This is a genomic window from Tumebacillus avium, from assembly GCF_002162355.1.
Taxonomy (GTDB): Bacteria; Bacillota; Bacilli; order Tumebacillales; family Tumebacillaceae; genus Tumebacillus_A; species Tumebacillus_A avium.
On record NZ_CP021434.1, the window covers coordinates 4202228 to 4432913 of the forward strand.

Below are 230686 nucleotides of genomic sequence, written 5' to 3' on the forward strand. Positions count from 1 at the left end.
GCAGTCCGCGGGCAAAAGCGGTCAGGGCGGCGATCGAGTCGTTGTTCAGGCCGGAGCCTGCTTTGCCGATGTAGATCAGCTGTCCTTCATGGTACAGCCCAAGCAGGAGCGAATTGACGTTGCCCCCGCGTAAAGTCGCCCCGCCGACAACCGCGTTCAGCTTGCGGAAATACTTGACCTTTTTCCACGTCGGGTGGCGATCGCCGATGTGGTAGCGGCCCGCTTTTTCCTTGATCACGATCCCTTCCATCCCCTGCTCCTGCATCACTCGAAACAGTTGCACGCCCGTTGCATGGCTTTCGACCAGCTGTACCTGTGCCGAAGGTGGCACGACCTCCGCCAAACGCTCCTGACGGGTCGTGAGCGGCTCGTCGACCAGCCAGCGGTCATCGAGGTACAGGATGTCGAACACCATGTAATAGATCGGCAGTTGGCGGGCCATCAGGCGGATCTTGTCACTGCTCTTGGCGAGGTCGCGGCGCAGGATGTTTGAAAAAGACGGTTTGCCCCCCTCGCCCAGCGCCACGATCTCGCCGTCGAGGATCAGCGAGCGCGCCTTGACCTGCGTTTTCAGCTCCTGCAGTTCCGGGTAGTTCGCGGTGCGCTCGTTTTTGCGGCGGTTAAAAAGCGACAGCCCCGTCTCGTCGAGATAGGCCAGCATGCGCACCCCGTCCCATTTGATCTGGGCGATGTGGTTCGGGTCGTCAAACGGCTCGTCGACCATGACCAGCGCCATCGGATCGAAGGGCTTCGGCGTGATCATCTACTCGGCCGTTTTGCGGCGGCGGCGCTTCGGCTTGGCTTCCGGCGCATCATCCCCGCCCCCTGCCCCGTCTACGAGGCTCAATCCTTCCCCGGTCCGCGTTTCGCCCACTGCGACGGGACGCTCCGCCTCGTCGCCACGGGTGACGTTTAAGCTGGCCTGCAGCGCCTTCATCAAGTCGTGGATCTCGTCGCGCTTCGGTTCGGCCGCCAAGGTGATCTCTTCGCCTTCGACCTTCTTGTGAATCACCTCGAGGATCGCCGCGCGATATTCATTGGTGTACTGCTCCGGCACAAATTCGGTGACGAGGCTTTCGATCAGCTGCTTCGCCATGTTCACTTCCCGCTCGTCGAGCTCGATGTCGGTCGGCACGGACGGAATCTGGCTTGCGGCGCGCACTTCCTCCGGGTAGTAGATCGTCTCCATCACGATCACATCCCCATAGGTGCGCAACACCGCCAATTGCTGCGAGGAGCGGATGATCATTTTCGCGACCGCGATCTTCCCCGTTTCGGCGATCGCCCGGCGCAGCAAAGCATACGCTTTGTTGCCGGTGTCCTGCGGCGCTAAATAATAAGATTTGTTGAAATAGATCGGATCGATATCATCGAGATCGACAAAATTTTGAATGTCGATCGTTTTGGTGTTTTGCGGCGAAATTTTTTCAAACTCTTCGTCCGAAAAAACGACAAATTGCCCAGACTGGTATTCGTAGCCTTTGACCACTTCGCCCCATTCGATTTCACGGTCACAGGTGGGGCAGGTACGGATGTTTTTCACCGGGGTGTTGCACTCGCTGTGGAGATAGCGGAATTTGACGTCTTTGTCCTCCGTCGCAGCGAACATTTTGACCGGGACATTGACCAGGCCAAACGAGATCGAACCTTTCCACATCGTATGCATTTTCGCCCACTCCTTCTAAGGTTTGGGCTTAGTATGTGTCAGGATGCAAAAAACCCCTCATGGTTTCCATGAGAGGTTCGGCTTGCCATTATTCTTGGATGTAATACGCCAGCGCATGCAGTTCGGTCGTCACGTCGGCGCTGCGCAGATGCACATCGGGCGGCACCAGCAGCGAGACGGGCGCAAAATTCAATATGCCCTTGACCCCGGCCTGCACGAGACGGTCGGCCACCCCTTGCGCGTAAGGCGCCGGGACGGTGATCATGCCGATGCGGATGTCGTGCTCCTGCACCGAGCGTTCCAACTCGTCGATATGCTGGATGGTCAAGCTTCCGACAAGCGTGCCGATCTTCTCCGGATCGGTGTCGAAGATCGCGGCGATCGAAAGCTTTTCTTTCGTATAGCGGTTGTAGTTTGACAAGGCGATCCCCAGGTGGCCGGCTCCAACGAGCGCGACGTTCACCGAACGGTCGAGCTTGAGAATCTGCTTGATCTTCTCCACGAGGTAATCGACTTCATAGCCGATTCCTTTGCGGCCAAATTCGCCAAAGTATGCGAGGTCTTTGCGAATCTGCGCCGGGTTCATATCAAGCTTCTGCCCGAGTTCATAGGAAGAAACCGTGCGAATGTTCAGGTCTTGGAGCAGCTGCAGACAACGAAGATAGACCGGCAAACGCCTGACAACAGCTTCTGAAATTTTCGGCGTCTTCAGGTAAATCCCTCCCCATTGGGATATGTTGTTACATGACTTCGCTGTTCTGCCGGAAACTCCTGCGATTACGAAGTAAGCTTGGTCAATTTTTTGTTGGAGTAAAAGGTGAGCAGTTTGCGCTTGACGCGGCACAGTGCGTTGTCCACCGCTTTGGTGGTCGTGCCCATCTCGTCGGCAATTTCTTTGTAGGTGTTGTGATCCACATAGAGCGTCAACACTCTCAGCTCAAACGGCGACAAGGAGCCGGCCAGCTCTTCGCGCAGCTCTTTAAGCTGTTCGCGTACGAGAAACACATATTCCGGATCGCAGATCGCCGGTCCCGGAAGCGTGTCCATCAGCGTTCTGTCGGTGTCCTCTTCATACATCGGACGATTGAGCGACAAGTAGTAGTTGAGCGGCTGATGCTTCAGACGCATCGCCGTCTTGATCGCTGTGATCAGTTGGCGGGTGATGCAGATCTCCGCAAACGCGCGAAACGGAATCTGCCGCTCCGGCTGGAAATCGCGAATCGCTTTGTAGAGGCCGATCATGCCCTCCTGGATCAAATCTTCGCTGTCTGCGCCGGCGATGAAATAGGAACGCGCCTTCATCCGCACGATTCCGTGGAAGCCCTGCAAAATCTCCTCCACCGCATATTCATCGCCCATCTGCGCCCGCAGCACTTTCTCTTCAAATGTATCGTCTGCATACTCTGCTTGAACGGATGTAGCCGCGAAACGCTCTTCTGCACTTGCCATTATCATTGCCACCGCGCGATCACCTCAAGTTCATCTGCTTACTGTTCAACTTACCTCATAAAACCTATTAATTTGTCATAATCTTAACTTCTCTCATTAAGAATCGTCAAATCACGAAATTCCCCGATATAACGAATTTATCTCACGAATTGAGCGCTATGCTGATCTTTTTCGACATTCCTCCATTGTTGAAGAAAATTCCGAAAACAGTGTCGAAAAATGGAGAAATACAAAGAAAAGGAAGGATTTTTTACAAATCCTTCCCATTAATCGCCCTAAAGAGGAGATTTTAGCCAATTATAGACGGTTCGTAACACTTCCCGTTCCGTGCCTTGGTAGAACCAGGGACCGGGCAAAGACTTGATAAAATGCTTTCCGTAGCGCGATTCGACGATGCGGCGGTCATAGACGATGATCGCCCCGCGGTCGCGTTTGGTGCGGATCAGGCGGCCAAAGCCCTGCTTAAAGCGGATGATCGCTTGCGGCACACTGTAGTCCATAAACGAGTTGCGCCCTTCCCGCTCCAGCTTCTCCGTCCGCGCTTCCACGACGGGCTGGTTCGGCGGCCAGAACGGCAGGCGGGCGATGACGAGCAGGGACAACGCATCGCCCGGGATGTCCACGCCTTCCCAGAACGAGTTCGCGCCAAACAGCACGGCCCGCTCCTGGCGCTGAAACTCGTGCACAAGGCGGTGGCGCGACGAAGAATCGAGGTTGTGCGCCAAGAGGTTGATGCCGTGTTCGGCGAGCATCGGCTTGGCCTTGTGGTACGTTTCGCGCAGCATGCGGTGCGAGGTGAACAGAACGAGCATCCGCCCTTGCGAAGCGCGGGCGAGGTTGGTCAAGGATTCGGCGAACGAAGTGGTGAACACGTCTTCGCTGACCCCTTTGACCGGCAATGCATCGGCCGGCACGCAGAGCAGGGATTGTTTCTTATAATCAAACGGCGACTCGACCTGCAGCTCCAGCAGGCGCTCCAGCTCTTTGGACTCCCACAGCCCAAGCTGGCGGATCGTGTATTTGAAGTCTTGGTTGATCGTCAGAGTCGCCGAGGCCAGCACGACGCTTTCTTTTTTCGAAAACAGATGGGTGTGCAACAGCGGCGCGACGTCGATCGGCGCGGAGTTGAGGAAGACAACCGGACGCATCGTGCGGTCTTCCGCTTCCATCCACAGCACAGACGTCTCGCTGCCGACAGAGCGCAGGAACGTGGCCAGGCCCTGCCAGCCCCCGTCCAGCTCTTTGACTTGCCCGCTGACGTCGGTCAGCAGCCCGGCGTACATCTCATCGCGCATCAGCTCTTCCGAATACTCTTCGACTTTGCCTGCGAGACGGCGGAACGCTTGCACATCCGTCTGTAGGTTCTCGCTGGACGACGCGATCCCCGCCCAAGCACTTGCGGCCGCCTCGTCATTAAAGATCTCTGTGCGCAGGCGCAGCGTATAGCGCCCGCCATCGGTGCCGGTCGAGTTCTTGATCGTGAACTCCTGCAGCAAGCGGAATACCTCTTCATTGGAGCTGCGCAACTCGGCGACCTGCTCAAGCATTTTTTCCACCGTCGCCCGCAGGTCGGCGTGCACGTCTCCGTCGCCGTTTTGCAGCAGGTCGATCTTTTGCAGCAACTGGTAGAGCAGCCCTTTGTTTTTGTCGCGATACAGGCGGTTCAGCGCCCCGTACATTTGAAAATACGACACTTCGTTGCCGAGGTGCTTCGTCGCTTCGTCTTCCATATGGTGCGCCTCGTCGAGGACGAGGTACTGATAGCCGGGCAGCACGTTGTGATCCGCTTTGACATCGGTCAGCACCAGCGAGTGGTTGGTGATGATCACGTCCGCATTCTGCGCCAAGGCCCGCGCCCGGTGGTAGTAGCAGTTGCGGAACCACGGGCAGGCTTTGTTGATGCAGGAGTCGGAGGCGGACGACACTTTGTTCCACGAATCGGCCTGCGGGCCGGACAAGGTCAGCTCTTCGCGGTCGCCTGCCCCCGTCTCGAGGAGCCAGGTCAGCATGCGCACGTTAAACGTCATCTCGTTGTGGTCGGTGATCAGCCCGGGGTGGTTGACGCCGGTCGCGACTTTGCGCATGCACAGGTAGTTGCTGCGCCCTTTGAACACGGTGATGTCAAACGGGAACGGCACAACTTCTTTCAGCAGCGGCACGTCGCGTTCGCGCAACTGCTCCTGCAGGTTGATCGTGTGGGTCGCCACGACGACGCGCTCCCCGGTCGCCTTGGCGTAGTAAACGGACGGAATCAAATAAGCCAGCGATTTCCCCGTCCCCGTCCCCGCTTCGACGATCAGGTGCTTGTTCTCCTGAAACGCTTCGGAGACGGCGTTGAGCATCTGAATCTGCGGCGGGCGCTCTTCATAGCCCGGCATCAGATCGGACATCGGGCCGCCTTTGGCGAGCACCTTTTCCACCTCTTCGACCGAGAAGTTCAGCGTCCCGCCCGTCTCGTTTTCCTTGATCGGGATCACCACCGGGCGGTGCATCAGGCGGTCGATCGTCACACAGCCCTCCGGTTCGTCGATCTTCATCAAAGACGTGTTCGATTCGGCCAGACGGCGGAAGAAATGGCGCAAGGGCCAGTCGCTGTATTCGGTCAAGCTGTGAATCTGCTGCAAAATCAAAAATGGCAGATCGGCCGCCTTTTCCAGCAGGAGCAGGAACATCGCAGCGGTCGCCATCGCATCGGACAGCGCACGGTGCGCCTCTTCATGCACCAGCTCATGCCGCTCGGACAGCGAGCCCAGCGAAAAACTGGACTCGCGCGGCCAGACGATCTGGGCGAGCGTGACCGTGTCGATCGTTTCGCCGACATAGCGCAGGTATCCGCACTCTTCCAATGCTTCATTTAAAAAGCCCAAGTCAAAATCGGCGTTGTGCGCCACGAGGATGCCATCGCCGATAAACTTCAAAAATTCATCTATCACATCTTCCAGCTCCGGCGCCTCTTTCAGCTCTTCATCGGTGAGGCCGGTCAGGTCGCGGATGTGTGCGGGAAGGGATTTGCCAGGGTTCACAAGTGTTTGATACTGATCGGTGATTCGGCCCCCGGCGATCTTGACCGCACCAATTTCGATGATGTGGTCGCGGGACGGCTCGAGTCCGGTTGTCTCGAGGTCAAACACGACATATGTCTCGGACACGCTTGGAGTCATCTCCTATTTATCGTCTTCATCTGAAATGACACTGTTCGCCTCTTGTTCGCTGAATTCCTGCCTGTCCTGTGCAACTGGCATAAAAAAGAAGAAGCGGCGAGATGCGCCACTTCTTCAGGATTGCCTCATTAGTCGATCAGGAAAACCGGTTTGTTCGATGCTTTCGTCTTCAGCACCACGACCGGGTTGGTGAGGACTTGCGGGTGGGTATCGCCCGCTTCCGGAGCTTTGACGCCCGATTTCACGAACAGCGCGCCGTCCGTTTCCATGACGCTCTCCAGTTCGATCGAGTAGCCCGGGTTCGGCAAAGTGCCGCAGGAGATCACCACATAGCGGACGCCGTTTTCCTCGACGGTGTAGACGCCTGCTTCGCTCTTGTTCTCCTCGACCAAGGTGTGCACCGTTTCCGGGAGAATGCCGGATGCCAGATCGTATTGCGCCGGCTTGGCGAACTGGTTCGCACGGGACAGGACTTTGTCGACCAGCACAGCCGCTTCGCCTTTGGTCAGTTTGGCTTTCGGCGAGAATTTGCCGTTGCCGTTGCCGATCATGATGCCGAGCTTGTAGAGATAGTCGATCGCGCTCTTTTGCTTCGAGGAGATGTCGGCGATGTCAGCAAACGGTGCTGTCAAGTTGCCGCCGTTGATGCCGGTGTTCAGCGCCGGGAGGAGGTCGGCCAGCCAAGCCGCTGCTTCAACGCGGGTCAGAACTTCTGCCGGCTGTTGTGCCTCGTCTTTTTTGCCGAGGATGCGGTTGGTCCAGATCTGGAAGTCTTCCTTGCTGATCTGTGCATCCGGGTTGAACGCCTGCGCTTCACCCTTGGTCAGCACGCCCGATTTGACGAGGTGCTGCAGCGCGTCTTTGGACCAGTGGCCGTCAAGGTGCGCCAGTTCCGGGGAATCGATCATGATGTACGCGATGTCCGGCGCGTAGATCAGTTCCGGCTGCTGCCCGTTTTCGTCGACGACGGTGATCACCATCTGGTCCGGCTGCTGCGCCTTCGGACCGCCAACCACTGCAAATGCGGACTGGGATGTCATCACAAGACCTGCTGCTACGAGCAGAGCAATTGCCGATTTCTTGTTCATATAAATACCTCCTTGGGATATTAAGCGCTTAATTTTGTTTTTCGAGATTCTCTATACAGTAAGATGCTTACAGGCTGGCAATAGTTTCATCTTCAGGCAAAGTTTTTTCGGCAAACAAAAAAGACCAGCTCCTAAGAGTGGCCTTCTGCCCTGCTATGTTGCCTTGTTATTCGTAGGCGTACATCGACTCGCGCAGCGTGGTGAGCCGCTTGCATTTCTCAAAGCACTGGTCGGCGCGCTCCTGCTCCCCCAGCGCGTAGTGGGCGACGCCTTTGAAGAACAGGGACTCGATGCAGTTGCGCTCATAGACGAGCGCAGCGTTGAAATAGCGCAGCGCCTGCAGGTAGGCTTCCTCTTCCAGCGCCAGACGCCCAAGGTGGTACAGGCCGAGCTTTTTCTCGGAGGTGCCTTCCAAGGCGACGAGCTGCAAGAGCTGCTCTTTTGCTTCCGCCCGCTTGCCCATCAGGCTCCACGTCCGGGCCAGCCCGGAGAGCGCGTACGCGTCGCGGGCGTTGCGGGACAAGAGCTGGGCAAAGCAGCGCTCCGCAAGCGGATAGTCGCGGCGGTGGTAGGCCGCCCAGCCGAGGTTGAACATGCCTTGGCGGTCGTTTGGCTTGTAGGAAAGCTGCTTTTTGAACAAAGCGGCAGCCCCGTCATGGTCGCCTTGGCGCATTTTGATCCAGCCCAGCCCTCCGTACGCGGCTGCCGACTCGGGATGGTAGCGGAGCGCCTTTTGGTACAATGCGGATGCCTGGTCGTTTTGCCCCATCTGTTCGGAGAGGCGGGCGAATTCCAAAATCACGTCTTCCTGCGCCCCGTTCAGGTCGTACGCGCGCGCCAGATGGCGGTAGGCGCGCTCGCGATTGCCGAGCTGCACATAGATCAGCCCGCAGAGGCGGTGCGCTTCCCAATCGTCAGGCTGCACGATCAAAGCGCGCTGGTAGTTGAGCAAGGCTTCCTTGTGCTCGCCGAGGTTGAAATGGCAACAGCCCATGTTGAACTCGATGTCGCGGAAGTCGGGCACCAGCTTGCGGGCCGCTTCAAACTCGATCAGGGCCTGGCGGTATTGCCCCTGGGCGGCAAAGATGTGCCCAAACGTGCCATGCACGGTGGCTTTGATCAGTTCGTCGTCATCTTCCAGCTTGAGCAGGTTGAGGTGCCGGCTCGCCTCTTCGTAATTTTCTTCGGCCAGATAGCCAAAAGCGAGGTACAGCCGGGCGATCGTAAACGTCTCGTCGATCTCGATCACGCGGCGGAACTCGTTCATCGCTTCCGGGAACATCAGCAGGTCAAAGAAACCGATCCCTCTTCGGAACGAGCGCACCATCTGCTCATCGCCCGGGCGGATCGATGACCCCTCGCCCATCGACAGGATGACTTTTTTGGTCGGGGATGAAGCATCTTGGCCGGCGTTTTCTGCGGCGGTCGGTTCCGTTTGCTCGTCTTCCGCCGATGCTTCTTTGTGCTCCGCTTTCGGCGCGGCGGGCGGCACAAACGGAGATTGCAACGCCGACAGTTTTTGCTGCATCACTTGCAATTCTTCGGTCGGCAGCGTGCCGTCGAGGTCGAGGCTGTGCTCTTCCCCAAGTTCGGTGACGCGCTCTTCAAAAGCGAGCCAGCGTTCAACAAATTTATCACAGGCGCTGCGCAAAGCGACCAGTTCTTCGCCAAGGATGCGTTTCTGGTCGGCGTCGGCGCTTTGCAGTTGGACTTCGATGCGGTCCACGGCGCGGTTGAGCAGATCAAATGGTTGTTCAAACATGACAAAAAGCCTCCCGTTGCCCTTATGACTTACTTCCTAGTGTAGGCGCGGGAGGCTTTTTTTATCCAAGGCTTTCTAAAATTAGACGATCGTGCCGTGCGTTTCGCTCAGCATTTCGACGATCTTGTTGTCTTTATCCATCAGGGCCACGGTCGGCTGATGCTTTCTGGCCTCTTCGTCCGACATGGTCGCGTAGGAGATGATGATCACCGTGTCGCCCGGCTGCACAAGGCGGGCTGCCGCGCCATTCAGGCAGATCACGCCCGTTCCGCGGGCGCCGGAGATCACGTAGGTCTCAAGACGAGCGCCGTTGTTGTTATTGACGATCTGCACTTTCTCATTTTCCAAGATGTCCACCGCATCTAAAATGTCCTGGTCGATCGTGATCGAACCAACATAGTTGAGGTTGGCCTCCGTCACGGTGGCGCGGTGAATCTTTGCTTTCATCATCGTACGAAACATAACCCGTTATCTCCTTTAACTTGAAAACTAATCGATGGTAAGCACCGTGTTGTCGATCAAACGCGTTTTGCCAAAGCGGACCGCAAGCGCCAAGAGCGCCGGCTGTTCGAGGCTCAAGATCGGCGACAGGTCGCGGAAGTTCAACAGCTCCACGTAGTCGATGTCGGCCAGCGGCTGGGACTGGATCATGTCGCGCACCGCTTCTTTGATCTGGTGGACGTCGCGCGCTCCCGCTTGGACGAGCTGCTCCGCCTGCTGCAGCGCCTGGGAGAGCACCAGCGCCTGCTGGCGTTCTTCCGGCGTGAGGAAGACGTTGCGCGAGCTCATCGCCAGACCGTCCGGTTCCCGCACGATCGGGCACGGGACGATCTCGACCGGGATGTTCAGGTCGTCGACCATCGTTTGCAGGACGGCGACCTGCTGCGCGTCTTTCATCCCGAAAAAGGCCTGGTCGGGCTGGACGATGTTGAACAGCTTCGACACGACGGTCGATACGCCGCGAAAATGGCCGGGGCGGGACGCGCCGCAGAGCTGCAAAGTGACTTCTTCGACATCGACATGGGTCAGCACTTGACCGTTGCCGCGCGGGTACATCTCGTCGACGCTGGGGGCAAAGATGATGTCGGCGCCTGCTGCTTCGGCCAGTTTGGCATCGCGCTCCAAGTCGCGCGGATACCGGTCAAAGTCTTCGTTTGGGCCAAATTGCAGCGGGTTGACGAAGATGCTCATCACGGTGGTCTGGCAGCGTTCCTTGGAGGCGCGAAGCAGCGACTGGTGCCCTTCGTGCAGATAGCCCATCGAAGGCACAAAGCCGATCGTATGTCCTTGGGCGCGTTGTTCGCGCACGTAGTTGCGGATCTCCTGGATCGTATTGACGATGATCATTGCGGGTTTAGCTCCTCTGATTTATCTCTTTCTGTAGTTTCTCCAAAACCTCGTCATTCATTTTAAAACCATGCTGAGCGGTCGGAAACGCGCTGTCCCGCACTTCGGTTGCGTAGGAGTTGACGGCAGCGGTCATGTCGGTAAACATCTCGCCGTACTTTTTCGCAAATTTCGGCAGGTACTTGTCGGTGATACCCAGCATGTCGTGGATGACCAGCACCTGTCCGTCGGTGCCTTCCCCTGCCCCGATCCCGATCGTCGGGATGGTCAGGTGTTCGGAGATCAGCTTGGCGAGCGGCGTCGGCACGCATTCGAGGACGATGGCGAAACAGCCGGCCTCTTGCAGCGCAAGGGCGTCCTCGAAAATGCGCAGGGCGGTGTCGAAGTCTTTGCCCTGCACTTTGAAGCCGCCGAGCTGGTTGACCATCTGCGGCTGCAGGCCGATGTGCCCCATGACGGGGATGCCCGCGCGGTAGATCGCCTGCACCTGGTCGAGAATCTCGCGTCCGCCTTCGAGCTTGACGGCGTCTGCGAAGCCTTCCTGAATGAGGCGTCCGGCGTTGCGAACCGCCTCCGGGGTGGAGATGTGGTAGGACAGGAACGGCAGGTCGGTGACGATCATCGTCTGTTTCGAGCCGCGTGTAACCGCTTTCGTGTGATGGATCATGTCGTCCATGGTGACGGGCAGCGTGGTGTCGTAGCCGAGCACCACCATGCCCAGCGAATCGCCGACGAGGATCACATCGGCCCCGCCTTCCTCCGCCACGCGGGCGGTCGGGTAATCGTAGGCGGTGAGCATGACGATCTTCTTCTGTTCTTTCTTCATTTCGCGCAGTGTGACCGTTGTTGCTTTTGCAGCAGTCATAGTGAGACTCCTCCTCTTCGGTCGTCTGCCATAAGCCAAAAAAGACCCTTTGAGCCACGTTTGAGGCCGCAAAGAGTCCTGTCAGATACAAGAGTTTGTCTTTGTCCTGTCTCGGTCCGCATTCGGCTCAGAGCAGATTCAGTTAAAATTGCTGATGCTGTGCTTGCAGGCGGAGTACAGTTCACAAATTGGATACCGTCCCCAATGTTAGTATACATGGGAACGGAAAGTCTGTATAGTATTCGCGCTTACACTCGGAAAAAGTCGTATCATTTATTTGCTTTACGAATTCAATTATTCTTCAATTCGTTTCTTTTCGGGAAACAAGAACCTCCAGATTAGCTCAATAACAAACGTGATGATAAAGCTGATCAAGATGACTTTTAGGATTGGCGGAATCATTTTCAATCCTTCTTCTGGCAAAATATTTATAAGAAATAAGCCACACACGATGCAAAAGATAAGAATTGGTCTGATCTTCATAAACTCACCCCTTCTTACTTGCTTTGCCTACGATTATATGACGTATTACAATCATTATCCACCATTTCCAACGATATCAGTATTCATCTTCCGGAACCCATGAATAATTTAAAATCATTACAATACTCTGATAATGTACATAAATTTGTGGAGGTGGTATCTATGAGAACAATTGAAAAAATCTCTTGCGTAGCGGTATTCCTCGTTATGTTGCTCCTAACCGCTTTTGCCGGTAGTGCGCAGGCAAATGGGGATTCTAAAGAGCATCCCAATAACGGACTCCCTATTATAAAAGCGTTGACCCCGAAAGAAGTTGAAAAGGTTTTCAACGGAGGTTTTGCAGCGAAGGGCAAGATTTCCGATAAACAACCGAGCAAAGTTCAACATCAATTCAATGATGGAAGCAGCATTGAGGTTGTGGCAGGTTTACGTTACCAAGAACATGGCGTTGCCCCTGAAGCAGACGCCGATCCTGGAGACGGCGGAAGCGGACCTGTTCGTGATGTTACTGGTTATGCCACATACAACGCATACAGTTGGACCGGAGCGAAAATGTGGAGCTATTCAATGTATCAAGATGCAAAAGTTGACGGTTCACGTGTTACTTGGTATGAAGCAGTGCCGTATACCTCCTACTGGAATTCGCCGGTAAGTTACTGGCATATTGACAGTGAAGCATTGGGTGTCGGCTATGGGTCGTCGGGTAATTACAGTACACTCTCAACCACCAGTGCAAAATTCAGCTTTGGCTTCCGAGACTTCATCAACCCTCAGACTTGGAGTATCAAAGGCAATATTATCATCTACGGAACTGGTGATTTTATTGGTTCTTTTACAAAACTGTAAGAGCTTCACGTTAACAAAAAAACTCCCTTACCGCTTCAGCGGTAAGGGAGTTTCTGCTTATTCTACGCGAACATGATGTCGGCAGAGTATATCTTCTTCTGCTCCCCGTCCGGCTGTTCGACCAGCAGCACGCCGAATTCGTCGATGTCGAGGGCACGGCCTTGGATGGTACCTTGCGCGGTGTGGGCGATGATCTCGTTGCCGAGGGTGATGTTGTGGGCTTTCCATTGGTCGCGCAGCGTGCCAAATCCGCCGTCGGCGACGTACTGGCGGTAGAGCGGTTCCAGTTCTTCAAGCACGACCTGGACCACTTTTGCGCGCGGGATCGGAGTGCCTTTTACCGCCTGCAGCGAGGTGGCGATGTGCTGGATGTCCTCCGGGAAATCTTCTTGGGGGACGTTGACGTTAATCCCGATGCCGAGGACAAGGTGGTGGATCTGATCAAATTCCGCGTGCATCTCGGTCAGAATCCCGCAGCACTTTTTCTTGTTGAAGAGAATGTCGTTCGGCCACTTGATGCCGGCTTGTACACCGGTCAAGCGGGTCAGCGCCTTCGCAAGCGCAATCGCCGTCACCAAAGTAATCTGCGCCGCATGTGCCAAAGGCAGCTGTGGCCGCAAGATCAGCGACATCCACACGCCCGAGTGCGGCGGAGAAAACCAGTTGCGTCCACGCCGTCCTCTTCCCTGCTGCTGTTCATCCGCGATGACAAGGGTGCCTTCCATGGCGCCGTTGTTGGCCAGCTCTTGTGCCAAGTTATTGGTAGAGTCGATCGTTTCGCGGTAGACGATCGTCTGTCCCAGCACCGTCGTGCTCAGCCCGTCCCGAATCTCCGCCGCCGTCACCAAGTCGGGCGAACTCTGCAAGCGGTAGCCTTTGTTGCGCACCGCTTCGATTTGATAGCCTGCGTCTTGCAAATCTTTTATGTGTTTCCAAACAGCCGTCCGCGAAACGCCAAGCGTATTGCACATCGCTTCCCCGGAGACAAAGTCACCGGGGTGTTCGCGGAGCATTTGGAGGATCGTTGATTGCATGGATTCACCTCCGAATCTAGTAAGATTTGTATGTACGCTTATTTAATACCGCCTTTATTTCTCCACGGATATAGCGCATTTAGCTCGTCCTCTTTCTGAACCAAATACTTTTCTGCCCAAATTGCTGCATGTGATACAGCCGTGGACAATTCATCTTCGGAGTATTTGAAAACTTTTACATTTGTAAATGAATGTTCATAATCACCTTGCATCCATGTATCTCCTGTGTTTTCCTTCTGCAACCAAGCGCAAACAAATCTGTTAGTAGCACAAATTCTGGCTTCATCAATTTGTCCTGCGGCTTCAGATTTTTCAATTATTATAAAGCGGGAAAGCGATGCATACATAAGCATTTTTTCTTCGTTATAAAGTGCATCTATTTCGGCTTGTTTCTTTATAATAATTGGTTCGTAACCTAATTCCTCTAGCTTAACGCTAATATACTCTAATCTTTCGAAAGCATCTATAGTATTATCTTTCCCCAAGACAAGTACCATTTTTTGTTTACATCTTTCAATCCATCCTTGATAATCTAAGTCAGTGTTGACTTTTTGTTCATTGTACCCTTTTTTCGTAAGGTCGAGAATATCCCCTGAGGTTAATGGCTTGACAGGACCTAGTTCAATAAAAGTTTGTAAAAGACGTTCTCTAAAGAATTCCCGAGAATTAAGTATAAAAAACAACTGATCATAGCAACTTCTTTGTGCTACAACATCTATAAATTCTCCTGCAAGTTGTTTTTTTGTCATATTTCTTGAATAATAATCATCCTTGTCAAATCCAAGCATTCGTCCGATACTTAAAATTTCATCGATACTATAGGATGTTTTTAAAAAGTCTATCAACTTTTGTTGCTCACCATAATTAGCTTCAAAATGTGAAGCCAAAGAGTTTTCCTTGATCCCCATCATTCGACAACTCCAATCTGATATTTTCGTCTGAAAGTCCCTCTGGTATTTCAATCGTGGTAATAATATATTGAAAATCACGACCACATTTCTTTGTTGCTCTTGATAGTTTCGTTATATAGGAAAATATCCTATTATATGTTACTGGATCTATATCTCTAACGTTAGGGGAATCATGTACTAAAAATCTTGGATGAAAAGTATCGGTTATGATGCCGACAGTTAGTAGGGTCAAATCAAATGCTATAACTCTTAAGGTTTTTGCTGCCGCACCATCATCCACACCTCCCAAGTTATTCGAATAAACTATTTCAGGAACTATTTTCCCAGACTGTTCAAAAATCAATTCTCCTCGTCGAGAGCCATCGTTGTACAAAAACCGTACTACTTTGTCAAACACTTTTATTAACATTTCCCTCCTATCAGCTATTTTTTGATATATTGACTCCCATTCCAACAAAATATCTTTCACAGTGCCTTCCTTCTGTCTGTATCGACTTTTATAATCCGCTTCATCCTCAATATAACTAAGTTGTTTTTTTAATCCCTCTTTCTCTGCCTTAATACTCAAGAGCTCTTCGTCCAATGCTTTCTTATTTTTCAACATCTGCTCTACTCCAACTTTAAGATCCTCATTAATCATATCTAGCTCAACAGAAATAACTTCCAAATTTTGATTGCAAAGATTTATGTTGGACTCAATTTGAATTATAGCTTGTTTCAGATCGTCTCTTTCGTTTTTGAGAATCCTTGCAATTGTCTCCAAGGAGTTATTCTTCTCATCCCTTTTTTCTCTAGGACAACTAAACGATTGATCATTATTTATACTTACTAGACAAACAGGACATTTATCATAATCGATTCGGTCTAGAATATTCTTTACTTCGCTCGTTATACTCAGAGTTTCCATCTCACTATATGTTTCATTTAGAGTAGCCTTATAGCTGTTCACTCTCGAGATAAAAATCGAAACTTCGTGCTCGATCTCTAACTTCTTATTCAATAATTGATGCTTTTTCTCAATTCGAAGGTCGTTAGCTCTTTGATAATCGGAAATTTGCGACTCAATTCCATCGATAGCCGTTAAAAGATCCGACTCAAAACGCTCCACTTTCTTTATCTCTTTATTTATTTCCCCCTTTTTAAGATCGACCTTTTCATTTACATAATTCTTTATTACGTCCCAAGATTTTTTTGATTGGTTTTTTTCTTTCTCTGCTTTTGTCTTCCTGCTGTCTATCTCCACCCGCTCTTTTGTCACTAAACCAGAAAGGAACTCAATCGCCTTTCGTTGACCAGAACTGGATTCATAGTAATTTGCAACTTTAGAAATTTCCTCAAACCCGCCTATTTGATCTCTGATTAAAAAACTCATAATCTTTCTAAAAGATATGTAGCTTTTCCCATTAAAGTAGTTCTCTTCCTCATAAAGAGAGTCATCAAGAAGTTTTCTATACTCCTCTAATGAATAAATTTCACTTTTAGGGTCTTTACCTGCCGAAATTTCATTAACCACCCACCCCTGAAATACCTGACATGATGCAATGTCGGCTACTAAATCTCTTTTTACAGTGAACTTATTATCGCCTATGGCTATTTCTATAAATAAACAGTAATCAGAGAGTACATTTTTGCCATGAACTTTACCTGTAGATAGAAACTCTTCCTTACCAAGTCCATAATCAATCAAGTTTACAAATGTAGATTTACCCACACTATTTCGTGGACCGGACTTTTCCGAATAAGCGTCAATCAATTTAGCTCGTATTACGTTTAAACCAGGACGTAATGTTACATCGCACTTTCCCAAATGAGGATTAATCACTACCCTATTTACAAAGACTGCGTTTTCCATCTTTCCTCACCCACCAGTTTAGTAATTTTTAAATGAAGTTCATCAAAGGAGTACCTCTGTATTACTTTAGTAACATACTTCACCTTTACTGTAATCCTTTTTCGTACAGGGATTTTAGCAAAAATCATTTCGTATGTGGGGTTCAATATAAGAACATCCTCTTCCAAGTAAGCTAATTTTCTTACTATTAGTTCCTTTACACCTCCTATAAACCGAGAATCAAACCTTTCCACGATATAGGGAATCAACATATTATCTAAATTTTCAAACTCCCATTCGGGCATACTTCTTCGTAATGCAGCTGCCTCATTTTTTTTCAACAAGCTCAGTGTAATTTTTGAAAATCTGAACAAATATAATGCATTGGCTAGTGTCCGTAAAGTACAAGGACCTATTTCCTTCAACAAAAAATGCAGATAAAGTGCATTAACATAAACACTTTCCTCCATAGCAAATAATTCATTCTCGTAATCTAGGTCTCTTTTCATATGTCCCCCGTAATCATTCGTTAAAAATTAAACAATCATAAGTCGTGTCGAAAATGATGCCTGCAAGTCGTTCTTCCACCTCGTCTATTGATTGAGTATCTTTTGATAATATCTCAAACAATACATTAAGTAGAATTTTGTACCTCTGATCAGCCGTGAATTGATCTGACGGATAACTGGCTAATAAATTCAGATATATACGCATTACCTTCTTTTTGATTTTAGGATACTTGCTGAACCCAAGTTTTTTTGCAGTCCTTTGTAAAACTGAGTTCTCCATTTTTGAAAGTTTAGCATATGACTGCATACTAGGCGAAAATTTAGCTTTAACCTTCAGTTTTGTTTCAAATTCAGTAAAATCGTTGGCACCTACAGGACTACCTTCGTCAAGGTCTATATTCTCAATGCGATTAATCAGTTCTTCAAAAATCTCCCCGAATTCCTGAGCGTTTTTTATTTCTAACGGTCTTTTTAAAAATTGGTTCGATTGTGTCGAAGGTAAAAGCAATTCAACATTTTCAAGCAGTTTCTCACAAGAATTTGTTTGGGCGGCTCTCTCTACCAGTAGGTCAAGTGCTTGTTTACGAGTGCATATAACTGGGTAAATATCAGATGGTTCTTCATTAATCACTCTTGCCAGTATCTTAAGTTGATCAAAATCGGGTTTATAGCTTGTAGAAATATGAATGATGATTTCTTGCACTTCACTTGGTGATGGATTCTTGAGATTCACAATTTCCACCTCTACAAAAAGTTTGTTGACTCTTTTTCTTAACCTCAGGCTAAAAAGGAGTGAACAACAGGGTTGTCTACTTTAGAATATCACAATTGTTCTAAACAATTCTATTAATCATTGAGTTTTTCTTTTCGGCTTTCTCCTCATCCAACCAAATTTTCTAGTGATTGGTGATATAATTGTTAAATTAGCTATTAATAATCAGGCAGGTGGTGGCGCATGGCTTTCCCGGCATATATCAGAATCGGTGATTTTTTATCCATCCACCCTCACTTTCTTCTTGAATCACTCGCCTACTTCATCGGCTTCCGCGTCTACCTCTACACGCGGAGCAAAGAGCGGACACCTGTAGACAAGGCTTTGGCGGTCGTCGCCGGGGCGATTGTCGGCGCTGCTCTGGGCTCGAAGATGCTGTACTGGCTGGAGGACCCGCTTCAGACGGTGCAGCGGTGGAATGATCTTGTTTATCTAATGGAAGGAAAGACGATCGTCGGCGGCCTTTTGGGCGGGTTGATTGGCGTGGAAGTGGCCAAGAAGATGATCGGGTGGACACGCTCGACCGGGGATGACTTTGCAATTCCGTTGGTCGTCGGGATGATGATCGGCCGGATTGGCTGCTTCCTCACCGGGCTCGGCGACCACACGTACGGGACGGAGACCACTTGGATCACCGGGGTGGACTTTGGGGATGGGGTTTTAAGGCACCCGACGCAGCTGTATGAGATCGCGTTTCTCGCGGCGCTTGGTGCGGTATTGCTCTATGTGAAAAAACGCGGCCGGCTGTGGAACGGCGCGGTGTTTCAGTTTTTTATGATCGGATATTTGGCGTTCCGGCTGCTCATAGACTTTATTAAGCCGACACCGCACCCCTATCTGATCCTCAACAACATTCAACTCGCCTGCATCGCGGGGTTGATCTACTACATCTGGCTGGTAAGAAAGCAGAAAAAGGAGAATGTTCATGCCGAAGAATCGTCCGTACCTGTTTTATGAGTTGACCAACAGCATCTGCTCTACCTGTTATCGAAAAGTCGAAGCCAAAGTGATCTTCCAAGACGAAAATGTCTATCTCCACAAGCATTGCTTCCACCACGGGCCGGAAAAAGTGCTGATCTCGACCGACATCGAGTACTACAAACTCTGCCGCGAATATCTCAAGCCTTCGGAGATGCCCCAAGTCTGGAACACGCCGATCAAATACGGCTGCCCCTACGACTGCGGTCTCTGCCCGGATCACGAACAGCACTCCTGTCTGACCCTCGTCGAGATCATCGAAAAATGCAACCTGCAGTGCCCGATCTGCTACGCCGAATCCTCCCCGCACGTCGATAAAATCCGCTCGCTGGAAGAGGTCGAACGCATGCTCGACGCCGTTGTGCGCAACGAAGGCGAACCGGACATCGTGCAGATCTCCGGCGGCGAACCGACGATTCACCCGCAGTTTTTCGAAATTCTCGACTTGGCGAAATCCAAGCCGATCAAACACCTCATGGTCAACACCAACGGCGTTCGCATCGCCCAAGACCGTGAGTTTGTGAAACGCCTGGCTCAGTACATGCCGGGATTTGAGCTCTATCTGCAATTTGACTCCTTTGAAGAAGACGTGCTGCGCGAACTGCGCGGGGCCGACCTGCGCGAGATTCGCCGCAAAGCGATTGAGCACCTCAACGAGTTCAACATCTCCACCACCCTCGTCGTCACGCTGAAAAAAGGCCTCAACGACCACGAGATCGGCTCGATCATCGAATACGGGATGAAACAGCGCGCCGTGCGCGGCGTCACCTTCCAGCCGATTCAAGCGGCAGGCCGCCTGGAAGATTTTGACCCGGCGACCGACCGTCTGACCTTGAGCGAAGTGCGCCAAGGCATCATCGAGCAGTCGGAAGTGTTTGGGGCAAACGACATGATCCCCGTCCCCTGCCACCCGGACTGTCTGGCGATGGGCTATGCGCTGAAACTGGGCGATGAAGTGCTTCCGCTGACCGGGCTGATCAATCCGGATGTGCTGCTGCAAGGCGGGCGCAACACGATCGTCTTCGAACAGGACGAAACGCTGAAAAGCAAAGTGTTCGAGCTGTTCTCCACTTCGCACTCCCCGGAGTCGCAAGCGCTGTCTTTGAAAAATCTGCTCTGCTGCCTCCCGATGGTCGCAGTGCCGGATCAGCTCAGCTACGACAACGTGTTCCGCGTCTTGATCATGCAGTTCCTCGATCCGCACAACTTTGACGTGCGCTCGGTGAAAAAATCCTGCGTGCACATCGTCCACCCGGACGGGCGGATCATTCCGTTTGACACGTACAACATGTTCTATCGCGGGGACAAGGAAGAGTTGCTGAAACAGCTGCGCGATGAACGCAGCCCGATTGAAGAGCTGCCGATGATCTAACCGAAACGCATACTAAAAGGAAAGGATGCGAAACGCATGTCACAACCGAATGCGACACTGAACTTTTTCAAAGGCATGGGCTGGGTGTTTCTGGGCCACATTTTCATCGGCATCATCACGTCGCTTGGGCTGCCGCTGCTGCTGTTCATCGGGGTATCGCAACTCCTGTACGTCATTCCGCTGATCATCTGGGCGCGCCGCAGTCCGGCACGCGTCGGCACGATTCCCGGCGTGTTGACGATGGCCGGGATCACCTTTTTGCTGAACGCAGCCTGCTGGGGACTAATCTGGGGTCTAATGGGCCTGCATTAATTGAAGGAGGAGTAACTGTGCAAACGAAAGCCGGCAAAATCGGGTATGGCACCCTGCTCGTCTTTGCTGTTTTATTTCCCTTAATCTCACTGGTGCGCTACCTGTTCCTCGATCCAACCATGCTGGTCGAGGCTGGTTTTAAGATGTACGATTTTCATGACAGCTTGTGGACGACGGTCTTGTACACGCACATCACGACGGCAGCTGCTGCCTTTTTCATCGGGCCATTCAACTTCATGAAATCGTCGTATACGAAAAACATCAAACGCCACCGCATGCTTGGCAAAGTCTACTTTGCAGCGATTGTGGTCAGTTCGCTTTGCGGCTTCTATCTTGCAGTGTACGCGCATGGCGGACTGCTCGCCAAAGCCGGATTCTTTATGCTGTCGGTGTTATGGCTGTATACGACGGTGAAGGCGGTCAATCTGGCGCGGCAAAAGAAGATCCAGGATCACCGGCAGTGGATGGTGCGCAGCTACGCGGTCACTTTTGCGGCGCTTACCTTCCGCGTCTGGCTGTCCGCGCTGGCGATGTTCGGAAACTTCGACCTCGCCTACGGGCTCGCCGCATGGCTCTGCTGGGCGGTCAATCTGATCGTCGTCGAAGTGTGGCTGTGGCGCAACAACAGCCGCAAACCGCTCATACAAGCAAAAAACGCCCTGTGACAGGGCGTTTTTTTGTGTGTGCTTATACGTTTTGTTCCAGCTTCGCATGGAAGCGGGCCAGCAGGTCTTCCATCCGTTCCTTGGCGAAACGCTGCGGCTGGTAGACGAGGGTCAGGTGGAGCTGATCTTCGTGCTCGCGGACGTACAAGGTCATCCAGAACTTCGAGGTCTGCTGATCTTCCAGCTCCAGCGTGGATAAGCGGAGTCCCGGCAACTCCACGTTGGTATCCGGCACGTTGATGAAGTTGAGCATGACATCAAACAATGGGCTGCGGCCGGGCGGAACGACCGGATGCAGTTCTTCGGTGATCTTGACGTACGGGATCTCTTGGTGCGAATACGCTTCCAGGGTCGTGTCGCGCACGCGGCGCAGCAGCTCGCGGAAACTCGGCGCACCGGACAGGTCGGTGCGCAGGATCAAGGTGTTCAGGAACATGCCGATCATCCCTTCCGTCTCCTCGATGCGGCGGCCGGCTGACGGGGTGCCGACGACGATGTCCTCCTGCCCGCTCAGCTCCTGCATAACGAGTTTGAACGCAGTGAGCAGGGTCATGAACGGTGAAGCGCCCTCATCTACACTCACTTTCTTCACGCGGTCGGTGAGCGATTGAGACAGCGCCATCGTGCATTTGGCGCCGAGCGCACCATCCGAAGTTTGCGCCGGATCGGTCGGCAGGTGCAGTTGCGGGAAGTCGCGGAGCTTCGTTTTCCAATAGCTCAACTGCCGCTCCAGCGTCTCCCCTTGCATCCAGTCGCGTTGCCAGATCGCGTAGTCGGCGAACTGGACAGGCAGGTCGGTCAGCGGTGAAGACTGCCCTTGCCGGTATGCTTCGTACAGCGTGACGAACTCGTTGACAAACACGCTTCTCGACCAGCCGTCAGAGATGATATGGTGCATGGTCAAGAGCAAGGCATGCTCCTCCTCGCCCAAACGTACCAGCGTGGTGCGCAGCAAGGGACCGGCGGCGAGATCGAACGGCTGCAACGCGGTTTCGCTCGCCAGTTCCATCAACTCGGCTTCGCGCTGCTCAGAAGCGGTCAGGTCGATCACCTTCAGCTCATGCTCCCGCTCCGGCGCGATGATCTGCACCGGTTGCCCGTCGATCACATGGAACGTGGTGCGCAGCGTTTCGTGGCGGCGGACGATCTCATTGACGCTCCGCGCCATCGCTTCGATGTCCAGCAAGCCGTCGACGCGCATCGCCACAGCGATGTTGTAGGCGTTGCTGCCCGGATTGCGCTGCTCAAACTCCCAGACGCGCAACTGCGGGAAGGAAAGCGGGATCTGTCCCGACCGCTCCGCTTTGACCAGCGGCGGCAGATCTGTGGAAGAGATGCTCGGATCATCACCGCCCAGCAGGTCGGCGAGGTAAGCGACGGTAGAGTTTTTGAACAAGGCACGCAGCGGCAGTTCGGCTTGGAACTCGGCGCGGATGCGCGAGATCAGGCGCGTGCCGAGCAGAGAGTGCCCGCCCAGTTCGAAAAAGTTGTCGTAGATGCCGACCGGGCCGGATTCCAGCAATTCGGCGAAGATGGCGGCCAGCTTCTCTTCCGCCGGATTGCGCGGTGCGACATAGGAATCATCCTCCTCCGTGCGGCCTTCAGGCGCCGGGAGGGCGCGGGTGTCGACTTTGCCGTTCGGGTTGAGCGGCAGGCGGTCGAGTGTGACATAGGCGCTCGGCACCATGTATTCGGGCAGCTTTTCTTTCAGATAGCCGCGAATGTCGGCCGCCTTGTCGTCGAGCACCAGATAGGCGACGAGGCGTTTGACGCCAACGTTATCTGCTCTCGCCAGCACGGCGCACTGCACCACGTCCGGATGCTGCTCGATCACCGCTTCCACTTCCCCGATCTCGATGCGGAACCCGCGGATCTTGACCTGGCTGTCGAGGCGGCCGGTGAACTCCAGCGTGCCGCCCGGCAGCCAGCGCACCGCGTCGCCCGTCTTGTACAGCAGCTCTCCGGCTGCAAACGGATTGGGCACAAACTTCTCCTCCGTCAAATCGGGGCGCTTGTGATAGCCAAGCGCCAGCCCGGCGCCGCCGATGTACAGCTCACCCGGCACGCCGACCGGAACGGGCTGCATGCGGCTGTCGAGGACATAGACCGAGGTGCCGGCGATTGGACGGCCGATCGGCAGGCTGTGTGCGTGGGCATCTTCCGGCGTGCTGACATGCACGGTCGCAAACGTTGTCGCTTCGGTCGGGCCGTATGCGTTGATAAAGCGGCCCTTCATCTGCTGGATCATCCGCTTGGCGTGCGGCATCGACATCGCCTCCCCGCCTGCCATCAGCACGCGAAGTCCGCTCAGCTCGTCGAGGCACTCTTCCGCCATCTGCAGGAAGAAGCCGGTGGTGAGGAAGAGCACGGTGATGCCTTGCTGCTTCAAGAACGCTCCCAGTTCTTTGGTCGACGCTTTGTACGGCGGGAACAGCACCACTTTGGCCCCGTGCACCAGCGGACCCCAGATTTCCAGCGTCGAAGCGTCAAACGCGACCGGCGAATATTGCAGCACGGCGTCGTCTTCCTGCCACGGGATGAACTCGGACGGGGTGACCAGACGCACGATCCCGCGATGCGGAGTCAAGACGCCTTTGGGCTTCCCGGTCGAGCCGGAGGTGTACATGATGTAGGCCAAACTGTCCGGTGTGGTCAGGCACGGGAGGTTGTCGACGTCTTCATCGGCCAGCTCTTTTTGAAGCCTTTCGATCACCAAGGTCTTTGCGGTGTGCGGAGGCAGTTGTTCCAGCAGGCGCTCTTGGGCGATGATCACGCGGACGCCGGTGTCTTCCAGCATGTAGGAAAGGCGTTCGGCCGGATACTGCACGTCAAGCGGAACATACGCGCCGCCCGCCTTCCAGATCGCCAGCATGGCCACGACCAGCTCAGGCGAGCGCTCCATCGCCACCCCGACCAGATGTCCGGCACCAACACCGCTTTTTTGCAACAGGCGGGCGAGACGGTTGGCCTGCTCGTTGAGGTTGGCGTAGGACAGGGTCTCTTTTTCAAAAGCGACGGCGGTCTTGTGCGGCGTTCGTGCCGCTTGCTGTTCGACCAGCACATGCACGGGCAGTTGCGGGTAATCGAGCTCATGACGGCTCCATGCGGACAGCACTTGGTCGCGCTCCGCAGCGGTCAGCAGCGGAAGCGAACCGATCGCCGTGTCCGGCTGTTCGGTGATCGCTCGCAGCAATTGCTGGAAGTGGCCGGCCATGCGGGAGATCGTCGTCTCGTCGAAGAGGTCGACGTTGTATTCGAAGGAGCCGTACAGACCGTCCGCGCTCTCTTCCATCGTCAAGGTCAGGTCGAATTTGGCCGTCTTCCCTTGCAGGCCAAGCCCGGAGAAGGTCAGACCCTCCGCTTCCACGCGGGTCTGCGGCGTGTTTTGCAGCGCAAACATCACTTGGAACAGCGGCGAGTGGCTGGCGCTGCGCTCCGGCTGCAGTTCGCTGACGAGCAGTTCAAACGGCACCTCTTGATTCGCATCGGCGTCGAGGGTCGTCTCTTTGACTCGCTTCAACAGTTCGCGGAAGCTCGGGTCGCCGCCGAGATCGGTGCGCATGACCAGCGTATTGACGAAAAAGCCGATCAGCCCTTCGGTCTCTTCGCGGGTGCGCCCGGCAGCAGGCACGCCAACCAAGATGTCTTCCTGAGCCGCATAGCGGTGCAGCAGCACGTTGTACGCGGCGAGCAGGGTCATGAACAGCGTCGCGTCCGCTTTTTTTGCCAGCTTGTTCAGTGCGGTGCGCTGCTCGGCCGACAAGGTGAAGCGCAGCGTGCTGCCGTTGTGCGTCTGCACAGCCGGGTGCGGACGGTCGGTGGGCAGTTGCAGCACCGGGAGCGGGCCATCCAGCTTTTCTTTCCAGTATGCGAGCTGGTTGCCAAAACGCTGCCCTTGGAGTTCCTGTTTCTGCCAGACGGCGTAGTCAGCGTATTGAATCGGCAGCTCAGGCAACTGCGGAGTACGCCCTGCCGCAAACGATTCATACAGGGCGGTCAACTCGCCGATCAGCAGGGAGATCGACCAGCCGTCGCTGGTGATGTGGTGCATGGAGAAGACGAGAATCCACTCCGACTCGGACATCGCAAACAGCTTGCAGCGCAGGAGCGGACCGGTGCTCAAGTCGAACGGGCGGTTCATCTCTTGATAAGCCAGTTCCATCATCTGCGCTTCCCGTTCCTCTGCCGGGAGTGTCGTCAGATCTTGCTGATCGATCCTCTGCCAGCGATGTTCGAGAATCACTTGCATCGATTCGCCGCCATCTTCTGCAAAAATCGTCCGGAGCGACTCATGGCGCTCGATGATCCCGTTCAAGCTTTTTTCCAGCGCCGCCACGTCCAGCGTTCCTTGCAGGCGCACCGCAAACGGCATGTTGTACGCCGACGAACCCGGCATCAGGCGGTCGGTCAGCCACATGCTTTGCTGGCCATAGGACAAGGGCAGCTTCTGCTCGCGGGAGGAGCGGGCGATTTTCGTTTCCTCGCCCCCCTCCTGCTCCGTTTGCCCTTCCAGCAAGCTGGCCAGCCCGGCCGGGGTCGGGGTGTCAAAGATCCGGCGCAGGGGCAGACGCACGCCAAATTCGCGCTCGATCCGCGAGATGACTTGGGTGGCGAGGAGCGAATGACCGCCGATTTCAAAGAAATGATCGTCTGCGCTGACCTCATCGAGATGCAGCACCCCGGCCCAGATCGCCGCGATTTTTTTCTCGACATGGGTGACAGGCGCAACAAACGGCCGCTCGATGCGGATGTCCGCGCCTTCCGGGCGGGGCAGATTTTTGCGGTCAACTTTGCCGTTTGGCGTCAGGGGCATGCTGTCCAGCACCACAAACGCGGACGGCACCATGTAGCCCGGCAGGCTGTCGGCAGCATAGCGGCGCAGTTCGCCTGTCTCGAAGGCAAACGTCCACTGCGGCACCACATAGGCGACGAGGCGGGGATCGTTTGGCACGTCTTCGCGCACCATGACCAGCACGTCGGCCACCGTCTCGTGCTGAGCGAGCACCGCTTCGATCTCGCCCGGCTCGATGCGGAAGCCCCGCACTTTTACCTGATCGTCGAGGCGTCCCGCAAACAGCAGGTTGCCGTCTGGCAAAAAGCGCACGCGGTCGCCCGTTCTGTACAGCCGTTCCCCTGCTGCCGCCGCAACGGTGACAAATTTTTCTGCGGTCAGCTCCGGACGGCCCAGGTATCCTTTGGCCAGCCCGGCTCCCCCGATGTACAGCTCGCCCGGCACGCCGGACGGCACCGGCTGTCTGACTTCGTTCAGCACATAGACGGTCGTGCCCGCGATCGGGCGTCCGATCGGGAGCCCCAACGCAAACGCTTCTACGGGCGTATCTCCCGGATCAAACAAGGTCGCCGTCACCGCCGCCTCGGTCGGGCCGTATGCGTTGATCCAGCGCACATGCGACGGCACGAGCGACTTCCACTGGGCATACAGATCGGCCGACGGCTTCTCTCCGCCGACGATCATCAAGCGCACCGACTCGGGCAAATGCAAGCCCGACTGTGCCATCTCCTGCACCATGCCATGCCAGTACGCGGTCGGCAGGTTCAGCACCGTCACGCTCTGGTCGGCGACGAGTTGGAGCAGATCCTGTACAGCCGGCACCTGCTCCCGGTCGCGCAGCACCAGCGCCGCGCCGGACAGCAAGGTCGGGAAGATCTCTTCGACCGCGATATCAAACGAGACGGATGAGAATTGCAGCACGCGATCACTCGCCGACAGTCCATACTCCGCGCTGACCGCCCGGTTGTGCTGGACGACCGCGCGATGCGGCAGCAGCACCCCTTTTGGCGTACCCGTCGAGCCGGACGTATAGATCACGTAGCACGTGGTATCCGCCGTACCCGTATGCACCAGTTGCGTTTCATCCGCAACGGCCCATGCCGCTTTTTGATCAAGCGATACGGCACGAACGCTTTCCGGCAAGCGGCACTGCAGATGCTCCTGCGTCAACACCAGCCCGGCCTGCGAATCGTTCAGCATAAAGGCAATCCGCTCCTGCGGGTAATGAGGGTCGAGCGGCAGATAAGCCCCGCCCGCTTTCAAGATGCCAAGCATCCCGATGATCATCTCAGGCGTTCGCTCCACGCACAGCCCGACTAGCAATTCCGGCCCGATGCCTTGCGCTTGCAAAAAGCTGGCCAGGCGCTCCGCCTGCACATCCAGCTCCCGATAGGTCAACTGCTCCTCACCGCAAATGACCGCGACAGCATCCGGCGTGCGCGACGCCTGTTCCGCCGCCAGTTCGTGTACCAGACGCCCGTCTTTCACGAGAGCAGCCTTGCCTTTCCACTCGCCAAGCAGCAGCTGCGACTCCTTCATCGTCAAAATACGCAATTCGCGAATGCTCTGCCCCGGGTCGGCCGCGATGCTTGCCAAGAGCGTCAGGAAATGCTCTTTCAGCCGCAGCATCGTCGCCTGCTCAAACAGCTCCGTGCTGTATTCCAGCTCGCAGTGCAGCTTTCCGGCAGTTTCCTTCATCGACAGGCTGAGATCGAACATCGCCGTCTCCTGCTCCAGCTGTTGGAAGCGCATCGTCACGCCGGGCAGCTCCTGCGTTTCCATCGGCACGTTTTGCAGCACAAAAAAGGCTTGGAACAGCGGCGTATGCCCGGCGCTGCGATCCGGCACCAGCTCGGCGACCAGCTTTTCATAAGGCAGGTCTTGATGCGCATAGGCGTCTAAGCAGACTTGACGCACCTGCTGCAGCAGATTGCGGAACGACGGCGCGCCCGACAGGTCGGCCCGCAGGACAAGCGTGTTGACAAAAAAACCGACCAGATTTTCCACCTGCTTGAGGTTGCGCCCGGCGATCGGCGAGCCCACCGTCAAGTCGGTCTGGCCGGTGTAGCGGAACAACAGCGTCTGATAAGCGGTCAACAGCAGCATGAACAAGGTCACGCCTTCTTGCAGACAGATCTCTTTCAGCCGCCCGGTCAAAGTTTCCGGAATCACAAAATGCTCTTTCTTGCCTGCGCCTGTCGTCCGGGCCGGGCGCGGACGGTCGGTCGGGAGCTGCAGCACGGGCAGTTCTCCGCCCAGCTGATCTTTCCAGTACGCCAACTGCTGCTGCAGTTTCTCGCCTTGCACATGCTCCAGCTGCCACTCGGCAAAATCGGCATATTGAATCTCCAGCTCCGGCAGCGGCGACGGCAAGCCTTGGGAAAACGCCGTATACAAAGCTGCGACTTCCTGCATCAAAATCCCCATCGACCAGCCGTCGGTGATGATGTGATGCATCACCATCAGCATCGAAAAACGCGCTTCGCCGGTCTGCCAGACGATCACGCGCAGCAAGGGGCCTTTTTTCAGGTCAAACGGCTCTCGCAGCGCCTGCTTGACCCCTTCCCGGCAGGCTTGCTGACGCTCCGCTTCCGGGAGGCCGCACAGATCGATCACCTGCACCGGCACGTCCATCGCCGAATGCACGATCTGGATCGGCGTTTCCTCTTCCTCATCAAACGTCGTGCGCAGCGATTCGTGCCGCTCGACGATCTCTTCCAAACTGCGGGACAGCACTTGCAGATCAAACGCGCCTTCAATATCAACCAATAGCGGAATATGATAAACCGGCAGACCGGGATCTAACTGTTCCATTAACCACAGCCGCTGCTGAGCAAACGACAGCAATGCTGTCAATTCAACTTGTGTGCTAGTGCTCATCTCTCCACCCGTCCTTTTCGCCTTCGTTTGCAATTATTTAATCTGTACAATTCATCAAATTAATTTTACCACAATAAAAACCACTTTCCAAAGGGAAAGTGGTTATTTTAGGAAGTGTGTTTAACTGCGCAGCGGTTCGGCCCTGTCTCCAGCTCCAATTGCTTGTCGCCGTCTGCCGCCAACAGCCCGCGATTGACTTGCACGATCTCCGCATAGTTTGGGGGCGCGGCACCGACGCGTCCGGCGACCAGCTCTGTAAATTGAGCGGGGTCGGCGGTGCGCATCAGGTCATTGTTCGCGCGAATCTCCTGCAGCGGCGCTCCGACATACCCGGCCGCTCCCGCTTCACGGGTCAGGTCGGAAAAATGCGCCGGGAGCACCACCACATCATCGGCGAGCCTGGCGATCGCGCCAAAGACCGTCTCGTACAGCTTCTGCGCCCACTCGTGGGCTTTGCCGCCGAGATCGGGACGCCCGAGCCCGCCGACAAACACCGTGTCCCCGGACAGCAGGTAGCGGTCTGCAATCAAAAAGGAAGTTGAGCCCGGCGTATGACCCGGTGTCGGAACGCGCAGCACTTTGACGGCCACCGCTCCAACGCGGATCACGTCGTGCTGCTCCAGCGGTACATAGGCGAGCTCTGCGCCTTCCATCTCCACGGCCGAGATTAGGTACTCCGCCCCGGCCGCACGGGCCAGGTGCTGCCCGCCTGAGATGTGGTCGGCATGCAAGTGCGTATCGACCACATAGCGGATCTTGGCGCCTTCCCGTTCGGCGAGCTGCAGATACTCTTCGACATGCCGGCCCGGATCACAGACCAGCGCTTCGCCACCAGATACGAGCAGGTAGGACAGACAGCCTTTGCCCATTCGAAGCACTTGGATCAGCTTCCAGTCGTCCGCTTCCGTCACGGTCACGCCGTGGTAAAACTGGCTCCATTCCTGCAAGCCTTTGTTCAGACAATATACGTCAAAGCCTTGGGCATCCAAAATCTTCGCCACGATCATCGCCGTGCGTCCGCGGCGGCAGATGACGGCAATTTTGCGATCCGCAGGCACGTTTTTCCATGCTTCGAGGCTTGCGTCCTCAAATTGAGCCAGCGGGATGTTGATCGACGGCAGCGCGTCCGTCTGAATCTTCCATTCGGCAAATTCCTTCGCGCTGCGCACATCGAGCAGCACGGCTCGGTCATCTTTTTGCTCAATCCAGCGCTGCAATTCAGCGGCGCTGAGCGGTTGTACAGCCAACCAGATCCCCTCCTCTACCGTTCATCGTATGTAGGCAGGGGCGATCGCTGTTCCGCTATTTCAAAAGCAGTTTGATGCACTCCGTCTGATCCACTTCCAGACCTTCTTGCTGGGCGGCCAGTTTGAACAGCTGCTGGGCCAGCGCGCCCATCGGGACGGACACATCGTACTGCTCCGCCACGGCGTGGGCAAGGCCGAGGTCTTTCAGCCGCACCGCCAGCGACGTCGAAACGGCGTCTTTCGGTTCCAGCAGACGGTCGAACAGCACGCCCATGTAGGTGGAGTAGCCGCGCATTGAGGAAAGGGCGGTGTGCAGGGTGTCCAGTTCGATGCCTGCTTTCAGCCCGATCGAGATCACTTCGCTGGCCGCCAGCAGATGCACGCTTTCCGCCAGGTTGTTCAGCACTTTCATCAGCTGTGCTTTCCCCGGTGCGCCGACATAGTGCAGTTTTGCCGTAAAGCCTTCCAACACAGGACGCGCCGACTCTACTGCCGCTTCGTTTCCGGCGATCACCATGCCCATCGTGCCTTTCAGCGCCCCTTCGCGCCCGCCGGACACGGGAGCTTCCAGATAGCTGATGTCCGCTGCCAAGAGGCGGTCATGCAGCGAGACGGCAAACCCCGGGCTCACCGTGCTCGTATCGACCAGGCAGAAGCCGCCCCGTCCGCTTGCCACGACCCCGGTCTCCTGATCGAACAGCAGCGTTTCCGCCGCCTCCTCGCCTTTTACGCAGAGGAACAAGAGATCGCACGTCTCGGCCAGCTCACGCGGCGTCGCGGCCACCCGTGCGCCCAGCGCTTCCAGCGCCTGCGCTTTCTCCACGCTGCGGTTGTACACCGCAACTTCATAACCGACTTCCAAAAGCCTTGTTACCACAGCCGATCCAAGAACGCCTGTGCCAATCCAGCCAATCTTTTTGAGAGAGTTCATAAGGCTAAACCCGACTCCCTTCCAACAACTGATCCACTTTTTTCATCACGGCGTCTGTAATCTTCTCCACATCCTGCATCGAGCTGACGACTTCCCAGCCGAAGCGGTCCGACCAGTCGATCATGCGCTTTCTCAGCTTGGTCTGGTGTGTCAAAAATGACTCCGGCTTGCACTCCGGGTCGCGGCCGCACTCGTAGACGTTAAAATCGTCTTTGCGCTCCAGCGCCACCTCGGGTGCGACATCGAAATAAAACGTCAGATCGGCCGGACGGAACTGCTGCGCGGTCAGCTCGATCCAGTTCGGATCACAGCCATACTCGATCTCCACCGCCGCATGCTTCATCCAATACCCGTCGAGCAGATAGACGACCGAAGGATCATCCAGATCATCGCGCGTCATCGTAATCCCGATCGCCCAGAACAAAAACATCGCCCGACTGTGCCCGTTCATCTCGCCGACGGCGTTTTTCATATCTTCGAGATCCACGTTGATCATCCGGCACTCCGGAAACTTTTGATGATCCTGAATGTCCCACTTGTCCAGCACTTTTACCGTCAGCCCGCGCGCTTCCAAAATCCGGCGCACCGCTTTGACCTGCGTGCTTTTCCCCGCTCCGTCACAGCCCGAAAACGCGATCAACATCTTCAACCAATCCTCTCTTCACCCACGGCCGGATCACCGTGCCTTGGGGCTTTTCCTCAAACAGCGCCGGCAACAATGCGCTCGCATCCCGCCCGCTGGTCACCACGCCTTCCACGCCCTGTTCCGCCAGGCGCAGCAGCGCTTCCAGCTTGTTTTTCATCCCGCCGGTGATGTCCTGCTTGCGCGAAGGCCCCGTGCAAAGCAGCACTTCCCGGTAGTTCTCCTTCGTCACCGCCGGAATCACCCGGCGCTCCAGACCATCCTCCGCGTATTCCAAGACCCCTTCCACATCGGTCAGCATCACGACGCGCTGCAAAGGCATCCGGTCGACGAACAGCTCCGGGATGTTGTCGCTGGAAAAAATGATAAACTCCCGCTTCAGATCAAACACCAAGTCCCCCGAAAAGAGGGGCACGACACCATGATCCAAAACATGCTGCACCGGCTCCACAAAAAACCGCACCGGGTGCTTGTCATCGGTCACCACAAATCCGCTCGGCTGGAACGGGTAGCAAGGCACCCCTTCCTCCCGAAAAATCTCCGTGACCAGCGACAGCCATTCAAACATCTTCACCGTCATCATCGACAGGTCGCGATCTTTCCACGGCAGCGAGGCGTCTTTCAAGTTATAGCGGATCGGCACGGCATTGCCGTACGAGCCGCCGCCGACGACGAGGATCAGGTTGCCGCGCAGCCGGTCCCACGCCGAAGCGATCGTGCGCGCATACTGCCGCACCATCTCTTTATTGGGCGCGCAATAGCCGTTTTTATCGGTCAGCAGACTGCCGCCAATCTTGACCACAAACATGCCGCTCACCCTTTCTGTGGTTCCAGCCGAAACCGCTCCACGAGCTCCTGCGGCGTCCAGTGGATCCGCTTTCCGATCTTTTCTGTGCGCGGCGCGATCATCGCCTGCACAAACGTCAGGCCTTCCAGCCCGTCCAGCTGGGCAAATTCGCTCTCGTCGCGCACCTGCACCGCATGGCCGTATCCGGCAGCCCGCGCCACGTCGACCATGTTCTCAAACTGCACCGGCTTCTGTCCGCCCGTGCTCTCATACATCCGGTTGTCCAGCACGACATGCACGAGGTTCTGCGGCTGCTCCGCTGTGATCATCGCGATGATGCCGAGGTTCATCATAAACGAGCCGTCCCCGTCCAACACCACCACTGTCTTGTCCGGGTGCGTCAGCGCCAAGCCCAGTCCCACCGGCGCGGCCATCCCCATCGAGCCAAGCAGGTAAAAATTGTTTGTCGTGTCCTGCAGATTGTAAAAGTCCCGCGAGATGTACCCGCAGGTGCTCACATAGAGCGCGTCCGGATACCGGTTCAACACCGCTTGCATCGCATCTGTCATCTTCATCATCTCGCTCACCTCACACCTTTTCCGAAATAATCAAAGCAACCGGCTGTTGCACTTCGTCCACCTTGCGCAGACATTCCTCAACGCTCGCTTCCGGCGCCTCCGGGTCGAGCAAGACGTGCGGCACATTGATCGACCCCAGCACATCCAGGAGCCGCTCGCCAATGATGTCGTGCTCCACCGCGTCATTCGAGCCGGCCGCCCCGCGCCAGGAGATGACCAGCACCATCGGAATGTCGTAGATCAACAGCATCGAGGTCAAAACGTTTAAGCAATAGCCAACCCCGGAGTTCTGCATCAGCACGACCGGCTTCTCACCGCCCAGATACATCCCGGCGGCCAGACCAAGCGCCGAGTCTTCGCGCACCGAGCTCACATAGCGCAGTCGGGGCGCTTCCTGCAGCATCTCCTCTTCCAAGAATCGAAACGCTCCCTTGAGCAGCGAACACGGCACACCTGTATAAGAACGATACCCATTGTCCAGCAACGTCGTCAAAAATCGTTCAGCCACATTGTTCATATAAAATCTCCTTTGTTTAGTACGTTGTAACAATTATAATCTATTATCCAGCATAATTAAAGTGTAAAATTTCAGAAAACAACTATACCTATACAAAGCAAAACCTCCACTTATGCAGTGGAGGCTTGCTGTGCTTTATAGTTCCGGATCGCCGGCAGGAAAAAAGCCACGCCGGCGATCAGCATTTCCAGTGCGCCGCTCCATAAAAAGACTCCCTGCACGCCAACCGTTTCCACCAGATACCCCCCTGCCGCCTGCGCGATCGGCACGGAGCCGGACATCAGCAAAATCATCACCGAGATCACCCGCCCCATCAGCTCCGGCGGGATGACCGACTGGTTGACGCTGGGCGCAATCACGTTGATCGCCGCATCGGTGATCCCGATCAGAGCGATCAACAGCAGCGCCAGCCACAGATGCCCGGCCAGACCCAACGTCACAAAGACCAGCCCTTCTGCAAAACAGGCGATCAGCGTCATCCGCGGCGTGGGGCGTTTGATGATGATCACCGCAAACAGAATCGCCCCAAACGTCCCGCCGATGCCGATGCTCGTGTTCAGCCATCCGTACTCCCGCGCCCCGCCGCCAAACCCTTCCGCCAGAAACGGCACCGCAATCGGCGCGACACTGGAACAGGCGTTCACCAAAAAAGCGACCAGAGACGTGGTCAAAATCAACGGGGTCTTCAAAATATAGAGAACACCTTCTCCTAAGTCCTTCCAATAGGAACGTTTCACGGCTGCCTGCTCTTCCGTTCGGGCAAAATCGATCCTGACAAAACTGAGCAGCACCAGCTCGGCCAAAAATGCCGCCGCAACGATCGCCAGCACCGCCTCGTTGCTGCCAAGCGCCACCAGCGTGCCGCCAACGAGCGGCCCGATGATCACCGTCGTCTTCATCGCGATCATCAACAGCCCGCTCGCCTGTGTGTAATACTCCGGCTCGACCAGCCGCTGCCGGACCGCCGAAGCGGCCGGCCAGAAAAATGCCTCCAGCACCCCAAACACAAACGCCGCCGCAAACAGACTCCAGAGCGGCAGCGATCCGAAGAGCGCCAAAGCCAGCATCGCGCCGCTGGTCAGCACCCGCATCCATTCGCAGAGGATCATCCCCCGGATCGGATGCAGCCGGTCGACCAGCACCCCGGCAAACAGCGTCAGCACCACGCGCGGCACGCCCAGCGTCAAAAACAGCGCCCCGACCATCGCCGCCGAGCCGGTCGTCTCCACCACCATCCAGGTCAGCGCCAAAGCAAACACCGTGTCGCCAAGCCCGGCAAACAAACTGCCCGTCCAATAAAATAAAAAATTGCGATTTCTAAAAATCTGTGTCGAGAACATCCGATCCACCTCAAACAAGAATAAACACCACTTTATCACACTTCTAGACAATAAAGGAAGACTGCACAAAAAAGGAAGCCTGCGCGAACAGGCTTCCTCACTCTCTCCTTGCTACTTGTTGCACGGAGTTCTTTTTTTTACTCAACGGTCGTATCAAAACCGCAATCGACGATCGCTTGTTGAAAATCTTGCGGGGACGCCGCCTGCTCATCGTATTTAACGGTCACTTCCCCGTCATGGAAGTTCAGCGCCACTTCCTGAATGCCCCAGACCTGGCGCAGCGCATGACCGACTTTTTCGCCGTCGACCGGCTGTTTCATGCCGCGGATCACCATTTTTTGTGTTGCCATCTCACTCCCTGCCTTTCGCGGCGCCCATCCCGCGCAGGAAGTTCAGCATCATCCCGATCGACGATGTCACCTGCGGGTCGCGCATTTGCTTAAACAGATCGAAGAGCCCCGGTTTCTTCTGCGGACGCTCAGCATCCGGCTGGACGGCGTTGTCCACGCCGGATGCCACTGCGCCAAGCATCGTCTGCAGTTTGTTCGGGTCGAGCTGCGCCAGAAACTGCATGGTGTTCATGCCGTTTTTGATCATGTTTTGCGCGCCCGATTTGTTCAATTGGTTCATGCCGATCACGCCGATCTGGTGGCGGCTTTTCAGCGCGCCGTGCGCCATGTCCAACGCGCCGGATTCATGCAGTTCGCCCAGCACGTCGAGGAAGGTGAGCAAGGCGTCTTTGTTTTTGGCGACGGCGCTCATCACTTCCTGCAAGGCTTCCGCTTCCTGCTCCGCTTGCGTTGGCACCCGTTTTTCAATCGTGGTCGTCGCTTTAGCCACGCTGCCCGCCTCCTTCGATCTCGTCCGGGATCGGGGTGTAATCGTCGCGCTGCCATTTTTCTTCAATGCGCACGCCGATCTGCGGCTGACGGTTGCCGAAACGGTGGTTCCATTTCGGGAGCGGACGCTCGCCGCTCGCCTCCAGCACTTCCATTTTCACGCTCATCTCCTTGTAGTTCGGCGTGTGCGTGATTTTGTCGTGGTAGGAAGAAGTCAGCTTGTTCACCGCGCCTTCGCCGCGCGAGTTCATCGTGATGTACAGCTCGCGTCCGCGCACGCGGTCGGTGACTTCGACGTGGACTTTGACGCTGCCGTACGGGGAGGTCAGCCGCACCAGCGCCCCGGAGCGAATGCCGCGCTCCTGAGCCAGCTCCGGCGAGATCTCCAGCCATTCGCGCGGTACTTTGTGCGTCAGGCCTTCCGATTTGTAGGTCATGTTGCCTTCGTGGAAATGCTCCAAGAGACGGCCGTTGTTCAGATGCAGATCGTACCCTTCGCCCGGATCGAACGGCGGTGTCCACTCGACCGGGAACAGACGCGCTTTGTCATCGGGGAACGCAAAACGCTCCGTGAACAAGAGCGGCGTGGAAGTTCCGTCCGGCTCGACCGGCCACACCTGCGAGTTCCAGCCGTCCAGACGGTCATACGACACCCCGGCAAAAATCGGGGCGAGCGTCGCCGCCTCGGCCATGATCTCAGCCGGGCTCTGGTAGTTCCAGTTCGCCCCGAGGCGGTTGGCGACCAGTTGGATGATCTCCCAGTCCGGCTTGGAATCGCCAAGCGGATCAAGCGCCTTGTAGAAGCGCTGGATGCGGCGCTCCGTGTTGGTAAACGTGCCGTCTTTCTCCAAGCTCGGCGCGGCCGGCAGCACAACATCGGCAAATTGCGCCGTGCGCGTGAAGAAGATGTCCTGCACCACAAAGAACTCCAGCTGTTCAAACGCCGAATCCACATGGTTGGAGTTCGAGTCGACCAGCCCCATGTCTTCGCCAAACAGATACATCGCCTTCAGCTTGCCACTGTGGATCGTCTCGATCATCTGGTGGTTGTTCAGGCCCGGCTGCTCCGGCAGTTTCACGTTCCATGCTTGTTCATATTTGGCGCGCACTTCCGCGCTTTCCACCGCTTCATAGCCGGGGAACCAGGCCGGCATCGTGCCGAAGTCGCAAGCGCCCTGCACGTTGTTGTGGCCGCGCAGCGGATACGCCCCGGTGCCTTCGCGGCCGTAGTTGCCGGTGACGAGCAGCAGGTTGGAAATCGCCGTCGAAGTGTCCGTCCCGCCCAAGTGCTGGGTGACGCCCATCGCCCAGCAGATGCAGACCGACTTCGCTTCGTGGATCATCGTTGCCACCTGAATCAATTGCTCGCGGGTCATGCCCGTTTTTTCGCTGGCGTACTCCAAGGTGTACGGTTCCAGCGACGCTTTGTACTCCTCGAAGCCGTTGACGCGGCTCTGCAGGAACGCTTGGTCCTCCCAGCCTTGGTCGAGGATGTATTTCGTCACGGCCGACAGCCAGATCAGGTCGGTGCCCGGATTCGGGCGCAGGAACAGGTCGGCGCGCTCGCCGAGCTCATGTTTGCGCAGGTCGAGCACGAGCAGCTTTTGCCCGCGCAGCTTTTGCGCCCGCTTGATGCGGGTGGCGAGCACGGGATGCGATTCGGCCGGGTTGGCCCCGACCACCATGACGAGGTCGGTGGCGGCGAGGTCGCGGATCGTGCCGGAGTCGCCGCCGATGCCGACGGTGCGCATCAGGCCGGCCGTCGCCGGGGACTGGCAGTAGCGCGAGCAGTTGTCCACGTTGTTCGAGCCCATCACGGCACGGGCGAACTTTTGGAAGATGAAGTTCTCTTCATTGGAGCACTTCGAAGACGCGATATAGCCGATCGAGTCCGGGCCGTATTTTGCTTTGACCCCGCCCAGTTTTTCGGCGATCAGGTCGAGCGCTTCGTCCCATGTCGCTTCGACAAACTTGTCCCCTTGGCGGATCAACGGCTTGGTCAGGCGCTCTTCACTGTTGATGAAGTCCCAGCCGAACTTGCCTTTGACACAGGTCGAGATGCCGTTGACCGGCGCTTCCGCCTGCGGTTCGATCTTGAGGATCTTGCGGTCTTTCGTCCACACTTCAAACGAGCAGCCGACACCGCAGTAGGTGCAGACCGTCTTCGTGCGCTTGATGCGGTGGTCGCGCATCGCCGACTCGATCTCGGAGATCGCAAAGATCTCCTGGTAGCCAGGCTCCACCGCTTTGGTCAGGTCGATCATCGGCAGGAGCAGGTCGTTGGGAATGCCGGTCAGGTAGCCCGCTTCGCCGAGCATCGATTTTTCCATCAGCGCATTGCACGGGCAAACGGTGACGCAGTGCCCGCAGGAAACGCAGGAGCTTTCATCGATCGGACGCCCGTCATCCCACAGCACGCGCGGCTGCTCCATGCTCCAGTCGATCGTCAGCGTCTCATTGACCTGCAGATCCTGGCACGCTTCCACACAGCGGCCGCAGAGGATGCACTGGTCCGGCTCGTAGCGGTAGAACGGATGGGAGTTGTCGGGCGGATACGGCTTGGGGGTAAATTCGTATTTGTTGTGCTCCACTTGCAGATATTCGGCCGTGTTGTGCACTTTGCAGTTGCCGTTGTTGTTGTCGCACACCGTGCAGTACAGCTCGTGATTTTTCAAAATGCGCTGCATCGCTTCGAGCTGCGCCGCTTGAGCTTTCTCCGAGACGGAGTTGACCGTCATGCCGGGCTCGGCGGGCGTCGAGCAGGCACGCTTCAGTTCACCGTTGATCTCCACCATGCAGGTGTCGCAGCTTTGGATCGGGCCGAGCTGGGTGTGGTAGCAGATGTTTGGCATGTAAAAATCATGCGCTTCTGCCGCCTGCAGCACCGACTGGCCGGGTTGGCACGTAAATTCCTGATCGTTGATTCGTATGGAAAATGGCTGATCGCTCATCAATAACACCGCCTGTCCGAAACTTTCTGTAACAATTCAAGTATTGCCAGCTTTTGCATCCGAATACGCCACGGCTATAATGGAAACACAGGAGGTGTGTTTCAACATGCGCAAAGTCGTGAATCGTTCCGTCCTCACCTATCACAACGGGGTGATCGAACACCGCGAAGATCCCGTGGTGACCGAATATCCGCTCACCATCTTTTTGAATGACGAGGAGTTTGCCACGCTGGTCTGCACACCGGAGCATCTGGAGAGCTTAACGGTGGGCTTTTTGGCGTCCGAAGGGGTGATCTCCAGTTACGCGGACATCAAAAGCGTGCTCGTCGAGGAAAATCGCGGCTTGGCGCATGTGGAAACCCACCGCGTGAATGCGCTTTCACAAAACTTGCACTCGAAGCGTTATCTCACGTCTTGCTGCGGGAAAAGCCGCCAGAGCTTCTACTTTTACAACGACGCCAAAACGGCGAAAAAGCTCACCGCCGTGCGGGTTCAGCTGACCGTGCAGGACTGTTTCGCCTTGATGCAGGCCATGCAGGGCGGCGCCGACATCTTCCGCGAAACGGGCGGCGTGCACAACGCCGCCCTCTGCGACAAGTCGGGCATCGTCCTCGCCCGCCTCGACATCGGCCGCCACAACGCGCTGGACAAAATCTACGGGCACTGCCTGCAGCACGACATCCCGCTCGATGACAAAGTCATCGTCTTCTCTGGGCGCGTCTCTTCAGAAGTGCTGCTAAAAGCTGCAAAAATCGGCTGCGAGATCGTCCTCTCCAAATCGGCCCCCACCGAGCTCGCCCTCGATCTTGCCGACGAACTGGGGATCACGGTGGTCGGATTCATCCGCAACCGGTCGCTTAATGTCTATACGCATGCCCAACGCATTTTAGCTGAATAATTGGATATTCCATACAAGGATTAAAATTCCTGCCGATACCGCCGCTGTGCCCCGACAAAACAAGGCACGGCGAGCAGCGTAAGCAGCATCAGAATGCCAAACACCAGCGGCCCCTGGCCAAAACCCAGCCAGCCCAGCAGCAGCCCCCCTGCCCACGGACCGGCGCTTTGACCGAGGAACGGGAACCCGCCCGCGCCGAAGTACGCGCCGCGCAGGTTTTCCGGAGCGAGCTGACCGATGATCACGTCCCCGATGATGAAGCAGAGAATCTCTCCGATCGTCATCACTATCATCGCGAGAATTAGCAGGAAGAGATGATCGAACAGTCCAAATCCCCACAGCCCCGCCGCAAACAGCACGCCGCCTGTGGTGAGCGCCCTGAGCGCCGACCACTTTTTGGTGAAATGAATCACCGGGTATTGGAGCAGCACGACGGAAATCGTGTTGGTGAGCAGCAGATAGGTATAGATCTGCACTCCGTCCACAAAACCGGGTGCGCTGCCGAGGTATTGGGCCAGCGTGGTCTCGATGTGGGCATAGGCGGAGTAGACAAACAGATTGCCCAGCAGAATGAGTCCAAACACTTTGTCTTGGAATACCACCCGCACCGTTTCGGCAAACGAGACCCTTTCCCCGCTGCCCTGTCGTTTCGGCTCGCCGTATACTTTCCACAATACGGCTACCCCCACCCCGTATACTGCGTAGATGCCCGCCGTGATCAAGAGCGGCAAGGTCGAGTGTGCGCTGCCCAGCATCACGCCGGCCAGCGGGCCCAGCGCCGCGCCGAGGTTGATCGCAAAGTACCGTGCGTTAAACACCGACAGTTGTTGTTCGCACGGCGTGATGTCTGTCAAAAGCGCCCTCGCCGTCGGCTCAAACACGTTCCGCCCCAGCCCGCTCAGCGCGCTCAAGACCAGAAACGCCCAGACCGCATCGGCGAGCGAAAACAAAGCGAACACCCCTGCCCAGCCCAGCATCGAGACCACCATCACCGGGAAACGCCCGACGCGGTCGGACAGCGTTCCGCCAAAAAACGAAGCCAGCGTGCCGACCAGAAAGCTCGTCGCAAGGATCGTCCCGATCAGCTCCGGGCTCAAGCCTTTCACTTCATGCAGATAGATCGCCAAGTACGGCATCGTCATGTAAAATCCGGCACGTGCAAAAAACGTCCCGATGATCACGCCCCACGCTACCGGATGGAACCGCGAAAAAATTTTTCCCAACATTTCCATCAAACCCCTTCCCAAATATACCTATGTGGGGTATAGTATATCACAGAAGCACAGTTCAGACTTCTCAGTTGTTGCGCTCTTGTCTTCTCAATTCCTAAGAGAAAAGCGAGGCGGTTGACGTGCCTTATTTAAAATTTGAATTGCCCAATAGCAAAATTCGCATCCTCCATCTTGACCCGATGGGTTCGGACGTCCTACATACGCATCAAGACGAATACCAGATCTCCATTCCCTTGGTCGGCAATCCTTATTGCGAGATGAACCATACCAAGGTGGTGCACCTCTCCCAGCACCAGCGACTGGTCACCATGCCGGAGACGACACACCGCCATTTTACTCAGGAGCAGCCGGCGAAGATTTTGCTGCTCGATGTCAAAGCGAAATTTCTGCAAAAAGTGCTCCGCGACCGGCTGCACTGCGAACCTGGCACGATCGAATTCGCCACGGTTGGCGTTGGGTCGTCCGACGGTTTCCGCAAGATCGCCGAAGCCTTGCTCCGCCAGTCGATGTTCGGCGGGACCGACGCTGCACAGCTGGCCGAGTGGGAGCTGGAGCTGGTCAATCTCCTGCTCTCGCTCCACCCCGGTTCCCACCACAGCCAGTGGCTGTCCAGCGTGCCGGGCGAGATGCATCCGGCGCTGCAAAAAGCGCTGGAGTATATCCATGACACCTATGCGGAGGAATTGTGCCTCGACTATCTGGCCGAGATCTCCGGCATCTCCAAGTTCCATCTGATCCGCCTGTTCCGCGAGACGATCGGCCAGACGCCCAGCCACTACATCAACGAAGTGCGCCTGACCCGCGCCGTGGAAATGCTGACCGCCACCGACCGCGAAGTGACCGATGTGGCGCTCGATGCCGGATTTGGCAGCTTGAGCACGTTCCACCGGGCGTTTAAGAAAAAGTACGGCGTCAGCGCCGGGCAGTACCGCAAGATTCGCTAGGAGCATCAAAAGAACCGCACAGAAGCTGTGCGGTTCTTTTTTACGGCATATTGACGCTATGCAACGTATGAAAGCGTTTGGTCAGGTCGGACAGTTCCAGCCAGAACTCGCCGTTCCCGCCCTTGACTTCTTTGGCTTCTACAGCCCCTGAGAAAAACTTTTTGCCATAAGTGCGGCCGTAATTGCCCCATGGATTGCGGACTTTCACTTCTTTCAGGCCGCCGTTGTCCCGGTAATCGAGCACAGCGTACACGTGACGCCCGACCAGGCCTTTTGCCATCTGTTCCCCGCCGCTGTGGCCGACTCCGAAAATGCCTTTTTTCGGCGAGGCGATCTTATCATGCGAGGAGATCGCCATCGGATGTTTGGCGTCCACCGCTTGTTGAATCGCTGCGAACGTATCAAGCTGTGTTTTGGTGTACTTCCCTGTGCCCCGCTTGCCGGAATACAAGTTGCCCGCTTCGAGGTGTTTGCGGATGATGTCACGCGTAGGTTTGGACAGACCTTTTTTCTGCAAGTAGACATCGATCTCAACCGGATAGACGTGTTTTTGCTGTTCGTGCAGCTTTTTGATGCCGTCGGCGAGGTCAGGGTCGGCGAACAGCTCCATCTGCTGGTCCGGAGTCAATTGGCTCTTGAGCGCACTCATCATCAGCCAACTGCCGTCTTTGGCCTCGGACTGATAGGTCTCCACCGACTTGTACACCGCTTCATGTCCTGTCAAGTGTTCGAAGGCAATGCCGGCGATCCCGCTGGCGAGCTGCTCAAACGTGTTTTCTTTGAGCGGAACGCGCTCCTCCCCCCGGCCGTAATAGCCTGCTGCGGCGTACGCTTTCTCCAGCAATTGAACCCAGAGCGTGCCTTGCGCATTTTCATCCGTCTTGTCTTTGCCGCTCGTGCGCTTCACCACCGACTTCTCGATGGTGACTTCGCGGGGGGTGAACGTTTTCTTGCCGTTTTTCCCTTCGACGTCAAACATCTTGACCGTGACGGTGCCGTTGCCGTTGTCGCGCATCATGCCGGAGATCAGGCCGGGGGACTTGTTGACCAGGGCGAGGACGGCAGCCAGCAAGTAACAATCTCCGATGTACCCTTGCTTGACATCGTCAAGCTTCGGCGCATGCGGAAAGAGAGGTTGGTAGAGAGCGTCCGGATTCGGTTTCTCGTACCCCAGTTCTCCATCCTTCTTCAGCAAATTGAAGTCGCTCACAGCGGTGCGCACCACATAGCCCTCTCGAAACGCGAGATAATTTTTCGAACCGGCCATCTCGGCGCTGGGTCGCACTTTATAGTAATCTCCCGCTTTCAGGCCGGACGGGCCGGCCGCCGGCTTTTCAAACTCGCAGAGATACCCTTTTTTCGCCACGCCGATCGTGTTGCCCATCTCGTCCAAAATACGTTCGTTGGTGGAAAAAAATCCGCCTTCCACACTCTGGCCGCCGACATCCTTCTTTTTGGACAGCTCCGGATTGGCAACGCGTTCCTCCGGCAGGCTCGGCAACAGCGTCCCGGGAGCGTCCATCTCTTTCCACTCCGCCCCCATTCTGCGCACGAGATCATTGATCGCTGCAGCGCGGTGCATCCAGAGATCGCTCACGTCTTGTTTGGCATTGCCGCCAATCGCGGTGTACTCCGTCTGCCATTTTGTAATCTGCGCGTCCAGCTCGAGCAGGATGGACTCACGTTTCTCCGCCGCAGCAGGCAGCAATTTGGAATAGGCAGCAGCAAGCGCGCAAATGCGCCCCCAGGTACCTTTGGCGGCAGCATCCTGCACAGCCGGCCAGGTCGTCCACGTGTCGGGCGAGCGCTGGATGGTCATCTGGCTTTGCAAATATTGTACGGTCTTTCGGTTGCCTGCGTTTTGCTGCATCTGCAGCAGTTGCTGTTGCGAAGGCATTCCGGCGGCCGATTGGAATTGAGCAGAAGTAGTGGGCCGTGCTTGGCTGCGCGGCCCCGGTCCTTTTGGTACAGTAGTGCGCATGGCAGTCAACCTCATTTAATCAATGGTATATTATAATTTAATTATACCATGATTGCGCAACGTTAGCGAACGATTAATACCGGAAGTTTCGCGTAATGCAAAACTTTCGCCGACACGCTGCCGAGCAGGACCGACTCGACGACGCCGTGGCCTTCTGCGCCGAGAACGAGGAGGTCGTAGTTGCCCGCTTCCGCTTCTTTGAGGATGGATTCGGATGGTACGCCGAGCTTGGTGAGGTGCGCGACGCGCTCTTGGTGCGGGAACTGCTCGACGGCACGGGAAGCCGGGGTGATGTCCGGGAGCACGCCGTCGTCGGAGTTTACATCATAGTCGAACCGAAAGCCGACCGGAGCGTAGGCTGCGACAACAGATGCTGCCAACGGCTGGTGCGCGTATAAGAAGGTGATCTGCACATCCGGGAGTGTGTCATGCGCTTCTTTTGCCCAGTGGAGCGCTTTTTCGGATGCTTTGGAACCGTCGACAGCTACAAGAATTTTTTTATACATGAGAATTTCCTCCTCAGGATTCGTGTCGTTGTTTCTGTCTTCATTGTACGTCCCCTAGCACATGTTGTAAGTCGGGAGGTTCCCTGATCTTCGGAGCAGAACTCCCTGATCAGGAATAAATGGGCAAAAAAAGACCCTCGCATCTGCGAGGGCTACGGCATGGCGCCGCTTCAATTTGGAAGATATCGGGTTAGGCTTCTTCTCTTTCAATATAAGCCAGATTGACAGGCTTTTCTATCAGGGAATTCCCTGAACTTTGTCTCAGGGTGTCAGGGAAAATGCGAAATCAGCGGATAAAGCGCACGTGCTGAATCAAGTCATCGGCGATTCGGTACACCGCGACGACATGCGAGACTTCGCCTGGACTGCGTTTGGCGTGGCCGGTCACGTTTTCTTCGTCGAGGACGTAGTTGCCCACGGCGATGCGGGAGACCAGTTTGCAGTGCAGCTCCGGGCTTTGCTCGAACATGGCCGCGTAGCTTTTGTACATGTTTTCCCAGCCTTGCATGAGAATGTTGCCTTCTGCGTCTTCTACGACGATGTCTTGCGCATAGCAGGCCATGAAGGCTTCGATGTCGCGGTTGTTGTACGCTTCCAACTGACGCTGCGCCGGGAGGGTGATGTCAGGTGTGGTCACAGGTATGTCATTCCTTTCGCAAGATCTTTTCCAGTTCGATCTCGTCTTGAATTTTGATGCCGTCGTTGCCGATCAGCGGGATCTGCGGCTTGATCTCCCGCGCTTTTGGTAGAAGCGGAGCGCATGCAGATTGTCGTTCGTGGTGATCAGACCAAGGGGCTCGCTGCCGTGCAGGGCGACGAAGCCGGGCAGCTTGTCCACGTGGTGAATGCCTTTGGAATAGACCATCTGCGGGCTGCCCCACTGCTCGATCAGGAAGTCGCGGAGTCAGGACTGGTCGGCAGGCTCCAGCGCGCGGATCTGCATGTCGGACGGGATCACGGATAAAATTCCTCCAGTTCCCCTTTCCAAGCCAGCATGCCGTCTTCCATGTTCAAGAGCTTGGTAAATCCTTGTTGAATCAAAAAGTTGCACGCGGAACGGCTGCGGCGTCCGCTGCGGCAGACGACAACCGTTTCCAGCTCGGGATCAAGCTCGGTGTAGCGGCTCTCCACGTCCGACAAGCGGATGTGGATGGCGCCGGGGATCATGCCGCGGGAGACTTCGGTGTCTTCGCGAACGTCGATGATTTGTAAGGTTGCGCCTTCATCAAGGCGGGCCAGCACGTCTTCAGCCTTGATGTTTTTCGGTTTTGCCATTGCGATCACCACTCCTTTTACTTACTGAAGAGTGTATCACTTTTTCCAGTTTCTGCGCCAGATGTTCGACGTGCGGCGGACGGACGATCGAGAAATGCGTGCCCGGCAAGTGATGCGTGGTGATCTCCCCTTGCACCAGCTCGCCCCAGCCCATCGTCGGCTCATCGTTGATTTTGGTGGCGAGTTCGATCGAGACGAACTCGGTTGCTTTGAACAGCGTGATGTCGCCACCATACGCCTGCGGCGTGTAGTCGTGCACGGAGAGCAGGTTGGCGCGGAACACGCGGTACAGGCGGTAGAACTGCTTGAAGCCGATGTCGCGCGGCAGGATGTTTTGCCGGATCGACTGTTCGAGCACGTACCGGAAGGCGTCTTCGTCACTCAAGGTGTACAGATGCTCCTCCATGCCGTCCGGGATCTCAACGCCCGAAGAGGCGGCGAGGTACTCGGAGAATCCAGCCAGAATGCTCGCTTCCGTCGGGAAATCGCGGCGGTTGTGCAAGAGCGGCGCAAAGCTGTCGAAGATCGCCAACAGCTCTACCTCTTCCCCGGCCAACTGGAGCTGCTGCGCCATCTCAAACGCCATCACACCGCCAAGCGACCAGCCGCCGAGGTGGTACGGGCCGTATGGTTGGACCCTGCGCAACTCTTCGATGTAGTGCGCCGCCATGCGGGTGATGTCGGTGAACGGCTCGCGGTCGTCATCGAGGCCCGGGGACTGCAAGCCATAGAACGGCTGGTTCGTGCCGAGCAGTTTGGCGAGATGCACGTAGGACAGCACGGAGCCGCCAACAGCATGGACGCAGAAAAAGGGCGGCTGGGTGCCTTCTGCCTGGAGCGGGATCAGCGATGAGCGCTGCTGCGTATTTCCGTCGCGCAGCATGCCCGCCAAGTGTTCGATGGTGCCCCCTTGCGACAGGGCGGAAAACGGCAGGTCCTGCCCCCATTTTTTCTGGATCATCGCCATCATCCGCACGGCGAGCAAGGAATGTCCGCCCAGCAGGAAAAAGTTGTCGCGGATGCCGACCGGCGCGATGTGCAACAAGGATTCCCAGAGCTGCACCAGTTCAAGCTCCAGCAGGTCGCGCGGCGCGGCGTATTCGGTCTCCCCCGGCGGACGCACGCCCATCGGAGCAGGCAAGGCGCGGCGGTCGATCTTGCCGTTCGGGGTGAGCGGCATGGCGTCGAGCAGCAGAATGTGCGACGGCACCATGTACTCAGGTAGCCGTGCTTGCAAAAAGTCACGTAGGTCGTCGGCGGTCGCCGGGTGCGCTTCGTCGCGGAGGACGGCGTACGCGGCAAGGCGCTTGTCGCCGGGGACGTCTTCGCGCACGAGGACGATCGCATGTCCGACCGACGGATGCTGGCTGAGCTGGTTTTCGATCTCGCCCGTTTCGATGCGGAAACCGCGGATTTTGACTTGGTGGTCGCGGCGCGAGATGTATTCGAGACGGCCGTCCGGAAGCCAGCGGACGAGGTCGCCCGTTTTGTAGAGGAGTTCGCCATCCTGCAAGATGAACTTTTCAGCGGTCAGCTCCGGGCGGTCGAGATAGCCGCGCCCGACGCAGTTGCCGCCAACGTGGAGTTCGCCTGGCGTACCGACCGGCACAGGTTGACCGTGTTCGTCGAGGACATAGACGTCGACACCGGCGAAAGGCCGGCCGATCAGCACCGCTTCAGTGCCGTCAGCGTTGCGGTACTCCTGGGCGCTGGTGCAGCAAGTCGCCTCCGACGGGCCGTAGCCGTTGATGAAGGCGCGGCCTTGCGACCAGCGGGCGATCAGTTCGGCGGTGCAGGCTTCCCCGGCAGAGATGATCGTCTGCAGGTCGGGCAAGTTGTCATCCTCCATCACCGCCAACGCGGACGGCGGCAAGGTGACGGTGGTGATCTTGTGTTGGCGCAACGTGTTCAGCAGATCAGGGCCGGGCATCAGGTCGTCCTGACGGGCGAGGTACAAGGTGCCGCCGTGGACGAGCGCCATGAAGATCTCCGAGACGGACGCGTCAAAGGAGAAGGACGCAAATTGCAGAACGCGGCTGCTGGCATCAACATGGAACGTTTTGTGCAGAGACAGCGCCATGTTGCTGAGACCTTTGTGTTGGAGCAGGACACCTTTTGGCTTCCCTGTTGACCCGGAGGTGTAGATGACGTAGGAAAGATGGTCGGCACCTGCGAGATTCGGGACGGGTTCTGCCGGTTGTTGCGAGATGGTCGGCCAATCGGCATCCAGGTGGATCAGGCGCAGGCTCTGCTTTGCTTGCAGATGTTGCAACTTTTCTGCAAAACGCTCTTGGGTGAGCAGCAGTTGCAGCCCGGCGTCTTCGATCATGTAGGCGATGCGCTCCTGCGGGTAGCTCGGGTCGAGCGGGACAAAGGCGCCGCCCGCCTTCAGAATGCCCAGCACGCCGATGATCATCTCCAGCGATCGCTCGACGGAGATGCCGACCAGCGTGTCCGGGCCGACGCCGCAGGAACGCAGATAGCGAGCCAGACGGTTGGCGTGTTCGTCAAGCTGGCGGTAGGTCAGCTGCTCGTCTTCGAAGACGACGGCAGGCTTGTCCGGCGTTTGGGCAGCACGGTGCGCGATGAGTTCGTGGGCGCAGAGGTCGCTCGGATGCGGCGGGGCCGAATTTTTCCAATCGTGCAGTTGCTGGAGTTCTTTGGCGGCCAGCAGGCTGCAGGTTTCATAGCGGGACTGCGCGTCGGCGGTCATCGCTTGGAAACAGCGGGTGTAAGAACCGGAGAGTGCGGTGATCTGCTCTTGATCAAATTCGCCGCCGTCGAAGCGCAGGAGCAGGCCGATCTCGCCCGTGTCGGCGTTTTGGCTGAACTCGGCGCTGAGCGCAAAATTGGTGTCGGCAATGCCGGTCGCATCGAGCACTTCGACTTCGGGCAAGCCTTCAAATGCGCTGTAGACGTGGAAATGCGTGAAATTGAACGCCGTCTCGAACAAGGTGTGGCCGCCGTGGTCTTGCTGGATCTGCATCATCGGGTAGCGGCGGTACGGAAGCGTCTCTTGTTCGGCGGTGAAGGTGTTGCGGATCAGTTCGAGCCAAGTCCCGCCTTGGAGCTGCTGGCGGATCGGCAAGGTGTTCAGGAACAGACCGAGGGCGCGTTCCCCTCCCTCCTGCTCGGGACGGCCGTTGGCGACTACGCCGGTCGTGACGTCTTGATGACCGCAGATGAAACTCAGGACGCGCAGGTGTGCGGCGAGCAGAACGCTTTTCAGCGGAACGCCTGCGGTGTGTGCGAGTTGTTTGAGCGCATCGGACAAATTGCTGTCGAGTGGGACGTTCAAGGACAGCTGCGGACCGTGAGCCTGCGGTTCCTGCACTTCGGTTCGCGGCAGGCGCGGGACTTTGGTGAAGGTGAACTCGTCAAGCTGCCGGAGCCAGAAGGTTTTGTGTTCATCGCTGGTGACCGCTGCGCTTTCCAGCGCGACGTACTCGCGGAACAGCGGGAGCGTCTGCTCCAGCGGCTGACCGGTGAGATAGCTGTGGAAGAACCCGGTGATCAACGTCGCCACGCTCCAGCCGTCGAGGATGGCGTGGTGCTCGGTGAAGCTGAACTGGAACGTCTCTTCGGTGCGGCGATGGATCTTCAGGCGCAGCAGCGGAGCTTGCGACCAGTCGAAATGGCTGGTCTTTTCTTGCTCGAACCAGTCGGCGATATGCTTTTCCTGCTCCCTTGAGGAGAGGTGGCGCAGGTCTTCGAAGTCGAGCGGGATGCTGACTTCGCGGTGCACCAGCTGCAGCGGTTCGCTGTAGGACGTCAGGTCAAACGAGGTGCGCAGAACCGGGTGGTGCAGGGCAAGATCGGCCACCGTTTGGGCCAGCCGCTCTGCGTCGAACGGAGCGCGCAGGTGGTACGTGTTGACGTTGTGGTAGACCGAGGCGTCACCGCTGGCTGCGCTGTGGAAGAGCATGCCGGCCTGGAGTTTGGTCAGCGGATAGGCGTCTACAATTCCAGACGGCAGCAGCAGGCGGTCTTCCTCGGCGAGCAGGCTGAACGGTTCGCTGGATGCCGCCGGGCTGTGTGCCGCCTGCAGCGTGGCGGCCAGATCGCGAACGGTCGGCTGGCGGAACATCTCTTGGAGGGAGAGCTCATAGCCGTGTTGACGGGCCTGCGCGACCACTTGAATGCAGAGGATCGAGTCGCCGCCGAGCTCAAAGAAGTTGTCTTCGCGGCCGACTTGCGTGGTGCCGAGGACATTTTGGAAAATGGCACAGAGCGCTTGTTCAGCGTCGGTCTGCGGAGCTGCGTATGCCTTGGTGCCGGTCCCGCCGTCCGGAAGCGGCAGAGCGCGGGTGTCGACTTTGCCGTTTGGTGTCAGGAGCAGGCGCTCTATGGTGATGTAAGCGGAGGGCAGCATGTAGTCGGGTAATTTGTGTTGGAGACAGCTGCGCAGGTCGCTCGGGTCACTTCCCTGCTCCGGGACGATGTACGCGATCAGGCGGTCGTTTTGCGCGGTGACGACAGCTTCGCGGACTTGGGGAAGCTGCACGAGGGCAGACTCGATCTCGCCGAGTTCGATGCGGAATCCGCGGATTTTTACTTGCTGGTCGATGCGGCCGAGGTATTCCAGATCACCGTTTGGCAGGAGTCGCGCCAAATCGCCCGTTTTGTAGAAGCCGCCTGCGAAACGCTCGGCGGTCAGCTCCGGGCGGTTCAGATAGCCTTGAGCAACTCCTGCCCCGCCCACGTACAGCTCGCCGGGGATGCCAATGGGCACCGGCTGGCCGAAGCTGTCGAGGATGCGCACCTGCAGGTCGGGGATCGGGATGCCGATGATGCTGCCGCGCGACAGGTCTGCTTTTGTCAAAGGACGGTAGGTGACGTGGACGGTGGTTTCGGTGATGCCGTACATGTTGATCAGTTGCGGACGCTCGTCGCCGTGGCGTTCGAACCATGGAGCGAGGCTTTGCATTTCCAGCGCTTCGCCGCCGAAGATGACGTAACGGAGGTTGAGGGCGCTTGGTGTTGGTTCCGCTTGGATGAGCTGGCGGAACGCGGACGGGGTCTGGTTGAGCACGGTGACCCCTTCTTGGCAGAGCAGCTCGCAGAACTGCTCCGGGGAACGGCTGGTCAAATACGGCACGATCACCAGACGGCCGCCATAGAGCAGTGCGCCCCATATCTCCCAGACGGAGAAGTCGAAAGCGTAGGAGTGGAACAGCGTCCACACGTCCTGCTCGTTAAATCCGAACCACGGCGCTGTGGCGGTGAACAGACGAGCGACGTTGGCGTGCGGGATGAGTACGCCTTTAGGCTGCCCGGTCGAGCCTGATGTGTAGATGACGTAGGCAAGATGATCCGGCGAGGTGATGCAAGCCGGATTAGTGGTGTCCGTTTCATCTGTGATCAGGATCAGCTCGGCATCATGCACAGGCAGCGCGGCAGTTAGCGTCTCCTGTGTGACGATGAGCTTGACGTTCGCATCGTCCAGCAGGAACTTAAGCCGCTCTGCCGGATACGCCGGGTCGAGCGGGACGTAAGCGCCGCCTGCTTTCAAGATGCCAAGCAGCCCGATGATCATCTCCGGAGAGCGCTCCGTGCACAGCCCGACGAGTTGGTCCGGCCCCACCCCTTTGGCGCGTAGGTGATGCCCGAGGTGGTTGGCACGCTCGTTGAGTTCGCGGTAGGTCAGGCTGACCCCGTTATAGGTGACGGCTGCGGCGTCCGGCGTTCGAGAGGCTTGCGTCTCGAAGATCTGGTGCAAGCAGAGGTGCGATGGCACAGCTCTCGGAAGCTCCCAAATGGCATTCAATTGTGCTTTTTCAGCTTTTGTCATGATATTGAGTCGTCCAAGGCACTCGTTGGCGTCCGCTGCAATGCTTGTCAGCAAGGTTTCGAAGTGCCCCGCCATGCGCTTGATCGTTGCTGCGTCAAACAGGTCGGCGTTGTACTCGAAATGGCAGAGCAGGCCGTTCGCTGTTTCTAACACTGACAGCGTGAGGTCGAACTTGGACGCACCGCTGTTCACGTCAAGCGGCGTGAGGGTCAGGCCGGGAAGTTCGAATGCTTCCCGAGGCGCATTTTGCAGGACGAACAGCGTTTGGAAGAGCGGCGTATGGCTCAGGTCGCGCTCGGGCTGCAGCTCTTTGACCAACTGCTCAAACGGCACGTCTTCGTGGGCAAACGCATCCAGCGCGGTCTCGCGCACTTGACGCAAGAGGTCGCGGAAGCTGAGCGTACCGCTGACTTCGGCCCGCAAGACGAGCGTATTGACGAAAAAGCCGATCAGCTCTTCCACTTCCACCCGGCTGCGGTTGGCGACGGGCGTACCGACGCGGAGGTCTTCTTGACCGGTGTAGCGGTAGAGCAGCGTTTGGAAGGCGGCTAACAGCGTCATGAACAGCGTAGCCTCTTCACGCTCTCCCACTTGTTGAACAGCACTGAGCAGTTCCGCAGACAGCAGCGTGTGCTCCACCGCCCCGCGATAGGTCTGCACGGCAGGACGCAGACGGTCGGTCGGCAACTGCAAGACAGGCTGGGTGCCGCCGAGCTGCTGTTTCCAGTACGCGAGCCCCGCTTCGAGCGTATCGCCTTGCAGCCACTCGCGCTGCCAGCTGGCATAATCTGCGTATTGGATCGGCAGTTCGGCAAGCGGATGAGCTGCATTCCCGTACAGCGCGGTCAGTTCGCGGATCAACACGCCCATCGACCAGCCGTCCGCTGCGATGTGGTGCAGGGTCAGCAACAGCGTGTGTTCCGTCTCACGATGCTGCACAAGCGCAGCACGCAGCAGCGGTCCTGCTTCCAGATCGAAGGGACGCGTTGCTTCGGCTTCCATCTCGCTTTCTGCGATCCAACGCAGCTCAATCGGCATGTCGGCATGCACAACCTGCTTCGGCTGTCCGTCTACCTCCGTGAAAGTAGTGCGCAGAGCTTCGTGCCGGTTCACGATGGCCTGTAAACTCGCCGTCAACCGTTCCACATCCAGATGCCCTTCCAGCCGCACCGCGCTGGGAATGTGATACGCAGCCGTCCCTTTTTGCAGCTGCTCGAAGAACCACAGCCGCTCCTGAGCAAACGACAGCGGAATCAATTCGTCACGCGGGACTTTTTGCAGAGGGGGCAGCGCTTTCGCCTTGTTTGTCGCTTCCAGAACTGCTGCCAGACCGGCAATCGTCGGCGCGTCGAACAGCTTGCGCAGCGGCAAGTCGACATCGAACTGCTGGCGTACCCGCGCCATCACTTGCGAGGCGAGCAAGGAGTAACCGCCAAGCTCAAAGAAATTCGACTCGACGCTGATCTCCCCGACTCCCAGCACCTCACGCCAAATCGCTGCGATGCTCTCTTCCTGCTGCGTGCGCGGCGCGATAAATTCTGCTGCTGCCACCACAGGAACGGGCAACTGCGCCCGGTCAATTTTTCCATTGGCCGTTCGCGGGAAGATATCCAGCAGAACAAACGCAGACGGCACCATGTACTCGGGAAGTTTCGCTCCCAGCCTGCGCTTCAGCAAATCCAGATCCAGATTCGCCTCGCCTGCCACATAAGCGGTCAAACGATTCTCCTTCGCCATCACCAGCACTTCGCGCACACCAGAATGCGCCAAAATCGCCGCTTCCACTTCCCCGGTCTCGATGCGGAAGCCCCGCACTTTCAGCTGCTGGTCGATCCGTCCGACAAATTCCAGCGCGCCGTCCGGGCGATACTTCACCAGATCCCCCGTCTTATACAGCCGCCCATCACCAAACGGATTCTGCACAAACTTCGCTTCCGTCAGCTCCGGCCGCTTCCAATACCCGTTTGCCAGCCCCGCGCCGCCGATGTGCAGTTCGCCAACGACTCCGACCGGCACCAGCTGCATGGCGTCATCCAACACATACATCTGCAAATTCTGAATCGGTCGCCCGATCGGCACGTTACCCGACGGATACGTCTCCCCGCGCCGGCACGTCCAGGCGGTGGCGTCGATGCAGGCTTCCGTCGGGCCGTAGAGGTTGTGCAGGGACGTGTGTAGCATCCGGTCAAAAAAGCGCTCCTGCAGCTCGCCCAACATCGCTTCGCCGCCGCAGAACACATGGCGCAACGACGTGCACGCGGCCATCCCCGGCTCTTCCAGCATCACCTGCAGCAAGGACGGCACCAGCGCCAACACGGTGATCCCCTGCGCGGCGATCTCCTTCACCAAATACGCGCTGTCCTGACTCTCCTCCGGGTCGGCCAGCACCAGCTGTGCCCCCGACAACAGCGCGGCATAAAACTCAATGCCTGACGCATCAAAACCAAACGAGGTCTTTTGCAGCACCCGGTCGTCCGCCGTAATCCCGTACGTCTGCAAAAACCACAGCATGTGGTTGCAGATCGCCCGATGCGGCACAGCGACGCCTTTCGGTTCGCCGGTCGAGCCCGAAGTGTACAACAGATACGCCATCAAGTCGGCCGACGCGCCCGACTCCACTTTTTCCATCGGCTCTGCTGAAGACGCGACGAGCAACTCAGGTGTCAGCGTCACCGCCACATCCCCGTCCTGCTCCATAAAACGCAGCCGTTCCGCAGGAAGCGCCGGGTCGAGCGGCAAATAAGCCCCGCCCGCTTTCAGCACGCCAAGGAGTGCGGCGACTTGCTCCGGCGAGCGGGACATGCGAATGCCGACCGTCGTGTCAGCGCCCACTCCCTTTTTCTGCAGGAGGTGTGCCACTTGGTTGGCGCGCCGGTCCAACTCGCGGTACGTCCAGCGCACATCGCCCATCACCACAGCGGTCGCATCGGGCATATGCTCAGCCTGCCTTTCAAACAGCTCGTGCAGGCAGACATTATCAGTATCAGGGTATGCCACAGCCGTCTCATTCCACGCCCCCAGCAACTTCAGCTCCTGCTCCGACAACAGCGGCAGATCGCCAACCGCCGCATCCGGACGTTCCGCGATCTCTTCCAACAGCGTCAAAAAGTGCCCGGCCATCCTTTGCACCGTCTCAGCCGCAAACAGGTCGGTGCGGTACTCGAAAGCACCATGCAGCGTTCCAGCCTCCTCTTCGACCATCAGCGACAAATCAAACTTGGCCAGCCCGCTCTCCACTTTCAGCGGCTCGACGGTCACGCCCGGCAGCGCCAGTTCGCCTGTCATCGCGTTGTGCAGCATAAACATCACCTGAAACAGCGGTGAATACGCGCGGCTGCGTTCCGGCTGCAGGCGCTCGACCACTTTTTCAAACGGGACGTCGGCGTGCGCATAGGCATCAAGCGTCACGCCGCGCACCTGGCGCAGGAGTTCGCGGAAGCTGTGAGTTTTCTCTACGGAAGCCCGCATCACCAGCGTGTTCACAAAGAGTCCGATCAGCCCTTCGATCTCCTCGCGGTTGCGCCCGGCGACAGGCGTGCCAACCGGGATGTCACCTTGCCCTGTATAGCGGTGCAACAGCGTCTGAAACGCCGCGAGCAGCACCATGTACAACGTAGCCCCTTCCCCTTTGGCCAGCTCCGTCAGCTTTTGAAAAACGGAGTTCGGCAGCGCAAAGCGGCAGGTCGCGCCTCCATTCTCCGTTTCAGCCGGACGCGGGAAATCGGTCGGCAGCGCAAGCACTGCCAGCTCGCCGCCCAATGTCTCTTCCCAGTACGCCAACTGCTCTTCCAGCACTTCCCCTTCCAGCCACTCCTGCTGCCACAGCGTGTAGTCCGCATACTGCAACGGCAGCTCCGGCAGTTCCTCCCCGGCATACAGCGCCGAAATCTCGCGAATCAACACGCCGATTGACCAGCCGTCGGAGATGATGTGATGCAGGTTTAACAGCAGCACATGCTCCTCTGCGCCAGTCTGCACGAGGACGGTTCGCAGCAAAGGCCCTTTTTCCAGATCAAAACTGTGCAATGCCTCTTCCTGGGCCAAACGGGTCAATTCCGCCTCACGCGCTTCCGACGGCAGGACCTGCAGGTCGATCCGATGCAAAGCGACCGTCCGCGCAGGATTGACCACTTGCAAGGGTTCCCCGTCGATCAGCTCAAACGTGGTCTGCAGCACCTCGTGGCGGGCGACGACCTCCTGCAGGCTTGCTTCCAGGCGGTCAACGTCCAGCGCCCCGGTCAGTTTGACAGCGGCAGGGGTGTTGTACAGCGGGTTGCCCGGCGTCAACTGGTCCAGCAGCCACATGCGCTGCTGGGCAAATGACACAGGAAACTCGTAGATCTCGATCATTTCGAACCGTCCTCCTTCACTGGCTTTCTGCGGTATGAATCACGGGCATAGCGGGCCATCTTCGGCTCCTCTTTTTTCGGTACGGCTGTGGCTTGCAAGGTCTCGATTTGCACGGCAAGTTCGGCAACGGTCGCCACTTCGAACAGGTGGCGCAGCTGCACTTCGACTCCGAAGCCGCTGCGCACTCGCGCTACCAGTTGCGAGGCGAGCAGCGAATGTCCGCCGAGGTCAAAAAAGTTGTCATGGATGCCGACCTGCTCGACCTGCAGCAGCTGTGCCCAGATCTCGGCCAGCTTTTGCTCGACCGGCGTGCGCGGGGCGGTGTAGGCCGGGCGCGAGTCGGTGTGATCGGGGGCGGGCAGTGCTTTTTTGTCGACTTTGCCGTTGGTGGTAAGGGGCAGGCGGTCGAGGGTGAGGATGATGGGCGGCACCATGTAGTCAGGTAGTTTTTGTTTCAGGAAACCGCGCAAGTCTTCATTTTGGCCGACGATATACGCGATCAGTTGGCCGTCGCGAGCGAGCACAACCGCTTCCTGTACGGACGGGTGCTCCAGCAGGGCGCTTTCGATCTCGCCCAGCTCGATGCGGAAGCCGCGCACTTTGACCTGGTCGTCAGTGCGGCCGAGGAATTCGAGATTCCCATCGGGTCGCAGGCGTGCGAGGTCTCCCGTTTTGTACAGCCGTCCCGACCCGAACGGGTTGGGCAGGAAGCGCTCGGCGGTCAGTTCCGGGCGGTTGAGATAGCCGCGTGCGACCCCCGCGCCGCCGATGTAGAGCTCGCCGGTAACGCCAAGCGGCACCTGCTGCAAGTGTCCGTCCAGAATGTACAGCTCCGTGTTGGTGATCGGCTTGCCGATCGGCACGATGCCTGCAGCTGGCGTATCGGACGTGACCGTATAGATGCTGCACCCGACAACCGTTTCGGTCGGGCCGTACTCGTTGACCAGCAATGTTTCCGGCGCATGTTCACGCCAGACGGCGAGCAGATCGGCCGGCAATGCTTCGCCGCCGATGACCAGCGTTCTGGTGCGTCCCGCGAGCTGTTCCGGCCGCAGGTGGTCGCCGAGCAATTGCAAGTGCGCAGGTGTGATCTTGACCACGCCGAAGTTGGTTTGCGCCAGAAGCGCGTCGCCAAGCGCCGTCAAATCTTCCGTCTCCGGCACCATCACCACTTGTCCGCCGGAGATCAGCGGAGTGAGCAGGCTGGTCACCGTCAAGTCGAACGCCAGCGAGGAATGCACAGGCGCTCCGATCCCTTCCCGCACTGCGTATGCATCGGCTGCCCATGTCAAATAATTGACGAGGCCGCGATGTTCGATCAGCACGCCTTTGGGGCGGCCCGTGGAGCCGGATGTGTAGATGACATAGGCGAGATGCGAAGAGGTGACGCCGCTTGCTGCAGGCATTGCGCTCTCCTCTGCCACTCCGTCGATGCAAATGATGGAGGCAGACGTGCCCGGCAAACGAGCGCTCAAACGCTCTTGTGTAAGCAAAACGGGAACCTGCGCATCCTCCAGCACAAATGCCGTCCGCTCCAGCGGATACGCCGGGTCGATCGGCACGTACGCGCCGCCCGCTTTCCAGACGGCGAGCAGAGCAACCGCCATCTCCACCGAGCGCTCCAGATACAGCCCGACCAGCACATCCGGCCCAACACCAAGCTCGGCCAAACGATGGGACAGCGCATTGGCTTTCTGATCGAGCTGTCGGTAGGTCAACCGCTCCGCTCCGCACACCACCGCGATGGCATCTGGCGTTCGTGCCGCCTGTTCTTCGATCAGGCGATGCACACAGATTTCCCGAACAAAATCTGCCTTGGTCTGATTCAAAACATTCAGCACTTCCTGCTCCCCTGCGGTCAACAGCGGCACCAGCGCAACCGAGCGCTGCGGCTCCTGCACCATCGCCGAGAGCAATGTCTGCAAATGCCCCGCCATCCGCTCCGCCGTCGCGCGGTCGAAGAGATCGGCGTTGTACTCCAATGCCGCGCTCAGACGGCCTGCTTCCTCCGCCATAAACAAGGTCAGATCAAACTTTGCCGTCCCCGCTTCCACTTCCACCGGCGTCAAGGTCAGCCCTGGGAAGGACAGACGCTCAAACGGCGCATTTTGCAAAACAAACATCACCTGGAACAACGGTGACACGCTGCGATTGCGCTCCGGCTGCAGCTCTTCGACCAGTTTTTCAAAAGGCAGTTCCCCATGCGCATACGCCCCGACTGCCGTTTCGCGCACGCGGGCAAGCAGTTCGGCAAAGGTCGGCGCGCCGGAGAGGTCGGTGCGCAGTACCAGCGTGTTGACGAAGAAACCGATCAGCCCTTCGATCTCCTGACGGCTGCGTCCCGCGACCGGGGTGCCGACGAGGATGTCCTCCTGTCCCGTATAGCGGTGGAGCAGGGTCTGAAACGCGGCGAGGAGCGCCATGAACAAGGTCACGCCTTCGCGCTGGCAGAGCTGTTGCAACTGGGATGCAACCTCGTCTGGTATCATGAAACGCATCGTTTCACCACGATACGTCTGCACCGCCGGGCGCGGACGATCGGTCGGCAACTGTAAGATCGGCAGCGGGCCATGCAGCTGCTCTTTCCAGTACTCCGTCTGCTCCTGTCCGTGCCCGTGCGCTTTCTGCCAAGCCGCGTAATCGGCGTATTGCACAGGCAGCAGTTCCAGCTCCGAGCTGCCGTACAGCGCAGAGATCTCCTCCATCAGGACGCCAAGCGACCAGCCGTCGGCGATGATGTGGTGCAGAGTCAGCGCCAGCAGGTGATCTTGTGCGCTGCTTCGATACAGTCGGACACGCAAAAGCGGGCCGGTTGCCAGATCGAAGGCTTGGCGGATTTCTTGCCCGGCCAGTTCTAAAATCTGCTCATGCGAGTGGGCTTGGACGTCTTCGATCGGCACTTCGATGTGCATCGAGGGCAGGACGGCAGCTTTCGTCACGCCGTCCTCCTCTGTAAAGACGGTGCGGAGGGATTCGTGACGCGCAACGACTTGGTTGAAGCACAGGGCCAATTTTTCCACGTCCAGATCGCCTTGCATCCGCAGCGCTCCTGCGATGTGGTAGATCGGTGTGCCTGGCTCCAACTGTTCGAAAAAGAGCACCCGTTCTTGCGCGAACGACAGCGGCAAGGCACCGTCTCCGGCGAGGGGCACGACGGGCGGCGTGTGTGACTCTTTTGCCTGTCCGACAGCAAGTGCCAATGCTTCGAGGGTGGGCGATTCGAACAGCTTTTTCAGGGGAAGATCGACGTCCCACTGTACGGCGATGCGCGAGACCACCTGTGTCGCCAGCAGCGAATGGCCGCCACGGGCGAAAAAGTTGTCGTGCACGCCGACTTGCTCCACGCCCAAGACTTCCTGCCAGATCGCGGCCAAGGCGGCTTCTGCAGGCGTGCGGGGCGCGACGTAGTGCGGCTCCATCCCTGCTTCCGGCTCGGGTGCGGGCAAGGCGCGGCGGTCGACTTTGCCGCTGGCGGTCAAGGGTAATTTTTCAAGTGAGACGATGACGCTTGGCACCATGTATTCGGGGAGTTTGCCTTGCAGGAACAGCTTGAGCTCATTCGGCGGCGCATCGCCCACCACGTACGCTACAAGCCGCTTGTGCCCAGGAACATCTTCCCTTGCAGTGACCGCCGCTTCCTGCACCAAGAGGTGCTCGCACAGCGCCGCTTCCACTTCGCCCGGCTCGATGCGGTGTCCGCGAATCTTCACCTGCTGGTCGGCGCGTCCGAGGAATTCCAAGTTGCCATCGGCCAGCCAGCGCGCCAGATCGCCTGTGCGGTAGAAACGCTCGCCATCGGCGAAGGGACTGGGGAGAAACCGCTCTTCCGTCAAATCCGCTCGGTGCCAATACCCACGCGCCAACGCCGCGCCGCCGATGTACAGCTCCCCTTGCACACCGACCGGCACGGGCTGCAGGGATTCGTCCAACACATACGCCTGCACGTTGCTGATTGGTTTGCCAATCGGAGGCAGCGCTGTTTGCACGCCATCCTGTAACGTATACGCCGTCACCACATGCGTCTCTGATGGCCCGTACTGGTTGTGCAGCACGCACCCTGACATCCCGTCCAAAAACCGCACGATCTGCGAGGTCATCTGCAGTTGTTCGCCTGCGGTCACGATCTCTTTCAACCCGGTGACGAGACCGGCTGAGACGGCCGATTCCGCCAGCTGCTGCAAGGCGATAAAGGGCAGGAACATCCGCTCTACGCCTGTTTCCGCCACCAGCTCCAACAGCTGCCTTGGCTCCCGGCGCACTTCTTCCGACGGCACAACCAGCGTCCCGCCCGAGCACAGCGTGGAAAAGATCTCCTGACACGCCACGTCAAAATGCAGCGCGGTAAACTGCAGCGTCTTGACCGCACCTTGCAAAGCAAACGAGCCGCGCTGCCAGGACAGCAGATTGCTGAGCGCCTTGTGCGGCATCTCCACGCCTTTGGGCACGCCGGTCGAGCCTGACGTGTACAGCACGTAGAGCAGATGCTCCGGCGTCACTCCGCCCACCGGGTTCGCTTCGCTCTGCCCGGCACATGCGGCCTCTTCCATCACCACGACTTCTGCCGCATGCTCAGGCAGCAGGCTATGCAGATGCGCCTGCGTCACCACCACCGGCACCTGTGTGTCTTGCAGCAAAAAAGCAAGTCTGCTCTGCGGATAGCCCGGGTCGAGCGCCACATAAGCGCCGCCCGCTTTTAGCACCGCCAGCAACGCGACGATCATCTCCACCGACCGCTCCATGCACAGCCCCACAGGAACATCCGGCCCAACGCCTTTCGCACGCAGCAGATGCGCCAACCGATTGGCCCTGCGATTCAGTTCGCGGTACGACACGTTCTCCCCGCTGAATTCCACCGCCGTCCGCAGAGGCGTCTCCTCCACCTGCCGCTCGAACCACTCGTGCAAACACAGTTCTTCAAAAGCCGCCCCGGTCGCAGTCCACTCCCCGAGCAGCTTTTTCCGCTCCTCTGCCCCTACAAACGGCAATTGCCCGAGCTGTGTATCCGGCGCTGACAAAATGCCGTCCACCAGCACCTGCACATGCCCGGCCATCCGCTCAGCCGTCTCGCGATCGAACAGGTCGGCGTTATATTCCAAGGTCAACTTCAGCAAAGACGCCTCTTCCAGCGCATACAAGGTCAGATCAAACTGCGCCGTCCCCGTCTCCACCTCTTCGCGCTGCACGGTCAGCCCGGCCAAAGCGGGCGGCGTTTCCGGCGCGATCTGGTGGACGAACATCGCTTTGAACAGGGGCGGAACGCTGAGGTTCCGCTCCGGCTGCAGCTCTTCGACCAGCTTTTCAAACGGCACGTCCTGATGCAGATCGCCGTCCAGACTGACCTGCCGCACATGCGTCAACAGCTCGCGGAACGTCAGCTCCCGGGATGGGTGCGTCCGCATGACCAGCGTGTTGACGAAAAAGCCGATCAGCCCTTCCACTTCCCGCTGTCGGCGGCCGGCGACAGGCGTGCCGACGCGCAGATCTTCCTGTCCCGTGTAGCGGAACAAAAGCGTTTTGAACACGGCCAAGAGCACCATGTTCAGCGTCGCCCCGGTCTGCTTGCCGAGCTCTTTCAAGTCCGCTGTGACCTGTGCAGGCAGTTCCAACCGCACCGCGCCGCCGCGCGTCGTCTGCACAGGCGGACGCGGACGGTCGGTCGGAAGCTGCAGCACAGGCATCTCACCGCCCAACTGCTCTTTCCAATACCGCAGCCCTTTTTCTAATGCGTCGCCTTGCAACTGCCCGCGCTGCCACTCCGCAAAATCTGCGTACTGAACAGCCAGCGCAGGCAAAGCAGTGCCGCTGTACAGCGCGGCCATCTCTTTGACCAGCACGCCAAGCGACCAGCCGTCGGCGACGATGTGATGGAGGGTGAGCAGCAACAGATGCTCTTCCTCTCCCTCGCTTGCCAAAACGGCACGCACCAGCGGGCCTTGTTGCAAATCAAACGCCTTCTGCGCCTCCTGATGCAGTTCCCCCGCCTCAGCCGTCGTCAGTTCCAGCACCGCTTCCTCCGCGATCACCTGTATCGGCTCGCCTTGCACTTCCACAAAGGTCGTGCGCAGCGCCTCATGGCGGCGCACGATCTCATTCAGGCACCAAGTCAGCTTTTGCACATCCAACGGGCCAGACAGCCGCACCAGCGTCGGGATGTTATACGCGGCACTCCCCGGCTCCAAACGATCTAAAAACCACAAGCGCTGCTGGGCAAAAGACAGCCTGGCTGCCCCCGTCCCGCTGCGGCGCGGAATGCCCGTTTCCGATCCCTGCACATCCTCCGCAAAAATCCCGTTCATCCGCTGCTCCAGCAAAATCTGCTTCTCCGGCGACAACCGGGCGCGGCGCTCCAGCACGCGCTGCATCAGCTCCGAATTGCTCATCTCGATCTCCCACCTCCGAAAAAAAGGCAAAGGTGTGTTTGAAGATCCTAATGACTCTTCCACCTTTGCCATGACGTTCCACATGTTGTTATTTACTCACGCTCTTGACCTGCTCCAGATAGGTTTGCAGACGCTCAGCCAGCGACTGGATATTCGGCGGCTGCAGAATGCTGAAATGATGACCTTCCGCTTCATTCAACTCAATGTTGCGGCACAGCGCGCCCCAGCCGTAGAAGGAGTCCTGGCGGAGTTCCTCAAAGCTGCTGAATTCAGGCGTCGTGCTCGCCCGGAAGAAAGCGACGCGCACGTCTTCGTCCACACCGTCTGCCGGCGCGTAGTCGGCCATCGCGTCGGTGTTGGCTTTGAAGACTTTGAACAGGCGTCGCACCTGCTCGAACTTCAGGCCCGGCGGAAGGCTTCCTGCGGCCTGTGCCTGCTGATAAACCATCTCGAGGACTTTCTCGACACCCAGCGCCTCAAGCTGTGCCGACATCGCACTCATCTGCGAGAAATCGAAGCCGTTCGTGCCGGCCAGATCGCCTGCAAATGACGACAGCGCGGTGACGTCGTCCATTTTCGCACGGTGGTTCTGTTCAACCGGTGCCATCGTATCGAGCAGGAGCAGCAGCTCGACCGTTTCGCCTTGTGCGCGCAGTTGGCGCGTCATCTCGAAAGCGATCGCGCCGCCGAGCGACCATCCGCCCAGACGGTACGGACCGTGCGCCTGCACACCGCGCATCTCTTCGATGTACCACGCGGCCATCTCTTCCATCGTCGTCAGCGGCAAGCTGTCATCGTCGAAACCGAGCGCTTGCAGGCCGTAGAACGGCTGGTCTGCGCCGAGACGACGCGACAGTTCGAAGTACGAGAATACGCCGCCGCCGACCGGATGGACGACGAACAATGGAGACTTGCTGCCATTGGCCTGGATCGGCACGATTGACGTTCCGGTGCGCGTGCCTGCGCCTTGGCGCAGCAGCCCGGCGAGGCCTTCGATCGTGCCGTCTTGGAACAGCACGGCCAGCGGCAGGCTGAAGCCGAGGCGCTGTTCGACCAGCGCCATCATGCGCACCGCCAGCAGCGAGTGTCCGCCGATCGCGAAGAAGTCGTCTTTCACCGACGGCGCGGTGCCGAGCAGCTCTTCCCAGATCGCTGCCAGCTCCGTCTCCAGCTCATCGCGCGGGGCGACAAATTCGATCTCGCGCTCGATGCCGATCTCTTCTGGCACCGGCAGAGCACGGCGGTCGATTTTGCCATTGTCGTTGAGCGGAAGTTGTTCCATCACCACAAACGCTGACGGGATCATGTACTCCGGCAAAGACTGGCGCAGGTGTGCGCGCAGTTCTGCCGTCAAGCCTTCCGCGTCCGCTGCCTCGACATAAGCGACGAGACGTTTTTCACCGTGCGGATCATCCAGCGCAAGGACGGTTGTCAATGCGACCTGCGGATGGGCGGTGAGCAGCGATTCGATCTCGCCGATCTCGATGCGGAACCCGCGAATTTTCACCTGATGGTCGATGCGGCCAAGGAATTCCAAAGTGCCATCCTGCAGGAAGCGCACCAAGTCGCCGCTCTTGTACCAGCGTTCGCCGTCCAGCTCTACAAATTGTTCTGCGGTCAGCTCCGGCTGCCCGAGGTAGCCGCGTCCGACGCCAAAACCGCCGATGTACAGTTCGCCGGACACGCCAAGCGGCACGCGCGCGCCTTGTGCGTCATAGACGCGCAGTTTGGCGTTTTTCAAGGCGCGGCCGATAATGAGACGCTCCGTTGCCCTCTCCCCCGCTTCCTGGAAGGTGCAGAGGATCGTGGTTTCGGTCGGGCCGTACGCCACGATGATCCGGGCGTTCGGGAACGCCTGGCGCAGCAGTGCCTGCAGGTCGGCCGGAACCGCTTCGCCGCCGGCAAACAAGGTGCGAAGCGAAGTGATCGGTGTACCTTGCTGCATGATCTCTTGCGCGACGTGGCGCATCAGGGTCGGCACCGACATGCAGATGGTGGAGCGGCCCAGCTCGCCGATGAGGAGCGGAATGTTCAGCACCTGCTCTTTGCTGAGCAGCACCGTTGTGCCGCCGGCGAGCAGCGGCGCAAAGATCTCCGCGACGTTGATGTCAAACGTCATCGTCGTCACCGAAAGCTTGCGCGTGGAGCTGTCATAGCCAAACTCCTCGATCAGCGCCGTCAAGGTGCTGACCAGTTGACGATGCTCGATCATCACCGCTTTCGGCTTGCCGGTCGAGCCGGACGTGTAAAGCATATACGCCAAGTGATGCGGCTGAACCGTCGTCACTGGTGCGGTGTCCGGGTATCCGGCGAAGGAGTCTTCGCGATCGACACAGACCGTTGCCGCCGCAGATGCTGGCAGGTGCGGCAACAGGTGCTCTTTTGTCAAAAGCACGGCCATCTGCGCATCTTCCAGCATGTAAGCGATGCGGTCTTGCGGATGCGCCGGGTCGATCGGCACGTATGCGCCGCCGGCCTTTTGCACCGCGAGCAGGGAGATCACAAATTCCAGCGACTTCTCCATGCAGACGCCGACCAGCACATCTGGCGCGACGCCGAGGTTTTGCAGATGATGGGCCAGCGCGTTGGCGCGGGCGTCAAGCTCTGCATAAGACAGCGTTTCGCCGTCGCACTCAACGGCCACAGCTTGTGGCTTGCGCGCCGCGTGTGCGGCGATCAGTTCGTGCGCACACTTGTCATGCGGGAAGTCGAACGTTCCGGCGTTCCATGCATCGAACTGCTGCACTTCTGCCGCGCTGAGCAGCGGCAGGTCCCCGATTTGACAGTCCGGGTTGGCGACCAGCGCCGCCAGCAGCGTTTGCAGATGTTCGGCCATCCGCTCGATCGTCGCCGCTTCAAACAGGTCGGCCTGGTAGTTGAAGGCGTGAAGCTGCCCTGCTTCCGACTCGTAGACCATCAGCGCCAGTTCGAAGTTGGCCACACCGCCGCCCGCCTCGAGTGCGGACATCGTCACGCCCGGCAGCGACAGGTCGCCCATCGGCGCGTTTTGCACGGCGAACATCACTTGGAACAGCGGCGATACGCTCATGTCGCGGTTCGGCTGCACTTCTTCGACCAAACGCTCAAACGGCAGATCTTGATGCGCGTAGCTGTCGAGCGCCGTCTGGCGGACGCGCTGCAAAAGTTCGCGGAACGTCGGCTGTCCGGACAGATCGGTGCGCAAAACGAGCGTGTTGACGAAGAATCCGATCAAGGGCTCGATCTCGGCGCGATTGCGTCCGGCGATCGGCGAGCCGACGAGGATATCATCTTGCCCGGTGTAACGGAAGAGCAGCACGTTCAAGGCGGCCAGCAGCGTCATGTACATCGTGACGCCTTCCTGCTGGCACAGCGCCTGCAGCTGATCGGACAATTCTTTGGACAAGGAGTTCGCATGCGAGCCGCCGCGCAGGGACGGCACCGGCGGACGCGGATGGTCGTGCGGCAGTGGCAGCACAGCTTTCGCGCCGTCCAGCTGATCTTTCCAGTGCGCCAGCTGCGCCTGCAAGTTGTCGCCTTCCAGCCATTCGCGCTGCCAATGCGCAAAGTCGGCATACTGCACGTGCAGTTCCGGCAGCGGCGAATCTTTGCCTTCCGCAAATGCGGCATACAGTTCGCCGAGTTCGCGGACAAACACGCCGATCGACCAGCCGTCCGAGACGATGTGGTGCATCGTGAACAGGAGCACCGCTTCGTTCTCCGCCACGGTGAGCATCGTCGAACGGAACAGCGGGCCTTGGCTCAAGTCGAACGGTTTGCGCGCTTCCAGCCCGGCGAGGCGCAACGTCTCCGCTTCCCGCTCCGCTGCGGGCAGATCACGCAGATCGATTTTCTCCAGCTCGTGCGTCATGTCGGCATGCACCACTTGCACCGGACGGCCATCGACCATCGAGAAGGTGGTGCGCAGCACTTCGTGACGGCGCACGATCTCCTGCAAGCCGCGCTCCAAAGCGTCTGCGTTCAGGTCGCCCGTGAAGCGCACGCCGCTGAACATGTTGTAGCTGGACTGGTTGGTCAGGCGGTCGATGAACCACAGGCGCTGCTGTGCGAAGGACAACGGCAGGTCGCGGTCGCGTCCAACCGGAACGATCGGCGGCGCTGCCACCTCTTTGGCCAGTTCGCTGTGGCGTTTCATGTAGTCGACGAGGCTCGCCACCGTCGCCGCTTCAAACAGCGCTCGCACCGGCAGTTCCATGCCAAACACCTGGCGGATTCGCGAGATCATCTGCGTGGCGAGCAGCGAGTGTCCACCCATGTCGAAGAAGTGGTCGTGAATGCCGATGCGCTCCACTTTCAGCACATCGCGGAAAATGCCCGCCATCAGCTCTTCGGTCGCCGTGCGCGGCGCCACGTAGCTTTCGTTCAGCTCCGGGCGCAGGCCGTCCGGTGACGGAAGCGCTTTGCGGTCGATCTTGCGGTTTGGCGTGAGCGGCACGGCGCCGATCGCCATAAACAGCTGCGGCACCATGTATTCCGGCAAACGCTCTTTCAAGAAGCTGCGCAGCTCATGCGTCGTCGGCTCCTGCTCTTTGTCAAGCACGACGTAGGCAACGAGCATCGTTTTCGCGCCGCCTTCCACTTCTTCACGCGCCATGACCACCGTTTCCAACACGCCCGGATGCTGGCCGAGGATCGTCTCGATCTCGCCAAGCTCGATGCGGTAGCCGCGGATCTTCACCTGCGTGTCGATGCGGCCGTAGAACTCGATGTTTCCGTCCGGCATGTAGCGGGACAAGTCGCCTGTGCGGTACAGGCGTGCCCCCGGCTTGCCGCTGAATGGATCGGCGACAAACTTTTCGGCGGTCAGCTCGTCGCGGCCCAGATAGCCGCGGGCCAGCGACATGCCGCCGATATACACTTCGCCCGGCACGCCGACCGGAACGGGGCGCATCAGCGGGTCGAGGATGTAGATCTGCGTATTGCCGATCGGACGCCCGATCGGCGGCAGGAGCGGCCATTCCTCCTGCGACAAAGGCAAGGTGTAGGACGTGACAACGTGGCACTCGGTCGGGCCGTACTGGTTGTACAGTCGGCAGCCGTTCAGGCTTCCCAGCCAATTGCGCACCGGACGAGTGGTCTGCAGCTGGTCGCCCGCCGTGGTGATCTCTTTCAGTTGCAAGGGCAGCGCTTCCGGCAGACTTTCCGCCACTTCACACAATTGCTGGAATGCGACGAACGGCAGATAGATGCGGTGTACGCCCTTTTCCGACAGATAGCCGAGCAGCCGCACCGGATCGCGGCGCACTTCTTCGCTGACCAGCACAAGCGTGCCGCCGGTGGACAGCGTGCAGAAATACTCTTGGAACGAGATGTCGAACGTCATCGACGCGTATTGCAGCGTCCGCTCGCCAAACGCATACGGCGTCTCCTGCAGCTGCCAGGAGATCATGTTGCGCAGCGGGCGGTGCGTCATCATGACGCCCTTCGGCTTGCCGGTCGTGCCCGAGGTGTAAATGACATACAAGGCGTTCTCCAGCGTTTCGCCGCTGTTCGGGTTGTGCGCCGGCTGCTTGGCGATGTCCGGCCAGTCGCCGTCAACCGCCACCACTTCCACGCCGTCGGTCGGCAGGTGCTCGACCAGCTCGGCTTGTGTCACCAGCACTTTGACCTGCGCATCGTCCAAAATAAATCCGATGCGGTCTTTCGGATGCGCCGGGTCGAGCGGCACATACGCCCCGCCCGCTTTCAAAATGCCCAAGGTCGCGACGGCGAGGTCGATCGAGCGCCCCATGCACAAGCCGACCAGCACTTCCGGTCCAACGCCGCGCGCTTTCAGGTGATGCGCGAGCTGATTTCCCCGCTCGTTCAGCTCCGCGTAGGTCAGCTGCTCCTGATCGAGCACAACCGCCACAGCGTCCGGCGTGCGGGTGACTTGCGCTTCAAACATCTGATGCGCGCACAGCCCGTCCGCATAGTCGAGCGCGATGCCGTTCGACAGTTCCAGCACGTTCTGCTCCTCTTCTGGCGCCATCAAGGGCAAGGCAGAGATCGGCAGCGACGGGTCTTGGACCGCCGCTTCGAGCAGGGTTTGGAAATGGCGCACCATCCGCTCGACCGTCGCTTCGGTGAACAACGCGACGTTGTATTCGAGGGCGAGCACCAGCCCTTCGCTTCGCTCGACCATCGTCCAGAGCAGATCGAACTTCGCAGTCTTGCTTTCCTGCGGCACGCCGACCAGCCGGATGTCATCGGTCATCGAACCTTCGGAAGCGAAGTTTTGCAAAGCGAACATCACCTGGAACAGCGGCGAATGGCTCTGATCGCGCTCCGGCGCGAGCTCTTCGACCAGTTTCTCGAACGGAACGTCCTGATACTGGTACGCTTCCAGCGCCGTGTGTTTCACCCGCTGCACCATCTCTTGGAAACTCGGGTCGCCCGACAAGTCGGAGCGCAGCACGAGGGTGTTGACGAAAAATCCGATCAGCCCTTCGATGCCGCTGCGATTGCGGTTGGCGATCGGGGTGCCGATCAAGATGTCATCTTGTTTCGTGTAGTGGAACAAGAGCGCCTTAAATCCGGCGAGCAGCGTCATGAACATCGTGCTGCTCTCCCGCTTGCTCAACGCTTGCAACTGATGCATCAGCTCTTGCGGGAGCAGGAAGTCACGCGATTCACCTACGTACGTCTGCACGGCCGGGCGCTTAAAGTCGATCGGCAGTTCGAGGATCGGCAACGTGCCGCCAAGCTGCTGCTTCCAGTAGTTGAGCTGCTTGTCGAGCACCTCGCCCTGCAGGTACTCGCGCTGCCACAACGCAAAGTCGCCATATTGAATCGGCAGTTCCGGCAGCGGCGACGGTTCGCCTTTGACAAACGCCTGGTACAACGTTGTCAATTCGTTGATCAGCACCCCGTACGACCAGCCGTCGGCGATGATGTGGTGGATCGTGAACAGCATCAGATGATCCTGCTCCGACAGGCGCACCAGTTGCGCGCGCACCAGCGGTCCGGTGCTCAAGTTAAACGGCAGCCGCGCTTCTTCATCGGCCAGACGCTTCACTTCCGCTTCCCGCTCCGCTTCCGGCAAATGCTCGATGCTGGAGATCGGCATCGGCAGTTCCAGCGCAGGCGCGATCACCTGTTCCGGGATCGTGTCTTGCATGCGGAAGGTGGTGCGCAGCGTTTCATGACGGCGGACGATCTCATTGAAGCTCTCGCGCAACGCCTGCTCATCGAGCGGGCCGTAGACGCGGTACGCCATCGGAATGTTGTACAGCGGCGAGTTCGGAATCAGCTGATCGAGGAACCACAGGCGCTGCTGTGCGAAGGAAGTCGGCAACGCCTCCGCCTCTTCTTCCTCCATGCGACCGCCCTGCACCGGCCCTTGCTCTTCGGCCAGCATCCCGCTGCCCTGCGCCTCGGCGATGCGGGCGGAGAGTTCGGAGAGCGTCGGAGCTTCAAACAGCATGCGCAGCGGCAGGTCGACGCCAAAATCATCGAGCACGCGCGACATCAGGCGGGTCGCCAGCAGTGAGTGGCCACCCATTTCAAAAAAGTTGTCCTGCTGCCCGATGCGGTCGACGCGCAAAATGTCGGCCCAGATCGCAGCCAATTTTTGCTGAACGTCCGTTTCCGGCGCCACATACTCGGTCTCCGCGCTGCGTGCGCCATCGGGCATCGGCAGAGCTTTGCGGTCGACTTTGCCGTTCGGGGTCAGCGGCATCTCCTCCAGCACGACAAATGCGGACGGCACCATGTACTCCGGCAGCTGTTCTTTGGCGCGGGCGCGCAGAGCGGACACCGACACCTCTCTGCCATGCGGCACGACATAGGCGGTGATGCGCTTATCGCCCGGCACGTCTTCGCGGACGATGACGACCGTCTCTTTGACATCTTCATGATGGCCGATCACCGATTCGATCTCGCCAAGCTCAATGCGGAAGCCGCGCACTTTGACCTGATGGTCGATGCGGCCCATAAATTCCAGCTTGCCGTCGGGAAGCGCCCGCACAAGGTCGCCCGTCTTGTAGAGGCGGGAACCGTCAGCACGGAACGGATGCGGGATAAACACTTCGGCGGTCAGCTCCGGGCGGTTCAGGTAGCCGCGCGCCAGACCCGGCCCGCCGACGTAGAGCTCGCCCGGCACGCCGAGCGGTACCGGCTGGCGATGCGCGTCGAGCACATACAGCTCATTGTTGGTGATCGCCCGCCCGATCGGCACGACCGGGGAGACTTCCTCAGGATGACGCAGCCAGTTGGTCGTCGAGGCGACCGAGTTTTCCGTCGGGCCGTATGCGTTGGCCAAAATGCACCCGGGCAGCTTTTGCAAAAATTTCTTCGCATGCGGCGCAGACATCACATCGCCGCCTACGGAGAGCAGCTTGAGGTGTTGGATGCGGCCCAGATCAGCTTCGGCCAGTTGCGGCAACAAGCCCGTGGTCAGCAGCGACACGGTGACTTGCTCCTCGCTCAGCACGCGCACCACTTCATCGACCGTCGGCGTCTGCGCCGGGAAGACGACCAGTTTCGAGCCGTTCAGCAAGGCGCCCCACACTTCGGGCGTCGCCGCATCAAAAGAAATCGCCGAGATCTGCAGGTACACTTCCTCCGGGCCGAAGAACAGGTAGTTGCTGTTTTTCACCAGGCGCACGACGCCGCGATGCGGGATCAGAACACCCTTCGGCTTCCCGGTCGAGCCGGACGTGTAGATCATATACGCCAGATGATCCGGCGTGATCGACACAGCCGGCGGCTCGGTGCTTGCCAGGGCGATCCCGTCCCAGTCGCGGTCGAGGCAGATCATCTCCGCCCCGTGTTCGGGCAGCTCGGGAAGCAATTTTTCCTGTGTCAACAAGACGCTGACGGCGCTGTCTTCGAGCATGTAGGCGATGCGGTCTTTCGGATAGGCCGGATCGAGCGGAACATACGCCCCGCCCGCTTTGACGATCGCGAGCAGGCCGATGATCATCTCCAGCGACCGCTCCATGCACAGGCCGACGAGCACATCCGGCCCGACGCCTTTTTGCTGCAGAACGTGCGCCAATTGGTTGGCGCGCTCGCTGAGCTCGCGGTAGGTCAGCACATTCCCTTCAAACGACACCGCTTCCCGATCCGGATACGATGCTGCCGTCTCCGCAAACAGCTCCGTAACGGTCTGCTCCGGGTAGTCGGCCGTGTTTTGGTTCCAGTCGACCAGTTGCGTCTGCAGCTCTTCCTGCGTTAACAACGGCAGTTTTGCCACTTCCGCATTCGGATTGGCGACGATGCCTTCGAGCAGGTTGGTGAAATGCACCGCCATCCGCGCGATGGTCGCTTCGTCAAACAGGTCGGTGCTGTAATCCAAGCTGCCTTGGATGCCGTCCGGGTGCTCCGACAGCCCCATGTTCAGGTCAAATTTCGCGGTGCGGTCGCCGGTGTCCAGCGTGCTCATCACCAGGCCCGGCAGCTGATGCGAGCCGGTCGGCGCGTTTTGCAGCGCAAACATCGTCTGGAACAGCGGCGTGTAGCTCATGTTGCGCTCCGGCTGCACCTCTTCGACCAGCCGCTCAAACGGCAGATCCTGATGAGCGTACGCGTCGAGCGCCGTGCGGCGGACGCGCCCCAGCAGGTCGCGGAACGTCGGTGCGCCGGACAGGTCGGTGCGCATGACGAGCGTGTTGACGAAAAAGCCGATCAGCCCTTCGATCTGCCCGTTGTTGCGCCCGGCGATTGGCGTGCCGACCGCGATGTCGGTCTGCCCGGTGTAGCGGCAGAGCAGCGCGGAAAACGCCGACAGCAGTGTCATGTACAGCGTCGCGCCTTCCTGTTGGCTCAGCTGTACCAGCTTGTCCGACAAGGCCTTGGACAGCTGAAAACGCTGAACGCCGCCGCGATGGCTCGGCACGGCCGGACGCGGACGGTCGGTCGGCAGCTGCAGCACAGGCGGGTGATCGCCCAACTGCCCTTTCCAATAGGAAAGCTGGCGTTCCAACTCCGCGCCGGAGAGATGCTCCATCTGCCAGGAGGTGAAGTCGATATACTGAATCGGCAGCTCCGGCAGCGGCGATGGGCGGCCGTCTGCATACGCTTCATACAGCGCAGCAACTTCCTCCATCATCAAGCCAACCGACCAGCCGTCCGAGATGATATGATGCATATTCAAAAGCAGGACATGCTCCTGCTCGTCCAGTTTTAACAGCGTCGTCCGCATCAGCGGTCCCTGAGCCAGATCGAACGGACGGTTCGCGTCCTCCTGCGCCAAAAGATGGGCAACGTCCATGCGCACGTCACGAGGCAGACGGCGCAAGTCGAGCAGCGGCATGGCAACCGATACATCAGGCAGCACGACCTGCATCGGCGCGCCGTTTTCCTCGGTAAACACCGTGCGCAGCGTCTCGTGGCGCTCCACGATCTCCTCCAAACTCCGCTTGATCGCAGCGACATTCAGATCGCCTTGCATTCGAATCGCAAACGGAATGTTATACATCGCGCTGCCCGGCATCAGCTTGTCGAGAAACCACAGCCGCTGTTGGGCAAACGATGCGGGAAATGCAAAAGCTCCTGCCGCAATCGGCTGGTTCCCTGTATGGTTCATCACGAAGACCTCCTAGCCATATCACAGTCAAATTTCATCGTTATCTTATTAGTAGTTGTTCTCTATCTGTTCTATTTCTTTGTTAAACATGCATAAACCTTCCTGAAATTCTAAAGTTTTTATTGGGATTGGATTTCTAAAAATTTACTCTTAGCTGATCACTCCATTCAGTGAGATTCCAACTGTCGAATTTGCCGGATTACTTGTTTAATTATCCATCTATTGACTTCTGAAAAAACGCGGACTATCATATAACCAAGTGATCCGATTGGGATTACACATAATCTTCGTTTCGGATGAGTACATTTCATGGGAACCCATTTCTTATAGGAGGTGCCTACTATGCTTGCAAGCCTGCTGATTGCGCTTGTGATTCTGGCATTCTTGTATTTCTTAAAAACGAAAAAAGTCGGCTTCGGCACCCGCGTCATCCTCGCGATGCTGCTTGGTGTCGGCCTCGGCGCGATCTTTGGCGAAGAGGCGGTAAAAGTCGGCACGATCGGTTCGATCTACGTCTCGCTGATCAAAATGATCGTCATGCCGCTGGTGATCGCGATGATCATCACAGCGGTCACACAGCTGACCGATCCGACCCAACTCCGCAAACTCGGCCTGAAGACGGTCGCTCTCTTCCTCGCCACCACGGGGATCGCGGCTGTGATCGGCATCCTGGTCGCCCTGGTGATCGATCCGGGCGCCAGCGTCAATTTTGTCAAAGACGCGTCGTTTGAAGCGCGTGAGATTCCGACGTTTGACAAAGTCCTGCTCGACCTCGTGCCGTCCAACCCGGTCAACGAGATGGCCAATGGCAAAGTCATTCCGGTGATCATCTTCTCCCTGTTCCTCGCCGTCGCGATCCTGATCGAACGCGCCCGCAAGCCGGAGACGGTGCAGCCGGTGATGGACTTCCTCAACTCGTTTGCCAAAATTATGTTCCGCGTAGTGAAACTGGTCATCGCCCTGACCCCGTACGGCGTCTTTGGCCTGATGACTTCGATGGCAGCCAAATACGGCCTGTCCTCCCTGCTTCCGCTCGGCGAAGTGATCCTCGCAGTCTATGTGGCGTGCCTGCTGCACTTCGTGATCACCTACGGCTCGCTGGTAACTTTTGTGGCGCGTGTCAACCCGCTGCGCTTCCTGAAGAAGATCTTCCCGGTCATCGCCGTTGCGTTCACCACGCGCAGTTCCTATGCGACCTTGCCAGTGAACATGGAAGTGATCACCAAGCGCGTCAAAGTGTCCGACAAGATCGCTTCGTTTGTAGCCCCGCTGGGCGCTACGATCAACATGAACGGCTGTGGCGGCTTGTACCCGGCGATCGTGGCCATTTTTGTAGCCCGCGTCTTTAACATCGACCTCGTTTTCACCGATTACCTGCTGATCGTAGGTTCGGCAATGATCGCTTCGATCGGCACGGCAGGCGTTCCGGGCCCGGCAACGATCTCGACCACCGTCGTGCTGACTTCGCTTGGCCTGCCGCTGGAAGGCTTTGCGCTGGTGCTCGGCATCGATGCGATCGTCGACATGGCCCGCACCGCGATCAACGCGACCGGCACCACCGTGTCCTCGCTGATCATCGCCAACTCCGAAGGCGAATTTGACCGCGACGCATTCAACAACGACGCGGACGAAGATCTGGAAACGAAAATCGCGTAAACCCAATAAGAGAAACAAAAAAAGGCTCCCTGCACAGGGGGCCTTTTTTGCGTCTTCCACCTTATTACACCTCAAAGGAGTAGTCACGCTCGACTTTGCAAATGCGCGTGACGTAGCGGCTGTACCAGTCGCTACGGCCTTTCGCTTGTGCCTGTTGGTGGTCGACATTGTCTTTCCACGCCTTGATCGCCGCGAGTGACTCCCAGTAGGAAACGGTGATGCCCAGGCCGTCCTCTCGGGCGCTTTCCACGCCGAGAAAACCGGGCTGCTGTTCCGCCAGCGCCACCATCCGGTCGGCCATCTCGCCGTAGCCGTTATCCCCTGCTGTGCGCTGCGATGTGAAGATCACCGCATAATAAGGCGGCTGCGGCGTTTTTGCAGGTTGTGTCATTTCATCTCCTCCTCGTCCCAATGATTAGCCTTGCTTATGCATGGCATTAAAAGTTCCGATTTTTAAAAGTTTCTGACAGCATCTATACTCAAGATAACACATCACGGACGAAAGAAGGGATGAAGATGGAAATGATCACCAAGCTCCAGCTCCATCGGCACCGCCATCTGCCCTTTGTCTACGGGATCTTGTTTACGCTGCTGCTGGCCCTGCTCGGCTTCGGCCTGGCCCAGTTGCCAGGCCTGCGCCAGATCGGCCCGCTGGCCTGTGCGATTCTGCTTGCGGTGCTGTACCGGCAAAAGTTCGGCTACCCGGAAACGCTGCGCACCGGCATTCAATTTTCCTCCAAACGCCTGCTGCGCGTCGCCATCATCCTATACGGTTTAAAACTGAACCTTCATCTGCTGATCTCCAAAGGTCTTCCCCTGCTGGCACTCGACGCGCTGGTTGTCCTGTTTGCAATCGGCCTGACCGTGCTGCTCGCCAAATGGTGGAAGGCAGACTTCTCCTTGTCACTCCTGCTCGGCATTGGCACCGGCATCTGCGGCGCGGCCGCCATCGCAGCGGTGACGCCGATCCTGCGCAGCAAGCAGGAGGACTCCGCCCTTTCTGTCGGCATCATCGCGTTGACCGGCACGCTTTTTTCGGTCAGCTATGTGCTGCTGCGCCCGGTGCTGCCGCTCCCGGACGGCGTGTACGGCATCTGGGCCGGCCTGTCGCTGCACGAGCTGGCCCACGTCGCCCTCGCCGCTGCCCCGGCCGGGCAAGACGCGGTGGCGCTCGCCTTGCTGGCCAAGCTGGGCCGGGTGCTGCTGCTCGTCCCGTTTTCCTTCGTGCTGCTCTTCTGGCGACGCAAAAAAGAAGGCGCGTCCGCATCTATCGAATTCCCCTGGTTCCTGCTCGGCTTCCTCGCGTTCAGCATCGGCGGCACTTTGTTCCCACTGCCTGCCAGCGTCGTAAACGTCCTCTCCACACTGACCACCCTCTTGCTGGCCATGGCGATGGTCGGTCTCGGTCTCAACGTCGCCCTGCGCGACATGCGCGCCAAAGCCGGCCGGCCGCTGCTGATCATCGCCGTCACCTCGATCCTGCTCTCCGCCCTGACCTTTCTCGTCCTCTAAAAAACAAAAACCACCGCTTTCAACCAGCGGTGGTTTCCCCTCTTATATGTACACTTCGTTCCTTACTCCGTCTTCTGGTCGCCGTCCAACAGCTGCTTGGCGTCTTCCTGCCCTTTGCGATGGCTCTCGATGTAGCTCACGATCTGCTCTTTCAGCTCCCCTACACTGTTTGCATAGAGGAAATCGTCGTTGATCACCACATAGGCATAACGCATGCAGATCCCGCAGCGGTCGAGACAACCGTCCGGTTCGATCGCCAACTCCGGGTAGGTCTGAGACAACCAGTCCACCACTTCGATATCATCCAAAAACGCATTGCTCGAACAGCATTCCAGCGTAAACTGTTTTTCCGTCTCCGCCACGCGCCTTCACTCCTTTCCCTCGTCCGTCTCGCGCAACTTCTCCACCAGACGGTTCATCTCCACCGGCAGCGGGGATTCGAACCGCATCTGCTCCCCGCTGCGCGGATGCACAAAGCCCAGCAATTTGGCGTGCAACGCCTGACGTTCGATCCAAGCGGAGTCGTCCGTCTCGCCGTACATCGCATCCCCAAACAAAGGATGCCCGATATGTTTCATATGCACGCGAATCTGGTGTGTCCGCCCGGAATGCAGCTTGAGCTCGACCTGTGTGCCGGCCGCAAAACGCTCCGTTACGCGATACTCCGTAGTGGCATCCTGGCCGTCCTCCCGCACCACGCGCACACGAAAATCCTCATCACTGCGCCCGATCGGGCCGACGACCAGCCCAGCTTCCTGCTCCAGCGCGCCATGCACGACCGCCGTGTACGACCGCTCGATCGTGCGCGCCATCATCTGCTGGCTCAAAAACTGATGGGCATGATGATTTTTCGCGATCACGATCAGCCCTGACGTCCACTGGTCGATCCGGTGCACCGGGCGAAAGCGGGCGATCACGCCTCGCTGCTTCCAATCATATACGACGCCGTTGGCCAGCGTGCCTGTCCAGTGCCCCGACGTCGGATGCACGATCAGCCCGGCCCGCTTGTCCACGACCAGCACGTCTTCGTCTTCGAAAACGTTGTGGAACGGGATATGCTCCGGCAAAATATCGACCGACTCTTCCGCCGGCAGGAGCAGGCGCAAGTGATCGCCTTCCGCCAGCCGCCAAGAGGTCCAGATCGGTTCGCCGTTTAACAGCACCCCTTGCCCTTCGGTCAGTTTGCGGATCACTTTGCGCGACATCTTGAGATGCTTTTGCAGCACATCTTTAATCTTGCGCCCCGCCAGTTCCTCGTCGATCGTCAAGGAGTACAACTCGTCTTTCATGAAACGGCTAGTCCTCCTTTTCCCGCTTGCGGCTGTGCTTCTTACTGCGCGGCGGCAATGACATGTCCGGATACCATCTATTCTCTTCCTCTTCACGCTGCTTAAACCGTTCCTCTTCCTCAGCATCCAGCACCGGATAACCCAGCCGCTGCTGGCGCTTGTTCGCCGTCGCCGCCGGGGGCAGCCAGCGCTTGCGCACCCCGTTCGGATCGTAAAACGCATAAAACAGCAAGCGTTCCAACTGGCGGTTCAGCATCCACAGCGTGATCAAAAGCATCAGCACCGAACCGAGCAGATAGCCCGCGCCGGGCGACCAGTTAAACTCGGTGGCGATCTCACCGCCAACCATCAGCGACAGCATGGCAATCCCAGCCGCCCACATCGCCTGCCTGCGCGCATCGAAATACAGCAGCAGCAAAAACGCGGTGATCCAGACCATGTGCGGCACCGAGCCGATGATCGTCCACTGGAAGATTTCGATCACGTCCGGGTAGATATGCCGGACCTGTTGGGCAAACACCCACGCCAGCAATGCCACAAACGCCTGAATCTTCATCATCCTAAGCAGCGAGGCTTTTGTCTCCAAACGCAGATCCTCTTCGAACATCCGCACCGGCGCCAGCGTGTCGCCGCTTTCGATCGCATCATAAAAGCGCCGGAACACCTTGTAGAACTCCGTCTCGATATTCACCGAAAACAGCGTAAACGCCGGAATTAGCGCCAAAAACGTCCAAAACTTCGCAAGGTCATACCCCGGCGACAACAGGTAACTGCCGCCGACGATCAAGCTGTTCTCCGACAGCCAGTACATCCCGTTGTCGATCCACAAGGTCATCGCATAAAAGAATCCGATCCCGATCAATTCCGGGTAGCGCTTATACTGCGGCTTGACCTCATACACCGCCGGCGTCTGCCCAGGGAAATCGCGCACAACAACGCTGCCGAGCCAGAAAAACGCCACGCCCTGCCCCAGCGTAAACACCGCGAGCACAACCGTTTCGTTGGCCTCCAGCCCGTTTAGCTTCATATAGACGCCATAGACCAGCGCCATCACGCCAAGCGAGGCCAGCCCAAACAAAAAGCCGCGTGCGATGTCCCAATACGCTTTGGCTGCCGAGAGCAAGATCATGATCAGCCCAAGCTGTGTCAAAATCACCGTCAACAGCACCGTCCAGATCTTGTAAGCCAGCGGCAGCGGCAGAAACCACTGTATCCCCGTTCCGATCAGCAACGCAGCCAGCCCGGTGTACAGATACACGCCGGTAAACCCGCTGAGCAGCCGCTCCGGAGCTTCCACGTACAGCGCGTCGGCCAGATAGCGGGTCAAAAAGAACTGCGCCGTCGTCGAGATCAGATTGGACGTGATCATCGAATAGGTGATCGTCGCAAAAAACAGATCGCGCTGATCGTTTTGCAAGCCAAACGCCTTGCTCCACGAAAGCAGCAAAAACAGTGCAATCAACGTCAACAGCCAAGGCCCGGCCGCCACGAAAGCAGCCGCTCCGTACACTTTCCACTTGCCGGAGCGGCCCGCGTCGCCGATCGCCTTGCGCAAAGTAAATCCAATGCCCGCCATTACGACATCACCGCCTCATCGTACAGCTTGCGATATTCGCGCATCACTTGGCGCAATGTATAGTAGCGCCGCACTCGCTCCCGGCCGATCCGCCCCATCTCCAGGCGCAGTTCGCGGTCGCCGGCCAGCTTCAACAGCGCCGCACCGGTGTCGTCGGGCGTCATCAGCTTGGTGACATATCCGCAGTCGCCAAGTTCATCGCCGTCAAAGCCTTCGATCAGCTCCCGGCAGGCTCCAACATCGGTGGCGACGATCGGCAGTCCGGCCGCCATCGCCTCCAGCATCACCAAAGGCTGCCCCTCGGAGATCGAGGTCAGCAAAATGCAGTCGAGCTGCGACAGATAGTGTAAGATATTGACCGGCCCCGTCCAGATCACCGCCGAAGCGATGCCCAGCGAGTCGATCAGCGCCAGACATTCTTCATAATACTCCTTGTCCTCATCCTGCGGACCGATCAGCATCAATTTGGCGTCCGGCTTCTGGCGCAGCACAACCGCCATCGCCCGGAGCAGCGTCTTGACGTCTTTGATCGGCACCACCCGCAAGATCGCGCCGACCGTAAACGGGCGGTCGGGCGTCGGATGGATGTGAGCAAACAGGTCAGGATTGACCCCGTTGGGGATCAGGCGCATCTTCCCCGGCTCCACCCCGTAGTGCAATTGTGCCCGCTGATTGCCTTGCGACAGCGTGGTCACAAATTTCGCGCCGTCATATCCGGCGAGACCGACGCGGGCGAAAAAGGCGTTCCACCAGCTTTTCAACGGCATCGACACCCATTCGGCGCGCACGATCTCCTCTTCGCGTTCCCGCGTGTAGATCCCGTGTTCGGTGATGATCAACGGCAGCCCGGTCAGACGCTGCATCACCGCTCCGTACCAGCCGGCATAGCCGGTCGAAGCGGCATGCATCAACTGCCCCGGCGGCAGCGGCGCGCGCAGCAGCCGCAGCATCGGCAGCCACATCGACCGCCAGTTCCAGACAAAGTCGACGAGCGCCGGCGCATTCGGCAGTTCGCGGTACACTTCCAGCGTCACGTCCCACGCCCACTTTTCTTCCAAAATCGCTTCCACCGTCGGCGTATGCCGCTTCGAGCGCACCGTGAGCAGGGTCTCCCGGCTCGGCAGTTCGCCCGTTTTGAAAAAGTGGCGCATCTCGTCGCGGTCGCGCTTCTTCCAGCGCCACAGCCCGCCGCTCACTTCATCCTGATCGTGCAGGTAGATCTCCTGCACCCCGCTGACGTTTGGCGGCAGTTCATACTTGTATTTCGCGTCCGGCTGCCGGGTCGCGCCGATATAGACAATCGAAAATTCACAGTCGGAGATCGTCCGGATCAGTTGGTGTGTCCAAGACGAAACGCCGCCCTGCACATACGGGTAAGTGCCTTCCAGCAGCAAGGTTACTTTCACTTCGCCACCTCCAGCACCATCTTCGCATCAGTTGCTTCCACCCACAGCAGGCCATATTCCTCATTGCGGGCCACAATCTCGCCGCCGGCAGCAACCTTCCACGCAAACGGGTCTTCCACATGCACTTCCAGCATCATCGGCCCTTGCAAAGGCGACAGATACGCCGTCAAGCGCCCCGGCTGCGAGTGGTCGAACTGCACCTGTGTCGCATGGTACATTCGCAGCTTGTCGGACAGCTCGGTCGCCGTCAGCGGCTGCAGCCATTGGAAGCGCGAGTTCACTTCCCCGACCAGCTTCGTAAAATCATCGCGCAGGTCGACCCACGTCTTGCCTTGGTTGCGGTCATCGTGAAACACGTCGTCCGGGTGGTTGAAGTGGGAGACGATGCCAAGGTTGGCGACTGCGCTGTACAGGTCGAACTTCTCATCATCGCTCAGCGAATAGCCGTAGGTGACCCGCGGCGTGCCCATGATCTGCGGGAAGTCCGGGTCGGCCATGAACTCTTGGGAGAACTCGCCTTCCTTGCCCGGCGTCGCGTACAAGGCGGAGATCGTCTTCAGCTCCGGGAACGCTTTGACCAACTGCGCCTTCCCTTCCCGGCTCAGCACGTTGGACGGCGGAATGTACATCGTCGGCAAGGGCGCTTGGATCTCCTGCTGCCAAAGCTTGCGCGCTGTCAGCAAGGCCCCGAGCATCTCCTGTTCCGACGGCCACGGCTTGTAGCCGTAGAGCTGCTGTTCATAGTCGGTATAGCTCTTGCGCAGCGACAGGTGATTGTACCCGTGCAGGCCAAGCTCACTGCCGTTGTTGACCAGTTGCACCTCAAGGTCGAACAACGTCTCCTGCCCGTTTTCATAGTAGTCGAACGGGCCGGTGACCTGATCGTTGTACATAAAAATCACGCCCGCCGAATAGCGGATACCGTATTTTCTTGCGATCTCCTGCATATCCGGGTCCCAGCGCTTCAGCCGGAACATATAGTCGGTCATGCCGGTCGCATTGCCGGGCGAGACTTGGTTGTAGGCGGGCGACGGGAAATCGTCGATAAACCAGACCTGCGCCCCGACGGTCGCCTTAGCGCCGCCATGCGCCTTCAACATCGTCTGGATGAACGCGCCGCGCATCGGCGGCTCCTGCAGCGCGGTCGTGTTCCAATACAACACTTGGCCGGCGCCGCGCTCGATCTTCCAGATGTACGGAATGGCCCACTCATCGTCCGACTCGGCCCAAATATCCGCTTCCTCCGTCAAGGCTGGCTGCAAGGTGAGCGAGGAAGATCTGAGCTTGTCGCTGCTCAGCAACACTTCCGACATCCCCGGGTAGATGTTTGGCTTCATCCAATGCAGACCGGACGGCGCTTCCTCCGCAAAATTCGGCGTCCCTTGGATTCCGAAAAAAGCGTTCAAGGGTGAGCGGGGACTGCGCAGCGCATTGATCAACAGGCCGCCCTGCTCCGTCACATACTTCTGCAGCAGGTCCAGATGCGGCAGGTCGTTTTGACGCTCCCCGATGATCACCACTGCGCCTTGCTGATAACGGTCGAGCGGCGTATTCAAGCTCTTGTACTCGGCAAACGTCATCACGTCAAAAGGGAGCTTGGCATAGCGCAGCGCCATCGACAGGTTGTCGACCGTCGCAAACACTTCCGGGATCGCTGCATGGCCCTGATAGAGCAACAGATAGCGCTGGTGCGGCGCATCGGGAATCTCAGTCCGCTTGACCGTGTCAAACGACAGCTGCGGCTCCCAGCGCCGGTCATCGGCCACCCATTCCTGCACGCGGGGCGGCACCGTCACCGCGACGACCGCCAGCAGCACCGTATAGAGGGCGATCCGAAAAAGGGGCAACTTGCGTTTCCTCATGCTTGATCTTCTCCCCTTTCCCACAACTGCACCAAGCCGCGCACCGCGTCCGGCAGGTTCTCCCCGTCCGAGACCAGCCCGGCCAGCTCCACCAGCCGCTGCTGGTCGTTGCGCTCATAGGCGATCTGCATCAAGACGCCCAGCGCCCGGTCGGCAGGCACCCCGGCGCTGTTTTCATACCAATGCAAGGCGATCTGCTCCGCCTCGTCAAAGCGGTCGAGCATAAACAGCGTCTGAGCTTTCTCCACGCCGGCCATCGGCTGACCGGGCGCCAGCGACAGCGAACGGTTCAGCACGCCAAGGCGCTTGTCCAGATAAAAACGGGACAGTTCCGCCCCGGCGATCCCTTCCTCGATGATCTGGCGGTACTCATCGGCGAGCTTGTTCCAGATCTCCACATCGTCCGGCCGGCTCTCCAGCTCACTCTCCAACTTGCGGATGTGCATCGAATGCACCGCTTCAGCGCGAGACAGCAAAGAAGCTCCGTAGTAACGCACTTCCGGATCGGCGTCATCGAGCGCCTTGCGCACGACCGGCACCTGAATGCCCGACGCCATCGACTGCGCCTGCAAAAGCACGCTTTTCTTGCGCTGCGGGTCATGGCCTTCCAGCACGTCGATCATCGGCACCACATCAAGCACGCCACCCCAGTCGATCGGCGAGCGGTACACATCTTGCGCCACCGGCACGTCCTGCCAGGCGCCTTGCACCTTCGTCACCCGTGTCGACCAGTACGCCGCCATAAAGCCGCCGATTCCCGGCAGCAAAAAGCAGGTCAGCGCGGTCAGCGACTGCCGCGAACTCCACGGACGCAGCGCGGAGATCGGCTGCGCAAAGTGGGCGAACAGCAAAGCAAGCCCGCCGCGCACGACGAGCAGCCAGGCAGCGCCTTGCAACGCCAGTATAAACAACAGGACATCCAGCAGGCCAAACAGCACAAACAGCACGATCGAGCGCAGATGAACCGCTCCGCTCGTCCGCTTTTTGCCGGTCGGTTTGCCGTACTTGTCCTTCCGGGACTGCAATTCTGCACTCATTATGCTTCAACCCGCTTTTCCGCTCGAATTTCACACTCGTTGTGCAAAATGCGCGTGTCGAGCACTTGGAATTCGTCACTCGCCAGCCGCTCCCAGATCCGCTGCGCCACCCCGCCCGCATACTGGTGTTCCAGGGTCGGAAAGAGCAGCAGCAGCCGGTTGGTCTCCGGCTCCCACGTCGCCAGGTCGAATGTGCGCATCTTGCCGCGCAGAAGCTCGCTGAGCAGTTCCGGCACCTCTTCGTCGGGCACCACCGTGTGCAGCGTCGCTTCGAGAATCGTGTATGGAACGCCGTAGCGCATAAACCGGTCATGCTCCAGCCCGCATTGCTCGTGAAAATACGGAGCGCGCAGAAAGCGGGAGTTCGGATAGGTCGCGTCTTTCAGGCGGGCCGCTTCATAGGCAGCCGCCCGCTCCAGCGACGCCGAAGCCCACTTGGTCAGCACTTCGAGCAGCTGTGTCGTGTCGGCCGTCACTTTTGACATCGGGAGCCGGTGGATCGCGATCAAGGCATAGGTGCGGTTTTGCCGAAAGAGCGGCACGATGTAGATCGGAGCGGGGCGCTCTTTGGCGTCTTTGAAGGTCAGCACTTTGCCTTGTTCGATCGCCTTTTTGACCAGTTCATGAGTGTCGATCGTCACCGAGTTCGACCACGCCGGCTGCCCGACGCGAACGGCGAGACGGGCAAAACGGTTGCCCTCCTCGATGCGGTAAATGCTCGCCTGCTCCACTTGCAGCAGATCTTCCAGCACGCCAAGCAGCTCGGTGAGGATCTTTTCGACTGACAGCACGTTTAAGCTCTGTGCAATCTGATACAGCCTGGTCATCGTCGCCGTCTGCCCCAGCACCCGCCCCTGCAGTTCGAACAAAGCAGTCTCCGCCTGCTGCAGGCGCGAACGCGCTTCGGTCGCTTCCTGCTGCATCAGCGAAGCCTGATCGCGCAGCCGCTGCATCCGGCGCTCCAGCGTCGTGCGCAGTTCGCCAAACACATAGCCTGCGACCAGCAGAAACATCGGGGTGAGATAGTGTGTCGGGTCGGCAATGATAAACGACCACAAGGCATTGATCGGAAACGCGGTTGTCGTCGTGAGCATCGCCAAATACAGCACCGAAGACAACAGTCCCGAAAGAAGCCCGATGACGGGACCTGCCACCCAAGCGCCGTAGATCACCAGCAAAAAGAACGGAGACGGGTTCACATTAAGCAATGTTACTGCGGGGAAAAAGCCAACGATGAGTCCTAACCCGATCAGTACTTCGAGGAGTCCTGTCAGCTTCCGACGAAACGGTATCATCTTTTGACCTCCTGAAGTCAATACCTTGATCTCTGTCTCTAGTTAGAAGCACCCTGCCGAGACGGCGAGGGTGCCCAGATTACCAAACTTTGCGGTTGCCGTCCTGGCTCTTGTCCCGGCGCACGATGGTGTTCGGCGCGTCGTGATGCTGCCATTCAAAATGATCGCGGGTCTGCTCGCGGCGCGCATCGTCCATCAGGCGGCCGCAGCGGGAACAGCGGTTGTTGGTGACATGGTTCTCTTCATAGCAGTCGGTGCATTTGATAATCATTGAGTGCCTCCCATTTCATAGCGCTCTCCGTTCAGTTCGTAGGAGACCGTCAAGTTCGCGTTCAAAGAAGCCGATGCCGAGCAGTACTTCTCATTGGAGAGCACGATCGCCCGTTCGACCTTGTCCTGGGTCAGATCAGGACCTTTCAGAATGTAATGGATATGTATGTCGGTAAAGCGCTGCGGCATTTCCTCAGCTCTCGTTCCGGACAGCTCCATGCGGAATTCCTCCAGGGTCAGACGCCCTTTTTCCAAAATCATCGCCACGTCGATGCCCGAGCAGCCGCCAAGTCCCATCAGCAGCAGTTCCATCGGGCGCGCGCCGGAGTCCTCGCCGCCGATATCCGCCTTCGCGTCCATCGTCACGTGATGGCCGGAATTGCCCACCGCATCAAATTTGCGCTTGCCTTTCCAATCAATGCTTATGTTCACTGTGCTCCATCCTTTCCATCGCGGGATGGGGCCAAGCCCCACTGTTTCTTGCCTCTTCCAATTGTACAGCACTGTCCGCATTTTGGGAACGTTCTTTCATGATCTCTTCGACCAGCAAGAGATCGAGATGCACCCGTCCTTTTTGCCGGAAATGATGGTTGATCGACCAGACGATGACGAGGATCGACGCGAGCGCCACGATCATCCAGCGCAGCGAATCGTGCGGAAAATATTTATTGACCTGCGCGCCGAAAATCAAAAAGACGATCGGCATGGTCGATGCGAGCAGCGGAATGTTGCCAAGCATATGCTGGCGGCGGGTCAGTTCGGCGCGGATCAGCCACAGCTCGTCCTTGCTTTTGCCCCGGTAATAATGATAAAGTTCGTTCACGATCCCCTCATGCGCCCGGTAATAACCGTCCATGACTGCGGGTCTCGTCTCGGTGCTTTTCAAGATGTCTTGCACTCCTTCCCGAGTTGCCGATAAAAGGTAGTCTATACGTTCCCATCCATTTCATGTACGAAAAGGTCTGTATTTTCTTCTTCCTGTTCCCGCTCATCAAAAAGACCGTCCGGCGATGTGCCGGGCGGTCTTTTGTTTAGATTTCAAAGTCATCATGCGGCAGTTCCCAATAGCAGACGACGCGGTTTTTGCCAAAGCGCTTGGCGAACGTCTCCGCCTGATCCGCTTTGTCAAACAGGTCGGTCGCGTCGACCGGCTGGTCCATATCAAACGAGGACACGCCGATCGATGCGGTCAGCTGATAGCGGTCGCCTTCGATCGGGATGTTGCGCAGGTTGTTCAGCACCCGCTCCGCAACGATGCGCGCAGCCGTTCCGTTCGTGTTCGGCAAAATTACGATCAGCTCTTCCCCGCCGAATCGTCCGACGATGTCGACGTTGCGCACCGAACGCTGCAAGGTCTTCGCCACCGTGCGCAGCGCGCGGTCCCCTTCGTTATGGCCAAATCGATTGTTGATCGACGAGAAATTGTCGAGGTCGATCATCAGGAAGGAGAGGTCGATCCCGTAGCGTTTGACTTTGCTGAACTCTTCGGTCAGGCGCTTCATGAAGTAATTGCGCTGGTACAGGCCGGTCAGGTTGTCGGTGATCATCACTTCGTACATGATCGCATTCTCGACGTTGGAGGAGACCAGTTGGGCAAACGAGTTGATGAAGCGTTTGTCACGCAGGGAGAACGGCGTTTGCAGGCTCAGTTTTTCCAAGACCATCACCGCGATCACTTGCTGGTCATGCGAGTACACCGGCAGCCCGTAAAGGTAGGAACTGCGCCCTTCGCACTCCAGCGGCTTCTCTTGCTCAGCGACGCTGGCGATCATCTCATCGACTTCCAGGTTGGCCGACGGCACCGCCTGCAGCTGCTCATTCAGATGGATCAGCTCCACCCGTTCCGGTGCCAGTTGCACCATCAGGTGAATGTTGTCGAAGAGCAGGTTTTCGAAGATGACGGCAGCGAGGTTCTCGCAGACCGTCTTGACCATGATCGAAGAAGAGACGCGGCGGATGGCGTCGAGCAGGATCTCGTTGTCGGTCAGCGTGTCGATCAGCTCTTGGCGCTCCTCGACCATCTTGCTCGACCAGGTGCGCAGTTTCGATCCGTTCGCTTCGACCTTGTGCACCAGCCGCGGCGCGGCTTGCGTCACGACTTCCTGCATCTCCTCGATCACCTGGTTGGCCTGTCCGACCAGCTCTTGGTTGGTCTGGCGCATCAGCTTGTCGATCTGCCCAAGGCGCGCCTGCTGGTTGAGCTTGCGATAGCCGATCAGCGCACGCTTGTAGTTGAGGTTGGCTTCCACAAACTGCCGCGTTTGCTGGTACAGGCGGCCGAGGCAGTAATGCGCGGTGGACAGATAACCGATATAACCGGTGTTGTGGATCAGCTGTTGCACCGCCTGCGCGGCCTGCAGACCTTCTTCGTTGCGTCCCGCTTCCTGACAGGCCATCGCCAGCAGCAGATAGCGCTTGATGCGAATCTCGGTCGGCACGTCCTGCTCACCGACCAGTTGGCTGAACTCGGCGATGATGTCTTCATACTGCCCTTTGATCAGGTTGTAGCGCCCGCGCAGCAGTTGATGCTCCTCAACAAAATCCCGGCTGGTGCAGATCTGCTCGACCACCGGCCACATCCGCTCACACTTCTTCAGTTTGCCAAGGGCAACCGATGTGCGGAAGCGATAGAGGAAAGCATGGTCGCGCATCAGTTTGCGCCCTTGCTTTTTCGCCGTTTTGATCAGCGTGTCGATCACGCGCTCCGCCTTTTCGAACTCTTCGATGAACAGGAAGTGTTCGATCTCATGACAGAGCAGCGACGTATCTTCGCCCGCGAACACCGCCTGGCAGGTCTCGCGCGCTTTTTCGATATAGCGCTGGGCGTGGTACATATCGCCGAGCAGACGATAGATCTCGACAAGGTTGATGTAGGCGATCGCCTCTTTCATCCGGTTGCCAAGGTCGGCCGCCAGATTGGCCGACTGCAGGTAGTAGTCTTTCGCCCGCAGCGGGTCGGTCTTCTGGAAGCCGATCGCCATGCAGTTGTAGATGCCGATCAGCGCCTGACGATTGTTCGCATGCTCGGCGAGCGATGCGGCTTCGTGCAGGTAGTGCGAGCTGTCTTCAAACGACACGCCCGGCACGCTCATCAGGAGCACCTGCAGGTTGTACAGCCAGGACACATAGTGGCGGCCTTTCAGCGTTTCGCGCAGACGCTGCCCATGCTCCTTCTGGTAACGCTCCATGGCGCGGATGTGCTCGTAGTCGCCGTCCGCTTCGAGGTAATACATGGCGATCGCCACCATCGCGTAGAGCTTGTCCTGCTCCGAGACGTTGTCCGTCTGGATCTGCTCTTCCACATAGGCCACATGCGGCTTGAGCGCTTGGAAGTTCCCCATGTTGACATAGACCAGCATCAGCGAGATCAGCACGTGCACCGATCCTGTGCGCTCATACAGATCGGTCATCACGCTTGTCGCATCGTCGAGCAATCCGAGCAGGCGCAGCATGCGCGCGCGGAACGTATACAGGGAGTTCGGACACTTGCGCTTGGGCAGGTGCGCATACAGCTCGATCGCCTTTTTGATCTGCGCTTCCCCTTCGGCAAACAATCCGCGGCGGTACCAGCGGCGTCCCCCGATGATGTTCAGGTAGATCGCCCGCTCCCACTCATGCCCCGCTTCGAAGTGATACGCCACTTCCATGTACGAAGTGGAGCCGACATCGAGCAGGCAGGCGGCCAAGGTGCGGTGCATCTGCGAGCGCATCTCTTCCGGAATCGTTTGGAAGATGTGGTCTTTGATGTTGTTCGACGTAAAGCCGTACAGGTTGTGCATCTGCCAGACCAGGCCCTGCTCTTCCAGCAGGCGCAGCACCGGCAGCAGATCCTGCGCTTTTTCAAAACCGCACGCCTTGGCTGCCGCTTCCACGATCATCGACCCTTTGAACAGCGACAGCACCTGGCAGACCTCTTTCGCCTGCGGCGTCAAAGACTGCAGACGGAACAGAATCAAAGACTCCATCCCCTGCGGAATCTCAAACTTCTCCACCGATTCCGGCACCATGTGCCAGACGTAGCGCTCCTGATAGAGCTGCTTGGTATCAGCGAGGTAGTCGATCAGTTGGAACACCTGCTCCAAGGATCCGCGCCCATGATAGTTCAGCCACTGGATAAACTCATCGCTCAGGAAATCGGCGCTGCCAAAGCGCGAGCGCACCGCCTCGCGCATCATCTCCAGCGGCAGCGGTTCGAGGTGCAAATGCGCTTGGAACAGAGACATCAGCGCGGGCGCGGGCGTTTCCGTCACGCCAACAAACCCAAGCGACAGCGTCTCCTGCCCCAGCAGCTTTTTGAAAAATTGCAGGGACTCGGCATCCAGAAGGTGCGCATCGTACAGCTCGAACACCATCGGTTCGCCATAGGTCTCTAAAATTTCTGAGAAAAAGTCAAACAGCAAATTTTCAGGCTCTTGATGCTTTGGCTGTTCACCAACTTCGGCGGTCAGCATGTCGCGGTATTCAAACGCCACGCGCGGCAGCACGCTGCCGAGCAGGTTCACGTACATGCGCCCCAGACGCTCCAGCTTCGGCACAGCGAAGCAGAGCAGGAACAGCTTCATAACGAGAAGCTCCACCGCGCCAAACGGCGTTTCCCGCACGGTCGCCGAAATGACCGACACGTTGTGCATGTAGCGCCCGGAAACTTCATAGATCAGGCGCTTGCGGCCGACACCGGTCTGGCCGGTGATCAGCATCGAGTTGCGGGTGCCCTGCATCATCCGCTCGTAGAAGTTGGACAAAGTCTCCACTTCCTGTTCGCGGCCGGTAAACTCCGCTGAGAACAGATATTGCGATCCGTATGTCTGCATGTCGGCGTTGCAGATCCCGTCATGGCGGCCCAGCGTGCGCGTCAGTTCGTCGATGATCTGGCCGATCCATTGAAAACGTTTGCTTGGCTTGCGGTTGATCATCTTCAGCACGAGCCGGTCGAGGTGCGGCGGAATGTGCTCGTTATAGCGCGACGGCGGGTGCAGCGTCCCGTCGCCATCCTCCGAAAAGGGGAAGTGTCCGGTCAGCACAAGATAGAAAAGCACGCCGAGGTTGTAAATGTCCGTCCGCGCATCGAGCGGGCTCATCGTCATCGTTTCCGGTGCAAAATACTGCAAAGCATCGTCCGCCCCGCAGGCGTTGTACAAAGACAGAGGCGCGTCGGTCAGCATCGTCAGCAGGCGCACCGAACCGTCCGGCTGCACCAGCACATAGTCGGGTGCGATCCCGCCGTGCCACATCGTCCGTCCATGCAACTGCGCAATCGCGTCACAAAGCTCCTTGAGCACCTCAAGCACCGCCGTCAGCGGCTTGCCTTCGGTATACTGAAGCAGCGACTCTTCCCCAGCCTGCCAGTCATACGCGACATAGCTCGCGCCTTCTGCTGAGAAGACATCGAGCACTCGCGCCATCGGCAGACCCGCTTCCTGGAACAAACGGGCGCGCAGCGCGATCTGGTCATGTCCAAGGAAAGACACCACATGTGGTGCCAGACGCACGAGCCGAACTTTTTCATTTGTCTTTTGATCCCAACCTGCCAAGTGATCCCCAAAATAGGAACTCGCGCCGATTTGCTCCACAATGGCAAAGCGGTCATCCACCTTTGTCTGCAGGGTCTCCGTCATGGAACGTCACATCCATTCTGCCGATACAGTTCTACTAGATTAATCTTAACACAAAAATTAATCAAAGTCATAGATTGAGACAGGAAGTTTATAGAATCTGAGTGAATTTGCAAGGTAAATCGCCCACACAGCCAAGAAAATGTACGATTTTGGACACAGGTTTCCAAAAAATCAAGTGTATGTATTTCATTTTTGTCATGGTAAAATGGGTGAGTAGAAGAAAGGAGTGTGAACTATGAGCTTACGTGGTATCGGTATCGTACTTGTTCTGTTCGTATTGGGCGTTGCCTTCAGCGGCTTCGCATCTTATTCCGCAGACACCTTCCAACACAAGGAAGAAAAAGCAATTGACGCTGAAAAGCTCGTGATGCAAAACTGCGCTTCTTGCCATGGCAAGGACCTCAAAGGAACGGACCTGGCTCCGAGCCTGCATGAGAAGGGTCAGAAGCTGTCTGCTGAAACGATCCAACAGATCATCACTGATGGGGTTTCGCCGAACATGCCGGAGGGCCTCCTGAAGGACCATAAAGAAATTAGCGCAGTAGCAAATTACATTACCAATCTCGACAAATAAGCGAACAATAGGATTCTTGCGTTATGCGCATGAATCCTTTTTGTTTGTCCTGCACCTTTCATCAGAAAAAGGACTGCCCATTGGGTCAGTCCTTTTCTTGTTGTCTATTGCTGCATCTCGAGAATATATAGTAGCTCGTCTAAGCTTGGTGCAATATTTTTAAGATATGCCTCCCTGGCCCCGGTTTTTTGGTGGGGCTCTCTGTGCGATTCGGTAAAACTAAATCAAATTGAAGTTAATATGACTCAGAGTTGAAACCAAATCGCTTTTCCTATTTCATTCTAAGTCGAAATTCCTTGAAAGTAAATAGGCAATACGCATGATTGCCAAAATTTTTGGATGTAAATTACGCGACAAGTTTCGAGGAATTTCGACAGTCGAAAGGGGTCGTAGGACTACCTCCCCCCCACATAGGGTATAAAGGCACTATTGACGCTGGTAAAAAAACGTGTCGTAAGTCGTAAATCGGAACGACTGCGGGTTAAATATCTGTTCCGTACTGCCTACAAACAGCACGCCGCCGGGACGAAGCGCATCGGAAAACTTGCGATATAAAATGTCTTTGGCGTCTTCCGTGAAGTAAATGATCACATTGCGGCAGACGATCAGGTCAAAATCGGAGTCAAACGCCTCTTCGAGCAAGTTGTGCTTCTTAAATGTCACGCAGCGCTTGACCGCCTCGGAGACGGCAAACAGGTTGTTCGGAGTCTCTGTGAAATACTTGCGCTTAAACTCCTCCGGCACGAAATGCAGGGAGCGTTCCGAGTACAGGCCCTGCTTCGCCTTGCTCAGCGCATTTTCGTCGAGATCGGTGGCGAGAATCTGAATGTCGGACAGCGGCATGAACTTGCTGAGCAGCATGACCAGCGTGTACGGCTCTTCCCCGGTCGAGCAGGCGGCGCTCCAGATTTTCAAGCGGCGTTTGCCGACCAGCATCTCCGGAACCACCCGGTCGCGCACCACATCCCAGCGGTTGGGGTTGCGGAAGAACTCCGACACGTTGATCGTCATCCGGTCGAGAAACTCGCCAAACAGCTTGTCGTCTTTTTTCAAGCCGTCAAAATAGGACATAAAATCACGAAAGCCCCGCTTATCTCGCAGCGCAGTCAAGCGCCGCTGCATCTGGGGGCGTTTATATTTGCGAAGGTCAATCCTCGTATATTTAAAAATGCTTTCCATAAACAGTTCAAAATCATCAATCGGCAAAGCGGGTACCTCCCTCGTTCCTTCTGGTGCCTCGATTTACCTATTCGTCCATCAGGGTCAAAAGTCCTGCCTCCACCCCCTTGCCGAAAGGGAGGAATTTACGTGAAACTGGGCCTTGCGTTAAGCGGCGGCACCTTGCGCGGTTCTGCGCACATCGGGGTGCTGGAAGCGCTCTGGGAAGCGGGCATCCGGCCCGACCTGATCGCCGGCACCTCCGCCGGATCGGTCATCGCATCCCTCTATGCCAACGGCTTGTCTCCGGCGACGCTGCGCCGGATCGCCTTGAGCTTCAAAGGGCGTGAGCTGATCGACTGGACGACGAGCACCTTCGACATCTTGAAGCTGATCGCCCTCTTGCCACTGCAATACCTCGGCTTCACCAAAGACTGGACCCGCCTGTTGCCGCAAGGGTTCGTTCGCGGCGCCAATTTCGAACGCTTCCTCAACCAACTGTTCACCTTGCCTCCTACCCACCCCAAAATCCCGCTGTTCATCACCGCGGTCGACATCGTCTCCGCCGAATCGATCATCTTCACCGACCCGCTGTTTGCCAGAGGTTACGAACTGGGCGGCTGGGTCTACCTGCCGATGCAAGACAAAGGCGCCTGCGTGCGCTCCTCCTGCTCCCTGCCCGGTCTCTTTACGCCCCGGGTGATCGACGGACGCTCGCTCGTCGACGGCGCGGTGCGGATGAACATCCCGGCCGAAGTGCTCGTACAGGCCGGCTGTGACAAAGTGATCGTTGTCGACCTGCACGACACGGAGATGAAAAATGTCAGCGCGCCGCCGAAGACGTTCCTCGACGTCTTTATGCGCGGCGTTGACATCATGCAAAACGAAATCATCTCACTGCAGTTGATGGATGAAAACGTGTTTGCCCTGCAGCCGGTGATCAAAGGAGTTGGCTTTACTTCGTTTGACAAGATCGCCTACTGCATTGAACAAGGCCGTCAAGCGACGCTCGCCAAAATGGACGACTTGAAAGCCTATCTCCAATAAAAAAGCCCGCTTCCGTGATGGAAGCGGGCTTTGGGCTGTTCAGCCGATTAGATCCACTTGTTGATCGCTTTGTCGTAGGACAAAGTCTCGCCGCCGAACCACAGGCCGATTTCGCGAGCTGCGTTCTCCGGGGAGTCGGAGCCGTGGATGATGTTCATGCCAACGGAGATTGCGTAGTCGTTGCGGATGGTGCCCGGTGCTGCAGCAGACGGGTTGGTAGCGCCCATCATTGCACGAGCGGTAGTGATTACGTTTTCGCCTTCCCAGATCATGCCGAATACCGGGGAGGAAGTGATGAAGTCAACCAGTTCGCCAAAGAACGGCTTGTCGGAGAGTTCAGCGTAGTGGGACTCTGCCAGTTCGCGCGGAACTTGGATCATTTTCGCGTTTACGAGCTTGAAGCCTTTGTTTTCGAAACGGGAAACGATTTCACCGATCAGACCGCGTTGTACGCCGTCCGGTTTTACCATGAGGAAAGTTTGTTCAACTGCCATTGGTTCAGACAACTCCTTTTATGTACGCTTTTATGTACGCATTTCTTTACAATCCTTGTCCATTTTACCAAGGTCATTGACGATAAGCAAGCGAACGCGATCAATTAATGATCGCGTTCGTTGATGAAATGAGCGATGCCTTCCAGCTTGGTGCGAGCATCCGTATTCGGAAGCTGCCGCAGCGCCTCCAGGCACTTCTCCATATAACGGTCAGCCATCGTGCGGGCATACTCAATGCCGCCCGATGACTTGACGATTTTCACCGCTTCTTCGACTTCCGCCGCTGTCATCTCACGGCCGATCAAATTGCGCAAACGCAGCGCATCGCGCGAATTTTGCAGCGCAAACAGCACGGGAAGCGTCAGATTGCCTTGGCGAAGGTCAGAACCGACCGGCTTGCCAAGCTTTTTCGGGGTCGAGGTCAGGTCGAGAATGTCGTCGATGATCTGAAACGCCATCCCGGCATAATAGCCGTAGCGCTCCAAGAGACGCACTTCACGCGGCTTGCACTCCGCGACCATCGCGCCCAAGGTGCAGGAGACCGACAACAAGAGCGCCGTCTTGCGCTTGATGCGGCGCAAGTACGTGCGTAAATTCTGCTCCATGTTGTAAAAATCGCGAATCTGCTCAATCTCCCCTTCGCACATGGCGACGATCGACTCCGAAAGAAGTTGATGGATTCGTACATCAGAAAACTCGGCGAGCAAAACGAGCGCCCGAGCAAAAATGTAATCGCCGGTGTACATCGCCATCCGGTCGCCCCACTCCGACTTGACGGTGGGCGTCCCGCGCCTTGTGGCTGCATCGTCGATCACGTCATCATGAACGAGCGAAGCCATATGAATCAGCTCAAGCGCCGCTGCGACCTGGGTCAGCTTGGCGACATCGTAGCGCCCAAACTTCCCGGCGAGCAAGACGAAGACCGGACGAATCCGCTTCCCCCTGCTTTCAGCAGATGAGCAGATGCTTTCTTCAGGTTGTACTGGGAAGTGTGCACCTCGTCATGGAGCCGACGCTCCACCATGTCAAGATCCGATTTGAGCGAAAAATAGATGTCCATCAACTTCATTCAAAATCCACCTTAGAAAATGTTCAGAATATTGTATTGCGTGTCGCGCTGTGCCGGGACGCGTCCTGCATCGCGGATCAGGCGGATCAGTTTTTCTTTGTCGCTGCGGTTGTGTGCGCCTGCTGCCGAGACGACATTTTCCTCGATCATCGTCGAGCCCATGTCGTTGCAGCCAAACTCCAGCGCCAACTGCCCGATCTTGTCGCCCATCGTCACCCAGGAAGACTGGAAGTTGCGCACATTGTCGACCATCAGACGGGAGATCGCCAGGTTCCTTAAGTACTCAGCAGCCGTTGCGCGCTCGCCTTTGAGCGCGGTGTTGTCAGGCTGATAGGTCCAGGAGATAAACGCGGTGAAACGGCCGGTCTTATCCTGCTGTTCACGCACGCGGATGAAGTGCAGCAGACGCTCTTCGATCGACTCGCCAAAGCCGATGACCATCGTCGCCGTGGTGTTCATGCCGTGGCGCTGCGCCGCATCATGGACTTCCATCCACTTCGTCCATGATTCTTTCAGCTTGGAGATGCGCAGGCGGGTTCTGTCATCGAGAATCTCCGCGCCGCCGCCCGGCAGCGAGTCGAGACCCGCCGCTTTCAACTGTACGATCACTTCGTCGAGCGGCAGGCCGGACACTTCGACCATCTTCAAGATCTCTGCTGCCGAGAAGGAGTGCATCGTGATGTCAAAACGGGACTTGATCTTCTTCAGCAGGTCAAGATAGTAGGAGAACGGCAGGTTCGGGTTGGTCCCGCCCTGCATCAGGATCTCCGTGCCGCCGAGGTCGATCGTCTCCTGAATTTTATCAAAAATCACTTCATCAGACAAAACATACGCGTCTGCATCTTTCGCCGTGCGGTAGAAAGCGCAGAAACGGCAGTAGGTGTCGCAGATGTTCGTGTAGTTGATGTTGCGGTTGATGACAAACGTGCCCATGTTGTCCGGGACATGCTTTTGCATGATCTTCTTCGCTGCAGCGCCAAGTTTGGTCAGGTCGTGCGACTGGTACAAGATCGTGCCGTCTTCCAGCGACAAGCGTTCGCCTTGCAGCGCCTTGTCGAGCACCTCATCCACCTTGGTCGTCTTCGTGTTTACAAAACTCATTCCTCGTCACCCCACAGTTCCAGCTTGACCGGTTTCTTGAGCAGACCATGACGGTATGCGGCGTCAAAATAAGCATTGGCGCCAACCGCCCACTCTTCATCCAGGTCATGACGTAGTTTATTGAAATAAGTGCGCCAAAACTCTTCGGTCTGTCCGAGCATACGCATCGCCTGCGCGATCACCGCATCCATGTCGGCCAGCCCTTTCTTCTTCCCTTCGAGGAAGAAGCGGTGAATCTTGCGCACTTTCTCCGGGTTCTCCTCAATCAGGCGCTTGGGAACGGCGCAGACGGCAAACGTCATCGAATGACCGGTGCGCTTGTTCCACTCTTCGCCCAGGTCATACAGATGACAACCATGCTCCTGCACCGACCAATACAAAGCATCATCGGCGATCAACAGCGCTGCATCCGCCTGCTCCAGCATCGCCGGAAGGTCGTCGGACGGCAGCGTGATGTATTCAGCAGGCGTGATCCCAGTCTCCGCGAGCAGGATCTTCAGCAGATTCGAGCTCGACTTGGAGATGACCGGCAGCGCGATCACCGCGCCGTTCAGTTCCTCCCACGGTCGCTTGGAGAAAAAGAAGATCGAGCCGACCGGGCCGCGCGCTGACACGGACAGCCCGCGCAACGCCACAAAATCTTCGGCCAGCTCCGCGTACGCCAAGGAAGAACAGAGTCCGGCGTCAACCGAACCTTCGGCCAGCCATTTGTTCAGATCGCTTGGCGCGCCGGGTATAAATTCAATCTCAGGGTCAGACTTGTCAAGAAAATGGCAGATCGGCAGTGCGTTCGTAAATTTGATATGGCCGATCCGCACATGCAACGGATTCATTACAGAACCGTAAGCTCCTCGACCGGGGCTTTCTTGCCCTTCTCAAGGTGCGAGAAATCGGTGTTGACGACATTGTACAGCGTGTCGCGTTCCACCGGCATGCGGCCTGCGTCGCGGATCAATTTCACCAAGTCTGCTTTTGCCATACCCTGAGATGTCTGCGCGCCTGCAGCATGGTAAATCTTTTCTTCCACGACGTTGCCGTCGAGGTCGTCTGCGCCAAACCACAGCGCCGTCTGTGCCAGCTTCTCGCCGACTTGCATCCAGTAGGTCTTGATGTGGTCGATGTTGTCGAGCATCAAGCGCGCCACGGCGATCACTTTCAAGTCTTCGAAGCCGGTCGAAATGTGCAGATGCGGGAACTTTTTGATCAGTTCCGTGTTGTCCGGGTGCCACGACAGCGGGATAAACGTTTGGAAACCGCCCGTCTTGTCCTGCAGTTCGCGCAGACGAATCATATGGTCAATGCGGTCTTCGAGCGACTCCACATGGTTATACAGCATCGTCGAGTTCGTGCGCAGGCCTTTTTTGTGCGCGATCTCGTGGATCTCCAGCCAGCGGTCGCCGCTGGTCTTGTGATCGCAGATGACCGAGCGCGGCTCATCAGCAAAGATCTCCGCGCCGCCGCCCGGCATCGAGTCGAGGCCGGCTGCAACCAGTCGGTCGAGCACCTCTTCTGCCGACATCTTGTTGACGCGGGTGAAATGGTCGATCTCGACACCGGTCAATGCCTTGATGTGCAGATTCGGGCGCTTTTCCTTGACTTTGCGCAGGATGTTTTCATAGTAATCGATGCGCAGGGCCGGGTTGTTCCCGCCAACGATGTGGACTTCGGTCGCTTCCGGATCGATCATGTCGATGCGGTGCTCGATCTCTTCCATCGTCATTGTGTACGCAGCAGGATCTTTCATGCGCACGCCAAACGCGCAGAAATCGCACAGCGTCTGGCAGATGTTCGTCGGGTTGATGTGCCGGTTGGTGTTGAAGAACGTCTTGTCGCCGTGCTTCTTCTCCCGCACATAGTTGGCCATGTGGCCAAGCGCCGTGATATCGTTGGACGAAATCAGCTTGACGCCGTCTTCGAAGGTCAGACGCTCTTCGCGCTGCACCTTCTCCCAAATCTCTGCAAATGGGTGGTCTTTGGTGATGATTTCCACAGTACTTCCCCCCGTCTACTCCTTCTCCCGATCGCCCCAACGGCGAAACAGAGTATGTTCCACATGCATGCTGTCCAGCACTTTGCCAACGACAAAATTGATCAGGTCGTCCATCGTCTCCGGGCGGTGATAAAAGCCCGGCATCGCCGGCACGATCTTGGCGCCTGCATCGGCCGTGGCCAGCATGTTTTTCAAATGAATCTTATTAAACGGCGTCTCCCGAGGCACAAGAACGAGCGGACGCCCCTCTTTGAGGTGCGTGTCCGCTGCGCGTTCCAGCAGGTTATCAGAAGAGCCGTTGGCGATCGCTGAAAGCGTTCCCATCGAACATGGAATCACGACCATACCGGCCGTGAGGTGCGACCCGGACGCCACCGGCGCTCCGTAATCGCGGCTGCCATGGATCTGTAAGTCAGCATCTTCCGGCAGTTCAAACAAGCGGGGAATCGCAGTCAGGTCGCCGTGCGACACGTCCCACCCCATCTCGAGGGTGAACACCTGCCAGACCGACTCGGAGAGCAAAAGGTGTACGCGATGGCCGGCGCGGCAGAGTTCCTGCACCAGTCGAATCGCATACACCGCACCGCTCGCTCCCGTCATTCCGACGACAAATTCCTTAGTCATTGCGCGAATCCTGTTGGAGCGGCTTCTTGCCGATATGCAGCGCGCAGATGCCGCCAAAGAAGTTCCAGACCCGGACGTCGGTCATGCCGACACTCTCCATGATCTTTTTTAACTCCTGTTGATCCGGGAAGTTGGTCAGCGACTCCGGAAGCCACGAATACGAAATGCTGTCGCGGGATGCCAGGTTGCCGATCGCCGGCAGGATCTTATAGAAATAGAAGAAATAGAGCGCCCGAAACGGCTTCCAGACCGGCTTGGACAGCTCAAGGGACACGACCTGTCCGCCCGGCTTGACTACGCGCATCATTTCGGACAGCACCTTGCGGATGTCCGGCACGTTGCGCAGCGCAAAACCGATCGTCGAATGGTCAAACGTGTTGTCCTCATACGGGAGATCCATCGCGTTGCCGTAGATCATCGACGTCTGTTTGCCAACGCCGGCCTTGTCGATCTTCGGGTACGAGTATTTCAGCATCTCCTGCGAGAAGTCCAGACCGACCACCTTGCCCTCCGGCCCGAGCTGCTCGGCCAATGCAACCGTCCAGTCGCCGGTGCCTGCGCACACGTCGATCGCCGATTGCCCCGGCTGTATATTCATGCGCTTCATCGTAATCTTACGCCAGCGCTTATGAAAACCTGCACTTAACAGGGAGTTCATCAGGTCGTAACGCTTCGCGATGCGCTCAAAGACGTAATGAACTTTTTCTTCCTTCGATGCAAACTTATCCATTAAATTCCCCTCAACCTTCTTCGCAAACTCGACGCGAGTACGCCCCCGGAGCCATCAGCTGTCCCGGAAGAGCGCGCAGTTCATCGCGCAAGCCTTGCATCATCATCATCGCAGGTTCGGCGAGAGAAGCCGCTTCTTCCAGCAAGGAGAACAAATATGTCGATGTGCCATATTTCACATAGAGGGACATGAGCCGTTTGTCCGGCCCGTCGCTCGCCTTCATCGCTTTCAGCCACTTCTTCTCTTCGCTGTTGGCCTTTTGCCAAAGCGACAGGTTGGCCGCCCCACGCACCCAGGTGTGGCCGGACATGTTGTCCAGTTCCGCCTTGAGGACGCTCGCCCGCACCAGATGGGTGACGAGTTGTTCCCACCGGGAATCCTGCGGCAACAGCGCGTCGCAGAGCGTGCGGAGCAGGGCGCCATGGATCGTCTCCTGCAGATGCAGGTATCTTTCCACAGAGAGGGTGAAATCACCCGGAACGCGAACCAGTTCCGCCTTCATTTCATTGATCGACTGGATGGCGCGGGCAAACTGACCAAGCAGTTTGATCTGTCCGCTCTCGGCCATCAGCCGGTAATATTTGCTTGAATAATAGGCGCCGCCAAGCACGCCGAGCTGACGAAACCGCTCATCTTCATGGCGGGCAAGCGTCTCAATCTCTTCATGCAAAGCCAGACCGTGGTAGATCAAGAGCAAGGTGGAAACGATCGTTTCCGTCTCCTTCCCGTCCAGGCCTGCCGCCTCGCAAATCGCCTCACTGAGTGCCAGTTGCAGCCTTTCCGGGGTCGGTTGCGCAATGATCGCAGATAAATACTTATGATCCATTTCAGCAAAAAGCTTCGACCGGATGTCCTGCACGCAGGTCTCTTCGATGCGTTGTTGTACTTGCAATGGTTCCATCTCCTATTCAGACTGGCTGCCAAACCCCGATACAAAAGAAAAAGGCCCGACCAGCCCTAGGATACAAAGCTACTAAACCAAGTTTAACATGGGCTATTTCGACAGGAAATATGAAAGTTCCTGTGTGTTCATTAGACTAAGTATAGCATACATTTTCTTTCTAGGAAGAGAAAAAAGACGCGGGGAGCATCCGCGTCAATTTGACTCTGTATTTTTTTCAATCACATCCAATTTCTGTTGGACAAACGCCGAAATGGCCTGCGAATCGGGTTTTGGCGCCCCGACCATGTCAGAACGGTCAGCCACGACCGACAGCTCGACCCGTTCCGGATGCTCATAGGTGACGACGCGCACTTCCACCGCCTGCTGCTGCGGCACTTCGACGAGGAAGCGGTGCGCGATCTTGTAGATGTCGTTCCACGGCTTGTTTTGCCCATGCAGTGTCGTCGCCGGCACGGCCAGCATGATCACCAGCTTGTCCTGCTCCCAGACGACCTCCTGCAGATGGCTGCCAAGCTGCAGCGTTCCCAGCTCATCGACCACTTTCTCCCGTTTCATCACCGGCACATCCCCGCTGGTGCGGGCTTCAAGCTGCTGGCCACCCCACCGTTCGAGCGCTTGCGACGGCAAAAACGACAGGGCGAGCGCGAGGACCGTGGAGATGAGCAGCGCAGCGATCAGACCTTTTGACATCAGGCTCTCCCCCTTTACCATGTAGTACGAGGTATATGCGCGATGACACAAAAAAAGACGAGCCCGGTGCCTGTCCTGGCACCTTGCTCCTCTTTTGTCCGATGCGTTGCGAACTCCTATTCGATATCGAGATCGGTGCCGCCGGCCTCGATCTTGCCGAATTTGGTCCAGATCGTCGCGCGGCCGCGAACTTTCACAGCCGATGTATGTTCGGTAAACTCGGCGATCATCACTTCACCTTTGTCCAGCTTCTCCGCATGGTGAAATCTCGTATCCTGACCGCGCGTCAAGCCGATGACTTGCACCCCATTGTCTTGGGCTTTTATGACGAAATATTCATTAGACATCTAATCCCCGCCCTCCAGAATTTCGATCTTAAGTATACCATCTTGTGGTAATGCGATGCAATGTAATTCCACCTGCAACTGAACATACTATTTCCGCAAGCCCCTGCAAGATCACAGCACGAACTGGAGGTTCTTAGGATGAATCCGGAACGACAACCGGCAGCGGAGCGCCATAGCGAGCCCGAAGAGAAAAAAGACCTGACGCCGCTGCACTACGAATTCGCAAAAGGGTATCTGCCCACCGTCAATCCGAAGTCTGATGAGACGCACCACTCGGATGACACCGGCATGCGCTGACCAACATCTTCCTATAATACACGCCCTCCCGCATGGGAATCGTAAAGGTGAAGTCGCAGTCGAAAGGAGGAGGAGCATATGACCCGCATGAACACTCTTGATCGCATTGCCCTGACGCTCGTGATCATCGGCGCGCTGAACTGGCTGTTGGTGGGCCTGTTCCAATGGGACCTGGTTGCGGCGCTGTTTGGAGGCGAAGCATCTTGGCTGAGCCGACTCGTTTACACTCTGGTCGGCATTTCCGGCCTGTACTGCCTCTCGCTCTTGTTCCGCGGCGACATTTCCATGGGCAACAACAATGGAAACGGCGGCAGCAATTATAACAACAATAACAACAACAACCGATAACCACAGTTGGTGTTCGGCCGCATGCCCACTTCGGGTATGCGGTTTTTTTGCGTTGTTTTAAGCCTTTCGACTTATATATAAATATAAATTTCTGGTTATCATGATTCCATTGATAAAAAACACTTGCAATTCTAGCGAAACAATTATAAGATAATTGTGAAAACAAAAATAGGGAGGTTTAAAGGGTCATGAAAAATCGCAAAACTTTTGTTACTGCAGTAGCAACTGCAATGATGTTGACCATGCTTGCTCCGCAAGCGCTGGCTGAGACGGCACAAGGGGCGCCGGTCGCGGCGAAAGTTGATACGAAAGTATCGGCTGACAACTACCTCAAGCAAAACGCTGGTCAATACGGTTTCAAATCGGATCTCTCCGACCTGAAACACGTATCCACCATCAACACCGAGTTTGGTTCTTATGTTCGCTACCAACAACAGGTAGACGGCGCAGATGTGTTCTACCATCAAGTAACCGTTACCCTCGATACCCAAGGCAACCCGATCCTCATCGTATCTGACTACGTGCCGAACCTGACTGGCGCGAAAGGCAAAACCAAGCTGAACGAGAACGATGCAGAAGGCAAAGCTCTTGGCCACAACAAAATCAAAAACACCAAAGAACTGGTTTCCCGCGTCTTCGGCTACTACGTTGAAGGCAACGGCGCAGCAGTTCCGGCATATAAAGTAACCGCTGTTGATGCAGACACCCTGTCCACTTGGGAAACGTTTGTCGGCGCAGAAGACGGCAAGATCCTCAAGAACAAAGACCTCAACCAAAAAGTTGACGGCACCGGCAAAGTCTTCCTGCCGAACCCGCTGGAAACCGCAGGCACCAAAACCGGCTTCCTCGACAACAACGATGCTGACTCCACCGCTCTGACCGGTCAACTGAAGACCGTTACCCTGCGCGGTCTGGACGGCTCCGGCAACCTGACCGGCCAATATGTAAAGGCTGTGCAGAAGAAGTATGCTACCTACTCTGCAACCAACACCTTTAACTATACCCGCAGCAGCAATCACTTTGAGAACGTCATGGTGTACTACCATATCGATGAACTGCAGCGCTACATCCAGACGCTGGGCTTCACCAACGTCAACAACCGTCAGATCACCGTTAACGTAAACGGCACGACTGCTGACAACTCCTTCTACTCCCCGTCGACGAAGCAATTGACCTTCGGCACCGGCGGCGTTGACGATGCGGAAGATGCAGGCATCATCGCGCACGAGTACGGCCACTCCATCCAGGACAACCAAGTCCCGGGCTTCGGCAACACTTTGGAAGGCGGCGCGATGGGCGAAGGCTTCGGCGACTACCTCGGCGCGATCTGGGAAGACAAGCTGGCTCCGACCTCCTTCGGCAACGCTTGCATCGGCGAGTGGGACGCAGTTTCCTACGACAGCGGCAACCCGCCGTGCCTGCGTCGTCTCGACACCAACAAAGTCATGCCGGGCGACTGGTACGGCGAAGTTCACGCAGACGGCGAAATCTGGTCGCAAGGTGAATATGATTTGGCTCTGCAGCTCGGCGTTGACAAAGCAACCAAGCTGATCCTGCAATCCCACTTCTCCCTCACCCCGTCCTCCGGCTTCAACGCTGGTGCAAAAGCGATCAAAACGGCCGACCAGCTCCTGAACGGCGGCGCAAACGCAACTGCGATCACCAACATCTGGGCTGCTCGCGGCATCTCGGCCAACTAATACGAATACAAAAAAGACACCTCTCAGCTGAGAGGTGTTTTTTTGTGCTAGTGATTCATCAACACCGAATGGGAGATCCCCAGAAAATATTCGGATTCGCGGCGGATATGGTTCAGCACGGCGACCGCGACCGGCATGCTGCGCACCGCAGCGCTCCCCGCCACGATCTGGTTGACCAGATGGATGAACCCTTGGCTTTGCTTATAGCTAAAAGCCGTCAAGTTGATGATCTGATCGCGCACTTCATGCGGCACGCGGTTCCCATACCGCGTCAACGCCTCCGCATAGCGCGTCGCCAGGCCTTGCGTTTGCGACAAGGCATTCTCCCAGTTCGCCAGCGCCGTCACGAACTCCGCTTCCAGTTGGCGGATCACCAGCGTATGCTCCGCTTCTTGCATCTTCCAGAATTCTATCTCATCGACAATCCGAAGGGGCAGCTTCTCCCCGTAGTTGTAACGCATTGACAAGTTCCTCCTCGCCTAGCCTTTGCTTCCCTTTCTAAGCTATGGCGGAGGAGCAGAAATGGCACCTTGTCAGCTTTTAAAATAGAACAGCCGCCCTGCCTCCAGCAGCCGGCCCACCGTAAATTGCATCAGCGCGTAAACGACCTGCTTGTTGCGATGTTGCTTCTGCACGGCCAGCAAGCGAATCTCGATCATCTTTTGCGGGGAAACCGGCAAGTATCCTTCCAGGTTCGCAAGCTTCCCATCCAGCGAAACCGGCCGATTCTCGCGGATGGACAGCATCGCTGCCACCTGCTCGTTTTCCAGTGCGATATGATAGGTGTTCTCCTCATGAAAACGGTCGACCAGCATCTGCTGATCATTCGGCGGATGCTGCGGAATCTCTTCCACAAACGTTTGATAGTTCAGTCGATGGATCTGCTCCATCTCGCGCTCACAATCGGCCACCTTGAAGATCAAGCTTCACCGCCCCTTTGGTAAAACGAGTTCCTACCATTATATAGCAGAAACTAACAAAACCCAATCCCCCAACACTTGGTTTGGAGATAGGGTTTTATGTATGCCCGCTATGGCTTGAGCACAACTTTGATTGCGCCTTCCGTCTTCGTGTCAAAAATGTGGTAGTTGCGTTCCGCTTCAGCTAAAGGCAGCACATGGGGGATGATGTCGCCCGGGTCAACTTTTCCTTCGGCGATCAGGCTGTAATGGTATTTTCTCCTGCTCGCACCATGGGGATCCCATTTGTAACCGCCCTTACATTCAATAAGGTTGCACAGCTTGTATGATGTTGATAATTAGAATTATTACAAACTTGGAGGTAATCAAGATGAAAGTTACCCTGTACAGCTCGACAGGTTGCACATACTGCGCGAAGATCAAAGACGAATTGAAGCGTTGGGGCATTTCCTATGAGGAGCGCAACGTGACGGAGAACAAAGACTATTTTAACGACCTGCATGCCCGCGGCATTTTCTCTACGCCGGTGACGTTCCTCGAAGACACGCCGGTCATTGGCTACCGTCCGAACAAAATGAAACAGTTGCTCGGCATCACCCCGGAACAGGACGCGCAACAAGCGGCTCCGGCTGCAGCTGAAACGCAGGAAGCATCTGCAGACACTCTGTTCACCGAACTGACGCCGGCGATGTACGAAGCAGAATACGACCTCGTCAGCATCGGTTCCGGCCCGGCCGGCGCATCGGCTGCTGTCTATGCGGCACGCGGCAAGCTGAAGACGCTCGTGCTCGACAAAGCTCCGGCCAGCGGCGCGCTGGCGATCACACACAAGATCGCCAATTACCCCGGTGTCACCGAAGAGCTGACCGGACTGGAACTGGTCGACCGCATCCGCAAGCAGGCAAAAGACTACGGCGCCGTGTTCGCCAAAGCGAACGTCCAAAGCCTGGAGCTTGACGGCGACATCAAGAAGATCCACCTGCCAGATGGAACGATCAAAGCCAAATCGATCTTCATCGCCGTCGGTTCGCGCGGGCGCGGCAGCAAACTGCCCGGCGAAGAGGAATTTGCCGGCCGCGGAGTCAGCTACTGCTCCACCTGTGACGCAGCCTTTTTCGAAGGCCGCACCATCGCCGTCGTTGGCGACACCGAAGAAGCGGTCAGCGAAGCCTACTCCCTGTCCCATTTTGCCAAACACGTCTATTTCCTGATCCCGGGCAAAAAACTGACCGGCACAGCAACGCTCGACGATCTGCAAGGCGCGTCGAACATCGAAGTCCTCTTCTCCCACCGCGTCCTGGAGATTCTCGGCACGCCGGATGAACGCCTGCAAGGCTTGCATGTACAGACTGGCAACGGTGAAAAGAAAAACTTTGACGTCGACGGCGTGTTCCTCTACGTCTCCGGCAACAAACCAGCGACCGACTTTATCGGAGACAGCGTCCAGCGCGACGAAGACGGCTACATCGTCGTCAATGAGCTGCTCCAGACCAGCGCCGAAGGTGTATTTGCCGGCGGCGATGCCCGCCGCACCCCGCTCAAACAGGCGGTGATCGCAGCGGCAGACGGCGCGATTGCCGCACAAGGCGCCGACCAGTATGTAAACAAAAGAAAGCGCCTGATCGCTCAATATAGCTAATTTTCTACTTGCTAGATTTACGAAAACACGCTAGACTGTACTTATTCTAAAAAAGGAGGAATACCAAATGCCAAAAGGTGCAACTGAAACCAAGACGCTCAAAGTCGGCGATCTTGCTCCGGACTTTACCTTGAAAGCACATGGCGGCCGTTCTGTTACGCTTTCTGAACTGCGTGGCAAAAACGTGTTTATCGCCTTCTACCCACTCGATTGGACCCCTGTCTGAGGCGCGCAAATGCCTTCCTACGAGGACGACCTGTCCCGTTTTGAAGAGCACAATACCCAGGTGCTGGGTATCAGCGTTGACTCTGTTCCGTCTCATGAAGCTTGGGAAAAATCGGTGGGAGGGATCACTTACCCGCTGCTCTCCGACTTCTACCCTCATGGTGCTGTCTCCGAGATGTACGGTGTTCTCCGTGCTGAAGGGATGTCCGAACGCGCTCTGTTCATCATCGACAAAGACGGGATCATCCGCTTTATCGATGTGCATCCGATCGGTGAACAACCGGAGAACGAAGAACTGTTCGAAGTCCTTCGTTCGCTCCACTCGTTCGCATAAATCAAAAGGCATGCCCGACCTTCGCGGTCGTGCATGCCTTTTTTATTATCGGTTCGCCACCGGCAGCAAAATTTCCACTTTTGTGCCGACGTCCACTTTGCTGGTGACGGTGATGCTTCCGTTGTGGTTTTCGATGATCTTATTGCTCACCATCATGCCAAGACCCGTGCCGGTCTCCTTGGTCGTGAAAAACGGTTCGCCAAGGCGCTGAATCTTTTCTTCCGGGATTCCGACGCCTTCGTCTTCAATGCTGATCAGCACAGCGCTGTCCGAATGCTGCGTGGCCGAGACGTAGATGTTGCCGCCGGACGGCATCGCCTCGATCGCATTTTTCAACAGGTTGATCAACACTTGTTTGATCTGGTTGTCGACGCAATAGATTTCCGGCAGGACGGTGGTCAGCGACCTGTGCATCGTCACCTGATTGAGCAGCGCCTGCGACTCAAACAGCGTCAACACATCATGCAGGATCACGAGCGCGTCTTCGCTCTTAAAGTTCAGCACGTGCGGCTTGGAGAGCAGCAGCAGTTCGTTGATGATCGTCTCAATCCGCGTGAACTCCGACAGCATGATCTTGATATACGCCTCGTTCTTCTCCCCTTCCGCCTGAATCAGCTGCAGGAACCCTTTCAGCGATGTCAGCGGGTTACGGATCTCATGTGCGATGCCGGCCGCCAATTGGCCGACGGCGGAATGCATCTCCGATTTGCGAAGCAGCTCTTCCGTCTTTTTCTGCTCGGTGATGTCTTGTGCCGCCTTTAAGAAATGGATGATCGCCCCTTCTTCATTGCGAATCGGCAGGAAGGCCGCTTCCTCCCAGAACACTTCGCCGTTGCGGCGGCGGTTGCGGATCTCCCCTGACCATTTGCCGCCCAGTTGCAAAGCTTCCCACGCCTGCTGATAGGCCTCCTCGGAAAATGGATCGGCAAACAGGTCGCGGAGATGTTTACCGATCATCTCGTCCAATTCGTATCCGGTCTGCTCCACAAATTTCGGGTTGACATACTCAACCATCCCGGTCACATCGGTGATCAGCACCGTACCCGGACTTTGCTGGATCGCATAAGACAGCTTTTTCAGCTCTTTGTTCGCCATCTTCAGGTCGGTGATATCAACAAATGTGATGACGACACCTTTGATGTAATTTTCTGTCGTGCGGTACGGCAAGATCCCCATGCTGTACCAGCGGCCTTGGATGCACTGAATTTCCTTTTCCAACGTGATGTTGGTCGTCAGCACCTGTTTGGCATCTTCATAAAGATCTCCGTACAGCAGTTTGTGCGAGATATGGTGAATCGGACGTCCGATGTCCACTTCCAGCAGATTGATGATCTCCGTCACCGATGGCGTAAAGCGGCGAATGTACATATTGTGGTCGAGGAAGATCGTGCCGATCTTCGTGCTGATCAGGAAATTGTCCATATCGTTGTTGAGCTCGGTCAGTTCCTGAATCTTGCGCTGGTGCTCCGTATTGACAGAGATCAGCTCTTCATTGACCGACTGCAGCTCTTCATTGGTGCTTTGCAGTTCTTCGTTTGAAGCGATCAGTTCTTCGTTCGTCGACTGCAACTCCTCGTTGGACGTCTCCAACTCCTCCACCGTGGCTTGCAGGCTCTCCTGCGCATATTGCAGCTCGCGTTCCAAGTCGCGAATCCGCATGTTCGTTTTCAAGTCATGTTCAACATGGTAGACATGCTCGACCAGTTCCGGACGAGACTCGACCTCTTCAAAGATGATCATCGTCCAACCAAGGTATTTATCGGAGGAAAACGGCTTGATCGTCAGGTTGAGGCACACGCCTTCCGCGTCGGTCAGCTGGATGTCCTTGTACGTGACGGTGGTCTGATCCTTGCGCACTTTGTGCAGACCGGTGCTTAAAATCACCGAGAGCTGCGCGTTGACCATCTTGTGCACATGAAAATTCATCCGCCCTCGCGGCACAGTCATGTACCGGCCGAGATCGCCAAACGTATGCACCACATTTTGGTTCTGGTCGATGATGATCGCCGGCCCCATAAATTCATCGAGCAGCGTTGCATAGAGGTCATCCGCGCGTTTGACCGTCTGGTAGTCGGCGCGGGGCTGGATCGCCCGGCGCGAAACGCTTTCCTTTTTCCGCACCGGGATGCCAAAGGCGCCGGTGAGCGTCGGGTTTGGCTGTTCCAGGCAGCGATACAGGTTCCATTTTTTGTTCAGCGGCGTGTAGAGATTGGTCAGCTTGCCGATGCTTTCGCTTGGGCCGAGGAACAAGAACCCTTCGGTGCGCAGGGCGAAATGGAACAGGCTGAGCAGTTTGTGCTGAACGTCCGTCTGGAAGTAGATCATCATGTTGCGGCAGGAGACCAGATCGAGATTGACGAACGGCGGGTCTTTGATGATGTTGTGCGGCGCAAAGACCACCATTTTGCGAATCTCTTTGCTGACTTGATACAGATCACCTTTTTTCACAAAGTAACGATCCAAGTAGGTCTTCGGCACCGCTTTGGTCAAGTCGGGTGTATAGCTGCCCTGGCTGGCGTACTGGATCGACTCCTGATCAAGGTCGGTGGCAAAAATGCGGATGTTGAGGTCGATTTCCCGTTCATACAGATACTGCCGGAACAGCATCGCAAACGTATACGCCTCTTCGCCGGTCGAACAGCCGGCTACCCAGATACGGATGTCCTCTTCCTGCGCCTGCAATTTATGTTCCACGATCTCCGGGATGACCTTTTGGTAGAGCAGCGCAAACGCTTCCGGGTCGCGGAAAAAGTAGGTCACGCCGATCAGCAGGTCATTTTGCAGCGCGTTCGATTCGTTGGCATCTTCGGTCAGATGCTGCGCATACTCTTGAATCGTTGCCCTTCCGCACAGTTGCATGCGACGCTCGACCCTGCGCAGCACACCTGCCTTCTTGTACCCGGTGAAGTCCGCACCGCTCTGCTGTTTTACCAGCATCAGGATGCGGAGCAGATGTTCGTCGTTCGTCACCTCATCATCTTCTTCAGCAAGGCGGCCGGTGGCGAGCAGAACCTCGCTGACCTGATGCGCCATCGCGGACGGAGACAGGACGAAATCGACCATGCCGGTCAACCGTGCGCTTTGCGGCATGCCGGCAAATTCCGCTGACTCTTCGTCCTGCACCAGCACCATGCCGCCGGCCTTGTGGATTTCCCGAATGCCTCGCGTGCCGTCCGAGCCCGTGCCTGATAAAATGATGCCAATCGCTCGATTGCCCTCAGCAGCGGCCAGCGATGCAAAAAAGACATCGATCGGCACATGCATGCCTTCCGCTGCATGATATTCGGTGAGCTGCAAGCGGCCCGCTTCGACCGTCATGTAGGTGTTCGGCGGAATCAGATAGACGTGATTCGACCGGAGCAGCATCCCTGATTCGGCAGTTTGAATCGCCATGCCGGTTCGGCGGCTTAACAAATCGGACATAAAACTTTTATAATTCGGGGAAACATGCTGCACGACCACAAATGCCGCAGGAATGTCATCCGGAACGCCTTCAAAGAATGCTTCGAGCGCTTCCAGTCCTCCTGCCGAAGCTCCCAACCCGACGATGCGTACATTTTGATGGGATGCTGACGTTCCGGGATCGTGATGGAACACGTTTCCTTCTGTGTCTGCCACGGATATTGCCCCTTTCCAGAAGCCCTCTCTCTGTATGAAACACCGCACGCGATTTGGTGCAGCTTGGAATTACCATATGTCACATAATCAATAGAAAGTATAACAGATAATTTTGCTTTCACATACAAATTGATCGAGTTACAGCAAAACAACGCCAACAATTGAAAAGCATGCGCTCCCGGTTGGTCAGGGTGTCTTCGTTTTCTTGTTGCATCTTCGCACACACCTCCTGAGTAGAAGTTCTCCAAAAATTGGGTGTGCTATAATAACGGCATGAGCCCATTCACAGAAAAAGCAATCGCCCTAATCAAAAACATCCCCGCCGGCTACGTGATGACGTACGGCCAAATCGCCAAGTTGTGCGGCAGTCCAAGAGCAGCCCGGCAGATCGTGCGGATTTTGCATTCGATGAGCAAAACGCACCAACTCCCCTGGCATCGCGTGATCAACTCCAAAGGCCAGATCGGCTTGCCCGATGACGAGTCGTTTCAGGAACAGCGCTTTCTGCTCGAACGCGAAGGGATCGAATTTAGCCGGGACAACCTGATCGACCTCGCGACGTACCAATTTCATCCCGACACAGACGAGTCGCCTGACGACTTGCTGTAGCCGCCCGTTTAGGCGGCTTTTTATTTTCCGTCAAATGTTGGGGTACACTAAGCTACCACCGCAGAGGAGGTATACTTTTGATGTTTAGACGATCAGCCGGAGTGGTGCTGTTGCTCAGCTGTTGTGTCCTCGCTCTTTTCCTCACCGATCCAAACCAAGCCCACGCCAAGAAAAAGGGCCGCTTTTATTATGAAAAGCGCGGTGATGTGGTCTGGGAAGTTCCGACTGAGCAAAAAGTGGTCGCGTTGACTTTTGACGACGGTCCTCATCCGAAATATACTCCGCAGGTTTTAGACATTCTGAAGCGCTATCATGCCAAAGCGACGTTTTATGTCGTTGGATCACGGGTCGAACGAGCGCCCGAGGTCGCGAAACGGGCGATCAAAGAAGGCCATGAGCTGGCCAACCATACATACGGCCATCCCTATATGACCCGCATCTCCGCCCAAGAGCTCCGCGAAGAGATCGACAAAGCGGACGAAGTTGTCACCACCATCACCGGCCATCACCTCAGCACGTTCCGTCCGCCCGGCGGCGTTTACAACGACCTGGTGGTCAACACCGCCAAAACGGCGGGCTACCTCGTCGTGATGTGGTCGTGGAATCAGGACACGAAAGACTGGAGCGACCCAGGTGTTTATAAGATCGTGGATCGCGTGCTTAAGAACGCCCACAACGGGGGGATCGTGCTCTTCCACGACTTCGGCGGCGACCGCATGCAGACGATTCGTGCGCTGGAGCAGATCTTGCCCGAGCTGGAAAAGCGGGGCTATCGCTTCCTGACCGTATCGGAGTTGCTGCAGGTGCGATACGGAGTGATTAACGTTCCGTAAAAAAAAGACCGTGCTGTCATACGCAGCACGGTCTTTGCGGACACGGCCTTGGGTTGGCCACGTGTTCGGCTTGCAACATGGTTGTCTTGCTTGAAGAGCCTTTACATAGCCATGATGTTGAACTTGATGAATTCGTTCAGCATCTCTTCTTCTTTTCCTGTTTCGAACAGCAGTTTCAGCACCATCGGCTTGCGGCTTTTGCCGTCCTGCAGCAAATAGTGGTTGAGCACCTTGCGCAGCTGCTCCAGATATTTCATCCGGTTGTTCAGATCTTTTTCTTGATGGTAAATCGACAGCAGGTTGTCCACCACCGTTATCGACTTGCGGGTGGTGACCCCGGTCAGCGAATCGGTGGTCGAATATTTGATCCACTCCGACTTGGTCATCAGGAAGGACGGGAACGTTCCGTTGAGGCGGTCCATAACATCCTGACCAGCATCTTGGACGATCGGGCCGACTTTTTTCGGTTTCTTCGCGACCGCTTCCAGCTTGCTTTGCACATCTTGGACCTTTTGCGGGTCCATTTCGAAATCATTGTCCATCATATCGTGCGCCGTGCGATACATCGCATGCTTGTCGTCCGGCAGTTTCTCCTTGCCTTTCAATTGTTCGACCGGATCGTTCCAGTGCATCAACTGCTCGACCGCTTGACTTTCCGGCAGTTTGATCTGACCTGGGAGCGCGCCGCCAAGCGTTTTGTCTTCCCCGCCCACAGGTTTTGGCGTGATGACTTGATCTTCCAGCTGACCGGCTTTTTCTGCGACTTTGCCCGACATCTTGAATTGGCCAAGCGTCCAAGAGCCAAGCGTTTTGCTGTACAGGTTTTTCTGGTAGACGAGGAAGGCGACAAAGTCGACCAGCGCTTCGATCTTGGCGGTCAGATCGCCTTCGAGATTGTAAGCGAATTCGACCGGCTTGCGATCATCCTGCTCGATTTTGTTCGTTTGCGGGTTCAGGCGGACTTGTCCGCTAACCTCCGCGCGGGCAGCAGCACGCAAGGTGGCCGATGCTTCCAGGTACGCTTTTAAGGCGAGCAAGAGCTCCGAACCGATCTTCACACCGGCCCCGACCGAGAACTTCAGGTTGCCTTCCAAGTGCGCCATCCCGGCGACGTTGTACAGCGAATCCGCTTCGTTCTCCTGATCTTTGGCGATCTCGCCGGCGACCATCGCTTTGATCCCCCCGCCGATGCCAACTTCCACAAATAAGGACAGCGGCGTCGGCGGCACCGGCAGTGCGGCGTGCAGCTTCACCGGCCAGAAGACGCGGTTTTTCGGGAACTCCATTTGGCCGGAGATGTTCGCCTTCTTCTTCTCCTGATCGATCATCCCTTGCACAGCCCCGCCGAACAGACTGATTTTGTAGACTTTGTTTGGCCCGATCCACTTCTCGTAGCGCTCGACTTTATACTCGCCGTCTTTGACCGTGATGCCGATCGCTTTCAGATGCACCTGAGCCAGCGAACCAAGCCCGCCGCCCGATCTCGACTCGTTGATCGAATCCATCAGGCTGTCCTTGCCGCCGCCTTTGCCCATCGCTTCCATGTCTTTGGACGACACTTTGTCCTGCTTGCCGAGCACAACTTCCGCTTCGGCAATTCGCAAGCTGCCATCCTTGTTGATCTCAACATTTTCCGCATCGAGCGCAAACACGCCGACGGAGAAGGCCAGGCGTTCGATCTCGCCTTCAAAGGTGCGGTCTTCGTTGTACTGCAGGCGTTTGATCGACCCGTACCCGTGCACAAATTTCTGGTCGAGGCGGATTTTCGCATTTTCCACGCCGAGTTGGAACTGGTCTTTGTATCCGACATACGCCTGTCCGTCCAGCACCAGTCCGTTCACCAGCTCCCAGTCTTTGACCTCCACGCCGCCGCGCACCGAGAGGATCTGCTTGTCCTTGTTGATCAGCAGGTCGTACAGCACCGGTTTCACTTGGTTGGCTCCGCTGCCAAAGTTGTATTCCAGCTCTTGGATGTGCAGATGTTCCGTGGTCAATTGAGCGCGTTTGACGGCGATCTTTTTGCCGATTTGGAAATTGCTCAGTTCCACCGAACGGAACGCCCCGTCCTGGTCGAGCAGAAGCTGGGCTCGCGCTTTGATCGCCGTATCGAGTGGCTGCGGCAGGTTGATGGCGATCTCGTTCGCGCCAAACGCAAACCCGACGCCTTTTTGATACTGCCCGTAGACTTGATCCAGTTCCAGCAGGCTGCCTGCTTTGAACTTCCCAATGCTGACCGCAAGTTCATTGAGCCCTTTGTTCCCGACGTTGAGCTTGTTGAGCACCAATTGTTCCAGTTCGAACATCAAAAATTGGGAGTTGTCTACGATCTTCTTGTCTCGGAACGTGGCGTCGATCGACCACTTCATGTCCCAGTCCAGACGGGCGTGGATCTCGTCAATCGTGTATTCCTTGCCGAACAGCCGGAATGTGACTTTGCTCTTCGAGTCCAGACCGCCTTTTTGTGGCGCGGCGCCTTTTTTGCTTTTGGCGATGGTGAGGTCTTGGAGATCGACTTTGATCAGCTTCAGGTCGACCGATGTGACGGTCGAGGGGTCTTGGCTTGCTTCGTCATCCGCTTGTTGCTGGTCGTCAGCCTCCACCGGTTGCTCATCCGGGATGGTGCCTAATGAACGCTTGAGCCGGGTCGTTACTTTTTTGACGAGGTCGGTGTAGGCCAGCAGCGAATCCACATAATCGAGAGAATCGATGCAGACCTGTACCGCATGCGGGAATTCCACATCGTCGGCGGCGATCGATTCGTAGTGCGGCAGCAGAGACTTGTCGGTCATGCTGGAAACGTACTGATCGAATTTGTGGAGGGCTATACCGATGATGTATTTGATCCCCGCTTTCAGGTTGGGGTTCATCTTGGCCCAAAAGTTAGCCACCTCGCGGAACAAGGCCAGCACGCCGACGAGAGTTTTGACGCAGTTCACCAGGCTGGGAAATTGCGAAGCGACAAACACCTCGACGCCTTTGGCCATCGAGTCGATCATCGTGTTGATCCCGTGCTTTCTCAGCTCCGGGCCGATGTACGTCTTCAGTTTCGCATAGATCTCGGTGCCCAGATTGAGCCCGCCGTCTTCATCTTCCTCATTGCGCTGCAGGACCATCTGCGCCGGGGCCGAGTTTTGCTGCATCTGCCGCGCAGCTTCCTGCTGCCGCAGCATCTGTGCCACCGCCCGGTTCCCGACCGTCTTTTGCAGCTGCAAAATATGAGCAGCCGAAAGCGGAGCACCGCTCCCGCTCGGCGCCCTCCGCTCCCGTATCCCCTGTGACGGCCGTTCCGCTTGCCCTTGGACAGGTGCTTGTGTCGTCCCCTGTCCGCTGGGCGCTTGAACCGGTGGTTGGAACATTTTCATCAACCCTCATTCCGAAAATAATCTATATTTATATGATACAACAGGACTGTGATTAATCATATGAAATTTTTATTTTGAAAGTTTGACCAAAAAAGGCTTTGCTCCTTGCAACACGAATTAGTTTAGAAAGGAGGTTTTTTCCAAAAATGAATTCGCTCTACAGCAAGATCCTGCTCACCGGTATTTTCATCGCGCTGGTACTTATCGCTTTTAAGCCATCTGCCAACTTTGTTTCTTCCCCGGTCGTTTCGCCTGCGTCCGTCACTGTGACCGGCGGTGATATTGTTCAGGTCGCTCCCAACGTGATTGGTGTGAAAGACAATGGCAGCCATACCGGTCTTCCCGGCCAGTTGCTTATCTTCGAATATGATGAGCAGAAGAAATCGTTTACGTATACAGGAAACCTCGATACCGAGGAGTATCTGACCCATCCAGAAATGTATGGAATCCCGACACGTTAGCGTACATATTCTCCTTGATCAAAAAAACCGTGCAGGGACCTGTCAACTGACTTGGTGCCTCACGGTTTTGTTGTATTTGCTGTTCATTTATTTCATAGCAACGTATACTTCGATTTCATTCTCCGAGCTCTCCGGCTGATAACGATCATCCCATACTTCGAAGTCATACCCTCCAAATTGACGGCCCGATTGCGGCAGCCATTGACTGTAGATGAAGTCATACGTTCGGCCTAACTCCGACTCCAGACCCTTATGCAAGAACTGCGCATATTCATTGCCAGGCACTTGATGCGCGACCATTCCAGTGGGAGTGTTTGCAGCCGTGGAGACTTTATAGCCGATGACGAGCTTGAATGCATCGAACATCGCATTGAAATCCGACTTGTCCGGGTAGATCTGAATCAAGTAAACCTCCTCACCAATCCGCCCCTCAATCTCTCCTTTACGCGACAACATTTGTTCATGAGCTTTCTTGACTAACTGCTGCCCTTCTATCTCTTTCAAGTTGGCGGTGATTGTGATACCTACCACTTGGAATTCAGACAATCTTGCAACAACTGGCTCCATTTGATTTCCTCCTTCGTGTCCTATGAGATGATAGATGAGACCTCCTATTCATTCTACAGGCTCTGTACAATTTCTTCCTTTTCCCGAAAATTTCTTTATAAAAAGTAAAAACACCACCCAATCCTTTGGTGGTGTTCGAGAACCTAAATGCTTGTCGCCAGATGCTCTGTCGTTTCTGCGATGTGATCATACGATTTCTTCAGTTCGTTCATCGCGGCAAAGTTGGTAGAAGCCTGCCCTGTAATCACCGCGACCTGCTCCATGATTGTGGCGATCGACTTGGAGATCGCGGTGAGCTGGACGGAAATGTCCTCGGCAGACTGTTTGCTGGAGTCGGCCATCTTGCGCACCTCACCCGCCACAACAGCGAAACCGCGCCCTTGTTCGCCTGCCCGTGCGGCCTCGATGGCGGCGTTCAGACCCAGCAGGTGCGATTGCGCGGCGATGTTTTGGACGAACGACAGCACCGATTGAATGCCATCGACATACTGCTTCACCGTCTCCGATTCGAGGTTCAGCGTTTTCATGTTGTTCATGATGTGCTCGGTCGATTGCAGCACTTCGTCTGTATTAGCGGTCATCTCTTCGACCATCGCCATCAGCCCCGACGTGCTGGATTGGAGCAGCGTTTCGCGCTGCGTGATGTCGGTAGCCACTTTCACTACCGCCTCGACGCGGCCATTGTTGCGCACCGGCATGTAGGTGGCTTCGAGTATTAGCGAACGACCGTCTTTCGTGCGGCGTTCAATTTTATCCTGAAAGGCTTTGCCCTGGCGCAGTTCCCGCCAGAACTCCTCATATTTGATGCTGGTTGCAAATCCCGGCAAGCAAAAGATCCGATGATGCTTCCCGACCAGTTCCTCCGCCGTGTACCCCATCGCCTTGGCGAAATTATCATTCACCCATTTTACAGTGCCCTGCGTGTCAAACAAGATGATCGCCAAGTGGCTCTGCATGGATGCTAAAATGTCCTCTTCCCGAATCGCGCTTACCTGTGTCATATACTCACCCTTCCCCCATGGAAAACCCTACTAGTAAACTATGACACAATATGCGAGAAATGACATGTAGTTTTCATATTTTTGGATTATTTAATTGATTTAGTATACTGGAACTCAGGAAACGAATGGCAGTATAACACAAGCAAAAATTGTTCCATTATGATATAGTATTTGTTTGACAGGATAAAAAGAAGAAGGACGGTAATGCAAACCAATGATCAGCACAAACGGTGTAACCTTACGATATGGTAAACGCGCTTTGTTTGAAGATGTCACCATCAAGTTCACCCCGGGCAACTGCTACGGCCTGATCGGTGCGAACGGAGCCGGGAAGTCGACTTTCCTGAAGATCCTCTCCGGCGAGATCGAACCGAGCGTCGGCGATGTGAACATCACGCCGGGCGAGCGTCTGGCGATCCTCAAGCAGAACCACTTTGAATTTGATGAGTTTCAAGTTCTGAAAGTCGTCATCATGGGTCACAAGCGCCTCTATGAAATCATGGAGGAAAAAGACGCGATCTACGCAAAAGGTGACTTTACCGAAGAAGACGGCATGCGCGCCGCTGAACTGGAAGGCGATTTCGCCGACCTGAACGGCTGGGTGGCCGAATCGGAAGCGGCAGAACTGCTGCAAGGTCTCGGCATCCCGGTTGACCTGCACGACAAACAAATGATCGAACTCGACGGCAGCCAAAAAGTCCGCGTCCTGCTCGCACAAGCACTGTTCGGCAACCCGGACATCCTGCTGCTGGACGAGCCGACCAACCACTTGGACCTCGCGTCGATCAAGTGGCTGGAAAACTTCTTGCTGGGTTATGAAAACACGGTCATCGTGGTTTCCCATGACCGTCACTTCCTGAACCAAGTCTGCACGCACATTGCCGACATCGATTTTGGCAAAATTCAGCTGTATGTGGGCAACTACGATTTCTGGTACGAGTCCTCCCAGCTGGCACTCGCCCTGCAGCGCAACTCGAACAAGAAGAAGGAAGAGAAGATCAAGGAACTGGAAGAGTTCATCCGCCGCTTTAGCGCGAATGCCTCCAAGTCCAAGCAGGCGACTTCCCGTAAGAAGCAGCTCGATAAGATCTCGCTCGACGACATCCGTCCGTCGAACCGCAAATATCCGTTCATCGACTTCAAGCCGGAGCGTGAAGCGGGCAACGACATCTTGACCGTCGAAGGTCTGACCGTGACCGTTGAAGGCGTGAAAGTGCTCGACAACATCTCCTTCACCGTGAACAAAGGCGACAAGATTGCCCTGGTCGGCCCGGACGAACTGGCCAAGACCACCCTGTTCAAAGTGCTGGCTGGCGAGCTTGAGCCGGACAGCGGCGAGTTCAAGTGGGGTATCACGATCACCACGGCGTACTTCCCGAAAGACAACGCCGAGTATTTTGAGACCGACCTGAACCTGGTCGACTGGCTGCGTCAGTATTCGAAAGAGCAAGATGAGACCTTTGTGCGCGGCTTCCTCGGCCGCATGCTGTTCTCCGGCGAAGAGTCGCTGAAAAAAGCGAACGTCCTCTCCGGCGGCGAAAAAGTGCGCTGCATGCTCTCGAAGATGATGAACGTCGGCGCAAACGCGCTGATGCTCGACGAGCCGACCAACCACTTGGACCTCGAATCGATCACCGCCCTGAACAACGGCCTGATCAACTTCACCGGCTCGATGCTCTTCGTTTCGCATGACCATCAGTTTGTGCAAACGATCGCGAACCGCATCATCCAGATCACTCCGAACGGTCTAATTGACAAGCAGATGACTTATGATGAGTTCTTGGAAGATGACCGTGTGAAGGAACAATTGGAGAAGATGTATAGCTAATTCACTCCGCTTCGCGGATTGGGAACCCTTTTCTATTATGGAAAGGGTTCTTTTTTATATAGCGCAAAAAAACGACAGGATTTCTCCTATCGTTGTGGTGTCGTAATGTTTGGTAGGCTCAGTCATTTAGGGCGGTCACCCATATCTTGTAGACATCAGGTCCAGATTCATTAAAATCAATTTTAGTATGGACATCCAATCTAGGTGTCGGCGTGTTAGAACGTATCAGTTCAAATACTAATGAATAGGCAATTTTTTCATAAGTCGTGATGTATCCGCTGTAAAGATTGCCAATCTCATTGTAGATGACATTATAAGCCCACTCATGCGATTCGCGTATCGTATCAAAAGTCTTTCCGTCTTGGTACCACTGTATGGACATTCCCCACTCCTCCTGAATTTTCTTCATGGAATCACGATTAGATTGACTGAGTATGACGACAGTTAGGAAAACGGGAGCAGTCGTAATATGACAGGTCTTGTTTGTTTTTGCGTATTACTATGGGATGACCACTCTTGCAGATGACTTCGCGCGTGGCGGCCGCTTCGTTGCGAGCTACTCTTTGCTTTTGCTTGCACGGCTGGTATTTGTTTAGGCTCGTCTGCGGTAATCTCTTCCTTTTCCTCTAGTGGGAATAGAATCACCTGCGTACGGGCCAGGGCTTAGTGTGTCAGCCTTTAATTTACTTGTAGCATCACAAAGCTCATTATGCACCCAAATTTTCAAATCGGATACAAAGTATGAGTGGAAGTTTTCTACACTGAAATTATAGACAGTTAGTCTTTTTAACCTCAATGATATGGATTTCCAAAAGCATACCAGAAGCAGTCTGCAATGGGCTCCCGGTTGGAGATTAGCTGCGCGCACCTCACACGCTGTGCTTTGTTGAGTAGATGAATACTTGTAATACCGATAAGAATATTGGCTTTTAACGGTATTTCTCTCCTGACAGATCATCAACTTACCCGGGGACGAAGATTCCCTATATTCAATACCAGATTCTAGTTTCCATGAAAAGAGACCTGCCACGAATTGGCAGGTCCCACATTACTTCGACATAATTTTACTGTTTAGTGTTCATGCGTGCTCTCGGTCTAGAAAGACCTCTGAAATCTTACGAATCGTCTCCTGATTGTACCACCCACCAATCGAGTAGGAAGTAGACAATATCTCAGAGACCAACGTATCAATCTATTTTTCTTCTTTGGTAATACAACGTTTTTCCAACTCCTCTCTTAGCACATTTTTTGCGGACTCAATATCTTCGTTAGACGGTTCGTACAACTATTTCACCGACCTTCTATAATCGGATCAGATCATCGATTTTTATTGACTTAATAACTACTTGTGTAGCATCAACTGACCCAAATTGAGGGGAATCCTCTGTAATTGGTTCCAGATGTGCCGCACGTTGTGTTTCGCAACTAAAAAGTGCAGAGTGTCGCGGCCATTTTGTGCATAGCACCGCCAACACCGAAATTTATGAATTTACGCTCGATAGAGCATGGCGCAAGCGATAACTCTCGCCCGTGAAGCCCAGAATGTGCGCGTGGTGAACCAATCGGTCCACCAGCGCTTTGGTCAATCGTGTATCACCGAACACGCTGTTCCACTGTCCAAACTCCAGATTGGAGGTCACGATGAGACTTCGCTGCTCGTAGCATTCCGAGATGACGTGAAACAGAAGTTCAGCGCCCGTTTGGTGAAACGGTACAAAGCCCACCTCATCCAAAATCAACAGGTCACACTTCATCAGTTCCTTATGAAATCTCGTCAAAGTCCCGCTTTCATGTCTTTCCAGCAATTTTCCAACCAGCTCCGAGACACGGTAAAACCTCACGTTATGCCCCTGCCTACAGGCTTCCATTCCTAAAGCAATTGCCAGATGGGTTTTCCCAGTTCCCACCTTGCCCAACATCAAAATGTTTTCTTTATGTTTCAGAAAGGCGAGTTCTCGTAACGACTGCTCCGTGCAATGATTTGGAAACGTGACTTCCTCAAAGTTGTACCCTTCAAACGTTTTCAAATGCGGGAAATTGGCGCGTTTCAACAGTCTTTTCATCTTGCTGGACTCACGTCCTTGGATCTCCGACTGCAGGATTGCCAGCAAGAAGTCAATCCGATTCTCGAACGGAACCGAATCGTAGTTGCTCATCACATGCGCCAGATGGAGCGTTTTGCACGCCTGCGCCAACATCTCTGTATTCATAGTGTCACCCCCAGCAGGTCGTTGTAATTAGCCAAGTCACCGGGATGATAGCCTTGAATCTCTGTCGGGGTGTGTAGCTCTTGGAACGGTTCAGGATGAAACTCAGGATGCCGTTTCTTGTACAAGGCGTGCTCTAGAGCCGTTTCAGCGCGAGAATCCCAAGGCATGAGTTCGTGCAGGCCATCGGCGATCTCCTCCATCGAATAGTTCTCCAACAAACGTCTCACAAGTGACAGGCGTGCCTTACAATTCTCCGACTCCACTTCCCTCAAGAAGCGTTTCAGGGTCTCGGGCATCATCGACACAAAGGTCGAGTATTTGACGGAACGGGGGCGCCGCTTGAGCCCGTCCAAAACGGCTCTCCACTCGACTTCTATCGTCTTGTCCGTATAGGGGCGCGGAAACTCGAAGATCTTGCTGTAAGATTCGTCCAATACCTCAATCCGATCCCACTTGACCTTGAGCAACACACGCTGCTCCGCTTTGCATTGCGGGAGTGGATACTTGACTTTCTCGAACGACAGTTCACGATATTTGTTTAATCGGCCTATATCCAGGCGAAAGACTTCGAGCGGTTCTAATGGCAGGGAGTAAAGCATTGTCTGCTCCTGTCGCCATAGATCGTCCACCTTCTCCTTCTTCGCATAGTGAATGCGTTGACGATCCTCCCTAGATTCCTTTTCCAGATGTTCAGCCAATTGGTCGAGCGATTGAATTATGGGGATTGGGACACACCAATTCCTCCTGCCGTAACCGACCTTGTTCTCTACATTTCCTTTCTCGTTGCCACTTGCCACATTGCAGAAGACTGGTTCGAAACGGTAATGAGCACAAAACCTTGCGAACGCATCAGTCGGCTTTCGGTCACCGTTCTTCTCAATGGATGCAACCGCTGCCGCGAGGTTGTCAAACCAGATTCGTCGCGGTACACCACCTATTTGCTCAAAGAGGCGCTTCAAGGCTTCGAGGAAGCACTCGCTATTTTCCGAAGGAACAGGGAATGCGAAAGCAGCGTTGCTGAATGGGAAAGACGCTGTAAGAATCTTGCGCTCCACCAACTTCCCATTCTGCGAAACATGCGCGGTTCCAAAGTCCACCTGGGCTTCGCCACCTGGATGCTCCAGCCGTTCGTAACTCTTCGCTCGTTCATGGGCGTAAGCCGCCCGCCATTTGGACACGTACTCCTGTACCGTTCGTTCGCCGCCATTAAATCCATGCTCTGTTTTGAGACGGTGGAAGACCCGCCGAGCGGTGTGGCGCTGTTTGCGTGGAAGAGCCTCGTCATCCATAAGCCATGTATCTATGATTTCGAGAAACGGACCGAGAACCGGATAACGTCCGAATCGTTTTCCAGTCGTCTCGTTCCAATCGTCCTTGTCCGCATATTTTTTGGCAGTTCTCCAATTTATGTCCAATCGTTCTGCAATTTCGGTAATCGAACACCCTTCGTGTTCGCGCAAAAATTTGATATACTGTTGCTCAGGCACTTTCAACATCCTCTCGATCCCCCTTGGTCGTCGCAAACCGTAGGGTAAGATAGTAGATCGATGTTGGCAAGTGCTTTTTTAATGCCAAAATGTCGCGGGCAAAGTCTGCACTTTTACGCCGCGACATTCTGCATTTTCATTATGCGATAAACAGCACGTCCCCAATCCCCCTGCGTCCATACATTCGGGTTGGATACGAAGACTCCCTCAAATATATTACAGGACGTGTAAGTCTATTTTGATTTCCACAACCTTTTGTTCTTGATCATCGACAGTGACATCACATGTTAGAGTGAGAACACTGCGGTGATTGTCAATCCACATATCGAATGCAATTGCGAACTCTGAACCTCGGTCCAACCTTAGCATCCGACATGTATTATAAGCTTCTTCCGGTGGGATTGTTAAAGTACCTCCATACTCTTGTATCCCCTCACGAATTTCCTCCTCAGTAAGACGTCCTATACGATTGCTTTCTGTAAGCAAATCGTAGCGACCATTAACCAAATCAACCACTAGGTCCCTTAGTGCCTTTTTTACCTCGCTCTCAATCACTTTCTTTACCTCCTACTGTTCCCGGGTATTCTTGTAGGAGTATCTAGTGTTACTCCTAATTCCCCCTTAAAGTACTCATCGGCACGCCTTACTTCGAATTTTGCTTAATCAACGGATAATCCTGCTTTTCTCAAATGGTTGCCGGACAAGATCTCATTTCCATAAAGAAACAAGCTGCCACCCGTAAGTGTCAGCTTGCCTGAAAAAAGCCTGGTGTATCAACACAGAACGTCTACTCAAACGTTACTTTTACTGCCCACATGCGATCACCTTTTTTATTTACCAAGGCAACTTCATCTGTTGAAAGCCATTTCAGTTTACCTAAATGTTTGGCATACGCAAATTCGTCTGGTAGTTCCTCGATAACCTTTTTTCTAATTATTTCTCTACCGCTTTTTTCCTTGATAAGAAGTGAAATTTCCATGCTCTGCAAATCATGTTCACAAAGAACTTCCGCAAAATAACTGCTGTCAGGACTTTTCAATGGTTTTTTCCAAACCCATTGATTTGTATAATCCAATTCCTGAATCAACTTATTAACACGGTCAAATAAATCACTATCCCACCCTTTCTGCTCACAGATTTTGTAAACACCATTCATTAGAAGTTCGAGTGCCTTCTTCTTTTTTTCTGATTCACTTAATGGGATAAATGAAGTGTAATCAAAGTGATTTCGAACATGTAACACTCCTGAAATGTTCACAAGTCCGTCTTCAATGGGGGAATCAACACATTCCACGATAATCTTCCAACAATCTTCAGTTTTCATTTTACCGAAGAGCCTTTCGAACATCGCTGTTATGCATCGAGTCTGTAGCCTGAAAGTATGTCTCTTACACTTCCAGTTCAACTCATAGTCTAGTTTTGTCGCCTCGTTAAATGAGCAATTCCTCTCCTTCATAATATCTGCGACTTTTTGTTCATTCATCATGTATGGCATATCTAAATCAAAATCACTCAAGAACACTGTATCAACTCCTTATTCCTCCCAGGGCTTAGGTCTTTGATGTCTATTCATTGAATTACCGTTTTCCCAAAGCTCTTGCGCATTGTTACGCTCCCATTCTAGAGCATCTTGCCTATTAGGAATCTGCGGTGCAACAACATCGGCCTGGTACTTTTCGTTCCCAGCTTGTTTATTCCACTTATTCACTTGCGAATTTGCTCGTGGAGAAGATCCATTTTTATTAAGTTTTTGCCCACTTATTCCTGTTTTGACGACATCGCCCGTCTCTTTTTCAAATATCTCATAACCATGTTGTTCTTTCGTACTGGCTTTACTATTACCGTGAATTAAGCTCTTTACAGCATCACATTTTTCGTTATGTACCCAAACTTTGAGATCGGACACAAAATACGAATGGAAGTCTTGGACGCTGAAGTTGTAGACCTTGGTCTGCTTCTTTGCGACCTCAATCTTCCGAATCTCCAGCAACATCCCCGAAGCGGTTTCCAGCTTGTCACCTGGCTGGAGGTTGACGGTGCGGACCCAGCCTTTGTTGTGGACGTAGAAGGGGTGGTCGTCAGTGGCCTCGACGGTTTGGTTGTCGAAAGTGATGGTATAGACTTCTTCGGCAACGCGGCTGAAAGTACCTTCTACTGATTGGTAAGTGACTTCTCCGGTAACTTCGTCTTTGGCGAGGACTTTGTCTCCCGTTTGGATCTCTTCGATCGGCTTGGGGCCGTCTTCGGTCTCGACGAGGGTTCCTTCTGGGAAACAGTTACACGTCTTCTTCGCGACTTTGGCCACTTTTATTGCGGTGGCGGCTGCCACACCTGCGGCGAGACCTACTTTTAACGCTCCTCCGCCTGGGATGACTGCGGTGACGCCAGAGACGGCGCGATCCCAGAAGCCGAGTTTTTCACCTGTAATCAGATCGTAGCCAGTGATGGCTTCGACGGCAGACTTGATGTTGCCTAAGACCGGTATGGAGTCGACGCCCATCGCGATGAGTTGGAACATCGTCGTTATCTCTGCTGGTGACATGCCTGCCTTCTCGAGCAGGGTCGCGATCCGGCCGTCTTTGTTCATCCACGGCGGAAGCGGCGGCGGTTCTACTTCGTCCGGGTTGGGCGGTGGGAGCGGGTCTGGAGGATACCAGCCGTCGTCGTTGCTGCCTGTGCCACCGCCGCCTCCGCGGTTGCCCCAGTCGTCGGGGTTGGGGGAGTAGCCGCAGCGGAGGTCGCCGTTGTCGTCTTCGTAGCACGGCGCATGGCCGCTTGGGTCGGTGATGTTGATCGGGTTGTTCAGGGCGTACGCGTAACGGTTCAGCGTCTGCGGGAGATCGCCGAGACCCGTCCAGCTGTCTTGTGTCGTGAAGCGTCCGACAGACGGGCTGTACCAGCGGGCGCTGTAGTCCATCAGGCTGGCTTTGATGTCGTAGCTTTTGCCGGTTAGACCGACTTGGTTGTACGGCGTCCACAATTGAGTGAACACGCCGCCGAACGCATCGTAGCGGTACTTGAGCACTTCGCTGCCGAGGTAGTCGGTCAGATCGGTGACATTGCCCATGCCGTCATAGTGGTAGAACAGGTGGTGCCCGCGGTCGCGAAGGTTGCCGAGGTAGCCTTGCTCTTTGCGGCCTTGGAAACCAAACATCATGCGGGAGACGACTTGGTCATCCGCACCACGGTAGTACTGGGCGAACGTTTCGCCGGTCGCACCGTTGTATTCGCTGAGCAGGTTGTTGCCGTCGTAGAGGTAATTGGTCAACTCTTGCTTGAGGTGGTAGTTCTTGATCACACCGCCTGTGCCTGCGGTGGTGCCACTTGCATTGCTGTTGTTCCCATTTCCGTTGCCGCGGCCGTTGGCGTTGCCGTTGCCCGGGTTGGGGTTTTTGTCATGTCCGTAGGCGTTGCCGTTATTGCCAGCTCCGCCGGCAGCCGTGCCTGTACCGCCTTGGCCCATTGAGGCGCCGGGGCCGTTCAGGTCGTAGTACTGCTCTTCGCGGGACACTTTGCGGCCGAATGCATCGTAGTCGTAGTGGACGTACGTCTGATCCGGGTAGTTGACTTCAGTGAGCAGGTTGTCCGCGTTGTATTTGTAGCTGACCTGGCCGTACGCGGTCATTTTCGAGGTCAGGTTGCCGTTGGCGTCGTAGGTGTAGCTGTCACCGTCGACGTCGGTCAGGCGGTTGGCTTTGTCGTAGCTGTAGGTGACAAGGCCGTAGTCGTCGGTCATGCTGGTGCGGTTGCCCGCTGCGTCGTAGGTGTAGGTGACGCGCTCGACCGGGTTCAGGAAGAAGTCCGGGTCTTCCGGGACGTAGTTGGCCGGATAGCCCAGCTCCTGCAGGATTTGCGGCGAGTAATCGCTGATGTCGGCGCCAGTGCGCTTGTTTTTGCCGTACGCATGGCCGTTGCCGTTGCTGTTCGGATTTTTGTCGCCGCCGTTGCCTTTTCCGTTGCCATTGCCCGGCGTGTCGGATTTGCCGCCGGAATTGCCGTTTCCGCCACCGTTGCCATTGCTGGTGCCAGTGTCAGGTTTTCCGCCGCCGTTACCATTGCCGCCGGGGGTTTTGACTTCGCCGGTGCCAGCGTTGTTACCGCCTTTGGCTGCTTGCGGGACGGTTGGAGCTGCGGTGTCGACATCGCCGGAACCGTCTGCGCCGTCCGGGAAGAGCTTGCTCAGCGGCGGGGTGTAGTAGGTGTTGCGGATGGTTTTGATTTTTTCGATCGGGTAGAGCGCTTCGACCACGCGGTTCAGCTCGTCATAGGTGAACTTGGTCACCGCGCCGTCTTCTTCGGTCTGGGTCAGGATGTTGCCGAGACCGTCGTAGGTGTAGTTAAACGTCGACAGCACGCCGGTCGTCGTCTTCGTGTGGATCTTGGTCGGACGGCGGTTGTGGTCGTAGGTGTAGGAAGTGACCGTCTGGTCGCCGCCTTTGATCTCCGTCACTTGGCCGTACGGGTCGTACGTATACGAGGTGACCAGGCCTTCCGGGTCGGTCATCGACTGGATCTGGCTGCGCGAGTCGTACGTATAGGCGATGACGCGGCCTTCCGGGTCGGTGAGCTTCGTGCGGTTGCCAACTGCGTCATACTCGTAGGCAACCGTTTTGCTCAGTTGCGGGTTGGTGACTGCGGTGATGCGGTTGAGCTGGTCATACGCGTAAACTTCTTCCAGCGCGCCGTTTTTCGCGCGGGTCAGGCGGCCGATCTCGTCGTATTCGAAGACGGACGGCGTCTCGCCCTGGTTTTGAATCTGGGTCAGCAGTTGGCGCTCATCGTACACATACTCGGTACGCTTGCCGAGCGCGTCGATGCGGGCGGTCTGATTTCCCATTTTGTCATACTCAAAACGGGTGATGCCGTTTTCACCGTCTTTTTCAGACATGACGTTCGACATCGCATCATACGTCCAGACGGTGGTCTGGCCGAGCGGGTCGATCTGCTCGGTCTGGTTGCCCATCGCGTCGTAGCGGTAGGCGGTGACGCCTTTTTTCGCATCGGTGACGGTGGTCAGGCGACCCAGTGCATCATACGCGTAGGACGTTGCCACGCCGTTGGCATCGACCATGCCTGTCACGTTGCCCATGGCGTCATAGGAGGTGGTGGTGACCTTGCCTTCGCGGTCTTTCACTGCCACTTCGCGGTTGGACGCATCGTAGGTGTACTCTTTGGCCACCCCGTCATGGTCGATCTCGCGCAGCAGGTTGTTCTCCCCATCGTACTCGTAGCCGGTGGTAAAACCGCCCGTGTCGGTCGTTGCGGTGAGGCGGTTCAGCTTGTCATACGCCAGCTTCGTCTCGCGGTTCATCACGTCGACGATGCGGGTGAGGTTGCTATTTTTGTCGTATTCATACGTCGTCTGCTGGTTGAGCGGATTTTTCACCGCGGTCAGACGGTTGGCATCGTCATAGACGTAGCTCCACGTCTGCTCCAGCTCGTTGGTGCGGGTGAGCAGGTTGCCGTTCTTGTCATACGTCAGCGCCGTCTTGTAGCCTTTCGGATCGGTCACTTCGGTCAGACGGCCCAGCGCGTCGTACTGGTACTGGGCAAAATGGCCGCGCGGGTTGGTCTTTTTGGTCAGACGGCCCAGCGTGTCATACTCAAATTTCGTCTCGCCGTTGCCCGCGTCTTTCTGCAGCATGACTTGCCCGACCAAATTGTACTCGGTGCGTTCGGTCGCGCCGTTGGGCAAGCGAACTTCGGTAAAGCGGCCTTGCGGGTCATACGTGTAGGAGGTGACGCCGTTTGCTTTGCCGGTCACCGTCAAAACGCGGCCCAGCGCATCGTACGTGTAGCGCGTGGTGTGCTTGAGGAGGTCGGTTTCCGAGGTGAGCTGACCCAGCGCGTCGTAAGCAAACGCGATCTCGCCGTCCGGCGTGACCGTTTTGGTCAGGCGGTTGGCTGCGTCATATTCATAGCGCGTCTCATGATTGCGCGAGTTGGTGAACGACACCAGATTGCCCGCTGCATCGTATTGGTAGCGCACTTTCAGGTTTTCGTCTTTGACCACTTCGGTGGTGCGGGCGGTCAGGTCGTAGTTGTAGGTGACCTTGTGCCCTTTGGGATCTTCCACGCCGGAGAGACGCCCGGCATCGTCGTAGGTAAAGGTGTAGACGTTGCCCAGTGGATCTTTTTGCGTGAGGATCTGCCCGGACGGGTTGTAGGTGTAGGTCGTCGTTTTCCCGCGCGGGTCTTTGGTCGAGAGCAGCTGACCTTTTTTGTCATACGCATACTCGGTCTCGCCGCTGGCTTGGTTGATCTGCTTGTTCATCCGGCCGGCTTCGTCGTATTCGTAACGGGTGGTTAAGCCGCCAAATGTCTCGGAGGTCTTGTTCCCCGTCACATCATACGTGTATGTCGTGGTGCGGTTCAGCGGATCGGTGACCGACTCCAACTGCCCGATGACGTTGTATTTGTAGCTGGTCACTCGCCCTTCGGCATCGGTGACGGTCAGCGGGTTGCCGAGATCGTCGTAGGTGTAGGTCTCGGTGCGGCCGGCCTGGTCTTTCTTGGTCAGCACCTGGCCGTCGGCGTCATAAGTGAAGGAAACGCTTTGGTTCTTGGCATCGGTGACCGTCTCCACGAGACCTGCCGCGTTGTAGGCGTATTTCGTCTCCTGCTGCAGCGGGTTGATCTCTTTGGTCACGCGGCCCAGTGCGTCACGCTCGTAGCGCGTGGTGCCTTTGGGCGTGGTGAGCGCGGCAACGTTGCCGTAGATGTCGTACTCGTAAGTGGTGGCGATGACGCCGGTGCCGGATTTGCTTTCCAGGCGGCCGTTTTCATCCCATTTGTAGGTGACGGTGCGTCCGCCCGGATAGGTGGCCGAAGCCAATTGCCCCAGCGGCGTGTAGGTGTACGACGTGGTGCGGTCGCCCGGCTCAATTTTTCTCGCCAGTTGGCCCAAGTCGTTGTATTCGTACTCGGTGACGTTGTTTTGCTCATCGAACTCGCGCACCAGGCGGCCTTTGTCATACTCGGCCCGCGTCTTCAGCCCCATCGGGCCGGTGGTGACGGAAGGCTTCAGGTTGCCGCCTTGGTATTCCATCGTTAAACTCTTGCCGCCCGGGTACTTCACTTCCTTCAGGCGGTTGGAGTTGTCGTACACGAAAGCGGTGACCTGCCCTTTGGGGTCGGTCATGTCGGACAGTTCAGCATAGTCGTTGTAGTCAAATGTGCTGACACGGGAGGCGTTGTCTGTGCGGGACAAGACCACCTGCCAGAACCACGACACTTCGTTGGTCGTGACTTTACCGCTCGGCTCTTTGACCGACTGCACAGCGCCGCGGTCGGTGTAGGTGTATTCCCAAACTCCGCCGCCCGGCTGTTCGACGCGGGTCGGCTTGTCGAACACCGCATGGTATTGAATGCGCGTTTCACGGCCCATCGGCTCGACGCGGCGGGTCATGTTGCCTTTCGCATCGTATTCCATCGTTGTGGTGCCTTTGGGTGTCGTAAGCGTTGTGACTTTGCCGTCCGCGTTGTACGCGTAGGACGTGGTCGTGCCGTCCGGGTCGACTTTTTGCGCGATTTTCTTGTTGGCCCCGATCGTGTAGAGCGTGCGATGGCCGTCAAAATCGGTCCGGGTCACGTTGTTGCCCGCATAGACGTAGGAATAGATCGTGCGTTTTTTCGCATCTTTGATCGCGGAGACTTTGCCGCCGCTGTATTCGAAATAGGTGGCCACTCCGTTTTCCGCACGCGAGGTGATGCGGTGGCTGCTGTCGTAGGTGTATTCCACCTTCGAGCCGTCCGGACGGGTGACTTTCGTTAAGTTTTCATTGGAATCATAGCCATAATAGTAAACCAGTCCGCCAAGATCGGTGACGCTGTATACGAGGGACGAACTGCCCTGGTAGCCAAACGCCAGATAGGGGCGGGTGTTGCCTTGCAGTTTCTTCATCCGGCCCTGCTCATCATAGTCGATAAACATGGTCAGACCGGTCACATTGTCCGCATAACGCAGCAGCTTGCCGGCTGTCTTCGGCGCGTCGGTGCGCCACTTGGCGTAGTAGCCGTGGAACGCGTAGTTCGTGCCGCCCAGCGGTTCGCGGAGCAGATAATCGGTCGGCCCACGACGGACGAGTTCCTTTTTGTTGGAGGCGTCTTGCGCCGCGTAGCTGCCGAGGTGCAGCGGATACCAGATCGTATCGTCGCCGTCATACGTCTCGACGATCATGTCGGGATCGTTTTTCGTGTAGACGTACGATTCGGTCGTTCCGTTCGCTTGCAGGTCGGCCATCGCAAAATCAGCAAAGATCTGCAGCCGTCGCTCCTGCGGGATCGACCAGCCGTGGCCAAACATCGTCTCGTTGTCCGTCTTGTCACTGGTGTACGAGCGGGCGATTTCCAGCGCCGGTCCATATGCCGAATAGGAAAAATCTTTTTCGGTCAGCACCAACGCCCCGGTGGCGATGTTGACCGGCTCCTGCGGCGTCACCGGCGCAGGATCTGCCACATCGACGATCGGCGTGTTGCCCGTGCCGCCGGTGGTGTGGTTTTGCCCGCTGACGGCGGAGCGCATGATGTCCCCGGCCGGGTCGAACGTCTGGCCGTTTTCCGGCAGCCAATCGAGCAGCGGGTCCCACTCGCCCCCCGTTGCCGCAGCGCTCGCCGGTGTGCCAAAGCCCTGGAGCAGGGATGTCACGACAAGCGTTATGATCAAAAAGACCGATAACAACTGCCGTTTGAGTCGTTTACCCATTCCTTTTGTCCCTCCCATGTTTAGGTATAGATAGGTAATAATGCCTACTACCTTGTTCGTCATGGAGTGACAAAGTCCTACATAGCGATTAGCCAAATTAAAAAAGAGCCAACTCTGCATTCACACGCAGACGTTGGCTCTTTTCATGTCGCTTAAATAGTCGTAAATACAACCGCCGCAGCACAGCCAGCTATGAACAAGACATGTTCATGATCATCATTAGATTGACTGGGTGTGCCGACAGTTTGGGAACTTGGAGCATCCGTAAAATGGCATGCCCTGCTTGTTCTTGCGGATCACCATAGGCTGGCCGCACTTGCAGATGACTTCACGAGTGGCGGCGACTTCGTTGCGAACGACACTTTGCTTTTGCTTGCGCGGCTGGTATTTGCCCCAAGCAGCTAACTTACGCTCAACAATACCTCCGTGCCAGTAATCAACATGGAACTGTTCGGCCTCTTTCTTAGCAGGCTCTGTCAGGTCGGATGTTGTGATGAGCAGAGTTAGGACACAATTATGATTCCGCTTCGCTCCGACCAGTTCCCGCACGGTCTGCACCGGCACCTTGTTATGATCCGCATACCGCTTCGCCTGCACCGCCGTGCGCTCTCCGCGACGGTCCACCAGCACCAAGTCCACTCCGCCGTCATTGCCGCCTACACCTGTTTCCTCGACTTTGTACCCCTGATCGCGGAAATAGAGCGCGAGCAGGCGTTCAAACTCGAATCCAGAAAGTTCTTGCAACGGAGTCTGCAAAATGGTCGCATCCTGGCGTACTTCGGTTGAGGGGCTGAGTGTTGCTTTCACTTTAGGTGGAGCGGTACGTTGTTTGTTACGGCCCTTCCTTTTACGTCGTTTCCGATTGGTTGCTCGTTCCAGCAAAATTGAGAGTGCGATGAGACCACCAATTACAATCCAAGACAATTCCATGATTCGACCCCTTTATTTTGCTAGCACCATGATTTTCGTCATTTCATTACTTGTGCTTAGAATATTCCCAAGGTCAACCCCAAGCAAAGGTAACACAAATCTCGCAAATTCATCCTTATGGTTGCTGCCATTCTGTTCGTTCAAAACTCGATTCAAACACCCGGTAAACAGATCTGCAATCTGAACAAAAATACTCCAATGTGACTCGACCGCATCAAAAAGATTCAGTTTTAGCTGATCATCATGGTTTACCTTGAAATGGAGTTGCAGCTCTTGCTCTATTTTTGTCAGAGTCAGGACATCGACTCCATGATCCGCATCCTTGTAAAAATCAACGTATCGAGGTAAGGCTACTCTGTGATCCTCAATCTCCTGTTGCAGCCCTGATAACACCAATTGATAATGAAGTTCACTTACCACATCATCAAGATGTCGGGAACGCTCCAACTGCGTTTTATCAATTACGATTGCCTTAAAGCTCATCATATCGGATAAACGAACAACTTCTTGAAAGAAATCTTTGTAAAGATCTAACTGATGTTTCCGCATTTCGGTAAAATGAAATTCATCTTCCGGTGCCACACCTTTTCTCGTTTTCCACTTGGCAAAGTAGTCCCTGACCTCATCCTCGCGACCGCGATCAAAAATCCAGATACTGCCCACTACCAAATATTTTCCTTTTCCGCTTTTACCGCTTTCATCACAACTTATTGAAATCGTAGGGATATCCGGTTTGATCGATACCTGGGCTCCCCGCTCGAATTCCTCTTTATTCTTTCGATGTCTTTGTATATCTGCGGTAGCTTGAAACAAACCGAACTCATTTTGGATCTTCGCCCTTGCACGAGCTAAGGAGGTTAGCTTCTCAAAGGTGTAGAGTTTTTCCGGATCAAACATGCTGTGTGCGTTAAAGCGTTCCGGATGATACGTTTCCCAGTATCTAAGTTGCAGCGTAATATCTGAATTTCTAGCAGCGGGATAGCGATGTAAGATATGCGCGACTTTTGTGATCAAGTGAGTTCTGTCGCCGGTGGCGAATCTCTTTAAGAGCAGCGCCTTTTCCCTTGCCCGTTTTTGAAGTCTCTCAGGTGAAGCTCCTTTGGAAGAGTGTACTTTTCTCTGCGAATTCTGCGAATCAGCATCAAACAGACTTAGTTGCACACCTACATCATTGAACTTTTCCATAGCACTCACCTCAATTCACTTGACGTTAGTAAAAGTCTAACATGGTAAATCAGGTCAGTCTAGCTCCACTTAATTATCAAAAAAACGTCCCCTGCTCAGCGTTGAACAGGAGACGATATCTCGATGACCCTTTGCTGATCCAGACCGACAACCTGGAAATCAGGGCGCACGTGATTACAACCTTCGATCTAACTCTAAGGTTTGTAAATTTTAGGATCTGCCAACCTCGGAAGTTTCTTATACTTTTCCAGTTCTTCAGAAATCTCTAACGGCAGCGTTGCGGCTGTGATTTTATCTTTGCCGTTGCTGAATCCTTCGCCCACTTCTTTTGTGAACTTCCCTTGTTTCATACCAGTCAGCACATAGTACCGCTCGTCCTGGCGCGCATTGTCACTGTCATCTTCGCGCAGAAAGAGTACGACGTCTTCATTCAAACTAAAGTCCGGGAACCCCTCTGACTTCCATTCCACATTGTCAACTTTCCCTTTGTCAATCCGAACCGCTATTTCCTTCGTACTGTACGGCTTGCCTTTGAACACTTTTCCGACCTTCACGATCACATCGGTTTGAATCACGTTAGAAATGTTCTGTCCTCGTTCGAAATTGGGATTCGACCATTTGCTGGGCAGAATATCTTTTACCTTCCCAGCGAGAATGACTGTCGATTCGCCAACCAGTTCCGTCTTCGATTTTTCAGCGATGATGCCTGAGATTTGTACTGTTTTGATCTCCGCTTCTGGTGTCTTCGCACTTTCCCCAGTCACCGCCGGAGCTGCTGCAGGCATGAAGAGATAATACCCGGTCAAACCAAGTGCAAACATAGCAGCAAAAATGGCGAGTTGCATTCGTTTCCCCATGATTCGTTCCTCCTAGAGATCCTTTACTTTTTGTACGGACTCGGAGAGTACAAAAAGTCGATGCCGTTTCTGTCATCCTGTTCAATCGTCCGCTTCTTCGTTTCCCCCTTCGGAGATGTGCCGTACATCGTGGCTGCTGAATCGGAACTGTGGTCGAGTCCTAAAAGATGACCGATCTCATGAGTGATTCCATTTCCAATGTCATAGGCGTCCAAAGAGCCATCGTTTTTCCAAGGATAGGATGTATTAATGTCTATGTCCGCCTCCACTGTGTGATTGGTGGAATCTACTAAAGATGCTGTGAGCATCAAATAGTTGCCAGTACCTCTTTGTCCGCTGGTAATCTGGTTGCGATTGTTTTCCAAAGGAAACGCTGTGTTCGAGTGGTCATTCACGTTTTTTAAAACGAGGGTTCCTTCCCCCGCGCCATTCCATGTAATACATGATGTATAGATTGCGGATTTTGTTTCTGTAGCGAAGCCACTATAGGCATACACTTGTGTCGGTACAGAAACAAGACCATAGTTTGAATAAGTGAACGCGGCTGCCGTCGCTGAACCTAATACAAGTCCTGCTGAACCAATCATGATTGTAATCAAAGTTTTTCTCATCATCAACCCTCCCCTAATGTTCCCTTTATTAACATTATCAAAAATAACACTTCAAAACAATGTTTTTCAAAATAAAAAAGCTGACAGAAACAACCTGTCAGCTTCACGATTATTCGATTGATTGGGTGTGGTGGCTCGACTACCCTCTATCGCCATTCATGTTTCGCTTCCGCATGAGATTCCAGACACCACCGACTATGGCCGCAGCGATGAAGAGATAGATAGCAATTTGGATGATAGAAAGAATCAACGTATAACTCACAAGAGCGACGACTCCCTTCAGGGAATATTTCTTAGAGTGACACACCCTGCTTGTTTTTGCGGAGCACCATCGGATGGCCGCACTTGCAGGCGACTTCGCGTGTGGCGGCAACTTCGTTTCGATATGCACTTTGCTTTTGCTTGCGCGGCTGGTATTTGAGAAACTTTCGAATCGGCCACTCTTTTGATACTCACAAAGGATCATGACAAGCACGATCACAATACGATCCCACGCCGTTCTAGTTGCCCGATCAGGTACTTGTGAAACCGCTCTAGTCGCTCATATGCTTCCTGGTGCTCCCCCTTGTCGGTAAGGTATCGGCAGCTAAGAATCGTTATCTCCTCCAGCTCGGCTACCTTTCCGTGCTGCTCATAAAGTTTCAGCGCGTTCTCAAGGTACTCCTTCCCTTTTTTCTCGTTATTTCGGTAAAAGTTTACAAACGCCAGAACTCGATTGACTTTCCCCATCGTGGGATCAGTTTCTGAGAGAGTCGCTTTCGCTTTCTCAGCGTAAGAAGAAGCTTGGTCTAATTCTCCATTTTCTAGGCATATCAACCCGACGTCGGCATATACCTCGCCGCTCTTTTGCTTTTGTCCACGGCGCGTATACGTTTCCGCAATCGTCAGCAGTTCCTGAATAATAAGCTTCCAATCGACTGACCCGCGATGAAGCATGATTAAGCGATGTTGCAGATCTTGCTTACGATCTTCATTCGCTTGTTCCTCCAACAGCACCAATGCCTTTGACGCATACTCTTCTGCTTTTTCATAGTTTTTATGACGATTATAAACCTCGGCGAGTCGCAGATAAATACTTCCTCGATCTTCGCTGTTGCATTGACTCAGCAACAATGCCCTTTCATAATTCTTGGCCGCGTCCTCTACTTTTCCGGACTGCTCTTGGAGGGAAGCCTGTTGCATCAAAATCTTTACTTGCAGGTCATCATCGATCTCCTGTGCCTTCTGTAACTCTTCCCATGCCCGATCCATGTAGAAAAGAGCAATCGGAAGATTATGCTTCAACTCAGCAACCTTGCCTTGATTCAGTAGCACCACTGCAAGTAAATGTTGATCTTGACCATAGCTGGTGATCTGATAGAGCTGATTCAAAAGCTGTTCCGCTTCCAAAACGTCCCCCGCCCCCAGATGACAAAGGGCTAGTTCCAGCAGCAGATTCTCTTTCGGAATCCGATGCACTGCGGTTTCCAAGAGATTTTCGAACAAGAGGATCGCGGCTCCATATTCCCTGGCCCGCACCATGCCCATTGCCAGTTTGTATTTGCTCGAAGCTTCCAGCTCTAACGTTACCCCCTTTATAAGCTGTTCAAGCGGCGCATCAAGACGATTTGCGATCGCCACCAAGACTTTATAAGAAGGACGCGCTCGATCCGATTCAATTTGAGAAACCATACTCGGCGTAATGATGCCTTTTGCAAGCTCGATTTGGGTGAGACCTTTTTTCAAACGCAGTTCGCGAATACGTGTACCAAGCGAATTCATTTAATCACCCCTGTATGTATTAACGTGTTATAAACACAATAAACCACCTCGCATGACATGAGATGGTTTATTGTGTAAATTTTTGGTCATCCATTTAGGGGTGACAATTGTCACTTTGAAGATGTGACAATTCACAGCCATATAGAGATTTATGAGGAGGTCTACCTACCCATAAATCGCAATGACCCCTGCCGGTTGTGGTGGTCTAGTATCAGCAATTTTCTGGCTGCCCTGGGCATTGCTAAATACTACTATGGTAGCAACTACAAAGAGGCTCAAAACCAATTTTCTCTTCATCATAGCTCCTCCTCGTCAAGATATTCACTTTTTGTATGAGAAAAGATTCGTACTTTTTCATAGTATCTCATGGTTTGTTCCGCGTCACCTTTCAAGTAAAAATACTCCATCAAGCACTTACTCGCAATGTAACGAACACTCGTGCTTGCGCTCGTGTCATTGATAACAGAATCCGCAAAGGATGGCTCATCCTTTGCAACTGCGTACATGACTTTTATCTTCGCCCAATATTCAGGATACTCTTTTGCTAGTGCGGTATATTCATCAATAATCTGAACTGCAGATTGATAATCCTTCAGCTTCATAAGCGTTTTCACATAGTTTTTCACTACATGTACGCAGATGTCGTCATGGCTCTTTACATGTTCCAAGGCAGATGACAGTAATTTCTTACACTCGTTGAAGTTACCGAAAAGAAATTCGTAATGCCCCACATTAAGGAGTGCGGTTCCGATCTGCAAAGGATCTCCTGTCAACTGAAAGAGTTCCAGCGAACGAATTGCATGTTGTTTGGCTCTTTCCACATTACCGCGGTCTTCCTGCATTTTCATCCTAGTGTATTGCGCCATACCCAGTTTCTCATAGTCTTCTGCAAATTCTTTTTCCACAACAACAAGCAAGGACTCAATATTGCTGTATTCTTTCGAGATTGTGCTGGTTAACATTAAGTTTGTTGTCACAAGATGAAGAAGGCGATTTTCGTTATATTTTTCTTGCAGTTCTTTTGCATATTCGAGAGTCTGAATCCAGGTATTATGTGCTACCTCATATTGCTCCTGCACATACTGTACTCTACCTAAGTCGTGAAGCCTAAACCCACGCTCGGTTGCTCCTAAAGCAACTTCGACCAATTCAGCGGCAATTGCATGAGTGCGAAGTAGTACCGGCTTTGTTCTATTTTTAGACTTGAACAGGGCCTTTACTTCTTCGTGTTGCTTATATGTATCCGTTTGTTTTAAGCGTGCCATAGTGATGCCCAATCCGTTTGCTATTTCCTCAATTTCAGATGGTGAAACGGGCCGTTCCCCAACCAAAATCAAACGTAACGTCTCACGGCTCATATTAAGGCGAGATGCAAATCCCCGGATTGTTTCGCCCTTTTCGTCCATAATTTCTAGTATTCTACGAGCTATACTCATGTTTTCCATTTCGGTGGTTGTCTTGTGTTCGGCCGTACTCATCTATATCTCCTCCATGAGCGATTGACAGTCAATTATTAACAACGAATCAAATCACACTATTGGATAATTATAACTAAAGAGAAGAAAATAGTCCATGATTGGTGATTACAAGATTCAACATGTCAACTTCTTGGTCTCTAAAAGTAACTAAAAAGAGTGCGATCAACTAAGCTATATGGTTAAAAGATGGCGTTATACCTTTTCTAAGGCTGACGGATATTGCGACTAAATTTCGATGATTGAGGATATGTGGTAAGGAATAAACTGTTCGAGCGCTTACTTATAAATAGGAACAAGCCTCGTACGGGACAATTGTCGATCAAGTAACGGCCAACATTAGCGTTTGAAACATTATGTAGTTCTGACAATACTAAATTTACCCAAACGTCTCTTGAGGTTAATATTGTACTCCCTTATACTTAGATTACATTGGAAGGAGGGTTTTTATGTACGAAGGAAAAATTTACATCGCACCAAATTACACGTTATCTCATTGCAAGGATGTTTTTTTCAACTTGAGCGCAAGCAGCACACCTGAGAAATGGGCAGAAGCGTTAGATATTTTTCAAGATAGAATGAATGCTCGTTTCTTTAACGGGATAGAAATCTTATCACAATATGGAGAAGGAGAGCATTGGGAGCACAATCTAAGTTTCAGTATAATAGCACTAAATTGTCTACTCATCGAGACATTGCAACAATTCTATGATGGATTAGAAAGTACACCTCCTGGTCAAAATGGTAGAGCATTTAGCAAATTTTTCAGGTTGAGCAAACATTTTGATTTCTCGCCAGATATTGCTAGTGTGTTCTACAAAAACGTAAGAAACGGAATTCTTCATCAATCAGAAACAAAAGGCCATATTGCCTTATCTTTTTCAGTATTCGCCCCAATGGTTGAGATAACTAATGGTTGGGTCGTATTCAATGTAAAACGGGTTAGTGATGCATTGGTTAATGAATTTATGGATTATATCCAGCGACTTCGTGATCCAAATGAAAAAGAACTACGTTCAAATTTTGTCACAAAAATGAGGTCAATTGTCAATAAGGCAGATGATCAAGACATCTCTACAAATCGCAATAGACTTTGATCAAACTTTATCCGTTTATAGCGAGTTATCGTTCCTCTCAACACAAAACGCGCTAAGACCTAGTCTCGGCGCGTTTTTCACACGAGCATAATTAACACGTGATACAAAACTAAGATATCACTCGTTCTTTATACAATTCCATTCCTTATATTCTCATCATTTCGTCTTCTCCCCAATATACGGTAACATCACTATCCTCCGAAACCTTAATAGCAAGTCCGAATTTAGAACCACCTAAGGCTGCCGAAGATCGCGCTCCTCTGATACCTTTTACTCCCTCACTTTTAATCATCTCACCATATGAAATCAAATTAAAATAAGGGTCTAATATAACGGCCCCATCCACTGAGGAAATCAATTGTAAATAATAATTATCCATATCATTGATATTAATTAGATATTCACCGTCTCGAATTGTTTTTTCGTAAAATTTTAGTGATATTCCTTCGTTACGCAAAAGTTCTTTAAATTTTTTGTTATAAATTTCGAGTGATTTCTGATCTCGCCTAGTTCTATAAAGCATATCTTTTACTTCTTCTTTAAGGATAATAAATAGAGAACCGATATTCTCTGAAGCATTCCCTTTGATAGTGTTGACAAAATGACTTACTTTTGCAACGAGATCTTTTATAAAATCGAAATCCCCCATAAGCGAAGAACTTAAATAAAATAATTTCTTTTGTACTAAATATAGTAACTCAACTATCAGAATAAGGAGAAGATTATAATCCCTCAACTTCCATCCCCCTTCTGAATGGGTTAACATATAGTTATTAGAGAAGTTCCAATTAACATTCCTGTTTTCAATATCAATATAATGGTAATCGCATTGCGATTTTTTAAACCGTTCAATCGCCTCTTGGGGAATATCATAAGACTCCTCGAAAGTACGAATAATAGCTTCGTTAACATCAGGGAAGTCAGTTAACTTTTGTTTACTATCTTCGAAAATAGCTTTAACATAGGATTTGATAAGTAGTTCATGTCTTGTTGCCTCGAATACATCAAATTTAGAAAAGATTTCTTGTTTTATACTTTTTCCTTCTTTTCTTTTCTTTGCCAAGCCAGTTACTTTCAACTCATCATTTACAACCAATGCTAAAGATTTACCATCTATTATTTTCCTTATTAACTTGTCACTATCGATCAAAGTTTTAAGATCTGTGACGTCGTCAAATGGAATATAATCCAATTTCATTTTATTTAACCTGTTTTCAGTTTTAGCCCTTGTTCTTTGAGGGAAGTAAATTATCCCAAGACTAACAGATTCATTCTCATATGTCTTCAAACTAATCTCCTTGAGAGATTGAACAAACTTATAAATATTTTCTATTGAGGTTTGAGCACCCAAGTAACGAATAATATCAATAGATATTTCTTCTAGCAAAGTTGATGAATATCGGGGATGCACCTTGTTTTCTTCATAATAGTTTTCAAGTACTCTATGAGCAGAAAGTACTTGTGGCTTGAGAACATCACTAAATGTACTCAGAATGATCGAAGGTACTTCACAATAAAATTCAACTTCTTTGGAAGAATCACCGATAATAAATTCAATGTCATATCCAAAAAAGTCAACCATCTCTCGCTTGTAAGAATTGAAGAACTCCAATTTCTCCACAAAACCACATCCCTTTATGATATTGTGTTCCTTTCTCATTATACCTTCAACTCTCAATATTTTTCTATCTCTTCTCATCACAACTTCAGTCTTATGGCAGCAATTGCCTAATAAGCAAAAAACGCCTATCCATAAAGGATAAGCGTTTTTAAATGGTCGGAATAGCGGGATTCGAACCCACGACCTCACCCACCCCAAGGGTGCGCGCTACCAGGCTGCGCTATATTCCGAAGATGATATGTGGTTGTGTGGTGCTGCGCCTTTTGATGGGCGCAAGAGTGATTATAAAGGAATACTGAGTCGAATGCAAGGGGGTTCTTAGAAAAAGTGAGGGACTTCTTGTTGGAAATCCCTCGGCTTCCGCTTGCTTGCTTCACTATATGCATGGAGCCTGCTGCATTATGCCCTGACGCGGTTTGTCAGCGTTCCTACGCCCTCCAATGTGATCTCACAAAGGTCACCCTTCCGCAACGGCCCTACGCCCGCCGGGGTGCCGGTGGTGAGGATGTCGCCGGGTTCGAGGATCATGACTTGGGAGGCGAAGGCGACCAGCTCGTTGACGGTGAAGATCATGTCGGCGGTGCTGGAGCTCTGCTTTACCACGCCGTTGATCTTCGTCTCCAGCTGCAGGTTCTGGTAATCCAGCCCTGACACCACATACGGGCCGAGCGGGCAGAACGTATGGAAGCCCTTGGCACGCCCCCACTGGCCGTCCTTGGCTTGGTAGTAGCGCTCGGATACATCGTTCAGCACTGTGACGCCAAAAACGTGCTGAGCGGCGTCTGCGGCGCTCACTTGATAGGCACGCTTGCCGATCACCACCGCCAGTTCGCCTTCGTACTCTACATCCTTGGCAATGTCCGGCAGCACGATCTCCTCCCCCGTCCCGATGATCGAGGACGGCGGCTTTAAAAACATCATCGGCTCTTCCGGCAGCTGCTTGCCGCGCTCTTCGGCGTGGGCTTTATAATTCAGCCCGATGCAGATCACTTTCGACGGCACGGTCGGCGACAGTACCTTCACTTTCGCAAACTCATACTCTACGCCGGTCAGCACGGCAGTACGCACATAATGCCCGGCCAGTTCCCGTACTTTATCCCCATCTAAAAAGCCGTACTTCTCACGGCCCTCAGCTTCAAATCGCAGGTATTTTGCGGTCGTCGTCATAGTTCGATTCCTCCGGGTGTCTTTTTGTCACTTTGCGCGTTTTTTCTAATTCCCACGGAAATATCTTTATGACAAGAGTTTGCCCAGAAGCTCAGCGACTCCATCGATGATTTGGCTCAGACCGTCGAGAATGCTGTCCAGCCAGTTCATGTCCTCCAGACCAAGCAGATCCCCCACATCGCCTACACCAAACTCGCTGAAATTCAGAATCGGAATCCCAAACACCGGATCAACGGCAGACTCGCCTTCGACATGCTCGACCGGGATCACTTTTTCATCGTTGACCGAAACTTCATTGGGGTTGTTCATATCGACGGTCAGCACGGCCGAATCGGTCACCCAGCCATTGTCGCCGAAGACGTAGAGCTTGAAATGGCGCTTGCCTTCCGCTTTCGGCTCTTTGTAGGTGTAGATGAAACCGCCCTTCCTGACCGTCACCGCCCCGTAGCGGGCTTCCTGCAGGTCTTCTGCCTCGCGGGTCACGACCGGCTCGGCAAGCAGGTCATCGTCCTGGTACGTCACCAGGGTGTAGTGGTAATTGTCCTGCTCGCCTTCCTGATGCCACGTAAAATGCAGCTGGTAGCCCGCATCGCCCTGCTCCGAGTAGGACGCCAAGGTCAGCTCCGGCTTGGCAGGCGGCGTGAACGCCCCATCCTGCCCTTTCATCCGCGAATGGAAAAAGTCGTACAGGCCCGGCACTTCGCTCGCCAGCGGCAGGGACAGGTTCTCCTGCGGCTGCACGTTGAACATCGAGCCGTTCCAGGAGATCGCGCCGACCTCTTCTCCGTTCAGGGTCTGCTCGATCCGCGACTCGAACGGCGTCTTGGCTTTGGCCAGCGGCGATCCGAAGAGCTGAACATAGTCCTCAGCAGCCACTTCGGCCAACTGCCAGCGGTGTTCGGTGTTTTCCGTAACGTTGATGCGTTCGTCCTCGGAGAGACCGCGCATTTTCGCGTAGGTGGTCTCTTTCCAGCGTCTGTCGTCGGTCAAGGTGATGCCGTCGTGCTGAAGCGTATAGTAATGGGTGACGTGGTGACCGTATTCATGTGCCAAGGTATGGGCAAACGCTGCCGGCGTGGTGTGTTCGCTGCCGCCGTACAGTTCAATTTTGCCCGGGCGCATTTTCGGCTTGCCTTGGAACACGCCGGTCACCGTCTGAAAGATATACTGCCCGGCGACGCCCTTGCCGTGCGGATAGCCGTCATAGACCTCTAAGGCGTCGAGCAGCTCAATCTCGTCCCCGTGTGTATTCTGCAGCAGTTCCCCGTGAAGCGCTTTCAGTTTCGCTTCGTCCCACTTTGGAGAGTAACTGGTGAGCACCATCCCGTCAGGTGCCGTATAGGTGGCTTGTACCTGTTCGGCCGCCGAAACCAAATTTCCCATTCCCAGCAGCAAAAACAGAACCAAAACGACTGTGTAACACCCGCGCATCCAGTTGCGGCTCATCGGTTCCCTCCTTCGCTATGCTCAATTTTCCCGGATTGTATGCTCCTTTCATGATAACACAAGGGGAGCCTCTTCCCAAAATCGGCTCCCCTCACAGTACAACTATATGCGGTTATTTGGAGCGCATGAACTCCAAGATTTCCTCGTCGATCTGGCTGTCTTCCCGCCAGCGCGTGTCAAAATTTTCCACGGCGCAGTAGTCTTGCAGCGCTTTTCTCACCACGTCGTCGTAGCTGGTGTACCCACCGTCCGCTTTCAGGTAATCCATGCGGGTCAGGTGCTCGACCAGCTCGGACAGCACGTCGCCTTCGATCGGGCGCAATTTGTTCGGGTCGGTCTCGCCCATGTACAGGCGGTGCAGCTTCAACAGGCGCTTCAGTTCATACGTCGGCGACGCATGGTCGTCGACGCGCAGGTCAACATAGCGGTCGATGTGGCCGTCGTACGCGCCTTTCTCTTTCACGACATACAGGGCTGCCCCTTGCTTGCCGCGCTTGTCGCCGCCCGCTTCATCGCCTGCGATCAGGGCAGCCAGCAAGCGGTCAGCAAGATCGCCTTTTGCATACTGGAACGAGATCGCCATCGCGTCGAGCACTTCCGGACCGGCCAGCAGGTTGCCTTGGCAAGTGAAGCCTTGGCCGATGTGGTGGAACGCGAAGTCGTGGCACTTGATGCCCGTGAACGCCGCCGCATTGCCGTGGCGGTCGACGATGCCGACTTGGCGCCAGTCTTTGCCTTCATCGTTTTCCAAAAGCAGGTTGAGCGTCTCTTGCGCGGTCTTGCCTTCTGCGAGCAGTTGCAGACCGTTCGGGCCAAAACCGGTGTTGGCCCACGACTGCGTAGCCACCGCGCCGACGTTCGCCTGCGCCCACGGCACAATCGAGCCGACCGCTAAAAATTTCGATGCGACCGCCACGCCGATCTCCCCGGTCTTGGGGTCACAGGCGACGATGGAAAAGGTGTGGATCAGACGATCACTGCGCATGTTTGGTTCCTCCCATGTATCGCGTTTATTGCGATCTTTCTTTTTCCGCAGCGCGCAGTTCGACGCGGCGGATTTTGCCCGACGTGGTCTTCGGCAGGCTCTCCACGAATTCGATGGCGCGCGGATATTTATAAGGAGCTGTCAAGTTCTTGACGTGCTCTTGCAATTCTTTTACTTTCGCGTCAGACGCCTGTTCCGGGCGCTTGAGCACGACAAATGCTTTGACGATGTGACCGCGATCCGGGTCGGGCGAAGCGACCGCCGCGCACTCGGCAACGTCCGGGTGCTGCACCAGCGCGTCTTCCACTTCGAACGGCCCGATCGTGTAGCCCGAGGAAATGATGATGTCGTCGGCGCGGCCTTCGAACCAGATGTAGCCGTCTTCGTCGACTTTCCCTTGGTCGCCGGTGACGTACCAGTCGCCGCGGAAGGCACGAGCTGTACGCACTTCGTCGTTCAGGTAGCCTTGGAAGAGGATCGGCGCGTCTTTGTGCACGGCGATGTCGCCGACGGTGCCGTTTGGCACAACCTTGCCGTCTTCGTCGATGATCGAGACGTTGACGCCAGGCGACGGACGACCCATCGAGCCTGGACGCACATCAAGGCCGACAAAATTGCCGACGAGCAGCGAGTTCTCCGTCTGGCCGTAGCCGTCACGGACGGTGATGCCAAGGTGCTTCTGGAACGCGTCGATCACTTCACGGTTCAAGGGCTCCCCGGCGGAGCAGGCGCTGCGCAAGGCACGCGGCTTGAAGCGCTCCATGTTGTCGACTTTCGCCATCAAGCGGTATTCGGTCGGCGTCGAGCACAACACGGCGATCGGGTGCTTGGCGAGCAGGTTGAGATAGGTCTCCGGGTTGAAGCGTCCGGCGTAGACGAAGGCGGTGCCGCCTTTGCCGAGGATCGAGACAAACGGGCTCCAGATCCATTTCGCCCAGCCCGGCCCAGCCGTCGCCCAGGCCATTTCGCCCGGCTGCACGTCAAACCAGTACGTGGCCGAGATCTTCTGGTGCGCATACGGCCAGGCGTGCGTGTGAATAACGCCTTTCGGGCCGCCGGTGGTGCCTGATGTATAAGACAGGAAAGCCATTTCATCGGAGGAAGTCTCGACCGCTGTGTATTCCGTAGATTCATCAGCGACAAGCGTTTCGTAAGACGTCCAGCCCGCTTTTTCACTGCCGACGATCACAAAGGTGGTCAGGGTCGGGCACTGTTCACGGACGTGGTCGACTTCGGAGGTGATGTCGCCAAAGGCGATCACCGCTTTCGCTCCGGCGTGGTTGGCACGGTATTCGATATCTTTCGGTCGCAGCATCTCCGAGCCCGGCATGACGACGGTGCCTGATTTGATCAGGCCAAGGTAGACGATATAGGCTTCCAGCGAGCGCGGCAGCAGCACGATCACGCGGTCGCCTTGGGTCAGGCCGATCTTTTGCAATGCGTTGGCCCATTGGTTTGAAGCCGCTTTCAATTTTCCGTATGTAAGCTGCAAAACATCGCCGGCTTCGTTCTCCCAATGCACGGCGAGCTGATCTCGATGCTCGGTCGCGTAGTCGTCCACTTGCTGGGCGAAGTTGTACGTCTGCGGCACATCTAAGCTGAAGGCTTTCACTTGCTGTTCGTATGCTTGATCAATCGTCATGCTGCTAACCTCCTCGATGCTGTTGAATCGTTTACTCACGTACCAATACTTCCACGATTTGCGTGAACATTCCTGCAAAATTGCAATAAAAAAGAGCCTCTTCTCTGCGAGACTCTTTTTGTATGTATATTACTTGATGGAATCTTTGAATTGCTTGCCCGGTTTGAATGCCGGAACCTTTGCAGCAGCGATATCGATCTCTTCACCGGTTTGCGGGTTGCGACCTTTGCGAGCGGAACGCTCACGGACTTCGAAGTTACCGAAGCCGATCAGTTGCACCTTATCACCAGTTGCCAGTGCTTCTACAATACCGTCGAATACTGCGTCTACTGCGCTCGCAGCATCCTTCTTGGAGAGGTCCGCCTTTTCGGCTACGAGGTTGACCAGATCCGTCTTGTTCATGACCTATTACACCTCCTCTGCATATTACCTTTGTAAGCAAGAAAACGCGATTCTATACGTGTCTGCCAAAGGTTTCTATCAGAATCTATGGGTCATTATATGGCATGTTTTATCAAATGTCTAGTTTCGTCTTCAGTATCGGGACTTTTGACTCATTTTATACCCCTTGGAAACAACAAAGGAGCACAGAATGTCCTGTGCTCCCAAGTGTTTTTTTGATTAAAGAATGATGGCAATCAGTCCGCCGCTGCCTTCGTTGATGATGCGTTCCAGGGTTTCTTTCAGCTTATACTGCGCGTTTTCCGGCATCATCGACAGTTTGGCCGAGATGCCTTCGCGCACGATCGCAGCGAGCGATTTGCCGAAGATATCGGAATCCCAGATCTTGAGCGGATCTTCTTCGAAGTCCTGCATCAGGTAGCGCACGAGCTCTTCGGACTGCTTCTCGGTGCCGACGATCGGAGCAAATTCGCTCTCGACATCGACGCGGATCATGTGGATCGACGGAGCAGTCGCCTTCAGGCGCACTCCGAAGCGGGAGCCTTGACGGATCAGTTCCGGCTCGTCGAGCGTCATTTCTTCCAGCACCGGCGGCGCGATTCCGTAGCCGGTCAAGCGCACCATGCGCAGCGCTTCGGCCACTTTGTCGTATTCGCGTTTCGCGAAGGTGAAGTCTTTCATCAGCTGCAGCAGGTGGTCTTTGCCGCGGATCTCCACGCCAACCACTTCGGTCAGCACTTGATCGTACAGCTCATCGGGCGCGATCAGGTCGATATCGGCCACGCCGTGGCCCATATCCATGTTCGCCAGCGCCGCGCGGGAGACGAACTCGAATTCGCCGAAGTGCGCGACCACACGGTCGATGTCGCGCAGGCGGCGGATGTCTTTCACCGTCTCGCGGACACACTCTTCAAAGTTGGAGCGCAGCCAGTGTTCCTGGTCGAGCACCATCACCCAGCTCGGGAGGTTGACGTTGACTTCATGCACGGGGAACTCGTAGAGAGCTTCGCGCAGGACGTTCATGATGTCTTCCTGACGCATTGCCTGCACCGACAGTGCGATGACCGGCTGGTCGTATTTTTCCATCAGCTCTTGGCGCAGTGCTTCTGCACGCTCAGAGTGCGGTTCAGTCGAGTTGATGACGATCACAAACGGTTTGCCCATCTCTTTCAGTTCTGCGATGACGCGCTCTTCCGCTTCGATATAGGAATCGCGGTCGATCTCTGCAATCGAGCCGTCGGTGGTGACGACCAGACCGATCGTGGAGTGATCAGCGATGACTTTGCGCGTGCCGACTTCTGCCGCTTCCTGGAACGGAATCGGTTCGTCGAACCACGGCGTGCTGACCATGCGCGGGCCGTTTTCATCTTCGTAGCCGCGTGCGCCTTCGACGCAGTAGCCTACGCAGTCCACAAGGCGGACGTTGATGTCCAGACCTTCTGCGACACCGATTTCCACCGCTTGGTTCGGGATGAACTTCGGCTCGGTGGTCATGATGGTCTTTCCGGCAGCCGATTGCGGCAACTCGTCAGTAGCGCGTACGCGGTCCGCCTCTTCCTTGATGTTCGGAAGGACGATCAGCTCCATAAACTTCTTGATAAAAGTAGATTTCCCCGTACGGACAGGGCCCACGACACCCAGATAGATGTCGCCTCCGGTCCGTTCCGCGATGTCTTTGAAAATGTCGAACTTTTCCACTCTGTTCCCTCCTTATTCTGATCGGCGTTGACTCTGTACGCGAAACCCCGTGAGCCGATCCCTCCCCTTGAAAGGCGAATACGGCATCTATCAAAGCCGAAACTCAAACTCTCCCAATTGGACAGTACATGTATATGACCCGGGAACGAGATTATGCTGATCAGGCTCCGCTATTTTGTCCAACCCGCTTGGGATGTGCTATGGTTCTACTCTATGACGCCTTTTTGAGAAGTAGAACAAGCCCCCGCATTTCCTTTGAGACTTTTCATTTCATAAAAAAAGACATCCGGGAAGATTGCCTCCCGAATGTCATGATATGTCAGGTTATTTTTTATAATTCCACGAATCTGCGCCATATTTTTCACGCACCAGCTGCTCGGCCAGCTCCTGCTCAAACGGAGTCAGCCCCGCCGCTTCCAGCTTCACGCCCAGCCCGCGCGCGAAACCGGCGGTGAACGCTTCCACAGCACGGTCGTAGGAAATCACTTCGCCTGAGAAGTCTTTGATCGACACGGCGCGCTCTTTGAACGTCTCCATCATCCGCTCGCGGATGCGCTCGGAGGAAAAGGTCAGCACAGAGAACAACAGCTCCGCGTCGAGATCTAAGAGAATCGAGCCGTGCTGCAGGATCGTGTGCAGCTGCCGCACCTGGGCGCTGCCGACGACTTTGCGGCCTTCGACGACCAGCTCATACCAGGACGGCGAATCGAAGCAGGCTGCCGAGCCCATCGACTCGAACTTCTTCTTCTCCTCTTCGTCGGCGAGCGAGACCATCTCAGCATTCAGGCCCAGTTCGCGGAACCCTTCGAGCAGCCCCATCGACAGCACGCGGTAGCTTTCATTGACCGAGGAAGGCATCATCGGATGCGACTCCGAGACGATCACCGAGTAGGTCAGCTCCTGGTCATGCAGCACCGCGCGCCCGCCGGTCGGACGGCGCACAAAGCCGAGGCCTTTTTCTTTTAATGCGTCAAAATTGACCTCTTTCGCCGACCGCTGAAAATAGCCGATCGAAAGAGTTGCCGGGTCCCAGCCAAAAAAACGAATAGTCGGAGGCACAAGCCCCCGACTATGTGCGTTTAGAATGGCTTCATCGACCGCCATGTTCCAGGCGGGACCCGAGAATCCGGTATTCAAAACGCGCCACGTTTCCATTGCAGTGCGCCTACTTGGAGATCAGCGCGGTGTACTCGTCAGCAGACAACAGGTTGTCCAGCTCCGAAGCATCCGTCAGTTCCACAACCAGCATCCAAGCGTCGCCGTACGGAGATTCGTTGACTTTCTCCGGCGCGTCGTTCAGTGCAGCGTTGATTTCCACGATCTTTCCGGAAACCGGCGCGTACAGGTCAGATACGGTCTTCACAGACTCAACGGTGCCAAACGTAGCGTTCATCGTAATTTCGCCGCCGTCTTCCGGCAGTTCAACAAATACGATGTCGCCAAGCTCGGACTGTGCAAAATCGGTGATCCCGATGTATGCGCGGTTGCCGTCAACGCGTACCCATTCGTGTTCTTTGCTATACTTCAAATCGCTTGGTACGTTGCTCACAATGATTCCTCCCTGCACCTTCAAAAAAAGTTTCCAAACTATCGCCTATTGTACCAGAAGATACCTCGATCTCACAACACTTAGGATTCCCAAGTCAAAGGCACCGCTGCCGCCACTTCTTCCATCTCATGGATGCGGCGGCGGCCCATCAGGTCTTCCACCGCCACGCGCGGCGACTTGCCTTCGAACAGCAGGTTGTAGAGCGCAGCGGTGATCGGCATCTCAACGCCGGTCTCCGCCGCGATCTTGTACGCTGCTTTCGTCGCGCGCACGCCTTCGACGACCATGCCCATCTGATCGAGCACTTCCTGCAGGCTCTTGCCTTGTCCAAGCGCATAACCGGCCCGGTAATTGCGGCTGTGCAGCGAGGTGCAGGTGGCGATCAGGTCGCCGACCCCGGCCAGACCGGTCAAGGTCATCTGCGACGCGCCCATCGACACGCCCAGGCGCACGATCTCGGTGATGCCGCGCGTCATCAGCGCAGCCTTGGTGTTGTCCCCATAGCCGAGGCCGTCGGAGATGCCGGCGCCAAGCGCGATGATGTTCTTCAGCGCGCCGCCGATCTCCGTGCCGATGACATCCGGATTGGTGTAGACGCGGAAGTACGGCGTCATCAGCAGGTCCTGGAAGCCTTCTGCCGTGCGCTGACTGCGCGAGGCAGACACGACGGTGGTCGGAATGCGCCGCGACACCTCTTCGGCGTGTGAAGGGCCGGAGACGACGGCAAAGTGGCCCGGATCGATCTCCGCCAGCACCTCTTCCATCACCTGCGTCATCCGCTGACCGGTGTCGATATCAAAGCCTTTGGTCGCATGCGCGATGCGAACCTCCGGATGAAGGTGCGGACGCATGCTCTTCAGCGTTTCCCGAAACACCGAAGACGGAGTGACGACCAGCACCCACTTTTTGTCCCGTACCACTTCCGCTAAATCAGCAGATGCGCGAATCCCTTCATGGAGAGTCACATCCGGCAGATAGCGGCTGTTGGTATGTTCTTGGTTGATTTCATCTGCCTGCTCTTGACGGCGTGCATACAGGTCGACTTCGCACCCTTTGTCGGCCAAAACATTAGCCAGCGCCGTGCCGAAGCTCCCTGCCCCGATGACAGCTACATGTTGCATCAAGGGGTCCCCCTTACGTTTTCGCTCCCAGCTTGTTCTCTCTCCCGGAAACCAGCCGGCCGATGTTCGAACGGTGCCGCCACAGGGACAGCACAAACGCCGCTGACGTAAACCACACATATTCATGCGGCGCGTGCAGCAGATATGTGAACAAGGGCAGCAGTGCGGTGAACACCAGTGCGGCCAGCGACACATAGCGCCACCAGTACAGCACCACCAGCCCGACCACAGCGGCGATCAGCGCGGGAACCGGCACCAGAGCCAGCACCGCGCCGAGCGTCGTCGCGATCCCCTTCCCGCCTCGAAAGCGGAAGAAGACCGGCCAGTTGTGGCCGAGGATGACGGCGATCGCCGCACCTGCGACAAACAGTTCCGGCACCCCTTGCCACTTGGCGATCAGGACGGCGAGGACGGCCTTGAGCGCGTCCAGAAGCAGCACGACTCCGGCCAGCTTCGGCCCGAGCACGCGCATCGTGTTGGTCGCCCCGGCATTGCCGGAGCCATGCTCGCGGATGTCGATCCCCGCGACTTTTTTCGTCAGAAGGGTCGATGTGGAGATCGACCCGAGCAGATAGGCAGTCAACATGACAAGTAAGGCTGCCACATTCTCTCCCCCGTTTCCCCTCTTGCTCTCCCGGTGTTAGTCTTTCTCTTCCTTCTTCCGCTTTCTCACAAACAGCTTGATCGGCGTTCCTTCAAAACCAAAAGCGGCACGCAGCTTGTTCTCCAGATAGCGTTCATACGAGAAGTGCATCAGTTCAGGATCGTTGACAAAGACCGCAAACGAAGGCGGGCGAACCGCGACCTGCGTCGTGTAGTAGACGCGGCACTTTTTGCCTTTGTCGGTCGGCGGCGGGATCATCGTCACGGCGTCTTCGATGATCGAGTTGACCGTCGAAGTCGGAATCCGCATCGAATGGTTCTCCGAAGCCTGCTTGACCATGCCGAGGATCTTATGTACCCGCTGTTTCGTCTTCGCCGAAACGAACAATACCTCCGCCCACGGCATGAACGGAAACTCCTTGCGAATCTGCTTTTCAAATTCGATGGCGGTCTTGTCGTTTTTCTCGATGACGTCCCATTTGTTAACGATGATGATGATCGCGCGGCCCGCTTCCAGCGCGTAACCGACGATCTTCTTGTCCTGCTCGATGATGCCTTCCTCCGCGTTGATGACCAGGCAGCAAACATCGCTGCGCTCGATCGCCGACATGGCGCGCATCACCGAATAGCGCTCCGTGTTCTCATACACCTTGCCGCGCTTGCGCATCCCGGCGGTGTCGATCAGGACGAAGTCCTGGTCGTCATACTTGAACTCGGTGTCGACCGCATCGCGGGTCGTGCCGGCGATCTCGGAGACCATGACGCGCTCTTCGCCGAGCAGGGCGTTGACGAGCGATGATTTGCCGACGTTCGGACGGCCGATCATCGACACTTTGATCACATCTTCCGGATAGTTGGCATCGTAGTCCTCCGGGAAGTTCTTCGCGACTTCATCCAGCATGTCGCCAAGGCCCGTCCCGTGTGAAGTGGAGATGCCAAACGGCTCGCCAAAGCCGAGCTCGTAAAAGTCATAGACAGATTGCATCATGTTGGGGTTGTCCAATTTATTGACCGCGAGCACGATTGGCTTTCTCGTGCGGTACAAAATCTGCGCCACTTCTTTGTCGGCGTTGGTTACCCCGTCTTGTCCGTCAACAAGGAAGATGATCACGTCCGCTTCGTTCATCGCCAGCTCCGCCTGTTCGCGGATGCGGAAAAGGATCTCGTCTTCTTCTCCGACTTCGATCCCGCCTGTATCAATCATACGAAACTTATGCTCCAACCATTCCGAACTCGCATAAATTCGGTCGCGGGTAATCCCTGGTTTGTCCTCGACGATGGAGATGCGCTCCCCGCGAGACGGTTAAACAAAGTGGATTTCCCGACGTTCGGCCGGCCTACAATCGCAACCACTGGTGTTGGCATGGCAAAATCCCTGCCTTTCTTTGATTCTTTAGCGTTAGCCCAGTTTACTATTATCCTCTAATAAAGATTGGTAAGTCAACCGTTTCCGCCCAATCCCTCCATCCGCCGCCGTTCATCCGCTTTCACCTGCTCCACAAAACGGACCAGTTGCCAGTAGCTTTTGCGGATGCCAAACGCCGACAAGGGGCGTCCCCATCTGACCATTCCGTACCGCCGGGACACGGCCCCGCCGATTTTGGCGAGTGTGTTGATGTGCGGCAGCGCTTCATTGAAAAAGAGCTGCGACGTGTCGACAGCGAGGAGTTCGATCAGCGTGACGGCCGCCTGCTTGCTGCGTTTCGCATCCTTGCCGAGCCCCAGCGTGTACACCGCATTGCCCCATTCGTCCTGCCCTTTGAAAAAAAGCGTCCCGATCTGCCACGACTCCACCTTGTCATAATCGGCGAGATGAAGCACCTCCTGATGATTCGGCACGCGGTCGGCAGGCAGCCGTCCAAGGTGAATCGCAGCGGCGACAACGGAGGAATGGGCGCTGCCATAGCAGTGATAGATGACATGCACCGTTTATCCCCCCTGCCACTCCGACATCAAAACGGTCAAAAAAACGGCGTACTCCTGTACCGCCGCTTGGGCCAACAGCCTCCTGCTCTCCTCGCGCCGGCCTCGTTGTAGCAGTTTTTCTCCCCGCTTCCACCGGCGGCGCTTGGGCACCGGCACATAGCAAAAGGTGAAATCGGACTGCTTCTGGCGATACAGACTCAAAAAATGGCGCCATGTCCTGACCACGACCTCCGCCATACCGCCAAGGCCGCACCAGTACACCCGCTCCCCGCGCTCTTCGCCCAGCAAACACACCGTGCCGGGCCTTTGCCCATGACCGCTGTATCCGGCCAAAAACTTTTCGAGGAACGCCTTATCGGGCAGCACGTCCTCCGGCAGCAGCTTCAGGCGGATCGCCGCCGTCAGCATCGCGGCGACCCCCTCGCCGTCGTCGTAGTAGACGCGGTGTTTCATCAGTGCTTCACCAAAATCATCGTGCCGGGCCGAATCTCGTGCGCCATGGCGTCGAGGATCTTCTCCAGATACAGCGAGGTCTTTTGCAGTTCCTCGTCATCCTGACAGAAAAAGATCGGCCCGGAGCCGCCGACGCTGTCCTTGTTCGTGGTGCAGACGGCGAGGATGAAATTGTTCACTGTCGACATGGGAGCGTGCGCCTCCTTTCAAGTTACAGCTGGCGGTCCGGCTTGACGTCCGCTTTCAGCGGTTTGCGATACGAATTTTCCAAGACCGGCACCCGCTCGATGATCTCGCGGGCCTTCACCGGGTCACGGTCCATCGGCAACAAGAACAACGCGAGCCGTCCCGAGTTCAGATCCCGCTTCGACAGCGGCACCAGCGACGGTTCCCCCGAGTCGCGATAGACGCCAAGGATCGTCGAGACATCGTGCAGGATCGCCTGACGCTGCCCGAGGTTGCCAAGCGAAACGGTGCCATTGGCGTTCTTCGGTTCGAGGATAAAGCCCATCCCGTTTTTCAAAATCCGCTGCTGCGTGTCCTTCAGTCCGGAGTTATAGATCAAGATGTCATCCACAAACAGATTCGGCCCGTCAAACGTCACCTTGGCCTCCTTGATGTTCACGATCGCAGCCAGCGTTTTACCCGACATGAACCAAGACGACAGCCAAATGCAGATTAGACCGATGACGATCCCGCCCCACCAGTAAAAAAAGTGTGTGGCCAGCGCCGAGAAAAACGCGGTGCCGATCACGAGGTAGTTGCGGCCTTCAAACGCCATCGCGATCCCTTCAATATACGTTGTGCCCCGAGGTACCAGTTCCAGCGCATCGACGTTGGTCAGCATCTGGCGCTCCATGTTGCGCACGTCCCGAAACTGCTGGGCGGCCAGCGCCAGAAACGTCACGGCGGTGTAGTCCCTTTTCAACAGCGTGGCGACCAGCACCGCGCCGAGCCCAGAGGCGATCACGCCCAGCGCGATGTGAATGATCACGCCGTGCGGATAGGTCGGATATTGCCGATAGTCGGTCTTCAGCAAATTGAGGCGGCAGGCGACGCCGCACAATGCGCCGATCAAAATGATCAGCGTGTACTCATGCATGTTCCGGGCCTCCTTCCGACTCCGAGCGCCGTTCGCGCCAGCCCTTCACAAGGCCCAGCACATAGTTGGCGCCTGTGTGGTACAGCCCGTGAACGGCCAGCACGCCCGCGCCGGTCAGGGCCAGCATGTCGCGAATGTCGCCGCCGCCAAACACGGTGCCGTGCAAATCGAAGGCGAGGTGTAAAAACGGGTCGATGCTGGCGGCGGCCATCAGGCCGACCCAGGCGATCGACAGAGCGACAAACGGGCGTTTGACGCTGAGAACCGAGATGATGAGCGCCGTAAACGGGTACAGCACATCGGCATCAAAAATAAAAAAGGCAGGATCGAGCGGCACCAGCGTCATCAGCACAAGCAGTGCGACGGCGACGGTCAGTACGCCGAGCAGGTATTGCAAGCGGTGCTGCCAGGTCTTGAACAGGGTCAGCGACCAGAGCGTCAGGACGATCGGAAGCAAGATCCCTCCGAGATTCCAGCGAGATTCCAGCGGGCCATCAAACGCCAAGCCCGAAGCGAAGACGTACAGAATCAGCCCACAGGCTGCAAGTTTCGGCGACAGGCGTCCGTCGCGGAGTGACTTCTCTCCCCAGCCGGTCAGACAGAGGATCACAAACACGATCATGGTGATGTTGGAAACAACGCCCGGATTCACCCAAAGCCCCCCTTTCCAGGCACAAAAAAGGCAAAACAAACAGTATGCTGTCAGTTTTGCCTATCACTGGTGGGGGTATACCTTTGCAAGAAATGCCAAAAAAGCCCTATACCTTTGAGCGGCACAGGACTTTGATCAGGGAAGATCTATATGCAGCTTCGGGAACCAGGGACAAATCTGGCGGAAGCAAATCTAGCGTCGAATTTTGTAGAAATTTGACGCGCCACCAAACAGCGACAATTGGTAATATACCACGGTATAAAACCATCCGCAAGTCCCTTTTTTCGATATAATAAACAAAACGAAAGGTGGGAACATTCAGATGATACGCGCCATTCTCTTCGACCTCGACGAAACGCTCCTCGACCGTTCAGCTTCGCTGAAGAGCTTTCTCCAAGATCAATACACTCGCTATCTATTCTATTTCCGCGAGATTCCATTTGCCACCTTCCAAGCGCGATTTCTCACGCTTGACCAGCGTGGTTATGTCCACAAAAGCGTTGTCTACCGCCAACTCCTCGACGAATGGCACATCAAAGGTCTGACCTCTGATCAACTCCTCCACGACTACCGCACCCATTTCTCCAAGCATGCCACAGCCTTCTCAGGCTGTCATGAGGTGCTTATGCAACTCCGTGCCCAAGCCTACAAGCTCGGCATCATCACCAACGGCGAGACTGCCTTCCAGCAGCGCAATATGGAAGCCCTCGGGCTTCCAATCCTAGTCGACCAGATCCTCATCTCGGAGCAAGAGCAGCTCCGCAAGCCCGATCCAAAAATCTTCGAGCGAGCAGCAGCCCGACTCCATCTATCCCCCCAAGAGTGTCTCTTCGTCGGCGACCACCCCCGCAACGATATCGAAGGTGCCAGAAACGCCGGATTGACCACCGTCTGGTTCCCAAACGGCGTCGAGTGGCCCGATGACCTCCTCCGAGCCGACTACGAAATCACCGCCCTAACCGAACTAAAAAACGCCCTGCCTTAAAGCGACCAGGGCGCCTCCGGGGAGGGCGGGATATGCGGAGTGGTGAAATTGCAAGCTTCAACCCTTCCTCTAAAAAAGGTTTTACTCAATCAGGGGTTAAAGTTGCACCGTGAACCCGGAGCATGTCCCGCCCGGACCGCACCACCCAAGCAACACAGACGTCAGCTCTTCTCTTCACTTGGTTTTGCCGTACTGTCCAAAACAACCCCAGAACGAGTCGCATCAACCCACTCCTGATAGCTCGACAACAACCCATTCTTATGAATCTCATAAATACGCCGAAGCTCCTTCACCGGCTCCGAATGATCATCCACCCGCAGGTCAATATAAGGGAAATCCTCCGTATCCACAACCAACAAAGCTGCCGACTGTTTCCCCCGCTTATCCCCACCCGCATACTGCCCAGCTTCCAAAGCCTTCAGCAACCGTTCCGGAAAAGGAGCATTCGACCCGCTAAAAGCTGCAGCCGTCGCATGAACAACAGCCTCCCCGGTCAGCAAGTTGCCCTGCACCGCGAAGTTCTCATGAATCAGATGCGCCTTCCCGTCATTCACCTCAGAGCCTGTCCAAGCTGCACTCCGCCCGTACCGATCCACGATCCCCAACTGCCGATACTCCCGCCCCGGATCATGCATCAGCAGTTCCTGCAGCGCCTCTTCCGCCGACAGCCCATGCTCCAGCAAACGCAGCCCCTTCGGCCCCAGCGCCGGGTTCACACGCGCCTGCGTCGCCACCGCCCCAACGCCCGGCTTGGCAAACGGACACAGCGACCCAACCGCCAGCGCCTTCGTCGTGACCGCAATCCCAAAACGACCCGTCTCCGGGTCCCGCGCCACAATCGAAAACGTGTTCAGTTCAATCTCCGCCACACTCCATCCCTCCCTCGACGAGTTACAGCCCGCGCCGGGCCAGAGGTTCCAAAGCCACGCCGCGCAACTGGCACCACTGTGCAGTCTCCCCACGCACCATCACCGGCCGTTCCGCCAATTCCAGCACGCTCCTGCATCCTTGCAGCGTCACAATCGCCCGCAGCTCACTGTGCAGATGATCCATCATCTCCACCGCCTGCTCCACCCCAAGCTCCATCAGCGGCCGCAGCACCGCACCGGCCAGCCCCACAGCCTTCGCGCCCAAAGCCAAACATTTCGCAGCGTCATGCGCATTCTGCACACCGCCCGAGCCAATCAGATCAAACCTATGTAAAAACTCCTGCGCTTCCAACAGCGATACCGCCGTCGTCTGCCCCCAGCTCTCCATATGCTGAAACTGCAGACCACTCCGCCGCCGATTCTCAATCGCAACAAAATTCGTACCGCCCCGTCCGGCCACATCGACGACCTTCACGCCCGTCTCCGCCAGCACCCGAAACGTCTCAATACTCATCCCATTGCCTACTTCCTTGACGATCACAGGCACCCCGACGCCTTCCACGACCTGGCGAATCTTCTCCACCAGCCCGGAAAAACTGCGGTCCCCTTCCGGCATCGTCAACTCCTGCGCCACGTTCAAATGCAGATGGAGCAGATCAGCCCCAATCATCTCCACCGCCCGTTTCGCATCTTCCACCGTCGCCCCTGCTCCCAAATTGCCAATGATGATCCCGTCCGGATTCACGTCCCGCACAATCCGGTACGTCGAAACCAGCGCCGGGTCCTTCAAAGCGGCACGCTGCGAGCCAACCGCCATCGCGATCCCGCAATGCTTGGCCAATTCGGCCAGCTTCCCGTTGATCGCTTCCGTCGGCCCCGCTCCGCCGGTCATCGCATTAAGCAAAATCGGCGAACTGAGATCCAGTCCGCCGATGGAAGTTGCAAGGGAGACATCCGCAAGATCGCTCTCAGGCAAGGCGCGATGCACAAAACTCAGATCGGAAAAGCCCGTGCTCTCCGATATCGGCAGTTCCAATGCGTACCGCACATGATCTAACTTGCGCTGTTCAATCGACACAAGGTTCCCTCGCTTACAAAAAGTTATTTTTTGAACAGGTCGCCAAACACATCGCCCAGCGTGCCCAGGCCGCCCTGATCATTATTGTTCGTATTGTTCTGCTTCACATAGCTCTCCACTTCACGGCGGCTGCGGTCGCCTTCCACCTCACGGATGGACAGCGAGATGCGCTGATCCGCTTCGCTCACGTCGAGCACCTTCACTTTCACTTCCTGGCCCACTTCCAGCACTTCATCGGCCGTTGCCACATGGCGGTTGGCGACTTGCGAAATGTGCACCAGACCTTCCACGCCCGGCAGCAGTTCCACAAACGCGCCAAACGATACCAGACGCCTCACCGTGCCGGTGACGATATCGCCCGCCTGGAACTGATCTTCCACACCGCTCCACGGGCCAGGCGATGCTGCCCTGATCGACAGCGACACGCGCCCTGCAGCCGGATCAACCTTCAGCACTTTCACCTGCACCGTGTCGCCTTCCTTAACAACGTCAGCCGGAGTATCCACACGGTGATGCGCCATCTCCGAGATGTGCACCAGTCCATCCACGCCGCCGAGGTCGACAAACGCGCCAAAAGACGTGATGCGCTGCACCGTGCCGGTCAGCGTCTGGCCCGGCTGAATCTCATGCAGACGACCTTCCTTCTGCTGTTCCACTTCCTGATCCAGCACCGCTTTCTGCGACAGGATCACCTTGCCCTCTTCGCGGTCGAACTCCACGATCTTCACGCGCAGGGCGCGGCCCTTGTAGTCGGAGAAATCCTCCACAAAATGACGCTCGACCAAAGAAGCCGGGATAAAGCCGCGCACACCGACATTGACGACCAGACCGCCCTTGACCACATCAAGGACCTTCACTTCAAACACGTCGCCATTGTTGAACTTCTGCTCCAGCTCATCCCAAGCGTTAACCGCATCAGCCGCTTTTTTGGAAAGAATGATCTTGCCTTCCTCATCGTTGATGCGCAGGACTTTCACCTCAACTTCGTCGCCGACCTGCACAACGTCGCTGACATTTTCCACACGCACCGGCGCGAGTTCGCCAATCGGAATCACACCGTCGTATTTGAAACCCACATCTACAAGCGCCTGACCATCTTCGATCTTTGCGATCCGGCCCTTAACCACGTCACCTTTTTGAAATGTGACGAGATCCATCTCTTTCATGTCTTCTACCATGGAATTACCTCCTATTCGCCTAGCGCCTTGAACAAACAAACGCTTTGAATCGTTGATTTATAGGGACGGTATTTATGAGACTCGGACGACTCCCATGATTACCTATTCCTCTCCGGTAAGAAGGACAGCTCCAGATAAAATGAGTATGAGAACGTTTGGTAACATCAACTAGTATGATACGACAGCAGCCTTTCCATACGAACTAGCGGTGCTGCAAGACGAGCTGACGGATCGCTTCCATGATCTGCTCCGTCGCTTTGTCGATGAGCTCGCTGTTCGTCTTTTGCCCTCGAAACTCCGACAGATCGACCGGTTTGCCGTAGACGATCCTGAGCGGACGAAACAGGCGGTACGGCCCGATGATCGCAGCGGGAACGACCTGTGCGTTCGACCGCAGCGCCAGCATCGCAGCACCGCCCTGCCCTTTGCCGACCTCTCCCGAGTGGGAGCGGGTGCCTTCCGGGAACAAGCATAACGCTTTGCCTGCCGCCAGCAGCTCCAGCGACGCGCGAATCGCGCCGCGGTCGCCGGAGCCCCGTTTGACGGGAAACGCGCCGACGCCCCGGATGATCGAGCCGATCACCGGAATCTTGAACAGAGAGTCTTTCGCCATAAAGGCCATCGGACGCTCCATCCCGGAACCGACCACCGGCGGATCGAGGTTGGAAATATGATTGGCACAGACGATAATCCCGCCTTCAGCCGGAATGTTCTCCGTGCCGCTCACCTGCCATCTATAGAAGATGCGGAAAAATCCGCGAAATAGAGCCCGGAGTAAGCGATACAACACCATAGTATACGCCCCCTAGAGTTTCTGTGCGTCTGCGGAGCTGCAGATCTCTAAGATCTTTTCGATGACCTGTTGAATCGACAGACCGGTCGTATCCAAGACCACCGCATCCTCCGCCATCTTCATCGGGGAATGCTCACGGCCGCTGTCAAAACGGTCACGGCGCTCAATATCTGCTTTTAACTGTTCGAAATCGAGGGTCTGACCTTTGGCGACCAGCTCGTTGTAGCGGCGCTGTGCCCGCTCTTCGACCGATGCGGTCAGCCAAATCTTCACGTCTGCATCGGGCAGCACGACGGTGCCAATGTCCCGTCCGTCCATCAAAACGCCGGTCTGGGCCGCAATATCCTGCTGCAGCTTGACCATCGCCTCGCGGACGCCTGCCACGGCCGATACAGCCGATACGTTGCCGGTGACTTCCGGCGTGCGAATCGCTTCGGTGATATCCACTCCGTCCAGGAAGACATCTTGTCCTGCCGGGGTGAGCTTGAAGCTGATCTGCACACGATTTGAAAGCTCTGTCAAGGCTGCTTCGTCTGTGGGGTTGATCTTCTCTTGCAAGGCTTTCCACGTGATGGCGCGGTACATCGCACCGGTGTCCACATAGGTCAGGCCAAGCGCCTTCGCCGCCTGCTTCGCCACCGTGCTTTTCCCGGCGCCTGCCGGGCCGTCAAGAGCCACGCGTAATGGTTTCATTTCAGTAACTCTGCCTCCTGATTAACACAAAAAGCAGGCTTCGCCCGCTTCTCATGCGCGACTTTTCAATTGTCAATCTCTTCAATATTGATAGTAACATATCGGCCGCAGCAGGTGCAACAAAAGGAAAGTCTGTTCAAACTTACTTCATAAAGTGGATCGGACCCACTTCTGCCAGCTGGCCTTCCATCGCTTCGACGAGCATGCCGGGCACCGGATACGAGATCTCCGGATTGTCATGATCGACCTCAAAGCGGTACACGCCCGGCAGTTCGGACGTATCTACGGTCACTACGTCCCCCTGCTTGACGGAGACGGTCGCTTCTTGGTTTTGGAAAGTTCCGGCCGGAACGCCGTTGACCTCGACCCAGACTTTGGACAAGGACCCTTCCGGCTCGACGGCGCGGATCGTCAGCGCGGCCTTGGACTTTTCGGTCGCCGCCGCCGGCATTACGCCGGCCGATCGCTGCCCTTCCATCCGGTCGGTGGCGGACAAAAACTGCCGCCCCTGCGGTGTGGAGAGAGCAAGCTGCCCGATCAGAATCAAAGCAAAGCCGAGCAGGATCAGTCGAAACAGCGGTTTTTCCAGTCGTTCGTAAGCGCGCAAAAAGCGCTCTTCATACGTTTGCTGGCGTCTTTGTTCCAACTTGTACCACCCCCAGATACGTTCCATCCTATGCAAGTCCGGGGGATTTCATACTATCTGCGAAACAAGCCTTTTTCGCGCAGCTCGATCTGCCGTTTAAACGAATACTGAATGATCCGCTGACGTTCGCTCTCCGGGATCTCAAAATACTTCAGCGACACCAGTTTCCAGCCGTGCTGATCGACAGGCGCCACCCGGATCACACGCGCCTTCCCCACGATCTCATGTGACCGGCCCTCAAGCGGCAGCAGGAAGCGAAAACCGATGATGTCGTCGCGGCGCACCGTCAGCTCCTGTTTGACCCGAAAGGACAAACCGCCGCCGGAAATATCATACCCGTTGGCGTCTGCCGTGATGATGTCTTTGCTTTCGCTGTCTACGAACACCAGATGAAACGTGGCCAGGATCGGCACCCGCAGAAATTCGCGGCGCTGATGGCGGTACACGTGCCCGTACTCCGGCTTTTGCAGCTGGAGCAGCGGGACCTGCCGCGTGTCCCGTCCCCGCACTTCCGACTGAAACGTGCATTGGGCGCCGTCCACCGCGCGGTACTGCACCAGCACAGGCTGTCCGGTCGGCAGGTTGGTCGGGTTTTTGTACCCGGGTTTGAGCGGGATATCAATGAAGATGCTGTCACCTTCCATGTCCTGCACCCGCGCCTGATACCGTCCGGCAAAATAGCCGTCCGCGATTTCCAAGGTGATCGTCTGGCCGATAACGGGGTATGCCAAAGCTCTCACTCTCCAAGGGATGTGTTCTCCCATTACTTCTTCCTCTAGTATAAGATACGAATGTTTGCCTGTAGTCATGAATAGACCTGTAAAGAAAGTTTTTGGGACAAGGAGGGATCAAATTGAAGCGTTTTTGGCCTTATGCTCTTCCGTTCTTCCTCATCTTCCTGTTTGCCTTCCTGGTCAGCCCTTTATCTCCCGTCAAAAAAACGCTCACCGTGCCAGCCAAATGGCCCGCATATGTGATGATCGACCCCGGACACGGCGGCTACGACCCCGGTGTGCTTGCCGATGATCTGCGAGAAGCGGACCTTGCGCTTTCGATCGGCAAAGAACTGCAAAAAGCGCTGACGAATCAAAAGATCGCCGCAGCGATGACCCGCACGACCGATACCGACTTCGCACAGCGCGGCATGAAAGGCACCACTGCCAAACGCGCCGACCTCGAACGGCGGATCAACATGGCGTTCGAACAAGGCGCGACGATGTACATCTCCCTGCACGCCAACGTCTCGGCGCTCGCTTCGCGGGGCGGCGCGGAAGTGTTTTACTCCGACGATCTGCCAGAAGCGAAAAAGCTGGCCGAGATCATCCAGAAAAAGCTCCACACGCTGCCCGGCATGACGAAGCGCGAAGCCAAGCCAGCCAAGTACTACCTGCTGCGCAATCAGAACATCCCGACGCTGATCATCGAATGCGGCTATCTGAACATCCCAAGCGACCGGAGCAAGCTCACCTCGCCGCCCTACCAGCGCCAGTTGGCCCAGGTGATCGCCGAAGGGGTTCAAGAGTATCTGAACAGCAAATAAAGGAGAGGCGGCTGCCTCTCCTTTATTGCGCGTTTAGTTCAGCTTTTCAACGCCGACCTCATCGCCGTTCAGTGCGGAGATGTAGACTTTGTACGTGTCGCGGTCCATCGTCCCGACAAACTCGTACGTGATCACCTCTTCGTTTTGCACGTTGTGCGCCACGGCGAGGTGAGTTTCCTGCAGTTTGAGGCGCGGCGAGACGTACGTGCGAGCCTGCGCTTCGGTCAGTTTCGGCTTGGCCATGGTGCGCGGACGGTGGTTAAACACGTATTCGCGCGAGTTGACGCCGAGGATCTCCCCGTTGTCGAGCGCCACCTGCACCGTGATTTTGTCCGGGTAGAGGCGAATGCCGTTTTGGCGCGGCACGATGTCATAGACGCCGATGCTGTTGTGCGTCTCGATGTTCACGACTTCCAAGTCATCGCCCATGCCGAATTTTTTCAGATAGGTCAGCGCTTTTTGCGACGCTTGTGCCAGATCGAGCTTCTCCTCGGTCACCGTGCGGTCGTTCAGCATGTTGGTGACTTTCCCGCCCTGCACGGAGATCGTGAAGATCGCTTCCCGGCGGCCCTGCTGCTGAGCCGTGACGGTGTAGGACGGGAACGGAGCCCCTTTGCCGTTGCGCTGTGCGACGATGCCTTCGGTCGAGCTTCGTCCCAGCCATTGCGCCGCGGTTTGGGCCGCCTGCGCTTCGGTCACATTTTGTCCGGTCAGGTTCTTTACGTCAAACTTGTTGCGGCTCTTCATGCCCATCAGGGTTGGGCCAAAGTTGAGCGGCGTATTGTTCTTGACCGTCTTCTCCATCGCCCGGAAGCCGTCGACGATCTGGTTGTCCGTCTTTTTCTCCGTCTGGGTCAGGGCCAGTTCGGCGTCCATCCAGCGCAGGTTGTTGCGCAGAACGTTTGACTGCACTTCGGCCAGCTGATTCTCCAGCTTTTTCGAGCGTTTGTACAGTTCATTCAGCGTTTTGAACTCCTGGTCGGTCAGTCCTTCCTTGCCATCGCGGTCGACCGCCGTGCGATAGGAGAAGTTCCCTACGTCGTTGATGAACTCCATCGTGTTGTTAAACGGCATCAGCGACAGGGGCAGCTGCCCGACATCGCTGCGCGCTTCGGCCGCCAGCCGCCACGCTTCGGTCAGCGACGGAGAGAGCTGCTTTTTCGTGTTGATCGCCAGCGACTTGCCCAGTTGGTCCTGCAGCAGGTTCATGCGGTCGCTGAGGTCATGAAAGGCGCGCTGATATTGGTTCTCCGCTTTGATCAGCATCGCCTGTTTCTCTTTGTGCTCGCGGTAGCCCCAGAAGCCTGCCACCACCAGGGCCACGACGAGCACGAGGGATGTGAGTCGGCTAAACATACGGTCGGTCCCTCCTTTCTATCGGCAGAAAATATGCCGGCCGATCCGCTTGATCTGCGGACGCGACCAGATCCATTTCGATGTCGCAGTCGCCGGGTTGAAATAATAGATCGCCGTCGAGGACGGGTCCCAGCCTTTGATCGCATCCTGCACCGCTTTGGTAGCCTGTGCGTTCGGGGTCAGCCAGATCTGTCCGTCTGCCACCGCCGTGAATGCGCCCGGCTGGAAGATCACACCCGGCACGGTATTCGGGAAGTTCGGGTTGTCGATGCGGTTCAAGATGACCGCCGCGATCGCCACCTGCCCGATGTACGGCTCGCCGCGCGCTTCACCGTACACGGCGTTGGCGAGCAGTTTCAAGTCGTTGGCCGAGATGTTTTTGCCGCCGTAATTGGCGCTTTTGGTCGCCGGAGCGCTCGCTTTGGGTGCAGAACCTCCGCCTCCGCCACTGGAACCGCCTCCGCCGCCTGCTGCCCACGGGTTGTAGCCGCGAGTGGCGCGGACGAGACGGGTGCGCGTATTGTCGCCGACGACGCCGTCCACTTTCATGCCGAACTTGTACTGGAAGTTGCGTACCGCCCAGTATGTACCCCAGCCAAAATCGCCGTCGATCTTGCCTTTGTAATACCCCAGGTGCTTCAAGCGCCCTTGCAGTTCCCGCACGTCGTTGCCTTGACTGCCGCGCACGAGGTTGCGCGTGGTGAAGACCGACTCATCCCCTTTCGAGATGTACTGCATCGGTTCTGCAGCGACGAAGAGAAACGCAAAGGCCAGGGCAAAGGCTGCCACAAGCCATCTCCACTTCCTACTCATGGTACCCCCTCCATTTTAAGATGATCGTTACTGTGCTTAGTGTGGGGAGGGAAGCATTTTGATATGACAACCAAAAAAAGGAAGTGCCTCCAGCGAGGCACTCCCTTTCTTCACCTATTTACATCAGCGTTTCGATATCAAACGCTTCTTCGTTGTCACACAGGCATCTCTTGAATCCGGTGTCGACCTGCCCGCGGTAATCGCGCGAACCGCGCAGAATAAATGTTTCACCGCACAGGCGGCAGCGAATGTGAACTTTGACCCGTTCATCTCTCACTGACATGCTGTCCCCTCCTCCAATGAGTCTATGAGTTCGAACCCCATAGAGGACAGTCTTGACCGCCGCACGGTGCCTTTATACGTCCTGCGCCCGCTCTTCCAGCGGTTTGTACGGCGACCGCGCTTGAGCATGGCGCACTTTCCACAAGCCTAAGCCCCACAAGAAGGCCATAAACGGCAGAATCGTCAAAATGATCTTTTGCTGCCCGGAGACCAGCAGCGCATCATAAATGCCGTGGAACGCCCACGGGAACAGAAACGCGCAGCCAAAGAGCAGCCAGCGCTTTTTCTTGGAAGCGGTAAATTTCGCCTTGCCCAGATAAAAGCCCATCGCCACGCCAAACAGCGCATGCCCCGGCACGGTGAAAAACGCCCGCAGCGCCACCGTCTCCCAGCCGAACACCAGCGCCTTGATGATATTTTCCAAAGTGGCAAACCCAAGCGAAGCGGCGACGGCGTAGACGATGCCGTCGATCTCTTCATCAAATTCGCGGTGCCGCATGGCGATCGCGATCGTCATGATGTATTTGGCGAGCTCTTCGACCAGCGCCACGGCCAAAAAGGTGCGGCTGTACGGCGAGCTCATACCTTGCTGCAGCCAGTCGCTGAGATACATCACCGGTATTGTGGACAACATCCCCAAAAAGAACAACAGACCCACCAAACTCAAGGGTTCGGAATCGTAGCGGTCACGAAGATAGAAAAACGACATCAGTGCAATTCCAGGCGCCACTGCACACCCGACCAACAGCAGAAACTCCACTGCGATACCCCCTCCCCCTTTGTAATTTCTTGACTGTGTATGAAAATCCTGCTTTGACAGAGTCTGCCGCAAAGGAGCATAATATCTTTGAACAAATTGATTCGGACAAGGTGTGATAAACGTATGAAAACGATCCTGATCCTGACGACGGGCGGCACGATTGCGATGATCGAAGACGCCGCCTCCCAGTCGGTGCGGCCGGTCGAAAATGCCGCCGATCTGACCAAGGCCATCCCCAATCTCAACCAATATGCCAACGTGCAGGTCGAAGCGTTCTCCAATCTGCCGAGCCCGCATCTCACCCTCGATCATCTCGCCGATCTCGGCCGCGTGATCAAGGAAAAATTGCGCCGGGAAGACATCGACGGCATCGTCCTCACGCACGGCACCGATACGCTGGAAGAGACCGCGTATTACCTCGACCTGATCCTGCCGCCCGGCAAGCCGGTGATCGTGACCGGCGCGATGCGCTCTTCCAATGAACTGGGCGCAGACGGCCCGCTCAACCTGCTGAACGCGGTGCGCACCGCCGCGAGCTGCGACGCGATCGGCCAAGGGGTGCTCGTCGTCTTCAACGACGACATTCACGCCGCGCGCTTTGTCACCAAAACGCACACTTCCAACGTCGCCACCTTCCAGTCGCCTTCGGTGGGACCGGTCGGCTTTTTGGACAAGCGCTCCGTGCAGATCCGCCACGTTCCCAAGCCGCACGCGCACATCCCGGTCGACGGGCTGGTTTCTCAGGTCGGCCTGTTGAAAATGGCGTATGGCATGGATGACGCGCTCCTGCAATTCCTGATCGACTCGGGTAGCAAAGGCGTCGTCATCGAAGCGCTGGGCCTCGGCAACGTTCCGCCAGCCGTCGTGCCAGGCATCAAGAGAGCGATTGCCAGCGGCGTGGTGATCGTGCTCGTCTCGCGCTGCTTCAACGGCGTCGTGCAGGACGTTTACGGCTATGAAGGCGGCGGCAAACAGCTCCGCGATCTCGGCGCGCTGTTCTCCAACGGCCTGAACGGACAGAAAGCGCGGATCAAGCTGATGACCGCTCTGCAGGAGACTGCGGATGTCGGGCATTTGATCCAATACTTCGATCAAGAATGATACCACAAAAAAGAGCCGTCTGCCACTTGGGCAGACGGCTTCTTTCTTGTTGTGCTTACACCCAGCCGCGCAATTGGCTTGCTTCCGCCATGCGGCGGACGCCGACCATGTACGCTGCAAGGCGCATGTCGATCTTGCGGAGCTTCGACGTTTCGTACACGGAGTGGAACGAACGGGACATGATCGTCTTGAGGCGGGTATCGACCTCTTCGCCCGACCAGTAGTAGCCCTGGTTGTTCTGCACCCACTCGAAGTAGGAAACGATAACGCCGCCTGCGTTCGCCACAACGTCCGGCACGAGCAGGATGCCGCGCTCAGACAGGATCTTGGTCGCTTCGATCGTGGTCGGGCCGTTCGCCGCTTCCACCACGATGCTCGCCTTGATGCTGTGCGCGTTGCGCGCTGTGATCTGGTTCTCAATCGCAGCCGGAACGAGGATATCGCAATCGAGCTCGAGCAGCTCTTGGTTGGTGATGACGTTTTTGTACAGCTTGGTCACCGTGCCAAACGAGTCGCGGCGATCCAGCAAGTATTCGATATCGAGGCCTTTTTCATCGTGCAGACCGCCGTATGCGTCGGAGATCCCGACGACTTTGGCGCCTGCGTCATGCATGAATTTCGCCAGGTAGCCGCCCGCGTTGCCAAAACCTTGGACAACGACGCGCGCGTCTTTCAGTTCGATGCCTTTTACTTGGGCAGCTTCTTCGATCGCGATTGCCACACCGCGTGCGGTAGCCGAATCGCGGCCGTAGGAGCCGCCGAGCACCAGCGGTTTGCCGGTGATGAAGCCCGGCGCGTCAAATTCACGGATGCGGGAATACTCGTCCATCATCCATGCCATCGACTGCGCGTTGGTGAACACGTCCGGTGCCGGAATATCTTTAGTCGGGCCGACGATCTGCGAGATCGCGCGCACATAGCCGCGGCAGAGGCGTTCCAGTTCGCGGAACGACATCTCGCGCGGGTCACAGATGATGCCGCCTTTCCCGCCGCCGTACGGCAGGTTGGCGATCCCGCACTTCAAACTCATCCAAATTGCAAGTGCCTTCACTTCGTCCTCGGTTACTTCGGGGTGGAAACGAATGCCCCCCTTGGTCGGACCGACCGCGTCGTTATGCTGCGCGCGGTAACCGGTGAACACTTTGACACTGCCGTCGTCCATGCGGACGGGGATGCGCACCGTCAGCACACGGAGCGGTTCCTTGAGCAATTCAAACATGTCCTGACCATAGCCCAATTTATTCAATGCGTCTTGAATCACAAGTTGAGTGCTGGTCAGCACGTTCAAATTCTCAGCAGGTTCATTTGCAGTTGCATTATTAGAAGGCAAATTCTGGGTATTCAAATCGACTCGACCACCTTTGAACTGATACAGGTATTCGTGAACCTTCACCCAATATACACCTTACTTTTGAACATGGAAAGGTTATCTAACCCCTTTATGAATCGAAACTGCCTGATTCATGGTCAAAAACAGGGTTGGGGGAAGTATTTTGCCTGAATTGGATTCATTTTCGCACGAAAGCTTAGACTTCTTCACCTTCATCTTCGAAATCGTCCGGATTATCGACGATGACCATCGTTTCTTCATAACCTTTTGCCTGTTCCGGGATGTTTTCCAGCTCATCATCCGGATTGTCAAATGCGATCATATCGGTTTTGCCGCCATCTTTATGCGTCAGTGCGTTAAAGGGCTTCACGGAAATTCCTCCTTGCCTGGATTTTCTCCGCTTAGGATGCCCAGTTTCTTGGCCACAATCCCCGTCGTGCCTGCCTGCAGGACGATGGTCACGATGATCGCAAGGAACGTCACAGCATGGATCTCCCGGTAATGCGGCAGATGGAGCCCGGCGATCAGCGCCACCAGCGCCGCCGGAATGACGCCCGTCTCGCGCACCCAGCACATGAACAGCAGCTCGTTCCAGCTCCACAAGGCCCGCCTGTCGACCCCGGCGCAGAGCAAGACGGTCAGCGGCCGGGCAACAAACATGAAGACCGCCACCACGAGCAGCCCTTCCAGCCAATAGTCGGCCAAGGCGGAAAAGTCGACTTGCGAACCAAGCAAGATGAAGATCATCATCCGCAAGATCAGCGTGATGCCGTCAAAGAAATGCGACACCTCGGTCAGCTTGGCTTCCGGCACCGGCAGGCGGAACGCCTGGTGGTTGCCCAAGACGATACCGGCCGTAAACGTCGCCATGAAGCCGGAGACGCCCAGCAGATCCCCGAGCAGATACGCTCCGACCGCAACGGTGACGACCACAATCGACGCGTATTCGCGAAACAAACCGCCGCGCCGTTCGGAGATCAGCACCGCAGCCAGCAGACCGGCCGCCAGCCCGACCAGCAGGCCGCCCCCGGCCATTTTGAAAAAGCTGACCAGACTGCCGCCCAGCGAAAACGCCTGCTCCCCCGTCGCCACGCCAAGCACAGCAAAAGTGACGATTGAGCCGGTGGCGTCGTTAAACGCCGACTCGCTTTCCACCGTCTGCTTCAGGCGCTCTTCGATCGGCACCTGTTTGAACACGGGGATCAGCGTCGCCGGGTCGGTCGAAGCGATGATCGCCGCCAGCAGAAAGGCCAGCACAAACGGCATCTGCAACAGCCACGCCGCCGCTCCTGCCGTGACGGCCGCCGTGATCAGCACGCCCGGCACCGCGAGCAATAACAGCGTCAGCCAGACGTTCTTCAGCACGCCAAGCCCAATCGCCCGCCCTCCGTCAAAAAGGATCAAAGCCGCGCCGACCACGATCAGCAGCTGGTCGGCCACCGACTCCGGCGACAAGGCGACCACATGCAAAATCGGCCCGATCAGCACGCCGATCAGCAAAAACACGGCCACGTCGGGCACCCGCATCAAGCGCGCAATGCGTCCGCCAAACATGCCGGCGAGCAAAACGATCACGACCAGGCTGAGCAGTTCGCGCACCGTTTCCATCGTTGGTGAATCCATGACAAACCCTTCTTCCAGCACAGTAGCTCAGTAGTTACTCTCCAATGTGCCAAAAAAGGCACCCTGACAAACGTTTGCGCGCAAGTTAGGGTGCCTTATGTCTATTCTACTTAAATTGTATAAAAGAATCTACCAATTTATGAATCATTTGCTACTTCAAGCGATCAAGCGCCTGCTCCAAGTCGGCGATCAGGTCTTCCGCATCTTCCAACCCGACCGACAATCGCAGAAGGCCGTCGGTGATGCCGCGCTTGTGGCGCTCCGCTTGCGGCATGCCGGAGTGCGACATCGTCGCCGGATAGGACAGGATGCTCTCCACCCCGCCCAGCGACACCGCCACCAAAGGCAGTTCCACCCGCTTCATCAGCTCTTTCGCCCGTTCCGCGCTGCCCGCATCGAACGACAGCACTGCGCCAAAGCGGCTGGATTGGCTTTTGTGCACCTCATGTCCTTTGTGCGTGGACAGCCCTGGGTAGTAGACCTTGGCGATATCGTCGCGTTCCGACAGCCAACGTGCCACGCGTTCCGCTCCGTCGCAAGAAGCGTCCATCCGGACTTTCAGCGTTTTGATGCCGCGCTGGAGCAGGAAGCAGTCCTGCGGACCAAGCACCGCGCCAAACGAGTTTTGCAGCTGCGCGAGACGGTGGCCGAGCACCGTGTCCTTGGTCACCGCAAGTCCGGCGACCAGATCGGAGTGTCCGCCGAGGAACTTCGTGGCGCTGTGCACCACAACGTCGATGCCCACGTCGAGCGGACGCTGCAAGTATGGCGTTTGGAAGGTGTTGTCGACGATGGTCAGCAGTCCGTGCTCCTTGGCGAGGGCAGCCGCACCGGCGAGATCGGTGATCTGCAAGAGCGGATTGGACGGCGTCTCCAGCACGATCCCTTTGGTGTTCGGACGAATCGCCGCGCGAATGTTGTCCAGCTCGGTCACGTCGACAAACGTCGTCTCGATGCCCAAGCGGTTCAAGACGGTGGTCAGCATGCGGAACGTCCCGCCGTAGATGTCATCGGTGGCGATCAGATGGTCGCCCGCCGAGAACAGCAGGAGCGCCGTGGAGATCGCCGCCATCCCCGATGCAAAAGCAAACCCGCGCGTGCCGCCTTCCAGCGCCGCGATCGTCTTCTCCAGCGCATCGCGCGTCGGGTTGCCCGAGCGCGCATATTCGTACTGCGGCGGATGGTCGGCATCTTCTTGATGGAAGGTCGAGGCTTGATAGATCGGCACAGCCGATGCCCCGGTCGTCTTGTCGATCTCATTTCCTGTATGCAGCAACTGTGTGGCAAACGTCAGCTCTTTGTTTCCGCTCATCTTACACCAATCTCCCTTTCTGCTCGGCCAGTTCCCGCTCGCACGCCGCAAACGCCTGCGCCAGATCTGCAATCAAATCTTCATAATGTTCGATGCCAACCGACAGGCGCAGCAGCGAAGGGGTCACACCCAGCTCGTTGCGAACTGCTTCCGGAACATCGAAATGCGTCTGCCGCGCCGGGTAGGTGATCAACGACTCGACCCCGCCAAGCGATTCGGCAAAAGCGATCAGGTTCAAATGGCGCAAGAGCGGTTCGACCAGCTCTTCACTGGCCACTTCAAAGGACAGCATCCCGCCATATCCGTCCGCCTGCCCGATATGCACTTCGCGCCCGGCGTGGCTTTCCAGCCCTGGGAAGTACACCGTCTTGACCAGCGGATGCCCGGCCAGCCATTTGGCGAGCACCATCGCATTTTCCTGATGGCGGTCCATCCGCAAGGCCAGCGTTTTCATGCCCCGCATCAGGAGCCAGGCATCCTGCGGCCCTAACGTCGCCCCGATTGAGTTTTGCAAAAAGTAGATCCGTTCAGCCAGCTCTTCCTCGCGTGCCACGGCGAGGCCGGACAGCACGTCGTTATGCCCGCCGAGGTACTTGGTCGCGCTATGCACAACAACATCTGCGCCGAGCAGCAGCGGGCGCTGCAGGTACGGCGTCATAAACGTGTTGTCGACGATGGTCAGCAGCCTTTTTTCCTTCGCGAGCCCGATGATCGCTTTTAGATCGGTGATCCGCATCGTCGGGTTGGTCGGCGTTTCAATAAAAATCGCCTTGGTGTTCGCCTGCACCCCAGCCGCCACCGCATCAAGGTCGCCCGTATCGACAAACGTCGTCGTGATGCCTTGGCGCGGCAGGATCTGTTCCAGCAGTCGATAGGTGCCGCCGTACAGATCATGCGAGACCAGCAGGTGGTCGCCTTGCCCACACAGCCCAAGCACCCCGGCGATCGCCGCCATGCCAGATCCGTACGCAAATCCACGCACGCCGCCTTCCAGCTTGGCAATCGCGTCTTCCAGCGTCTGGCGCGTCGGATTTTTCGTGCGGGTGTAATCAAAACCGGTGCTTTCCCCGAGCCGCGGGTGGCGGTAGGTGGTCGATAGATAGATGGGCGTGGAGATCGCGCCCGTTTTTTCTTCTCTGAGGTTGCCAATCTGTGCCAAACAAGTATCTCGATGCACTTTGTAAATTCCTCCCTATGCAAAAAAGCCTCTCTCGGAATCGAGAAAGGCCTTTGGAATCTACAAAGAGCGCCTTTCTCTCATCTCTCAGGCTGCCTACGCAACCTGTTGGAATTGGCACCGTGCACAAAAATCGTGTCGGTTGCCGTGGCATCATCGGGCCAGTCCCTCCGCCTACTCTTGATAAGAGAACTATTTTGCTTGTTGTTGTTTGATTCCTAATTTACCGTCTTTCCTTGAAAGCTGTCAAGCATAAATTTGACAGTCATACGGGGTTTCGGCGGTCGGCAAACTAGTCTTGATGCAACCTGCAAGAGGGAGAAAGGACTGACACCATGACCGCGACTCAACCGAAATCAAAGATCCATTTATTGCCTTTGTTCGCCTTGGCAACCGTACCGCTGATCATGGTGCTTGGGAACTCGATGCTGATTCCGATCCTTCCGCAAATGCAGGAAGAGATCGGCATATCCAAATTCCAAGCGTCCCTGGTCATCACGCTGTTTTCAGTTCCGGCAGGTATCATCATACCGCTGGCCGGGTTTCTCTCCGACCATTACAGTCGTAAAGTCGTCATCGTCCCCGCCCTGCTCTTATACGGCGCAGGCGGTGTGGTCGCCGGTGTGGCGGCGTGGCTGATGGACAATCCGTACGGGGTGATCATGGCCGGACGCGTCCTGCAGGGCTTAGGAGCGGCCGGGACGGCGCCGATCGCGATGGCGCTGGCCGGGGACATCTGGAGCGGAGCCTCACGGGCCAAGTCGCTTGGCATCATCGAAGCCGCAAACGGGCTCGGCAAAGTGCTGTCCCCGATCCTTGGCTCCCTGATCGCGCTCTTGTTCTGGTACGCGGCATTTTTCGCTTTCCCGATCATCTGTATCATCTCGGCTGCTCTGGTTTACTTTTTCGTCAAAGAGCCGAAAAAGAATGGGCAAAAGCAGTCGCTCAAGCAGTATGTCGGAGCGCTGAAAAAAACGTTTAAAGCGCAGGGCAAATGGATGCTCACCGCCTATCTGGCAGGTTCGGTCGCACTGTTTATCCTGTTTGGCGTACTGTTTTACATTTCGCAGATCCTGGAGGAGAAATACAAAGTCGCCGACCTCATGCGCGGCTTGATCCTCTCCCTCCCGCTCTTGGCGATGTGTTCGACATCGCTGATCACAGGCGCGAAGATCAAGAAAAACATGAAGCTGATGAAAGTCCTGATCGTGGTCGGCCTGGCGCTGATCGGCGCGCCGCTCGCCATCGCGGCTTTCTTCGACAACCCGTATATCTTGCTGGGACTGCTCGTCGTCTCCGGCGTCGGCACCGGTCTGGTGCTGCCGTGTCTGAACACTTTGATCACCTCTGCGGTGCAGAAAGAAGAGCGCGGGGCGGTCACAGCGCTGTATGGCAGCGTCCGCTTCCTTGGCGTGGCGGCAGGACCGCCGATCTTTGGCGCCTTGATGGATACGCCGAAGCTGATGTTCCTGATCATGGCCGGGCTGGCCGCTTTCTGCGCGGTGCTGGCGTACTTCCTGATCAACCCGGGCAAAGGCGGCGGCGATACCAACCCCGAGCGTTATGAAAAGATCGAACATGAACGCAAACTTCTGACAAGAATGAAGGCGCGGGCGTAACCACACGCCCGCTTTTTTTAATCCATTTCGAGAGGTGCAGTCAAATGAAAACTTGTGTTTTCCTGCTTATCTTGTCCCTTGTAACATCCATGTGCGAGCCAATACCCGACGCAAAGCCACTTTCAAGTACTTCCCCTGTCATAAGCAAGGTCTACACCACACCTATTCCAATTCAGGGTCTTTGGTTGACTTTACCGAAAAAGCCCGGAGTCGTCACGATTCACGTGGATGCGGAACATACATCAAAAGTCACGTTTTGGCTGTACCCCACAGGGACGGGGCCAAAAAAATGCGAATTTATGGGGGAGGATATCGATCCCTCAGACGGCTGGTCTTATCAACTGGAATACGGAAATCGTTCCCTGCATACTCACTTTGTTGTAGAAGCTCATGGACCTGGGGGAACCACGTTTCAATTCTTCAACATCACAACGAACTAATAGGTAAAGAAACCCAACTTATTTGTTGCTCCCGTTTTAGGAGAGTAATCGTAGTAGTAATGCAGCATCCAATCAAAAAGATACGGACCACTGTCTGCCCAATACTTCGTTCCATATTGTGTCATAACTCCGCTGTATTGAGTGCCCGGCGAGCCACTTATTCCAGCCGCATACTGAGCTTCAAATAATGCATGCGTGGAGGCATTTTCCATCCCAATTCCTCCAACAGCATTAATGGCGTTCGTCGTGGCGGTGTATTGAGCACTAGAATTGACAACATATGCTTGACTTTTTTGGGTATCGTATAGAGATGCTCCGTATTGGGGGAGCAGTTTATTATAATACCGGTACCATCCGAACATTTTGACACCCATCGCACCTGCCTTAAGAGATTCCATCCGCCACGCTGGTCCCCACTCATTTGGTAGCACATCTTTCACGTAATCATAAAAGGGAATATCCCGGACACAAACGGCGGTCGTGCACCCGTAGTTGGACCGATTTGGGGGATATTCTAACAAAATCGGAATTGAGTTAGGACGGACATGATCTCCCGTGACTTCAGGTGCTGTTAAATTGTTCAGGGATTTGAATCCTTTTTCTTTTTGAAGTTGCTCCTGCGTTGCGATGTTCGTTTTGATCACTTCCCCGATACGATTTACCACCTTCCCCTTATAAAGTTCCTTTCTGATTTTCAACGCATTTTTCTCATCCACAGTTCCAAAGCCGTTGTTCGTTAAATTAAAGATATCCACTGGCGCAACCGACATTTCAATCAACTTATACTCGTCATTCTCTGGAACAACTACAGCAAGCATGTAGTTGACTCCGTTGATATAAAACTCACTTTCTTTTCTTACTTTGTAATCCACTCCGATGTAATAAACATGTGCTTCACCATAATCGGCAACATATTGATCATAATTCGAAACCGTTTTTGCTACATCAGGAGTTACCTTCTTGGATTCAGTAATTCTCGCATGTTTGATCGTGAACAAGCCTCGGTTAGATTTTGCATGCTCAGGATCAACCAGAAAACCGTCCATTAAAGCAGCCTGAGAAGATACCCAATTATTCGAAATTTCCACCCATTGATTTGCGTTTTCTTCAAAGATCTCCTGCTGTACTACCTGAAATGCACGATCCAATACTGTCACTTGCGATTCATCGCTGGATGCGTACGAACTCGAACCAAAGGCAAAAAGTAAGGTGCCTGCCATTGCTAGAGTTACTCCTATGTTTATTCGATGCACGAGAGATCCCTCCAATCTTTTTATAGGTAACAATTACACGAAATACCAACAACTTATTCCTTTGTCGAAAAATGTTTTTGTGTCCTTTCGGAGCTATTTTAAGCTTCATTGAGGCCTTGAACGGGCTCGGCGAAGTCGTTTCGCCAGTTTCGCTTGCCTAATTAGCATCTCGCAGTTTCTTGAGAACACATTATAAGTCGTCGATCTCATGCGCGTCCGACTCATGGCTAATGTTCGAGTTCGTTGTTCACAGGCATGAAGAACAAGAGGAACATGAACACGTCGTGATCCCGAGGGCCACCTCAAAAGCTACTACCGCCAACTACGCAAGGCTACAAAAGGCAAGAGCATCTATCCAATGTCCCGTCATTGGATAGATGCTCTAAGTAGACACGATGGATGTTGTTCAAAAAATGGAAGATCTGTTAAGGACTAAGGCCCCCCCATTTTGCCATCCATTTCTCTGATCGTATCGACCTCTATTAGAGTACGAAATCGATCACTGTATAGCTTTTTAAACACCTGTCTACTTGACAGGTATAGCAGCAGATTCGACACTGACTTCTTTTTTGTTTTTAAGAATATCGTATGACAACAACAGCCTTCTAAATTGTGTGGTGAATCTTGGCACCCCAATTTCTTTCACACGACTCACCTTTTCCCTAATGTACCTTTCCAAATCCTCCAATTCTATACGAGCAACGTTAAAACCAATAATCTCCTGTTCTTTGGATTCATCATACTTAAGCGAGACTATATCTTCAAGTGAATTCATTTGAATTCTGTAATAATCGTTAATCGAAGAGATGCAACCTTCTTCTAAGTCACCGAATCGGCGAAGGCGTTGCCTTATTTTTTCCTTTTCTACAGGGTTTAATATAGTCTTCTCTAGATCTACATCGTGCAAGTATTTCAAAAATGGAATTCGAGCATTTCCAGCCTGACTCGCGACAAAACGAAGAGCAATATCAGCGGGTATTTCATTTTGATCAAAAACATAATCGTAAACATAGGATAGTAGATCCGGCATTTGAAAAATGTAGGTGGCATCACCCAACGCCACAACTAGATTCTCATCACCAATCCTTTTTTCTAAGTCCTCGAGTTGTTGGGGCGCAATCAACAATGAATTCAAGGCTCCTTTCCTTCCCCGATCTTCTATCAATTGTCTAATGACCCTTTGATATCGCCTTACCTCAGAAGGCGATACACCTTGGTTGATTTGTATAAGCTGCTCATACAACGCCGCGTAATTGTCCGTTGTGATAACTGTATACTGACACCCTAACTCCTTATCAAAAACTGTTCGTTCCTTTATTTCTAGTTCCCTTTCTTTTCTTTCAATAATAATTATGCGGGTACTCATCTTCTCAATCTCAGATGGAGACAACGACGAGGAAAAGTCCTGTAAAATTTTTCTGACGTTCAAATCCGTTAACGAATATCCAATAAAAATTATCGGAGAATTGACCAACAAGGAGATGATTTTGGCACTGATTAACACGGAGTTTTTGTTAAAGTTCTCATAATCATCTTTTGTGATAACTATAGAACTAGGGTCTTCATAACTTCCATGCAACTTGTAAATCTCGGCCCAGCCTAAGGTCTGTTCAAAAAAACCTTTCTGCCCGATGTATTTTTTTATTCCATTACTATTAATACTATTAAAAGATCGTTCGAGAAATCCATCATAATTTGTGGTCAGAATTATTTGTGCTTTATTGAGGAATTTCTGAAAAAGCGGATATTCACCATTATCGATTAACTGATACTCGCTGAATCTATTAGATATTGCTTTTTTAAAAGGCGAAACCCCGGACTTATAGGCATCTCGCTGCGTGAAATTTTCAATTGTAATTTCCTCTTTGAAAAACTTCGAATTATATTTCGTTTCGATTACCGTAGCAGCTTCGATATTTGTGTGATAAGTAATCTCGCTTTTATTTGCATTCGGATATTGTTCTACAATTGATTTTTTTAATGTATTTAGAAAAGCATAAAAGTCCATTCCTTCGTTGAGTTTCTGCCAGAAATAGTCTAGCAGGTCCTCCCAACTAGGAAAATCAACCAGATATCTCTTGGAAATACCTGAACCGATGAAAACGATTGGATATTCATTTTTTTGTTTAAGCAATTCTATAGCAGCTGACATAGTTTTTCCCCCTCCTTCAAGTTTTATCGACATAAATATATTCGACAAAATTTGTTGAAACCCTTTATTAACACTCTTGTCAACGGACTTGTCTCAAAGACTAACACCTTCTACTCACATCACCAACAATCCATAATCGAGCGGTTTCATATAGGGAATATGAATTAAGCACCCATGTCGGGTGCCTAATTCTATATCGTGATGATCTCGTCGATGTACACCATAAACTCGGTGCGAAAGTATCCATCCTCAGTATGGTGATTAAGGAGCATACTTTCAAGCTTGAATTGCCTTTGATCGAATATCAATGTATCGCTCTCTTTGATTGCCGTGATCAAACCAGCCAAGTCGTTGGTTTCTGTCACGAATAGCCGTTCCCCGCTGTCCGTCGCATATACCACTGTCAACGTTATCACCTCCAGACATCATTCTAGCCACAACTAAGTTCGTTCACACCTACACAACGTTTTCCTTGCCTCCGTACTTCCAAAGTCGCCCGGAAGTGACTTGATCGATATTTATAATCTTTTCGTTAAGCTCAAGCGTGGTGAAAACCTCTGCGAAGAATTGAAAACGCCTAGAACTCATCCTGCCCTCACTTCGGTGGCGTGTATATACAATATCGAAAACGTGACGATATACCGTCTCGCAAACTTTTCGACCTGATCGATCCCTGAAGCACACAAAGTCCAAGTATGACACACCGCTATTCTCATGTAAGAAGGACGACTATGACTCTTCTCTTCAACATCCCCACCGTGTCTGGAGTACACAATATTGTTAAAACGGGAGATATAGCTGACCGGAACCCCTTTGGTCGATCAAGGCTTGTACATTTTTCACCACACGCCCGCTTTTTTCATACGCTAGAAGAGCCTACTCCCCGAAGATAAAGAGGATTTATGAGGCTCGGGAAAGAGAAAGGAGTCGGAAGGTATGCAACGTTCATCGTCCGAACGGGCTTGGGATGATATCTTGCGTGATCCGCTGCCTGGTCGACTCGCCAAACCGCGAACGACAAGCGGGCTCACCATGTTGATCGATACAGGTCTCGGCTTGCAAGAGACCGGTGATCTCGTGGAGCTGGCCGGTCCCTACATCGACTATGTAAAATTGGGATTTGGCACCTCAAAACTGTATCCTGTACACGTGTTGCGCGACAAAATTGAGCTGCTGCAAGCCAATCAGATCGAGATCTACCCAGGCGGCACCTTCCTCGAAGCAGCGGTTTTGCAAAACAGATGGCACCAGTTTCTGGAACGCTGTCTGGTGCTTGGTTTCCGCACCGTCGAAGTGTCGGACGGCACGATTCCCCTGTCGCAGCAAAAGCGGGAGGAGATCATCCGCCACGCCAACGCAGAAGGTCTGAAAGTGATCACCGAAGTTGGCAAAAAGGAAGACGGGCTGCATCTGCCTGTGGAAACACAGCTGGAGATGATCGAAGCCGACCTCGCCGCCGGCGCGTTCAAAGTGATTCTCGAAGGACGTGAATCGGGCAAATCGGTTGGCATGTTTGCCCAGGACGGGTCGATCCGCCAAGATGATTTTGACGCGCTGACCTCTCAAGTGAAGAACCTTGACCAGCTGATTTGGGAAGCGCCTTTAAAATCACAGCAGGAAGAATTGATCAAAAAATTCGGGCCGAACGTCAATTTCGGAAATATCAATCCGCGCGACACCATCGCGTTGGAAGCGCTGCGCGTCGGACTGCGCAGCGACACCCTGCGCTTCACGCTGTAGGCTTCTGGTCTACCTTGTCCGCCCTGTCCATATACATGTGTAAAGAGTCTGCACAGGTAAGGGGCGGTCGGCGTGGTCGGAGAGATTATCCTGGTCGTATTGATTATTATTGGCATCGTCGGCAGGGCCAGCATTTTGGCCACAGCCGCCAGCTTTTTGCTCATTTTGAAATTGCTGAGCTTGCAGCGGTTTTTTCCAACGCTGGAACGGAGAGGTCTCGAGCTGGGCCTGCTGTTCCTGATGATCTCTGTGTTGGTGCCGCTGGTGAATGGCAAAGTGGCCACCAAAGACCTGATGAGCGCTTTTTTATCGGTCGGCGGAGTCTGCGCGATCGTCGGCGGGATCTTGGCGACGTATCTGAACGGCCAAGGTCTGTATATGCTGAAAATGGACCCGGAGCTGATGATGGGTCTGGTCATCGGGACGGTGCTTGGCATTGTGTTCCTGAAAGGGATTCCGGTCGGCCCGTTGATGGCGGCGGCGATCGCAGCGATTTTGATGAAGCTGTACCAGTATATTTTTCGGTGACAAAAACAAAACAAAAAGCTCCCGGCCGATGCGGCCGGGAGCTTTTTGTTACGTATTTAACGCAGCGGGAAATGCTGGGTGATCGTCTGGACGGCGTTGCCATTCATGACCCGCTTGCCATATTCATCGAGCATCGCCTTGGTTGTCGGCGAGAGCTCACCATATTCATGCAGAATGGACCAGAACGTGTCGTACAGCTCTTCCCCAACCTCATCTTCATCGAAGAAAAGATGATAGCGTTCCTTGTAGTGGTACAGCGTGCCGCCAACCGCTTCATACGCCTGCAGCGAATGAGCAGCGCGGATCACTTCCTCCAAGTCTTGGAACACAAACGTAAAAGCGCCAAACGGATCGGGAGAGATCATCGTCATCTCAGCATCATCGTCTTCCTCCTCCAGGAGTTCCTGCTCGTGAGCAGGCAGTGAAGGCAGTTGCGTGACGACAACGATGACGCCTTCGGTCGGCATCGTAAACGCTTCGACGGCGATTGGACCTGCGACTTCAAAACCGGTCTCCAGATACGCTTTCTCCATCATATCCCAGAACAGCTCTTGTACCTTGCGGCCATTTTGCCAGATCTCATCCCGGTCGATGCCACGCTGGTCGAGGTCGTCGTAAGAGAGCATGAAACGCACTTTGTTGTCTCCGAGCCTCTCTACGCGCATTCTCATCACTCCTTCGCAGAGAGAATGGTTGCTGCTTGGTGCTTATACTTCGTTACCTATCATTATGCAACGACAAGATCACCTGTTCTGTAAGCGAGGTTACTTTGCCAGCTCGTAAATGGCCTTTGCAAAGATCTTGGTGCAGGTGAGCAGGTGGTCAACTTCCCAGAACTCATCCTTTTGGTGAGCCACTTCCGGCTGTCCGGGGAATTGTGCGCCAAATGCGACCGCGTTCGGAATCGCCCGTGCATACGTGCCGCCGCCGGTGGTGAGCGGAGCGAGTTTCTCCCCCATCACTTCTTCATACACCTTGAGCAGCGTCTGCACGATCTCCGATTCGAGGGGCACATAGTGCGGCTTCATGTTGGCGATGCCGGGGTCTGTCACGTTAAATCCGATCGGCCCCGTTTTTTGTTCTAACAAACTTAACATGTCAGCATCCGTTTTGTCCACAGGGAAACGCAGGTTAAAAGTAAAGGTGATTTCCTGCTCATTAACATTTGCAAGCCCGAGGTTGCAAGTCAAAGGACCGGTCGCGTGGCAGGTCATTTTGACGCCGACGCGCTCGCCGTCCGTGTCGACTTCGGACAGAAATGCCCAGGTATCGCGGTCGGCCGTGTCGAGCACGCGCAGGAGTTTGCCCGCTTGTACCACCGCATTGACCCCGTGCTGCGGCGCCATCGAGTGGACGGAGAGACCTTCGACGGTCAGCAGAATCTCGCTGCCGTTCACTTCCAGGAGATGCTTCACGTTTTCCTGTGCGGCCGTCTCGCGGATCTGTGCAGCCACCGCTTCAGCGTCACCATCGACTGCCAGCACGATGCGGCAGGAGTCCGGCACCATGTTCACGCGGTTGCCGCCGGTCAGTTCGCGCACGATGACCGGAGCGGAGGCGAGCTCCTGGCGCGGCTTGGTCAGGTTGAAGCAGAAGATGCCCTTTTCCGCATAGATCAGCGGGAAGTCCGCATCGGGGGTGAAACCGCCGATCGGGTACGGCTCCTTGGTGAAATAGTGATCCATGCAGCGCCAGTTCGACTCCTCGTCAAGGCCCATGATCAGGCGGACTTTCTTGCTGAGCTGCACGCCCGATTCACGGATGGCTTTCATCGCGAAGAGAGCGGCCATCGTAGGTCCCTTGTCGTCGATCGCCCCCGGGCATAGATCTTGCCGTCATGAATCTCGGCGCCAAACGGCGGGTACGTCCAGCCCGACCCGACCGGCACCACGTCGAGGTGGCCGAGCACGGCGATGTATTCGTCCCCTTCGCCCATTTCGATGTGGCCGGCATAGCCGTCCACGTTTTTCACAGCAAACCCAAGCTCTTGTCCCAACTGCAAAGCATAGTGAAGTGCTTCCGCGCACCCCGGGCCAAACGGCTGATCAGGAGCGGTCGCTTCCCCGCCCACCGAATCGATGCGCAAGACCCCTTGTGTTTTGGCAATGATGTCGTCGCGGTTTTGATCAATCCACTTTTCAAACATCCTATGCAACTCCTCTCGCGTTTTTGTATGTTTTTGCAAAACTCTATCTCATGGGCCAAACGTCCGGGTTGACAAGGGAGACAGGAAGTTCCCCTTTTAGAACGTTCAGTACATTTTGAACGGCGATTTCCGCCATTTTCGTGCGGGTCTCAAGCGTAGCACTCCCCAGATGCGGAGCGAGCACGACGTTTGGCAGCGTGAGCAGGCCCGGATGCACGGCAGGCTCCGCTTCAAAGACATCCAGCCCCGCCCCGGCGATCTCGCCTGTCCGCAGCGCTTCAACCAGCGCCGCTTCGTCGACGACCGATCCGCGTGCGGTGTTGATCAGGAAAGCGGTCTTTTTCATCGCGCGGAACGTGTCGCGGTTGATCATGTGGTGCGATTCGGAAGAGTACGGCATGTGCAGGGAGATCACGTCCGCTTCGGCGAGCAGCGCATCAAGACCTGCGTAGGTCAGGCCGTATTCCCGCTCGGTCGCTTCATCGAGGCGGCGGCGGTTGTAGTACAGCGTGTTCATTTCAAACGCTTTGGCCCGCTTGGCAACGGCGAGGCCGATGCGCCCGCAGCCGATGATGCCCAGCGTCTTGCCGGCCAGCTCGGTGCCGAGCAGCATCAAAGGAGACCAGCCTGTCCACTTTCCGTCGCGGACGTAGAGATCCGCTTCGACGATGCGGCGCGTGACCGCCATCAGCAGCGCCCAGGCGATCTCGGCGGTGGCGTTGGTCAGCACGCCAGGCGTGTTAGTGACCGGAATGCCCAGTTCGGTTGCCGCCGCGATGTCGATGTTGTCATAGCCGACCGCGTAGTTGCTGACGACCTTCGGACGGGCCGCTTCGAGCAGAGGGCGGTCGATCTTGTCGACCAGCGTGCAGAGCAGTGCGTCATGCTGATGGAGGAGCGTGTGGAGCTCCTCCGGTGTAGGCTGGCGTTCGTTTGAGAAGACGGTGACGTCGCAATGCTCGAACAGCCGGGCCATGCCCGCTTCCGGCAAGGCGCGGGTGACGAGCACGCGCGGTTTGGCAGATGGAGTCATGCGCTCACCCCCGATGGGTCGATGTCCGCTCGATGATCGAGTGCGGCAGACGGACGGTGTAGTCTTCGATCGGTTCGTCGAGGAGCAGTTTCGTCAGCAATCGCATCGAGACCGCGCCAAGGTCGTACGTCGGCTGGGCGACGGTGGTCAGCTCCGGGCGCACGATGGTGGAGAGGCGCGTGTTGTCAAAGCCGAGCAGGAGCACGTCCTGCGGCGAGTTGCCGCCCCGGTCGCGCACGGCGTTGAGGAAGCCGAGGGCGATCTCATCGCTGGCGGCGACGACCGCTTCGGCACGGTGTCCATTTTGCAAAAATTCGGCCGCGACGCCATGCGCACCTTCGTATTTCATATCCGGCGCGTGCAGGATCAGATCGTTTTGCAGCGGCTTCCCTGCTTCCTGCAGCGCCCGTTCGTATCCGCGCCGGCGCTCCATGGTGACAGGATGCGTGGTCGGACCGCCGAAGAAGACGATCTGCGAGGTGCCTTTTTCAAGGAAGAAACGGGTGGCGTCATAGGCGGCCGACTCGTTGTCGATCGCAACAGACGGGATGCGCCCTTCCGGATCGTCGGTCGCGCAGAGCACGACAGGCAGCTGCGCCTGTTCAAAAGTTCTGACAATCTCCTTGGTAATCTTCTCGGAGATAAAGATCATCCCGTCGACCTGTTTCTCCCACATGGTGCCGATCAAGTCGATCTCGCGGTCTTCGCGGGCGTCAGAGTTGGTCAAGATGATGTGATACTGGTACATCGTTGCAATATCTTCAATCCCGCGCAGCACTTCTGCGTGGAACAGGTCGGACACGTCAGGCAGGATCACGCCGATCGTCTTCGTGCGCTTGCTGGCCAGCCCGCGCGCCACGGCGTTTGGCCGATAGGCGAGCTTTTCAATGGCAGCCTGGACTTTTGCTTTCGTTTCGTCTTTGACCACCGCCGTCCCATTCAACACCCGGGACACCGTCGCCATCGACACGCCTGCTTCTCTTGCTACATCATAAATCGTCTTGTTCACGGGAAACGCCCCTTTGTTCTTTGGACATAACTAGTAGACTCATTTTACCATAATGCGGTAGGGCAAAACAGCATATCTGTGAGCAACAAAAAGCCCGATCTTGTGGAGATCGGGTTTGATCAGTATTTTAGCGGATCATCGAGTTCAGGCTGTCTTGCTTGGTTAAAAAAGCGACCCGGTGGCCGTCCGACTTGTTGCGGGTGACGATGAAGAGCTGGTCGCGCTTGGTGATGTTGATCTGCTCGCCGTCTTGGAGGCGGACGAGGATGCTGTCAGTTGCTTGCGATGCTTTGGGCGCATGCTGCAAGTCGCCCATGAAGATCGATTCGTTGTAGAGGCGGAGGAACTGATCGGCATCGAGCGGCTGATCGTGGTCGGACGAATGCAGGACGACCTGCTCGATCTCTTCGCGCTTCAGTTGGCGGAAATGGTTGAATTTTTTCATCAGCTTGCCAAGCATATAATGCGGGATGCATCCCGCGCAGACGATAATGGTGGCGATCAAACTGTAGAGCCAAAGTTCTCCCATGGTGATCATCTCCCGTTTTGGTTGCTGTTATTTGTTACCTTTAAAATAACAGCTCGCTAGCCGAAACGTTGTGAGAAAAATCACGGGCAGAAAAACTCATAGCTCGCGTCCTTGCGCCAGCGCCTGATTCAGCCGCTGCTGCATAAATCCGATGCCCGTGCAGCCTTTCAGCGGCGTATGATAGGCGGGCGCATCGCCAAAGACGGCCGGGACGACGACGGTGTATTTTTTGCCGCCGAGGATCGTGATGTCGTCGTAGCCGGTCAGCCCCTTTGCCTTCGCCTGTTCGATGAACGCTTCCAGAGAAACATCGCGCAGCGGGTTGCTGGACGTGAAGCGGACATCGTAGTTTTCCGGCACGATGTCCTCGGGACGGAGAAACCCGTGTTTGGCGGAGAGAATCACCCAGTCCTCGCCAAAAAATTGCCGGGCGTATGCTTGGCAGAGTCGGTGAAACGTGCCGGTGTACGTGTGCCGGGCTGCTGCCGGCCCTGTGAAGTCGGGCTGGGTATCCCAGATTTTTCGCGAACCGCAAGGGATGATACATAAGCGTTTCATTTCAAAAGTCACCTCGGTGCTATCAGTTTCGCCACGCGCTGTCCAATCGCCGGGGCCAATTTGAAACCTGCGCCGCTCCAGCCTGTGGCGAGGATCAACCCTTGGAGGTCGACGGAAGGCTCTACAATCCCGCGCATGTCCGGCGTATAGGCGTCAAAACTGCGGCGGCCGCCGGAAAGCTTTGCCTCGTCGACCCAATCCAAACGCTTCACCGCGACCTCCGCTGTGCGCTGCGCTCCGGCGAGGTCGACTCCTTGCGGCACGTCCGGGTCGATATCCCACTCGTCGACAGGCAAACCGATCAGCGACAACTCCCCCGCTTCCGGGCGCGCGTACAAATCGGTCGTGTCGTCGAGGAATGCCGGATGCAGCGCTGCTCCCCCCGGGCGTTTGTAAAAATGCACTTGGATCGTCTTGCTGCGGACAGGCAGTTGGAGCCCCAACGCTTGGGCGAACTGCGGTGTCCACGCGCCTGTCGCCAGCACGACATGTTCAGTATGCACCGTGCCGATCGAAGTCTCAACCCCTGTCACGCGCCCCCCTTCCGTCAAAATGCGCTGCACACGCGTCCCTTCACAAGCAAGCGCCCCCCACTCCCGCGCCTTTTCGATCAAAAACCGGGTCGTGCGCACCGGATCGGCATAGCCGCCTCGAACTTCATACACGGCCCCGCCAACTCCGTCCCATTGCAGAGCAGGAAAGCGCTGCGCCCCTTCTGCGGCGGTGAGAAATTCCAGCCCCAGCCGCTCGGCTTCGGCCCGCATCCGTTCCGTCTGCTGCTCCGCCTCCAGATACAGCAACCCGGTCCGGCGATATCCGACCCTTTCCCGATGCTCCAAGAAAAACGCAAAGCTCTCCGCCGCCAATTCGGTCAAAAACGGGTCGGTGTGATAGACGCGCAAAAATCCGCCCGACTGCCCGGTCGAGCCCGTTGCGAACCGGCCTTGCTCAAACAACACGGCGTTCTGTACTCCGCGTGCGGCAAGCGCGTGCAAAGCGGCGGCGCCGATCACGCCTCCGCCGATGATCACAGCATCTGCTGTCTGCATTTGAATCCTCCTCCTAAAAAAATCAGGCCCCAAACGGGGCCTGACCTGATGTGTCTTTACGCGGACGGTGCGGCGGTTTCAGCAACAGCGCCCTGCTTCTCGCGCAAAATGCGGTTCAGCATCAGCAGCACAATCACGGCCGTGAACGACATGAACAGGCCGGCTGTGAGAAGCGTGCCGCCAATCTTGAAGTACGAAGTCATCCAAGCGCCGGTCGCCGGAGCAAGCAGCATCGAAGCCGCCTGTGTTGCTGCCGACACGCCGGTGACGCGGCCGATGAGATGACCCGGCGTTTCCTTTTGAATGATGTAGCTGAACGGAATCATCGCTGCAGCCGAGAAGATCCCAAAGAACAGGAAGAACAGGAACCACATCGCCAGTTGCAGCTGGAAGTATCCGAGACCGCCGAGGCCGATCACGGCGTCGAGCAGGCCGCAGACGAGGGCGAGCGACACCAGCATATGCAGCGGCTTGCTATGCCATTTCGGCAGCGAACCCATCAAGAGCGCGCCGACGACCGAGCCGAGGCCAAGCGCGGAGATCAAATAGCCGAATGCATGCTCGCCAAGCCCGATGTCTTTCGTCCAGATGACCAGCATGCCGTCATACAGCATGACGATGAACATGCCGATCGTCATCAGGATGATCGAAACGGACAGGATGCGCTTGGAGCGCACATGGCCGATGCCTTCTGCAAACTGCTGCCAGAAATGCGGGGGCGCTGTTTGTCCGGGTCGACCGCTTCGCTTTTCAGCGGCGGCATAAACGACAGGAACAGAGCGGCCAACAACAGGAATCCAACTTCGACGAGGAACACCTGACGCGCGCCGATGATCGGGATCAAAGCGCCGCCAAGCATCGGAGCGCCGACTTGCGTGAGGTACACCGACATCTGGCCAAGCGACAGCGCTTGCGGCAGCATATCGTCGCTGACCAGCGTGCGGATCGCCGACATGCGCGCCGGGTTGTACAGCGTGGCGACCGTTGCGCGCAGGAAGACGAGTCCTAGCATGATATACAAGTTAGGGACGAAGAACAGCCCCAGGATCACCACGGCGCGGATCAAGACGCACGTGACCATCAGCGCGCGGCGCGGCAGACGGTCTGCCCACACCGAGACGATCGGGCCGATGAAGATCCATGGCAAAGCCAGGACGATCATCATCGAGGCGATCTCCGTCGCCCCCATGCCCCATTCATAGGCGATGACGACCGCCAGCGCTGTCATGTCCAGCCAGTTGGCCGAATCGGAAAACAGCGATCCGATAAACAGGTTCCGGAACGAACGCTGTTTGACCGGTGCAAACATCGAAGGTTGCTTTTGACTCATTTTATTTCCTCCCAGTGTTCGATCAATTTATCGTTACCCTTTGCGCGTTCGCCGCGATGGCCGCATGTGCCTTGCACAGCGCGGCAGACAGCTGTTCGGCGAGCGTCTGCACATGTGGCGGCAGGACGATCGTGTCGTGATCGCCCGGCACTTCGTGCACGTCGAGGCGGCCCTGCACCAGCATCTCCCAGCCGAGCGCCGCCTGGCGCTCCGCTTCTGCCGGCTGTTCAGCCGCCCGGAAAAGGGTCATGTCACCCGGATACGGCGTCGGCTGATAGCTGCCGGACGCCCGTTCATTCGCCGCCGAAACGCGCAGCAGGCGGCGGAACTGCTCATATCCGAAATCATGAGGCAAGATGTTGTGCTCTTTTCCAAGTTCCAGGAAATCCCGGAGTGCAGCTTCGATGTTGTGTGGATCAAGTTCAATTCCCTTTACAGATAAATCAAGTTTAAGACGCTCGGCCATGTTTTGGCAATAGGAGACGGAAAATTCTGCTTCGCTCAGCAATTGCTCCTCGGGGGTCGGCAACGGGACTGCGGCGTCAAACATCGCCAGCAGTTCCACCGTCTCTCCTGCCGTGCGCAGTTGCTGTGCAACTTCATACGCGAGCAGTCCGCCAAACGACCAGCCTCCGAGCAGGTACGGCCCCTGCGGCTGGACGCTTTGCATCCAGTGCAAGTAGCTGGCCGCCAGCTCCTCCACGCGGTCGAGGACGGGGACATCCGCCTCCAGCGCCGGAACCTGCAGCCCGTAGACCTGTTGATCCTCGGGCAGTGCGCGGGCCAGCCCGTAGTAGGCCAGGACGTTGCCCGTTCCCGGATGGAACAAGAACAACGGCGTCTTGTCACCGTCCGTCTTGATCGGCACGAGCGGCGATGCTTCCCGTTGCTCCGCCTGCTCTTGCAAGAGCAGGGCGAGCGCTTCGACCGTCCCTTCTTGGAACAGAGCGGCGAGCGGCACTTGGCGCCCAAACTCCTGCTGCACGCGCGACATCAGGCGCACGGCGAGGATCGAGTGACCGCCAAGCGAGAAGAAGTTGTCTTTGATCCCGACCGGGCGAATGTCGAGCAGCTCTTCCCAGATCGCCGCCAGCTTCGCCTCGGCAGCGCTCGTTGGCGCCACAAATGCGGTGTCGCGCTCGAAATCGAGGTCGCCCGGCAGCGGCAGCGCTTTGCGGTCGACTTTTCCGTTCGCCGTCAGCGGCAGCCTGTCCAAGGTGAGCAAGAACGGCGGAACCATATAGTCGGGCAGCTTGGCTTTCAAGAACGCGCGCAGCTCTTGTGTCGTCACGCCGGCCGTATCGTGCAACACGACATAAGCGGCGAGGCGTTTGTCGCCCGGCGTGTATTCATGAGCGGCGACGACGCAGGATTTAACGGCGTCATGCAAATCCAGCACACTCTCTATTTCGCCAAGCTCAACCCTCATCCCTCGTATTTTAATTTGATCATCCTCCCGACCTAAAAATTTAATTTGGCCGTCCGGCTTGAAATAGCCGCGGTCCCCCGTTTTATAGAGCAGCTCGCCCGGCGCAAACGGATTGGGCAGGAAGGCCATGGCGGTGCGCTCCGGGTTGTTGAAATAGCCGCGCGCCAGACCGATGCCGCCCAGGTACAGGTCGCCGGCCACGCCGACCGGGACGGGTCGCATGTTGCGGTCGAGCACATAGCAGGTGTTGTTGTCGATCGGACGTCCGACCGACACGATCTCACCTTCCTGCACGTCGTCCCAGGTGCAGGTGCGGATGGTGGAGTCGATCGACACTTCGGTTGCGCCCCAAGTGTTGTGCAGATGCCCCGGCATCTTTTCGAGGAACTGCCGCACCAATTCGGCGCGCAAGGCTTCCCCGGAGGAGACGACGACGCGCACGGTGTTCAGCGCGGCGCGATCTTCCGGCGTGATGCTGTCGATCACCATCGCCAGCATGCTTGGCACAAACTGCAGGACGGCGACACCATGTTCGACCGCCGCATCGAGGATCGCGCGCGGGTCGCGGTGCAGCTTCGGCGGCAGCAGCACGATCTTGGCGCCAACCATCAGCGGCCAGTAGAACTCCACCGCCGCATCGTCGAAGGTCAAGGTCGTTTTTTGCAAAACGGACTCGTGCGCCTGCAGCCCGTGCTGGCGCTGCATCCAGCACATCCGGTTGACCCAGCCGCGATGCGGGTTGGCGACGCCTTTGGGCTTGCCGGTGGAGCCGGACGTGTAGTAGATCGAGACGAGATGGTCGGGCGTGACACCGCTGTGCGGCTTGGTGTCTGCCTGCTCTGCGATCAGATGCCAATCGGTATCGAGGTAAAGCTGTGCAGCACTCTTGGTCGGAAGCGTCCCGCGCATGTTTTCCAACGCCAGCACGACCGGCGCTTGTGCGTCGTCCAGCACTTGCGCGATGCGCTCGCTTGGCGCTTCGGTGTCGATCGGCAGGTACGCCCCGCCCGCTTTCAGGATGCCGACCAGGGCGATGACCAGTTCCAGCGAACGCTCCACGCAGACACCGACCGCCACATCCGGGCCGACGCCGTATGTTTGCAGGTGACGGGCAAGTTGGTTGGCGCGTCTGTCCAGCTCCGCATAGGTCAAGGTGTTGCCGTCATAGACCGCCGCGATGTTGTCCGGCGTGCGCTGGACCTGCTCTTCGAACAGCTCATGGAGCACTTTGTCGTCGGGGAACGGAACGGCAGTATCGTTCCACTCGATCAGGATGCGCTGCTCTTCTTCGGCGCTCAGGATCGGCAGGTCATCCAGCGTTTGATCAGGGTTGTCCGCGATGCCTTGCAGGAGCATCAGCAGATGGCCGCACATGCGCCGGATCGTCGCACGGGTGAAGAGGCTGGTCTTGTATTCGAAGGAAGCTGCCCAGCCCTCCCCAGTTGGGATGATCGTTAGGGTCAGGTCAAATTTTGACGTGCCCCGCTCGACTTCCAGCGCTTCCAGTTCCAGCTCGTCCTCCCCTTGCCGGGGCAGCGGCGGCATGTTTTGCATGACGAACATCACTTGGAACAAGGGGTTGCGGCTCAGGTCGCGGTCGAGCTGCAGTTCGTCGATCAGTTCTTCCAAGGGAAGATCCTGATGGGCAAACGCACCGAGCGATACCTCTTTGACACGTCCGAGCAGCTCACGGAACGTCGGGTTGCCGGACAGGTCGGTGCGCAGGGCTAATGTGTTGACGAAGAAGCCGATCAACCCTTCCCATTCGCTGCGGGTGCGCCCCGCTACCGGCGTGCCGAGGATGATGTCGGTCTGTCCCGCATAGCGGTACAGCAGCGTGTTAAACGCAGCTAGCAACGTCATGTACAGCGTTGCGCCAGACTGCTGCGTCAGCGCTTCCAGCGTCTGCACCAGCTCGTGCGGCAGCGAGATCGTCTCGGTGGTGCCGGCGTAAGACACCGCTGCCTTGCGCGGATGGTCGGTCGGCAGTTCCAGCACCGGGATTTTCCCGCTGAGGCGGTCTGTCCAGTACCGCAACTGCTTCTCGCGTTCGTCGCCTTGCAGCCACTCGCGCTGCCAGACGGCGTAGTCGGCGTATTGATACGGCAACTCGGCAAGCGAAGACTCTTCGCCTTTGGCAAACGCGTTGTACAGCTGCCCCATCTCGCGGATGAACAGGCCAAGCGACCAGCCGTCGGAGATGATGTGGTGCATCGTCACGGCCACCACATGCTCGTCCGTCCCGGTGCGGATCAACGCGGCGCGGATCAGCAGATCGTCGGCCAGCGAGAACGGCTGTTGCACGACATCGGCCAGCAAACGGAGCAGTTGGGCGTCGCGCTCCCCTTCCGGCAGCTGAGAAATGTCGTGGAAAGGCAGCTCGAGCTCTGCCGTCCCGCGAATCACCTGCTCTCCGACACCATCTCGCGTGATGACATTGGTCCGCAGAGACTCGTGGCGGCGAAGCAGCTCCGCGAAGCTCCGTTTGAGGATCTCGGCGTCGAAACGTCCGTTCAGGCGCACGCTGATCGGAATGTTGTAGACGGAGCTGTTTGGCTCCAACTGATCGATGAACCACAGGCGCTGCTGAGAGAACGACAAGGGCAGGCTTACGTCCCGAGGCGCTTTTGGCAGCGGCAGTTCATTTACGGTCTGTTCGCGGCTATGCGCTTCGTCGATCCGCCCGGCCAACTGTTCGAGGGTCGGGCATTCGAAGACGGTGCGCAGGGGCAGTTCGGCCTGACAGACTTGACGAATCCGGGCGATCACCTGCATCGCCAACAGCGAATGGCCGCCCGCTTCGAAGAAGTGGTCGTGCAGGCCCACCCGTTCGAGCTGCAAGACGTCCCGCCAGATGTCGGCGAGGAGCTGTTCCGTTGCTGTGCGCGGCGCGATGTAGGCGGTGGTCTGCGTCATTTTGTCCGGCTTCGGCAAATCTTTGCGGTCGACTTTACCATTGCTGGTCAAAGGCAGGCGGTCGAGTGCAACGTACGCGGACGGCACCATCGCAGCTGGCAGTCGCTGTTCGAGAAACTGGCGCAGTTCAGGCGCGGTGACTGTCTGTCCGTCACGGATCGTGACGTACGCGGCCAGCCAGGTCATGCCTTCGTCTTTCCAGTCGAGCACGGTGGACGATGCGACGGCCGGGTGCTGGGCCAGCGTGGCGGCGATCTCGGTCAGTTGGATGCGCACGCCGCGTATTTTCACCTGGTCGTCGACGCGGCCGAGGATGTCCAGCGTCCCGTCGGGGCGGTAACGACCACGGTCTCCCGTGCGGTAGAGGAGGTCATTTGGCTGCTGCGAGAACGGATTGCGGACAAAACGCGCCGCGTCCTCATCGGCAGCGTTCAGGTAGCCCCGCGTGCAAAACGGCGTGCGGATGACGATCTCGCCCGCTTCGCCAACGCCGCAGAGCTGCCCCGATGCGGACAGAACGAGCGCCTGCGTCTCGGGCAACGTGTGCCCGACCGGCTGGATGCCGGCATGGGGCGTCGGCGGTACGACGTAGAAACATTTCGCCAGCGTCGTTTCGGTTGGCCCGTACAGGTTGATCAGCTCGCCTGCGCCTGGGAAGCGGGTCCGCCATGCGTGCACAAAGGAGTCGGTCAACGGCTCCCCGGCGGAGAACAGGCAGCGCAGGCTGTCAAGCGAAACACCTGTGCCGGCGCTTTGCAGCCAGGACTGGGCCAGCGACGGCACGGTGTGCAGGATCGTGATGCCGGTGGCAGCCAGCCACGGCAAGATCGTTTCGGCACTGAGGTCGTCGAGCACAGGCGGCAAGCAGAGCGTCGCCCCGCTGGTCAGCGGCAGGAAGATGTCGCGCAGCACCACGTCAAACGACAGGTGGGTCAGCTGCGCACTCTTATCGGCAGGATTCACGCCAAACGTTTCGCGCTGCCACTGCAGGAAGTGGCTCAGGCCTTTATGCGTGCCGAGGACGCCTTTGGGCAGCCCGGTGGTGCCGGAGGTGAAGAACAGGTACGCCGCGTCTTCGCGCTGCACTTCGGGCAGCATGCCGTCTCCCGTTGCGGCTGCGCCTTGGATGCGCCCCGTGTTTGGCGAGATGACGGCGTGAATGCCTGCCTCCTGCTCATCGGTGATGAGAAGCGTGTGAGGGGTCCCTGCCGCTTGCAGCATCTGCTCTTGGCGCTGCTGAGGCAGGCTGCGGTCGATGGCGACAAGCACGCCGCCGGTGAGGAAGACGCCAAGCATCGCCGCGATATACCCAAAGGAGCGGGTGCCGATCAGGGCGACTCTGTCCTCCTTGTGCAGGCCGGATGCCAGCAAATGGTGCGCAATGCTGGTGGCGCGGGCCTGCAGCTCTTCGTAACTCCAGCTCATCTCCCCTTGTTGAATCGCCGTGCGGGACGGCGTTTGCACCGCCCAGGCAGCGACCGCTTCGTGGACGAGCTCATGGGCCGGTTCAGCGAGCAGCGCGGACGGGTCAGGGAGGAACTGTTGAGCGGCTGCTGTGAGCAGCGAATAGTCGCGGATGCTGCGGTCGCTTTGCTGGGCGATCTCAACGAGCAACTGCCGGAACTGGTCGAGCATGCTGTCGATGCGTGCGCGGCTGTAGTGATCCGTCTGGTAGACGAGGCTCATCGTCAGCTCGTCGTCCGCTTCGTGCAGGTAGAGCGTCATCAGGAACTTCGACTCATGCTCTACTTCGATCGTCTCCAAATGCAGACCCGGAAGGTCGGCCGACTGTTTCGGCAGGTTTAGGAAATTGACCAGCACGTCAAAGACCGGGTTGCGGTGAAGCGTGCGCTCCGGCTGGATCGCTTCGACGATTTTTTCAAACGGCAGCTCCTGGTGCGCGTACGCGCCAAGCGTTGTATCGCGCACGCGGCCAAGCAGTTCGCGGAAGGTCGGGTTGCCGGACAGGTCGGTGCGCAGAGCCAAGGTGTTTAAGAACATCCCAATCAGCGGCTCGGTCTCGACGCGGCTGCGTCCGGCGATCGGCGTGCCGACGATGATGTCTTCCTGCCCGGACAGTCGGGAAAGCAGCAGCTTGTACGCGGCGAGCAAAGTCATGAACAGCGTAGTCCCAGTCTGTGCGCTCAGCGCTTTCAGGGAGGAGGTCAGCTCGACAGGCAGGTGCAGCACCCTCCTGGCGCTGTGCCCCGTCGGTTGGACTGCCGGGTCGCTCGGAAGCTGGAGTCTCGGCAGGTCGCCGCCGAGTTGATTTTTCCAATAAGAAAGTTCGGCCTCCAGCACTTCACCTTGCAGATGTTCGCGCTGCCAGACGGCATAATCGGCAACTTGCACCGGAAGCGCAGGCAGGTTGGGCTCTTCCCGCTGCACAAACGCTTCATACAGCGCGGTAAACTCACGCACCAGCACCCCGATCGACCAGCCGTCGGAGATGATGTGGTGCATGTTCAGCAGCAGGACATGCTCATCGGCCGCCAGTTGCAGCAGTTTTACCCGCAACAAGGCGTCTTGGGACAGGTCATACGGGCGCTTGGCTTCTGCTGCGGTCAGACGCGCAACGGCCGTTTCCTGATCAGCTTCCCCTTGCAGGTCAAGCACCGGGATGTCGAGCTGCAAGAAGTCGGCGATGATCCCCACCGGCTCCCCTTCCACGACAGCGAACGTGGTGCGCAGGGCTTCGTGGCGGGCGACGATCTGCTGGAAGCTCTTGCGCATCGCCGCATGGTCCAACTCGCCTGTCAAGCGCAGGGCAATCGGGATGTTGTACGCAGCGCTTCTTCCCTCCTCCAGGCGGTCAACGAACCACATGCGCTCTTGGGCGAAAGATAGCGGCGCGGTGCCGTTCACCCGATCTGCTGGCAGCAATGGCGGCAGGTGCGTGTCTGGTGAGTTTTGCCGTGCCATCTCGATGCGCTGTGCCCAGCCGGTGATGGTCGGCGCTTCAAACAGCGTGCGCAGCGGCAGTTCGAGGTCCAACAGCGCTCCGGCGCGCGTCACCACCTGTGTCGCCAGCAGGGAGTGTCCGCCGAGTTCAAAGAAGTTGGCGCGAACGGACACGCGCTCCAGCCCCAGCACTTCGCCCCACAGCTGTGCAAGCGTCTCTTCCAGCGGGGTGGACGGCGCGACATACTCCGTCTTGGTTTCAAAAAGCGAGCGGTCCGGCACCGGCAGGGCTTTGCGGTCAAGCTTGCCGTTTGCGGTGACCGGAAGCGTCTCCAGCACAAGGAACGCGGACGGCACCATATAGTCGGGCAGTTTCGACTTGCACAGGTCACGCAGTCCTTCAAGTTCCGGATTCGCATTGCTGACCGGCACGACGTACGCGACAAGGCGTCTGTCGCCCGGGACATCTTCGCGCACCAGCACGACCGCCGCTTGCACGAGCGGGTGGCGGGTCAGTGTGGCTTCGATCTCGCCAAGCTCAATGCGGAAGCCGCGTATTTTCACCTGGTTGTCGACGCGGCCCATAAACTCGATCACGCCGTCGGTGCGGTAACGCCCTTGGTCGCCGGTGCGGTAGAGCCGTTCCCCCGTCTGTGGATGTGTCAGGAAGCTGGCGTTCGTTTTTTCTTGATCGCGCCAGTAGCCAAGCGCGAGGCCGATCCCGCCGATGTACAGGTCTCCGGTCACGCCGGCCGGACAAGGTTCGAGCGCTCCGTTCAGGACAAAGAACTTCTGGTTGACCATCGGGCGTCCGTACGGAATGCTCGTCCAGGTCGGATCGATCTCCGCAATCGGATAGGTGATCGACCAGATCGACGCTTCGGTCGCGCCGCCCAGCGAGTGGACAGCAATGCCCGGCACCAGCTCTTTCAACTGAGTCGGCAACGTAAGCGGAATCCAGTCACCCGACATCCAGACCATGCGCAGGCAGGACGGGAGCCCTTTTTTATGCAAGGTCACAAATTCGACCAGCAACTTGGCGAGCGCAGGCGCGGAGTTCCAGACCGTGATGCTGTGACGGTGCATCAGGTCGGCCCAGTGCGCCGGATCGAGCGCTTGGTCCGCTTCCGGCAGCACGAGGGTGCCGCCCGCAGCCAACGTGCCGAAGATGTCATAGACGGACAGGTCAAACCCCAGCGAAGAGACGCCAAAAACGTTGTCATCTGCAGATACGGCAAAGCGCCGGTTCATGTCCAAAATCGTGTTCACCGCGCCGCGATGGTCGATCACGACGCCTTTGGGCAGCCCGGTGGAACCGGAAGTGAAGATGACGTAGGCGAGGTCGGTCGGCTCTTGTACAACCGGGAGCGGCTCGGTGCTATAGGTCTCGATCTCCGCGCTGTCGACGGCGATCACTTCCACCCCTTGCGGCCAGTCCAAGCGTTCGACGATTCGGCTTTGGGTCAGCACATAGCGGACTTGCCCATAATCGAGCAGGTGCAGGATACGCTCCGGCGGCGCTTTCGGGTCGATCGGCAGGTACGCCGCTCCGGCAGCCAATATGCCGTACACCGCAACCGCCTGCTCCCACCCTTTTTCCATGACGACGGCGACAAGCGTGTTTTTTTCCGCCCCTTGCAGCCGGTGGCCAACTTGATTGGAACGCTGAAACAGCTCTTGGTAGGTCAGCGTCCGGTCGTGTGCCAGAACTGCGATTTTCTCCCCGTACTCTGGCACCCGTTCATAAAACAGCGTGTGCAAAAGCGCCTCGGACACCGGCGCATCCGTGTCGTTCCACTCCACCAAGATCTGCTGGCGCTCTTCTGCCGTCGTCAGCGGCAGCGCGGCGAGCTGCTGCTGTGGATCGGCAGCGATCCCTTCGAGCACCTGCAGAAAATGCGCGCACAAACGCTCGATGGTCGCCGGATCAAACAGGTCGGTGTTGTATTCAACAACGCCGTGCAGCCCCTGCTCGTCTTCCACCATCGCCAGCGTCAGATCGAGCTTGGCGGTGGCGTTGTTCACGTCGAGCGGCTGGAGCGTCACTCCTGGCAGCTCGAGTTTTTGCAGCGGTGCATTTTGCAGAATGAACATCACTTGGAACAAGGGCGGATGGCTCATGTTGCGCTCCGGCTGCAGCTCCTCGACCAATTTTTCAAACGGCAGGTCTTGATAGTCGTACGCTTCGAGCACCTGCGCGCTGACCTGCTGCAAAAGTTCATTAAACGCCAAGCCGCCCGACAAGTTGCTGCGCAGCACCAGCGTGTTGATAAACAGCCCGATCAATTGCTCCGTTTCGCCCCGGCTTCTTCCGGCGATCGGGGTGCCGACGGTGAGGTCCTCCTGTCCCGTGTAGCGGTAGAGCAGCGTCTTGAACGCCGCCAACAGCGTGATAAACAGCGTGGTGCCTTCGCGGCGGCTCAAGTCGTTCAGTTCTTTCGACAGCTGGGCGGACAGCTTGAATCGCTGCGAGCTGCCACTAAAGGTCTGCACCGGCGGCCGCGGCCGGTCGGTCGGCAGTTGCAGCACGGTGAGCTCGCCGTCGAGCTGTTTCCGCCAATAGGACAGCTGCTCGTCGAGCACCTCCCCTTGCAGCCACTCGTTCTGCCAGTCCGCGTAGTCGCCGTACTGGATCGGAAGTTCCGGCAACGGGGACGCTTGTCCTTGCAAAAAGGCGCTGTACAGCACACCGAGCTCCTGCACAAGCACGCCGAGCGACCAGCCGTCCGAAATGATATGGTGCATCGTCACGAACAACAGGTGCTCCTGAACGCCCATCCGGATCAGCCCGGCGCGCAGCAGGGGCCCTTTTTCCAGATCGAAGGGCATGCCGGCGTCGCTTTTGATGATGCGGTGGGCCAGCACCTCCCGCTCGTCAGGGGGAGGTGGGTCAGGTCGGTCAGCGGCAAGGTGAAGGAACGGTCCGGCACGATCACCTGGGTCAGTTCACCGTCGATCTCTTCAAACGTGGTGCGCAGAACTTCGTGGCGGGAAATCACTTCCGCCAGGCTCTGTTCCAGCACATCCGGCCGGAGTTGTCCGGTGAGGAGCAGCGCACACGGGATGTTATAGATCGCCTGTCCGGGCAGGAAGCGGTCGATAAACCACAGCCGCTGCTGGGAGAAGGAAGCCGGGAGGAGCGTTTCCTCCCCCGCTTCCTGTAAAAGTTCTTCTTCATGTGTGTTCATGTCTCTCGTCCTTTCCACTAGAGGCTGGCACAGCGGCTATCGGCTGCGCGTGCGCGTTTTACGGTTGGCCGATTTGGCGATCGTCATCGTTTCGTTGGCGGTCTGGCCGGCCGCTTCCACAACGGCGGCAAACTGTTCAACCGTTCTGGCTGCAAACAGGTCGCGCAACGCCAGTTCGACCGCAAATACCTCGCGCACGCGAGAAACGAGCTGCGTGGCGAGCAGCGAATGGCCGCCCAGGTCAAAGAAGTTGTCGTGGACCCCGACCTGCTCCACGCCGAGCAGCTGCTCCCAGATCGCACATAGCCTGCTTTCCAGATCGGTGCGCGGCGCGACATACGGGGTCTCCCGGATCTGCGCCAAGTCGGGAGCGGGCAATGCCTTTTTGTCGACTTTTCCGTTTGGCGTGAGCGGCAGAGCATCGAGCGTCACCAGCAGGGACGGCACCATATAGTCGGGCAGCCGCACTTTTATGGCAGCGCGCAGGTCGCTCATGGTCAGGAATTCGCCAGTCTGCAACACCACATAGCCGACGATCTGCTTACCGCCCGGCGCGTCTTCGCGCACCAGCACGGCCGCTTCCAGCACAGCCGGGTGCTGCATCAGCGCCGCTTCGATCTCCCCGGTCTCAATGCGGTAGCCGCGAACTTTCACCTGATGGTCGAGGCGGCCGAGGTATTCCAATCGTCCGTCCGGCAATCGGCGAACACGGTCGCCAGTTCGGTAGATCCGCTCCCCTTGCGCCAACGGATGAGGCAGAAAACGCTCCGCCGTCAATTCCGGCCGCCCAAGGTAGCCGCGGGCAAGACCTGCGCCGCTCAAAAAGAGCTCGCCAGGCACACCGATTGGCGCGGGCTGCAAAAATTCATCGAGCACAAAGGCGCGAGTGCCGGGAATCGGCTTCCCGATCGGCGGACTGTGGGAACCGCCGCGCTCGCATAGCTCCAGCGTCGAGTACACCGTGGATTCGGTCGGGCCGTACATGTTGTAGACCTTTTCGATGTGTCCCAGTTGGTACAGTTCCTGCACGAGCGGACCTTTCACCATCTCGCCGCCCATGTTCACCGTGCGAACGGATGCCGGAATGCTCTGCTGGCGAAGCAGTTCGGTGACGGCGGAAGGCACAGCGGTGAACATCGTCACTTCGTCTTTCGCCTGCAAGTGCGGCAGATGCAGCGCATTTTCGGCGAGGATGACGGTGCCGCCCAGACTGAGTGGGGCGAACAGTTCCAGCACCGACGGGTCGAAGCAAACAGACGTCGAGAACAGGCAGGCTGCAAAATCCTCCTTGGCATACAGAGCAAATGTCGCCTGCAGCATGGCTGAAACGCTGCGGTGTTCGACTCCTACGCCTTTGGGCAGCCCGGTTGAGCCGGATGTATAAATGACGTAGGCAAGGTGACTTGGCGTCACCGTCGATCTTGGATTGTCCCACGGTTCGTCTGCGAGCAGTTCCTGCTCCAAGTCGAGGCAGAGCTGCGCCGCCGCAGTTGCCGGGCATTTGACTCCCAGCGCCGAATCGGTGATGACCAGCGCCGCCCCCGCATCCTGCAGCAAAAACTCGATGCGCTCCTCCGGATAGGCCGGGTCGAGCGGCAGGTAGGCAGCTCCTGCTTTGAGCACGGCCAGCAGCGCGATGACGAGGCTGGCGTTGCGCTCCAAACAGACGGCGACGCGCACGTCCGGCCCGGCACCGAGCTTTTGCAGACGGTGCGCAAGGCGGTTGGCACGCTCGTTTAACTCCCGGTAGGTCAGCCGCTCCGCTTCTGTGACCAATGCGCAAGCGTCCGGCGTGTGTTGGGCTTGCGCTTCCACGAGACGGTGCAGGCACTCTGCGTCTTCCAGGCTGCCCGTCCGGTTCCACACCGCCAGTTGTTTCAGCTGATCTTCCTCAAGGAGCACGGCGGTCGCATGTGCGGATTCCGGCGCCAACGCCATCTGCTGCAGAGCTGCCCGGAAGCTGTGCGCCATGCGCTCGACCTGCCCCTGCCCGTACGCTTTTGTGTTGTAGCGCAAGGCAAGCGTCATCCGGCCGGTCTCCGGGTCGAGGCCCGCTTCAGCAACCAGCGGATAGTTGGTGTGGCCAGACTCTTGCATCGACAGCACTTCCAACTCCCCGGCCAGGTCGCTCAGCACGTGGAAGTTCACGAAGTTAAATGCTGAGTCGAACAGCGGCTGCCCGCCCAGCTTTTGCTGAAGCGTCGCCATTGGGAAGCGGCGATGCGGCAGGATGGAGCGCTCGGCAGCAAATGTTTCCTGCAGCAGATGAAGCCAACTGCCTTCCTGCAGCTGCAGGCGGTACGGCACGGTGTTCAGAAACAGCCCCAGCGCTCGCTCTCCGTCCTGCACTTCCGGACGTCCATTGACCACCACGCCGGTCAGCACGTCGGTCTGACCGCTATACAGGCTGAGCGTGCGCAGGAAGCCGACCAGCAGCGTGCTTTTCAACGGTACGGCCGCTTGGCGGGCTGCCCGTTGCAGACCTTGCTGGAGCGCTTCCCCGATCTCGACCTCCACACTGCGGTACAGCTCCTGGCTGTCGTCGGGCGCTTCCACCGCCGGCACTTCGGTCACGGTGAACTCATCGAGCAAATGCAGCCAGAACCCTTGCGCCTCCTCAGACGCCAGCGCCTGGCGCTCCAAGTCCACAAATCTGCGGAACAGCCCGCGGGGCGCATCCTTCACGCCTTTGTCCAGATACATGCCAAACAGCTCGGTGGTCAGCGTCGCCAAGCTCCATCCGTCGAGAATGCCATGGTGATAGGTAATCGTAAACTGCATCTCGTCATCGCGCAGACGATCGACATGGAAGCGCATCAGCGGCGCGTGTGTCACGTCAAAATACGCGCGGCTCTCCGCGTCCAGCCACTCCTGCACATGCTGCTCCTGCTCAGGAGCGGTCAGGCCGCGCAGGTCGCGGATCGCAAACGACAGCTCAACTTGCGACTGCACCAGCTGCAACGGCTCGCTGTAACCGGTCATCACAAACGAAGTTCGCAACACGGCATGGCGCTGCAGCAGGCGCTCCAGAGCCTGCCGCATTTTCGCTTCCGCAAAAGGCAAGCGCAGGCGCAGCGAGGTGACGTTGTGGTAGGCGGCCTGTTCCGCGCCGTACAAGCTGTGGAACAGCATGCCTCCCTGCAGCATCGTCAGCGGGTACGCGTCCTCGACCCCTTGCGGCAACTTGGCCCGATCAGCGGCGGTGAGCAGCCCGTACGGCTGCGGGATGACTTCCCCGCCCGGAACGGCATCCGCCAAGAGGATCTCCTGCGCCAATTCGCGGATCGTCTGATGCTGGAACAACTGCGGCATCGTAAACGTCAGCCCGGCTTCGCGGGCACGGGTCAGCACTTGAATCGCGAGGATCGAGTCGCCGCCCGCTTCAAAATAGTTGTCGTCGATGCCGATTCGCTCCCGTTTCAGCACATCGCGCCAGATCGCGGCCAAACGCTCCTCCTGCTCACTTTGCGGAGCTGCGTACGCCGCGCTGCTGCCGACGCTCGCTCCCTCCGGCACGGGGAGCGCCTTGCGATCGATTTTGCCGTTCGATGTGAGCGGCATCGCCTCCAGCAGGATGAAGGCGGAAGGGATCATGTAGCTGGGCAGGGTGCGTCCGGCATGCTCGCGCAGTTCGGCTGTGGTCAGCTCCACTCCCGCTTCGAGGACGAGATAGGCGGCCAGTCGCTTTTCATCCGCACGGTCTTCGCGCACCATGACCACCGTCTCCCGCACCGCATGATGCTTCAGCAGCGCGGCCTCGATCTCGCCCAGCTCAATGCGGAATCCGCGCAGCTTGATTTGATGATCCAGACGGCCCAGATAATCGAGGCGTCCGTCCGGCAGGGCGCGCACCAGGTCACCGGTGCGGTACATCCTGCCATCCGGCCGTCCGGAGAACGGATCGCGCATAAATTTCTCGGCGGTCAGCTCCGGCCGCCCCAGATACCCGCGCGCCACCCCGGCCCCGCCGAGGAACAGCTCGCCCGGCACCCCGACCGGCACCGGCTGCAGGTTGGCGTCGAGCAGATACGCCTGTGTTCCGGCGATCGGCATCCCGATCAGCGGTTTTGCCTGCGATCCACGCTGCATCAGCTCATACGTAGAGTATGTCGTGTCTTCAGACGGCCCATAGAGGTTGTAGACTTTCTCCAGCGTGCCGATCTCGTACAGCCTTTCCACGATGTCGAGCTTCAGCGGCTCACCTGCCAGATTGACCACTTTGACCGACGCCGGGATGGCCTGCAAGCGCAGCAGCTCCGCGATGGCGGACGGCACGGTGTTGATCATCGTCACCTGCTCTTTGGCGGCAAGCATCGGCAATTGCAAAGCATTTTGCGCGAGGATCACCTGTCCCCCGCAGCTAAGCGGCGCAAACAGCTCAAAGATCGAGAGGTCAAAACACACCGAGGTCGAGAACAGCACGCCTTGCAGCTCCTCCGGCGAAAACACCTCATGCGCCCACTGGATGAAAGACGATGCGTTGCGGTGTTCGATGGCGACCCCTTTTGGCTTGCCTGTCGAACCGGACGTATAGATGATGTAGGCAAGATGATGCGGTTGTGCTGCAGTCCGGGGATTGTCCGTGCCAAGCCCTGCAAAAAGTTCCCCGTCGCGGTCGAGGCAGACCGCTGTCGCCGTATGCGCGGGCAGCTCGGCCAGCACGTGCGACTCGGTCAGCAACAGCGGCGCTCCGCCGTCGGCCAGCAGAAACGAGATGCGGTCTTGCGGATAAGCCGGGTCGATCGGCACATAGGCAGCTCCTGCTTTCAGCACCGCCAAGATAGCGATGAGCAGTTCCGGCGACCGCTCCATACAGATCGCGATCAGCCCGTCCGGCCCGCCCCCCTGCCCTTGCAGATAATGCGCAAGGCGGTTGGCGCGCGCATTGAGTTCGCTATAGCTCAGCACGCCCGCTGCAGACAGAATTGCCGGCGCGTCGGGCGTCCGTGCGGCTTGCCGCTCAAACAGCTCGTGCAGACAGAGCGGCGCAAACTCGCGCGCCCCCCCTTTCACCCCGGAGAGCTGTTCCGCTTCGGCCCGGGTCAGCAGGGGCAGTTCGGTGATCTTTTGCCCCGGATCGGCGACGATGCCTTGCAGCAAAGTTCGGAAATGGCCGGCCAAGCGCTTGATTGTCGCTTCCTCAAACAGGTCGGTGTTGTATTCAAACATGCCGCTCAGCTCTTCATCCGCCTCTTCCAGCAGCAGGGAGAGGTCGAATTTGGCCGTTTGGTTGTCGAGGTTCAGCCGCTCTATGGCAAGTCCGGGCAGTTCGATCTGCATCGGCGCATTCTGCAGCGCAAACAGCACTTGAAACAGCGGCGTATGGCTGCTATTGCGCTCCGGCTGCAAGACGCTGACCAGCTTTTCAAACGGCACGTCCTGATGGGCATACGCTTCCAGCGCCGTCTGTTTCACCTGTGCCAACAGGTCGCGAAAAGCTGGTTCGCCCGACAGGTCGCTGCGCAAGACCAGCGTATTGACAAAAAATCCGATCAGGCGTTCGATCTCCACCCGGTTGCGTCCGGCGACCGGCGAACCAACTGCGATGTCGTCCTGACCCGTGTAGCGGAACATCAGCACCTTGAACGCGGCCAACAAGGTCATGTACAAGGTCTCCCCGCCTGTCTGCCCCAACTCCTTCAGCCTTGCGGTCAGCTCCTTCGGGATGGCAAAAGCCAGCTGAGCGCCTTTGGTCGTCTGGACAGCAGGGCGCGGACGGTCGGCAGGCAGCTGCAAGAGGGGCAAGGAGCCGCCAAGCTTCCGTTTCCAGTACTCCAGCTGCTGCTCCAGCGTCTCGCCTTGCAGCCAGTTGCGCTGCCACTGGGCATAATCTGCATACTGCACGGCCAGCTCCGGCAACTCGCGGCCGCCGTACAGCACGGACAGCTCCTGCAGCAGCACGCCAAGCGACCAGCCGTCAGAGATGATGTGGTGCATGACCATCACCAGGAGGTGATCATCATCACCCAGACAGATGAGAGAGAGCCGCACCAGCGCATCTCCGGTCAGATCAAACGGCTGTCTGGCCTGTTCCAGCGCCAGTTGCAACGCCGCCTCTTCCCGCTCATCCTCTGGCAGCGAGGTCAGGTCGGTCAGTGGAATCTCCACCGCCAGTTCACGGCGCACCAGTTGCACCGCTTGCCCGTTCACCACATTAAACGAAGTGCGCAGCGCTTCGTGCCGTTCGACAATCGTGTGCAAACTGCGCGTCAGAGCAGACCGGTCCAACGGCCCGCGCATCCTGACCGCACCTGAGATGTGGTAGGCGGACGAATCGGCCAGCAACTGGTTCAACAGCCACATCCGCTCCTGCGCAAACGACATCGGCACATGCCCTGCGCGCGCGGTCGGCACGATAGAAGCTGCTTCGTTTGCCCCAAGCGCCGTCTCGTTGATCACGACGGCCAGTTCTGCCGCCGTCGGCGCTTCAAACAGCTTGCGTAAGGGCAGGTCGATGCCAAAAGCAGCCTGGATGCGCGTCACCGCCTGCGTCGCCAGCAAGGAGTGGCCTCCTGCGGCAAAAAAGTCGTCGTGAATCCCGATCGGCGAGGTGTGCAACACCTCTTCGAACAGGGAGCACAAGCGCTCTTCCAGAGCTGTGCGCGGTGCCGTGTATTCGCGTTCCCCCTCCGTCATCAGAGGTGCAGGCAAAGCTCTGCGGTCGATTTTTCCGTTTGCGGTGAGCAGAAACGCCTCCACCGCCACGATGTGCTGCGGCACCATATACGACGGCAGTTTGTCTTTCAAATGACGGCGCAGTTCACCCGTGCCGTCTGCCGTTGCCTCCATCGTGACGTAAGCGACGATGCGCTGATCGCCAGGGCTGTCTTCACGCACCAGCACGACCGCCTCGTGAACGGACGGATGCTTGGCGATCGCCGCTTCGATCTCGCCGAGCTCGATGCGGTAACCCCGCACTTTCACCTGATGGTCGGTGCGGCCGAGGAACTCCATCGTGCCGTCCGCCAGGCGGCGCACCATGTCGCCCGTCTTGTAGAGACGCCCATGTTCAGCTGTGTTGACAAACCGCTCGGCGGTCAGCTCCGGCCGGTTCAGATAGCCCAGCGCCACCCCGGCCCCGCCGATGTGAAGTTCACCCGGCACGCCGACGGGCACTGCCTGTCCGTCCTGATCGAAAATCAAAGCGGTCGTGTTGGCGATCACACGCCCGATCGGCAAGGAAGGCAAGGACAAATCTTGTTTTTGCACCTCGTGGCAGACCGCAAAAGTCGTGCACTCGGTCGGCCCGTAGCCGTTGATGAAACGGCAGTCGAGACGCTCGACCACCGTCTGCACATGCGGCACCGACAGCACATCTCCGCCCGCCAGCAGTTGGCGCACACCGCGCAGGCCATCGAGGTGATGTTCCGCCATCTGATGGAACAGCCCGGCCGTCAGCCACAGCGTGGTCACCCCATACCCTTGGATCACGCGTCCCAGCTCTCCTAATGATGCTTGGCCCGGCGGGAAGATGACCAGCTGTGCACCGTTCAGCAGCGCACCCCAGATCTCAAACGTCGCAGCGTCAAACGCCACCGGGGCAAACTGCAGGAACACGTCATGCTCCGAGAACTGCACATAGTCGGTGTCTTTCACCAGCCGCACCACGCCGCGATGCGGCACCATCACCCCTTTGGGCTGCCCGGTCGAGCCGGATGTGTACATCACATAAGCCAAATCGTCGGGGTCGGCAGCGATGCCGAGATTTTCTGTGCCTTCTTCTGCCCCTTCTTCTGTGCAAAAACCGTCCACACACAGCGTTTGCGCTCCGTGCTCCGACAGTTTCGCCAGCATACGTTCTTGGGTCAGCAAAAGACTTACCTTGGCATCTTCCAACTGGAAGCGCAGACGGTCGGCCGGGTAGTCCGCATCAAATGGCACATACGCCGCGCCGGCTTTGAGAATCGCGAGCATACCGATGATCAGCTCCAACGAGCGCTCCATGCACAGGCCGACCATCTGCCCCGGACCCGCGCCGAGCTTTTGCAATCGACGCGCGAGGGAGTTGGCCCGCTCGTTCAATTCACGGTAGGTGAGACTGCTCTCTCCAAACAGCAGGGCAACTTGCTGCGGAGTCGCGTCTGCCTGCTTTTCAAACCATTGGTGCACGCCAATCTTCAATGCATCCAAACGTTCTGTGTCGTTCCACAGCGCCAATTGCGCCTGCTCCTCTGCAGTCAGCATCGGAAGTTGTGCCAGCGGCAGGTCCGGATCGAGCACCGCCGCTTGCAGCAAGGTCTGGAAGTGGCCGGCGATCCGGGCAATCGTCTCCTTGTCAAACAGGTCGGTGCGGTATTCGATCATCCCGGTGAGCAGCCCGTCGCGATCTTCCATCATCAGCGTCAGGTCAAATTTGGCCGTTCTGCTGTGCATCTCGACTTGGCGATGCGAGACACCAGGCAAGTTCAATTCTGCGAGCGGGGACGGCTGCCAGGTAAACATCGCCTGGAACAGCGGCGAATGGCTCAGGCTCCGCTCCGGCTGCAGCTCCTCGACCAGCTTTTCAAACGGCACATCCTGCGCGGCCAACGCTTCCAGCGCGGTCGTTTTCACCTGCTCCAGCAGTTGGCGGAACGTCATGCTGCCGTCGACCTTATCGCGAAGTACGAGCGTGTTGACAAAAAAGCCGATCAAGGGCTCAAGCTCCACTTGAGTACGCCCGGCGACCGGGGTGCCGACCCGCAAGTCTTCCGTTCCCGTGTAGCGGTACAACAGCGTCTTGTAGGCGGTCAGCAACAGCGTGAACAGCGTCGTGCCGTCCGCGCCTGCTGCCAGTTCCCGCAATTGTGCGGTCAGCGTCGCAGGCAACGCAAAGGACAGCACATCCCCGTTCGCCGTCTGCACAGACGGTCGCGGGCGGTCGGTCGGCAACTGCAGCACGGGCAGTTCTCCGCTCAGCTTGTGCTTCCAGTACGCCAGTTGCTTGTCCAGCTCCGCGCCCTGCACATTCTGCTGCTGCCAGACGGCATAATCGGCATACTGAACGGCCAGCGGCTGCAGCGGCGACGGTTCCTGCTGTAAACATGCAGCGTACAGCGCGGACAGTTCGCGCAGCAGGACGCCAAGCGACCAGCCGTCCGACACGATGTGGTGCATCGCAAGGATCAGCACATGTTCGTCATCTGCCAGACGGAGCAGTTTCGCGCGCAGCAGCGGCCCTTTTTCCAGATCGAACGGCACTGTCGCTTCTGTGCTGGCGTGGCTTTGCACGTCTTCCTCGGCGCTGTCGGCCACAGCCAACGTGAAGTCCGCACCGTCCTTGATCTGCTGCACAGCCTGCCCGTCAACGACTGTGAAAATCGTCCGCAGCGCCTCGTGACGGGCCACGATCTCCTGCAGACTCCGCTCCAGCGCAGACACGTCCAACGCGCCGGACAAACGCACCGCACCTGGAATGTTGTACAAGGCGCTGGCCCCTTCTAAGCGGTCGATAAACCACAAACGCTCCTGCGCAAACGAGAGCGGCAACGCACCTTCCCGGAGGATCGGCACGAGCGGCGTCATCCCGCTTCCGGCGAGAGTGTGCACCTCTGCTGCCAACTCCGCCACCGTCGGCGCTGCGAACAGCGTGCGCAGCGGCAGGTCGACGTCAAAGCGGCGGTTGATGCGCGAGACGATCTTGGCAGCCAACAGCGAATGTCCGCCAAGGGCAAAAAAGTTGTCCTCTGCCCCGACCTGCTCCACGCCGAGCACCTCTTGCCAAATCGCCGCGACCCCGGCTTCCGTCTCCGTGCGCGGCACAACAAAAGCAGCTTCACCTGCGCCCGTCCACTCCGGCGCGGGCAACGCTTTGCGATCCACTTTGCCGTTTGCGGTCAACGGCAGATGTTCCAGCCAGACCAACGCGGACGGCACCATGTAGTCCGGCAGGTTTCCTTTCAAATAGGCGTGCAGGCCGATGTCACCCGCTCCCGTCAGATACGCCGCCAAACGCTGGTCACGCACCACGACGACCGCTTCTTGAACTCCATCGTGTCTGCGCAGCACCGCTTCGATCTCGCCGAGTTCGATGCGGAACCCGCGCAGTTTCACCTGATCGTCGAGGCGGCCCAGAAACTCCAGCGCCCCGTCTTCCCGCCAGCGCACGCTGTCGCCGGTGCGGTACAAGCGTCCCGCCCCAAACGGATTGGGAATGAACTTCTGTGCGGTCTGCTCCAACTGCTTGAAATATCCTAAGGCAAGCCCTGCCCCGCCGATGTACAGTTCGCCAGGCACGCCGACCGGGACAAGATGCAGCGCTGCATCGAGCACATACACTTCCGCATTGGCGATCGGCTTCCCGATCGGCACATCGCCTGGCCCATCATCCGGTTCGCAGACCCAAAACGTCGTGTCGATCGCCGCTTCCGTCGGGCCGTACAGGTTCACCAGTTGCCCGGAGAGGCGCGCATGGAATTGCTGGACAAGACCTTTCGTCAGCGCTTCGCCGCCGCAGAACAGCCGTTTCAGCGTCACGCATTCCTCAACGTTCGGCTCCTCGAGCAGCAGTTGCAGCATCGACGGCACCACTTGCAGGGTCGTCACGCCATACGTCTGCACCGCCTGCACCAGATAAGCCGGATCAGCCTGCCCGCCCGGACGCGCCAGCACCAGCGTTGCACCGGCGAAAAGCGGCGCGTAAAACTCCCACACCGATGCGTCAAAACTAAACGCGGTCTTCTGCAGCACAACATCATCGGCGGTCAGCGGGAACTCCTGCTGCATCCAGAGCATGTGATTGACGATCGCCCGATGCGGGATCACGACCCCTTTTGGCTGGCCGGTCGAACCGGACGTATAGATGAGATAAGCCGGGTCGTCCCCGGTCACATTCGCGGCAACAAAGTTCGCTTCCCAGGCGTCAACCGCTTCATGAATATCGTCCAGGCAGATCACGTCCGCCCCGTCGACAGGCAAAGCGTCCCGCAAATGCTTTTGCGTCAACAGCACGGCCGGGTTGGCATCGCCGATCATGTAGGCGATCCGCTCCGCCGGATAGCCCGGATCGACCGGCACATAGGCCCCGCCCGTTTTTAATACGGCGAGCATCCCGACGACCAGCTCCACCGAACGTTCCGCGCACAGCGCCACGACCTGCCCGGGCCCGACGCCACGCACCGCAAGTGCATGGGCCAGTTTATTAGCCCGAGTATCCATCTCGGAATAAGTGACATGGCTTTCTTCCGACACGACCGCCACCGCGTCTGGCGTCCGCGCCGCCTGCCGCTCAAACAGTTCATGCAGGAGCACGTCCGTCTCAAACGCCACCGTCTGGCGCTTCCACGCCAGCACTTGCTCGCCTTGCTTCGCTGTCAGCAGCGGCAGATCGGCGATTTTCGCCTGCGCGTCCGCCACGATGCCGCTCAAAAGCGTCACAAAATGCTCCGTCAGCCGCTCGATGCGCAGCGGGTCAAACAGGTCGGCCCGATAATCAAACACCCCGGTCAGCCTGCCGTCCTGCCAGGCCATCGTCAGCGCGAGATCGAGCTGCACCGACTCCTGCACAAACGGCATCGATTCCACCTGCAAGCCTCCCGTTGCAAACACCGCCCCCGCCTCGCCAAGCGCAAATCCGCCAAGTGCTTCCCCTTGCGCCAGATGCGACTTTTGCAAGGTGAACAAGGTCTGGAACAGCGGGTGCACACTCGGGTCGCGGTCCGGCTGCAACCGTTCCGCCATCAAAGCAAACGGGTAGTCCTGATGCAGCAGCGCCGATACGACCGTCTCCTTCACCGCTGGCAACAACGCCGCAAACGGCAGCTCCCCGGTCACGTGCGTCCGCAGCGGCACCGGATTGACAAAATAGCCGACCGTTTCGGAAAATTTGGCCGAGCTGCGCCCGACCGTCGGCGACCCGACCACGATGTCGTCCTCGCCCGTCACGCGGTGCAGCAACACCTGATACGCCGCCAACAGCGCCGCATAGAGCGTCACGCCCTGCTCTCGCGCCAACGCCTGCAGCCCGTCGCTCATTTCGGCCGACAACGCAAAGCGCACGCGTCCGCCCCGGTCGCTCTGCACCTTTTTGCGCGGGCGGTCTGCCGACAGCTGCAACAGCGGCAGATCAGCTCCTGCCTGCTCCCAATACGCCTGCAGCGCCTCGCCTTTCGGGCTGCAAAGCAGTGCTTTTTGCCACTGCACATACTCTCGATAGCCCGCCTTGACCGGTGGAAGTTCTGCCCCTGCGTACAAGCGGCCGATCTCCTGCAGCAGCACGCCAAACGTCCAGAAGTCGACTGCGATGTGATGCACATGGAACAACAGAATGCTCTCTTGTTCGCGCCTGAACAGCCGCACCTGCAACAAAGGCCCCTTTTCCAGATCGATCGGATGCTTCGCCGCTTCCGATAACCGCGCTTGCATCTGCTCATCCGTCCAGCCGTGAGCATGTTCGACCGCAAAAAAGTCCCCGGCCGTCTCCTGCACCTTGAGCTGCGGTGCGCCGTCCGCCTCCACATAGACGGAGCGCAGCGCCTCATGCCGTTCCGTCAGCCGCTCAAATGCGCGCTGCAGACGCGGCACATCGAGATCTGCCTGCAGTTTCACTGCCCGCGCCACATGATAAGCCGTGCTTTCCAGCGCCAATTTTTGCAGGAACCACAGCGACTGCTGACCGTACGACAGTTCATCCGCCACTCCGTCGCACAGTTCAGCGGACTTCCCATCAGGCATCTTTGCCGCCTTGGCGCACACCTCATCTACCTGTCTGCACAGCTCGGTGGCCAGTTCGACAACGGATACGCCTTCTAACAGCAGCGCAAAAGGCACCTCCAAGCCCAATTGCTCCTCAACCGCGTTTTTCACCTCGACCGCCATCAACGAATCCAGCCCCCACTGCGTCAAAGGCTGTTCGGCCGACAGCGCGGACGGGTGCATGTGCAGCACCTGCGCCAGTTTGGCCAGCAGGTCCTGTTCCAACCGCTGCTGCCGCCCCGCCGCGTCAAGTGCGGTCAGCATCTCCAGCGTCACCTCCGCCGGCTCCGTCTCGCGCACAGCCTCCGCATGGGCGCGTGCCGCCAGCGAATCGGCGACAACTTCGAGCGATCCCTCCAGAAAGCGCTCCTTGCATTTGTGGCGCTGAATCTTGCCGGACGATGTTTTCGGGATGCTCGCCGGCTTGAGCAGGACAACCGCATAAACTTGCAGCTCATGCTCCTGCGACACTTGCTCGCGAACGGCCGCGATCACGGCGCTCAGATCGGCTTTGCGGTGCGCGCGCTCAATCTCCTGCACAACCACCAGCCGCTCTTCCCCGTCCACTTCGACAGCAAAAGCCGCGCCGTTGCTGTTGTGAATGGCGGGATGGCTTGCTTGCACCGTAAATTCGATGTCCTGCGGGTAGAAGTTGCGCCCGCGAATGATGATCAGATCCTTGCGGCGGCCCGTGATGTACAGCTCGCCTTCATGCAGAAATCCCAGATCGCCCGTCCGCAAAAACGGTCCTCTTCCCGTATCGGCCAGCACCGCGCCAAACGTCTCGCGGGTCTGCTCTTCGCGCTCCCAATACCCTTGCGCCACCGACGGTCCGTGCACCCAGATCTCGCCGACATGCCCGTCCGCACAAGGCACCCTCCGCTCCGGATCGACGACCAGCACTTCCTGATTGCCAAGCGCCGGACGACCGGACGAGACCAGCACCTGTGCGCTTTCTTCGTCAGCTGCCGTCTCCACGAGATGGTCTTTGAGCGCAGACGCCGAAAACGCCTGCGCGATCGGCGCTTCCTGTTTCATCCCGCCCGTGACGAACAGCGTGCCTTCCGCCAGCCCGTAGCACGGGTAAAACGCTTCTCTGCGAAAACCGCTCGGAGCAAAAAACTCCGCAAAGCGGTCCAGCGTCTCTTGGCGAATCGGTTCCGCTCCGGTGAACGCGTTTTCCCATGAAGAGAGATCCAGCGTGTCGCGCTGCTCCGGGGTGATTTTTTGCACACACAGCTCGTAAGCAAAATTCGGCCCGCCGCTGACCGTTGCCCCGGTGCGGGAGATCGCTTCCAGCCAGCGCAGCGGTTTGGTGATAAACGACACCGGCGCCATCAAGGTCATCGGATAACCGGTGAACAGCGGCTGCAAGATCCCGCCGATCAAGCCCATGTCGTGATACGGAGGCAGCCAGACCACCCCGCTGCTCCGGCGGGACGTGCCAAACGACGTTTCAATCAGCTTTAAGTTGTGCATCAAGTTGCCATGCGTGAGCATGACCCCTTTCGGCAGCGCTGTCGACCCGGATGTGTATTGCAAAAAGGCCAGCGTGTCGGCCGTCACCTGCGGCTCCTGCCACGTATCGGCCAGCGCTTCTGACAGACCGTCGGTGACGATCCAATCCAACCGGGCCAGCTCCGGCTCCGCAGCAGCCCTTCGGGCCACGCTCTCCGCAATCTTCCCGGTCGCCAGAGCAAACGATGCCCGCGAGTCGGCGACGACCGCCTGCAGGCGGCTCAAGTTCCCGTTTTGGCGCGGCGGATACGCGGGCACGGCAAACACGCCCGCATACAGACATCCAAAAAAGGCGATCAGGTAGTCGATCCCCGGCTGGTAAAGCAACAGCGCGCGCTCGCCCTGCGCGTTACGGCTTTGCAGCAACGCCGCCAACGCCCGCGCTTTGCGGTCCAGCTCCGCATAGGTCAGACGCTCTTCTTCCCCATTGTCAGATAAAAATACATACGCTGTTTCACCTGGCTCCTGCCGCTTGCGCAAGCGCAGAAGCTCCACCAACGTGACAGCAGCAAGTTCAATCTCGCTCATCTGTACGCCTCCACTTCAATAATTGGAATAATTGATCATAAAGTCCAATATCTACGAATTCTGTACGGATATTGAATTACCTGTTTATTTTACAGAATATTTTGATTAAATTTCAAAAAACAATTATTATCCCATTCAAAAATTCAAGCAAGTTACGGCGTTAAAAAATTAACGAATCTAAAAACAATATGTATTCAGTCTCTATTCTGTGATACAGTTTTAGCAGATTGTGAAAGAAAGGAAACAACCTCATGCAAAAACGTCAGATTGAAGCAAATGGGATCCAACTGATGCTAACCGAATTCAGCGAACAAGGCGAACCGATGCTGCTCCTGCATCCCGGCGGGATCTTGGCATCTTTTGTCTGGCAAGACATCGCCCCGTATTTCCAAAAGGAGTACCGCGTCTTCGCATTTGACCTGCGCGGCCATGGCGAATCACTTGCTCCCCGGCACGGATATTCGATGGACCAGCAGACGAGTGACATTTTGGCGGTGCTTGACGAGCTTGGAATTGAGCAGGCGCACCTCGTCGGCAACTCGCTGGGCGGCGACATCGCGACCCATTTTGCGGCGAAACATCCGGAACGCATGCTGTCCCTGATCAACATCGACTCCGGCATCATCAACTACATCGGGGAAAACGGCGAAGTGTCCGAGTCGAAAGCAGAGATTCTCGAGAAGCGTGCCAACCGCAAAGTTCCTGTGTACGCATCACCCGAAGACTTTGTGCAACAAGCAACCGCAGACTGGGCGCCGCTTGATCCGATGAGCGCCGCGATCATCGAGCACAAAATCCTGCGCCCCGCGTCGGAGGGCGGTCTCACCTATGTACAGCTGCCCGAAGTAGGCGTGCAGGTGATGGACATGGTGTGCGACATGCGCTTTGAAACCTGCTATCCGCAGATCACCTGTCCGGTGCTGTTCATGCCGGCGGCGAAAGAAGACAATTTTGACACCAAGCTGCTGCTGATCGAAGGGCATGCCAAGCATCTCTCCTGCTCGAAAACGGTCGTCATCCCGGAGTCGACGCACATTCCGCTGTTCGACCAGAGCCAGGAGTATGCGGAAGCGATCCAGCAGTTTCTGACCGAGGTCAAAGCAGCACAAAAAAACCTTGCGCAATAATGCGCAAGGTTTTCTTTTTACTGCGAGAGTTGGTCTTGAATCCGATTCATCAAGGAAGCCATCTCGCCACGGCTTGTCCCGTCATGCGGCATAAACAGTCCCCATTCATTCCCGGTGAGGATGCCTTGCTGCTTCATCGCGGTCACCGCATCATACGACCAGCCGCCCGTGACATCCGGGAACGGGTGCTCCGTCACCGGTTCGGGCTGCAGGTTGAGGATGCGGGCCAGCATCGCCGCCATCTCTTCACGGGCGATCTTATCATCCGGGTTAAAATTCTTATACTCATCCCCGGAGATAAAGCCGGCCTGTTTCGCGAGGTCGATATGGCGTTTCGCCCAATGGCCCGGCTTCACGTCGTAGAATCCGGCGCTTGGCGCGGTCTGCTCTTCCAGTCCCAGCGCTTTGACGAGGATGACGGCAGCCTGGGCGCGGGTCAGCGGCTGATCCGGCGAAAAGATCAGCGGCGACGTGCCGACCATCCAGCCTTTGTCGAGCATGGCGAGGATGTCGTCCTTCGCCCAGTGGCGTTCCGTGTCGGTAAAGTAACGGCCGTTCAGCCAGCGGGAGTAGTACTCCCACGTGCCCGGCTCTTCCTGCGTCAAACTCCACGAGCCGGTGCCTTTGATGTCGTACATCCCGACCAGACGCAGTTTTTCTTTGATCGACGCTTCGTTTTCATACCAGATCGTGTACGTCCCGGCGTCAAATACCGTGCCGCCGATCGTGGTCGCCGGATCGGATGCATCGACGGTAAACGTTGCTTTCGCCGATTTGGTTGCGGCGTCATAGACGATGCGCCCGCCGTACTTTTGCACGAGCTCCGGCACGCGCCAGTTGGAGATCCCGGCGCCGTTCATCGTGCCGTCGGCGCTCCACGCCCGGCCGAAGAACGGAATGCCAAGCACCGTCTTCTCTTTCGGCACGCCTTGATTCAGCGCGTATTGAATCGAGCGCTTCACAAACAGGTCGCTGGCGACCGGACCCGGCGTGCGGTCCCCGGCGTAGTTTTCATCGTACGCCATGATCATCAGGTAGTCGCTGTACTCGGACAGCTTCTTGTAATCATAGGAACCTTGCCAGCCGAGGTTGAAGCCAAACGGATTTGGCGCGACGGCGACCGACACTTCCTTATGCGCCGGAATCTTGGCGTTCAGCAGGCGCACCAGATCGGTGTAAGCGGCGCGGTCGGTCTCGGTCATGTTTTCGATGTCGATGTTGACACCGTCGAGGTCATATTTTGCGATCGCATCGGCGATTTGCGTACTGAGCTGTTCGCGGTTCTTCAAGGCGTTGCGCCCCAGTTCCTGCCCCCAGTGGTTGGTCAGGAACGGCACCACTTTGATGCCGCGCTGATGCATCGCCGAAACAAAAGACGCCGACAGCTTAGAGGTCAGTTTCAACGAGCCGTCCGCGTTAAGATTGAAGAAGTCGGGAGATACTACGTTCAGAGCGCCTTTTGTGGAATCTACCGTTTCCACGTAGGTCGAAGTGCTCCCGAAATAGAGATAGGACATGTTAAACTTGCCGTCTGCTGCAAGGCCGGAAGTGCCCGGCAAGAGCAGTGCGGCGGTCAACAGCCCGGAAACCATTTGTTTTGTCCACTTTCGCATGGCTCTTCCCTCGCTTTCCGTCTTGTAACCTAGTATGCTGTCTACTAGTTTACATGCTAACGAAAGCGAGGTTCAAGCCACAGATATTGTCAGCTCTGCTAATCGTCTAGTCTGCCGCGTCGATGATCTTCATTTCCGGCAGCTTGGAAAAATAGTTGTCTTTGTAGCCGTTCGACGTCCCGATCAGCACGACGCGGTCCTGTTCGCCGATCTGCCCGGTCGCTTTTAACTGCTTGACGGCCGCCCAGACCACGGCGGAGGAGCTTTCCAGATACAGCCCGCGCCGCGCCAGCTTGTTTTGCCCGTCCACAGCATCAACACCGGCGACATCTACCGCGCCGCCGCCCGATTCGCGCAGGGCGACCAGCGACTGGAACGTCGCTGTGGACCCGCCGATCGACTCGGTGCTGCTGTGGTCGCCCGGGAAGTGCCCTCGATAGTCATCGCCTGCCAGCACCCGCGACAGCCGCCCAAACGGCTCAGCCGCATACAAGCGCGGCAAAGTGTCGATCCAGCCTGCTTCTTTCGCCTCCTGCAAGCCACGCCAGATCCCCCACAGCAAGTCGCCGCGCGACGTCGGCACCACGATCGCCGTCGGCGCATTTCCTGCAAATGCCTCCGCGATCTCATGCCCGCAGGTCTTATACCCTTGCACGCCCCACAGATTGCTGCCCGTCGGCGGATCGATGTAGTTCGTCACCGGGTACCAGCCTTCGCTTTCCACCATCTTGCGCATGTATTTCCAGCGCAGTTTCGAGTCGTAGGCTGCGACCAGTTCCGCCCCGGTAGCTCGCACCGCCTGATCCCACGTCGGGTTCATGCCGACCGTTGTCACGATCACGCAGCGCAGCCCGGCCGCAGCCGCATACGCCGCCAGCGATGCTCCGGCGTTGCCGCTCGATGCGGCCACCACCGTCGTGCGCCCCGTCGCTTTGGCGCGGGCGACCACCTGTGCGCTCATCCGGTCTTTGTGCGAGCCGGTCGGGTTCTGCCCTTCATTTTTCAGCCACAGCCCTTGCAGTCCCAACTCTTCCGCCAAGTCCGGCAGGTCGATCAGCGGCGTGTCTCCTTCGCCGAGCGTCGGGAACGTGCGGTACGGCAGTTTGTCTGCAAATCGCTTCATGCCGCGCAGTTTCGCATTGACCGTCCAGCCCGGCGTCACGCTATACTTCACTTCTAAGGAGACCGGATACCCTCCTTCCAAACAAGCCGGGCAGCCGGTCGTGTAATCATTCAGCTCATACTCCGCCCCGCAGCGCAGGCAGGACAATTTCGTCGCTGCTTCATTTTGTATGTACATCTCTTTCACTCTCCTCTTCACACTTTTCTGATACCTTCCACAATAGCATAGTTGCCTGTCCGTTACGAGAGTGTCTGTCCGCCAATACACTGATAGAAAACGCACAAAAAAGGAAGGGAAGCCCATGGAACCATACATCATTCAGCCTTGGGGCGACGTGGAAGGCGATGTGCCGACCGTTCCCCTAGAGCTGGAGACGATGGCGTACGACGTGATGCGCGACTATGACATGTCGGTCAGCGAACTGCTCCTGATCACCACCAAGCCGGACAAAGGCGGCGCGATCTGGAAAATTCAGACCAACCACGGCCCGCGCAGTTTGAAAGTGCTGCACCGCACCCCGCAGCGCAGCCTGTACAGCGTGTACGCACAGAAATACCTCAAGGAAAAAGGCGCCCGGGTGCCGGGCCTGATCCCCTGCAAAGAAGGCGACTTGTATGTGGAGCGCGGCGGGAAGCTCTGGATCGTCACCGACTGGATCGAACCTTTGACCCCGGCGGCCAAAGTTGACCTGTCCGGCGCGCAGCAGCTCTGCTACGGCCTCGGCGAGTTCCATCAGCTCTCCCAAGGTTACGAACCGCCCAAAGGCGCGCAAAACGCCTCCCGCCTCTACCGCTATCCGATGTCCTATCATAAGATTCTCACCAAGCTCGACTGGTTCCGCCACATCGCCACGCTCTACTCCGACCTCCCCGCCAGCCGGAAGCTGCTCTCGCTGATCGACAAATACGAGCGTCAGGCCCGCAACGCCCTCTACACGCTGGAACAGTCCCCTTACAAAGACCTCGTCCAGCGCGGCGAACAGGCGTGGGGATTCGCCCATCAGGACTACGGCTGGTCGAACGGCCAGGTCGGCCCCGACGGGCAGATCTGGATCATCGACCTCGACGGTGTCGCCTACGACCTGCCGATCCGCGATCTGCGCAAGCTGATGACCTCGACGATGGAGGACATGGGCAACTGGGATCTGACCTGGATTCGCGGCATGATCGATGCCTATCATCAGGCCAACCCGATCGAGCCGGAACTGATGCAGGTGCTCCTGATCGACATGGCGATGCCCAACGAATTTTACAAGCATGTCAAAGAGGTCGTCTATGAGCCGGAGCTGTTCTTGAATGCGGAGACCGCAGCGATGCTCGACCGCATGGAAGCGACCGACGCCACGAAATGGCCGGCGCTGCAGGAGCTTGGCGCCAACATCCTCGAAGCGCCGGCCGACTGGACGCCGTCTTTGAAATTCCACATGGCGGCCAACGCCTCCACGCTCAGCTTCGTCGCCGACACCCCGGCCCGCGGTGCCCAAACAGCTCAGCCAGCCCCGGTCATCTCGGCCAACGACCTGCCGAAGTTCGACCGCCTGGTGGACGGCCCTGCCAAGCCGGTGCAGGAGAAACAGCAGGCGCGTGTACAGACCGGCCGCCGCGACTGGGTCCGCGACTTGCGCGAACAGATCCACGCTGTGCAAAAGCTCAGCGAGCTGAGCCCCGGCGGCAAACGAGACCCGCGCCGCCGAACGCATCAAGATGCGAACATCACCGAGCGTGCCCGGCAGATTCTCGCCAACATGCAGCCGCTCGACTTGCAGGCGCTCCCTGCCGCCGGGCAGCTTTCGCCGTACACGCATGAACTGCTCGATAAGATCGCCCATAAGCGGAAGGAGAGACGAAGCAAGTGAAAATTTTGATGATCTGCACGGAAAAACTTCCGGTGCCGCCCGTGCGCGGCGGGGCGATCCAGACCTACATCGCAGGCGTCGCGCCGGAGCTCGCCAAGTCTCATGACATCACCATCTTAGGCATCACCGACCCCGCACTGCCGAACTCGGAGCGGATCGGCAATCTCCAGTTCGAACGGGTGCCCGGCAAGCTGTTCGACATCTATGCGGAAAACGTGGTGCGCTTCCTGCAAGGACGGCAGTACGACCTGATCCACGTGTTTAACCGCCCCCGGCTGATCGGCCCGGTGCGCCAGGTCGCTCCGAACTCGCGCCTCGTGCTCTCGATGCACAACGACATGTTTACCGCCGACAAAATCGCGCCGGTGGATGCCGAGCTCTGCATCCGCGAAGTGGAGCGCATCGTCACCGTCTCCGATTATGTCGGACGCGCAATCGTTTCCCTCTACCCGTCCGCACAGCCCAAGTTGCGCACGATCTACTCGGGCGTCGACCTGAACCGCTACGCCGTCAACGCGGAGGCGCGGAGCATCCGCAATCAACTGCGCGCCCAGCATGGACTCGACGGCAAAAAAGTCATCCTGTTCGTCGGCCGCCTCTCTCCGAAAAAAGGGGCGGACATCCTCGTCCGCTCCATGCAGCATGTCGCGAAACGCCACCCTGACGCCGCACTTGTCATCGTTGGCGGCAAATGGTTCAGCGATGACGGCATCTCCGACTATGTCGCCTACGTGCGGGCGCTGGCCGGCCGCTCGCCGATCCCGGTCGTCACCACCGGCTATGTGCCGGCCGATCTCGTGCACCACTGGTTCTGGGCGGGCGACCTGTTCGTTTGCCCGTCGCAATGGGAAGAGCCCTTGGCCCGCGTCCACTATGAAGCGATGGCAGCCAACCTGCCGATCATCACCACCGCGCGCGGAGGCAACCCGGAAGTGCTGGAGCAAGGACTGAACGGTCTGCTGATCCAAACGCCGGAAGACCCGGCCGCTTTTGGCGAGGCGATCTCCGCGCTGCTCTCCGACTCCGGCAAGATGCGCGCGATGGGCAAATACGGGCGGAGCATGGTCGAACAGCGCTTTGGCTTTGCCCGCGTCATCTCCGAAATCCTCGAGGTGTGGCGATGAAACGCAAACGCGCCCTCGTCACCGGATGCGCCGGGTTTATCGGCTCCACGCTGAGTGAACGGCTGCTGCGCGAAGGCTATGAGGTGTACGGCATCGATGCGTTTGTCCACAACTACGACCGCTGGGTGAAAGAGCGCAATCTGCAGGGAGCGCTCGCTCATCCGCAGTTTCGCTTTTTCGAACGGGACTTGCGCAGTCTGGCCTTTGATGAGCTGCTGGCCCGGGTCGATGTCGTGTTCCATCAGGCGGCGCTGCCCGGCGTGCGCACCTCGTGGGGCAGCCAGTTTCAAGAGTATGTCGACCACAACATCCTCGTCACGCAGGCGCTCTTGGAAGCGGCGAAAAACTCGCACGTGCAAAAGATCGTCTGCGCCTCTTCCTCCTCCGTCTACGGCGGCATGAGCGGCCCGGCCGATGAAACGATCATGCCGCAGCCCCTTTCCCCGTATGGAGTGACGAAACTAGCCGCCGAACAGCTCTGCCAGCTCTACGCTGCCGTCTACGGAGTGCCGGTTGTGTCCCTGCGCTACTTCACCGTCTTCGGGCCGCGCCAGCGACCCGACATGGCGTTTCACAAATTCATCAAAAACGTGCTGAGCGGCCAGCCGATCGAGATCTACGGCGACGGGGAGCAGTCGCGGGACTTCACGTACATCGACGATGCGGTGACAGCCAACCTGCTGGCCTGCGCCGCTCCCGTAAAAGGCGTCGTGTTTAACATCGGCGGCGTCTCGCAGCTGACCGTAAACGATGTGATCTCCCTGATCGAGACCCGCACCGGCCAGCGCGCAAACATCCAACGCCGCCCCGAACAGCCCGGCGACCCGCGCCACACGTTTGCCGACATCACCAAAGCCCGGCATCTGCTCGGCTACGACCCGCAGTTTGACGTGGAAAAAGGGATCTCGCTGCAGATCGAGCAGGTGCGGCGCCTGTACAATTTTTAAAACAAAAGCAAACCCAACAAAAAACCCCCTCGCTCCTTGAGGGGGTTTTGCTATTCCTTTTGCTTTTTCGGCAGTGCGACTTGCGAGTGATCACCGAGCATGAAGGTGACCTTTTTCGTTTCGCCTCCTCCGTGGAGTATGGTCGAGCGTCCCAGCACGCTTTGTTCGATCTTCCCTTCAATGCCGTTGATCGTGGAGCCTTCCAGACAGATGCTGTCGGCGATCTTGCAGCTTTGCAGCGTCACCCCGTCCTGCACCGACACGTAAGGTCCGATCTCCGCATTTTGCAGGCGGCAGTTGTCGCCGATCAGCACCGGACCTTTGATCGTGCAGTTTTCGATCAGCGAGTTCTGTCCGATCTCCACCCGGCTGCCGTGCGACTTGTCGAGCATCCAGCGGTTGGCGAGAATCCAGCGCTCCAGCGTCCCGACATCGGAGTACGGCTTGTCTGTGACGGCAAAGGACACCGAGCAGCCTTTCTGAATCAGCGCCTGGATCGCATCGGTGATCTCGTATTCGCCTCGTGCCGAGGGCTTGAGCGCTGCGATCGCCGTGAAAATCGCTGGCGTAAAGACATACGCGCCGATCACCGCCAGCTCACTTTTCGGTGCGGCGGGCTTCTCCTCCAGCGAGACGATCTGTCCGTCCCGAATCTCGGCGATGCCGTACTCGCGGGGATTGTCCACCCGCGACAGCATCAGCGCCGCGTCCTGCCCTTGAAACGCCTGCACCAGCGGATGCAGCTCTTCGCACAGCAGGTTGTCGCCGAGCAGCAGCACAAACGGGTCGCCCTGCAGGAAGCTCTTCGCCTTTTGCACGGCATTGGCGATGCCAAGCGGGCGCGTCTGCTTGATGATCTTGATCGTGCCAGGGAAATCGAAGCGGGCGAGAAACTCTGCGATGCTTTTTTGCTGCGGGTTGATCACAACGCCGATCTCGGAGATGCCGACCCGATACAATTTTTCAATACAATACTGCAAAAGCGGCCGGTTGGCCACGGGGAGCAGCGTTTTCGGCGTGGTGTGCGAAAACGGCTGCATCCTCGTGCCGCGACCGGCGCATAAAATCAAGCCTTTCATCCTGTGCCTCGCTCCCCCACGCCGTCATACAGGAGCCCGTATCCGCGCATTTTCTCCCCGTCCAGCGCATTGCGCCCGTCGAGCAGCACCGCGCCTGCCATCACCCGTTTGACTTGGGCGTAGTCGAGTTCGAGGAATTCCTGCCACTCGGTCAGCAGCAATGCTCCGTCCGCTCCGGCGAGCGCGTCGTACGGGTCTTTTGCATAACGCAGACCAGGGTGCAGGCGGCGCACCGCTTCCATCCCCTGCGGATCGTAAGCGGACAGTTCCGCTCCGGCGGCAAGCAGCTCCGGGATCAGGCGCAAGGCCGGCGCTTCCCGGATGTCGTCGGTGCCCGGCTTGAAGGTCAGGCCAAGCAGGGCGATTTTTTTGCCGGAGAGCGGGCCGAGATGGCGGAGTACCTTTTGCAAAAACCACGCCGCCTGCTCCTGATTCACGCGGGCGACCGCATCGAGCAGTTGCAGCGGGACGCCTTCCTGGCGGGAGAGATGCAAAAGCGCCTCGACGTCTTTCGGAAAACACGAGCCGCCGTAGCCGATCCCGGCGCGCAGGAACTGTCCGCCGATGCGCGAGTCGAGCCCCATCCCGCGGGCGACTTTGGAGATCGAAGCGCCCGTCTTTTCACAGAGCCGGGCCAGTTCATTGATAAACGAGATCTTGGTCGCCAAAAAGGCGTTCGAAGCGTATTTGATCATCTCCGCGTCGCGCACCGTGGTGTAAAAGAGCACGGTGCGCAGACCTTCGTAGAGCGAGGTCATCACAGCTCGTGCCTTGTCCGATTCGCAGCCGATCACGATGCGTTCCGGGTGCAGCGCGTCGTGGAGCGCTTTGCCTTCGCGCAGGAATTCCGGGTTGGAGACGATATCAAACGGGATGTCTGTGCCGCGTTTGGCCAGCTCCTCCTGAAGCCAAGTTTTCACCAGGTCGCCGGTGCCGACGGGGACGGTGCTTTTGCTGACGATCACCTTATGCGTTTTGATCGACCGTCCGATGTCGCGCACAGCTCCTTCGACATAGCGCAGGTCGGCCGAACCGTCCGCGTTCGACGGCGTGCCGACGGTAAGGAAGAGAATGTCGCTTTCCCGCACCGCGCGCGGCAGGTCGGCGGTAAAGGTGAGCGCGCCTGTGGCGAGCAGGTTCTGCATCAGCTGCTCCAGCCCTTCCTCGTAAAACGGAAGCCGGCCGCAATTCAGGCTCTCGACTTTTTGGCGGTCGACATCAACGCCGATCACCTGGTGTCCCATCGAGGCCAGCGCGGCGCTGGTGGTGGCTCCTACATACCCTGTTCCAATCACCGCTACGTTCATATTCCCCCCTGCTTTCTCAGATAGATTGGTTTCTATAGATTATGTGGGAAGGAGCGCTCCGGCTACGGTCGAAACGCACAAACTCCGCTGCCGTCCGCGCAGCACAACGAAAAAGCGTGCTTCCAGCTACGCTCATTCGTAGCTGGAAACACGCTAGTTTGGTAATGGTGCCGGCGAAAGGAATCGAACCCTCGACCCACTGATTACAAGTCAGTTGCTCTGCCATCTGAGCTACACCGGCAAGAATTGTCGTTCAATTGGCAATAGAATAACTAACATGTCGAAGGAAGTCAACACTGTAAATAAAAAAAGAGGCAGAATTTGTACACTGTTGACTTATGTGGAATGGATTCCTTTAACAGCGCATATGCTTGGACAAGGGAGGCGTCGACATCATGAAGAAATGGGTGCTGGTGTGGCTCGTTTTCACCGCATATCTTGTCACGAACTTAACGATCATGCAGCCGGCCGAGCAGCCGCATCTGGTCGCAACGATGCTGCTGGGCTTTTTCTTTTATCTGATCCTCGGCTTGCGCGGCGTCTACGGCGCTGCGGCGGCGGTGACGACGATCGTCGTGCTCGCAGTGGCTGCGCACCAGATGAAGCATCCCGGCTATGCGATGCTCTACTACTCCGATGTGCTGCTTCGCCTCGTGCTCGACCTTGTCACCATCCTCGGCGGCGGCGGACTCGGCTACTGGGTGCAGCGCCTGCTCCCTAAAAACAATCCGCAAAAATAACCCCTAAAAGTAAAGTACGCCCTGCCGCAGTCCCTTCTGCAACAAGGCGTACTTGATATGTAGTTAAGCCTCCAAGACACCGAGCCGACCCATTCAGCTGATCCTTGAGAAGCAAACTTTGTCGAGTGATTGTCGAACTGTGTCGTTCCTTGAAGAGACTATAACATGAGCTTTACAATCCCCTCAAACCCCAATACGACCCCTTAGAAGAAATCACACCTCATTTTCGAATCCATACTCTAAAAACCTCCCGTTTTCTACTCGCTCCCCAATTTAAGCCTGCACATAGAAACAATGGATTTGTCCCAAACTAATTCCACCTATGGAAAATGTACGCAAACAGGTGGAGGTGAGCCTATGAACCATATCTTTCGCACCGGTTATCTCCCGCTTTGCCTCTCTGCCCTGCTGCTGCTGGCAGGCTGCGGCAACGATCAGCCAGAAGGCGCTGCGACAGAAGCGACACCGGTCAGCGCCTATCAGGTGACGACCCGCGACATCCCCGAAACGATCCTCCTGCCCGGCCGCGTCGTCGCCGGAAGCGAAGTGGCCGTCTCCGCCACCGTCCCCGGTCAACTGCAAGGCGTGTCGGTCAAAGTCGGCGACCGCGTTCAGGCGGGACAGCTGCTCGCCACGCTGAACAATCCGACCGCCGGTTCTTCCCTGCAGGAAGCGAAACGCAATCTGCAAACGCTGGAAGGACAGCTCACCCAGCTCCAAAACCTCGGCGGCAGCACACAATCCGGGCGCATCGGCGAGCTGCAAAATCAGATCCGCCAGCGCATCAGCGACCTGACCGGCGCGGCCGAGGCGGGTGAGCTGCCCGCCGAAGCAGAACTGGTCGCTTCCGGTCAGGAGCTCCTGAGTCTGCAGACCGAGCTCGCCCGCCTGCAGACTCAATCGGCCGTCTCCGAGTCGCTGAACCAACTGCGCACCCCGCTCCTGCAAGGCTTGCAGATGCAGGTCGAACAAGCCCGCCAACTGGTCAAAGCTGCCGAAGCCCAAGCGGCCGCCTCGCGCATCACCGCGCCGGTCGCCGGAACGGTGCTCGCCCAAAACGCGGCCAAAGGCACCCCGGCCTTGCCCGGATCGCCCTTGTTCAGCATCGGCTCGATCGAGCAGGTCGAGTTTGAAGTGCTGCTCGACCCAAACATCGTCCCGCGCCTGAAAGCGGGACAAGCGGCGGCCGTGCAGGTCGGCACGCAGCCGGTGGCGCAGACCAAGCTCGCGTCCGTCTCCCCGGCCGTGCAGCCGCAAGCGAAATCATTCACCGCCCGCACCCTCTTGCCCAACCCGAATAGCGTGTTCAAGCCGGGCATGATCGGCCAGGCCACAATCACCCTCTCCGCGCACAAAGGCGTGCTCTCCGTGCCGAAAGCGTCCGTTTTGACCGATCAGCAAGGCCCGTTTGTCATGCAGATCACCGACGGCAAGGCCAGCCTCGTCCACATCAAGCCGGGCTATGACAACGGCACGTGGGTCGAAGTGCTCTCCGGCTTGAAAAAAGCGGACCAGATCGTCTACGGCGGCGTTGAGCGCGTCCAGCCGGGCACGGCGGTCAACGTCACCGAAACGGAGCCTGCGTCATGAAGCTGTCCGAGCTGTCTGTCAAACGCCCGGTCGCCGCAACGATGATCATCGTCGCCCTCGTCATCCTCGGGGGTGTCTCCCTGTTCAAACTGCCTGTCGAACTGTTCCCGCGCATGACCTTCCCGCTCGCCGCCGTCACCGTGCAAAGCCCGGGTTCAGCGCCCGATGTGCTGGAGCAGATGGTCACGCGGCCACTGGAAGAGATCCTCGGCACGACCAATAATGTCAAAAACGTCTCCTCCGTCACCCGCAGCGGCGGCGTGATGGTGCTGGTCGAGTTCGACTGGGGCACCGACATGGATTTTGCCACGCTGCAGATGCGCGAGAAGATCGACTACATCCGCAATCAGCTGCCCGAAGGCATCCAGCAGCCGATCGTGCTGCGCTTCGATCCCAACCTCTTGCCGGTGATCCAGCTTGGCATGACCGGCGGGCGAGACCTGACCGAGCTAAACCGGATGGCGGAGACGATCCGCACCCGCGTCGAGCGCGTCGAAGGCGTGGCGGCGGTGCAGACCACCGGCGGCACCGAACGTGTCATCAACCTGATCGTCAACCCGCTGGCCCTGCAGGAGCGCGGGTTGACCATGACCCAGCTCAGCCAGTTGCTCGCATCAGAAAATCTCACCTTGCCCGGCGGCAATGTCCGCGAGGCGGAGCGCAACCTGTCGATCGTCGTGCGCGGCGATTTCCCGACGCTGGAGGCGCTGCGCAACCTGCCGCTCGCATCCCAGCAGGGCAACCGCTTTCACTTGCGCGATGTCGCCACCGTCGAAGAAGCGGTCGCCGAAGCGGGCAGCATCTCGCGCATGAACGGCAAGCCCAGCATCTCCTTGTCGATTCAAAAGCTGTCCGAAGCGAACACCGTGCAAGTCTCGAACGGCGTGCAGGCAGCGCTAAACGCACTGAAAAGCGAACTGCCCGCCAACATGCAGCTGGTGCCGCTGTTTGACCAGGCCGATTTTATCAAGCAGTCGATCCGCACGCTGACCCGGGACATGCTGCTCGGCGGCGCCTTTGCCGCGCTGGTCTTGTATTTCTTCCTGCGCAGTTGGCGGAGCACCCTGGTCATCTCGCTGGCGATTCCCGTCTCGATCATCGCGACGTTTATCATGGTCTACTTCGCCGGACAGTCGGTGAACATGCTGACGATGGGCGGTCTGGCGCTTGGCGTCGGGGCGATGGTCGACACTGCGGTGGTGATTTTGGAAAACATCTTCCGCCACCGTCAGCTCGGGCGTTCGCTGTATGACGCCGTGCTGGAAGGGTCGAGCGAAGTCAGCTTGGCGGTGACGGCGGCGGCGTTTGCGTCGGTCGTCGTCTTTGCCCCGATCATTTTCGTCTCCGGCCTCGCCGCGCAGCTGTTCCGCCCGTTGGCGCTGACCGTCACCTTCTCGCATCTCGCTTCGCTGTTCAGCGCCTTGCTGCTCGTGCCGATGTTCGCCTATTATTTTCTGCGCGGCGAAAAGCAGTTTGCCGAGCTGACCCCGGCGGAGATCGAGCGGGCGGAAACTGCTCATGACGAGGAAAAGCTGGGCCGTCTGGGACGCTCCTATGCGCGGCTCCTGCACTGGGCGGTGCACCATCGGAAGACGGTGATGCTGACCACCTTGCTGCTCGTGCTGCTCTCGGCGGCCGCCTATCCGCTGCTTGGCAAAGAGTTCCTGCCCAAAGGCGATCAGGGCCTGATCGCCGTCAACGTCAACCTGCCCGCCGGAGCCCCGATGGAGCGCACCGGGAAGCGGGTCGCCCTCGCCGAAAACCTGATCGGGGAGACGCCCGAAGTCGGGACGGTGTTCGTCACGATCGGCGGCGGCAACGTCTACAACCCGACCGCCGGTGTGCAGTCACACAAAGCGACGCTGAACATCCAGCTCAAAGGCCGCTCCGAGCGCAAACGCAGCACCGTCGAAGTCGCCGACGAGCTGCGCGCCAAACTGCGCGCGGTGCCGGAAGCGAAGATCAACGTGCAGGTTTCGGGCGACCAGTTTGGCGGCGGTGCGGGCCGACCGATCCAGATCCGCCTGCGCGGGGACGATGACGAATTGCTGCGCCGCTTAGCCAACCAGACCACCACGGAGATCATGGCGGTGCAAGGCGTGCGGGAAGCGTCTGCCGAGCGTGAACAGTTGGTCGAAGAGGTGCAGATCACCGTCAACCGCGAGGCGGCGCTGTCCTACGGCCTGACCAACGCGCAGGTCGCCGGTCTGGTCAACATCGCCATGCAGGGCCAGACGGTGACGCGCTACCGGACGGAGAATCAGGAGATCGACGTGCGGATGCAGATCCCGCCGGAGATGCGCGCCTCGGTCGAACGGCTCAAACAGCTTCCCCTCGCCTCGCCGCTTGGCACGACCGTCACGCTGGGCTCCTTGGCCGACATTCAGTTTGTCCAAGGCCCGTCGGGCATCTCGCGCTTCAACAACCAGCGCGAGATGACGGTGGAAGCGGACTACATCGGGCGCGACCTCGGTCATGTGATGGACGACATCCGCGAGCGGCTGGACTCCCGCCTCGACCTGCCGCGCGGCTACGCGATCGAATACGGCGGCGAGTCGGAGCAGATGAATGACGCCTTCCGCAAGTTGGAAGGGGCGCTGGTGCTGGCGATCCTGCTCGTCTACATGGTGATGGCGGCGCAGTTCGAGTCGTTTTTCCATCCGTTTATCATCATGTTTTCCGTGCCGGTGACGATCGTCGGCGTCGTGATTGGCCTGCTGGTCACCGGACGGTCGCTTGGGGTCGGCGCCTACATCGGGCTGATCGTGCTGGTCGGCATCGTCGTCAACAACGCGATCATCCTGATCGACTATGTCAACCGCCTGCGCCGCCGCGGGCTGGACCGCATTCAAGCGGTGCTGCAGGCCGGACCGGTCCGCCTGCGCCCGATCTTGATGACGGCGGGCGCGACGGTGCTTGGCGTCCTCCCCGCCTCGCTTGGTTACGGCGAAGGGGCGGAGATCCAAGCGCCGCTGGCGACGGTGATTTTGTTTGGCTTGACGTTTTCCACGCTGATTACGCTCGTCTTGATCCCGGTCGTCTACCTGTCCTTCGACATGTGGCTGGAACGCTGGAAAGCACGGAGGTGAACCCTGCATGGCGTCTCGTCTGTTCTTGCTCGTCCTTTTGTCCCTGCTGGCCGTCTTCCACCCGGTACAAAATGCGTTGGCAGGTGATCTGACGCCGCTTCCGAAAAATCTCAACTACGTGGCGATCGGCGACTCGGTCACCGCCGGCTGGGGGACGCCGGCCATCCATGGCGCGCGCGTCAACGGCTATGTCGCGCACCTGCACCGCCAGATGCAGGTGCGCGGGCAAGCCACCTTGCACAATTTCGGCATTCCGGGTCTGACCAGCGGCCAATTTCTCTTTTTGCTCGAACACTGGCCGGAAGCGAGCCAGCATCTGCAGCGCGCCGACCTGATCACTTTATCGATCGGCGGCAACGACATCATCTGGACGGAGCATCAGAAGCCGGGTGACGTGATGGCGATGCGCGAGGCGCTGACGAAATACCAGACCAACATCCGCACCATCCTCGCCCTGTTCCGTCAGCTTAACGTCGATGCCCGCCTGTTTGTGCTGGAAGTGTACAACCCGTTCCCGGAAAAAGATCCCCGCCACACGCAGCTCAGCGAATGGATCACCTGGGTCAACGAGTCGATTCTGCTGGCCGCCAAACAGTATGATGCCGAAGTGGTGCCGGTGGCGTCGCTGTTTTTGTCACATGAAAAAGAGTACGTCAACCTCGCCAACAACGACATTCATCCCAATGCCAAAGGCCACACGCTGATCGCCGAAGCGATCTCCCGAACGCTGTTTGGCTCGTTCGTGCCGCTGCCTGTCAGCGCTGATGTCAAGCCTAATCTGCTCTGGAACGGCGAACCGCGTCCGCTCTCCTCCGCTCTGGTGCTGGAAAATGACACGGTCTACGCGTCCCTGCCCTTGATTCAGGAGTTGCACGGCGACGGCTTGAACTACATCCGCTCGCGGGTCGGCTCCGTTTTTGCCAGAGTCAACGGCAAGCGGATCTCCTTGCCGTCACCCGTGTTTCTCAAAGACGGCTTGCCCTACCTGCCGCTGCGCCCGGTGATCGAAGCGATGGGGGCGCGAGTGTATTGGGTGCCGGACAGCCAGACGATCTCGGTGTTCAGCAAGTAAATTCAGCAAATAAAAAAAACCTTGACCCATCGTGCGGTCAAGGTTTTTTGCGTGTATGTTTAGGCCCAGTTGCCATTGCGGAACAGCGGCACGCGCGTGCCGTCTTCGCGTTCGCCGTCGATATCGAGCTCCGCCGAGCCGATCATGAAGTCGACATGGATGATCGACGTGTTCAGGCCATGCTCAGCCAGCTCTTCGCGGGTCATCTCCTGTCCGCCTTGCAGGTTCAGCGGATACGCCGAGCCCAGCGCGAGGTGGCAGGATGCGTTTTCATCAAACAAAGTGTTGCGGAAGATGATGTTCAGGTTGGAGATCGGCGAATCCTGCGGCACCAACGCCACTTCGCCGAGGAACTGTGCGGTGTCATCCGCCGAGATCATCTCTTTGAGCGCCGCTTCGCCTTTTTCAGCCGAAGCTTCGATGATGCGTCCGTCTTGGAACTTCAAGGTGATGCCTTCGATCAACTGTCCGCTGTACTCCAGCGGGAAGGTGCTTTTCACCACGCCGTTGACGCCGGTGCGCACCGGTGCGGAGAACACTTCTTCGGTCGGGATGTTCGGCAGGTACTTGGTGCCGTTGGCATCGGTCAGCCGGCCGCCGACCCAGATGTGGCCGCGCGGCAGTTCGAGCGAGAAGTCGGTGCCGCCGCCAGTGTAATGCAAGCGCAGGAATTGCTCATGAGTCAGCCACTGTGCCCGGCTTTCGATCTGCTCCACTTTCTCCTGCCAGTAGGCGATCGGATCTTCCTGATCAAGTCCGGTGATGTAGCGGATGTGATCCCACAGCTTGGTCATCCCTGCTTCCGGCGACAGATCCGGGAAGACGACGGCCGCCCACTCCGGCGTCGGCAA

166 protein-coding genes, 2 tRNA genes, 4 pseudogenes and 1 riboswitch (2 of these 173 cut by a window edge) are annotated in these 230686 nt (G+C 56.7%); of the genes and pseudogenes, 36 read left to right on the plus strand and 136 right to left on the minus strand.

The genetic code is table 11. The features are described from left to right. From CBW65_RS19510 to panB, 10 genes are all read right to left on the minus strand, one after another. Positions 1 to 763, minus strand: partial view of an ATP-dependent DNA ligase gene (locus CBW65_RS19510; RefSeq protein WP_087458269.1) — the 5' portion only. 188 nt of this gene lie to the left of the window's left edge; 763 of the gene's 951 nt are visible here — the first part of the coding sequence; it begins with the start codon at positions 761 to 763; its stop codon lies beyond the left edge, outside the window. Beyond that, positions 764 to 1666, minus strand: coding sequence for a non-homologous end joining protein Ku (gene ku, locus CBW65_RS19515; protein ID WP_087458270.1), 903 nt, complete (start codon positions 1664 to 1666; stop codon positions 764 to 766). Positions 1667 to 1754: 88 nt separating this feature from the next. Next, complete coding sequence (locus CBW65_RS19520; RefSeq protein ID WP_087459302.1) at positions 1755 to 2378, minus strand: redox-sensing transcriptional repressor Rex; 624 nt, start codon at positions 2376 to 2378, stop codon at positions 1755 to 1757. A gap of 65 nt (positions 2379 to 2443) precedes the next feature. After that, complete coding sequence (gene sigH, locus CBW65_RS19525; RefSeq protein WP_087458271.1) at positions 2444 to 3115, minus strand: RNA polymerase sporulation sigma factor SigH; 672 nt, start codon at positions 3113 to 3115, stop codon at positions 2444 to 2446. Positions 3116 to 3390: 275 nt separating this feature from the next. Beyond that, a complete protein-coding gene (gene dinG, locus CBW65_RS19530) occupies positions 3391 to 6264 on the minus strand; it encodes an ATP-dependent DNA helicase DinG (protein WP_157722071.1) in 2874 nt (957 codons plus the stop codon). A 140-nt stretch (positions 6265 to 6404) separates the two neighbouring features. Next, positions 6405 to 7364, minus strand: a complete 960-nt coding sequence (locus CBW65_RS19535; RefSeq protein ID WP_087458273.1) for an S-layer homology domain-containing protein — start codon at positions 7362 to 7364, stop codon at positions 6405 to 6407. A gap of 166 nt (positions 7365 to 7530) precedes the next feature. Further along, positions 7531 to 9126: a tetratricopeptide repeat protein gene (locus CBW65_RS19540; RefSeq protein ID WP_087458274.1), complete on the minus strand. Its 1596-nt coding sequence runs from the start codon at positions 9124 to 9126 to the stop codon at positions 7531 to 7533. Positions 9127 to 9207: 81 nt separating this feature from the next. Next, positions 9208 to 9588 carry an aspartate 1-decarboxylase gene (panD, locus tag CBW65_RS19545; RefSeq protein WP_087458275.1) on the minus strand — a complete coding sequence of 127 codons (381 nt, stop codon included), beginning with the start codon at positions 9586 to 9588 and terminating at the stop codon, positions 9208 to 9210. A 27-nt stretch (positions 9589 to 9615) separates the two neighbouring features. Continuing rightward, the gene (panC, locus tag CBW65_RS19550) at positions 9616 to 10473 is read right to left on the minus strand and encodes a pantoate--beta-alanine ligase (protein ID WP_087458276.1); all 858 of its coding nucleotides are present in this window, start codon (positions 10471 to 10473) and stop codon (positions 9616 to 9618) included. 7 nt (positions 10474 to 10480) lie between these two features. Then, on the minus strand, positions 10481 to 11338 hold the full coding sequence (gene panB, locus CBW65_RS19555) for a 3-methyl-2-oxobutanoate hydroxymethyltransferase (protein WP_087458277.1): 858 nt from the start codon (positions 11336 to 11338) through the stop codon (positions 10481 to 10483). Positions 11339 to 11983: 645 nt separating this feature from the next. Between panB and CBW65_RS19565 the strand changes: the two genes are divergently transcribed. Beyond that, positions 11984 to 12667, plus strand: coding sequence for a hypothetical protein (locus tag CBW65_RS19565; protein ID WP_087458279.1), 684 nt, complete (start codon positions 11984 to 11986; stop codon positions 12665 to 12667). 62 nt (positions 12668 to 12729) lie between these two features. Here the strand turns inward: CBW65_RS19565 and CBW65_RS19570 are convergent, their stop codons facing one another. From CBW65_RS19570 to CBW65_RS19590, 5 genes are read right to left on the minus strand one after another with little or no spacing between them, the layout of a single operon-like run. Beyond that, positions 12730 to 13701 carry a biotin--[acetyl-CoA-carboxylase] ligase gene (locus CBW65_RS19570; RefSeq protein ID WP_087458280.1) on the minus strand — a complete coding sequence of 324 codons (972 nt, stop codon included), beginning with the start codon at positions 13699 to 13701 and terminating at the stop codon, positions 12730 to 12732. Between the two features lie 38 nt (positions 13702 to 13739). Then, positions 13740 to 14612, minus strand: coding sequence for a hypothetical protein (locus tag CBW65_RS19575; protein WP_157722072.1), 873 nt, complete (start codon positions 14610 to 14612; stop codon positions 13740 to 13742). Then, positions 14572 to 16464: a DUF2326 domain-containing protein gene (locus CBW65_RS19580; protein WP_087458282.1), complete on the minus strand. Its 1893-nt coding sequence runs from the start codon at positions 16462 to 16464 to the stop codon at positions 14572 to 14574. The genes CBW65_RS19575 and CBW65_RS19580 overlap by 41 nt, the downstream gene beginning before the upstream one ends. Further along, positions 16443 to 16952, minus strand: a complete 510-nt coding sequence (locus CBW65_RS19585) for a hypothetical protein (protein WP_087458283.1) — start codon at positions 16950 to 16952, stop codon at positions 16443 to 16445. The genes CBW65_RS19580 and CBW65_RS19585 overlap by 22 nt, the downstream gene beginning before the upstream one ends. A 13-nt stretch (positions 16953 to 16965) precedes the next feature. Continuing rightward, complete coding sequence (locus CBW65_RS19590; RefSeq protein ID WP_087458284.1) at positions 16966 to 17685, minus strand: hypothetical protein; 720 nt, start codon at positions 17683 to 17685, stop codon at positions 16966 to 16968. A gap of 222 nt (positions 17686 to 17907) precedes the next feature. Between CBW65_RS19590 and CBW65_RS19595 the strand changes: the two genes are divergently transcribed. The 4 genes from CBW65_RS19595 to CBW65_RS19610 are packed head-to-tail and all read left to right on the plus strand — an operon-like array spanning position 17908 to position 21051. Next, entirely contained in the window at positions 17908 to 18681 is a 774-nt protein-coding gene (locus tag CBW65_RS19595) for a prolipoprotein diacylglyceryl transferase (protein ID WP_087458285.1), read from the plus strand. After that, the gene (locus tag CBW65_RS19600) at positions 18650 to 20074 is read left to right on the plus strand and encodes a radical SAM protein (RefSeq protein ID WP_087458286.1); all 1425 of its coding nucleotides are present in this window, start codon (positions 18650 to 18652) and stop codon (positions 20072 to 20074) included. Before CBW65_RS19595 ends, CBW65_RS19600 begins: the two co-directional genes overlap by 32 nt. A 36-nt stretch (positions 20075 to 20110) precedes the next feature. Beyond that, a complete protein-coding gene (locus CBW65_RS19605; protein ID WP_087458287.1) occupies positions 20111 to 20386 on the plus strand; it encodes a hypothetical protein in 276 nt (91 codons plus the stop codon). Positions 20387 to 20403: 17 nt separating this feature from the next. Next, positions 20404 to 21051, plus strand: a complete 648-nt coding sequence (locus CBW65_RS19610; RefSeq protein WP_087458288.1) for a DUF2306 domain-containing protein — start codon at positions 20404 to 20406, stop codon at positions 21049 to 21051. 22 nt (positions 21052 to 21073) lie between these two features. Here CBW65_RS19610 and CBW65_RS19615 read toward each other — a convergent pair whose 3' ends face one another. The 11 genes from CBW65_RS19615 to fdhF all read right to left on the minus strand — a co-directional run bounded on the left by CBW65_RS19615 (position 21074) and on the right by fdhF (position 38556). Further along, positions 21074 to 28723, minus strand: a complete 7650-nt coding sequence (locus CBW65_RS19615) for an amino acid adenylation domain-containing protein (protein ID WP_087458289.1) — start codon at positions 28721 to 28723, stop codon at positions 21074 to 21076. A 107-nt stretch (positions 28724 to 28830) separates the two neighbouring features. Next, complete coding sequence (locus tag CBW65_RS19620) at positions 28831 to 29970, minus strand: MBL fold metallo-hydrolase (protein ID WP_087458290.1); 1140 nt, start codon at positions 29968 to 29970, stop codon at positions 28831 to 28833. Between the two features lie 55 nt (positions 29971 to 30025). Further along, positions 30026 to 30901 carry an NAD(P)-dependent oxidoreductase gene (locus tag CBW65_RS19625; protein WP_087458291.1) on the minus strand — a complete coding sequence of 292 codons (876 nt, stop codon included), beginning with the start codon at positions 30899 to 30901 and terminating at the stop codon, positions 30026 to 30028. A 4-nt stretch (positions 30902 to 30905) separates the two neighbouring features. Then, complete coding sequence (locus CBW65_RS19630) at positions 30906 to 31544, minus strand: dTMP kinase (RefSeq protein WP_087458292.1); 639 nt, start codon at positions 31542 to 31544, stop codon at positions 30906 to 30908. Continuing rightward, positions 31519 to 32352: an isopentenyl phosphate kinase gene (locus CBW65_RS19635; RefSeq protein WP_157722073.1), complete on the minus strand. Its 834-nt coding sequence runs from the start codon at positions 32350 to 32352 to the stop codon at positions 31519 to 31521. Before CBW65_RS19635 ends, CBW65_RS19630 begins: the two co-directional genes overlap by 26 nt. A gap of 5 nt (positions 32353 to 32357) precedes the next feature. Next, positions 32358 to 32909, minus strand: coding sequence for a thiamine pyrophosphate-dependent enzyme (locus tag CBW65_RS19640; protein WP_232463375.1), 552 nt, complete (start codon positions 32907 to 32909; stop codon positions 32358 to 32360). 10 nt (positions 32910 to 32919) lie between these two features. Then, positions 32920 to 33426: a thiamine pyrophosphate-binding protein gene (locus CBW65_RS19645; protein ID WP_087458294.1), complete on the minus strand. Its 507-nt coding sequence runs from the start codon at positions 33424 to 33426 to the stop codon at positions 32920 to 32922. Between the two features lie 110 nt (positions 33427 to 33536). After that, positions 33537 to 34775 carry an MFS transporter gene (locus CBW65_RS19650; RefSeq protein WP_232463556.1) on the minus strand — a complete coding sequence of 413 codons (1239 nt, stop codon included), beginning with the start codon at positions 34773 to 34775 and terminating at the stop codon, positions 33537 to 33539. Positions 34776 to 34903: 128 nt separating this feature from the next. Further along, positions 34904 to 35116 carry a heavy-metal-associated domain-containing protein gene (locus tag CBW65_RS19655; RefSeq protein ID WP_087458296.1) on the minus strand — a complete coding sequence of 71 codons (213 nt, stop codon included), beginning with the start codon at positions 35114 to 35116 and terminating at the stop codon, positions 34904 to 34906. 1 nt (position 35117) lies between these two features. Next, positions 35118 to 35606, minus strand: a complete 489-nt coding sequence (locus tag CBW65_RS19660) for a helical membrane plugin domain-containing protein (protein WP_087458297.1) — start codon at positions 35604 to 35606, stop codon at positions 35118 to 35120. After that, on the minus strand, positions 35599 to 38556 hold the full coding sequence (gene fdhF, locus CBW65_RS19665) for a formate dehydrogenase subunit alpha (protein ID WP_087458298.1): 2958 nt from the start codon (positions 38554 to 38556) through the stop codon (positions 35599 to 35601). The genes CBW65_RS19660 and fdhF overlap by 8 nt, the downstream gene beginning before the upstream one ends. A gap of 106 nt (positions 38557 to 38662) precedes the next feature. On the opposite strand from fdhF, the gene fdhD reads away from it, so the two are divergent. Next, positions 38663 to 39454 (plus strand): formate dehydrogenase accessory sulfurtransferase FdhD, encoded by a 792-nt coding sequence (fdhD, locus tag CBW65_RS19670; RefSeq protein WP_087458299.1) that lies wholly within the window; start codon positions 38663 to 38665, stop codon positions 39452 to 39454. 20 nt (positions 39455 to 39474) lie between these two features. Here the strand turns inward: fdhD and CBW65_RS19675 are convergent, their stop codons facing one another. Next, on the minus strand, positions 39475 to 40680 hold the full coding sequence (locus tag CBW65_RS19675; RefSeq protein ID WP_232463376.1) for an MDR family MFS transporter: 1206 nt from the start codon (positions 40678 to 40680) through the stop codon (positions 39475 to 39477). 125 nt (positions 40681 to 40805) lie between these two features. Here CBW65_RS19675 and CBW65_RS19680 point away from each other — a divergent pair, with 125 nt between their 5' ends. Further along, positions 40806 to 41630: a helix-turn-helix domain-containing protein gene (locus CBW65_RS19680; protein WP_087458301.1), complete on the plus strand. Its 825-nt coding sequence runs from the start codon at positions 40806 to 40808 to the stop codon at positions 41628 to 41630. Between the two features lie 40 nt (positions 41631 to 41670). On the opposite strand, the gene CBW65_RS19685 is transcribed toward CBW65_RS19680, so the two are convergent. The 8 genes and pseudogenes from CBW65_RS19685 to CBW65_RS19720 all read right to left on the minus strand — a co-directional run bounded on the left by CBW65_RS19685 (position 41671) and on the right by CBW65_RS19720 (position 72423). Next, positions 41671 to 43611, minus strand: coding sequence for a C2 family cysteine protease (locus CBW65_RS19685; protein ID WP_157722075.1), 1941 nt, complete (start codon positions 43609 to 43611; stop codon positions 41671 to 41673). Positions 43612 to 43673: 62 nt separating this feature from the next. Continuing rightward, positions 43674 to 44117, minus strand: a complete 444-nt coding sequence (locus tag CBW65_RS19690) for a universal stress protein (RefSeq protein ID WP_087458303.1) — start codon at positions 44115 to 44117, stop codon at positions 43674 to 43676. A 286-nt stretch (positions 44118 to 44403) separates the two neighbouring features. Then, the gene (locus CBW65_RS19695; protein ID WP_087458304.1) at positions 44404 to 44754 is read right to left on the minus strand and encodes a nuclear transport factor 2 family protein; all 351 of its coding nucleotides are present in this window, start codon (positions 44752 to 44754) and stop codon (positions 44404 to 44406) included. Positions 44755 to 44761: 7 nt separating this feature from the next. Beyond that, positions 44762 to 45009: pseudogene (locus tag CBW65_RS19700) on the minus strand (hypothetical protein). 62 nt (positions 45010 to 45071) lie between these two features. Further along, on the minus strand, positions 45072 to 45392 hold the full coding sequence (locus CBW65_RS19705; protein ID WP_087458305.1) for a rhodanese-like domain-containing protein: 321 nt from the start codon (positions 45390 to 45392) through the stop codon (positions 45072 to 45074). Continuing rightward, a complete protein-coding gene (locus CBW65_RS19710) occupies positions 45364 to 55533 on the minus strand; it encodes a non-ribosomal peptide synthetase (protein ID WP_087458306.1) in 10170 nt (3389 codons plus the stop codon). The genes CBW65_RS19705 and CBW65_RS19710 overlap by 29 nt, the downstream gene beginning before the upstream one ends. Next, positions 55530 to 61913, minus strand: a complete 6384-nt coding sequence (locus CBW65_RS19715; protein WP_198299668.1) for a non-ribosomal peptide synthetase — start codon at positions 61911 to 61913, stop codon at positions 55530 to 55532. Before CBW65_RS19715 ends, CBW65_RS19710 begins: the two co-directional genes overlap by 4 nt. A gap of 88 nt (positions 61914 to 62001) precedes the next feature. Next, positions 62002 to 72423 (minus strand): non-ribosomal peptide synthetase, encoded by a 10422-nt coding sequence (locus tag CBW65_RS19720; protein ID WP_087458308.1) that lies wholly within the window; start codon positions 72421 to 72423, stop codon positions 62002 to 62004. Between the two features lie 342 nt (positions 72424 to 72765). Here CBW65_RS19720 and CBW65_RS19725 point away from each other — a divergent pair, with 342 nt between their 5' ends. Then, on the plus strand, positions 72766 to 74079 hold the full coding sequence (locus tag CBW65_RS19725) for a dicarboxylate/amino acid:cation symporter (protein WP_087458309.1): 1314 nt from the start codon (positions 72766 to 72768) through the stop codon (positions 74077 to 74079). A gap of 64 nt (positions 74080 to 74143) precedes the next feature. Here CBW65_RS19725 and CBW65_RS19730 read toward each other — a convergent pair whose 3' ends face one another. Continuing rightward, positions 74144 to 74470 (minus strand): antibiotic biosynthesis monooxygenase family protein, encoded by a 327-nt coding sequence (locus CBW65_RS19730; protein ID WP_087458310.1) that lies wholly within the window; start codon positions 74468 to 74470, stop codon positions 74144 to 74146. A 125-nt stretch (positions 74471 to 74595) separates the two neighbouring features. On the opposite strand from CBW65_RS19730, the gene CBW65_RS19735 reads away from it, so the two are divergent. After that, the gene (locus tag CBW65_RS19735) at positions 74596 to 75591 is read left to right on the plus strand and encodes a YeiH family protein (protein ID WP_198299669.1); all 996 of its coding nucleotides are present in this window, start codon (positions 74596 to 74598) and stop codon (positions 75589 to 75591) included. A 62-nt stretch (positions 75592 to 75653) separates the two neighbouring features. Here CBW65_RS19735 and CBW65_RS19740 read toward each other — a convergent pair whose 3' ends face one another. The 11 genes from CBW65_RS19740 to CBW65_RS19790 all read right to left on the minus strand — a co-directional run bounded on the left by CBW65_RS19740 (position 75654) and on the right by CBW65_RS19790 (position 89941). Continuing rightward, positions 75654 to 75953 (minus strand): YuzB family protein, encoded by a 300-nt coding sequence (locus tag CBW65_RS19740; RefSeq protein ID WP_087458312.1) that lies wholly within the window; start codon positions 75951 to 75953, stop codon positions 75654 to 75656. A 6-nt stretch (positions 75954 to 75959) separates the two neighbouring features. Continuing rightward, a complete protein-coding gene (locus CBW65_RS19745) occupies positions 75960 to 76880 on the minus strand; it encodes an RluA family pseudouridine synthase (RefSeq protein WP_087458313.1) in 921 nt (306 codons plus the stop codon). Between the two features lie 7 nt (positions 76881 to 76887). Continuing rightward, entirely contained in the window at positions 76888 to 78456 is a 1569-nt protein-coding gene (gene pelG / locus CBW65_RS19750; protein WP_087458314.1) for an exopolysaccharide Pel transporter PelG, read from the minus strand. Beyond that, complete coding sequence (gene pelF / locus CBW65_RS19755; protein ID WP_087458315.1) at positions 78456 to 79862, minus strand: GT4 family glycosyltransferase PelF; 1407 nt, start codon at positions 79860 to 79862, stop codon at positions 78456 to 78458. The genes pelG and pelF overlap by 1 nt, the downstream gene beginning before the upstream one ends. Further along, entirely contained in the window at positions 79859 to 81724 is a 1866-nt protein-coding gene (locus tag CBW65_RS19760; RefSeq protein WP_087458316.1) for a DUF2194 domain-containing protein, read from the minus strand. The genes pelF and CBW65_RS19760 overlap by 4 nt, the downstream gene beginning before the upstream one ends. Continuing rightward, the gene (locus CBW65_RS19765) at positions 81721 to 82761 is read right to left on the minus strand and encodes a tetratricopeptide repeat protein (RefSeq protein WP_087458317.1); all 1041 of its coding nucleotides are present in this window, start codon (positions 82759 to 82761) and stop codon (positions 81721 to 81723) included. Before CBW65_RS19765 ends, CBW65_RS19760 begins: the two co-directional genes overlap by 4 nt. Next, entirely contained in the window at positions 82761 to 84056 is a 1296-nt protein-coding gene (locus CBW65_RS19770) for a GAF domain-containing protein (RefSeq protein ID WP_087458318.1), read from the minus strand. The genes CBW65_RS19765 and CBW65_RS19770 overlap by 1 nt, the downstream gene beginning before the upstream one ends. A 79-nt stretch (positions 84057 to 84135) precedes the next feature. Then, positions 84136 to 84327, minus strand: a complete 192-nt coding sequence (locus tag CBW65_RS19775; protein WP_087458319.1) for a hypothetical protein — start codon at positions 84325 to 84327, stop codon at positions 84136 to 84138. Next, positions 84324 to 84713: an OsmC family protein gene (locus CBW65_RS19780; protein WP_408646560.1), complete on the minus strand. Its 390-nt coding sequence runs from the start codon at positions 84711 to 84713 to the stop codon at positions 84324 to 84326. Before CBW65_RS19780 ends, CBW65_RS19775 begins: the two co-directional genes overlap by 4 nt. A gap of 28 nt (positions 84714 to 84741) precedes the next feature. Beyond that, complete coding sequence (locus CBW65_RS19785; RefSeq protein ID WP_087458321.1) at positions 84742 to 85212, minus strand: hypothetical protein; 471 nt, start codon at positions 85210 to 85212, stop codon at positions 84742 to 84744. A 145-nt stretch (positions 85213 to 85357) separates the two neighbouring features. Continuing rightward, positions 85358 to 89941 carry a diguanylate cyclase gene (locus tag CBW65_RS19790; protein ID WP_087458322.1) on the minus strand — a complete coding sequence of 1528 codons (4584 nt, stop codon included), beginning with the start codon at positions 89939 to 89941 and terminating at the stop codon, positions 85358 to 85360. 235 nt (positions 89942 to 90176) lie between these two features. Between CBW65_RS19790 and CBW65_RS19795 the strand changes: the two genes are divergently transcribed. Next, the gene (locus tag CBW65_RS19795; RefSeq protein WP_087458323.1) at positions 90177 to 90515 is read left to right on the plus strand and encodes a c-type cytochrome; all 339 of its coding nucleotides are present in this window, start codon (positions 90177 to 90179) and stop codon (positions 90513 to 90515) included. Positions 90516 to 90941: 426 nt separating this feature from the next. Here CBW65_RS19795 and CBW65_RS19800 read toward each other — a convergent pair whose 3' ends face one another. After that, positions 90942 to 91715, minus strand: coding sequence for a CheR family methyltransferase (locus CBW65_RS19800; protein WP_087459304.1), 774 nt, complete (start codon positions 91713 to 91715; stop codon positions 90942 to 90944). 108 nt (positions 91716 to 91823) lie between these two features. Here CBW65_RS19800 and CBW65_RS19805 point away from each other — a divergent pair, with 108 nt between their 5' ends. Then, positions 91824 to 92720: a patatin-like phospholipase family protein gene (locus CBW65_RS19805; RefSeq protein WP_157722076.1), complete on the plus strand. Its 897-nt coding sequence runs from the start codon at positions 91824 to 91826 to the stop codon at positions 92718 to 92720. A gap of 47 nt (positions 92721 to 92767) precedes the next feature. Here CBW65_RS19805 and ndk read toward each other — a convergent pair whose 3' ends face one another. The 11 genes from ndk to mtrB form a co-directional block, all read right to left on the minus strand. Further along, the gene (ndk, locus tag CBW65_RS19810) at positions 92768 to 93214 is read right to left on the minus strand and encodes a nucleoside-diphosphate kinase (protein WP_087458324.1); all 447 of its coding nucleotides are present in this window, start codon (positions 93212 to 93214) and stop codon (positions 92768 to 92770) included. Between the two features lie 104 nt (positions 93215 to 93318). Further along, complete coding sequence (locus CBW65_RS19815; protein WP_332457822.1) at positions 93319 to 94128, minus strand: polyprenyl synthetase family protein; 810 nt, start codon at positions 94126 to 94128, stop codon at positions 93319 to 93321. Beyond that, positions 94086 to 94283 carry a hypothetical protein gene (locus CBW65_RS25265; RefSeq protein WP_332457823.1) on the minus strand — a complete coding sequence of 66 codons (198 nt, stop codon included), beginning with the start codon at positions 94281 to 94283 and terminating at the stop codon, positions 94086 to 94088. Before CBW65_RS25265 ends, CBW65_RS19815 begins: the two co-directional genes overlap by 43 nt. A gap of 12 nt (positions 94284 to 94295) precedes the next feature. After that, positions 94296 to 95384 (minus strand): cyclic dehypoxanthinyl futalosine synthase, encoded by a 1089-nt coding sequence (gene mqnC / locus CBW65_RS19820; RefSeq protein WP_087458325.1) that lies wholly within the window; start codon positions 95382 to 95384, stop codon positions 94296 to 94298. Further along, positions 95381 to 96217 (minus strand): menaquinone biosynthetic enzyme MqnA/MqnD family protein, encoded by an 837-nt coding sequence (locus CBW65_RS19825; protein WP_087458326.1) that lies wholly within the window; start codon positions 96215 to 96217, stop codon positions 95381 to 95383. Before CBW65_RS19825 ends, mqnC begins: the two co-directional genes overlap by 4 nt. Next, the gene (gene mqnE / locus CBW65_RS19830) at positions 96217 to 97374 is read right to left on the minus strand and encodes an aminofutalosine synthase MqnE (protein WP_087458327.1); all 1158 of its coding nucleotides are present in this window, start codon (positions 97372 to 97374) and stop codon (positions 96217 to 96219) included. The genes CBW65_RS19825 and mqnE overlap by 1 nt, the downstream gene beginning before the upstream one ends. 15 nt (positions 97375 to 97389) lie before the next feature. Further along, positions 97390 to 97998: a UbiX family flavin prenyltransferase gene (locus CBW65_RS19835; protein WP_087458328.1), complete on the minus strand. Its 609-nt coding sequence runs from the start codon at positions 97996 to 97998 to the stop codon at positions 97390 to 97392. Beyond that, positions 97991 to 98728 (minus strand): demethylmenaquinone methyltransferase, encoded by a 738-nt coding sequence (locus tag CBW65_RS19840; protein WP_087458329.1) that lies wholly within the window; start codon positions 98726 to 98728, stop codon positions 97991 to 97993. Before CBW65_RS19840 ends, CBW65_RS19835 begins: the two co-directional genes overlap by 8 nt. A 10-nt stretch (positions 98729 to 98738) precedes the next feature. After that, on the minus strand, positions 98739 to 99620 hold the full coding sequence (locus tag CBW65_RS19845) for a heptaprenyl diphosphate synthase component 1 (RefSeq protein ID WP_157722077.1): 882 nt from the start codon (positions 99618 to 99620) through the stop codon (positions 98739 to 98741). Positions 99621 to 99824: 204 nt separating this feature from the next. Further along, complete coding sequence (locus tag CBW65_RS19850; protein ID WP_087458331.1) at positions 99825 to 100322, minus strand: hypothetical protein; 498 nt, start codon at positions 100320 to 100322, stop codon at positions 99825 to 99827. 116 nt (positions 100323 to 100438) lie between these two features. Next, entirely contained in the window at positions 100439 to 100669 is a 231-nt protein-coding gene (mtrB, locus tag CBW65_RS19855; RefSeq protein ID WP_087458332.1) for a trp RNA-binding attenuation protein MtrB, read from the minus strand. 138 nt (positions 100670 to 100807) lie between these two features. On the opposite strand from mtrB, the gene CBW65_RS24370 reads away from it, so the two are divergent. From CBW65_RS24370 to CBW65_RS19865, 3 genes are all read left to right on the plus strand, one after another. Continuing rightward, positions 100808 to 100966: a hypothetical protein gene (locus CBW65_RS24370; RefSeq protein ID WP_157722078.1), complete on the plus strand. Its 159-nt coding sequence runs from the start codon at positions 100808 to 100810 to the stop codon at positions 100964 to 100966. Between the two features lie 87 nt (positions 100967 to 101053). Then, positions 101054 to 101314, plus strand: coding sequence for a DUF378 domain-containing protein (locus tag CBW65_RS19860; protein ID WP_087459306.1), 261 nt, complete (start codon positions 101054 to 101056; stop codon positions 101312 to 101314). A gap of 188 nt (positions 101315 to 101502) precedes the next feature. Then, on the plus strand, positions 101503 to 103014 hold the full coding sequence (locus CBW65_RS19865; protein ID WP_332457824.1) for a M36 family metallopeptidase: 1512 nt from the start codon (positions 101503 to 101505) through the stop codon (positions 103012 to 103014). A 47-nt stretch (positions 103015 to 103061) separates the two neighbouring features. On the opposite strand, the gene CBW65_RS19870 is transcribed toward CBW65_RS19865, so the two are convergent. The 3 genes and pseudogenes from CBW65_RS19870 to CBW65_RS24950 all read right to left on the minus strand — a co-directional run. Continuing rightward, on the minus strand, positions 103062 to 103475 hold the full coding sequence (locus CBW65_RS19870) for a DUF2935 domain-containing protein (RefSeq protein WP_087458333.1): 414 nt from the start codon (positions 103473 to 103475) through the stop codon (positions 103062 to 103064). A 72-nt stretch (positions 103476 to 103547) separates the two neighbouring features. Continuing rightward, positions 103548 to 103937 (minus strand): GNAT family N-acetyltransferase, encoded by a 390-nt coding sequence (locus CBW65_RS19875; protein WP_087458334.1) that lies wholly within the window; start codon positions 103935 to 103937, stop codon positions 103548 to 103550. A 107-nt stretch (positions 103938 to 104044) separates the two neighbouring features. Beyond that, positions 104045 to 104188: pseudogene (locus tag CBW65_RS24950) on the minus strand (glutathione-dependent formaldehyde dehydrogenase); the annotation flags it as partial. 116 nt (positions 104189 to 104304) lie between these two features. Here CBW65_RS24950 and CBW65_RS19880 point away from each other — a divergent pair. Next, positions 104305 to 105573 (plus strand): FAD-dependent oxidoreductase, encoded by a 1269-nt coding sequence (locus tag CBW65_RS19880; RefSeq protein ID WP_087458335.1) that lies wholly within the window; start codon positions 104305 to 104307, stop codon positions 105571 to 105573. Between the two features lie 67 nt (positions 105574 to 105640). After that, positions 105641 to 106132, plus strand: a complete 492-nt coding sequence (locus CBW65_RS19890) for a peroxiredoxin (RefSeq protein ID WP_232463378.1) — start codon at positions 105641 to 105643, stop codon at positions 106130 to 106132. A 45-nt stretch (positions 106133 to 106177) separates the two neighbouring features. Here CBW65_RS19890 and CBW65_RS19895 read toward each other — a convergent pair whose 3' ends face one another. After that, positions 106178 to 109750, minus strand: coding sequence for a chemotaxis protein CheB (locus CBW65_RS19895; protein ID WP_232463379.1), 3573 nt, complete (start codon positions 109748 to 109750; stop codon positions 106178 to 106180). A 273-nt stretch (positions 109751 to 110023) separates the two neighbouring features. Between CBW65_RS19895 and CBW65_RS19900 the strand changes: the two genes are divergently transcribed. Together CBW65_RS19900 and CBW65_RS19905 are read left to right on the plus strand one after the other, a co-directional pair. Next, on the plus strand, positions 110024 to 110359 hold the full coding sequence (locus CBW65_RS19900) for an MGMT family protein (RefSeq protein ID WP_087458338.1): 336 nt from the start codon (positions 110024 to 110026) through the stop codon (positions 110357 to 110359). Positions 110360 to 110439: 80 nt separating this feature from the next. After that, on the plus strand, positions 110440 to 111192 hold the full coding sequence (locus CBW65_RS19905; protein WP_087458339.1) for a polysaccharide deacetylase family protein: 753 nt from the start codon (positions 110440 to 110442) through the stop codon (positions 111190 to 111192). A 101-nt stretch (positions 111193 to 111293) separates the two neighbouring features. On the opposite strand, the gene CBW65_RS19910 is transcribed toward CBW65_RS19905, so the two are convergent. Then, positions 111294 to 114548, minus strand: a complete 3255-nt coding sequence (locus tag CBW65_RS19910; protein WP_157722079.1) for a hypothetical protein — start codon at positions 114546 to 114548, stop codon at positions 111294 to 111296. Positions 114549 to 114700: 152 nt separating this feature from the next. Between CBW65_RS19910 and CBW65_RS19915 the strand changes: the two genes are divergently transcribed. Then, positions 114701 to 115015 carry a hypothetical protein gene (locus tag CBW65_RS19915; protein WP_087458341.1) on the plus strand — a complete coding sequence of 105 codons (315 nt, stop codon included), beginning with the start codon at positions 114701 to 114703 and terminating at the stop codon, positions 115013 to 115015. Positions 115016 to 115102: 87 nt separating this feature from the next. Here the strand turns inward: CBW65_RS19915 and CBW65_RS19920 are convergent, their stop codons facing one another. The 3 genes and pseudogenes from CBW65_RS19920 to CBW65_RS25425 all read right to left on the minus strand — a co-directional run. After that, positions 115103 to 115582, minus strand: coding sequence for a GyrI-like domain-containing protein (locus tag CBW65_RS19920; RefSeq protein WP_087458342.1), 480 nt, complete (start codon positions 115580 to 115582; stop codon positions 115103 to 115105). A 143-nt stretch (positions 115583 to 115725) separates the two neighbouring features. Beyond that, the gene (locus CBW65_RS25420; RefSeq protein WP_408646561.1) at positions 115726 to 116181 is read right to left on the minus strand and encodes a methyl-accepting chemotaxis protein; all 456 of its coding nucleotides are present in this window, start codon (positions 116179 to 116181) and stop codon (positions 115726 to 115728) included. A gap of 36 nt (positions 116182 to 116217) precedes the next feature. Further along, positions 116218 to 116583 (minus strand): annotated as a pseudogene (locus CBW65_RS25425) (PAS domain-containing protein); the annotation flags it as partial. Between the two features lie 214 nt (positions 116584 to 116797). Here CBW65_RS25425 and CBW65_RS19930 point away from each other — a divergent pair. Beyond that, positions 116798 to 118411, plus strand: coding sequence for an ABC-F family ATP-binding cassette domain-containing protein (locus tag CBW65_RS19930; RefSeq protein WP_087458344.1), 1614 nt, complete (start codon positions 116798 to 116800; stop codon positions 118409 to 118411). Between the two features lie 118 nt (positions 118412 to 118529). Here CBW65_RS19930 and CBW65_RS19935 read toward each other — a convergent pair whose 3' ends face one another. The 13 genes from CBW65_RS19935 to CBW65_RS20050 all read right to left on the minus strand — a co-directional run bounded on the left by CBW65_RS19935 (position 118530) and on the right by CBW65_RS20050 (position 137634). Next, the gene (locus CBW65_RS19935; protein ID WP_198299670.1) at positions 118530 to 118793 is read right to left on the minus strand and encodes a hypothetical protein; all 264 of its coding nucleotides are present in this window, start codon (positions 118791 to 118793) and stop codon (positions 118530 to 118532) included. 1099 nt (positions 118794 to 119892) lie between these two features. Continuing rightward, complete coding sequence (gene istB / locus CBW65_RS19940) at positions 119893 to 120621, minus strand: IS21-like element helper ATPase IstB (protein WP_087455364.1); 729 nt, start codon at positions 120619 to 120621, stop codon at positions 119893 to 119895. Then, positions 120618 to 122117 carry an IS21 family transposase gene (gene istA, locus CBW65_RS19945; protein WP_087455348.1) on the minus strand — a complete coding sequence of 500 codons (1500 nt, stop codon included), beginning with the start codon at positions 122115 to 122117 and terminating at the stop codon, positions 120618 to 120620. Before istA ends, istB begins: the two co-directional genes overlap by 4 nt. 207 nt (positions 122118 to 122324) lie before the next feature. After that, positions 122325 to 122663 carry a DUF7668 domain-containing protein gene (locus tag CBW65_RS19950; RefSeq protein WP_087458345.1) on the minus strand — a complete coding sequence of 113 codons (339 nt, stop codon included), beginning with the start codon at positions 122661 to 122663 and terminating at the stop codon, positions 122325 to 122327. 232 nt (positions 122664 to 122895) lie between these two features. Continuing rightward, positions 122896 to 123624, minus strand: a complete 729-nt coding sequence (locus tag CBW65_RS19955) for a hypothetical protein (RefSeq protein ID WP_157722081.1) — start codon at positions 123622 to 123624, stop codon at positions 122896 to 122898. An 18-nt stretch (positions 123625 to 123642) separates the two neighbouring features. Then, the gene (locus CBW65_RS24385; protein ID WP_198299671.1) at positions 123643 to 130812 is read right to left on the minus strand and encodes a polymorphic toxin-type HINT domain-containing protein; all 7170 of its coding nucleotides are present in this window, start codon (positions 130810 to 130812) and stop codon (positions 123643 to 123645) included. Positions 130813 to 131031: 219 nt separating this feature from the next. Continuing rightward, positions 131032 to 131742, minus strand: a complete 711-nt coding sequence (locus tag CBW65_RS20020; protein ID WP_087458347.1) for a restriction endonuclease — start codon at positions 131740 to 131742, stop codon at positions 131032 to 131034. A 12-nt stretch (positions 131743 to 131754) separates the two neighbouring features. Next, the gene (locus CBW65_RS20025) at positions 131755 to 132927 is read right to left on the minus strand and encodes a DUF3800 domain-containing protein (RefSeq protein ID WP_087458348.1); all 1173 of its coding nucleotides are present in this window, start codon (positions 132925 to 132927) and stop codon (positions 131755 to 131757) included. A 194-nt stretch (positions 132928 to 133121) separates the two neighbouring features. Then, a complete protein-coding gene (locus tag CBW65_RS20030; RefSeq protein ID WP_087458349.1) occupies positions 133122 to 133784 on the minus strand; it encodes a hypothetical protein in 663 nt (220 codons plus the stop codon). Between the two features lie 23 nt (positions 133785 to 133807). Then, positions 133808 to 134395 carry a matrixin family metalloprotease gene (locus CBW65_RS20035; protein ID WP_157722083.1) on the minus strand — a complete coding sequence of 196 codons (588 nt, stop codon included), beginning with the start codon at positions 134393 to 134395 and terminating at the stop codon, positions 133808 to 133810. 477 nt (positions 134396 to 134872) lie between these two features. Beyond that, complete coding sequence (locus CBW65_RS20045) at positions 134873 to 136156, minus strand: helix-turn-helix domain-containing protein (protein ID WP_087458352.1); 1284 nt, start codon at positions 136154 to 136156, stop codon at positions 134873 to 134875. A 165-nt stretch (positions 136157 to 136321) separates the two neighbouring features. Next, positions 136322 to 136453 (minus strand): hypothetical protein, encoded by a 132-nt coding sequence (locus CBW65_RS25185; RefSeq protein ID WP_269767967.1) that lies wholly within the window; start codon positions 136451 to 136453, stop codon positions 136322 to 136324. Beyond that, entirely contained in the window at positions 136453 to 137634 is a 1182-nt protein-coding gene (locus CBW65_RS20050; protein ID WP_087458353.1) for a helix-turn-helix domain-containing protein, read from the minus strand. Before CBW65_RS20050 ends, CBW65_RS25185 begins: the two co-directional genes overlap by 1 nt. Before the next feature lie 446 nt (positions 137635 to 138080). Between CBW65_RS20050 and CBW65_RS20055 the strand changes: the two genes are divergently transcribed. Continuing rightward, entirely contained in the window at positions 138081 to 138728 is a 648-nt protein-coding gene (locus tag CBW65_RS20055) for a hypothetical protein (RefSeq protein ID WP_087458354.1), read from the plus strand. Positions 138729 to 138873: 145 nt separating this feature from the next. Here CBW65_RS20055 and CBW65_RS20060 read toward each other — a convergent pair whose 3' ends face one another. The 18 genes and pseudogenes from CBW65_RS20060 to CBW65_RS20145 form a co-directional block, all read right to left on the minus strand. Beyond that, positions 138874 to 140349 (minus strand): hypothetical protein, encoded by a 1476-nt coding sequence (locus CBW65_RS20060; RefSeq protein WP_157722084.1) that lies wholly within the window; start codon positions 140347 to 140349, stop codon positions 138874 to 138876. A gap of 153 nt (positions 140350 to 140502) precedes the next feature. Then, positions 140503 to 140579 (minus strand) — tRNA-Pro (locus CBW65_RS20065). 169 nt (positions 140580 to 140748) lie between these two features. Further along, positions 140749 to 141516 (minus strand): fumarylacetoacetate hydrolase family protein, encoded by a 768-nt coding sequence (locus tag CBW65_RS20070; RefSeq protein ID WP_087458356.1) that lies wholly within the window; start codon positions 141514 to 141516, stop codon positions 140749 to 140751. Between the two features lie 66 nt (positions 141517 to 141582). After that, positions 141583 to 142962, minus strand: coding sequence for a hypothetical protein (locus CBW65_RS20075; RefSeq protein ID WP_087458357.1), 1380 nt, complete (start codon positions 142960 to 142962; stop codon positions 141583 to 141585). Between the two features lie 112 nt (positions 142963 to 143074). Then, positions 143075 to 143947, minus strand: coding sequence for a DUF1028 domain-containing protein (locus CBW65_RS20080; RefSeq protein ID WP_087458358.1), 873 nt, complete (start codon positions 143945 to 143947; stop codon positions 143075 to 143077). A gap of 25 nt (positions 143948 to 143972) precedes the next feature. Further along, entirely contained in the window at positions 143973 to 145589 is a 1617-nt protein-coding gene (locus tag CBW65_RS20085; RefSeq protein ID WP_087458359.1) for an acetate--CoA ligase, read from the minus strand. A gap of 129 nt (positions 145590 to 145718) precedes the next feature. After that, on the minus strand, positions 145719 to 145991 hold the full coding sequence (locus tag CBW65_RS20090) for an HU family DNA-binding protein (RefSeq protein WP_087458360.1): 273 nt from the start codon (positions 145989 to 145991) through the stop codon (positions 145719 to 145721). A 219-nt stretch (positions 145992 to 146210) separates the two neighbouring features. Next, a complete protein-coding gene (gene spoIVA, locus CBW65_RS20095; RefSeq protein WP_087458361.1) occupies positions 146211 to 147689 on the minus strand; it encodes a stage IV sporulation protein A in 1479 nt (492 codons plus the stop codon). A gap of 324 nt (positions 147690 to 148013) precedes the next feature. Further along, a complete protein-coding gene (locus CBW65_RS20100; RefSeq protein WP_087458362.1) occupies positions 148014 to 148844 on the minus strand; it encodes a lipoate--protein ligase family protein in 831 nt (276 codons plus the stop codon). Positions 148845 to 148854: 10 nt separating this feature from the next. Then, entirely contained in the window at positions 148855 to 149238 is a 384-nt protein-coding gene (gcvH, locus tag CBW65_RS20105; protein WP_087458363.1) for a glycine cleavage system protein GcvH, read from the minus strand. A gap of 80 nt (positions 149239 to 149318) precedes the next feature. Then, positions 149319 to 150362, minus strand: coding sequence for an NAD(P)H-dependent glycerol-3-phosphate dehydrogenase (locus CBW65_RS20110; protein ID WP_408646512.1), 1044 nt, complete (start codon positions 150360 to 150362; stop codon positions 149319 to 149321). 10 nt (positions 150363 to 150372) lie between these two features. Further along, complete coding sequence (gene plsY, locus CBW65_RS20115; protein ID WP_087458365.1) at positions 150373 to 150963, minus strand: glycerol-3-phosphate 1-O-acyltransferase PlsY; 591 nt, start codon at positions 150961 to 150963, stop codon at positions 150373 to 150375. 36 nt (positions 150964 to 150999) lie between these two features. Beyond that, positions 151000 to 152327 (minus strand): annotated as a pseudogene (der, locus tag CBW65_RS20120) (ribosome biogenesis GTPase Der). 75 nt (positions 152328 to 152402) lie between these two features. Beyond that, positions 152403 to 152888, minus strand: a complete 486-nt coding sequence (locus CBW65_RS20125) for a DUF3189 family protein (protein WP_087458366.1) — start codon at positions 152886 to 152888, stop codon at positions 152403 to 152405. A gap of 3 nt (positions 152889 to 152891) precedes the next feature. Next, on the minus strand, positions 152892 to 153341 hold the full coding sequence (locus CBW65_RS20130) for a DUF3189 family protein (RefSeq protein ID WP_087458367.1): 450 nt from the start codon (positions 153339 to 153341) through the stop codon (positions 152892 to 152894). Continuing rightward, complete coding sequence (locus tag CBW65_RS20135) at positions 153341 to 153529, minus strand: capping complex subunit for YIEGIA (RefSeq protein WP_232463380.1); 189 nt, start codon at positions 153527 to 153529, stop codon at positions 153341 to 153343. Before CBW65_RS20135 ends, CBW65_RS20130 begins: the two co-directional genes overlap by 1 nt. A gap of 23 nt (positions 153530 to 153552) precedes the next feature. Continuing rightward, a complete protein-coding gene (locus tag CBW65_RS20140) occupies positions 153553 to 154443 on the minus strand; it encodes a YIEGIA family protein (protein ID WP_087458368.1) in 891 nt (296 codons plus the stop codon). Then, positions 154436 to 155095 carry a hypothetical protein gene (locus tag CBW65_RS20145; RefSeq protein WP_087458369.1) on the minus strand — a complete coding sequence of 220 codons (660 nt, stop codon included), beginning with the start codon at positions 155093 to 155095 and terminating at the stop codon, positions 154436 to 154438. The genes CBW65_RS20140 and CBW65_RS20145 overlap by 8 nt, the downstream gene beginning before the upstream one ends. Before the next feature lie 322 nt (positions 155096 to 155417). On the opposite strand from CBW65_RS20145, the gene CBW65_RS20150 reads away from it, so the two are divergent. Continuing rightward, positions 155418 to 156080 (plus strand): HAD family hydrolase, encoded by a 663-nt coding sequence (locus CBW65_RS20150; protein WP_087458370.1) that lies wholly within the window; start codon positions 155418 to 155420, stop codon positions 156078 to 156080. Positions 156081 to 156241: 161 nt separating this feature from the next. On the opposite strand, the gene CBW65_RS20155 is transcribed toward CBW65_RS20150, so the two are convergent. The 7 genes from CBW65_RS20155 to CBW65_RS20185 form a co-directional block, all read right to left on the minus strand. Continuing rightward, positions 156242 to 156949, minus strand: a complete 708-nt coding sequence (locus CBW65_RS20155) for a DUF1028 domain-containing protein (protein WP_232463381.1) — start codon at positions 156947 to 156949, stop codon at positions 156242 to 156244. A 22-nt stretch (positions 156950 to 156971) separates the two neighbouring features. Next, a complete protein-coding gene (fni, locus tag CBW65_RS20160; protein WP_087458371.1) occupies positions 156972 to 158027 on the minus strand; it encodes a type 2 isopentenyl-diphosphate Delta-isomerase in 1056 nt (351 codons plus the stop codon). A 23-nt stretch (positions 158028 to 158050) separates the two neighbouring features. Beyond that, on the minus strand, positions 158051 to 159205 hold the full coding sequence (rpsA, locus tag CBW65_RS20165) for a 30S ribosomal protein S1 (RefSeq protein ID WP_087458372.1): 1155 nt from the start codon (positions 159203 to 159205) through the stop codon (positions 158051 to 158053). 202 nt (positions 159206 to 159407) lie between these two features. Next, a complete protein-coding gene (locus CBW65_RS20170) occupies positions 159408 to 159998 on the minus strand; it encodes a lysophospholipid acyltransferase family protein (RefSeq protein WP_087458373.1) in 591 nt (196 codons plus the stop codon). Positions 159999 to 160010: 12 nt separating this feature from the next. Beyond that, entirely contained in the window at positions 160011 to 160691 is a 681-nt protein-coding gene (gene cmk / locus CBW65_RS20175) for a (d)CMP kinase (protein ID WP_087458374.1), read from the minus strand. Between the two features lie 142 nt (positions 160692 to 160833). Beyond that, positions 160834 to 161337, minus strand: coding sequence for a hypothetical protein (locus CBW65_RS20180; RefSeq protein ID WP_087458375.1), 504 nt, complete (start codon positions 161335 to 161337; stop codon positions 160834 to 160836). A gap of 53 nt (positions 161338 to 161390) precedes the next feature. Beyond that, complete coding sequence (locus CBW65_RS20185) at positions 161391 to 162068, minus strand: flagellar brake protein (RefSeq protein WP_198299672.1); 678 nt, start codon at positions 162066 to 162068, stop codon at positions 161391 to 161393. Positions 162069 to 162190: 122 nt separating this feature from the next. On the opposite strand from CBW65_RS20185, the gene CBW65_RS20190 reads away from it, so the two are divergent. Continuing rightward, positions 162191 to 162877, plus strand: coding sequence for an N-acetylmuramoyl-L-alanine amidase family protein (locus tag CBW65_RS20190; RefSeq protein ID WP_087458377.1), 687 nt, complete (start codon positions 162191 to 162193; stop codon positions 162875 to 162877). Between the two features lie 33 nt (positions 162878 to 162910). On the opposite strand, the gene ypeB is transcribed toward CBW65_RS20190, so the two are convergent. The 4 genes from ypeB to prsW all read right to left on the minus strand — a co-directional run bounded on the left by ypeB (position 162911) and on the right by prsW (position 166088). Continuing rightward, on the minus strand, positions 162911 to 164233 hold the full coding sequence (gene ypeB / locus CBW65_RS20195; RefSeq protein ID WP_087458378.1) for a germination protein YpeB: 1323 nt from the start codon (positions 164231 to 164233) through the stop codon (positions 162911 to 162913). Between the two features lie 18 nt (positions 164234 to 164251). Further along, a complete protein-coding gene (sleB, locus tag CBW65_RS20200) occupies positions 164252 to 165046 on the minus strand; it encodes a spore cortex-lytic enzyme (protein ID WP_087458379.1) in 795 nt (264 codons plus the stop codon). 118 nt (positions 165047 to 165164) lie between these two features. Beyond that, entirely contained in the window at positions 165165 to 165329 is a 165-nt protein-coding gene (locus tag CBW65_RS24620) for a hypothetical protein (protein ID WP_198299673.1), read from the minus strand. Positions 165330 to 165401: 72 nt separating this feature from the next. Further along, positions 165402 to 166088, minus strand: a complete 687-nt coding sequence (gene prsW, locus CBW65_RS20205) for a glutamic-type intramembrane protease PrsW (RefSeq protein ID WP_087458380.1) — start codon at positions 166086 to 166088, stop codon at positions 165402 to 165404. 123 nt (positions 166089 to 166211) lie between these two features. Between prsW and CBW65_RS20210 the strand changes: the two genes are divergently transcribed. Beyond that, the gene (locus CBW65_RS20210) at positions 166212 to 167189 is read left to right on the plus strand and encodes an asparaginase (RefSeq protein WP_087458381.1); all 978 of its coding nucleotides are present in this window, start codon (positions 166212 to 166214) and stop codon (positions 167187 to 167189) included. A gap of 55 nt (positions 167190 to 167244) precedes the next feature. Here the strand turns inward: CBW65_RS20210 and CBW65_RS20215 are convergent, their stop codons facing one another. The 5 genes from CBW65_RS20215 to CBW65_RS20230 all read right to left on the minus strand — a co-directional run bounded on the left by CBW65_RS20215 (position 167245) and on the right by CBW65_RS20230 (position 172631). Further along, positions 167245 to 168519, minus strand: a complete 1275-nt coding sequence (locus tag CBW65_RS20215) for a Glu/Leu/Phe/Val family dehydrogenase (protein ID WP_087459312.1) — start codon at positions 168517 to 168519, stop codon at positions 167245 to 167247. Positions 168520 to 168715: 196 nt separating this feature from the next. Then, complete coding sequence (locus tag CBW65_RS24390; RefSeq protein WP_157722085.1) at positions 168716 to 168889, minus strand: hypothetical protein; 174 nt, start codon at positions 168887 to 168889, stop codon at positions 168716 to 168718. Next, complete coding sequence (locus CBW65_RS20220) at positions 168886 to 170142, minus strand: cation:proton antiporter (protein ID WP_087458382.1); 1257 nt, start codon at positions 170140 to 170142, stop codon at positions 168886 to 168888. The genes CBW65_RS24390 and CBW65_RS20220 overlap by 4 nt, the downstream gene beginning before the upstream one ends. A gap of 151 nt (positions 170143 to 170293) precedes the next feature. Continuing rightward, positions 170294 to 171454, minus strand: coding sequence for a trans-sulfuration enzyme family protein (locus tag CBW65_RS20225; protein ID WP_198299674.1), 1161 nt, complete (start codon positions 171452 to 171454; stop codon positions 170294 to 170296). 1 nt (position 171455) lies between these two features. Next, positions 171456 to 172631 carry a trans-sulfuration enzyme family protein gene (locus CBW65_RS20230; RefSeq protein WP_087458383.1) on the minus strand — a complete coding sequence of 392 codons (1176 nt, stop codon included), beginning with the start codon at positions 172629 to 172631 and terminating at the stop codon, positions 171456 to 171458. Positions 172632 to 172708: 77 nt separating this feature from the next. Then, positions 172709 to 172821, minus strand: a riboswitch (SAM riboswitch). A 145-nt stretch (positions 172822 to 172966) separates the two neighbouring features. On the opposite strand from CBW65_RS20230, the gene CBW65_RS20235 reads away from it, so the two are divergent. Together CBW65_RS20235 and CBW65_RS20240 are read left to right on the plus strand one after the other, a co-directional pair. After that, the gene (locus CBW65_RS20235; RefSeq protein WP_087458384.1) at positions 172967 to 174250 is read left to right on the plus strand and encodes an MFS transporter; all 1284 of its coding nucleotides are present in this window, start codon (positions 172967 to 172969) and stop codon (positions 174248 to 174250) included. Positions 174251 to 174294: 44 nt separating this feature from the next. Further along, positions 174295 to 174690 (plus strand): hypothetical protein, encoded by a 396-nt coding sequence (locus CBW65_RS20240; RefSeq protein WP_087458385.1) that lies wholly within the window; start codon positions 174295 to 174297, stop codon positions 174688 to 174690. Here CBW65_RS20240 and CBW65_RS20245 read toward each other — a convergent pair. The 3 genes from CBW65_RS20245 to CBW65_RS20255 form a co-directional block, all read right to left on the minus strand. Next, positions 174687 to 175910: a SpoIID/LytB domain-containing protein gene (locus tag CBW65_RS20245; RefSeq protein ID WP_087458386.1), complete on the minus strand. Its 1224-nt coding sequence runs from the start codon at positions 175908 to 175910 to the stop codon at positions 174687 to 174689. The two genes, CBW65_RS20240 and CBW65_RS20245, sit on opposite strands and share 4 nt — an antisense overlap. A 559-nt stretch (positions 175911 to 176469) precedes the next feature. After that, on the minus strand, positions 176470 to 178095 hold the full coding sequence (locus CBW65_RS20250) for an SIR2 family protein (protein WP_087458387.1): 1626 nt from the start codon (positions 178093 to 178095) through the stop codon (positions 176470 to 176472). Positions 178096 to 178286: 191 nt separating this feature from the next. Beyond that, complete coding sequence (locus tag CBW65_RS20255; RefSeq protein WP_087458388.1) at positions 178287 to 178502, minus strand: hypothetical protein; 216 nt, start codon at positions 178500 to 178502, stop codon at positions 178287 to 178289. 529 nt (positions 178503 to 179031) lie between these two features. Between CBW65_RS20255 and comA the strand changes: the two genes are divergently transcribed. Then, entirely contained in the window at positions 179032 to 179835 is an 804-nt protein-coding gene (gene comA / locus CBW65_RS20260; RefSeq protein WP_087458389.1) for a phosphosulfolactate synthase, read from the plus strand. Positions 179836 to 179907: 72 nt separating this feature from the next. After that, positions 179908 to 180363 carry a DUF441 domain-containing protein gene (locus CBW65_RS20265; RefSeq protein ID WP_087458390.1) on the plus strand — a complete coding sequence of 152 codons (456 nt, stop codon included), beginning with the start codon at positions 179908 to 179910 and terminating at the stop codon, positions 180361 to 180363. A gap of 56 nt (positions 180364 to 180419) precedes the next feature. Here the strand turns inward: CBW65_RS20265 and CBW65_RS20270 are convergent, their stop codons facing one another. The 13 genes from CBW65_RS20270 to CBW65_RS20330 form a co-directional block, all read right to left on the minus strand. Next, a complete protein-coding gene (locus CBW65_RS20270; RefSeq protein ID WP_087458391.1) occupies positions 180420 to 181028 on the minus strand; it encodes an adaptor protein MecA in 609 nt (202 codons plus the stop codon). A 99-nt stretch (positions 181029 to 181127) separates the two neighbouring features. Next, positions 181128 to 182153: a Sapep family Mn(2+)-dependent dipeptidase gene (locus CBW65_RS20275; RefSeq protein WP_087458392.1), complete on the minus strand. Its 1026-nt coding sequence runs from the start codon at positions 182151 to 182153 to the stop codon at positions 181128 to 181130. Beyond that, positions 182132 to 182509, minus strand: a complete 378-nt coding sequence (locus CBW65_RS20280; protein ID WP_087458393.1) for a M20/M25/M40 family metallo-hydrolase — start codon at positions 182507 to 182509, stop codon at positions 182132 to 182134. The genes CBW65_RS20275 and CBW65_RS20280 overlap by 22 nt, the downstream gene beginning before the upstream one ends. A 43-nt stretch (positions 182510 to 182552) precedes the next feature. Further along, a complete protein-coding gene (locus CBW65_RS20285) occupies positions 182553 to 183542 on the minus strand; it encodes a 2-hydroxyacid dehydrogenase (RefSeq protein WP_087458394.1) in 990 nt (329 codons plus the stop codon). Between the two features lie 4 nt (positions 183543 to 183546). After that, on the minus strand, positions 183547 to 184551 hold the full coding sequence (locus tag CBW65_RS20290; RefSeq protein ID WP_087458395.1) for a substrate-binding domain-containing protein: 1005 nt from the start codon (positions 184549 to 184551) through the stop codon (positions 183547 to 183549). A 127-nt stretch (positions 184552 to 184678) separates the two neighbouring features. Continuing rightward, positions 184679 to 185080 (minus strand): hypothetical protein, encoded by a 402-nt coding sequence (locus CBW65_RS20295; RefSeq protein ID WP_087458396.1) that lies wholly within the window; start codon positions 185078 to 185080, stop codon positions 184679 to 184681. A 96-nt stretch (positions 185081 to 185176) separates the two neighbouring features. Next, the gene (locus CBW65_RS20300) at positions 185177 to 185638 is read right to left on the minus strand and encodes a DUF6884 domain-containing protein (protein WP_087458397.1); all 462 of its coding nucleotides are present in this window, start codon (positions 185636 to 185638) and stop codon (positions 185177 to 185179) included. A gap of 8 nt (positions 185639 to 185646) precedes the next feature. After that, positions 185647 to 186687 (minus strand): NAD(P)/FAD-dependent oxidoreductase, encoded by a 1041-nt coding sequence (locus CBW65_RS20305; protein WP_087458398.1) that lies wholly within the window; start codon positions 186685 to 186687, stop codon positions 185647 to 185649. 56 nt (positions 186688 to 186743) lie between these two features. Continuing rightward, a complete protein-coding gene (locus CBW65_RS20310; RefSeq protein WP_087458399.1) occupies positions 186744 to 187364 on the minus strand; it encodes an MFS transporter in 621 nt (206 codons plus the stop codon). Then, the gene (locus CBW65_RS20315; RefSeq protein WP_087458400.1) at positions 187325 to 188017 is read right to left on the minus strand and encodes an MFS transporter; all 693 of its coding nucleotides are present in this window, start codon (positions 188015 to 188017) and stop codon (positions 187325 to 187327) included. Before CBW65_RS20315 ends, CBW65_RS20310 begins: the two co-directional genes overlap by 40 nt. Positions 188018 to 188039: 22 nt before the next feature. Next, positions 188040 to 198128 (minus strand): non-ribosomal peptide synthetase, encoded by a 10089-nt coding sequence (locus CBW65_RS20320; RefSeq protein ID WP_198299675.1) that lies wholly within the window; start codon positions 198126 to 198128, stop codon positions 188040 to 188042. Beyond that, positions 198047 to 198451, minus strand: a complete 405-nt coding sequence (locus tag CBW65_RS25190) for a condensation domain-containing protein (RefSeq protein WP_087458402.1) — start codon at positions 198449 to 198451, stop codon at positions 198047 to 198049. Before CBW65_RS25190 ends, CBW65_RS20320 begins: the two co-directional genes overlap by 82 nt. A gap of 36 nt (positions 198452 to 198487) precedes the next feature. After that, a complete protein-coding gene (locus CBW65_RS20330; protein WP_087458403.1) occupies positions 198488 to 213169 on the minus strand; it encodes a non-ribosomal peptide synthetase in 14682 nt (4893 codons plus the stop codon). Positions 213170 to 213420: 251 nt separating this feature from the next. Here CBW65_RS20330 and CBW65_RS20335 point away from each other — a divergent pair, with 251 nt between their 5' ends. Continuing rightward, entirely contained in the window at positions 213421 to 214296 is an 876-nt protein-coding gene (locus CBW65_RS20335; RefSeq protein ID WP_087458404.1) for an alpha/beta fold hydrolase, read from the plus strand. Between the two features lie 17 nt (positions 214297 to 214313). On the opposite strand, the gene CBW65_RS20340 is transcribed toward CBW65_RS20335, so the two are convergent. Beyond that, positions 214314 to 215909, minus strand: a complete 1596-nt coding sequence (locus CBW65_RS20340; protein ID WP_087458405.1) for a glycosyl hydrolase family 18 protein — start codon at positions 215907 to 215909, stop codon at positions 214314 to 214316. A gap of 106 nt (positions 215910 to 216015) precedes the next feature. Next, the gene (locus CBW65_RS20345) at positions 216016 to 217209 is read right to left on the minus strand and encodes a threonine synthase (protein ID WP_087458406.1); all 1194 of its coding nucleotides are present in this window, start codon (positions 217207 to 217209) and stop codon (positions 216016 to 216018) included. Between the two features lie 124 nt (positions 217210 to 217333). Here CBW65_RS20345 and CBW65_RS20350 point away from each other — a divergent pair, with 124 nt between their 5' ends. Genes CBW65_RS20350 through CBW65_RS20360 form a run of 3 tightly spaced genes read left to right on the plus strand, consistent with a single transcriptional unit; the run spans position 217334 to position 220958 of the window. After that, the gene (locus CBW65_RS20350; RefSeq protein WP_087458407.1) at positions 217334 to 218887 is read left to right on the plus strand and encodes a CotS family spore coat protein; all 1554 of its coding nucleotides are present in this window, start codon (positions 217334 to 217336) and stop codon (positions 218885 to 218887) included. Beyond that, on the plus strand, positions 218884 to 220011 hold the full coding sequence (locus CBW65_RS20355; protein WP_087458408.1) for a glycosyltransferase family 4 protein: 1128 nt from the start codon (positions 218884 to 218886) through the stop codon (positions 220009 to 220011). Before CBW65_RS20350 ends, CBW65_RS20355 begins: the two co-directional genes overlap by 4 nt. After that, a complete protein-coding gene (locus tag CBW65_RS20360) occupies positions 220008 to 220958 on the plus strand; it encodes an NAD-dependent epimerase/dehydratase family protein (RefSeq protein WP_087458409.1) in 951 nt (316 codons plus the stop codon). The genes CBW65_RS20355 and CBW65_RS20360 overlap by 4 nt, the downstream gene beginning before the upstream one ends. A 50-nt stretch (positions 220959 to 221008) precedes the next feature. Here CBW65_RS20360 and CBW65_RS20365 read toward each other — a convergent pair whose 3' ends face one another. From CBW65_RS20365 to CBW65_RS20375, 3 genes are all read right to left on the minus strand, one after another. Further along, the gene (locus tag CBW65_RS20365; RefSeq protein WP_087458410.1) at positions 221009 to 222037 is read right to left on the minus strand and encodes a glucose-1-phosphate thymidylyltransferase; all 1029 of its coding nucleotides are present in this window, start codon (positions 222035 to 222037) and stop codon (positions 221009 to 221011) included. Continuing rightward, positions 222034 to 223344, minus strand: a complete 1311-nt coding sequence (locus CBW65_RS20370) for a UDP-glucose dehydrogenase family protein (RefSeq protein WP_087458411.1) — start codon at positions 223342 to 223344, stop codon at positions 222034 to 222036. Before CBW65_RS20370 ends, CBW65_RS20365 begins: the two co-directional genes overlap by 4 nt. Positions 223345 to 223509: 165 nt before the next feature. Continuing rightward, positions 223510 to 223585: transfer RNA gene (locus CBW65_RS20375), tRNA-Thr, on the minus strand. A gap of 154 nt (positions 223586 to 223739) precedes the next feature. Between CBW65_RS20375 and CBW65_RS20380 the strand changes: the two genes are divergently transcribed. The 4 genes from CBW65_RS20380 (at position 223740) to CBW65_RS20395 (ending at position 229835) form a co-directional block, all read left to right on the plus strand. Continuing rightward, positions 223740 to 224084, plus strand: a complete 345-nt coding sequence (locus CBW65_RS20380) for a hypothetical protein (RefSeq protein ID WP_087458412.1) — start codon at positions 223740 to 223742, stop codon at positions 224082 to 224084. A gap of 357 nt (positions 224085 to 224441) precedes the next feature. Next, positions 224442 to 225674, plus strand: a complete 1233-nt coding sequence (locus CBW65_RS20385) for an efflux RND transporter periplasmic adaptor subunit (RefSeq protein WP_157722086.1) — start codon at positions 224442 to 224444, stop codon at positions 225672 to 225674. Further along, positions 225671 to 228763, plus strand: coding sequence for an efflux RND transporter permease subunit (locus CBW65_RS20390; protein WP_087458414.1), 3093 nt, complete (start codon positions 225671 to 225673; stop codon positions 228761 to 228763). Before CBW65_RS20385 ends, CBW65_RS20390 begins: the two co-directional genes overlap by 4 nt. 7 nt (positions 228764 to 228770) lie before the next feature. Then, a complete protein-coding gene (locus CBW65_RS20395) occupies positions 228771 to 229835 on the plus strand; it encodes an SGNH/GDSL hydrolase family protein (protein WP_087458415.1) in 1065 nt (354 codons plus the stop codon). A 59-nt stretch (positions 229836 to 229894) separates the two neighbouring features. On the opposite strand, the gene CBW65_RS20400 is transcribed toward CBW65_RS20395, so the two are convergent. Continuing rightward, positions 229895 to 230686 carry the 3' portion of an aminopeptidase gene (locus tag CBW65_RS20400; protein WP_087459314.1) on the minus strand. The gene runs 432 nt beyond the window's last position, so the window shows 792 of its 1224 coding nt (coding positions 433-1224); the start codon falls outside the window, past its right edge — the gene reads right to left on this strand; the stop codon is at positions 229895 to 229897.

Bases quoted from the DNA above. Each gene is read 5' to 3' on its own strand.
- CBW65_RS20235 (WP_087458384.1), top strand. From the start codon at position 172,967: ATGACCGCGACTCAACCGAAATCAAAGATCCATTTATTGCCTTTGTTC.
- CBW65_RS20130 (WP_087458367.1), bottom strand. From the start codon at position 153,341: ATGAAACACCGCGTCTACTACGACGACGGCGAGGGGGTCGCCGCGATG.
- CBW65_RS20020 (WP_087458347.1), bottom strand. From the start codon at position 131,742: ATGGAATTGTCTTGGATTGTAATTGGTGGTCTCATCGCACTCTCAATT.
- sigH (WP_087458271.1), bottom strand. From the start codon at position 3,115: ATGGCAAGTGCAGAAGAGCGTTTCGCGGCTACATCCGTTCAAGCAGAG.
- fdhF (WP_087458298.1), bottom strand. From the start codon at position 38,556: ATGAGCGATCAGCCATTTTCCATACGAATCAACGATCAGGAATTTACG.
- CBW65_RS25420 (WP_408646561.1), bottom strand. From the start codon at position 116,181: ATGGCGATGGTCGAAGAGATGACCGCTAATACAGACGAAGTGCTGCAA.
- CBW65_RS20210 (WP_087458381.1), top strand. From the start codon at position 166,212: ATGAAAACGATCCTGATCCTGACGACGGGCGGCACGATTGCGATGATC.
- CBW65_RS24385 (WP_198299671.1), bottom strand. From the start codon at position 130,812: ATGGGTAAACGACTCAAACGGCAGTTGTTATCGGTCTTTTTGATCATA.
- CBW65_RS20340 (WP_087458405.1), bottom strand. From the start codon at position 215,909: ATGCGAAAGTGGACAAAACAAATGGTTTCCGGGCTGTTGACCGCCGCA.
- CBW65_RS19635 (WP_157722073.1), bottom strand. From the start codon at position 32,352: ATGTTTGTGGTCAAGATTGGCGGCAGTCTGCTGACCGATAAAAACGGC.
- CBW65_RS19655 (WP_087458296.1), bottom strand. From the start codon at position 35,116: ATGGCAACACAAAAAATGGTGATCCGCGGCATGAAACAGCCGGTCGAC.
- CBW65_RS20090 (WP_087458360.1), bottom strand. From the start codon at position 145,991: ATGAACAAGACGGATCTGGTCAACCTCGTAGCCGAAAAGGCGGACCTC.
- CBW65_RS20025 (WP_087458348.1), bottom strand. From the start codon at position 132,927: ATGGAAAAGTTCAATGATGTAGGTGTGCAACTAAGTCTGTTTGATGCT.
- CBW65_RS20220 (WP_087458382.1), bottom strand. From the start codon at position 170,142: ATGGATTCACCAACGATGGAAACGGTGCGCGAACTGCTCAGCCTGGTC.
- CBW65_RS20300 (WP_087458397.1), bottom strand. From the start codon at position 185,638: ATGAAACGCTTATGTATCATCCCTTGCGGTTCGCGAAAAATCTGGGAT.
- pelG (WP_087458314.1), bottom strand. From the start codon at position 78,456: ATGGCGGGCATTGGATTTACTTTGCGCAAGGCGATCGGCGACGCGGGC.
- panD (WP_087458275.1), bottom strand. From the start codon at position 9,588: ATGTTTCGTACGATGATGAAAGCAAAGATTCACCGCGCCACCGTGACG.
- CBW65_RS19595 (WP_087458285.1), top strand. From the start codon at position 17,908: ATGGCTTTCCCGGCATATATCAGAATCGGTGATTTTTTATCCATCCAC.
- fdhD (WP_087458299.1), top strand. From the start codon at position 38,663: ATGCGCAAAGTCGTGAATCGTTCCGTCCTCACCTATCACAACGGGGTG.
- rpsA (WP_087458372.1), bottom strand. From the start codon at position 159,205: ATGGTAGAAGACATGAAAGAGATGGATCTCGTCACATTTCAAAAAGGT.
- CBW65_RS19715 (WP_198299668.1), bottom strand. From the start codon at position 61,913: ATGAGCAATTCGGAGCTGATGCAGCGCGTGCTGGAGCGCCGCGCCCGG.
- comA (WP_087458389.1), top strand. From the start codon at position 179,032: ATGCAACGTTCATCGTCCGAACGGGCTTGGGATGATATCTTGCGTGAT.
- CBW65_RS19760 (WP_087458316.1), bottom strand. From the start codon at position 81,724: ATGAGGAAACGCAAGTTGCCCCTTTTTCGGATCGCCCTCTATACGGTG.
- CBW65_RS19645 (WP_087458294.1), bottom strand. From the start codon at position 33,426: ATGAACAATGTGGCTGAACGATTTTTGACGACGTTGCTGGACAATGGG.
- CBW65_RS20135 (WP_232463380.1), bottom strand. From the start codon at position 153,529: ATGTCGACAGTGAACAATTTCATCCTCGCCGTCTGCACCACGAACAAG.
- CBW65_RS19920 (WP_087458342.1), bottom strand. From the start codon at position 115,582: ATGGAGCCAGTTGTTGCAAGATTGTCTGAATTCCAAGTGGTAGGTATC.
- CBW65_RS19570 (WP_087458280.1), bottom strand. From the start codon at position 13,701: ATGCAATCAACGATCCTCCAAATGCTCCGCGAACACCCCGGTGACTTT.
- CBW65_RS19770 (WP_087458318.1), bottom strand. From the start codon at position 84,056: ATGATACCGTTTCGTCGGAAGCTGACAGGACTCCTCGAAGTACTGATC.
- CBW65_RS20305 (WP_087458398.1), bottom strand. From the start codon at position 186,687: ATGCAGACAGCAGATGCTGTGATCATCGGCGGAGGCGTGATCGGCGCC.
- CBW65_RS20045 (WP_087458352.1), bottom strand. From the start codon at position 136,156: ATGAATTCGCTTGGTACACGTATTCGCGAACTGCGTTTGAAAAAAGGT.
- CBW65_RS20030 (WP_087458349.1), bottom strand. From the start codon at position 133,784: ATGGGGAAACGAATGCAACTCGCCATTTTTGCTGCTATGTTTGCACTT.
- CBW65_RS20365 (WP_087458410.1), bottom strand. From the start codon at position 222,037: ATGAAAGGCTTGATTTTATGCGCCGGTCGCGGCACGAGGATGCAGCCG.
- CBW65_RS20360 (WP_087458409.1), top strand. From the start codon at position 220,008: ATGAAACGCAAACGCGCCCTCGTCACCGGATGCGCCGGGTTTATCGGC.
- CBW65_RS19720 (WP_087458308.1), bottom strand. From the start codon at position 72,423: ATGAACCATACAGGGAACCAGCCGATTGCGGCAGGAGCTTTTGCATTT.
- CBW65_RS19910 (WP_157722079.1), bottom strand. From the start codon at position 114,548: ATGTTCCAACCACCGGTTCAAGCGCCCAGCGGACAGGGGACGACACAA.
- CBW65_RS20035 (WP_157722083.1), bottom strand. From the start codon at position 134,395: ATGAGAAAAACTTTGATTACAATCATGATTGGTTCAGCAGGACTTGTA.
- CBW65_RS19575 (WP_157722072.1), bottom strand. From the start codon at position 14,612: ATGATGGGGATCAAGGAAAACTCTTTGGCTTCACATTTTGAAGCTAAT.
- CBW65_RS20345 (WP_087458406.1), bottom strand. From the start codon at position 217,209: ATGTACATACAAAATGAAGCAGCGACGAAATTGTCCTGCCTGCGCTGC.
- CBW65_RS20250 (WP_087458387.1), bottom strand. From the start codon at position 178,095: ATGTCAGCTGCTATAGAATTGCTTAAACAAAAAAATGAATATCCAATC.
- CBW65_RS19675 (WP_232463376.1), bottom strand. From the start codon at position 40,680: ATGTTGGGAAAAATTTTTTCGCGGTTCCATCCGGTAGCGTGGGGCGTG.
- CBW65_RS20140 (WP_087458368.1), bottom strand. From the start codon at position 154,443: ATGCATGAGTACACGCTGATCATTTTGATCGGCGCATTGTGCGGCGTC.
- CBW65_RS19825 (WP_087458326.1), bottom strand. From the start codon at position 96,217: ATGAATCCGTTGCATGTGCGGATCGGCCATATCAAATTTACGAACGCA.
- CBW65_RS19625 (WP_087458291.1), bottom strand. From the start codon at position 30,901: ATGAACTCTCTCAAAAAGATTGGCTGGATTGGCACAGGCGTTCTTGGA.
- istA (WP_087455348.1), bottom strand. From the start codon at position 122,117: ATGTTGAAAGTGCCTGAGCAACAGTATATCAAATTTTTGCGCGAACAC.
- CBW65_RS19565 (WP_087458279.1), top strand. From the start codon at position 11,984: ATGAGAACAATTGAAAAAATCTCTTGCGTAGCGGTATTCCTCGTTATG.
- ndk (WP_087458324.1), bottom strand. From the start codon at position 93,214: ATGGCAGTTGAACAAACTTTCCTCATGGTAAAACCGGACGGCGTACAA.
- CBW65_RS20170 (WP_087458373.1), bottom strand. From the start codon at position 159,998: ATGGTGTTGTATCGCTTACTCCGGGCTCTATTTCGCGGATTTTTCCGC.
- CBW65_RS19790 (WP_087458322.1), bottom strand. From the start codon at position 89,941: ATGACGGAGACCCTGCAGACAAAGGTGGATGACCGCTTTGCCATTGTG.
- CBW65_RS19710 (WP_087458306.1), bottom strand. From the start codon at position 55,533: ATGATCGAGATCTACGAGTTTCCTGTGTCATTTGCCCAGCAGCGCATG.
- CBW65_RS20075 (WP_087458357.1), bottom strand. From the start codon at position 142,962: ATGAGCCGCAACTGGATGCGCGGGTGTTACACAGTCGTTTTGGTTCTG.
- CBW65_RS19775 (WP_087458319.1), bottom strand. From the start codon at position 84,327: ATGATTATCAAATGCACCGACTGCTATGAAGAGAACCATGTCACCAAC.
- CBW65_RS20335 (WP_087458404.1), top strand. From the start codon at position 213,421: ATGCAAAAACGTCAGATTGAAGCAAATGGGATCCAACTGATGCTAACC.
- CBW65_RS19600 (WP_087458286.1), top strand. From the start codon at position 18,650: ATGCCGAAGAATCGTCCGTACCTGTTTTATGAGTTGACCAACAGCATC.
- CBW65_RS19630 (WP_087458292.1), bottom strand. From the start codon at position 31,544: ATGTTGATCGCGTTTTCGGGCTGTGACGGAGCGGGGAAAAGCACGCAG.
- CBW65_RS19870 (WP_087458333.1), bottom strand. From the start codon at position 103,475: ATGCGTTACAACTACGGGGAGAAGCTGCCCCTTCGGATTGTCGATGAG.
- CBW65_RS20055 (WP_087458354.1), top strand. From the start codon at position 138,081: ATGTACGAAGGAAAAATTTACATCGCACCAAATTACACGTTATCTCAT.
- CBW65_RS20390 (WP_087458414.1), top strand. From the start codon at position 225,671: ATGAAGCTGTCCGAGCTGTCTGTCAAACGCCCGGTCGCCGCAACGATG.
- istB (WP_087455364.1), bottom strand. From the start codon at position 120,621: ATGAATACAGAGATGTTGGCGCAGGCGTGCAAAACGCTCCATCTGGCG.
- cmk (WP_087458374.1), bottom strand. From the start codon at position 160,691: ATGAAACCATTACGCGTGGCTCTTGACGGCCCGGCAGGCGCCGGGAAA.
- CBW65_RS20380 (WP_087458412.1), top strand. From the start codon at position 223,740: ATGAAGAAATGGGTGCTGGTGTGGCTCGTTTTCACCGCATATCTTGTC.
- CBW65_RS19705 (WP_087458305.1), bottom strand. From the start codon at position 45,392: ATGGCAAAACCGAAAAACATCAAGGCTGAAGACGTGCTGGCCCGCCTT.
- CBW65_RS19930 (WP_087458344.1), top strand. From the start codon at position 116,798: ATGATCAGCACAAACGGTGTAACCTTACGATATGGTAAACGCGCTTTG.
- CBW65_RS19860 (WP_087459306.1), top strand. From the start codon at position 101,054: ATGAACACTCTTGATCGCATTGCCCTGACGCTCGTGATCATCGGCGCG.
- CBW65_RS20100 (WP_087458362.1), bottom strand. From the start codon at position 148,844: ATGGAAACGTGGCGCGTTTTGAATACCGGATTCTCGGGTCCCGCCTGG.
- CBW65_RS20370 (WP_087458411.1), bottom strand. From the start codon at position 223,344: ATGAACGTAGCGGTGATTGGAACAGGGTATGTAGGAGCCACCACCAGC.
- CBW65_RS20225 (WP_198299674.1), bottom strand. From the start codon at position 171,454: ATGAGCGGAAACAAAGAGCTGACGTTTGCCACACAGTTGCTGCATACA.
- CBW65_RS19865 (WP_332457824.1), top strand. From the start codon at position 101,503: ATGAAAAATCGCAAAACTTTTGTTACTGCAGTAGCAACTGCAATGATG.
- CBW65_RS20270 (WP_087458391.1), bottom strand. From the start codon at position 181,028: ATGCGCGTAGAGAGGCTCGGAGACAACAAAGTGCGTTTCATGCTCTCT.
- CBW65_RS20295 (WP_087458396.1), bottom strand. From the start codon at position 185,080: ATGGGAGAACTTTGGCTCTACAGTTTGATCGCCACCATTATCGTCTGC.
- CBW65_RS20050 (WP_087458353.1), bottom strand. From the start codon at position 137,634: ATGAGTACGGCCGAACACAAGACAACCACCGAAATGGAAAACATGAGT.
- CBW65_RS19840 (WP_087458329.1), bottom strand. From the start codon at position 98,728: ATGGATAAGTTTGCATCGAAGGAAGAAAAAGTTCATTACGTCTTTGAG.
- CBW65_RS20285 (WP_087458394.1), bottom strand. From the start codon at position 183,542: ATGACTCCATCTGCCAAACCGCGCGTGCTCGTCACCCGCGCCTTGCCG.
- panC (WP_087458276.1), bottom strand. From the start codon at position 10,473: ATGATCATCGTCAATACGATCCAGGAGATCCGCAACTACGTGCGCGAA.
- CBW65_RS19880 (WP_087458335.1), top strand. From the start codon at position 104,305: ATGAAAGTTACCCTGTACAGCTCGACAGGTTGCACATACTGCGCGAAG.
- CBW65_RS19730 (WP_087458310.1), bottom strand. From the start codon at position 74,470: ATGACACAACCTGCAAAAACGCCGCAGCCGCCTTATTATGCGGTGATC.
- CBW65_RS19835 (WP_087458328.1), bottom strand. From the start codon at position 97,998: ATGACTAAGGAATTTGTCGTCGGAATGACGGGAGCGAGCGGTGCGGTG.
- CBW65_RS20395 (WP_087458415.1), top strand. From the start codon at position 228,771: ATGGCGTCTCGTCTGTTCTTGCTCGTCCTTTTGTCCCTGCTGGCCGTC.
- ypeB (WP_087458378.1), bottom strand. From the start codon at position 164,233: ATGTTTAGCCGACTCACATCCCTCGTGCTCGTCGTGGCCCTGGTGGTG.
- CBW65_RS19745 (WP_087458313.1), bottom strand. From the start codon at position 76,880: ATGAAAGACGAGTTGTACTCCTTGACGATCGACGAGGAACTGGCGGGG.
- CBW65_RS20070 (WP_087458356.1), bottom strand. From the start codon at position 141,516: ATGACGACGACCGCAAAATACCTGCGATTTGAAGCTGAGGGCCGTGAG.
- CBW65_RS20280 (WP_087458393.1), bottom strand. From the start codon at position 182,509: ATGTTTGAAAAGTGGATTGATCAAAACCGCGACGACATCATTGCCAAA.
- CBW65_RS20240 (WP_087458385.1), top strand. From the start codon at position 174,295: ATGAAAACTTGTGTTTTCCTGCTTATCTTGTCCCTTGTAACATCCATG.
- CBW65_RS19850 (WP_087458331.1), bottom strand. From the start codon at position 100,322: ATGTCAAAAGGTCTGATCGCTGCGCTGCTCATCTCCACGGTCCTCGCG.
- CBW65_RS20315 (WP_087458400.1), bottom strand. From the start codon at position 188,017: ATGAGTCAAAAGCAACCTTCGATGTTTGCACCGGTCAAACAGCGTTCG.
- CBW65_RS20085 (WP_087458359.1), bottom strand. From the start codon at position 145,589: ATGACGATTGATCAAGCATACGAACAGCAAGTGAAAGCCTTCAGCTTA.
- CBW65_RS19580 (WP_087458282.1), bottom strand. From the start codon at position 16,464: ATGGAAAACGCAGTCTTTGTAAATAGGGTAGTGATTAATCCTCATTTG.
- CBW65_RS19765 (WP_087458317.1), bottom strand. From the start codon at position 82,761: ATGAGTGCAGAATTGCAGTCCCGGAAGGACAAGTACGGCAAACCGACC.
- CBW65_RS20245 (WP_087458386.1), bottom strand. From the start codon at position 175,910: ATGGCAGGCACCTTACTTTTTGCCTTTGGTTCGAGTTCGTACGCATCC.
- mtrB (WP_087458332.1), bottom strand. From the start codon at position 100,669: ATGTCTAATGAATATTTCGTCATAAAAGCCCAAGACAATGGGGTGCAA.
- CBW65_RS20150 (WP_087458370.1), top strand. From the start codon at position 155,418: ATGATACGCGCCATTCTCTTCGACCTCGACGAAACGCTCCTCGACCGT.
- CBW65_RS24620 (WP_198299673.1), bottom strand. From the start codon at position 165,329: ATGTCAGTGAGAGATGAACGGGTCAAAGTTCACATTCGCTGCCGCCTG.
- CBW65_RS19535 (WP_087458273.1), bottom strand. From the start codon at position 7,364: ATGAACAAGAAATCGGCAATTGCTCTGCTCGTAGCAGCAGGTCTTGTG.
- CBW65_RS20330 (WP_087458403.1), bottom strand. From the start codon at position 213,169: ATGAGCGAGATTGAACTTGCTGCTGTCACGTTGGTGGAGCTTCTGCGC.
- panB (WP_087458277.1), bottom strand. From the start codon at position 11,338: ATGACTGCTGCAAAAGCAACAACGGTCACACTGCGCGAAATGAAGAAA.
- CBW65_RS19640 (WP_232463375.1), bottom strand. From the start codon at position 32,909: ATGATGAAGATGACAGATGCGATGCAAGCGGTGTTGAACCGGTATCCG.
- CBW65_RS19615 (WP_087458289.1), bottom strand. From the start codon at position 28,723: ATGAGCACTAGCACACAAGTTGAATTGACAGCATTGCTGTCGTTTGCT.
- CBW65_RS19685 (WP_157722075.1), bottom strand. From the start codon at position 43,611: ATGCGCACTACTGTACCAAAAGGACCGGGGCCGCGCAGCCAAGCACGG.
- CBW65_RS19915 (WP_087458341.1), top strand. From the start codon at position 114,701: ATGAATTCGCTCTACAGCAAGATCCTGCTCACCGGTATTTTCATCGCG.
- CBW65_RS19900 (WP_087458338.1), top strand. From the start codon at position 110,024: ATGAGCCCATTCACAGAAAAAGCAATCGCCCTAATCAAAAACATCCCC.
- CBW65_RS19690 (WP_087458303.1), bottom strand. From the start codon at position 44,117: ATGTATAAAAAAATTCTTGTAGCTGTCGACGGTTCCAAAGCATCCGAA.
- sleB (WP_087458379.1), bottom strand. From the start codon at position 165,046: ATGAGTAGGAAGTGGAGATGGCTTGTGGCAGCCTTTGCCCTGGCCTTT.
- ku (WP_087458270.1), bottom strand. From the start codon at position 1,666: ATGCATACGATGTGGAAAGGTTCGATCTCGTTTGGCCTGGTCAATGTC.
- CBW65_RS19795 (WP_087458323.1), top strand. From the start codon at position 90,177: ATGAGCTTACGTGGTATCGGTATCGTACTTGTTCTGTTCGTATTGGGC.
- CBW65_RS20350 (WP_087458407.1), top strand. From the start codon at position 217,334: ATGGAACCATACATCATTCAGCCTTGGGGCGACGTGGAAGGCGATGTG.
- CBW65_RS25190 (WP_087458402.1), bottom strand. From the start codon at position 198,451: ATGAACACACATGAAGAAGAACTTTTACAGGAAGCGGGGGAGGAAACG.
- CBW65_RS20080 (WP_087458358.1), bottom strand. From the start codon at position 143,947: ATGCGCAGTGATCGTCTGATCCACACCTTTTCCATCGTCGCCTGTGAC.
- CBW65_RS19735 (WP_198299669.1), top strand. From the start codon at position 74,596: ATGGAAATGATCACCAAGCTCCAGCTCCATCGGCACCGCCATCTGCCC.
- CBW65_RS19585 (WP_087458283.1), bottom strand. From the start codon at position 16,952: ATGAAAAGAGACCTAGATTACGAGAATGAATTATTTGCTATGGAGGAA.
- CBW65_RS20275 (WP_087458392.1), bottom strand. From the start codon at position 182,153: ATGGCCGCTCTCTTCGCGATGAAAGCCATCCGTGAATCGGGCGTGCAG.
- CBW65_RS19605 (WP_087458287.1), top strand. From the start codon at position 20,111: ATGTCACAACCGAATGCGACACTGAACTTTTTCAAAGGCATGGGCTGG.
- CBW65_RS19905 (WP_087458339.1), top strand. From the start codon at position 110,440: ATGTTTAGACGATCAGCCGGAGTGGTGCTGTTGCTCAGCTGTTGTGTC.
- CBW65_RS20385 (WP_157722086.1), top strand. From the start codon at position 224,442: ATGAACCATATCTTTCGCACCGGTTATCTCCCGCTTTGCCTCTCTGCC.
- CBW65_RS19540 (WP_087458274.1), bottom strand. From the start codon at position 9,126: ATGTTTGAACAACCATTTGATCTGCTCAACCGCGCCGTGGACCGCATC.
- mqnC (WP_087458325.1), bottom strand. From the start codon at position 95,384: ATGAGTTTTGTAAACACGAAGACGACCAAGGTGGATGAGGTGCTCGAC.
- CBW65_RS19935 (WP_198299670.1), bottom strand. From the start codon at position 118,793: ATGTCCATACAGTGGTACCAAGACGGAAAGACTTTTGATACGATACGC.
- CBW65_RS25185 (WP_269767967.1), bottom strand. From the start codon at position 136,453: ATGAAGAGAAAATTGGTTTTGAGCCTCTTTGTAGTTGCTACCATAGTA.
- CBW65_RS19725 (WP_087458309.1), top strand. From the start codon at position 72,766: ATGCTTGCAAGCCTGCTGATTGCGCTTGTGATTCTGGCATTCTTGTAT.
- CBW65_RS25265 (WP_332457823.1), bottom strand. From the start codon at position 94,283: ATGAAGTTGATGGACATCTATTTTTCGCTCAAATCGGATCTTGACATG.
- CBW65_RS24370 (WP_157722078.1), top strand. From the start codon at position 100,808: ATGAATCCGGAACGACAACCGGCAGCGGAGCGCCATAGCGAGCCCGAA.